General features: G+C 63.3%; 210 protein-coding genes, 2 other RNA genes and 1 pseudogene. 85 read left to right on the forward strand and 128 right to left on the reverse strand.

The window, feature by feature from the left end:
• Positions 1 to 485: 485 nt before the first annotated feature.
• A complete protein-coding gene (locus tag JQK88_RS14470; RefSeq protein ID WP_112560450.1) occupies positions 486 to 1,277 on the reverse strand; it encodes a GGDEF domain-containing protein in 792 nt (263 codons plus the stop codon).
• A 131-nt stretch (positions 1,278 to 1,408) separates the two neighbouring features.
• Positions 1,409 to 2,374, reverse strand: a complete 966-nt coding sequence (gene miaA, locus JQK88_RS14475) for a tRNA (adenosine(37)-N6)-dimethylallyltransferase MiaA (RefSeq protein ID WP_203278771.1) — start codon at positions 2,372 to 2,374, stop codon at positions 1,409 to 1,411.
• Between miaA and serB the strand changes: the two genes are divergently transcribed.
• Together serB and JQK88_RS14485 are read left to right on the forward strand one after the other, a co-directional pair.
• Positions 2,364 to 3,251 (forward strand): phosphoserine phosphatase SerB, encoded by an 888-nt coding sequence (gene serB, locus JQK88_RS14480; RefSeq protein ID WP_192258390.1) that lies wholly within the window; start codon positions 2,364 to 2,366, stop codon positions 3,249 to 3,251. The genes miaA and serB overlap by 11 nt on opposite strands.
• Positions 3,248 to 3,820: a GNAT family N-acetyltransferase gene (locus JQK88_RS14485; RefSeq protein ID WP_192258391.1), complete on the forward strand. Its 573-nt coding sequence runs from the start codon at positions 3,248 to 3,250 to the stop codon at positions 3,818 to 3,820. Before serB ends, JQK88_RS14485 begins: the two co-directional genes overlap by 4 nt.
• 46 nt (positions 3,821 to 3,866) lie before the next feature.
• Here JQK88_RS14485 and JQK88_RS14490 read toward each other — a convergent pair whose 3' ends face one another.
• The 7 genes from JQK88_RS14490 to JQK88_RS14520 all read right to left on the reverse strand — a co-directional run bounded on the left by JQK88_RS14490 (position 3,867) and on the right by JQK88_RS14520 (position 10,091).
• Positions 3,867 to 5,384, reverse strand: coding sequence for a DegQ family serine endoprotease (locus JQK88_RS14490; protein WP_192258392.1), 1,518 nt, complete (start codon positions 5,382 to 5,384; stop codon positions 3,867 to 3,869).
• 142 nt (positions 5,385 to 5,526) lie between these two features.
• Positions 5,527 to 5,712: a DUF2065 domain-containing protein gene (locus JQK88_RS14495; RefSeq protein ID WP_112560446.1), complete on the reverse strand. Its 186-nt coding sequence runs from the start codon at positions 5,710 to 5,712 to the stop codon at positions 5,527 to 5,529.
• A gap of 4 nt (positions 5,713 to 5,716) precedes the next feature.
• Complete coding sequence (gene hflC, locus JQK88_RS14500; RefSeq protein ID WP_112560445.1) at positions 5,717 to 6,661, reverse strand: protease modulator HflC; 945 nt, start codon at positions 6,659 to 6,661, stop codon at positions 5,717 to 5,719.
• A complete protein-coding gene (gene hflK, locus JQK88_RS14505) occupies positions 6,661 to 7,776 on the reverse strand; it encodes an FtsH protease activity modulator HflK (protein ID WP_203278657.1) in 1,116 nt (371 codons plus the stop codon). The genes hflC and hflK overlap by 1 nt, the downstream gene beginning before the upstream one ends.
• Before the next feature lie 154 nt (positions 7,777 to 7,930).
• Positions 7,931 to 8,545, reverse strand: a complete 615-nt coding sequence (locus tag JQK88_RS14510; RefSeq protein ID WP_203278658.1) for a dimethylsulfonioproprionate lyase family protein — start codon at positions 8,543 to 8,545, stop codon at positions 7,931 to 7,933.
• Positions 8,542 to 9,072 carry a dihydrofolate reductase gene (locus tag JQK88_RS14515; RefSeq protein WP_203278659.1) on the reverse strand — a complete coding sequence of 177 codons (531 nt, stop codon included), beginning with the start codon at positions 9,070 to 9,072 and terminating at the stop codon, positions 8,542 to 8,544. The genes JQK88_RS14510 and JQK88_RS14515 overlap by 4 nt, the downstream gene beginning before the upstream one ends.
• Complete coding sequence (locus JQK88_RS14520) at positions 9,072 to 10,091, reverse strand: DUF4424 domain-containing protein (protein ID WP_203278660.1); 1,020 nt, start codon at positions 10,089 to 10,091, stop codon at positions 9,072 to 9,074. The genes JQK88_RS14515 and JQK88_RS14520 overlap by 1 nt, the downstream gene beginning before the upstream one ends.
• A 136-nt stretch (positions 10,092 to 10,227) precedes the next feature.
• Here JQK88_RS14520 and cobF point away from each other — a divergent pair, with 136 nt between their 5' ends.
• Positions 10,228 to 10,998, forward strand: a complete 771-nt coding sequence (cobF, locus tag JQK88_RS14525; RefSeq protein ID WP_203278661.1) for a precorrin-6A synthase (deacetylating) — start codon at positions 10,228 to 10,230, stop codon at positions 10,996 to 10,998.
• Positions 10,999 to 11,125: 127 nt separating this feature from the next.
• Here the strand turns inward: cobF and JQK88_RS14530 are convergent, their stop codons facing one another.
• The 4 genes from JQK88_RS14530 to modA form a co-directional block, all read right to left on the reverse strand.
• Positions 11,126 to 11,467, reverse strand: a complete 342-nt coding sequence (locus JQK88_RS14530; RefSeq protein WP_203278662.1) for a winged helix-turn-helix domain-containing protein — start codon at positions 11,465 to 11,467, stop codon at positions 11,126 to 11,128.
• Between the two features lie 69 nt (positions 11,468 to 11,536).
• Complete coding sequence (gene modC / locus JQK88_RS14535; protein ID WP_203278663.1) at positions 11,537 to 12,649, reverse strand: molybdenum ABC transporter ATP-binding protein; 1,113 nt, start codon at positions 12,647 to 12,649, stop codon at positions 11,537 to 11,539.
• A complete protein-coding gene (modB, locus tag JQK88_RS14540) occupies positions 12,646 to 13,350 on the reverse strand; it encodes a molybdate ABC transporter permease subunit (protein WP_112560437.1) in 705 nt (234 codons plus the stop codon). The genes modC and modB overlap by 4 nt, the downstream gene beginning before the upstream one ends.
• 15 nt (positions 13,351 to 13,365) lie before the next feature.
• Positions 13,366 to 14,163, reverse strand: coding sequence for a molybdate ABC transporter substrate-binding protein (modA, locus tag JQK88_RS14545; RefSeq protein WP_192258399.1), 798 nt, complete (start codon positions 14,161 to 14,163; stop codon positions 13,366 to 13,368).
• Positions 14,164 to 14,366: 203 nt separating this feature from the next.
• On the opposite strand from modA, the gene JQK88_RS14550 reads away from it, so the two are divergent.
• Positions 14,367 to 14,528, forward strand: coding sequence for a TOBE domain-containing protein (locus JQK88_RS14550; RefSeq protein ID WP_312037274.1), 162 nt, complete (start codon positions 14,367 to 14,369; stop codon positions 14,526 to 14,528).
• 12 nt (positions 14,529 to 14,540) lie between these two features.
• On the opposite strand, the gene JQK88_RS14555 is transcribed toward JQK88_RS14550, so the two are convergent.
• Together JQK88_RS14555 and JQK88_RS14560 are read right to left on the reverse strand one after the other, a co-directional pair.
• Positions 14,541 to 15,335, reverse strand: a complete 795-nt coding sequence (locus JQK88_RS14555; RefSeq protein ID WP_203278664.1) for a thymidylate synthase — start codon at positions 15,333 to 15,335, stop codon at positions 14,541 to 14,543.
• A gap of 394 nt (positions 15,336 to 15,729) precedes the next feature.
• The gene (locus JQK88_RS14560; RefSeq protein WP_203278665.1) at positions 15,730 to 16,041 is read right to left on the reverse strand and encodes a DUF2853 family protein; all 312 of its coding nucleotides are present in this window, start codon (positions 16,039 to 16,041) and stop codon (positions 15,730 to 15,732) included.
• A gap of 167 nt (positions 16,042 to 16,208) precedes the next feature.
• On the opposite strand from JQK88_RS14560, the gene ssrA reads away from it, so the two are divergent.
• Positions 16,209 to 16,568, forward strand: a transfer-messenger RNA (tmRNA) gene (gene ssrA / locus JQK88_RS14565).
• A 279-nt stretch (positions 16,569 to 16,847) separates the two neighbouring features.
• On the opposite strand, the gene JQK88_RS14575 is transcribed toward ssrA, so the two are convergent.
• Positions 16,848 to 18,053, reverse strand: a complete 1,206-nt coding sequence (locus JQK88_RS14575) for a multidrug effflux MFS transporter (protein WP_192258402.1) — start codon at positions 18,051 to 18,053, stop codon at positions 16,848 to 16,850.
• Positions 18,054 to 18,241: 188 nt separating this feature from the next.
• On the opposite strand from JQK88_RS14575, the gene JQK88_RS14580 reads away from it, so the two are divergent.
• The 4 genes from JQK88_RS14580 to JQK88_RS14595 all read left to right on the forward strand — a co-directional run bounded on the left by JQK88_RS14580 (position 18,242) and on the right by JQK88_RS14595 (position 20,051).
• Positions 18,242 to 18,925: a TetR/AcrR family transcriptional regulator gene (locus JQK88_RS14580; protein ID WP_203278666.1), complete on the forward strand. Its 684-nt coding sequence runs from the start codon at positions 18,242 to 18,244 to the stop codon at positions 18,923 to 18,925.
• A 132-nt stretch (positions 18,926 to 19,057) separates the two neighbouring features.
• Positions 19,058 to 19,603, forward strand: coding sequence for an SspB family protein (locus JQK88_RS14585; RefSeq protein ID WP_112560431.1), 546 nt, complete (start codon positions 19,058 to 19,060; stop codon positions 19,601 to 19,603).
• Between the two features lie 18 nt (positions 19,604 to 19,621).
• Positions 19,622 to 19,816: a DUF4169 family protein gene (locus tag JQK88_RS14590; protein WP_192258405.1), complete on the forward strand. Its 195-nt coding sequence runs from the start codon at positions 19,622 to 19,624 to the stop codon at positions 19,814 to 19,816.
• 13 nt (positions 19,817 to 19,829) lie between these two features.
• The gene (locus JQK88_RS14595; RefSeq protein WP_112560429.1) at positions 19,830 to 20,051 is read left to right on the forward strand and encodes a ribbon-helix-helix domain-containing protein; all 222 of its coding nucleotides are present in this window, start codon (positions 19,830 to 19,832) and stop codon (positions 20,049 to 20,051) included.
• Between the two features lie 6 nt (positions 20,052 to 20,057).
• On the opposite strand, the gene JQK88_RS14600 is transcribed toward JQK88_RS14595, so the two are convergent.
• From JQK88_RS14600 to JQK88_RS14615, 4 genes are all read right to left on the reverse strand, one after another.
• A complete protein-coding gene (locus tag JQK88_RS14600) occupies positions 20,058 to 24,023 on the reverse strand; it encodes an AsmA family protein (RefSeq protein WP_203278667.1) in 3,966 nt (1,321 codons plus the stop codon).
• A gap of 114 nt (positions 24,024 to 24,137) precedes the next feature.
• A complete protein-coding gene (locus JQK88_RS14605; RefSeq protein ID WP_192258408.1) occupies positions 24,138 to 24,638 on the reverse strand; it encodes a hypothetical protein in 501 nt (166 codons plus the stop codon).
• Between the two features lie 45 nt (positions 24,639 to 24,683).
• A complete protein-coding gene (locus JQK88_RS14610) occupies positions 24,684 to 25,181 on the reverse strand; it encodes an STM3941 family protein (protein WP_281401948.1) in 498 nt (165 codons plus the stop codon).
• 26 nt (positions 25,182 to 25,207) lie between these two features.
• Positions 25,208 to 26,617: an FAD-binding oxidoreductase gene (locus JQK88_RS14615; RefSeq protein ID WP_192258410.1), complete on the reverse strand. Its 1,410-nt coding sequence runs from the start codon at positions 26,615 to 26,617 to the stop codon at positions 25,208 to 25,210.
• Positions 26,618 to 26,737: 120 nt separating this feature from the next.
• Between JQK88_RS14615 and JQK88_RS14620 the strand changes: the two genes are divergently transcribed.
• Positions 26,738 to 27,223, forward strand: coding sequence for a thioesterase family protein (locus JQK88_RS14620; protein ID WP_112560425.1), 486 nt, complete (start codon positions 26,738 to 26,740; stop codon positions 27,221 to 27,223).
• 146 nt (positions 27,224 to 27,369) lie between these two features.
• Positions 27,370 to 27,567, forward strand: a complete 198-nt coding sequence (locus JQK88_RS14625) for a hypothetical protein (RefSeq protein WP_056582983.1) — start codon at positions 27,370 to 27,372, stop codon at positions 27,565 to 27,567.
• A gap of 48 nt (positions 27,568 to 27,615) precedes the next feature.
• Here JQK88_RS14625 and JQK88_RS14630 read toward each other — a convergent pair whose 3' ends face one another.
• A complete protein-coding gene (locus tag JQK88_RS14630; RefSeq protein WP_192258412.1) occupies positions 27,616 to 28,527 on the reverse strand; it encodes a dienelactone hydrolase family protein in 912 nt (303 codons plus the stop codon).
• A gap of 308 nt (positions 28,528 to 28,835) precedes the next feature.
• Between JQK88_RS14630 and JQK88_RS14635 the strand changes: the two genes are divergently transcribed.
• Positions 28,836 to 28,976, forward strand: coding sequence for a hypothetical protein (locus JQK88_RS14635; RefSeq protein ID WP_203278668.1), 141 nt, complete (start codon positions 28,836 to 28,838; stop codon positions 28,974 to 28,976).
• Positions 28,977 to 29,046: 70 nt separating this feature from the next.
• On the opposite strand, the gene JQK88_RS14640 is transcribed toward JQK88_RS14635, so the two are convergent.
• A complete protein-coding gene (locus tag JQK88_RS14640; protein WP_192258415.1) occupies positions 29,047 to 31,359 on the reverse strand; it encodes a glucose/quinate/shikimate family membrane-bound PQQ-dependent dehydrogenase in 2,313 nt (770 codons plus the stop codon).
• A 155-nt stretch (positions 31,360 to 31,514) separates the two neighbouring features.
• Positions 31,515 to 31,637: a hypothetical protein gene (locus tag JQK88_RS36920; RefSeq protein ID WP_281401949.1), complete on the reverse strand. Its 123-nt coding sequence runs from the start codon at positions 31,635 to 31,637 to the stop codon at positions 31,515 to 31,517.
• A 240-nt stretch (positions 31,638 to 31,877) separates the two neighbouring features.
• Between JQK88_RS36920 and JQK88_RS14645 the strand changes: the two genes are divergently transcribed.
• A complete protein-coding gene (locus JQK88_RS14645) occupies positions 31,878 to 34,553 on the forward strand; it encodes an ATP-dependent helicase (RefSeq protein ID WP_203278669.1) in 2,676 nt (891 codons plus the stop codon).
• 21 nt (positions 34,554 to 34,574) lie between these two features.
• Here JQK88_RS14645 and JQK88_RS14650 read toward each other — a convergent pair whose 3' ends face one another.
• The 5 genes from JQK88_RS14650 to JQK88_RS14670 form a co-directional block, all read right to left on the reverse strand.
• The gene (locus tag JQK88_RS14650) at positions 34,575 to 35,615 is read right to left on the reverse strand and encodes an ABC transporter permease (RefSeq protein WP_192258419.1); all 1,041 of its coding nucleotides are present in this window, start codon (positions 35,613 to 35,615) and stop codon (positions 34,575 to 34,577) included.
• On the reverse strand, positions 35,612 to 36,409 hold the full coding sequence (locus JQK88_RS14655; RefSeq protein ID WP_192258536.1) for an ATP-binding cassette domain-containing protein: 798 nt from the start codon (positions 36,407 to 36,409) through the stop codon (positions 35,612 to 35,614). Before JQK88_RS14655 ends, JQK88_RS14650 begins: the two co-directional genes overlap by 4 nt.
• Before the next feature lie 87 nt (positions 36,410 to 36,496).
• Positions 36,497 to 37,510, reverse strand: coding sequence for a substrate-binding domain-containing protein (locus tag JQK88_RS14660; protein ID WP_203278670.1), 1,014 nt, complete (start codon positions 37,508 to 37,510; stop codon positions 36,497 to 36,499).
• 104 nt (positions 37,511 to 37,614) lie between these two features.
• Positions 37,615 to 38,523 carry a sugar phosphate isomerase/epimerase family protein gene (locus JQK88_RS14665; protein ID WP_203278671.1) on the reverse strand — a complete coding sequence of 303 codons (909 nt, stop codon included), beginning with the start codon at positions 38,521 to 38,523 and terminating at the stop codon, positions 37,615 to 37,617.
• Positions 38,520 to 39,551: a Gfo/Idh/MocA family protein gene (locus JQK88_RS14670; protein WP_203278672.1), complete on the reverse strand. Its 1,032-nt coding sequence runs from the start codon at positions 39,549 to 39,551 to the stop codon at positions 38,520 to 38,522. Before JQK88_RS14670 ends, JQK88_RS14665 begins: the two co-directional genes overlap by 4 nt.
• 195 nt (positions 39,552 to 39,746) lie before the next feature.
• Here JQK88_RS14670 and JQK88_RS14675 point away from each other — a divergent pair, with 195 nt between their 5' ends.
• Positions 39,747 to 40,772 carry a LacI family DNA-binding transcriptional regulator gene (locus tag JQK88_RS14675; protein WP_203278673.1) on the forward strand — a complete coding sequence of 342 codons (1,026 nt, stop codon included), beginning with the start codon at positions 39,747 to 39,749 and terminating at the stop codon, positions 40,770 to 40,772.
• Between the two features lie 28 nt (positions 40,773 to 40,800).
• Here JQK88_RS14675 and JQK88_RS37160 read toward each other — a convergent pair.
• Positions 40,801 to 41,115, reverse strand: a pseudogene (locus JQK88_RS37160) (ferritin family protein).
• Positions 41,116 to 41,343: 228 nt separating this feature from the next.
• Here JQK88_RS37160 and JQK88_RS14685 point away from each other — a divergent pair.
• The gene (locus JQK88_RS14685) at positions 41,344 to 42,825 is read left to right on the forward strand and encodes an esterase-like activity of phytase family protein (RefSeq protein WP_203278674.1); all 1,482 of its coding nucleotides are present in this window, start codon (positions 41,344 to 41,346) and stop codon (positions 42,823 to 42,825) included.
• A 76-nt stretch (positions 42,826 to 42,901) separates the two neighbouring features.
• Here JQK88_RS14685 and JQK88_RS14690 read toward each other — a convergent pair whose 3' ends face one another.
• Complete coding sequence (locus tag JQK88_RS14690; protein ID WP_203278675.1) at positions 42,902 to 43,696, reverse strand: L,D-transpeptidase; 795 nt, start codon at positions 43,694 to 43,696, stop codon at positions 42,902 to 42,904.
• Between the two features lie 176 nt (positions 43,697 to 43,872).
• On the opposite strand from JQK88_RS14690, the gene JQK88_RS14695 reads away from it, so the two are divergent.
• Positions 43,873 to 44,097 carry a hypothetical protein gene (locus JQK88_RS14695; RefSeq protein WP_246749833.1) on the forward strand — a complete coding sequence of 75 codons (225 nt, stop codon included), beginning with the start codon at positions 43,873 to 43,875 and terminating at the stop codon, positions 44,095 to 44,097.
• A 98-nt stretch (positions 44,098 to 44,195) separates the two neighbouring features.
• On the opposite strand, the gene JQK88_RS14700 is transcribed toward JQK88_RS14695, so the two are convergent.
• Positions 44,196 to 45,404 carry an MFS transporter gene (locus JQK88_RS14700; protein WP_203278676.1) on the reverse strand — a complete coding sequence of 403 codons (1,209 nt, stop codon included), beginning with the start codon at positions 45,402 to 45,404 and terminating at the stop codon, positions 44,196 to 44,198.
• Between the two features lie 155 nt (positions 45,405 to 45,559).
• On the opposite strand from JQK88_RS14700, the gene JQK88_RS14705 reads away from it, so the two are divergent.
• Positions 45,560 to 46,135 carry a TMEM175 family protein gene (locus JQK88_RS14705; protein ID WP_192258428.1) on the forward strand — a complete coding sequence of 192 codons (576 nt, stop codon included), beginning with the start codon at positions 45,560 to 45,562 and terminating at the stop codon, positions 46,133 to 46,135.
• 6 nt (positions 46,136 to 46,141) lie between these two features.
• Here the strand turns inward: JQK88_RS14705 and JQK88_RS14710 are convergent, their stop codons facing one another.
• Positions 46,142 to 46,423 carry a hypothetical protein gene (locus JQK88_RS14710; protein ID WP_095773965.1) on the reverse strand — a complete coding sequence of 94 codons (282 nt, stop codon included), beginning with the start codon at positions 46,421 to 46,423 and terminating at the stop codon, positions 46,142 to 46,144.
• Positions 46,424 to 46,553: 130 nt separating this feature from the next.
• Between JQK88_RS14710 and JQK88_RS14715 the strand changes: the two genes are divergently transcribed.
• Complete coding sequence (locus tag JQK88_RS14715; RefSeq protein ID WP_203278677.1) at positions 46,554 to 47,420, forward strand: SDR family NAD(P)-dependent oxidoreductase; 867 nt, start codon at positions 46,554 to 46,556, stop codon at positions 47,418 to 47,420.
• 8 nt (positions 47,421 to 47,428) lie between these two features.
• Here JQK88_RS14715 and JQK88_RS14720 read toward each other — a convergent pair whose 3' ends face one another.
• The 4 genes from JQK88_RS14720 to JQK88_RS14735 form a co-directional block, all read right to left on the reverse strand.
• Entirely contained in the window at positions 47,429 to 47,869 is a 441-nt protein-coding gene (locus JQK88_RS14720) for a low affinity iron permease family protein (RefSeq protein WP_203278678.1), read from the reverse strand.
• A gap of 385 nt (positions 47,870 to 48,254) precedes the next feature.
• Positions 48,255 to 48,896, reverse strand: coding sequence for a DapH/DapD/GlmU-related protein (locus JQK88_RS14725; RefSeq protein WP_203278679.1), 642 nt, complete (start codon positions 48,894 to 48,896; stop codon positions 48,255 to 48,257).
• Positions 48,897 to 48,999: 103 nt separating this feature from the next.
• Complete coding sequence (locus tag JQK88_RS14730; protein ID WP_192258432.1) at positions 49,000 to 49,503, reverse strand: CreA family protein; 504 nt, start codon at positions 49,501 to 49,503, stop codon at positions 49,000 to 49,002.
• Positions 49,504 to 49,565: 62 nt separating this feature from the next.
• Positions 49,566 to 50,072 carry a cytochrome b gene (locus JQK88_RS14735; RefSeq protein WP_192258433.1) on the reverse strand — a complete coding sequence of 169 codons (507 nt, stop codon included), beginning with the start codon at positions 50,070 to 50,072 and terminating at the stop codon, positions 49,566 to 49,568.
• A gap of 212 nt (positions 50,073 to 50,284) precedes the next feature.
• Here JQK88_RS14735 and JQK88_RS14740 point away from each other — a divergent pair, with 212 nt between their 5' ends.
• The 3 genes from JQK88_RS14740 (at position 50,285) to JQK88_RS14750 (ending at position 53,783) form a co-directional block, all read left to right on the forward strand.
• Entirely contained in the window at positions 50,285 to 50,869 is a 585-nt protein-coding gene (locus JQK88_RS14740) for an SCO family protein (protein ID WP_192258434.1), read from the forward strand.
• Positions 50,869 to 51,741 (forward strand): 50S ribosomal protein L11 methyltransferase, encoded by an 873-nt coding sequence (locus JQK88_RS14745; RefSeq protein ID WP_203278680.1) that lies wholly within the window; start codon positions 50,869 to 50,871, stop codon positions 51,739 to 51,741. The genes JQK88_RS14740 and JQK88_RS14745 overlap by 1 nt, the downstream gene beginning before the upstream one ends.
• Positions 51,742 to 51,938: 197 nt before the next feature.
• Positions 51,939 to 53,783, forward strand: a complete 1,845-nt coding sequence (locus JQK88_RS14750) for an aminopeptidase P family protein (RefSeq protein WP_203278681.1) — start codon at positions 51,939 to 51,941, stop codon at positions 53,781 to 53,783.
• A gap of 229 nt (positions 53,784 to 54,012) precedes the next feature.
• On the opposite strand, the gene JQK88_RS14755 is transcribed toward JQK88_RS14750, so the two are convergent.
• Together JQK88_RS14755 and JQK88_RS14760 are read right to left on the reverse strand one after the other, a co-directional pair.
• Entirely contained in the window at positions 54,013 to 54,309 is a 297-nt protein-coding gene (locus JQK88_RS14755; RefSeq protein WP_192258437.1) for a branched-chain amino acid transport AzlD family protein, read from the reverse strand.
• The gene (locus JQK88_RS14760) at positions 54,306 to 55,034 is read right to left on the reverse strand and encodes an AzlC family ABC transporter permease (protein ID WP_192258438.1); all 729 of its coding nucleotides are present in this window, start codon (positions 55,032 to 55,034) and stop codon (positions 54,306 to 54,308) included. The genes JQK88_RS14755 and JQK88_RS14760 overlap by 4 nt, the downstream gene beginning before the upstream one ends.
• Before the next feature lie 121 nt (positions 55,035 to 55,155).
• On the opposite strand from JQK88_RS14760, the gene JQK88_RS14765 reads away from it, so the two are divergent.
• A complete protein-coding gene (locus JQK88_RS14765) occupies positions 55,156 to 55,914 on the forward strand; it encodes an SDR family NAD(P)-dependent oxidoreductase (RefSeq protein WP_192258439.1) in 759 nt (252 codons plus the stop codon).
• Positions 55,915 to 55,933: 19 nt separating this feature from the next.
• Here the strand turns inward: JQK88_RS14765 and JQK88_RS14770 are convergent, their stop codons facing one another.
• The 21 genes from JQK88_RS14770 to mraZ all read right to left on the reverse strand — a co-directional run bounded on the left by JQK88_RS14770 (position 55,934) and on the right by mraZ (position 82,095).
• The gene (locus tag JQK88_RS14770) at positions 55,934 to 56,653 is read right to left on the reverse strand and encodes a DUF2461 domain-containing protein (protein ID WP_376740411.1); all 720 of its coding nucleotides are present in this window, start codon (positions 56,651 to 56,653) and stop codon (positions 55,934 to 55,936) included.
• Positions 56,626 to 58,830, reverse strand: coding sequence for an NAD-dependent DNA ligase LigA (gene ligA / locus JQK88_RS14775; RefSeq protein WP_203278682.1), 2,205 nt, complete (start codon positions 58,828 to 58,830; stop codon positions 56,626 to 56,628). The genes JQK88_RS14770 and ligA overlap by 28 nt, the downstream gene beginning before the upstream one ends.
• Positions 58,831 to 58,977: 147 nt before the next feature.
• Positions 58,978 to 60,651 (reverse strand): DNA repair protein RecN, encoded by a 1,674-nt coding sequence (gene recN / locus JQK88_RS14780; protein ID WP_203278683.1) that lies wholly within the window; start codon positions 60,649 to 60,651, stop codon positions 58,978 to 58,980.
• A 195-nt stretch (positions 60,652 to 60,846) separates the two neighbouring features.
• Positions 60,847 to 61,716, reverse strand: a complete 870-nt coding sequence (locus tag JQK88_RS14785; protein ID WP_112560393.1) for an outer membrane protein assembly factor BamD — start codon at positions 61,714 to 61,716, stop codon at positions 60,847 to 60,849.
• A 263-nt stretch (positions 61,717 to 61,979) separates the two neighbouring features.
• The gene (lpxC, locus tag JQK88_RS14790) at positions 61,980 to 62,927 is read right to left on the reverse strand and encodes a UDP-3-O-acyl-N-acetylglucosamine deacetylase (protein WP_203278684.1); all 948 of its coding nucleotides are present in this window, start codon (positions 62,925 to 62,927) and stop codon (positions 61,980 to 61,982) included.
• Positions 62,928 to 63,203: 276 nt separating this feature from the next.
• The gene (ftsZ, locus tag JQK88_RS14795; protein ID WP_203278685.1) at positions 63,204 to 64,856 is read right to left on the reverse strand and encodes a cell division protein FtsZ; all 1,653 of its coding nucleotides are present in this window, start codon (positions 64,854 to 64,856) and stop codon (positions 63,204 to 63,206) included.
• Positions 64,857 to 64,922: 66 nt separating this feature from the next.
• On the reverse strand, positions 64,923 to 66,230 hold the full coding sequence (gene ftsA, locus JQK88_RS14800; RefSeq protein WP_203278686.1) for a cell division protein FtsA: 1,308 nt from the start codon (positions 66,228 to 66,230) through the stop codon (positions 64,923 to 64,925).
• The gene (locus JQK88_RS14805) at positions 66,227 to 67,168 is read right to left on the reverse strand and encodes a cell division protein FtsQ/DivIB (RefSeq protein WP_192258443.1); all 942 of its coding nucleotides are present in this window, start codon (positions 67,166 to 67,168) and stop codon (positions 66,227 to 66,229) included. Before JQK88_RS14805 ends, ftsA begins: the two co-directional genes overlap by 4 nt.
• A complete protein-coding gene (locus JQK88_RS14810) occupies positions 67,156 to 68,082 on the reverse strand; it encodes a D-alanine--D-alanine ligase (protein WP_203278687.1) in 927 nt (308 codons plus the stop codon). The genes JQK88_RS14805 and JQK88_RS14810 overlap by 13 nt, the downstream gene beginning before the upstream one ends.
• A 311-nt stretch (positions 68,083 to 68,393) precedes the next feature.
• On the reverse strand, positions 68,394 to 69,359 hold the full coding sequence (gene murB, locus JQK88_RS14815; protein WP_203278688.1) for a UDP-N-acetylmuramate dehydrogenase: 966 nt from the start codon (positions 69,357 to 69,359) through the stop codon (positions 68,394 to 68,396).
• Entirely contained in the window at positions 69,356 to 70,762 is a 1,407-nt protein-coding gene (gene murC / locus JQK88_RS14820) for a UDP-N-acetylmuramate--L-alanine ligase (RefSeq protein ID WP_203278689.1), read from the reverse strand. The genes murB and murC overlap by 4 nt, the downstream gene beginning before the upstream one ends.
• Positions 70,762 to 71,886, reverse strand: coding sequence for an undecaprenyldiphospho-muramoylpentapeptide beta-N-acetylglucosaminyltransferase (murG, locus tag JQK88_RS14825; protein WP_203278690.1), 1,125 nt, complete (start codon positions 71,884 to 71,886; stop codon positions 70,762 to 70,764). Before murG ends, murC begins: the two co-directional genes overlap by 1 nt.
• A 1-nt stretch (position 71,887) precedes the next feature.
• Positions 71,888 to 73,039 (reverse strand): putative lipid II flippase FtsW, encoded by a 1,152-nt coding sequence (ftsW, locus tag JQK88_RS14830; RefSeq protein ID WP_112560384.1) that lies wholly within the window; start codon positions 73,037 to 73,039, stop codon positions 71,888 to 71,890.
• Entirely contained in the window at positions 73,039 to 74,439 is a 1,401-nt protein-coding gene (gene murD / locus JQK88_RS14835) for a UDP-N-acetylmuramoyl-L-alanine--D-glutamate ligase (RefSeq protein WP_192258448.1), read from the reverse strand. Before murD ends, ftsW begins: the two co-directional genes overlap by 1 nt.
• Before the next feature lie 8 nt (positions 74,440 to 74,447).
• Positions 74,448 to 75,530, reverse strand: coding sequence for a phospho-N-acetylmuramoyl-pentapeptide-transferase (gene mraY / locus JQK88_RS14840; RefSeq protein ID WP_112560382.1), 1,083 nt, complete (start codon positions 75,528 to 75,530; stop codon positions 74,448 to 74,450).
• Positions 75,531 to 75,548: 18 nt separating this feature from the next.
• Positions 75,549 to 76,982 (reverse strand): UDP-N-acetylmuramoylalanyl-D-glutamyl-2,6-diaminopimelate--D-alanyl-D-alanine ligase, encoded by a 1,434-nt coding sequence (locus JQK88_RS14845; protein ID WP_203278691.1) that lies wholly within the window; start codon positions 76,980 to 76,982, stop codon positions 75,549 to 75,551.
• On the reverse strand, positions 76,979 to 78,433 hold the full coding sequence (locus JQK88_RS14850; protein WP_203278692.1) for a UDP-N-acetylmuramoyl-L-alanyl-D-glutamate--2,6-diaminopimelate ligase: 1,455 nt from the start codon (positions 78,431 to 78,433) through the stop codon (positions 76,979 to 76,981). The genes JQK88_RS14845 and JQK88_RS14850 overlap by 4 nt, the downstream gene beginning before the upstream one ends.
• Before the next feature lie 54 nt (positions 78,434 to 78,487).
• On the reverse strand, positions 78,488 to 80,212 hold the full coding sequence (locus tag JQK88_RS14855; RefSeq protein ID WP_112560379.1) for a peptidoglycan D,D-transpeptidase FtsI family protein: 1,725 nt from the start codon (positions 80,210 to 80,212) through the stop codon (positions 78,488 to 78,490).
• A 14-nt stretch (positions 80,213 to 80,226) separates the two neighbouring features.
• Positions 80,227 to 80,619 (reverse strand): cell division protein FtsL, encoded by a 393-nt coding sequence (gene ftsL, locus JQK88_RS14860; RefSeq protein WP_192258451.1) that lies wholly within the window; start codon positions 80,617 to 80,619, stop codon positions 80,227 to 80,229.
• Between the two features lie 4 nt (positions 80,620 to 80,623).
• Complete coding sequence (rsmH, locus tag JQK88_RS14865) at positions 80,624 to 81,640, reverse strand: 16S rRNA (cytosine(1402)-N(4))-methyltransferase RsmH (RefSeq protein WP_192258452.1); 1,017 nt, start codon at positions 81,638 to 81,640, stop codon at positions 80,624 to 80,626.
• Positions 81,637 to 82,095 (reverse strand): division/cell wall cluster transcriptional repressor MraZ, encoded by a 459-nt coding sequence (gene mraZ / locus JQK88_RS14870; RefSeq protein ID WP_203278693.1) that lies wholly within the window; start codon positions 82,093 to 82,095, stop codon positions 81,637 to 81,639. The genes rsmH and mraZ overlap by 4 nt, the downstream gene beginning before the upstream one ends.
• Here mraZ and JQK88_RS14875 point away from each other — a divergent pair.
• Both JQK88_RS14875 and JQK88_RS14880 read left to right on the forward strand, forming a co-directional pair.
• Positions 82,094 to 82,390: a hypothetical protein gene (locus JQK88_RS14875; RefSeq protein WP_203278694.1), complete on the forward strand. Its 297-nt coding sequence runs from the start codon at positions 82,094 to 82,096 to the stop codon at positions 82,388 to 82,390. The two genes, mraZ and JQK88_RS14875, sit on opposite strands and share 2 nt — an antisense overlap.
• Positions 82,391 to 82,501: 111 nt before the next feature.
• On the forward strand, positions 82,502 to 83,617 hold the full coding sequence (locus JQK88_RS14880) for a cystathionine gamma-lyase (RefSeq protein ID WP_192258455.1): 1,116 nt from the start codon (positions 82,502 to 82,504) through the stop codon (positions 83,615 to 83,617).
• 9 nt (positions 83,618 to 83,626) lie between these two features.
• Here JQK88_RS14880 and JQK88_RS14885 read toward each other — a convergent pair whose 3' ends face one another.
• The 7 genes from JQK88_RS14885 to JQK88_RS14915 all read right to left on the reverse strand — a co-directional run bounded on the left by JQK88_RS14885 (position 83,627) and on the right by JQK88_RS14915 (position 87,604).
• Positions 83,627 to 83,899, reverse strand: a complete 273-nt coding sequence (locus JQK88_RS14885) for a type II toxin-antitoxin system RelE/ParE family toxin (RefSeq protein WP_246749834.1) — start codon at positions 83,897 to 83,899, stop codon at positions 83,627 to 83,629.
• A 21-nt stretch (positions 83,900 to 83,920) separates the two neighbouring features.
• Positions 83,921 to 84,196, reverse strand: a complete 276-nt coding sequence (locus tag JQK88_RS14890) for a type II toxin-antitoxin system ParD family antitoxin (protein ID WP_192258457.1) — start codon at positions 84,194 to 84,196, stop codon at positions 83,921 to 83,923.
• A 172-nt stretch (positions 84,197 to 84,368) separates the two neighbouring features.
• Positions 84,369 to 84,766, reverse strand: an RNA gene (gene rnpB / locus JQK88_RS14895) — RNase P RNA component class A.
• A gap of 50 nt (positions 84,767 to 84,816) precedes the next feature.
• Positions 84,817 to 85,521: a lytic transglycosylase domain-containing protein gene (locus tag JQK88_RS14900; RefSeq protein ID WP_192258458.1), complete on the reverse strand. Its 705-nt coding sequence runs from the start codon at positions 85,519 to 85,521 to the stop codon at positions 84,817 to 84,819.
• A gap of 185 nt (positions 85,522 to 85,706) precedes the next feature.
• Positions 85,707 to 86,474 (reverse strand): N-acetylmuramoyl-L-alanine amidase, encoded by a 768-nt coding sequence (locus JQK88_RS14905; protein ID WP_203278695.1) that lies wholly within the window; start codon positions 86,472 to 86,474, stop codon positions 85,707 to 85,709.
• Positions 86,471 to 87,190, reverse strand: a complete 720-nt coding sequence (locus JQK88_RS14910; RefSeq protein WP_203278696.1) for a J domain-containing protein — start codon at positions 87,188 to 87,190, stop codon at positions 86,471 to 86,473. Before JQK88_RS14910 ends, JQK88_RS14905 begins: the two co-directional genes overlap by 4 nt.
• A gap of 210 nt (positions 87,191 to 87,400) precedes the next feature.
• Positions 87,401 to 87,604 (reverse strand): hypothetical protein, encoded by a 204-nt coding sequence (locus JQK88_RS14915; RefSeq protein ID WP_181055739.1) that lies wholly within the window; start codon positions 87,602 to 87,604, stop codon positions 87,401 to 87,403.
• A gap of 287 nt (positions 87,605 to 87,891) precedes the next feature.
• Here JQK88_RS14915 and JQK88_RS14920 point away from each other — a divergent pair, with 287 nt between their 5' ends.
• The 3 genes from JQK88_RS14920 to JQK88_RS14930 all read left to right on the forward strand — a co-directional run bounded on the left by JQK88_RS14920 (position 87,892) and on the right by JQK88_RS14930 (position 93,773).
• Entirely contained in the window at positions 87,892 to 91,761 is a 3,870-nt protein-coding gene (locus JQK88_RS14920) for a hydantoinase B/oxoprolinase family protein (RefSeq protein WP_203278697.1), read from the forward strand.
• Positions 91,762 to 91,860: 99 nt separating this feature from the next.
• Positions 91,861 to 93,108, forward strand: a complete 1,248-nt coding sequence (locus JQK88_RS14925) for a BtaA family protein (RefSeq protein ID WP_192258463.1) — start codon at positions 91,861 to 91,863, stop codon at positions 93,106 to 93,108.
• Positions 93,105 to 93,773 carry a class I SAM-dependent methyltransferase gene (locus tag JQK88_RS14930; RefSeq protein WP_192258464.1) on the forward strand — a complete coding sequence of 223 codons (669 nt, stop codon included), beginning with the start codon at positions 93,105 to 93,107 and terminating at the stop codon, positions 93,771 to 93,773. Before JQK88_RS14925 ends, JQK88_RS14930 begins: the two co-directional genes overlap by 4 nt.
• Here JQK88_RS14930 and JQK88_RS14935 read toward each other — a convergent pair.
• Positions 93,770 to 95,149 (reverse strand): serine hydrolase domain-containing protein, encoded by a 1,380-nt coding sequence (locus JQK88_RS14935; RefSeq protein ID WP_203278698.1) that lies wholly within the window; start codon positions 95,147 to 95,149, stop codon positions 93,770 to 93,772. The genes JQK88_RS14930 and JQK88_RS14935 overlap by 4 nt on opposite strands.
• Positions 95,150 to 95,435: 286 nt before the next feature.
• Here JQK88_RS14935 and JQK88_RS14940 point away from each other — a divergent pair, with 286 nt between their 5' ends.
• Positions 95,436 to 96,233: a glycoside hydrolase family 25 protein gene (locus JQK88_RS14940; RefSeq protein WP_192258466.1), complete on the forward strand. Its 798-nt coding sequence runs from the start codon at positions 95,436 to 95,438 to the stop codon at positions 96,231 to 96,233.
• A 92-nt stretch (positions 96,234 to 96,325) separates the two neighbouring features.
• Entirely contained in the window at positions 96,326 to 97,555 is a 1,230-nt protein-coding gene (locus JQK88_RS14945) for a lytic murein transglycosylase (RefSeq protein ID WP_192258467.1), read from the forward strand.
• 50 nt (positions 97,556 to 97,605) lie between these two features.
• Here JQK88_RS14945 and JQK88_RS14950 read toward each other — a convergent pair whose 3' ends face one another.
• On the reverse strand, positions 97,606 to 98,505 hold the full coding sequence (locus tag JQK88_RS14950; RefSeq protein ID WP_192258468.1) for a LysR family transcriptional regulator: 900 nt from the start codon (positions 98,503 to 98,505) through the stop codon (positions 97,606 to 97,608).
• Between the two features lie 120 nt (positions 98,506 to 98,625).
• Here JQK88_RS14950 and JQK88_RS36925 point away from each other — a divergent pair, with 120 nt between their 5' ends.
• Together JQK88_RS36925 and JQK88_RS14960 are read left to right on the forward strand one after the other, a co-directional pair.
• Positions 98,626 to 98,883, forward strand: a complete 258-nt coding sequence (locus tag JQK88_RS36925) for an SDR family NAD(P)-dependent oxidoreductase (RefSeq protein ID WP_203278699.1) — start codon at positions 98,626 to 98,628, stop codon at positions 98,881 to 98,883.
• Positions 98,871 to 99,356, forward strand: coding sequence for an SDR family oxidoreductase (locus JQK88_RS14960; protein WP_203278700.1), 486 nt, complete (start codon positions 98,871 to 98,873; stop codon positions 99,354 to 99,356). The genes JQK88_RS36925 and JQK88_RS14960 overlap by 13 nt, the downstream gene beginning before the upstream one ends.
• Here JQK88_RS14960 and JQK88_RS14965 read toward each other — a convergent pair.
• A complete protein-coding gene (locus tag JQK88_RS14965) occupies positions 99,353 to 100,573 on the reverse strand; it encodes an alanine racemase (protein WP_192258469.1) in 1,221 nt (406 codons plus the stop codon). The two genes, JQK88_RS14960 and JQK88_RS14965, sit on opposite strands and share 4 nt — an antisense overlap.
• A 214-nt stretch (positions 100,574 to 100,787) precedes the next feature.
• On the opposite strand from JQK88_RS14965, the gene JQK88_RS14970 reads away from it, so the two are divergent.
• Positions 100,788 to 101,705, forward strand: a complete 918-nt coding sequence (locus tag JQK88_RS14970) for a DMT family transporter (RefSeq protein ID WP_192258470.1) — start codon at positions 100,788 to 100,790, stop codon at positions 101,703 to 101,705.
• Positions 101,706 to 102,120: 415 nt separating this feature from the next.
• Here the strand turns inward: JQK88_RS14970 and metF are convergent, their stop codons facing one another.
• Both metF and JQK88_RS14980 read right to left on the reverse strand, forming a co-directional pair.
• On the reverse strand, positions 102,121 to 103,038 hold the full coding sequence (metF, locus tag JQK88_RS14975) for a methylenetetrahydrofolate reductase [NAD(P)H] (protein WP_192258471.1): 918 nt from the start codon (positions 103,036 to 103,038) through the stop codon (positions 102,121 to 102,123).
• On the reverse strand, positions 103,038 to 104,060 hold the full coding sequence (locus JQK88_RS14980; RefSeq protein ID WP_203278701.1) for an ArsR/SmtB family transcription factor: 1,023 nt from the start codon (positions 104,058 to 104,060) through the stop codon (positions 103,038 to 103,040). Before JQK88_RS14980 ends, metF begins: the two co-directional genes overlap by 1 nt.
• A 167-nt stretch (positions 104,061 to 104,227) precedes the next feature.
• Here JQK88_RS14980 and tsaA point away from each other — a divergent pair, with 167 nt between their 5' ends.
• The gene (gene tsaA, locus JQK88_RS14985; RefSeq protein WP_203278702.1) at positions 104,228 to 104,734 is read left to right on the forward strand and encodes a tRNA (N6-threonylcarbamoyladenosine(37)-N6)-methyltransferase TrmO; all 507 of its coding nucleotides are present in this window, start codon (positions 104,228 to 104,230) and stop codon (positions 104,732 to 104,734) included.
• Positions 104,731 to 105,045, forward strand: a complete 315-nt coding sequence (locus JQK88_RS14990) for a DUF2293 domain-containing protein (protein WP_203278703.1) — start codon at positions 104,731 to 104,733, stop codon at positions 105,043 to 105,045. The genes tsaA and JQK88_RS14990 overlap by 4 nt, the downstream gene beginning before the upstream one ends.
• A gap of 60 nt (positions 105,046 to 105,105) precedes the next feature.
• Here the strand turns inward: JQK88_RS14990 and JQK88_RS14995 are convergent, their stop codons facing one another.
• Entirely contained in the window at positions 105,106 to 105,612 is a 507-nt protein-coding gene (locus JQK88_RS14995; protein WP_203278704.1) for a hypothetical protein, read from the reverse strand.
• A 154-nt stretch (positions 105,613 to 105,766) separates the two neighbouring features.
• Between JQK88_RS14995 and JQK88_RS15000 the strand changes: the two genes are divergently transcribed.
• Positions 105,767 to 106,729 carry an aminotransferase class IV gene (locus tag JQK88_RS15000; RefSeq protein ID WP_203278705.1) on the forward strand — a complete coding sequence of 321 codons (963 nt, stop codon included), beginning with the start codon at positions 105,767 to 105,769 and terminating at the stop codon, positions 106,727 to 106,729.
• 151 nt (positions 106,730 to 106,880) lie between these two features.
• Positions 106,881 to 107,723, forward strand: a complete 843-nt coding sequence (locus tag JQK88_RS15005) for an SDR family oxidoreductase (RefSeq protein ID WP_203278706.1) — start codon at positions 106,881 to 106,883, stop codon at positions 107,721 to 107,723.
• Between the two features lie 61 nt (positions 107,724 to 107,784).
• Here JQK88_RS15005 and JQK88_RS15010 read toward each other — a convergent pair whose 3' ends face one another.
• Together JQK88_RS15010 and JQK88_RS15015 are read right to left on the reverse strand one after the other, a co-directional pair.
• Positions 107,785 to 108,423 carry an MOSC domain-containing protein gene (locus JQK88_RS15010; protein ID WP_203278707.1) on the reverse strand — a complete coding sequence of 213 codons (639 nt, stop codon included), beginning with the start codon at positions 108,421 to 108,423 and terminating at the stop codon, positions 107,785 to 107,787.
• Positions 108,420 to 109,049 (reverse strand): TetR/AcrR family transcriptional regulator, encoded by a 630-nt coding sequence (locus JQK88_RS15015; protein WP_203278708.1) that lies wholly within the window; start codon positions 109,047 to 109,049, stop codon positions 108,420 to 108,422. The genes JQK88_RS15010 and JQK88_RS15015 overlap by 4 nt, the downstream gene beginning before the upstream one ends.
• 111 nt (positions 109,050 to 109,160) lie before the next feature.
• Between JQK88_RS15015 and JQK88_RS15020 the strand changes: the two genes are divergently transcribed.
• The 3 genes from JQK88_RS15020 to JQK88_RS15030 all read left to right on the forward strand — a co-directional run bounded on the left by JQK88_RS15020 (position 109,161) and on the right by JQK88_RS15030 (position 110,682).
• Positions 109,161 to 109,583, forward strand: a complete 423-nt coding sequence (locus JQK88_RS15020) for a hypothetical protein (protein WP_203278709.1) — start codon at positions 109,161 to 109,163, stop codon at positions 109,581 to 109,583.
• A gap of 32 nt (positions 109,584 to 109,615) precedes the next feature.
• Positions 109,616 to 110,008, forward strand: coding sequence for a VOC family protein (locus JQK88_RS15025; RefSeq protein ID WP_192258481.1), 393 nt, complete (start codon positions 109,616 to 109,618; stop codon positions 110,006 to 110,008).
• A 107-nt stretch (positions 110,009 to 110,115) separates the two neighbouring features.
• A complete protein-coding gene (locus JQK88_RS15030; protein WP_192258482.1) occupies positions 110,116 to 110,682 on the forward strand; it encodes a methyltransferase family protein in 567 nt (188 codons plus the stop codon).
• Positions 110,683 to 110,693: 11 nt separating this feature from the next.
• Here the strand turns inward: JQK88_RS15030 and JQK88_RS15035 are convergent, their stop codons facing one another.
• Both JQK88_RS15035 and JQK88_RS15040 read right to left on the reverse strand, forming a co-directional pair.
• On the reverse strand, positions 110,694 to 111,251 hold the full coding sequence (locus JQK88_RS15035) for a hypothetical protein (RefSeq protein WP_192258541.1): 558 nt from the start codon (positions 111,249 to 111,251) through the stop codon (positions 110,694 to 110,696).
• Positions 111,208 to 112,092 (reverse strand): NAD(P)-dependent oxidoreductase, encoded by an 885-nt coding sequence (locus tag JQK88_RS15040; protein ID WP_192258483.1) that lies wholly within the window; start codon positions 112,090 to 112,092, stop codon positions 111,208 to 111,210. The genes JQK88_RS15035 and JQK88_RS15040 overlap by 44 nt, the downstream gene beginning before the upstream one ends.
• Before the next feature lie 125 nt (positions 112,093 to 112,217).
• Between JQK88_RS15040 and JQK88_RS15045 the strand changes: the two genes are divergently transcribed.
• Positions 112,218 to 112,574 (forward strand): winged helix-turn-helix transcriptional regulator, encoded by a 357-nt coding sequence (locus JQK88_RS15045; protein ID WP_203278710.1) that lies wholly within the window; start codon positions 112,218 to 112,220, stop codon positions 112,572 to 112,574.
• A 142-nt stretch (positions 112,575 to 112,716) separates the two neighbouring features.
• Here the strand turns inward: JQK88_RS15045 and JQK88_RS15050 are convergent, their stop codons facing one another.
• The 5 genes from JQK88_RS15050 to ettA form a co-directional block, all read right to left on the reverse strand.
• Positions 112,717 to 113,838 carry a beta-ketoacyl-ACP synthase III gene (locus tag JQK88_RS15050; RefSeq protein ID WP_203278772.1) on the reverse strand — a complete coding sequence of 374 codons (1,122 nt, stop codon included), beginning with the start codon at positions 113,836 to 113,838 and terminating at the stop codon, positions 112,717 to 112,719.
• Positions 113,839 to 113,968: 130 nt separating this feature from the next.
• Positions 113,969 to 114,757 carry a trans-aconitate 2-methyltransferase gene (gene tam, locus JQK88_RS15055; protein ID WP_203278711.1) on the reverse strand — a complete coding sequence of 263 codons (789 nt, stop codon included), beginning with the start codon at positions 114,755 to 114,757 and terminating at the stop codon, positions 113,969 to 113,971.
• Complete coding sequence (locus JQK88_RS15060; protein WP_181055714.1) at positions 114,754 to 115,020, reverse strand: type II toxin-antitoxin system RelE family toxin; 267 nt, start codon at positions 115,018 to 115,020, stop codon at positions 114,754 to 114,756. The genes tam and JQK88_RS15060 overlap by 4 nt, the downstream gene beginning before the upstream one ends.
• A complete protein-coding gene (locus JQK88_RS15065; RefSeq protein WP_203278712.1) occupies positions 115,017 to 115,265 on the reverse strand; it encodes a DUF6290 family protein in 249 nt (82 codons plus the stop codon). The genes JQK88_RS15060 and JQK88_RS15065 overlap by 4 nt, the downstream gene beginning before the upstream one ends.
• A gap of 63 nt (positions 115,266 to 115,328) precedes the next feature.
• Positions 115,329 to 116,978 (reverse strand): energy-dependent translational throttle protein EttA, encoded by a 1,650-nt coding sequence (gene ettA / locus JQK88_RS15070; protein WP_192258486.1) that lies wholly within the window; start codon positions 116,976 to 116,978, stop codon positions 115,329 to 115,331.
• 238 nt (positions 116,979 to 117,216) lie between these two features.
• Between ettA and JQK88_RS15075 the strand changes: the two genes are divergently transcribed.
• Positions 117,217 to 118,503, forward strand: a complete 1,287-nt coding sequence (locus tag JQK88_RS15075) for a GGDEF domain-containing protein (RefSeq protein ID WP_203278713.1) — start codon at positions 117,217 to 117,219, stop codon at positions 118,501 to 118,503.
• 3 nt (positions 118,504 to 118,506) lie between these two features.
• Here JQK88_RS15075 and JQK88_RS15080 read toward each other — a convergent pair whose 3' ends face one another.
• Positions 118,507 to 119,124 carry a hypothetical protein gene (locus JQK88_RS15080; RefSeq protein ID WP_203278714.1) on the reverse strand — a complete coding sequence of 206 codons (618 nt, stop codon included), beginning with the start codon at positions 119,122 to 119,124 and terminating at the stop codon, positions 118,507 to 118,509.
• Between the two features lie 70 nt (positions 119,125 to 119,194).
• Positions 119,195 to 120,202: a ribonuclease T2 family protein gene (locus JQK88_RS15085; protein ID WP_203278715.1), complete on the reverse strand. Its 1,008-nt coding sequence runs from the start codon at positions 120,200 to 120,202 to the stop codon at positions 119,195 to 119,197.
• Positions 120,203 to 120,372: 170 nt separating this feature from the next.
• On the opposite strand from JQK88_RS15085, the gene JQK88_RS15090 reads away from it, so the two are divergent.
• The 3 genes from JQK88_RS15090 to JQK88_RS15100 all read left to right on the forward strand — a co-directional run bounded on the left by JQK88_RS15090 (position 120,373) and on the right by JQK88_RS15100 (position 124,208).
• Positions 120,373 to 121,305, forward strand: coding sequence for an alpha/beta fold hydrolase (locus tag JQK88_RS15090; RefSeq protein ID WP_203278716.1), 933 nt, complete (start codon positions 120,373 to 120,375; stop codon positions 121,303 to 121,305).
• 81 nt (positions 121,306 to 121,386) lie between these two features.
• A complete protein-coding gene (locus JQK88_RS15095; protein ID WP_203278717.1) occupies positions 121,387 to 122,562 on the forward strand; it encodes a CaiB/BaiF CoA transferase family protein in 1,176 nt (391 codons plus the stop codon).
• Positions 122,559 to 124,208: a thiamine pyrophosphate-binding protein gene (locus JQK88_RS15100; protein WP_203278718.1), complete on the forward strand. Its 1,650-nt coding sequence runs from the start codon at positions 122,559 to 122,561 to the stop codon at positions 124,206 to 124,208. Before JQK88_RS15095 ends, JQK88_RS15100 begins: the two co-directional genes overlap by 4 nt.
• Before the next feature lie 46 nt (positions 124,209 to 124,254).
• On the opposite strand, the gene JQK88_RS15105 is transcribed toward JQK88_RS15100, so the two are convergent.
• Both JQK88_RS15105 and JQK88_RS15110 read right to left on the reverse strand, forming a co-directional pair.
• Positions 124,255 to 124,695 carry a CHRD domain-containing protein gene (locus JQK88_RS15105; protein WP_192258493.1) on the reverse strand — a complete coding sequence of 147 codons (441 nt, stop codon included), beginning with the start codon at positions 124,693 to 124,695 and terminating at the stop codon, positions 124,255 to 124,257.
• Between the two features lie 165 nt (positions 124,696 to 124,860).
• A complete protein-coding gene (locus JQK88_RS15110; protein ID WP_203278719.1) occupies positions 124,861 to 126,144 on the reverse strand; it encodes a cystathionine gamma-synthase family protein in 1,284 nt (427 codons plus the stop codon).
• Positions 126,145 to 126,267: 123 nt separating this feature from the next.
• Here JQK88_RS15110 and JQK88_RS15115 point away from each other — a divergent pair, with 123 nt between their 5' ends.
• Positions 126,268 to 126,726 (forward strand): Lrp/AsnC family transcriptional regulator, encoded by a 459-nt coding sequence (locus JQK88_RS15115; RefSeq protein ID WP_203278720.1) that lies wholly within the window; start codon positions 126,268 to 126,270, stop codon positions 126,724 to 126,726.
• A gap of 123 nt (positions 126,727 to 126,849) precedes the next feature.
• On the opposite strand, the gene JQK88_RS15120 is transcribed toward JQK88_RS15115, so the two are convergent.
• The 4 genes from JQK88_RS15120 to JQK88_RS15135 form a co-directional block, all read right to left on the reverse strand.
• Entirely contained in the window at positions 126,850 to 127,821 is a 972-nt protein-coding gene (locus JQK88_RS15120; protein ID WP_203278721.1) for an ABC transporter substrate-binding protein, read from the reverse strand.
• 39 nt (positions 127,822 to 127,860) lie between these two features.
• Positions 127,861 to 129,015, reverse strand: a complete 1,155-nt coding sequence (locus JQK88_RS15125; protein ID WP_203278722.1) for an ABC transporter permease — start codon at positions 129,013 to 129,015, stop codon at positions 127,861 to 127,863.
• Positions 129,012 to 129,890: an ABC transporter permease gene (locus JQK88_RS15130; protein WP_203278723.1), complete on the reverse strand. Its 879-nt coding sequence runs from the start codon at positions 129,888 to 129,890 to the stop codon at positions 129,012 to 129,014. Before JQK88_RS15130 ends, JQK88_RS15125 begins: the two co-directional genes overlap by 4 nt.
• 317 nt (positions 129,891 to 130,207) lie before the next feature.
• On the reverse strand, positions 130,208 to 130,999 hold the full coding sequence (locus tag JQK88_RS15135; protein ID WP_203278724.1) for an ABC transporter ATP-binding protein: 792 nt from the start codon (positions 130,997 to 130,999) through the stop codon (positions 130,208 to 130,210).
• A gap of 115 nt (positions 131,000 to 131,114) precedes the next feature.
• Between JQK88_RS15135 and JQK88_RS15140 the strand changes: the two genes are divergently transcribed.
• On the forward strand, positions 131,115 to 131,519 hold the full coding sequence (locus JQK88_RS15140; protein ID WP_376740412.1) for a cupin domain-containing protein: 405 nt from the start codon (positions 131,115 to 131,117) through the stop codon (positions 131,517 to 131,519).
• 17 nt (positions 131,520 to 131,536) lie between these two features.
• On the opposite strand, the gene JQK88_RS15145 is transcribed toward JQK88_RS15140, so the two are convergent.
• The 6 genes from JQK88_RS15145 to aptA form a co-directional block, all read right to left on the reverse strand.
• Positions 131,537 to 131,920, reverse strand: a complete 384-nt coding sequence (locus JQK88_RS15145) for a hypothetical protein (protein WP_203278725.1) — start codon at positions 131,918 to 131,920, stop codon at positions 131,537 to 131,539.
• Positions 131,921 to 131,936: 16 nt separating this feature from the next.
• Entirely contained in the window at positions 131,937 to 132,308 is a 372-nt protein-coding gene (locus tag JQK88_RS15150) for a hypothetical protein (protein WP_203278726.1), read from the reverse strand.
• Positions 132,309 to 132,310: 2 nt separating this feature from the next.
• Entirely contained in the window at positions 132,311 to 133,762 is a 1,452-nt protein-coding gene (gene hydA / locus JQK88_RS15155) for a dihydropyrimidinase (RefSeq protein ID WP_203278727.1), read from the reverse strand.
• 64 nt (positions 133,763 to 133,826) lie between these two features.
• Complete coding sequence (locus JQK88_RS15160) at positions 133,827 to 134,219, reverse strand: hypothetical protein (protein WP_203278728.1); 393 nt, start codon at positions 134,217 to 134,219, stop codon at positions 133,827 to 133,829.
• Positions 134,220 to 134,222: 3 nt separating this feature from the next.
• The gene (locus tag JQK88_RS15165; protein WP_203278729.1) at positions 134,223 to 135,473 is read right to left on the reverse strand and encodes a Zn-dependent hydrolase; all 1,251 of its coding nucleotides are present in this window, start codon (positions 135,471 to 135,473) and stop codon (positions 134,223 to 134,225) included.
• 69 nt (positions 135,474 to 135,542) lie between these two features.
• A complete protein-coding gene (gene aptA / locus JQK88_RS15170; protein ID WP_203278730.1) occupies positions 135,543 to 136,871 on the reverse strand; it encodes an omega-aminotransferase AptA in 1,329 nt (442 codons plus the stop codon).
• 254 nt (positions 136,872 to 137,125) lie between these two features.
• Here aptA and JQK88_RS15175 point away from each other — a divergent pair, with 254 nt between their 5' ends.
• Positions 137,126 to 137,755, forward strand: coding sequence for a TetR family transcriptional regulator C-terminal domain-containing protein (locus JQK88_RS15175; RefSeq protein ID WP_142868293.1), 630 nt, complete (start codon positions 137,126 to 137,128; stop codon positions 137,753 to 137,755).
• A 9-nt stretch (positions 137,756 to 137,764) separates the two neighbouring features.
• On the opposite strand, the gene JQK88_RS15180 is transcribed toward JQK88_RS15175, so the two are convergent.
• The gene (locus JQK88_RS15180) at positions 137,765 to 138,637 is read right to left on the reverse strand and encodes a helix-turn-helix transcriptional regulator (RefSeq protein ID WP_203278773.1); all 873 of its coding nucleotides are present in this window, start codon (positions 138,635 to 138,637) and stop codon (positions 137,765 to 137,767) included.
• A 104-nt stretch (positions 138,638 to 138,741) separates the two neighbouring features.
• Here JQK88_RS15180 and JQK88_RS15185 point away from each other — a divergent pair, with 104 nt between their 5' ends.
• Both JQK88_RS15185 and JQK88_RS15190 read left to right on the forward strand, forming a co-directional pair.
• Positions 138,742 to 139,581, forward strand: coding sequence for an SDR family oxidoreductase (locus JQK88_RS15185; RefSeq protein WP_203278731.1), 840 nt, complete (start codon positions 138,742 to 138,744; stop codon positions 139,579 to 139,581).
• On the forward strand, positions 139,578 to 140,300 hold the full coding sequence (locus JQK88_RS15190) for an SDR family oxidoreductase (RefSeq protein ID WP_203278732.1): 723 nt from the start codon (positions 139,578 to 139,580) through the stop codon (positions 140,298 to 140,300). The genes JQK88_RS15185 and JQK88_RS15190 overlap by 4 nt, the downstream gene beginning before the upstream one ends.
• A gap of 2 nt (positions 140,301 to 140,302) precedes the next feature.
• Here JQK88_RS15190 and JQK88_RS15195 read toward each other — a convergent pair whose 3' ends face one another.
• The 7 genes from JQK88_RS15195 to JQK88_RS15225 form a co-directional block, all read right to left on the reverse strand.
• On the reverse strand, positions 140,303 to 140,680 hold the full coding sequence (locus JQK88_RS15195; protein WP_203278733.1) for a DoxX family protein: 378 nt from the start codon (positions 140,678 to 140,680) through the stop codon (positions 140,303 to 140,305).
• Between the two features lie 67 nt (positions 140,681 to 140,747).
• A complete protein-coding gene (locus JQK88_RS15200; RefSeq protein ID WP_112560322.1) occupies positions 140,748 to 141,206 on the reverse strand; it encodes a carboxymuconolactone decarboxylase family protein in 459 nt (152 codons plus the stop codon).
• 31 nt (positions 141,207 to 141,237) lie between these two features.
• Positions 141,238 to 141,756, reverse strand: coding sequence for an RrF2 family transcriptional regulator (locus JQK88_RS15205; RefSeq protein WP_203278734.1), 519 nt, complete (start codon positions 141,754 to 141,756; stop codon positions 141,238 to 141,240).
• Between the two features lie 415 nt (positions 141,757 to 142,171).
• Complete coding sequence (preA, locus tag JQK88_RS15210) at positions 142,172 to 143,485, reverse strand: NAD-dependent dihydropyrimidine dehydrogenase subunit PreA (RefSeq protein ID WP_203278735.1); 1,314 nt, start codon at positions 143,483 to 143,485, stop codon at positions 142,172 to 142,174.
• Positions 143,486 to 143,497: 12 nt separating this feature from the next.
• Positions 143,498 to 144,340, reverse strand: a complete 843-nt coding sequence (locus tag JQK88_RS15215; RefSeq protein WP_203278736.1) for a class I SAM-dependent methyltransferase — start codon at positions 144,338 to 144,340, stop codon at positions 143,498 to 143,500.
• 5 nt (positions 144,341 to 144,345) lie between these two features.
• On the reverse strand, positions 144,346 to 145,701 hold the full coding sequence (locus JQK88_RS15220; protein ID WP_203278737.1) for an NAD(P)-dependent oxidoreductase: 1,356 nt from the start codon (positions 145,699 to 145,701) through the stop codon (positions 144,346 to 144,348).
• A gap of 129 nt (positions 145,702 to 145,830) precedes the next feature.
• Positions 145,831 to 146,547: a gamma-glutamylcyclotransferase gene (locus tag JQK88_RS15225; protein ID WP_192258515.1), complete on the reverse strand. Its 717-nt coding sequence runs from the start codon at positions 146,545 to 146,547 to the stop codon at positions 145,831 to 145,833.
• Between the two features lie 194 nt (positions 146,548 to 146,741).
• On the opposite strand from JQK88_RS15225, the gene JQK88_RS15230 reads away from it, so the two are divergent.
• Positions 146,742 to 147,518: a VOC family protein gene (locus tag JQK88_RS15230; protein ID WP_203278738.1), complete on the forward strand. Its 777-nt coding sequence runs from the start codon at positions 146,742 to 146,744 to the stop codon at positions 147,516 to 147,518.
• A 64-nt stretch (positions 147,519 to 147,582) separates the two neighbouring features.
• Here the strand turns inward: JQK88_RS15230 and JQK88_RS15235 are convergent, their stop codons facing one another.
• The gene (locus JQK88_RS15235) at positions 147,583 to 148,071 is read right to left on the reverse strand and encodes a hypothetical protein (RefSeq protein WP_203278739.1); all 489 of its coding nucleotides are present in this window, start codon (positions 148,069 to 148,071) and stop codon (positions 147,583 to 147,585) included.
• A gap of 207 nt (positions 148,072 to 148,278) precedes the next feature.
• Here JQK88_RS15235 and JQK88_RS15240 point away from each other — a divergent pair, with 207 nt between their 5' ends.
• The gene (locus JQK88_RS15240; RefSeq protein ID WP_203278740.1) at positions 148,279 to 148,674 is read left to right on the forward strand and encodes a DoxX family protein; all 396 of its coding nucleotides are present in this window, start codon (positions 148,279 to 148,281) and stop codon (positions 148,672 to 148,674) included.
• A gap of 33 nt (positions 148,675 to 148,707) precedes the next feature.
• Here JQK88_RS15240 and JQK88_RS15245 read toward each other — a convergent pair whose 3' ends face one another.
• Both JQK88_RS15245 and JQK88_RS15250 read right to left on the reverse strand, forming a co-directional pair.
• Positions 148,708 to 151,134: a GcvT family protein gene (locus tag JQK88_RS15245; protein ID WP_203278741.1), complete on the reverse strand. Its 2,427-nt coding sequence runs from the start codon at positions 151,132 to 151,134 to the stop codon at positions 148,708 to 148,710.
• A 58-nt stretch (positions 151,135 to 151,192) separates the two neighbouring features.
• Positions 151,193 to 152,731: a trimethylamine methyltransferase family protein gene (locus tag JQK88_RS15250; RefSeq protein WP_203278742.1), complete on the reverse strand. Its 1,539-nt coding sequence runs from the start codon at positions 152,729 to 152,731 to the stop codon at positions 151,193 to 151,195.
• Positions 152,732 to 152,949: 218 nt separating this feature from the next.
• Between JQK88_RS15250 and JQK88_RS15255 the strand changes: the two genes are divergently transcribed.
• On the forward strand, positions 152,950 to 153,540 hold the full coding sequence (locus JQK88_RS15255) for a transglycosylase SLT domain-containing protein (protein ID WP_192258520.1): 591 nt from the start codon (positions 152,950 to 152,952) through the stop codon (positions 153,538 to 153,540).
• A 32-nt stretch (positions 153,541 to 153,572) separates the two neighbouring features.
• Here the strand turns inward: JQK88_RS15255 and JQK88_RS15260 are convergent, their stop codons facing one another.
• From JQK88_RS15260 to JQK88_RS15290, 7 genes are all read right to left on the reverse strand, one after another.
• Positions 153,573 to 154,250 (reverse strand): glutathione S-transferase family protein, encoded by a 678-nt coding sequence (locus JQK88_RS15260; protein WP_203278743.1) that lies wholly within the window; start codon positions 154,248 to 154,250, stop codon positions 153,573 to 153,575.
• Positions 154,251 to 154,413: 163 nt separating this feature from the next.
• On the reverse strand, positions 154,414 to 156,732 hold the full coding sequence (locus JQK88_RS15265; RefSeq protein ID WP_192258521.1) for a dipeptide ABC transporter ATP-binding protein: 2,319 nt from the start codon (positions 156,730 to 156,732) through the stop codon (positions 154,414 to 154,416).
• Positions 156,733 to 156,777: 45 nt separating this feature from the next.
• Positions 156,778 to 157,935, reverse strand: a complete 1,158-nt coding sequence (locus JQK88_RS15270) for an ABC transporter permease (protein WP_192258522.1) — start codon at positions 157,933 to 157,935, stop codon at positions 156,778 to 156,780.
• A 12-nt stretch (positions 157,936 to 157,947) separates the two neighbouring features.
• The gene (locus JQK88_RS15275; RefSeq protein WP_203278744.1) at positions 157,948 to 158,982 is read right to left on the reverse strand and encodes an ABC transporter permease; all 1,035 of its coding nucleotides are present in this window, start codon (positions 158,980 to 158,982) and stop codon (positions 157,948 to 157,950) included.
• Positions 158,983 to 159,209: 227 nt separating this feature from the next.
• Entirely contained in the window at positions 159,210 to 160,862 is a 1,653-nt protein-coding gene (locus JQK88_RS15280; RefSeq protein WP_203278745.1) for an ABC transporter substrate-binding protein, read from the reverse strand.
• Positions 160,863 to 161,127: 265 nt separating this feature from the next.
• Positions 161,128 to 167,175 (reverse strand): translocation/assembly module TamB domain-containing protein, encoded by a 6,048-nt coding sequence (locus JQK88_RS15285; protein ID WP_203278746.1) that lies wholly within the window; start codon positions 167,173 to 167,175, stop codon positions 161,128 to 161,130.
• Between the two features lie 2 nt (positions 167,176 to 167,177).
• Positions 167,178 to 169,106, reverse strand: coding sequence for an autotransporter assembly complex protein TamA (locus tag JQK88_RS15290; protein ID WP_203278747.1), 1,929 nt, complete (start codon positions 169,104 to 169,106; stop codon positions 167,178 to 167,180).
• A gap of 279 nt (positions 169,107 to 169,385) precedes the next feature.
• On the opposite strand from JQK88_RS15290, the gene JQK88_RS15295 reads away from it, so the two are divergent.
• The 7 genes from JQK88_RS15295 (at position 169,386) to JQK88_RS15325 (ending at position 181,957) form a co-directional block, all read left to right on the forward strand.
• Positions 169,386 to 174,869: an alpha-2-macroglobulin family protein gene (locus tag JQK88_RS15295; protein ID WP_203278748.1), complete on the forward strand. Its 5,484-nt coding sequence runs from the start codon at positions 169,386 to 169,388 to the stop codon at positions 174,867 to 174,869.
• A 206-nt stretch (positions 174,870 to 175,075) separates the two neighbouring features.
• Positions 175,076 to 177,166 (forward strand): penicillin-binding protein 1C, encoded by a 2,091-nt coding sequence (gene pbpC / locus JQK88_RS15300; protein WP_246749835.1) that lies wholly within the window; start codon positions 175,076 to 175,078, stop codon positions 177,164 to 177,166.
• 40 nt (positions 177,167 to 177,206) lie between these two features.
• Entirely contained in the window at positions 177,207 to 177,890 is a 684-nt protein-coding gene (locus tag JQK88_RS15305) for a M15 family metallopeptidase (RefSeq protein ID WP_203278749.1), read from the forward strand.
• Positions 177,891 to 178,122: 232 nt separating this feature from the next.
• On the forward strand, positions 178,123 to 179,151 hold the full coding sequence (locus tag JQK88_RS15310; protein WP_192258529.1) for a sulfate ABC transporter substrate-binding protein: 1,029 nt from the start codon (positions 178,123 to 178,125) through the stop codon (positions 179,149 to 179,151).
• A 23-nt stretch (positions 179,152 to 179,174) separates the two neighbouring features.
• Positions 179,175 to 180,026, forward strand: coding sequence for a sulfate ABC transporter permease subunit CysT (cysT, locus tag JQK88_RS15315; protein ID WP_192258530.1), 852 nt, complete (start codon positions 179,175 to 179,177; stop codon positions 180,024 to 180,026).
• Positions 180,019 to 180,903: a sulfate ABC transporter permease subunit CysW gene (gene cysW, locus JQK88_RS15320; protein ID WP_112560300.1), complete on the forward strand. Its 885-nt coding sequence runs from the start codon at positions 180,019 to 180,021 to the stop codon at positions 180,901 to 180,903. Before cysT ends, cysW begins: the two co-directional genes overlap by 8 nt.
• A 13-nt stretch (positions 180,904 to 180,916) precedes the next feature.
• The gene (locus tag JQK88_RS15325; RefSeq protein WP_192258531.1) at positions 180,917 to 181,957 is read left to right on the forward strand and encodes a sulfate/molybdate ABC transporter ATP-binding protein; all 1,041 of its coding nucleotides are present in this window, start codon (positions 180,917 to 180,919) and stop codon (positions 181,955 to 181,957) included.
• Between the two features lie 28 nt (positions 181,958 to 181,985).
• On the opposite strand, the gene JQK88_RS15330 is transcribed toward JQK88_RS15325, so the two are convergent.
• Both JQK88_RS15330 and JQK88_RS15335 read right to left on the reverse strand, forming a co-directional pair.
• Positions 181,986 to 182,384: a type II toxin-antitoxin system VapC family toxin gene (locus JQK88_RS15330; protein ID WP_192258532.1), complete on the reverse strand. Its 399-nt coding sequence runs from the start codon at positions 182,382 to 182,384 to the stop codon at positions 181,986 to 181,988.
• Complete coding sequence (locus JQK88_RS15335) at positions 182,384 to 182,653, reverse strand: antitoxin (protein WP_192258533.1); 270 nt, start codon at positions 182,651 to 182,653, stop codon at positions 182,384 to 182,386. The genes JQK88_RS15330 and JQK88_RS15335 overlap by 1 nt, the downstream gene beginning before the upstream one ends.
• Positions 182,654 to 182,879: 226 nt before the next feature.
• On the opposite strand from JQK88_RS15335, the gene JQK88_RS15340 reads away from it, so the two are divergent.
• The 3 genes from JQK88_RS15340 to JQK88_RS15350 all read left to right on the forward strand — a co-directional run bounded on the left by JQK88_RS15340 (position 182,880) and on the right by JQK88_RS15350 (position 185,841).
• Positions 182,880 to 183,866 (forward strand): sulfate ABC transporter substrate-binding protein, encoded by a 987-nt coding sequence (locus JQK88_RS15340; protein ID WP_203278750.1) that lies wholly within the window; start codon positions 182,880 to 182,882, stop codon positions 183,864 to 183,866.
• A gap of 262 nt (positions 183,867 to 184,128) precedes the next feature.
• Positions 184,129 to 184,578: an RrF2 family transcriptional regulator gene (locus tag JQK88_RS15345; protein WP_112394487.1), complete on the forward strand. Its 450-nt coding sequence runs from the start codon at positions 184,129 to 184,131 to the stop codon at positions 184,576 to 184,578.
• A 114-nt stretch (positions 184,579 to 184,692) separates the two neighbouring features.
• Positions 184,693 to 185,841 (forward strand): hypothetical protein, encoded by a 1,149-nt coding sequence (locus tag JQK88_RS15350; protein WP_192259385.1) that lies wholly within the window; start codon positions 184,693 to 184,695, stop codon positions 185,839 to 185,841.
• Here the strand turns inward: JQK88_RS15350 and JQK88_RS15355 are convergent.
• The 6 genes from JQK88_RS15355 to gntR all read right to left on the reverse strand — a co-directional run bounded on the left by JQK88_RS15355 (position 185,836) and on the right by gntR (position 192,451).
• Positions 185,836 to 186,390, reverse strand: coding sequence for a gluconokinase (locus JQK88_RS15355; RefSeq protein WP_192259386.1), 555 nt, complete (start codon positions 186,388 to 186,390; stop codon positions 185,836 to 185,838). The genes JQK88_RS15350 and JQK88_RS15355 overlap by 6 nt on opposite strands.
• Before the next feature lie 2 nt (positions 186,391 to 186,392).
• Positions 186,393 to 187,379 carry an ABC transporter permease gene (locus tag JQK88_RS15360; RefSeq protein WP_192259387.1) on the reverse strand — a complete coding sequence of 329 codons (987 nt, stop codon included), beginning with the start codon at positions 187,377 to 187,379 and terminating at the stop codon, positions 186,393 to 186,395.
• A complete protein-coding gene (locus JQK88_RS15365; RefSeq protein ID WP_203278751.1) occupies positions 187,376 to 188,356 on the reverse strand; it encodes an ABC transporter permease in 981 nt (326 codons plus the stop codon). The genes JQK88_RS15360 and JQK88_RS15365 overlap by 4 nt, the downstream gene beginning before the upstream one ends.
• Entirely contained in the window at positions 188,353 to 189,900 is a 1,548-nt protein-coding gene (locus JQK88_RS15370; protein ID WP_203278752.1) for a sugar ABC transporter ATP-binding protein, read from the reverse strand. Before JQK88_RS15370 ends, JQK88_RS15365 begins: the two co-directional genes overlap by 4 nt.
• An 81-nt stretch (positions 189,901 to 189,981) precedes the next feature.
• On the reverse strand, positions 189,982 to 191,106 hold the full coding sequence (locus tag JQK88_RS15375) for a sugar ABC transporter substrate-binding protein (protein ID WP_192259390.1): 1,125 nt from the start codon (positions 191,104 to 191,106) through the stop codon (positions 189,982 to 189,984).
• Between the two features lie 316 nt (positions 191,107 to 191,422).
• The gene (gntR, locus tag JQK88_RS15380) at positions 191,423 to 192,451 is read right to left on the reverse strand and encodes an HTH-type transcriptional regulator GntR (RefSeq protein ID WP_203278753.1); all 1,029 of its coding nucleotides are present in this window, start codon (positions 192,449 to 192,451) and stop codon (positions 191,423 to 191,425) included.
• A 440-nt stretch (positions 192,452 to 192,891) separates the two neighbouring features.
• Between gntR and JQK88_RS15385 the strand changes: the two genes are divergently transcribed.
• Positions 192,892 to 193,200, forward strand: coding sequence for a thermonuclease family protein (locus JQK88_RS15385; protein WP_203278754.1), 309 nt, complete (start codon positions 192,892 to 192,894; stop codon positions 193,198 to 193,200).
• A 76-nt stretch (positions 193,201 to 193,276) separates the two neighbouring features.
• Here the strand turns inward: JQK88_RS15385 and JQK88_RS15390 are convergent, their stop codons facing one another.
• Entirely contained in the window at positions 193,277 to 193,759 is a 483-nt protein-coding gene (locus JQK88_RS15390) for a hypothetical protein (protein ID WP_203278755.1), read from the reverse strand.
• 133 nt (positions 193,760 to 193,892) lie between these two features.
• On the reverse strand, positions 193,893 to 195,065 hold the full coding sequence (locus tag JQK88_RS15395; RefSeq protein WP_203278775.1) for an MFS transporter: 1,173 nt from the start codon (positions 195,063 to 195,065) through the stop codon (positions 193,893 to 193,895).
• A gap of 225 nt (positions 195,066 to 195,290) precedes the next feature.
• Between JQK88_RS15395 and JQK88_RS15400 the strand changes: the two genes are divergently transcribed.
• The 4 genes from JQK88_RS15400 to mocR all read left to right on the forward strand — a co-directional run bounded on the left by JQK88_RS15400 (position 195,291) and on the right by mocR (position 198,504).
• Positions 195,291 to 195,578: a DUF3175 domain-containing protein gene (locus JQK88_RS15400; protein ID WP_203278756.1), complete on the forward strand. Its 288-nt coding sequence runs from the start codon at positions 195,291 to 195,293 to the stop codon at positions 195,576 to 195,578.
• 112 nt (positions 195,579 to 195,690) lie between these two features.
• Positions 195,691 to 196,602: a myo-inosose-2 dehydratase gene (gene iolE / locus JQK88_RS15405; protein WP_203278757.1), complete on the forward strand. Its 912-nt coding sequence runs from the start codon at positions 195,691 to 195,693 to the stop codon at positions 196,600 to 196,602.
• 225 nt (positions 196,603 to 196,827) lie between these two features.
• The gene (locus JQK88_RS15410) at positions 196,828 to 197,034 is read left to right on the forward strand and encodes a LacI family DNA-binding transcriptional regulator (protein WP_203278758.1); all 207 of its coding nucleotides are present in this window, start codon (positions 196,828 to 196,830) and stop codon (positions 197,032 to 197,034) included.
• A 3-nt stretch (positions 197,035 to 197,037) separates the two neighbouring features.
• Positions 197,038 to 198,504, forward strand: a complete 1,467-nt coding sequence (mocR, locus tag JQK88_RS15415; RefSeq protein WP_246749836.1) for a rhizopine catabolism transcriptional regulator MocR — start codon at positions 197,038 to 197,040, stop codon at positions 198,502 to 198,504.
• A 21-nt stretch (positions 198,505 to 198,525) separates the two neighbouring features.
• Here mocR and JQK88_RS15420 read toward each other — a convergent pair whose 3' ends face one another.
• Complete coding sequence (locus JQK88_RS15420; RefSeq protein WP_203278759.1) at positions 198,526 to 199,770, reverse strand: DegT/DnrJ/EryC1/StrS family aminotransferase; 1,245 nt, start codon at positions 199,768 to 199,770, stop codon at positions 198,526 to 198,528.
• 330 nt (positions 199,771 to 200,100) lie between these two features.
• Between JQK88_RS15420 and JQK88_RS15425 the strand changes: the two genes are divergently transcribed.
• The 5 genes from JQK88_RS15425 to JQK88_RS15445 all read left to right on the forward strand — a co-directional run bounded on the left by JQK88_RS15425 (position 200,101) and on the right by JQK88_RS15445 (position 205,341).
• Positions 200,101 to 201,033 carry a ChbG/HpnK family deacetylase gene (locus JQK88_RS15425; protein WP_203278760.1) on the forward strand — a complete coding sequence of 311 codons (933 nt, stop codon included), beginning with the start codon at positions 200,101 to 200,103 and terminating at the stop codon, positions 201,031 to 201,033.
• A gap of 63 nt (positions 201,034 to 201,096) precedes the next feature.
• Positions 201,097 to 202,065, forward strand: a complete 969-nt coding sequence (locus JQK88_RS15430) for a rhizopine catabolism ABC transporter substrate-binding protein (protein WP_192259397.1) — start codon at positions 201,097 to 201,099, stop codon at positions 202,063 to 202,065.
• 219 nt (positions 202,066 to 202,284) lie between these two features.
• On the forward strand, positions 202,285 to 203,400 hold the full coding sequence (locus JQK88_RS15435) for an ABC transporter permease (RefSeq protein WP_192260097.1): 1,116 nt from the start codon (positions 202,285 to 202,287) through the stop codon (positions 203,398 to 203,400).
• Entirely contained in the window at positions 203,397 to 204,218 is an 822-nt protein-coding gene (locus JQK88_RS15440; RefSeq protein WP_203278761.1) for an ATP-binding cassette domain-containing protein, read from the forward strand. The genes JQK88_RS15435 and JQK88_RS15440 overlap by 4 nt, the downstream gene beginning before the upstream one ends.
• A gap of 28 nt (positions 204,219 to 204,246) precedes the next feature.
• Complete coding sequence (locus JQK88_RS15445) at positions 204,247 to 205,341, forward strand: Gfo/Idh/MocA family protein (RefSeq protein WP_203278762.1); 1,095 nt, start codon at positions 204,247 to 204,249, stop codon at positions 205,339 to 205,341.
• A gap of 18 nt (positions 205,342 to 205,359) precedes the next feature.
• Here JQK88_RS15445 and JQK88_RS15450 read toward each other — a convergent pair whose 3' ends face one another.
• Complete coding sequence (locus JQK88_RS15450; RefSeq protein WP_203278763.1) at positions 205,360 to 206,136, reverse strand: FadR/GntR family transcriptional regulator; 777 nt, start codon at positions 206,134 to 206,136, stop codon at positions 205,360 to 205,362.
• Positions 206,137 to 206,255: 119 nt separating this feature from the next.
• Positions 206,256 to 207,146, reverse strand: a complete 891-nt coding sequence (locus JQK88_RS15455; RefSeq protein ID WP_112560284.1) for an NAD-dependent epimerase/dehydratase family protein — start codon at positions 207,144 to 207,146, stop codon at positions 206,256 to 206,258.
• A gap of 117 nt (positions 207,147 to 207,263) precedes the next feature.
• Between JQK88_RS15455 and JQK88_RS15460 the strand changes: the two genes are divergently transcribed.
• Positions 207,264 to 208,202 (forward strand): NAD(P)-dependent oxidoreductase, encoded by a 939-nt coding sequence (locus tag JQK88_RS15460; RefSeq protein WP_203278764.1) that lies wholly within the window; start codon positions 207,264 to 207,266, stop codon positions 208,200 to 208,202.
• Between the two features lie 276 nt (positions 208,203 to 208,478).
• On the opposite strand, the gene JQK88_RS15465 is transcribed toward JQK88_RS15460, so the two are convergent.
• Positions 208,479 to 209,261: a FadR/GntR family transcriptional regulator gene (locus JQK88_RS15465; protein WP_203278776.1), complete on the reverse strand. Its 783-nt coding sequence runs from the start codon at positions 209,259 to 209,261 to the stop codon at positions 208,479 to 208,481.
• A 176-nt stretch (positions 209,262 to 209,437) separates the two neighbouring features.
• Complete coding sequence (locus JQK88_RS15470) at positions 209,438 to 210,427, reverse strand: sugar-binding protein (protein ID WP_203278765.1); 990 nt, start codon at positions 210,425 to 210,427, stop codon at positions 209,438 to 209,440.
• A gap of 521 nt (positions 210,428 to 210,948) precedes the next feature.
• Here JQK88_RS15470 and JQK88_RS15475 point away from each other — a divergent pair.
• From JQK88_RS15475 to JQK88_RS15530, 12 genes are all read left to right on the forward strand, one after another.
• A complete protein-coding gene (locus tag JQK88_RS15475) occupies positions 210,949 to 211,689 on the forward strand; it encodes an ATP-binding cassette domain-containing protein (protein WP_112560281.1) in 741 nt (246 codons plus the stop codon).
• A gap of 21 nt (positions 211,690 to 211,710) precedes the next feature.
• Positions 211,711 to 212,709, forward strand: coding sequence for an ABC transporter permease (locus JQK88_RS15480; protein WP_112560280.1), 999 nt, complete (start codon positions 211,711 to 211,713; stop codon positions 212,707 to 212,709).
• A gap of 23 nt (positions 212,710 to 212,732) precedes the next feature.
• Positions 212,733 to 213,503 (forward strand): SDR family oxidoreductase, encoded by a 771-nt coding sequence (locus JQK88_RS15485; protein ID WP_210328443.1) that lies wholly within the window; start codon positions 212,733 to 212,735, stop codon positions 213,501 to 213,503.
• 394 nt (positions 213,504 to 213,897) lie between these two features.
• Positions 213,898 to 214,725, forward strand: coding sequence for an AraC family transcriptional regulator (locus JQK88_RS15490; protein WP_112560278.1), 828 nt, complete (start codon positions 213,898 to 213,900; stop codon positions 214,723 to 214,725).
• Between the two features lie 112 nt (positions 214,726 to 214,837).
• Entirely contained in the window at positions 214,838 to 215,281 is a 444-nt protein-coding gene (locus tag JQK88_RS15495) for an SRPBCC family protein (RefSeq protein WP_192259410.1), read from the forward strand.
• A 15-nt stretch (positions 215,282 to 215,296) separates the two neighbouring features.
• On the forward strand, positions 215,297 to 216,091 hold the full coding sequence (locus JQK88_RS15500; RefSeq protein WP_203278766.1) for an FAD binding domain-containing protein: 795 nt from the start codon (positions 215,297 to 215,299) through the stop codon (positions 216,089 to 216,091).
• 60 nt (positions 216,092 to 216,151) lie between these two features.
• On the forward strand, positions 216,152 to 216,634 hold the full coding sequence (locus JQK88_RS15505) for a (2Fe-2S)-binding protein (RefSeq protein ID WP_192259414.1): 483 nt from the start codon (positions 216,152 to 216,154) through the stop codon (positions 216,632 to 216,634).
• 127 nt (positions 216,635 to 216,761) lie between these two features.
• Positions 216,762 to 218,129 (forward strand): xanthine dehydrogenase family protein molybdopterin-binding subunit, encoded by a 1,368-nt coding sequence (locus JQK88_RS36930; protein ID WP_203278767.1) that lies wholly within the window; start codon positions 216,762 to 216,764, stop codon positions 218,127 to 218,129.
• A 1-nt stretch (position 218,130) separates the two neighbouring features.
• The gene (locus JQK88_RS36935; protein ID WP_203278768.1) at positions 218,131 to 219,135 is read left to right on the forward strand and encodes a xanthine dehydrogenase family protein molybdopterin-binding subunit; all 1,005 of its coding nucleotides are present in this window, start codon (positions 218,131 to 218,133) and stop codon (positions 219,133 to 219,135) included.
• Between the two features lie 9 nt (positions 219,136 to 219,144).
• Positions 219,145 to 220,026 (forward strand): AAA family ATPase, encoded by an 882-nt coding sequence (locus tag JQK88_RS15520; protein ID WP_203278769.1) that lies wholly within the window; start codon positions 219,145 to 219,147, stop codon positions 220,024 to 220,026.
• Positions 220,027 to 220,166: 140 nt separating this feature from the next.
• On the forward strand, positions 220,167 to 221,285 hold the full coding sequence (locus tag JQK88_RS15525) for a vWA domain-containing protein (RefSeq protein ID WP_512699810.1): 1,119 nt from the start codon (positions 220,167 to 220,169) through the stop codon (positions 221,283 to 221,285).
• Positions 221,285 to 222,172, forward strand: coding sequence for an amidohydrolase family protein (locus JQK88_RS15530; RefSeq protein ID WP_203278770.1), 888 nt, complete (start codon positions 221,285 to 221,287; stop codon positions 222,170 to 222,172). The genes JQK88_RS15525 and JQK88_RS15530 overlap by 1 nt, the downstream gene beginning before the upstream one ends.
• Positions 222,173 to 222,309 lie beyond the last annotated feature (137 nt).

Genomic DNA, 222,309 nt, shown 5'->3' on the forward strand with positions numbered 1-222,309 from the left:
TGGCGGCCCTGGTCGCGCGCAAAGCCCCCAAGCTTGCAGCGGTGGCGCTGGCCAACAAACTGGCCCGCATCGCCTGGAAGCTGATGGTCAGCGGCGAGCAATACCGTCCCATCGGCGCCACCTGTCCCGCGCCTATGCAGTCGTAACAGCATTAAGGAATTCGACACCGAGCTCGCTCTCGACGTCGATGTTGGAACTTGCAAGCAAAGGAGAAGATGGTGTGACCGGTCGAACCGGGACGAGCGAGGCTTTCCGAGGTGCTCACTGGCAGTCATTGCCGTGTACGTGTTTGGAACTCGCCATCCGTGTAGCCCATCTAGGCCCGCGCTCAGATATCCGCGCGCAAAAGGCCGGACATATGAGCGCAAGCGATCCGATCAAACTATCTCACCAAGCCTTGCAAGCAGGGGGCCGTCCACATATGAGCACCGGAAGTCGAGAAAGCCGCGTCAGGCAACCGGCCTCATGAATTCTTCTTCGGGATTTTAGGCGCAGACGCGGTTGCGGCCCTGCCTCTTCGCCTCATAGAGCTGGCGGTCGGCGCGGCGGTAAAATTCCTCGGCCGTTTCCTTGCGGTCCCACACAGCAAGTCCGACGCTGGTGGTGATCTTGAGGCGGACATTGCCCGACAGCACCGACATGTTGGCAATCGCCTTGCGGATGCGTTCGGCGAATTTCCCCAGCAACTCCGCATCCATGTTGGGCGTGACCACGGCAAACTCCTCGCCGCCGAGCCGCGCCACCACGTCGTGATAGCGAGTCATGCCTTTGAGGCAATTGGCGACTGCCCTCAGCACCTCGTCGCCGACATCGTGGCCATGTGTGTCGTTGACCTGCTTGAAATGGTCGAGGTCGAGGATCATCAACCCGACGGGCTTCTCGATGCGGCGGAATTCTTCGAGATATTCCTTCAGCGCATCGTCGAAATAGCGCCGGTTCTGCATGCCGGTGAGACCATCGGTCAGCGCCGCATGCTGCAACGTTTCCGAACGGGCGCTGAGCGACACCGTCATCGCCCGCAGCTTGCCCTCTTCCGTCGCCTGTCTGCGGATCAGCGGGTAGATGAAGAACACGCCGAAGAACAGCGCAGTAGCCAGAAGCACCCCGGTGATGAACAGCAGCCTGTTGAGGTAGACGATCCTCTCGATGCGGGACGCCGTATCCATGTCGGCGGCGATGCCCTGCAAAAGACCATAGGCATGAAGTGTCACCAGGCCTGCGGCGAGGATCACGAAAATAAAGACGAAAAATGCGGATTCCGCCTTGTGGAAACGCATCTGCTCCCCGTTGGAAAAGTACCCGCCAGATTTATGGCATGACGGCGCCTTACGGACTGTTAATCCAGACAACCGGAACGGGAATGTTCATTTCAGCTCCTGTTTCTGTAATTGCATTAGCAGCAGGAAAATCAAATCGCTGTGTTCGGGTCGTCACCGGGCTGCAATCTTAGCCATTCCGGCCCCAGCTGATGGCGAAACCACGTCGTTTGCCGTTTGGCATATTGCCGCGTTGCGGCCTTGCAGCGTTCGATGGCCTCAGAGAAGCTGATGTTATCAGCCATCGCGGCCGAGAGTTCGCGAACGCCGATTGCCTTCATCGCCGGCAAATCATAATCGAGGCCAAGCGCCACAAGGCGTTTGACTTCATCGAGAGCGCCAAGATCGAGCATACGGTCGAACCGGCTCTCAATCCGCTCGACAAGGGCCGCGCGGTCCGGTTCGATGACGAAGAAACGCGCGCTGTCGCGGTCGATCAGCGGCCGGCCACGCGCCGCTTGCCATTCGAGAATGGAGCGGCCGGAGGCGTCAAGCACCTCCAGCGCCCGCACGATGCGCTGGCCGTCGGTCGGCTTCAGCTGCATGGCAACCGCCGAATCCTCGTGCATCAGGAGGCGATGCAGCTTGGCCGCGCCTTGCTCCTTCAACTCGTAGCGCCAGCGGTCGCGCACCTGCTGCGGAATGTCCGGCATCTCCGAAATGCCCTCGGCAAGGGCGCGAAAATAAAGCCCGGTGCCGCCGACGAAAATCACCGGTCGCTCAAAGGGAGGGCCATCGGGCCGCCGGGCAAGCGTACCGTCATCGATCAGCTTCATCACGTCGCGCAGCCAGGCACCGGTGGAATAGGCGGTGGAGGGATGCACGTGGCCGTAGAGAAAGTGCGGCGCGCGGCCGAGTTCGGCCGCGTTCGGCCGCGCCGTCAGCACATCGAGCACCGAATAGCCCTGCATGGAATCGGTGTTGACGATGACGCCGCCCTTGCGCTCGGCGAGATCGAGCGCCAGCGCCGACTTGCCGCTGGCGGTCGGCCCGGCTATCAGGATCGCGTTCTTCACGCGGCCCTCGCCCGCCTGCCTGGAATTTTCTATGCCGCTGATTGCCACGCTTGTATCCCACCCCGTCCGCCGCACCGTGTCGGCCTCGCTTGCGAATATGGCCTCACGCTCGGTCGGCGCAAGCGCTGTTCGCTGGCTGGGTGAAGGCGTTGCGTGCGATCTGGTGTTGGCCGAAGGGGCTGAAACCACTGAGACGATTGCCGCCTTGCGCGCTGCGCTTGCCTCCGAGCCTGTCGACGTGATCGTCCAGCAGGCCGACACGCGCCGCAAGACAATACTGCTCGCCGACATGGATTCGACCATGATCGACCAGGAATGCATCGACGAACTGGCCGACGAGATCGGCGTCAAAGATCACGTTGCCGCCATCACGGCGCGCTCGATGAATGGCGAGATCGCCTTCGAGCCCGCCTTACGGGAACGCGTGGCGCTGCTGAAAGGCCTCGATACCGCCGTTGTCGACCGCATCATCGCCAACCGCCTGACACTGGCGTCGGGCGGTCGCTCTCTGGTGCAGACGATGAGAGCAAATGGCGCCTGGACGGCACTCGTCTCCGGCGGCTTCGACGTGTTCACCAGCCGCATCGCGGACATGCTCGGCTTCCAGGAAAACCGCGCCAACCGCCTGATCGAGGAAAACGGGCGCTTTGCCGGCCTGGTCGCCGAGCCGATCCTCGGCCGCGCCGCCAAGGCCGATGCGCTGAACGAGATTTCGGCTCGCCTAGGCTTGACGCCGGCCGACGCCATTGCCGTCGGCGACGGCGCCAACGATCTCGACATGATCCGGCTTGCGGGCACCGGCGTTGCTCTGCACGCCAAATCCACCGTCGCCGCCGAAGCCAAGGTCCGCATCGACCATGGCGATCTCACCGCGTTGCTTTATGTGCAGGGCTACCGGCAGGAGGAATTCGTCGTATGAAACCGATGCGCACCGAACGCCTGATCCTGCGCAACTGGGAAGAACGCGACCGCGAGCTCTTCCATCGCATCAATTCGGACGAGCGGGTGATGGAATTCTTTCCGTTCCGCCGCGACCGTGTCGAGACGGATGCCAAGATGGACGAATTTCGGGGCTGGATCGCCAAGGACGGCTTTGGTTTTGCCGCCGCCGAGATTGCCGCGACGGGCGAATGCATTGGCTTTGTCGGCCTCTTGGAGACCGATCACGTGCCGTCCATGCCTTCCGATACGATCGAGATCGGCTGGCGGCTGGCGCCGGAATTCTGGGGCAAGGGCTATGTCACCGAGGCCTCCGAAGCCTGGCTCGCCTTTGGCTTCGAAACGCTTGACCGCGACGAAATCGTCTCCTTCGCCGTCGCAGCCAACCGCCGCTCGACGGCCGTCATGGAGCGTCTTGGCATGAGCCCTGACCCGGCTCGCGATTTCGACCACCCATCCATCCCTGACAGCCACCCGCATCTCAAGCGGCATGTCCTCTACGCCCTATCGCGCAAGGACTGGCAGGCACGAAAAAGGGCGGCTCGCTAGCCGCCCTTTTCATTTCGAAATCAGATCGTTGCAGGCCTGACCGGACTCAATCCATCCGGATCGTGACAAACCGCAACTCGCCGGTCTTGGACGCCAGCATCAAGAGCGCATTCTTGCGCCCCTGCTCCTTCAGCGCGCCGATCCGGTCCATGACGTCCTTCGGGGTCGCGACCGATTCCTGGGCAATCTCGGTGATCACCTCGCCGGCCTGGATACCGCGCTCGGCGGCGGCCGAATCCTTGGTGACGTCGGTGATGACGACGCCCGAGACATCAGCCGCGATGCCGAACTTGGTCCGCGTCTCGTCATTGAGTTCGCCGACGGTCATGCCGAGCACCGAAGCCGTCGACACCGCCGGCGCCTTGTCGCCGCCCTTGTCCTCGTCGGTCGTGCCGTCTTCGCCGCTGGTGAGCTTCTCGCCGTCCTCGAGCCGGCCGAGCGTCACCTTCACCGTCTGCTCGACGCCCTTGCGCACGATGATCACGTCGACCGCCTTGCCGACCGGGCTTTCCGCCACGACGCGCGGCAGGTCGCGCATTTCATGGATGTCCTTGCCATCGAACTTGATGATGACGTCGCCGGCGAGAATTGTACCGTTGTCGACCGGTCCGCCCTTGATGACGCCGGCCACCAGCGCGCCCTTGGCGGTCGCCATGCCGAGGCTCTCGGCGATGTCGTCGGTCACCGGCTGGATGCGCACGCCGAGCCAGCCGCGGCGTGTTTCGCCGAACTGGCGCAACTGGTCGACGACGCCCGAGGCAAGCTGCGAGGGGATAGAGAAGCCGATGCCGATCGAGCCGCCCGACGGCGAGATGATCGCCGTGTTGATGCCGATGACCTCGCCCACGCTGTTGAACAGCGGCCCACCGGAATTGCCGCGGTTGATGGCGGCGTCGGTCTGGATGAAGTCGTCATAGGGGCCGGAATTGATGTCGCGGTTGCGGGCCGAGACGATGCCGACCGTCACCGTGCCGCCGAGGCCGAACGGATTGCCGATCGCCATCACCCAGTCGCCCACGCGCATCTTGTTGGAATCGCCGAATTTTACCGCCGTCAGCTTATGGCCCTTCGGGTCGACCTTGAGCACCGCGACGTCGGTCTTGGTGTCGGTGCCGACCAGAGTCGCCTTCAGCGTCACGCCGTCGGAGAAATTCACCTCGATGTCGTCGGCATCGGCAATCACGTGATTATTGGTCACGACAATGCCCTGCTCGGCATCGACGACGAAGCCGGAGCCCAGCGACTGCACCTTTTGCGAGCCGCCATCCTTGTCGCCGCCACGGTTCTTGAAGAAATCGTCGAAGAAATCCTGGAACGGCGAGCCCTCCGGCAGTTGCGGCATCGGCACCGCGCCCGGACCTTCCGTGCCCTTCACGGTCTGCGAGGTCGAGATGTTGACCACCGCGCCGATCAGGCCTTCGGCGAGATCGGCGACCGAAGCCGGTCCGTCCGCAGCCACCGTCGGCGTCACGAAAGCCGGAACGGCAAGCGCGCCGACCATAAGTGCCGCAGCACCTGCGATGAACGTCCGCCGCGCCGCGCGCAGAAGGGTGTTGGATGTCATCGAGAGCCTCCCGGAATTGCTGAAAGAAAAAGCGCTTCGGCAAAACGCCGCGTCGCGTCATGTTGGCAAGAAATACGGCACATCTGCGGCTATGGCCACATCAGGAGGATAAATCCTCCGTTACACCTGATAACAGCGTTCCTCAGCCACGCACCAGCCAGACAATGCCGACACCGATGGCGATGGCCGCCAGCCCGACGATGCGCAGCGCATTTTCAGGCATCGACAGCACTTCCCCAGCAAGGCGTTTGGCAAGGCCGGGGAAACCGCCATAGACCAGGCCCTCGACGACGAGGACCAGGCCTATGGCCGCAAGAAAATCCTGCACCGCCCTACTGGGCGGGTGCAGGTTGCGCTGCCGGCGCGGCAGGTGCCGCCGGGGCCGCAGGCTTCGCGTCCGTGCCATCCGGATTGCGGAAGAAGCGGAAGAACTCCGAGTTCGGCGACAGCACCATCGTCGTCCCGGAGTTGTCCAGCGCCGTGCCGTAGGCATTCATCGACCGGTAGAAGTCGAAGAAGGCCGGATCGCGTTTGTAGGCATCGGCGAAAGTCGCGCTGCGCTGGGCCTCGCCCTCACCGCGCAGGATTTCCGATTCCTTGCGCGCTTCGGCGACGATTTCCACCACCTCGCGGTCGGCGCGTGCCGTGATGCGCTGCGCGGCCTCTTTGCCGCGCGCTCTCAGCCGTTCGGCCTCCGCAAGACGTTCGGCCTTCATGCGGTCGAAGGTCTGCTGCGAAACCTCCGCCGTCAGGTCGGTCCGGCGGATGCGCACATCCTCGATCTGCAGGCCGAGCGACGTCGCGTCCGGCCGAAGCTGATCGCGTACTTCGCGCATCATCACGGCACGCTCTTCCGAGAGCGCCGCTTCGAAGTCGCGCAGACCGTAGACACGGCGCAACGCTGCGTCGAGACGCGTCCTCAGTCGGGCTTCGGCCAATGTGATCTGACCGGACACGGCGGAGCGGAACACGCGCGGATCCGAGATGCGGTAAGCGATGAAAGCGTCAACCTCGTAGAACTTGCCGCCCGAAACCTGGACGCGGATATTGTCGAGATCGAAGCGCAGCACCCTGTTTTCGATCAATTGCACGCTGTCGGCATCGAAGAAGGCGAAAGGCGCCTTGAAATAGATGCCGGGTTCATTCTTGACATCGACGATCTCGCCGAACCGCAGCACGAGCGCCTGCTGGCGCGCGTTGACCACGAAGACCGAGGAGTAGATCAGGAACAGAAGCACGGCCGCGATGACGGCGAGGATGGGAAGACGATTGGCCATCACTGGGTTCCTCCGGTCGTGGCGCCAAGGGGCGCCGGCGCCTTCGGCTGCAGCGCCGGCAGCGGCAAATAGGGGACGACCCCTTGCCCATTGCCCTGTTCGACGATGACCTTGTTGGAGTCTTTCAGGACCTTCTCCATCGTTTCCAGATAAAGGCGCTTGCGCGTCACATCGGGGGCCTTGGCATATTCGTCATAGACCGAGATGAAGCGCTGCGCCTCGCCTTCGGCCTCCTGCACGACACGGTTCTTGTAGGCCGCCGCGTCTTCACGGACCTGTGCCGCCTCGCCGCGCGCCTGGCCGAGCTTCTGGTTGGAATACTGGTTGGCTTGCTCGACGAACTTGTCCTCGTCCTGTTCGGCGCGCTGCACTTCGTCGAACGCGTCCGCCACTTCACGCGGCGGCGCCGCGTCCTCGATCGAAACCGCGTTGACGTTCAGGCCGGCCTTGTAGCCGTCCAGCGTCGTCTGGATGATTTCGCGCACCGATGCGGCGATGCCTTGGCGATCGTCGCGGAAAATGTCCTGGGCGGGTCGCCGGCCGACTGCTTCGCGCATGGCGCTTTCAGCGACTTGCTGCAGCATGCCTTCCGGGTCGGAGACGTCGAACAGATAGGCCTTTGGATCGGAGACCTGGTAGGCCACCGAGAATTGGACGTTGACGATATTCTGGTCGCCGGTCAGCATCAGCCCGGAAGTGTTGCCGCTCGTCGCGCCGCCGCCGCCGATATCGACGAGCTGCTCGGCGATGTTGGCCGTCTCGACGGTTTCAACGGGCCACCAATGGAAATGCAGACCCGGCTGCGACAGCTCCGGCTTCGGCTTGCCGAAGCGCAGTTCGACCGCAACCTCGTCCGGCTGCACGGTATAGACCGCCTTGAACGCCCACAGCACGACCAGTGCCGCTGCGATCAGCGCAAAGACGGCCGGGCTGGCGCCGCCGCCACCGGGCAGCGCGCGCCGCAGCCGGTCCTGGCCGCGGCGGATGATGTCCTCGAGATCGGGAGGTGACCCTTGCGGGCCGCCAGGCCCCTTTGGTCCCTGCCCCCAGGGTCCCTGATTGCCGCCGCCGCCCCATGGGCCGCCGCCGCCACCGCTCTTGTCGTTCCAGGGCATGAATGTCCTTTCGCTTGGAATTCCCTCAGCGCCGGCCTTGCGACGCAAAATCCAGTTGTTCTTCTATAGGGACGCCGCGATGCGCTTTCAACGCGATCCGACACTGCACCGTCCGATTTGGACCGCTGCAAGCAGCAAATTTCAATAAGTCGCCTTATGAATGCGGCGTATTGTCGAGGGGAAGGCACCAAATGGCAAAAAGCGGCTTGGCATCCGCGCGCATGGCATGAACGATGTCAGGTGGATTGTAGACGACCCCACCGACCCCGGGTTCATGCCACGCCTCGGCATTCTGCCGCCACTCACCCTGCGACAGGACCAGGTAAAGCTCTTCCGGCGGATGCCGATGATCTGGATATGTCGTGTGCGGCGCCATGACCGACACTCCGATCTCGATTTGACCGCTCGGGACGAAACCGCCCGGGCCGACAATGAAGGAATCGGCGTAATTCTCGGCCAGCACCGCCGACTTGCGACGCTCGCTTTGATTGTTCCAGCTGAGATGCGGCTCGATCTCGCGCAGCGCGGCGGCGAGCTTGCCGAGATTGCCGCCGATCGTTTCAAGCTCGGCAAAGCATGCCGGAAGGTGGCGACAAGCCGGCTGGCGCTGGGGTCGCTCACCGCTTGCCTGCGGCGCCTCAAGCGCGGTGTTGCCGAAGATCCGCTGGTGCGCAGCTTCACGCGCGGGTTCATTTCCCATACGCGAGCGTATCTCCGCGCTCAGTAAATCCATGAACGCACCGAGCGGCTGACGCTTGTTATCCGTCATGAGGCCACCTGTGTCATTGAGCGGCTGCGCTCGTAAACCGTGTAGCGCGTCGCGTGGCTGTCCTTTTCACCGGCCGGAAAACCCTCCGAACGCACAATTTGCCAGCTGCCCGGATCGATGTCAGGGAAATGCGCATCACCGTCGACCTTGGCCAGCACATGGGTGACATGCAGGCGGTCGGCAAGCGGCAGCGCCTGCGCATAGATCTCGCCGCCGCCGATGACACAGATTTCGTCGACGCCGCTCATGCAACGCCCACGCACCGTGGCCAGCTGGATCGCGGCTTCCAGCGAATTTGCTGTTTCAACGCCCTCGGCGCGCCAGGCCTTGTCGCGGGTCACCACGATGTTCAATCTGCCCGGCAGCGGCCGGCCGATGCCCTCATAGGTCTTGCGGCCCATGATGACGGGCTTGCCCATAGTGTCGGCCTTGAACCGCTTGAGATCGGTGGACAGCCGCCACGGAAGGCCGCCGTCGCGCCCGATCACGCCGTTCTCGGCGATGGCGACATAGATCGCGAGCTCCATCAGTTGGCGTCCCCGCCATTGCTGTCCGACGGTTCGAGAAGCAGAATGTCGATGTCGTGCTCGGGATAGAAATCCCGCGCCGTCAGCTCGAACGTCGTCGGCCCGACCTTTTTGACATTTTCGCCGCAAAACGAGATCAGGGCTTTTGGATTGCCTTTGTCGACGGTCAGCTTGAATTTGCCGATGATGCCGGATGCCCAGTTTCCACCGGTGGTCAGGATATAGGCAATGCGTTTCTCATAGTATTTGGGATAACCGTCCGGATCGTCCTTGGCCGCCTTGCGCACCGCATTCTCGAAGCCGCCGTCCATGCAGTAGCGGGCCTTGTAGGCAGCATACTGGCTGCCCTGGAACTTACCGTCATAGAAGAAGCTGACCGATGACGTCCCGCCGACGCTCGGCTTGTAGCGGTGCGAGACATGGACATCCTTGTTGGCCGGAAATGTCGAGCGCCACCAATAGGTCGAGCGCAACTGCCACCACGGTGTATAGACCTTGTTCGCCTCAGTACCGTCGCTGCCCGTATCCTCGATGATGATGCCGCGGTTCTCCCAATCCTCGGCGACCGCCTTCGGCAGCTTCGCCAGCGCCGCCTTGGCCACATCGCCGAATGGATTGAACGGAACGTTCTGCGCCTTCAGATCGGCGCCGATATCGATGCCGACAGCGAACACTTTCTGCTCGAGCTGCGGCTTCGCCGGCACACCATCGATCGTCACCTCAAAGCCAAGGAAATTGTCGCTCTGATTTTCCGGGATGGCCGGCATTTCCTCCGGATCACCTTCGATCTCGGGCAACGGGAAGGCGACGATTGCGTCGACATCCTTGTCGGTGTTGTTGTGGAAGACATAGTCGACCGTCACCTTTTCGGGCGAGATGAAGAGATCCTCGCTTTGCATCGCCACCGCATCGCTGCGGGACAGGATAAGGCCGCCGGTGCTGAGTTCGGCCACCGAATCATTGGCCAGTGCGGGCGTGGCTGAAAGCGCCAGCGCCGCGGTCAGAACGTATCGGAACATGGAAGCCCTCTCGGCCGGAATGCCGGGATGATCCTAGCCGTTTCAAGGCCGTGTTTCAAAGCCCTTCCGCGGTCGCCATTGCTTGCGCACATGCTTGTCTGGACACTGAGACCGCTATCGGGCAGGAGTTCGCGTCATGCGCAAGCTTTTCGTCATCGGCATCGGCGCCGGCAATCCCGACCATTTGACCGTGCAGGCGATAGACGGCCTGAACCGGGCGGACGTCCTGTTTATTCCCGACAAGGGCGCAAGCAAGAACGACCTTGCCGAATTGCGCCGGCATATCTGCGACCGTTTCGTCACCAACCCGAAATCGCGCCGCGTCGAATTCGACGTGCCGGTGCGCGCCGAGCCGGCGCCATCCTATCGCTCGACCGTCGACGACTGGCACGAGGCGATCGCCGAAATCTACGAAGGCCTGATCCGCGACGAGCTTGCCGAGAACGGCTGCGGCGCCTTCCTGATCTGGGGCGACCCTTCTCTCTACGACAGCGCGCTGCGTATCCTCCAGCGGGTGCGGCTCAGAGGCAATGTCGGGTTCGAGTTGGAGGTCATTCCCGGCATCACTGCCGTCCAGGCGCTCGCCGCCAGCCACAAGATGGCGCTGAACCGTATCGGCGACCCCGTGCTGATCACCACCGGCCGCCGCCTGACCGAGCAAGGCATGCCGCAAAATGCCGGCAGCGCGGTGGTCATGCTCGACGGTAAATGCGCTTTCAACGCGCTGGCCGACAAGGATCTGATCATCCACTGGGGCGCCTATCTCGGCACACCCGACGAAATCACTCTCTCCGGCCGCCTAGGTGATGTCGGCGAGGAGATCGAGAAAATCCGTGAACAAGCCCGCCGGAAGAAGGGCTGGATCATGGACACCTATCTGCTGCGCAAAGCGGAGGGCAGGGAGTAGGGGAATTGAAGAAATGAGGAACTGAAGAATTGGTAAGGAGGGCAGGAGACGCCTAGCGTCCAACATCCACTCCCATATTCTTCAGTTCTTCAGTTCTTCATTTCTCCAGTTCTTCAACTCCCCCTTCTCACCCCGCATCAATCTCCGCCTGCAATGCCGCCATATGCGTGGCCGCTGCCGCGGCCGCCGCCCGTTCGATGGCACGGAAGCGGCTGACCACCGCCAAGCCGACCGAGGTCAGCTGCGCGCCGCCGCCCTTGCGGCCGCCGGTCTGCGCTGCGACCAGCGGCTTGCCGAACACGCGGTTCATGTCCTCGACCAGGTCCCAGGCGTGTTTGTAGGACATCTCCATGCCGCGCGCGGCGGCCGAGATCGAGCCGAAGGTGGCGATCTGCTCCAAAAGCTCGATCTTGCCCGGACCGATGCGCCCGTCCGGATCGAGATTTATCCGCAAGCTCAGCGACGGCATGTCGTGTCCTCCACGGTCACATTAGCCTCTCTCGATCCGTAGCGCTATTCCAAAACGATATAGCGGCTATCAGCCATGGGCTTCGGCCGGCAGACCTGCAGCGGTATTGGCCCTGTCGAAGCTCACCGTCTTGACCACCGCGAACACCTTGCTCCCCAACTGGAGGCTCAGCGCGTGTCGCGACTGCTCGGTGATGCGGGCAAGCACGGTCGCGCCGTTGCAGTCGATGCCGACCTCGACCGTTGGCCCCTCACCTGGACTTACCGCGACGATGATGCCCGGCAGGATGTTGAGCGCGCTGAGGCCCGTCGGCTGTTCTGTGGCGACCATCACGTCGCGGGCGCGGATGCGAATGCGCACCGGCGCACCGACCGATATAGCCAGCCGTGGCACCCGGATTTCGCCCGCCGCCGAACCGAGCACGCTCATGCCGAACGCCTCGTCGTGGCGCAGCACTTTGGTGTCCAGCACCGCGCCGCCCTCGCCGCGCTCTTCTGCCGGCAACAAATCGAGCCGTTGCATGATCGCGCCGGTCGGGCCCGAGGCAGCGACCTTGCCTTGCGCCATCACCACCACGTCGCTCGCCAGCCGCGCCACCTCGGCGACGGAGTGGCTGACATAGACGATCGGCAGCTTGGTCTCGTCGCGCAGCCGCTCGATATAGGGCAGGATTTCAGCCTTGCGCGCATCGTCGAGCGAGGCCAGCGGCTCGTCCATCAACAGCAGCTTCGGGCTGGCCAGCAGCGCCCGGCCGATCGCTACCCGCTGCTTCTCGCCGCCGGAAAGTTTTGCCGGCCGCCGATCAAGCAGGTGGCCGATGCCAAGCAGGTCGACCACAGCGTCCATATTGGCATAGCGCTCCGCCGCCGGCGCAAACCAGCGGCCATAGCGCAGATTGCCGGCCACGCTCATATGCGGGAACAGCCGCGCATCCTGGAACACCATGCCGATGCGGCGCTTGTGCTTCGGCACGAAAATGCCGGCGCTGGTGTCGACCAGCACACGACCGTCGACCGCGATGCGTCCCTTGTCGGGTCGGATCAGGCCGGCGATCATGTTGATCAACGTCGTCTTGCCGGAGCCTGAGGGCCCGAACAGCGCCGTCAGCCGCCCGGCACTTTCGAAGCGCGCGTCGATGGCGAACTCACCGAGACGATGGCTGATGTCGACAAGGACGCTCATTCGATGTCCATCCGCCGACCAACGCGCCGCGCCAGCACTTCCGAGGCAACCAAGGCCGCCATCGAAATGACGATGGAGATCAGCGTCAGCCGCAGCGCCCCGTCATCGCCGCCCGGCACTTGCGTAAAAGTATAGATCGCCGAAGGCAGCGTCTGCGTCTCGTTGGGAATGTTGGAGACAAAGGTGATGGTGGCGCCGAACTCGCCCATCGCCTTGGCGAAGGACAGGATCGAGCCGGCGATCAGCCCGGGCAGGATCAGCGGCAGCGTGATCGTAGCGAACACAAACAGCGGATTGGCGCCGAGCGTGCCTGCGGCGGCTTCCATCTTGCGGTCGACGGCCTCGATCGACAGCCGGATCGCCCGCACCATCAGGGGGAAGCCCATGATGCCGCAGGCGAGAGCCGCGCCCGTCCAGCGAAACGAAAAGACGATGCCGAAATGCTCGGCCAGGAATGCACCGGCCGGCCCGCGACGACCGAAGGTGAGCAGCAAGAGATAGCCGGTCACCACTGGCGGCAGGATCAGCGGCAGATGCACCACGCCGTTGAGCAGCGTCTTGCCCCAGAATTTTCCGCGCGCAAGCAGGAGCGCAATCGCGATGCCCGGTGGCAGGCTGAACAGCATCGCCACCGTCGCCACCTTGATCGACAGCCGGACCGCATTCCATTCGTCGGGAGTGAGGTCCAGCAGCCAGTTCATGCGTCAGGCGCTACCTTAATTGCTCGGCGTGAGCACGGTGAAACCTTGATCCCTAAACAGCTCCGCCGCCTTGGCGGACTGCAGACACTTCAGGAAGGCCGGCGTATCCTTGTCCTTTGAATCAGCGATCTGGGCAACCGGATAGATGATCGGCGGATGCGAATCCTCCGGGAAGGTGCCGACCACCTTGACGCCCTTGTCGGCATGCGCATCGGTCGCATAGACGATGCCGAGCGGTGCTTCACCCATCGAAACCAGCTTCAATGCGGCGCGCACATTCTCGGCCTGCGCCACCTTGCCCTCCACCGACGACCAGACGCCAAGCGATTCAAGTGCCGTCTTGCCGTATTTGCCTGCCGGCACCGCCTTGAAGTCGCCCATGGCGAGCTTGCCGTCGCCGACCAGGTTGGCGAGGTCAAAGCCCTTCTCGATCTTGGTTTCAACCGTCGAATCCTTCGGCGCCACCAGCACGATCTGGTTGCCGAGCAGCTTCACCTCGGTGTCCGGCTTGGTCAGCTTCTTGTCGGAGAGGTATTTCATCCAGTCGAGATCGGCCGAGATGAAGACATCGGCCGGCGCCCCGCCCTCGATCTGCTTGGCCAGTGCCGAGCTTGCGGCGTAGGAGATAGTCGCGGCCTCGCCGACATCGGCTTCGCAGGCCTTGTTCACCGCATCGAGCCCGTCCTTGAGGCTGGCCGCCGCGAACACGATCACCTTGCCTTCCGCATGCGCGGCCGGCACCGCGGCCATCAGCGCCGCGGCAAAACCGCCGACCGCGATCGCTCTCAATCCAAAACCTTTGTGCCTCGACATGAAAACTCTCCCTGGGTTTTGAAATCCGACCGGCTCGAAGCCTAGGATCGATATATCCGGATGAATATAACAAGGGAAGGCCGCAGCCGTCGAAAGCGTCTGTTCGGCATCGATTGTTCTGGTTTTTGACAGGAACAGAACCTTGCAAAGGAAGCCCCATGAAAATCAGCGCACGCAACATCCTCCAGTGAACGGTCACCGAGATCGTCAAGGGCGCCACCACCTCGCATGTCCGCATCGACGTCGGCGGCTCGGTCGTCACCGCTTCGATCACCAACGAGGCCGTCGCCGATCTCAAGCTCGAAAAAGGCAAGCAGACCTATGCCGTGATCAAGGCATCGGACGTCATGGTCGGTATTGATTGAGGAAACGAAGAGCTATACGGCGATCGGCGCCTTGATCGTGGCGTCGGCGAAATAGTTCTCCAGCCGGAAATCCTCGAAGCGGAAGGCGAACAGGTCCTTCACGTCAGGATTGATCCACAGCGTCGGCAGCGCCTTGGGCGTGCGCCGCAACTGCTCGCGCGCCTGCTCGAAATGGTTGGAATAGAGATGCGCGTCGCCCAGCGTGTGGACGAAATCGCCAGGTTTCAGCCCGGTCACTTGCGCCACCATCAAGGTCAGCAGCGCGTAGGAGGCGATGTTGAAGGGCACGCCGAGGAAGATGTCGGCCGAGCGCTGGTAGAGCTGGCAGGACAGCTTGCCTTCCGAGACGTAGAACTGGAACAGGCAGTGGCAGGGCGGCAACGCCATGGCCTCGACCTCGGCCGGGTTCCACGCCGAAACGATCAGTCGGCGCGAATTCGGATTCTTGCGTATCTCCTTGAGAAGATTGGCAATCTGGTCGATCGATCCGCCATGGCCATCCGGCCAGGAGCGCCATTGCTTGCCATAGACCGGGCCGAGATCGCCATTCTCGTCAGCCCACTCGTCCCAGATCGAAACGCCATGGTCGTTAAGGTATTTTATGTTGGTGTCGCCGGCCAGGAACCACAGGAGTTCATGGATGATCGACTTCAAATGCAGCTTCTTGGTCGTGGTGACCGGAAAGCCGCGGCTGAGATCGAAGCGCATCTGGTAGCCGAACACCCCACGCGTGCCAGTGCCGGTGCGGTCGCCGCGATCGGCGCCATTGTCCAGGACATGTTGCAAGAGGTCGAGATATTGGCGCATCGGCTTCGCCTCGATTCGGGGTTTCGTGATAATAGCCGACTGGCGGGCCGCCGAACACATCAAAAGGCACCAGACGCGGCTTGCCCCCATCACTCTTTCAAGGGTTGGCGCTGCCCCTCACCTGCCTGCCGGGCGTTCGTCATTCGAAAAGCCAAGCAATTGGCTTTTCGTCCGCTTCGCGGACCGATCCTCAACTCCCCGTATAGTGACGGGGAGAGGGGCGCTGTCGCCGATGGTTTCGCCAATCACAAGCGTTCACGAAGAGCGCCAAGGCTGCGGTCAGCCCTTTCTCCCCGTCACTACACGGGGAGAAAGGCCCGGCAGGGCAATGAGGGGCGGCGCTGACGTCCAGTGAGGAGCAAATCAAACGCGCTCTGCCTGTCAGAGATAATCTCTACAAAGAACCCAGCTTGCCCAGATCCTTGGCGACGAGATAGTAAAAGGTCACGCGGCTCTTGGTGTTGTCGGTAGCCATCGCCTTGCAGGTCTTTTCGATGGATGCATCCGCCTTGGCGCCGTCGGCGACGCCGAGCTTCTTGGCGACCCAGTTGGTCTTCACGCGCTCGAGTTCCTTGGGGTCGGTGCAGGATACCAGCGAGGAATCGCGGTTCCTGAGCGCAATGCCCAGATGCTTGACGATCTTTTCGACCGCATCGGCGTTGGCGCCGGCGTCGTATTTCTTCACATCCGCAAGATAGTCGGCCATCAGACTTCCCCTCGTCGGCGCCACGGATCCAGTCGATGAGGGGCTGTGGCGCGCTACGCAACCTGTGCGCTAGGTCGATACTCCTCACCGGCGCAAAGCTTCGGTTGAGACCGTGTCCAAGTCAACCCTCGGCGTCACAGTTTGGCTCTGGGAAGAAGCGCGATTGCGGCCTTTCATTTCGTGCGACGACCCCCTATATTCGTTTTGTCGGCTTGACCGACTATGGCGATAAATGGGCGATGAAATAAGCCGTTCGGACCCGGGGGCGGTACCCGGCGCCTCCACCAAAAGCCGCTTTGACGACGACGCGGTTTTTGCTGGGGGCGAAATAGGATCGACGAAGGTGTAAAGATCGTACTTTTGCCCGGCATTGTACCACCGTCATCGGGCTAAACTTATAGTTGCCAACGACAACTATGCGGAAGCTCGTCTCGCTGCTTAATGCAGTGCGAACGCTTCAAATCAAGCCCTAGAGGTTCGCACTTCTAGGCGGGGTTCGGAGGTACCTGGCAACAGAAACCTCCACTTCTCCCTCTCAATATGTTGCACGCAACGCAGGCTGCCGCGCTGGTCGAACTTTGCCTGGCTATGGGCCGCGAAGCTGTCGAGCCGCGTGCGCCCTTCTCCATGGAAGAGATGCAAAACTGTTCCGATCGATTCTTCGTGCTGACCGGCGGTCCCGGTTCCGGCAAGACCACGCTGATCGAAGCGCTGAAAGCCGCCGGCTTCGCCACCTCGCCGAAGCCGGGCGCGGCATATGAGAAAGGCCGGGTCAGACCCGGCCTTTCCCATCGATTGCGATTGGCTTACTCCGCCGGGGCCTCAACGGCTTCGCGCGTGCGGCCGAGCGTCAGCTTGGCCAGCGTGAAGGAGATCACGGCGCACAGCGTAATGCCGGCCACCATCGGCAGCGGCGTGCCGTCGAAGAAGATGCCGGCGACGCCCATGGCCAGCGCACCGATGGCGAAATGCAGCGTGCCCATCAGCGCCGAGGCCGTGCCGGCGATCTCGCCATGCTCTTCCATGGCCAGCACCGACGTCGTCGGGATGACGAGGCCGAGGAAGCCGTAGCCGACGAACAGCAGCGCCGCCATCACATCGAGCCGGTCAACGCCGGTCGCCATGATTGCAAACAGCACCACCATGGTCGTGGCATAGCCGGTCACCGCAACCCAGACGACGCGCTTCAGGCCGAAACGTTCCGACAGCATCCCGGTCAGCTGCGACATGCCGATGAAAGCCACCGCATTGATCGAGAAGAACACGCTGTAGACCGAAGGCGACAGCCCGTAATGGTCGATCAGGATGAAGGACGAGCTCGAGAGGTAAACGAAGAAGCTGGCAATGCCGAAGCCGGCGATCGCCACCAGGCCGAGAAAATTGCGGTCACCCATCAGGAAGCGGTAACCGGCGAGTGCGGTGCCGAAGGAGGATCCGACGCGTTCTTCCGCCGGCCGCGTCTCCTTGAGCGAGGTCGCCAAAAGAATGGTCGCCAGCAGGGCCGCGCCCGTCACCGTCCAGAACACGGCGCGCCAGCCGAAATTCTCGATGATCTGGCTGCCGGTCAGCGGCGCCAGGATCGGTGACACCGAAAACACCAGCATCAACAGCGACATCAGCTTGGCAGCTTCAGTGCCGGTGTGCAGGTCGCGCACGATGGCGCGCGGCACCGCCATGCCGGCGCTGGCGCCGAGGCCTTGCAGGAAGCGAAAGGCGATCAGCCATTCGATGGTCGGCGCCATTGCCGAACCGATGCCGCCGACCATGAACAGCGCCAAGCCGCCATAGAGCGGCAGCTTGCGGCCAACCATGTCGGAGATCGGCCCGACGACGATCTGGCCGAAGCCCATCGACAGGAAGAAAATCAGCAGGCTCATCTGCACGGCGGCGGTGCCGGCATGCAAATCCTCGCCGATCGAAGGCAATGCGGGCAGATACATGTCGATGGCGAAAGGGCCGATGGCGGACAACAAGCCGAGCACGACCGCGATGCGGAGGAATTTGGGACTCATGATAAAGGCTTCTTTCGAATCTGGTTGCCGCCGGCAAGCGACGTCTAACCCCAGGACGTTCCATCCCGTGGAAATCCGACATCCCGGGGGCGAATTCATTCGTCCCCTTGGAGTAAATTTCCGTTTTCTTATGTCCACAAATTTAGACAGTCTTGTCTAATTCGTCAATCACCTCTATATATATTTTTATGAAGCCTGCCGTTTCTCCTGACATTTTCCCGCCACGCGGCCACGAGGCCAAGCGTATGTCGATCATCGATGCGGCGGCCTCGGTCTTCTGCCGCGAAGGCTTTGCCGGCGCCAATATCGATCTGATCGCGGTGGAGGCCGGCGTCTCGCGCCAGACCATCTACAATCACCACCGCGACAAGGAAAAGCTTTTCATGGCCGTGGTGCGCGACCTGACCGAGCGCTGCAATGCCGGCATCTTCGCCACCTTCGCCAGCTTCCCCGACCAGCCCAAGGATCTCGAAGCCGATTTGATCGGCTTCGCCGTGCGCATGAACCAGAACTGCATCTGCAATCGCGACGGACGCTTCCTGCGCAAGCTGATCCAGACCGAAGGCGAGCGCTATCCCGAACTGTTCGCCGAGTGGCGCGACCAGGGTCCAGGCCGGACCTGGCCCGCACTTGCCGCCCGTTTCGCCCGCCTCGCCCATGCCGGCCACCTCGCGGTCGACGACCCCGACGTCGCCGCGCGCCAGTTCCTGGCGCTGGCCAACGCCGAACTGCAGACCACCTTCATGCTCGGCGGCATGCCGTCGGAAGATGAAGTGCTGCAATCCGCCACCCACGGCGTGCGCACCTTCCTTCGCGCCTTCGGCAAGCGCCGATCAGCGGCAGCGGTGGAAAAGCAGTTGGCCAGCGCCTGAACGAATCAAATCCAGCGATCAAATCGTCATTGATGGGCCTCGCTTCGGCGCACCAGCGATCTATATCCGGTTTACGCCGCCCTCAAGCTTGATTACAGCTATGCGGACGATTCAACGGAACCCGACCAGCACATGGCCGACGACCACATCCGCTACGACATTCTGGCCCAGGAGGCATTGCGCGGCGTCATGCGTAAGGTGCTGGCCGAAGTCGCGCGCACCGGCCTTCCCGGCAATCATCATTTCTTCATCACTTTTTTGACCGGCGCGCCGGGCGTGCGCGTGTCGTCCAGGCTGCGCGAGCGCTATCCGGAACAGATGACCATCGTCATCCAGTTCCAGTATTGGGACCTCAAGGTAACCGATACCGGCTTCGAGGTCGGCCTGTCCTTCTCCGACGTGCCGGAAAAGCTGGAAATCCCGTTCTCGGCCGTGCGCGGCTTCTACGACCCCTCGGTCAATTTCGAACTTGAATTCGACGTCAAGACCGACATTCCCTCGGAAGACGAAGCGCCAGCCCAGCCGGCCCCAGAGCCCTTGGCCATCGTCTCCGAGAAAAAACCAAAGGCCGAGAAGAAGGCCACCGCAGCCGAAGCCGAGAAAAAGCCCGCCGTGGCTGACGCCGCCGCCGGCAAGGGCGCCGACGTCGTGTCGCTCGACGCCTTCCGCAAGAAATAGCAGCGCGGACAGCGCGACATGGGCGAAATCGTCAACCTTCGCCAGGTCCGCAAGCAGAAGGCGCGCGCCGAAATGGAAAAACTCGCCGGCGAGAACCGCGCTCTGCACGGCCGTTCCAAAGCCGAAAAAACCCGCGACCGGCTGACATCAGATAAGGCCGAGAAGTTCGTCGCTGGCCATCGCCGCGAACGCCCGGAAGACCAGGGCGATTGATGGGCAACCCGCGGTGAGCCCGGTCGAAAAACGCTCGGTAACGATCCGCGGCCACCGCACCAGCTATTCGCTCGAAAAACCCTTTTACGACGACCTCGTCGCCATCGCCGCAGCGCGAAAGCTGACGCTTGCAGCCCTTGTCGCCGAAATCGACGAGACAAGGCCGCGCGACGCCAACCTGTCCTCGGCGCTCCGGCTGCATGTGCTGGACTGGGCCAAGCGCGGGATGCGCTGAACTGGGCTAGTTACCCAGCGACTTCAACAGATTGTCGACCGAAAACGGATTTGTCTTGGGCTTTGGCGGCGCCGGGGCCGTACCGTCATTGACGCCGGGCAGTGAGCGGTCGACCTTCGGTGCCTGCTCCTGAGCCTTGCGTTCGGCCTCCAGCCTGGCCTTTTCCTGCGAAGCAATCCGCATTGCTTGCTCAGCCTTCTTCCGTTCGGCTTCGGCCTTGGAGGCGTCTTCGGCTGCCTGCTGCTCGGCCTGCGCCTTCTTTTCGGCGTCTACCTTGGCCTTGGCGTCGGCTTCCGCCTGCGCTTTCGCATCGGCATCGGCCTTTGCTTCCGCATCCGCCTTGGCCTTGGCATCCGCTTCGGCCTGCGCTTTTGCGTCGGCTTCAGCTTTCGCCCTGGCGTCGGCCTCGGCTTTCAGCCGCGCCGCTTCTTCCTGCTTGCGCAATTCTTCAGCCGCGTTGTCACGTTCGGTCTGTAGCGCAGCGTAGTAGCGCACTTCGCGCCGCAGCCGCTGCTTCTCGAGCAGTGCAGCCTGCATCGCCTCGACCCGCTGCTGCTCTTTTTCCAGCGCGCGCTGCGTCAAAAACTGCGCCAGCGGCTCGCTGTCGAACAGCTTCTTCATCGCGCCGAACGGCCCGTCGACGCTGAAATTGACCGAGGGATCCGACCCGACCAGCGCCTGGTCGCCGGGCTTGTAGGTGATCGTACCCCTGGCGGCGACGGTACTGGTGTTCAGGTCCGCCATTATGTCGGCGGACAATGCCGCGCCAGCGTTTTCCAGCTTGACCGGCGGCGCCCTGAGCGTACCGCCGGCAACCGTAAAGGCGATGTCGGTATCACCGGCGGCAAAATTGCCGTCGCCGGCAATGTCAGGCGCAAAGCCCGCGGTCTTGGCCACGTCGATGTTGCGCCCGATCGTATCGGCCTTGGCGATCAAGGCGCCGAAGGCATCGGGATTGACGCCGGCAATGGTCAGCCCTTTCAGCGCCGCCGTGCCGGAGCCGGACAGAGCGGCGATCATTGCATCAACAGATTTGCCGCTGGTCGACAGGCCCGTCGAGAAATCGCCACTGCCGCTCAGGCCAGCATTGGGCAGCACGGTCGTGAGATCGGCGCCGGCAAGCTTCATCTGACCGGAGAACAGCCCGTTGCCGTCGGTGTTCTTCAATTCGAACAGACCGGTGAGTGCGCCGCCGAGCAGCTTTGCCTTCAGGTCCGAAACGCGGATGCCTTCCTGGTCGAGTTTCAACGACAGCGATGCGTCATAGGCCGTGGCCAGCGGCCCGGCGGCAAGCGTGGCTGTCGTCAGATCCAGGTCGGCGGTGAACGGCAGGCTGGACTTCTGGCTGAACGGCGCCGTCGGCCAGTTGCTGTTGCTGGCGATGAAGGACTGGTCGCCGAACAGCGCCACCGCCATCGGGTCGAGGTCGAGTTCGTCGAGCGCCAGCGCACCGGCAAGATGCGGCAGTCCCTGCTTCACGTCGAGATTGATGTCACCGGACACCGCCGCTTCGTTGATGGACCCGCTGAGGCCGCTCAACACCAGAAGGCCACTGCCGAAATCGGCATCCGCGCTGAGCGAGGTCGATGTGCCGGTGCCCATGCCCGGCAGGCCGACGCCGGTGGTCATCAGCCAGGGCTCGATATCGGAGGCGTCGAGGCCGATCTTGCCCTTGACGGTGGCGCCTTGCGGGCTTTCGGCGACGGTGCCGTCGAACGTCGCCTTGAAATCATCGGCGGCGAGGTTGAAGCTCGTCGCCAGGCCGCCGCCAAGCGTGCCTTTCGCCGAGATGTCGGTACTTGCCTGGCCGAGCATACCGAGCGGCAGCGCCGGCATTCCGTAGAGCGCCAGCAGCGCCGTGGCGTCGGGGTTTTTGGCGTTGAAGGTCAAAGTCACCGGCGCGTCGAGCAACTGGCCGGCAGCACCCTTGCCCGACAGCGACGCCGAGAAGGCCGAACCGCCGGCCTTGCCTTGCCCGCTTACCGCCAGCCCTGTCGTGCCGTCGCCATTGTCGGCGGCACTTGCCACCAGATCGACGCGCGCGTCCTGGAACAGCTCGGGATAGGCGGAAGTGCGGCTTGCCAGTCCCTTCAGCACATCATTGTCGGGATAGTGTTGCGCGGCAATGTCGATCAGCGGCTTTAGATCGACGGCGACCACCGAGGCGTCGAGCTTGCCGGTCGGGCTGGCCGGGAAATCCTTGATCCGGCCGGTGGCGCTGATCGACGCGCCGGCCAGGCCGCCAATCGACAGCCGGTCGATTTCGAGCAGCCCATCGCGCAGCCGGAGCGCGGTATCGACCGTGTCGGCAGTCAGCCCGCCGGCGCTGACCGGCCCGGCCTTGATCTGGAAATCGAGGTCGCGGTCGGAAAAGCGGTTGGCGCCCTTGTCGCTGACGAAGATCGAGGCGAACGCCGTCAGCCCGTCGACATCGAGTTCGCCGCCCGTGAGCCGCATCAGCACCGACGGCTTGGCGTCGTCGGGCTGGCTGGAATCGATGCGGCCGGAAAACTTTGCCTTGCCGAGGATCAGTTCGAGATCGCTGAACGCCTGGCGCTTCTCCGACAGATCGACCTTGGCCTTGAAGCCGGCGGCAGGCAGGCGGCGGATCGCCTCGTCGACATCCTTCGACAGCCAGGCGGCAAAGCCGGAAGGCTGCGCCACCGCCAGAAGCATGGAACCGGTGAAGCCGAAATGGTCTTGGACGCTAAGCATGCCGCTGGCTTCCAGCGTGGTGCGCCCGGGCAAGGTCGCAGCCATCGACTTCACCGACCAGCCACCCTCGACCGGCCCGGCCGAGAGATGCACGTCGCGCACCGTGGTGTCGCCGGCCACCACCGCAGGCAGCTTGACCTCGACGGTGCCGGGAATGGTCGGCTTCGGAAGGTCGAGCAGCGCCCGCTCGATCCCGGCAATGCGCTGGTCCAGTGTCAGGCCGGCGCCCTTTTCAGCGCCCACCGCCTCATCCAGTTGCACCTGCGCGCCATTGGCCTCGATGGCGAAGCTCGGCTTCAGGCCGAGATCGACCGAAGCCTTGCCGTCGGCGGTATAGGGATTGTCGAGCGGCCCGGTGTCGAAACGGAATTCGTCGACGCCGAGTTTCTGGTGGTCGAGCGAGAACTTGCCGTTCAGCCGAAACCCCGGATCGGGCTTGCCGGCGCTGACTTTGCCCGTATTGATCTCAACAACCTCGCCATCGCTGCCGCGCAGCTCGACCGGATTTTTATCGTTCTTGTCAGCACCGGAAATCTTGAACTGGCCGGAATAGACGGCAGCCCCGTTGACGATGCCGGCATTGCCGTCGGTCTCTACGACCAGCGGATAGGCGTCCGGATCGACCTTGAGCCTCAGCCGCATCTGACCATTGCCCTCGGCCTTCCCGGTCGAGGCGACGACCGTCGAGCGCAGGCCGTCGAGCAGCACCGTGCCGTCCATGCGCCACGGCCCTGCCAGCGACTTGGCAGAGATGGTCGAATTGATCTGAGAAATCAGATGGCTGCGGCCGCCGGCGGCATGGCGGAGCGCAATCTCTCCCTCCGTCACCGTCAGCTTCTCGATCGAGATCTGGTTGAGGTCGAAGGGCGAGGACGGCCGCATCGCCCAGTCGACCGTGCCGTTGTCCGCAATGTCGATTGTCGCCTTCGGATGCACCAGCCGCATGTCGAAGATCAGCACCTCGCCGCGCAGGAACGGCGCCAGTTCCGCATCCATCGAAAACGTCTCGACGGTCATAGCCGGTTGGCCGCCAGGTCCGCCGGCGACGGTGACGTTGGAGAAGGTCACCGAGGGGAACGGCAACAGCCGCGCCGTGGCGTCGCCCTGCACCGTCACCTTGCGGCCGAGAATGGCGCTCGCCTCGCGCTCGAACTCGGCGCGGTAGCCGGTCCAGTCGATAAAATACGGCACCACCAGTGCTGCACAGAGCACCAGCACAAACAAGCCACCGAAGATCACGAACAGGCGTGCGAGCATCAGCTCCGAACGGGTTGATTGAAAGCCAACTGCACTCTACCCGCATCAGCGTGTCGATAAAGAGGCAATTCATCTGGCAGACACATCGCGGTTGGCCCATCTCGGTGCGCCCGATCACCGAGATCCGGCCGCCTCCATCAACGTCGGCAGGACCGCCCCCTGATGAAGGCTGCCCGAAAAGCTCCTTGCAATGAATTCCAGCGTCGAATCCTGGAACGTCAGGATGAAATGCCGGTAAGCGGAAAACAGTTCCGGCGTGTGGGACGAGTGAACCCGATTTGCCTTTTCCAGGGACGCGATCCAGGACGAATTGAGGACTTCGAACGCCGAATAAGGCTGCAACCCCAGCCTATAGAGACGGTGCCCGCTGATGGCTTCGTCGTTCGGCGGGCCGAATTGAAATGCCAGATAAGGGTTTGCCGTCAGGATTGCGATCGACTGGCTTTCTGTCGCGGGCGAAACCGAGCGCGGATTGGTGCCGTCGAATGACGGATCCGGTCTGTGGGCAATGTAGGCAACGAACAGCCTGCCCTCATCGGCAAAAACATGCGGCAAGGGCGCGCCGGCGGACGATAGCGGCACGTCGATCGGTATTAGGGCCTCCGATGTCGGCATCTACTCGCCCTCCCCGGGCAACGACGCAGCTCGCGCTCAGCGGTCTTATCCCGCCATGGCCCTTCGGCGATATTCGTTCAGCAGCACGGCCATCTCCTCGGGCGAAAATGGCCAGCCCTTGGGCAACGCGGCTTCGGCCCCCAGGCTTTTGGTGATGCTGCGCATGACGGAGCTTTTCTTGACGCCCGGTGCGAAATTATAGCCGATCATCTCACCGGCTTTGGGCAGATCATAGACGTGGAAACCTTCAATGTCCTGCCAGCGGACCAGCTTCGGCGATCGAACAAGACCGCCGCCGAGAATGAAACCTTGTCCGTTCAGCACCAGCATCTGGGGACGCACAAGCAACCAGGCAAACACCAGCGCGCACGGGCCGAAAAAGGCCATGCACAACCAAAGCACGGTGGTGTCGTCGTCCTTTGAGACATAGATCATGAAAGCGCTGCCCAGGACAAAGACAAGGCTGGCCAGCAACATCAGCAATGTCTTGCCGCGCGATGCCCTTATAACCAGGGGCTCCACAGTCTTGGTTCCGTACCGCATTGCCGCCCTCGCCCCTCATATTTCGGCTATGCAGGTAATATCTTGCCCGGGTTCATAATGTCTTGCGGATCGAGTGCTTTTTTGATCGAACGCATGATATCGACGCCATGGCCGAGCTCATGGCGCAGGAAGCCGATCTTGCCCTGGCCGATGCCGTGTTCGCCGGTGCAGGTGCCGTCCATGGCGATCGCCCGCATGTTGAGCCGCGAGACGAATTTCTCCGCCAGCGCGATCTCATTGGGATCGTTGACATCCATCAGCACCAGCACGTGGAAATTGCCGTCGCCGGCATGCCCGACGATCGGCGCCACCAGGCCCATTTCGGCAATATCGGCCTCGGTTTCGGCAACGCATTCGGCCAGCCGCGAGATCGGCACGCAGACATCGGTCGACAGGCCCTTGGTGCCGGGCCGCAAGGTCAGCGATGCCCAGTAGGCGTCGTGCCTGGCCTTCCACAATTTCGTCCGCTCCTCGGCGACGCTGGTCCACAGGAAAGGCCCGCCGCCATTCTCCTCGGCGATCATGCCAAAAGTTTCCGCCTGCTCGGCAACGCCGGCATCGCTGCCGTGGAATTCGACGAACAGGCACGGGCTCTCGGGATAGTCGAGCTTGGAATAGTTCTTCATCGCCCGCATCTGCAGCGCGTTGACCAATTCGATGCGCGCCACCGGAATGCCCATCTGGATGGTCGCGATGACCGCGTTGCAGGCCGCCTCCAGACTTGGAAACGGACAGACGCCGCCGGAGATCGCCTGCGGAATGCCTTGCAGCTTCAAGGTCAGCGACGTGATGATGCCGAGCGTGCCTTCCGAGCCGACCAAAAGCCGCGTCAGGTCGTAGCCGGCAGAGCTCTTCTTCGCCCGCTTGCCGGTGGTCACCGTCTCGCCATCGGCCATCACGGCTGTCAGCGACAAGACATTCTCGCGCATCGTGCCGTAGCGCACCGCATTGGTGCCCGAGGCCCGTGTCGCCGCCATGCCACCCAGCGAAGCATTGGCGCCGGGATCGATCGGAAAGAACAGCCCGGTGTCGCGCAGATGACGGTTCAGGTCCTCCCGCGTAACACCCGGCTCGACCGTGCAGTCGAGATCTTGCGGGTTGACCGCCAGGATGCGGTTCATGCGCGATGTGTCGACCGAGATGCCGCCGCCCGGCGCGTTGGTGTGGCCCTCAAGCGAGGAACCGACACCGAAGGCGATGACAGGAACGCGGTGCGCGGCGCAGGCGCGCACGATCTCCTGCACCTCTTCTGTCGTCTCCGGGAACGCAACGCCGTCGGGCGCCTGTGTCGGAATATACGTAGTGGTATGCGCGTGCTGCGAGCGAATCGCCTCGCCGGTCTGGAAACGTTCGCCGAACTGCTGCTTGAGGATGCCGAGCACGGCGGCGATGCCTTCCTCGTTGCGTTCGACCGGGTTGAGGTCGCTCAGAGCCATGAATTCCTCCGCGAATGGACCAGCGTCCACGCTTGTTATGCGATTATGGATGCGTAGTCTCACCTACCGCGGCCTGTCCAGCACCAGAACTCGGTCCAGCACCAGAACACGGAAGTTCTCATGTCCATCCCTGCCCCCTACGTCTCCAAGCCCATGGACATCGAGAAGGACTGGATCGACTATAACGGCCACCTCAACATGGCCTACTACAACGTGCTGTTCGACCGCTGCTCGGACGAAGCCTTTGCGGCAATGGGCATGGGGCTGGACTATGTCAAGGAGCGGCGCCTCACCATCTACACGGCCGAGGTGCATGTCTGCTACGTGCAGGAGCTGCATCTCGAGCACAAGGTCGTCGTCTCGTTCCAGCTGATCGACCATGACGACAAGCGGCTGAGGGCCTATCAGGAAATCCGCCATGTCGACGGCTGGCTCGCCGCCACCTCCGAAACCCTGTCGCTGCATGTCGACATGTCCGGGCCGAAGGTCGCGCCCTTCCCCGCCGACGTGCAGGCCAAGGTGGAAGCCATGCGCGCCGCCCATTCTGCACTGCCCATGCCCGAGCGCGCTGGCCGTTCGATCGGTATTCGCCGCAAGACCGCTTGATGCGCTTCCGTGCCCGCGTTAACCTTACCGAGCTTTTAACGTTAACAAACCATTTGAGCCATTGAACGACTCAGCGGACCGTTTGAGAACGGGTCGATCCGAGTTGCGATGCGGGCGGCGGGGCACAGGCGGTTCGAGGAACGTGCATGAAAACCGACATCAAGGTCGAAGTGGACAGGCTGGCTGCCGATCCGCGCATCACCGACTATGATTTCTGGCGCTCGTTGAAGAACGTCAACAACGAGATCTTCCACATCGCCAACAGCAACGAACCGATCCCGTTCGACATGATTCGCTGGCGCGCCATCCTGAAGCAGGCGCGCATGAAACGCGGCCACGCCTGACGCCGGCCTGCACTGCCCTCATTGCCCCGCCGGGCGTCGACCGGTCTACTAAGCCAGCTTCTCCTTCAGGAAAGCGATCGTCCTGCCCCAGGCCAGATCAGCTGCCTTCTTGTCGTAGCGCGCGGCCGATGTGTCGTTGTTGAAGGCATGGTTGACGCCGTCATACACATAGACGGTGTATTCGACATGCGCGGCGTCGAGCGCCTTCTTGTAGGCATCGATGCCGGCATCGATGCGCTCGTCGAGTCCCGCATAGTGCAGCAAAAGCGCGGCCTTGATCTTCGCCGCGTCCTCGGCCTTCGGTTGCATGCCGTAGTAGGCGACGCCGGCCGCGAGATCCGGCGCGTTGACGGCCAAATCGTTGACCGCGCCGCCGCCCCAGCAGAAGCCGACGGCGCCGACCTTGCCGTTGCCGTCCTTCTCGGCCTTAAGATAGGCGATGGTCGCCAGACCATCGGCGGTGACCTGGCTGGCGTCGAGCTTGGTGAACATGTCGCGCGCCTTGTCTTCGTCAGTGGGCGTGCCGCCGAGCGGCGACAGGAAATCCGGCGCCAGCGCCACGAAACCCTCAAGCGCCACCCGCCGTGCCACATCCCTGATATGCGGGTTGAGGCCCCTGTTCTCATGCACCACAATGACGGTGCCGAGCTTGCCCGACTGGTCCGCCGGCTTGACCAGATAGCCCTTCATCTCGCCGCTGCTGCCGGGATAGGTGATATCCTGCGCCTTCACCCGCGGATCATTGTCGGCGACGATTGCCGCCTGCGCCGAATTCGCGGCCAGCAGCGGCGCGATCGCGGCGGCTGCGGCGCCCGATCCGGCGAGCCTGGTCAGCTGTTCCATGAACCGGCGGCGGTCGAGCGTCAGATGCGTGTATTCGTCATAGGCATCGATCATCGCCTGGCTAATGGCAGGAGTCGTGATGGCAGGCTTGGTGGCTTCGGCGGCGGCTTTCGTCATGGCATGCTCCTCGCTAGGAGATGACCTCATGGTCACTCCGGGATGACCTGCGGGTCACTCCGGGATGATCTTGCGGTCACTCCGGTATGACCTTGCGGGTCAAGATAGGGTGCAAGCTCGCACGGTCCAGTCACGGATCAGTGACGCTTTCGTCGTCGGGCCGTGCAGTTGGCACAAGTCAGCTGCACCAACCGCGCGGCCATCACATTTTGGTCATTTCAGAGAATGTTGATGGTGCCGCCACAATATCAGGGGAAGTTGATTGTGGCTTCGCCCGTTGCGGCAGCCAGACGAGAAGGAACAACGCCATGACCTTGTCCACTCCGATCTTTTTAAGCGCGCTCGTGATTGCCGCAGCCGCCTTGCTGGCCCTGCGCTCCGCTGCGTCGGAAGCAGCCAAGCGGATGGTGAAGGTCCGGGTCGACCAGCGCCGTTCCAAAACCCGCTAACTGATAGCCGAGGGGAAATACCATGGACGCCCAGAGCATCCTGAAGGGCCATCTCGGGCTCTGATCAGGCCTACTTCGGCAGCGTATACGCCATCACATAGTCGCCCGGCTTGGTGCCGACCGAGCCGTGGCCGCCGGCGACGATGACCACGAACTGGCGGCCATCGGCGACGGTGTAGGTCATCGGCGTCGACTGCCCGCCGGCCGGCAGCCTGGCCTGCCAGAGCTGCTTGCCCGATGTCACATCATAGGCGCGCAAATAGTCGTCGACGGCCGCACCCAGGAAGGCAACGCCGCCGGCGGTGATCATCGGTCCGCCAATGCCGGGAACGCCGACCTTCAGCGGCAGCGGCAACGGCGTCATGTCGTAGACGGTGCCGTTGCGGTGCTTGTAGGCGATCTTGCCGGTTCTGAGATCGGCGCCTGCGACATAGCCCCATGGCGGCGCCTGGCATGGCACGCCGAGTGGCGACAGGAACGGCCCCATCACCACTGCGTATGGCGCACCCTCATTGCGGTTGAGCCCCTGTTCGCTGCCGCGACCTTCATCCGGCGGTGGCACCTGGTCGCGCGGAATGAGCTGCGATTTGAAGGCGAGATAGGTCGGCATGCCGAACATCACCTGCCGCACCGGGTCGACGGCGACGCCGCCCCAATTGAAGGTGCCGAAATTGCCGGGATAGATCAGCGACCCCTGCACGGAAGGCGGGGTATAGCGGCCCTCATAGCGCAAGCCCTGGAATTCGATCCGGCAGGCCAGCTGGTCGAACATGGTGATGCCCCACATGTCGGCGCCGGTCAGCGGCTTCGGATTGAACGAGAGGTCCGAAACCGGCTGCGTCGGCGAGGTGTGATCACCCTCGACGGCGCCGCCTGGCGCCGGCACTTCCTTGACCGGGATGATCGGTTCGCCGCTGCGCCTGTCGAGCACATAGAGGTCGCCCTGTTTGGTTGGCCCGACCAGCGCCGGCACCAGGCCGGCAGCCGTGGTGATGTCGATCAGCGTCGGCTGCGCCGGCACGTCCATGTCCCAGAGGTCGTGATGCACGGTCTGGCGCACCCAGCGCAATTGTCCGGTGGCAAGATCGAGCGCGGTGATCGAGGAGGAAAACTTTTCGACATTGGCGCTGCGCCCGGCGCCGAGCTGGTCCGGCGTCTGGTTGCCGAGCGGCACGTAGAGAAGGCCGAGCTTCTCGTCGGCGCTCGGTGTCGACCACATGTTGGGTGAGTTGTGGGTGTAGGTCTGGCCCGCCGCCAGCGGTGTCGTCTGGTCCGGATTACCGGAATCCCAGTTCCATACAAGCGCGCCGGTGTCGACATCGAAGGCGCGGATGACGCCGGACGGTTCCTCGGTCGAATAATTGTCGTTGACCGCGCCGCCGACAATGATCTTGCCGCCTGATATCAGCGGCGCCGATGTCGAATAGTAGTAGCCCGACTTCGGGTACGGCATGTTGGTCAACAGGTTCAGCGTGCCGGCTTCGGCAAAGGACGGGCAGACCTGGCCATTGGCGGCATCAAGCGCGATCAGCCGCGCGTCCGAGGTCGGCAGGTAGACGCGTGTCGCGCAGGGCTGGCCAGCGGCGATCTTGGCATCGGCGTAGTAGGACACGCCACGGCAGGTCTGGTGCTGGCGGTCCTTGTCGAGCTTGATCTTGGGGTCGAAGCGCCATTTCTCCTTGCCGGCCGCGGCATCGATGGCGATGGCGAAATTGTGCGGCGTGCAGATGTAGAGCGTGTCGCCCACCTTGAGCGGCGTTACCTGATAGGTGGTTTCGCCGACGTCATCCGGACCCTTGACGTCACCGGTTTGGTAGGTCCAGGCCGGCTGCAATTTGGCGACATTGTCCGGGGTGATCTGGTCGAGCGGCGAATAGCGCTGACCATAGGGCGTGCGGCCGTAGAAGTGCCACTCGCCCGGAGGCACATTGCCGCCGAGATCCGCAGTCGGCGTTACCTTGTCGGCGCTGAGCTCACCGGCGATGTCCTTGGGATCGGCGGTCATCGAATAGCCGGCCACTGCGAGCGATGCGAGCACGGCCAGGATGAGCGGCGCACGCGCGTCGGGGCCGGTGAGGCCCTGCCTTGCCCACGGCGTCAGCAGCCACAGCGCCAGAAGCACGATGACGCCGCCGCGCGGGCCTAGTTCCCACCAGTCGAAGCCGATTTCCCACACCGCCCAGGCAAGCGTGCAGAGCACGATCGCAGCGTAGAGCCACAGCGCCGTCGATTTGCGCCGGAACAGCAGCCAGGCGGTTATCAGGAAGGCGAGACCGGTGATGACATAATACCAGCTGCCGCCCAGCATCACGAGCCGGACGCCGCCGCCGCCAAGTGCCAGGCCGATGAGGAACAGGATGAGGGAGGTGATGACCACAGCCAAGACGATACTCCTTCGACTGTTGCGCTTTGCGGCGCCTCTCAGGCAGCCGTCCCTGCCCTGTCGCCAGCTTTCTCCCGCAGGCCGCGTGTGTCAAGCTTGGCTTGCCAGCATAGGGTGAAAACAAGGCGGTCCCTTTTACCGCCTTTCGCGACGGCTTAGCGGTGCAGCACATCCATGAGATTTTGACCGGTCGCGCGCTGGACATGCGCAACGACCATCTCGGTCGGCACCTGGGCGATCGGGTCGCCCTTGGCGGCCTCTATATCTGCGACCTTCATTCCAGCACTCGACCTCTTCCACCATGATCCATGGCGCGGCGCGGGATGCCGTCTATGTCGCCGACAAGGTCGGCGAGCGTATGCGGGCAGCAGCCAGGTAGGCCGGGCGAAAGGTTTTGCACAGGCTGTCGGATGCGGCAGCGATAATATTCCCACCACCATCGAGAATCTGGCTTCCAAACCAGAACAAAACGTAGACACTTCTGGTCTTTCGCTGCCGAATCACTACATTCGGGGACGATGTCCGGCTTTTCGGAAGACATGCCTTTCTTTGACGAACCGAATGCGAGGCCCGCGGCCCCGTCAGGGATCGCCGCGCGCGCCATGGCGGCCCGCAGCGGCCGCAATGATACGCCCGATTATCTCAGCGGCCTCAACCCCGAGCAGCGGCTGGCGGTGGAAACCACCGAAGGCCCGGTCCTGGTGCTGGCCGGCGCCGGCACAGGCAAGACGCGGGTGCTGACCACCCGCATCGCCCACATCCTAGCCACCGGCCGGGCTTTCCCGTCGCAGATCCTGGCCGTGACCTTCACCAACAAGGCCGCGCGCGAGATGAAGCAGCGCATCGGCATCCTGATCGGCGAAGGCAATGTCGAGGGCATGCCGTGGCTCGGCACCTTCCACTCGATCGGCGTGAAGCTGCTTCGCCGGCACGCCGAGCTTGCCGGGCTGAAATCCGATTTCACCATCCTCGACACCGACGATGTCGTGCGGCTGATCAAGCAGCTGATCCAGGCCGAAGGCCTCGACGACAAGCGCTGGCCGGCCAAGCAGTTCGCGCAGATGATCGACGGCTGGAAGAACAAGGGGCAAGGTCCCGCCGACATCGCCGAAGGCGATGCGCGCAGCTTCGCCAACGGCAAGGGCCGCGAGCTCTACAAGGCCTATCAGGAACGGCTGCAGACGCTCAACGCCTGCGACTTCGGCGACCTGCTCTGCCACCCGATCCGCATCTTCCGCGCCAATCCGGACGTGCTCAAGGAATACCACAAGCGCTTCAAATACATCCTCGTCGACGAATACCAGGACACCAACACGGCGCAGTACATGTGGCTGCGGCTCCTGGCGCAGCGGCCGCAATCCTCCCCCCTCGACGGGGAGGTGCCCGCGAAGCGGGCGGAGGGGGTCGCCGCAGAAGGCACCACCAGGGCGTCGAGCGCTGCCGCACGGACCCCACCCGACCGGGCTTCGCCCGGCCACCCTCCCCTCAAGGGGGAGGGATCCCAGCGCTCCACCGTAAACATCTGCTGCGTCGGCGACGATGACCAGTCGATCTATGGCTGGCGCGGCGCCGAGGTCGACAACATCCTGCGCTTCGACAAGGATTTTCCGGGCGCCACCATCATCCGGCTGGAGCGCAATTACCGTTCGACCGCGCATATACTCGGCACCGCCTCGCACCTCATCGCCCACAATGAGGGCCGCTTCGGCAAGACGCTGTTCACCGAAAAGGTCGCCGAGGACGACGAGAAGGTGCATGTCCACGCCGCCTGGGATTCCGAGGAGGAGGCCCGCGCCGTCGGCGAGACCATCGAGGCTTATCAGCGCGCCAAGCACAATCTCAACGACATGGCGATCCTGGTCCGCGCCTCGTTCCAGATGCGCGCCTTCGAAGACCGCTTCATCACGCTCGGCCTCAACTACCGCGTCATTGGCGGCCCGCGCTTCTACGAGCGTATGGAAATCCGCGATGCGCTGGCCTTCTTCCGCGTTGTCGCCAATGGCGGCGACGACCTCGCTTTCGAGCGCATCGTCAATGTGCCCAAACGTGGCCTCGGCGAAGCCACCATCCGCCAGATTCACGACACGGCGCGTGCACTGCGCATCCCGATGCTGGAAGCGTCCGGCAACCTGGCCGAAAGCGACGAGCTGAAGCCGAAGCCGCGCGCCGCCTTGCGCGAAGTCGCGGCCAATTTCGAGCGCTGGCAGAAGGCGCTGGAAACCACGCCGCACACCGAACTCGCCGAGACCATTCTGGAGGAGAGCGGCTACACCGACATGTGGAAGAATGACCGCTCGGCCGAAGCGCCGGGCCGGCTGGAAAATTTGAAGGAACTGGTCCGTTCCATGGAGGAATACGAGTCGCTGCGCTCCTTCCTTGAGCACGTCGCGCTGGTCATGGATGCCGAGCAGAATGCCGGGCTCGATGCCGTCAGCATCATGACGCTGCATTCGGCCAAAGGCCTCGAATTTGAGACCGTCTTCCTGCCCGGCTGGGAGGAAGGCCTGTTCCCGCATCAGCGCGCGCTCGACGAAGGCGGCCGTTCCGGATTGGAGGAAGAGCGCCGGCTCGCTTATGTCGGCCTGACGCGGGCCAAGAAGAACCTGCATATCTGGTTCGTCTCCAACCGCCAGATCCACGGTCTATGGCAGTCGACCATCCCGTCGCGTTTCCTCGAAGAGTTGCCGAACGCCCATGTCGAGGTCGCCGAAAGCGGCAACTCCTATGGCGGCTACGGCAATTCCTATGGCGGCGGCTCGTTTGCTTCAGGACGCGGTGGCCGCCAGAACCCCTATGGCGCTTCGCGCTTCGACAATGTCGGCGCGGAAAAATCCGGCGCCTTCTCCAACACCTATGCGACGCCGGGCTGGCAGCGCGCGCAGGCCAACCGCACCGAGGCGACCGACCGCAACTGGGGCTCGCGCTCCGGCCATCAGGTCGAGCGCATCGGCTATGGCGAGACCGACTCCGGCTATGGCGCCGGCCGCACCTCGGTCAAAGGCCGCACCATCGACGGCGAACTGGTCGCCAAATCCGTCGCCGACACGCCGTCCCCCTTCAGCGTCGGCGACCGCGTCTTCCACCAGAAATTCGGCAACGGCAACATCTCGGCCATCGAAGGCAACAAGCTGACCATTGACTTCGACAAGGCCGGCCAGAAACGCGTGCTGGACGGGTTTGTCGCGGCGGTGTGAGCTGCCTTAACGGCTACCCCCTCACCGATACCTCGCCTGGTTCCACTTATGCCCCAGCAGCGACAGGATGATGATCAGGCCGTTGAAGAACTGGACGTAGAAGCCGCTCAGCCCCGCCGCCACGACACCGGTCTGGATGAAGGCGACGGTGACCGCGCCGATGGCTCCACCGGCAACCGTGCCGATGCCGCCCCAGGTCGGCGTGCCGCCGACGAACACCGAGGCCAGCACCGGCAGGAGATAGCCGTCTCCGGCCGTCGGCCACCAGGTGAAGTTGATCATCACCGAAAACGTGCCGGCGATCGCAGCGCCGATGCCGACGAAGACGAACACCTTCACCCGCACACGCTTGACGTCGATGCCCATCTGCTGGGCGCTGTCGGGATTGTCGCCGACCACCCTGACCTGCGCGCCGAAGCGGTGGCGGTTGTAGAGCATCGCTGACAAAACGACGAAGGCGAGCGCCCAGAAGATCTGCACCGGGATACCCCACACCTGGCTGGAGAAGATCTTGTAGGCCCAGCTGTCGGCAAGGCCGGTCAGCGCCGTCGACTTGCCCTCGTTGATGATCTGGATCAGGCCGCGCAGCAAAAAGTTCATGCCGAGCGTGGCGATCAGCGACGACAGCCCGCCATAGACGACCAGCGATCCGACGAGGAAGCCGAGCAGCGTCCCGGTGACGATTGCTGCCGCTATGCCGAGGAACGGATCATAGCCGGCCTGCACCACCAGGGCGAACACCCAGGAGGCAAAGCCCATGGTGGCCGGAAACGACAGGTCGATCTCGCCGCAGGTGACGACGAAGACCAGCGGCACCACCACGAACAGCGCGACCGGCAGCGTCGTCAGCACCGAGCTGTAGAGATACCAGGTGGTGAACACGGTCGGGTTGGCGACCAGGAACACCGCCATCATGACTATGAACACGGCGAGCGTGCCGAGAGCGGCGCGATTATCGATGACGAAGCCGCGCAGCCAGTGATCGGACGGGTGCTTCCACTCAGGTCGCGCTGCCTCGCCGCCGAGCGAGCTCTGCAGATCGGGTTCCATGGTCTTGCTCATCGCACTGCCCTCTCCGCGTCGCCGGCATCGTGCAAGCCCGGCAATCCGCCGGGGTGTGCTACGTCTTCCATGAAATTGATGAGATCCTCGGCCGACTTGACCTCGGTGCGGTCGGCGGTCAGCGCCACCTTGCCGCGGTCCAACACCACGAAGCGGTCGGCAATGTCGAAGACATGGTGGATGTTGTGGCCGATGAACAGGATCGAGCGGCCGCTCGCCCGCACCTGACGCACGAAGTGGAACACCTTGGCGGTCTCAGTCAGCGACAGCGCCGTCGTCGGCTCGTCGAGGATGATAAGCTCCGCCTGCTTGTAGATGGCGCGCGCGATCGCCACGCCCTGGCGTTCGCCGCCCGACAGCTGGCCGACGATCGAATGCGGCGTGAACACTTTCGAGGTGAAGCCGATCTCGCGCATCAGCCGACTCGCCTCCTCGATCTCCTTGTTGACCTTCAGAAAGCCCATGAAGCCGGTGAGTTCGCGGCCCATGAAGATGTTGCGCACGATGGTCTGCTGCACCGCCAGCGCCCGGTCCTGGAACACCGTTTCGATGCCGGCGTCGCGCGAGCGCGCAGCACTCCAGCCGGTCACCGGCTTGCCGCGCACCAGGATCTCGCCGCTGGTCGGCTTGACGACGCCGGACAGAATCTTGATCAGCGTCGACTTGCCGGCGCCATTGTCGCCGATCAGGCCGACCACCTCGCCGCGATCGACGCTGAGATTGACCCCGCCCAGCGCATAGACCTGGCCGTAGGATTTGCTGATGTCGCGCAGTTCGATGATGCGTTCGGCCATGGCGATCCTCGCGTTCATTGTCGCTTGCCGGCATTCTCGCCAGCGGTCCTGCCGGCTGGGCTTGAGCCCAGCCGGCAGCTTGGGAGGTCAGCGTAGCGCCTGCTTGGCGAGCTCGGCGACAATCTCGTAATTCTGCGGCGTGACGAAGCCGGCGCCGGTGTCGACATTCATCGGCGCCAAGCCCAGCACCACCTGCTGGCAGAGGCTGAGGATCGGCAGGTAGCCCTGCAGGAACGGCTGCTGATCGGCCGTCAGCTGCACCCAGCCGCCCTTGAACGCTTCGACGATCTGCGGGCTGGTGTCGAAACCGAAATTGAAGATGTCGCCGGGCTTGCGGCCTGCCGCCTGCATGTAGGTGGCGACATTGCCGAGCATCTGGCCGCCGGGATAGCCGACCGCCTTGACGTCAGGATTGTTGAGGAGCGCTGCCGTGATCACCGGTATCGCCAGATTGGGGTCGGACGCCCACTCACCGCTCGGCGGCGATGACAGCTGGATGACCTCGACGCCGGCCTCCTTCAACGCGGCCACCGTGCCGCGCTCGCGCGCGCCGCGGGCCTCGTTCTCGAACGGGCCGATCATGATCGCCTTGTCGCCGGACTTGAGCTTGCCGAGCTTGAACGCCTCGGCGCCGAGCGCGCGGCCCTGCTGTTCCTGCTGGGCGCCGACATAGCCGCCGCCGAACGCTTCCACTACCTTCGGCACCGGCACGTTCTGGTACATCATCTTGATGCCGTCCTTATGCGCCTGCTCGGCCAGCGGCATGATCGCGGCGTCGCCGGGATGGCCCATCATGGCGATGCCGTTTGGCTTGACGGCGACGGCTTCGCGCAATTGCTGCACCATCTTCTCAACGTCCCACTGCGAGAAGATGTAGTCGACCTTCGGCCCGAGATCGGCCGCCGCCTGCTTGGCGCCATTATAGACGATGGTGCCGAAAGCGTCGCCCTCGGCGCCGCCGACGAAGAAGCGGATGTGGACATCCTTGCACCACTGGGCGTCAAGCGCCCGCGCCGGCAAGGTAGAGATGGCGGCGCACAGCGCGGTGGCGGCGGCCACGACGGTCGAGCGCAGAAGTGTCGTTCTCATTGCGATGCTCATGCACGTTCCTCCCTTTTGTCCTCGGTGAGCCGAGGGGTTTCGACATTCGCTTACGGCAGTGCTCAACACTCTTCTCCGGCCGGCTCCTCCCGCCGGCCGCTCCTTCACGCCGGGTTCGGCAGATAGGTTGCTCCTCCCCGGCATTGCTTCAGGTATTCAAGCGCCCGCACCTGGCCGGTGATTTCGAGATCGCCGCGATAGACCGGGTCGTGCCAACCCTCGATGTCGATGGCGCCCTTATAGCCGGCCAGCCGCAATTCGCTGATCACCCGCGTCCAGTCGCTGTCGCCGAAACCGGGCGTGCGCATCTGCACGAAGGGCAGCCGGCCGAACACGCCATGCTCGCGGATGACATCCCAGCGCACCGTCGCGTCCTTGCCGTGCACATGGAAGATGCGCGGCGCCCATTTGCGGATCTGCGGCATCGGATCGATCAGGTAGACGAGCTGATGACAGGGCTCCCATTCCAGCCCGAGATTGTCGTCGGGCAATTCGTTGAACATCAGTTCCCAGGCATCCGGATTGTGGGCGATGTTCCAGTCGCCGGCGGCCCAGTTGCCGTCCATGGCACAGTTTTCGAAGGCGATGCGCACGCCCTTGTCGGCGGCGCGTTTTGCCAGCGGGCTCCAGACCTCGCGGAAGCGCGCCAGGCTGTCGGTCAGCTTCTTGCCGCGCAGGCGGCCGGTGAAGCCGCTGACCGTGGAAGTGCCGAACAGATGTGCATTGTCAATGACGGTTTCCCAGGCCGCGAGCACGCCACGATCGACCTCGCCATCCTCCAATGGATTGCCGAACACGCCGAGCGAGGACACGCTGACATCGGCATCGCCGATCGCCTCGCGAATCTCACCGGCAAGCCGCGGCAGATCCTTGCCGCCCAGCGTCTGCCAGAAGAAGGGCTGGATGCTCTCGAAGCCGAGCGGCAGGATCTGCTTGATGTAGGCTGCCGGGTCGTCGAGATTGGCCCGCACCATGGTGCCGATCCGGATGTCGAGAAGCGGGTTTGGCATCATGGTCCTTCCTGTGTAATCGCCACGCGCCGGCCGGTCTCGGCGCTTTCGATGGCGCCAAAAACCATGGCCAGGCTTTTGATGTTGTCGGAGCCGCGCGTTTCCGGTTCGGTGCCGGTCTCGATGGCGCGCATGAAATCCCTGATGATGCCGAGATGGCCGCCAATGCGGTCGGCGGGATCGAGCGCCGGCACTTCGATCGCCTGCGTTTTGTCGATAATCCCGTCGCGGCCCGGCACCACCACTTCCGCCTTCAGGCCGTCATTGCCGTCCCAAATGAGGCTGCCGCGCTCGGCGACGATGCGCCAGCTGCCTTCCCAGCTGGTGCGAAAGCCGTCGGCGCACCATGAGCCGGCATAGGTGAATACCTTGCCGCCGCCGAGGTCGAAGACGGCGCTGGCCGACGAGCCCTGCCGATACCAGGAATTGGCCGGCTCCCATTCCTGGCAATAGACGCCGGCGGGATTGCCGCCCACCATGTAGCGGGCGGCGTCGAATGTGTGGATCGCCATGTCGAGCAGCAGCACATGCGCCATCTCTTCGCGAAAGCCGCCGAAATGCGGCGCGACGAAGAAGTCGGCGTGAATGCTGGTCGGCTTGCCGATGGCGCCGGAGTCGAGAAACCGCCTTATGCGCCGGACATTGGCGACATAGCGCCGGTTCTGCACCACGGCATGGATGCGCCCAGCCCGGCGCGCCGCCTCGACGATGGCGCGGGCGTTTTCCGGAGTATCGGCCAAGGGCTTTTCGGTGAGCAGATGGCAATTGTGGGCGAAGGCGGCAAAGGCGACGTCGCGGCGGGCGGCGGGAATCACGACATCGAACACGGCGTCAGGCTTGGTTTGGTCGAGCACCGCATCGAGGCTGGTGCCGATGACGGCGCCGTCCAGCCCGTATTCGCGCGCCCTCACCTGCGCCCGTCCGGCGTCGAGATCGACAAGGCCGACAATGGCGAGCCCGTCGATTTGCCTTGCGGCATCAAGCCAGGCCTTGCTCATCGCACCACAGCCGACGAGGACGGCGTTCATCATCCGGCATTCCTCCCGTCCGGTCCCTCCAGACCGAATGTCACGGCATTCGCGGCATCACCGTAAACGTTTTTCCGTAAACGTTTACGACAACACACCCGATGGCGTAGAATGTCAATCGGCTGCTTGCAAAAATCATCCTGAAGCCTTGGCCTGAGCGGCAGCCGGTGCTAGCCAAGGGTCGGCGGAGAGAAGTCCTTGGCGTCCAGCATCCACGACCTTGCGCGTCACCTGAACATTTCGATCGGCACCGTGTCGCGGGCGCTGAACGGCCGCGCCGACGTCAATGCCGACACCCGCCAGCGCGTGCTCGCCGCCGCCAAGCAGCTGAACTATTCCCCGAACCAGTCGGGCCGAAGCCTCAGACAGGGCGCCACCCATTCGATCGCCTTCATGCTGCAACCGCATCCCGACGACCAGCAATATGGCGAACCGTTCTTCATCCCGTTCCTGACCGGTCTGCAGGCGCGGCTCGCCGAGTATGACCTGGATCTGATGGTCGTCATGGGTGAGCCCGGCCAATATCAGCAGGAGAGGCTGCGCCGCGTGGTTGAGACGCGCCGGGCCGACGCGGTCGTGTTGGCCAATACACGGCGGGAAGACGATCGGATCGACTATCTCAGCAAGGCCGGCTTTCCCTTCGCCACGCTTGGCCGAAGTCAATCCGGCGACGACACCTATCCTTCGCTCGATATCGATTTCGAGAGGGCGGGTGATGAAGCCGTCGACCGGTTGGTCGCGCGCGGCCACCGCCGCATTGCCGCCATCCGCCCTTCGCTTGATCTCAACTTCGGCTACCTGTTCCTCGACGGCTACCGCAAGGCGCTGAAGCGGCACGGCATCGAAGTCGACCCCGGCCTGATCGCGGACGGCTTCATCAACGAGGCCGGAGGCTACCAGGTGACGCCGCGCGTGATGCTCTCCAAGGACCGGCCGACGGCCATCATCTTCAACAATGACGCCATGGCGCTCGGCGGCTGCAAGGCACTGGCCGAGATGGGCATCAGGCCCGGCCACGACATCGCGGTGATCGTCATCGTCGACACGCCGCTTTGCCGCTACTTTTCGCCGGCGCTGACCGCCTTCCGTCCGTCGCTGGAGCCCATGGGCCGGCGGCTGGCCGAAATGCTGCTGGCCTCGCTCCCCGCCTTCGCCGGCCCCGAAGGCACACGCATCATCCGCGAAGTCTGGCCGCTGGAACTGATTGCGCGCGACAGCGATTGATTCGCCGCGGGATGTAGGCCGGTCCGCCTCAATCCACCTTCTTCTCGCCCTTCTCGCCGGCCTTGACGATGTCGCCCGTGGTGAACAGGATTTCCTTCAGCTCTGCCCGCCAGTCTTTCTTCTGGCGCAGCAGGAATTCGAGATCCATGCCGAAATGCTTGAACTCCTCGCCTTACGCGTTCTTCATGATCGCCTTGGCCTGCGGGTCCTTTTCCACCGACATGCGCTGTTCGTACCAGCCGATCGCTTCCGCCTCCTCGATCAGCGAGGTGATCATGCGGGCAAAGGTCCGCACCTTTTGCGTCAGCTCTTCAGGCGGCTCGTGATACTGGTCGAAACCCATTTTCGTCCTCTCCTGATCCCCTGCCTCGCCGACCGATTGCAAGCAGCGCCAAGGCTTCGCTGCAACGGACCAAGATCAGGAATGGTTCCCGCCGTAGGGCGACGCCCGCTCTGTCACGCAAGTATCATGTTCGCGTCCTAGACCGCTTTGCGGGAGGGCGCTTGCGACATCGTCGATGCGATGCGGGGCCCTTTGCGCCGCTCAAGGCTTGTCACAAAGAGGATCTCCATGAAAATCTCGCACCGAACCCTGTCGCTCGGCGCCGCATTGGCGCTGTTTACCGCCCTGACCCCTGCCCTTGCCGACAGCACCGCCACCGTTGGCGGTGTCAGCTTTGTCAACAAGGGCCTGGTCGGCGTCGGCCGCATCCCGGCCGACCTGAAGGACAAGTTCGGCGAGACCTTCGGCTCCGGCTCCGGGATGTCGATCGACGCCGCGAGCTGGACGCATGACGCCAATGGCTACAAGGGTTCGCTCTGGCTGCTGCCCGACCGCGGCTACAATGTCGTCGGCACCACCGACTACCGGCCGCGCCTCAACACTATTCGTATCGAGCTCACGCCGACCGCGCTGGGCGCCACGCCCGCCGCCGGCCAGGAACAGACCGGCGTCAAGGCGACGCTTGCCGATTCCATCCTGCTCACCGACGACAAGGGCGCCGATGCCACCGGCCTCGATCCGCTCAACGGCGTGCGCGCGGCCAACGGCGACATGCCGATCCTGCCCGAGGCCAACGGCAAGCTGGCGCTCGACAATGAGGCCATCGCGCGGCTGCCCGATGGCACCATGTTCATCTCCGACGAATACGGCCCCAACATCTACCGCTTCTCGGCCGAGGGCCATTTGATGTCGGCGATGCAGCCGCCGGCGGCCCTGGTGCCGATGCGCAAGGGCAAGCCGAACTTCGCCTCGGACAATCCGGGCCCGGGTGCCGCCGAACCCGATCCGAAGGATCCCGAAACCGGCCGTCAAAACAACCAGGGCCTCGAAGGCATGGCGCTGACGCCGGACGGCAAGTCGCTGATCGCGGTGCTGCAGTCGGCGCCCCGACAGGATGGCGGCGATTCCGGCGCCACGCGCCAGAACACCCGCGCACTGGTCTATGACGCCACCGACCCGGCACACCTCAAGCTGGTGCACGAATATGTCGTTCCGCTGCCGGTGTTCAAGGACGACAAGGGCAAGACCAAGATCGCCGCGCAGAGCGAGATCGTGGCGCTGTCCGACAAGACCTTCCTGATGCTGGCGCGCGACAGCGGCAACGGCCAGGGGGTGAAGGGCGACACCTCGCTCGTGCGCCAGATCTTCGTCGTCGACGTCTCGGCCGCGACCGACATTGCCGGCGGCGCCTTCGATGCCGCCGACAAGCCGGTTGCACCCAAGGGCGTGCTCGATCCGTCGGTTACGCCGGCCAAGCTGACACCATTCATCGACATCAACGACAACAAGGAACTCGGCCGCTTCGGCCTGCATGACGGCAAGCCGAACGACAAGAACAACCTCTCGGAAAAGTGGGAAGCGATGTCGGTGGTCAGCGTGCTCGATCCGGTGCTGCCCGACGACTATTTCCTGTTCGTCGGCAACGACAACGACTTCCTCGCCCAGGACGGCTTCCAGGTTGGCGCGCCCTACAAGGCCGAGGACGGCGCCGATGTCGACACCATGTTCCTGGTCTATCAGGTCACGCTGCCGGGCCTCGCCAAGAAGTAGTCGTATACAACAGACAAAAAGCGGAGGCGCCCGGGCGCCTCCGTTTTTTGTCGGCGATCAGCGGACCGCTGATGTCCTATTTCAGGATTTCGGCATCCCTCGGCACGCCGGCATCGATCGGCTCGGCGGTCCTGTTCGACACGGCGGAGCTCTCCCCGGCGACCGAGAAGTTCGCGCGCACATGGACCTGGGTTACGCCATTGACCCTGCTGTAGAGGTCGATGATGTCCTGGTTCATGAAGCGCACGCAGCCCGACGACGCGTTCTTGCCGATGGAATCCCATTCCGGCGTGCCATGCAGCCGGTACATCGTGTCCTTGCCGTCACGGAAGAGATAGAGAGCGCGGGCGCCGAGCGGGCTCTGCGGTCCCGGCGGCATGCCGTCCTTGTATTTCGCCAGCTCGGGGCGGCGCTGGATCATTTCCGGCGGCGGCGTCCACACCGGCCACTTCTTGCGCGCATGGACCACGGCGCTGCCGGTCCAGCCGAACCCGGCCTTGCCTAGGCTGACGCCGTAGCGGATCGCCTTGCCGCCATCGCGCACCAGATAGAGGAAATGCTCCGACGTATCGACGACGATGGTGCCCGGTTTTTCCCCGGTCGGGTCGGTCACGATCTGGCGCACGAACTTCGGATCGAGCTTGGATATCGGGATCGCCGGCAGTTGATAGCCCTCGTCGACGCGTGCCGCGTACATGCTTTCGGCAGCGCCGAAAGCCGAATCGCTTGGCGGCGGCGGCGCTGCCACCGGCGGCGGCACCACGTCCGTGGTTGTGCAGGCCGAAAGCGCCACGGAAGCGGCGCCCAAGGCGGATGCCCCAAGAAACGCGCGCCGGTTCAGGCGCTCGGAAAAAAGCGGATTGTCGGACATGGTCCCCCCGGTTTGCGGCCCCACGCGGCGTCGATCCATAGCCCATTCCGGATGCTTTGAGAACCTGATTGGCGCGAGGCAGCCGGGCGGAATGTTCCGATGGCGCATCGACCTTGCCCGTTAAATCGGCAATCATTGCCGGGCGGACTTTGAGAGGAACCTTCGCCGAGCAGCCCATGGACGAAAAAATGCCCGCGCGCCGGCGCCCCGTCAACCTGACCAGCGGCCCGATCCCGCGCACGCTGCTTTTGTTCGAGCTGCCGGTGCTCGGCTCCAACGTGCTGCAATCGCTCAACGGTTCGATCAACGCCGTCTGGGTCGGCCGCTTTCTCGGCGAATCGGCGCTGACCGCGACGTCCAACGCCAACAGGGCTTCGGCCGCTGGCGCACCATGCACATGATCGAGGACCGTCCGGCGGCCGGCGAGCCGCCCGACACCGGCCTCGGCATACCGCGCCAGCGAGCCAACATGGCGCCCGAGACGCCTAACGGGTGATTCTCAGCGCGCGTATTTTGCGCCGACTCCCAACGCGATTACGGAGAAGAGAGTGATCATGCCGGCAAAGGCCAGGCTTGCCGTCGTCGGGCTGCTCCAATTCGACAACAGGCCGATGCCGATGACCGGCAGCGCATTGCCGCAGAAGCAGCAGATGAAGAACGCCGACACCACTTCGGCGCGACGGTCGGCCGGCGCGATCTGGCTCACCACCTGCAGACCGCCGCGATAGCCGAGTGCCGCCGCCACGCCGCAGAGAGCAGTGGCGGCAATCATCAGCGACATCGAGGCAAAAAACTGAGCTGCGACGACCAGCGCCACTGCGGGGATCATCAGTGCCAGCGCCGCCAGCATGCCGGCACGGCTGGGCAGTCTGGTCGTGGCCAGAATTGTGGCTGCGGCCACGATCGACAGTTCGAAGAACAGCCCGCCTGCTTCGGCATGGTTGGCTACATGCAGCTGCTGCGCCAGAATGCTCGGCGCCAGCGCTGCATAGAAGCCGACCAGCGCCATGGCGCCGAAGCCGGTCACCGCCGGCGCCACAAAGGCGGCGCGGATATCGGCCGGCACCGACAGCCGTGGCCGCAGCGAAACATCGGCCAGTCGCCCAGGCTGCAAGACGGTTTCACGCGTGCGCCAGATCAGCAGCGTTACCATGACAAGCACCGCCAGATAGACCGTAAACGTCAGCCTGAGCGGCCAGGGCGCATATTCGGCGAGCAGCCCAGAGGCCAGCGCGCCAAGGCCAAGGCCTACGAAGTTGGTGCTGGTGGCGATGACAGCCGCGCGCGACTTGTCTTTGCCTTCGATCAGCTCGGCGAGCCAGGCCGTGCCTGTTCCCGCGCCGATGCCTATGCCAAGGCCGCTCAGGATGCGGGCCGCATCGAGCCAGGCGACATTCTCGGCCAGCAGGAACACCAGCGCGCTGACCACCGCCACCGCCATCGATGCCAGCGCCGCAGGACGGCGGCCAATGCCGTCGGACAAGCGTCCGAACATCAGCAATGCGCCGAGATTGCCGACGACATAGACGGCGTAGACCAGCGTCAGCGTGATCTGCGAGAAACCGAAAGCCTGCTTGTAGATGATGTAAAGCGGCGTCAGCGCGGTGCTGCCGGCGAACAGCGCCGCGATCATGGCGGCAACCGCAGTCATCGCGGCACGGCCGCCGAGTTCATGGCCGCGTGTCGTCGTCTCGGCATAGCTGGTCATAGCAAACTCCGGCCAGTTGCCCCAACGCCCCGATCGAAGCCCAACGTCTATGTAAGGATTGCCGTTCCGCCTGCCGAACCCGCTCCTGACAATCTTGTCAGGATGGTCTTGCACGAAATCCTCCCGTAACGTCCGTCCAACGAGAGGGAGAAACCATGGGTAAAGGCAGGGTCGAGGCATTCACCGATGGCGTCGTCGCCATCATCATCACCATCATGGTGCTGGAGCTGAAAGTGCCGCATGGCGAGGATCTTTCCGCGCTGGCCCCGCTGTGGCCGATCTTCTTCAGCTATGTCTTGTCGTTCATCAATGTCGGCATCTACTGGAACAATCTGCACAACATGTTCCACACCGTGCAACGCGTCGACGGCCGCGTGCTGTGGGCAAATCTCAACCTTCTGTTCTGGCTGTCGCTGATCCCGGCAACGACGGCCTTCATGGGCGAGAATCATTTCGCGCCGGTCCCTGTCGCCGTCTATGGCGTCGACCTCGTGCTGTGTGGGGTCGCCTACAGGATTCTTGTGACCAAGCTGCACCATTTGCATGGCAACGACACCGCCTTCGCCAAGGCGCTGGGCAGTGATCGCAAGGGCAAGATTTCGGTGGCGCTTTACATAACAGCCGTGCTGCTGACTTTCGTCAACCAGTGGATCGGCGTCGCGATCTACTTTCTGGTGGCTGCCGTCTGGTTCGTGCCGGATACGCGGTTTTCGAGGGTGATCGAAAAGTAGCTGGCGCTACTTGCGCATAGCCTTCAACTTTTCGGCGACCGAAGCGGCAAGATCGGCATAGCGCTCCTCCAGCCGCTCGGCCGCCTTGATGATCGAAAAATCATGGCCGAACTTTTCCAGCGCCATGCGCAATTTCTCGACGAACTCGGCCTGTTTTTCCAACGCCGAAAACAAGGTCTTCACCTGCGCTTCGCTGATATCGGGATTGGCGAGCATCTGCGGCACCTCGCGGCCCATCTGGTCGCCGGTAGCGGTCTGCTCCTTCAGGATTGCGATCCAGTCGGTCAATCGGCAGTCTCCCTTTTCAGCCGCACCATGCGCAGCCAGCGCCTGTACGGTCAACCCGAACACGCTGGACAGGCTTGCACGAAGCGCTTCCCGCGCTAAGTTCGGCGCGACCCCAAACAAGGACATGACCATGACCAGCGATGCCGAAATCCAGTCCGCTCTGCCCTCCCTCAGCCCAGGCAATGTCGCCGTTATCACCGGCGGCGCCAGCGGCATCGGCCTTGCCGCGGCCAAGAGGCTTGCGGCGATGGGCATGAAGCTGGTGCTGGCCGACATTGGCGGCGCGCGCCTCGATGCGGCCCGCCAGGCGGTCGCCGCGATCGCCGGCGAGGATGCCGTGCTCGCCGTCGCCACCGACGTCTCGAAGGCCGACGAACTCGGCCAGCTGGCGGAAAAGACGCACAGTGCCTTCGGCACTGTTTCGCTGCTGATGAACAATGCCGGCGTCGGCAACAATCCGGGAAAGCCCTGGGAAAACGGCGACGCCTGGAAGCGGCTGATCGACATCAATTTCTGGGGCGTCGTGCATGGCGTTGAGGCCTTCGCGCCAGCCATGCTGGCGTCGGGCAAGCCAGGCCTGATCGTCAACACCGGCTCCAAGCAAGGCATCACCACGCCACCCGGCAACCTGGCCTACAACGTCTCCAAATCGGCGCTGAAGACCTTCACCGAAGGCTTGGCGCATGCGTTGCGCAACGAACCAGGCGCGAAGGTTGCGGCGCATCTTCTCATCCCCGGCTTCACCTTCACCGGCATCACCGAAGGCGCGACCGAAAAACCGGCCGGCGCCTGGACCGGCGAGCAGGTGATCGACTTCATGCTGGCCTCGCTCACGCGTGGCGATTTCTACATCCTGTGCCCCGACAATGAGGTGAAGCGGTCGACGGACGAAAAACGCATGGCCTGGGCGATCGGCGACATCATCGAGAACCGCCCTGCTCTCTCGCGCTGGCACCCCGACCACAAGGACGCCTTCGCCGCCTTCATGGAGCGCTGAGCAACGGTTCACGCGGCGCGTTTTTTTGGAGCGCGTTTCTGGGCCACGGCTTTCTTGGCGGCCTGCTCGGCGATCTCGCGGTCATGACGCTTGGCCGCGCGTTCGCATTTGTCTCTGATTTCCTCGACCTCGGTTTCGGTCAGATGCTCGATGCCGATGAAATGGTTGTGGCCCTTGCCGACCCGGATCAATTCGTCGAGCTTGGCCTGGACCGCGGCGCCGTCACGGTTCTGGGTGTTCTGGATCAGGAACACCATCAGGAAGGTGATGATCGTCGTTCCGGTGTTGATGACCAGTTGCCAGGTATCGGAGAAACCGAAGAACGGCCCGCTGACCGCCCAGACGATGACGATCGCGCAGCAGCCGACAAAGGTCAGCGGCAGGCCGGCCAGATGAGCAACCGTGTTGGCGATCTTGGTGAACAGCTTTTCCAATTCAAAATCCCTCATGAGTTCGACCCGATGGGAGCCGCATTCATCGCTCCAGCAAAACAACCGGCAGCCGCTCCCGGTTCCCTGTCGCGCGTGATATCGCTGATGCAATTGAACACACGCCAAAGGCGCAGCGCCGGGAAAAGCCGCCTTATGGGTTTCTTGCCATAGTCCCTGTGCAGGCCGGAGAGCCTGTTCCTTCCGCTTCACAGCGGTTTACCTCCAAAGCCCCTTCCGCTGCGCCACCCCCGCATAGCGGAAGGGGTTGTTGCCGTAGACCGGCGGCTCTCTCCCCCAACAGGCGCGCTGTCTCGGAATTTCGGTGCGAGGATTTCGACCAGCCAGTCGATAAAGACGCGCACGCGCGGCGAGAGCTGGCGGCATGCTAATCCGACCGCTGCGCTCAGGAGCGCTCCTGTTCCCAGCGATCGAGGAAGTCCTCGATCGCCAGGGCTTGCATGTCGGGAACCGCTTTCGCCAGTTTTTCCGGCGGCCAGTCCCACCAGGCGAGGCTTTCGATCCGCGCCGCGATCTCAGGCGTAAAACGCCGGCGCGATGGCTTGGCCGGCACGCCGGCGACGATCGCATAGGCCGGCACATCCCGCGTCACCACCGCATTGGCGCCTACAATGGCGCCATTGCCGATGCTGATGCCCGGCATGATGACCGCGCCATGGCCGATCCAGACATCGTTACCGATGCTGACGGCCTTGGCCTGCCGCCGTTCGCGGAACGCCGCGTCGACACCCAGCCAGCGGAAATACTCGTTCGGGCGGTAGCTGAGCTTGTGCTGCGTGACCCGCTCGATCGGATGCTCCAGCGCGTTGATGCGGCTGTTGGCGGCGATCGAGCAGAATTTGCCGATCGTCGTGTAGATCGCCTCGGCGTGGCGCTCGAAATAGGAGAAATCGCCGACATTGACCTCGCGCAGCACCACCCGCTCGCCGATCGAGGCATAGCGGCCGAGCTTGCACGCCTTCAGCTCGGCCGTCGGATGAATGCGCGGTTCAGGGTCTTTGAGGACAAGGTTTTCAGTACGGTCCATGGCGCGGATTTACCTCCGCGCAATTGCGGAAGCAATTGTCCCGCGCAATTGCTGCCGCAACGCGGAAGCAATTGTCGCGCGGCCAGACAGCCCAGAGTCCGCCCTATTTCGGCTGGCCGTTGGTCCACACCACGCTCTGACCGAACAGCGGCACGGTGGTTACCGACATTTTCGCCGAGCCGTCCTGCACCTGGCGTGAATGCGAGAGATAAATCAGCGTCTGGTTTTTCTTGTCATAGATGCGGTTCACCACCTGCTTCTTCCAGATCAGGCTGATGCCTTGCTTGAACACCTCTTCGCCGCCTTCGCTCATGTCGATGTCGCCGATGGTGATCGGCCCGGTCTGGCGACACGAGATCGACGAATCCGACGGGTCCTCGAACCAGTTGCCTTTCTGCAGCCGGTCGATGACGCCGCGGTCGAAATAGGAGACGTGGCAGGTGATGCCGTCGACCTTCGGGTCCTTGATCGCCTCGACGATGATGTCGTTGCCGAGCCAGTCGACGCCGACCTTGCCGACCTCCTCGGCCGCGGCAGCGCCGGCGCCGAGGACAATGCATGCGGCCAATGCGCCACCGATCAGTTTCTGCCCAATCCGTCTCTGCAACGGAGCCTCCTCAGGTTCTGGTTGCCGGGTCTCAGGTGGGGCGAGCAGCCTGGCTTTGCAAGCTAGGCCTGCCGGAATGCCAGCATCCGCCGCAGCACGTCGGTCTTGAAGACGAAATGCTGAACCAGCGCGCCTGCCGTATGCAAGAGCACCACATAGAGCAGGATGTTCTTGCCCAGCACATGCACCAGACTTGCCCCTGGCACACCAACAAACCATGCGGCGGCGCCCGAGAGCGGGACGATGAAGATGAGGGCGTAGATGACGAAATGCGTCGCCTTGGCGAGCGGTTTCAACACCGGATGCTCCATACCCGATACCGGCGGAACGCCGCGCGTCGCCCTGAGCCGAAGCCGCCACGCAGCCAGAACCAGCACGGCCAGACCGATCACGACATGCAGATAGGCCAGCGGCACATCACCGGGCGATGCCTCCTGCCCCCTGCGAAAGGCACGCCACACGTGCTCCATGCCGTCATGGGCGAGGAACTGGATCAGGATCAGCGCCGCAATGCTCCAGTGCAGCCATATCTGGGTTTTCGAGTAGGAAGCCACAGACATATCCGACATTGGCTGGTTCCACAGCAAGAGAACAGACTGTCAAGATAGGTAGAGGCCCAAACCGGTCAAATTACCGTTTGGTAACTCCGGCCGCGTGCGAGGCAGCATCGAGAGCCGGTTGCGGCAACGCGGCATCTTTGCCTTGACCGCCGCTACCGGCTAAGACTTCCGCCGCAGGCGCCAATCCGGCGCCTAAAAGAAATCACGACGGACACTTCCTGATGATGCGTTCAATCCTGGTCGGCATTCTCGTCCTGATGGCGGCCGGCATCGGCTGGCTCACCTTCGACTGGTACAAGGGCCATTATGGCGGCGAGCCGTTCGGAGCGCCGTTCACGCTGGTCGACCAGAAAGGCGCGCCGATCACCGAAGCTGCCTTCAGAGGCCATCCCAGCGTCGTCTTCTTCGGCTTCACCCATTGCCCGGAAGTCTGTCCGACCACGCTGTTCGAACTTGCCGGCTGGCTGAAGACGCTGGGCGACGACGGCAAGACCCTCAACGCCTATTTCGTGACCGTCGACCCCGAGCGCGACACGCCGCAGGTGATGAACACCTATGTCAGCAATTTTTCCGACCGCATCGTCGGCATATCGGGCGATCCCGACAAGGTGCACGCGATGGCGAAGTCGTTCAGCATCTACTGGAAAAAGGTCGACACCGGCGACGGCGACTACACGATGGACCACACCGCCTCTGTGCTGTTGTTGAATGCCAAGGGCGAGTTCGCCGGTACGATCGCTTACGGCGAGAGCGCCGACACGGCGATCGCCAAGCTGAAGCGGCTGGCGGCAGGCGCCCAAAGCTGATGACGCAGACCAGGCTCCATTTCACGGCCGGGAAGGTCGAGGCCGACAGCATCTTTGCCGCGCTCGAAATGGCTTTCGAGGATGAAGGCCTGCCGCTCGCCGTGCTCGAAGTCGACGAGGACCGCGACATCCATGAAGTCTCGCTCTATGCCGACGGCGATGTCGACGCGGTCGAGGCACGGCTCAGAGATATCCTTTCTGGCCTTTCCCTGTCGAAGCCGATCGAACGCGAGGTCTTGCCCGATATCGACTGGGTGGCACGCTCGCTGGAAGGGCTGAAGCCGGTGCGCGCCGGGCGTTTCTTCGTCCACGGCGCGCATGACCGCAGGAAGCGCCACAGCGGCGAACTCGCCATCGAGATCGAGGCCGGCCTTGCCTTCGGCACCGGCCATCACGGCACTACGGCCGGCTGCCTGGAAATGCTGGAACGGGTTGTGCGCCGCGAGCATCCCAGGAATGCTCTCGACCTCGGCACCGGCAGCGCGGTGCTGGCGATCGCAGTTGCCAAGCTGGCGCATATTCCGGTGCTGGCGACCGACATCGATCCGATCGCTGTCAGCGTTGCCGCCGCCAATGCCCGCCTCAACCACGTCAAGGCGCTGGTCGAAACCGTGACGTCGCCCGGTTTTCATCACCCGGTCTTCGGCAAACGCGCGCCTTTCGACCTCATCGTCGCCAACATATTGGCGCGGCCGCTGATGCGGCTGGCGCCGGAAATGGCCAGGCATATCCGGCTCGGCGGCTCGATCGTGCTGTCCGGCATCCTCGATCGCCAATGCAACGCGGTGATCTCGGCCTATGTCGGCCAGAATTTTCGCCATGTCAGGACCTTGCACCGCGAAGGCTGGGTGACGATCCACCTCAAACACTAATGCATGTCGCTCAAAAGTGGTCCCGGTTTTGAGAGGACGACATGCATAAAATAAATCCTTAAAGGGCGTCGCCTGAATCCGTTCAGACGCGACGCGCTTTAAGTCGAGCGCTTTGGACCAATCCGCTCTTTCGAAAATCGATTCCGGTTTTCGGGGGCATGCGCTACGCTCAAGCCAAGCACCTGAGGAGGCCTATCATGTTCCAGACCTTTGACTCCGCCGGCGATCCCAGCGTCGGCAAGCCGCGCGTGAAGCTGCTGCGGCAATGGCTGGCGGATAATGGGCTCGATGGTTTTCTGGTGCCCCGCGCCGACGAGCACCAGGGCGAATATGTCGCCGACCGCTCGGCGCGACTGAAATGGCTGACCGGCTTCAGCGGTTCGGCCGGCGTCGCCCTTGTGCTGCGCGACCGCGCCTTCATGTTCGTCGACGGCCGCTACACGCTGCAGGTCCGCCACGAAGTCGATCTCGACATTTTCGCCATCGAGAGCCTCGTCGACAACCCGCCAGCGTCCTGGATCAAGGACAATCTCGGCAAGGGTGCGCGACTTGGCTTCGACCCCTGGCTGCACACGATCAACGAGGTCAAGGCGCTGAATGTTTCGGCCGAGCAATCCGGCGCCACGCTGGTTCCGCTCGACAAGAACCCGATCGATATCATCTGGAAGGATCAGCCGGCACCACCGGTGGCGTCGGTCGAGATCCACCCGATCGGCTTTGCGGGCGAACTGGCCAAGGACAAGCTGGTGCGGCTGGCAGCGGCGATCGCCAAGGACGGCGCCACGCACGCCGTCCTGACCGACCCCTCCTCGATCGCCTGGGCCTTCAACATCCGCGGCGGTGACGTGCCGCACACGCCACTGGCGCTCGGTTTCGCGATCCTCGCAGCCGACGGCAAGCACCAGCTGTTCATGGACCAGCGCAAGTTTTCGCGCACCGTCGCCGCCTATCTCAGCCAGCTTGGAGACCTGCATGAGCCCGACGAATTCGAGGCGGCTGTCGTCGCCCTTGCCAAGGGCGGCGCGAAGATCGCGCTCGACCCGGTGCTGGCGGCAGAAAAGCTCAGAATGCTGGTCGAGGACAATGGCGGAACCTTTGTTGCCGCGCCCGATCCCGCCCGCATTCCGCGCGCGACCAAGAACCAGGCCGAGATCGCCGGCAGCCGCGCCGCGCACCGTCGCGACGGGGCAGCGGTGGCGAAACTCTTGTGCTGGCTGGAGCGGCAGAAGCCGGGCTCGCTCGACGAAATAACCGTCGTCACCAAACTGGAAGAGACGCGCCGGCAGACCGGCGAGGAAACGCAGATGCCGCTGCGCGACGTCTCTTTCGACACCATTTCCGGCGCCGGCCCGAATGGCGCCATCATGCACTATCGTGTATCGCGCGCCACCAACCGCAAGCTCGCGGCTGGCGAGCTGTTCCTGCTCGATTCCGGCGCCCAGTATCAGGACGGCACGACAGACATCACCCGCACCGTGCCGATCGGCCAGCCGACCGAAGAGATGCGCGAGCGCTTCACGCTGGTGCTGAAGGGCATGATCGGCATTTCGACGCTGCGCTTCCCGGCGGGCACGCGCGGCTCCGAAATCGACGCGGTGGCGCGCATGGCGTTGTGGAAGCATGGCTGCGACTTCGCGCACGGCACCGGCCATGGCGTCGGCTCCTATCTCGCCGTGCATGAAGGGCCGCAGCGCATTGCCCGCACCGGCACCGAAAAGCTGCTCGCCGGCATGATGCTCTCCAACGAGCCCGGCTACTACAAGGAAGGCTCCTACGGCATCCGCATCGAGAACCTGATCCTGGTGACGCCGGCCGAAGCGGTCGAAGGCGGCGACATCGCCATGCACAGTTTCGAGACGCTGACGCTGGCGCCAATCGACGTCAGGCTCATCCGGACCGAGCTCTTGCAGCGGGAAGAGCTGCAATGGCTGGACGCATATCATGCGCGCGTACTGGCTGAGATCGGCCCGATGCTCGACGGCGAGACGCTGGCCTGGCTGGAGAAAGCAACCGCCCCGCTGCCGCACGACGCGAAGATTTGAACGCTGTTACTTTAGAAGCCAGCGCCGCCCCTCATCCGCCTGCCGGCGCTTTCTCCCCGTATAGTGACGGGAGAAGGCATCTGGCCGCGAAGACCGCATCAGTTCTGCAACGATGGTGGTCGGCGAGATCATAGGCGAAAGCAGCCTTTCTCCCCGTCACTATACGGGGAGAAATGTCTGGCAGGACAATGAGGGGCAGCGCCGACAATTCGTAATTGTCGGCCGATTTCTACCCCACAAACTGCCGCGCCAGGATCAGCACCACCGCACCGGCCAGAAACATGGCCATCAGCCCGCCGCGCAGCGACACAACAGCGGCGACAACCAGTGCCGCCCATTCCGCCGGCCCGGCGCCAAGGGCCGCCGGCGCCACCAACGTCGTCAGCACCGCCGCCGGCACGGCATTCAAACCCGCCTCGACGCGCGGATGGATATGGTCGAAGCGCGAAATCACCAGATGGCCGCCGACACGCGTGAGATAGGTGGCGATCGCGCCGGCAATGATGATCCAGAAGGTGGTGCTCATCGGTTTGCCTCCACGCCGCTATGGTGCGGCGGCAAGATGACGGCCAGAAGCACGCCGGCAACGGCGCCGATGGAAACGTGCCAGGGCGAACCGACCGTCTTGTAGGCGATGATCGACGCGGCAGCGCTGGCGATCACCACCGGCAGCCATAGCGGCCGCTTGCGAAAGCCCATGACCAGGCCAAGGAAATAGATCGGCAGCAGGAAGTCGATGCCGAGCGCGTGCGTGTCCGGGATCAGCTTGCCGAACACTGCGCCCAGCGCGCTTTCGATCACCCACAACACATAGACCGGCAGGCCAAGCCCCATATACCAGGCGAAGCCAACGGTCTCGCCGGCTTCGGCCTTGCGCTCGGCCACCGCGAACTGCGGATCGGTGAGCACGAAATAGCCCAACGCCTGCTGGATCACCGGCCAGTGCGCGATGCGCCGGCCGATGCCGGCGGAATAGAGCACGTGACGAAAGTTCACCGCGAAGATCGAGAGCACGATCAGCCATGGCGCGACATGCTGGCCAAACAATTCAATGCCGACCATCTGGCTGGCGCCGCCGAAGATCAGCGCGCTCATCAAGGAAGCTTCGAAAACGGAAAAGCCATTATCGACGGCAATGGCGCCGAACAGCAGCCCAAACGGCGCCGCGGCGACCACCACCGGCATCGACAGCCGCACGCCGTCCCATAAATCGCTGGCCACAGATTTTTCGGTTAAGGTCTCTGCCGACATGTCACATTTCCCGGTCGCGCTGCTATGTAGGAGCCAACGTTTGAAAAGTCAGACGAATTCGCTTGAGCCAACAAATCAGCGAAACTGATGTAACAGGTTGCGAGGCGCGGAGGGGGTTCAGATGATCGCTTATGATTTCACCGGCAGGCATGCGATTGTCACCGGGGCGGGTGGCGGCATGGGCGAGGCGATCGCGCTGGCGTTGCTCGATGCTGGCGCTTCGGTCACCGCCATCGACGTCAAGCCGCGTCCGGCATCGCTTGCCGCCTATGACGACCGGCTCACCTTCGCCCAGGGCGACCTTACCGACGCAGCCTTTGTCGAACAGACCATCAACGCTGCCGGCCGCTCGCGTGGCCGCATCGATTATCTCGCCAATGTCGCAGGCGTGCTCTGGTTCGGCCGCGACAAGTCGGCCCTCGAAATGGATCTCGATGTCTGGGACCAGGTCTTCAACATCAATCTGAAGTCCTTCGTACACACGGCGCGCGCGGTTGTTCCGCACATGCGCGCGGGCGGGCGTGGCGGCGCCATGGTGCATTTCTCGACCATCCAGTGGTATCGCGGCGATCCCAAACCGCAGGATGCCTACCAGGCCTCCAAGGCCGGCGTCTGTGCGCTTTCGAAGTCGCTGGCCATGCAGCTGGCGAGCGATGGCATCCGCTCCAATTCGATCTGCCCCGGCATGGCGCTGACGCCGCTGCAGGCGCGCTGGGACACCGAGGAGAAGCGCGCTGCCGTTGCCAATTATGCGCCGCTCGGCCGCATCGGCACGCCGCAGGACATGGCCAATGCCGCGCTCTTCCTGCTTTCCGACGCGGCAAGCTACATCACCGGCATCGAACTCGCCGTCGACGGCGGTCTTTTGATGCGGATGTAGCCGTGCAGTGTGCCCTGGATTAGCTCCGCAGCGCGGTGCCCTGGATCGCCCTGCCCCAGTCGAGCAACGGCTTGGCGCGCAAGGTGAAATCGACAAGCTCGTCGACCAGCGCTGGCGCGTGGATGCCGGCCGGATCGATCATGTGCTGAACATAGAAGTGCCGGTTGCGGATGGCGTCGACAAGATCGGGTTCGTTGACCTGCTCGAAGCCGCGCGGCGTGCGCTTCAACCGACCCTCGGTTTCGAGTTCGAAGCCGTTTTTCTTCAGCGTTGAAAGCAGTTTTCGGAACTCGGCTGGCCGGGCGATAATCGCCTTGCGCATCGCCAGCAGCAGGGGCGGCTCCGGGTTCCACCAGGCAACGTCGGCAAAGCAGCGGTCGATCCCGACATAGACGAAGAACACGCCCTGCTCCATCTTGGTGCCGTCCGGCGACAGGATGGCCGACAGATGTTGGTTGTAGGGCCGTTTGTCCTTGGCGAAGCGCACGTCGCGATTGATGCGAAACAGCGACTTCTTGCGGTCGCCGCGCAGGCCGAGCCCCGCCGCCGCAAAACGCTCCGTCAGCGTCTCGACCAGATCGCAGAGCGGCTCGTGCAGCTCGCTGTCGTAAAGCGGCCGGTTTTCCTGGAACCATTCGCGGCTCTGGTGGAAGTCCAGCGCCTTCAGGAACGGGATGGCTTTCTGGCCAAACCCTTTGAACGAACCGCCGGTCATGCCTTGCCGACCCGTTGCAACCATGTGTCCTCGTCGATGACTTCGACGCCGAGTTCGCTGGCAAGCTTTAGTTTGGAGCCCGCGCCCGGCCCGGCCACCAGGAGGTCGGTCTTCGCCGACACCGAACCTGCTACCTTGGCGCCGAGCCGTTCCGCCATCGCCTTGGCTTCGGACCGGGTCATCTTTTCCAGCGTGCCGGTGAAGACGATGGTCTTGCCGGCAACCTCGCTGTCGGCCGAGACGGTGACGATGTACGGCTTCGGCTTGACCTGCTCGAGCAGTCTGTCGAGCACGTCGTCATTGCGCTCGTTGCCGAAGAAATCGCGCAGCGCATCGATCACCGTGTCGCCGATGCCGTTGATCGAGGGGAAAACACTGTGCGGATCTTCCGCCGCTGCCGTCTCCTTGCCGATGCGGATCAGATCCTCGATGGTCGAGAAGGTGCGGGCAAGCACGGCCGCTGTCGTTTCGCCGATATGGCGGATGCCGAGCGCGAAGATGAAGCGGTCGAGTTCCGGCTCGCGGCGCGAATCGATTGCCGCGAACAGCTTGTCGAGGCCTTCATAGTTGCGGTCCTCGACACCGCGCACATTCTTGCGCGCCATGCCCGATGCCGCCTCGCGCCGCCTCGCCTGCTCCTCGCGCCGCTCGGCCAGCGCCCTGGTGACCGCCGGCCGGCGATCCCTCAGGGTAAAGATATCGGCGGCGGTCTTGACCAGCCCCGAATTGAACAACAGGTCGATGTTTTCGGCGCCGAGACCCTCGATGTCGAGCGCCCCGCGCGACACGAAATGGCGCAGCCGTTCCACGGCCTGCGCGGCGCAGATCAGCTCGCCGGTGCAGCGCCGGCGCGAATCCTCCTTGCCGGTCTTCTCGTTGACCTCGCGCGTCGCCGGCGAGCCGCAGACCGGACAGGTATGGGGGAATTCGTAAGGCACCGCATCGCCCGGCCGCTTGTCGATGACGACGCTGACGATCTGCGGAATGACGTCGCCTGCCCGTTGTATGACAACCGTGTCACCGATGCGCACATCGATGCCGTCACGGATCGGCAAGCCGTTGCTGTCGAAGCCTTTGATGTAGTCCTCATTATGCAGCGTGACGTTTTCGACCACCACGCCGCCAACCGTGACCGGCGCCAGCCGCGCCACCGGCGCCAACGTGCCGGTGCGACCGACCTGGATATCGATCTTCTGCACCGTCGTCATCGCCTGTTCGGCAGGGAATTTGTGCGCAACTGCCCAGCGCGGCTCGCCGGTAACGAACCCCCAGCGACGCTGCAATTCCAGCTGGTCGACCTTGTAGACGACGCCATCGATGTCGTAGCCCAGCGACGAGCGCAGTTCCTCGATCTTGTGATATTGCGCGATGAGATCCTCGACCGACTTCGCCCGCACCATCAGCGGGCTGACCTTGAAGCCCCACTCGGCGAATTTCTGCACGGATTCGTACTGCGTCGGCGCGGGATCTGCCGTCGTGTAGCCCCAGGCATAGGCGAAGAATTTGAGATTGCGGCTGGCGGTGACGGAGGCATCCTTCTGGCGCAGCGATCCGGCAGCCGTGTTGCGCGGATTGACATAGTCCTGGCCGCCGACCGCCGCCGAGCGCGCCTTCAGCGCCTCGAACTCCGCATAGGTCATGTAGACCTCGCCGCGTATCTCAATGGTCTCGGGCCAGCCCGATCCTTTCAGCTTCGCGGGGATGTCGGCGATGGTCCTGAGGTTGGCGGTGATGTCTTCACCCACCGCACCGTCGCCGCGCGTGGCGCCCTGAACGAACATGCCGCGTTCATAGCGCAACGACGCCGACAGCCCGTCGATCTTCGGCTCGGCCGTAAACGCGATGTCGAGATCCTTGTCACGGTCGAAGAAGCGGCGGCCACGTTCGATGAAATCGGTGACGTCCTCGTCGGTATAGGCCTTGGCGAGGCTGAGCATCGGCACCGCATGGCGCACCTTGGCAAAGCCTTCGGCCGGCGCGGCACCGACCCGCAGCGAGGGAGAATCCTCGCGCACCAGACCGGGAAAGCGCTCTTCGATGGCAAGGTTGCGCCGCCGCAGCGCATCGTATTCGGCGTCGGTGATCGTCGGCGCGTCCTCGGCATGGTAGCGCCGGTCGTGGCCGGCGATCTCCTCGGCCAGCCGCGCAAGCTCATCCGCGGCTTCGCTTTCGCTCAACGATTCGACTGGTTTTTCAGACATGCGGCGCGGTCCTCGAATTCTGGTGGGCCACTATAAATCAGGATTTGCTGTCAGCGAGATAGGCTGTGGAAAAATCAAACCCGAACAGCAGGATGTCGCCATATCCTGACTCTTTCCGGAAAAGCCAATTCGGACATCTGCCGGTTGTTAGGCCGCCGCCGTATTCTCGCGCAGCAACCGCTCCGCCGCTGCGCGCGCCTCGTCAGTGATGGTGGCGCCGGCCAGCATGCGCGCGATCTCTTCCTGGCGCGCCGCCCGGTCCATCTCGGCGATGCCGGTGGCGACCTTGTCCGAGCCGCCGGATTTGGAGATCAGGAAATGCGTCGCCGCACGTGCGGCCACCTGCGGCGCATGGGTGACGGACAGCACTTGCACACGAGTCGACAGCCTGGCCAGTCTTTGGCCGATGGCATCGGCCACGGCGCCGCCCACCCCGGTGTCGATTTCGTCGAAGACCAATGTCGGCGCCGAGCCACGGTCGGCCAGCGCCACCTTGAGCGCCAGAAGGAAGCGCGACAGCTCGCCGCCGGACGCAACCTTCATCATCGGGCCTGGCCTTGTGCCGGGATTGGTGCGCACCCAGAACTCGACCTGATCGATGCCTTCTTCCATACGGTTTTCGCCATCGCTGGTCAGCCCGACGATGAACTCGGCCCGCTCGAGCTTCAGCGCCGGCAGTTCGGCCATGACAGTCTTGGTCAGGCCGATCGCAGCCGCATGGCGAAGCGAGGACAGCTGGGCCGCCGAAATGTCATAGGCCTCGCGCGCCGCGGCGGCCTGTTTCTCCAACCCATGCAGACGTTCCTCGCCGGCATCGAGATCGGCAAGGTCGGCCGACATCGTGTCGCGCAGCTGCGCCAGATCGTCGACCGCCACGCTGTGCTTGCGTGACGCCGCGCGCAGCGAAAACAGCCGCTCTTCCGCTTTCTCCAGCCGCTGCGGATCGTATTCGGTGGCGCGCAGCGCCGCCTCGACACCGGACTGTGCCGCATCCAGCGACAGCATCGCCTCATCGAGCGACTTCACCACATCCTCAAGCAGGCCGGGTGCTTCGTTGGCCTTGCGCTGCAGGCGCCTGAGCAGGCTGGCCAGCTGCGGCAGCGGCGAGGATGGACCTGACAGCACATCCTGCGCGTCGTGTATTTCCGAGGCGATCTTTTCCGCCCGCATCATCGTGGCGCGCAGTTCCGCCAGTTGCGTTTCCTCGCCGGGCTGCGGATCGAGCTTGGCCAGCTCAGCCACCGATGCCCTGAGATAATCGGCCTCGCGCGCCGCCGCCTCGACCTTGGCGCGATGCCGGGCAAAGTCCTGCTCGCAGCCGCGCCAATAGCGCCACGCCTCGCCTGTCGCGCGGGCAGCGCCAAGATGGCCGCCAAAGCTGTCCAGCAATTCGCGATGCGCGCCAGGATCGACCAGGGCCCGCTCGTCGTGTTGGCCGTGGATCTCGACCAGCGCGTGGCCGATGTCGCGCATCAGGGTGACACTGGACGGCTGGTCGTTGACGAAGACGCGGGTGCGGCCATCCGCCGTCTGCAGCCGGCGCAGGATGATGTCGCCGTCATCCTCGATGGCGTTTTCGGCAAGCAGCGCACGCACCGGATGGTTGCGCGGCACGTCGAACACAGCAATGACCTGGCCCTGCGCCGCGCCATGGCGCACCAGCGAGGCGTCGCCGCGCGCGCCGAGCGCCAGCGACAGCGCGTCAAGCAGGATGGATTTGCCGGCGCCGGTTTCACCGGTCAGCACGGAAAGGCCGGGCTGGAAGTCGATATCCAGCTTCTCGATCAGGACGATATCGCGGATCGACAGTCTGGAAAGCATCAGAACCCGAACCTATCGCATGTCGCCCCAAGCGGACCGGTTTGGGACAACGGCATGCACAAAACAAAAGACTTCAGGCGCGACGCGCCTCAATGCGGCATGCGACCGGTGGAGTCGCAGCGCCGCACTATCTTTTTGTTTGAGCGTCGGATCAATCCGAAAAGCGCTGTGATCGCTTCAGTCGATGCTCAGGCGTCAGGCGCCGGTGATCAGCTTTCCGGCTTTGGATATCCACGACCCGGCATTCTCGCGCGGCTCAAGCCCATTGCTCTGCAAGAGCTTGTAGGAATCCTTGTACCACTGGCTGTCGGGATAGTTGGTGCCGAGCACGGCCGCGGCCGTCTGCGCTTCCGAGGTCAAGCCCATCGCGTAGTAGCTCTCGGTCAGGCGCGCCAGCGCCTCTTCGACATGACGGGTGTTGGAATAGTTCTCGACCACGTTGCGGAAGCGCTTGACGGCGGCGATGTATTCGCGCCGTTCGAGATAGTAGCGGCCGATCTGCATCTCCTTGCCGGCGAGCTGGTCGTTGGCAAAACGGATCTTTTCCTTGGCGTCGTCGACATATTCCGAAGTTGGCCAGCGCGTTACCAGATCCTGCATCGTCTGCACGGTCTGGCGTGCTTCCTTCTGGTCCTGGGTGACGTCCTTGATCTGGCGGTAGTAGCTCAGGCCAATGATATACTGCGCATAAGCGGCGTCGTCGGTCGACGGATAGAGCGTAAGATAGCGCTTGGCCGAGCCGATCGCCTCGTCATAGTGGCCGGCGCGATAGTCGGCGAAGGCGCCCATCACCATCGATTTACGGGCCCATTCGGAATAGGGGTGCTGGCGGTCGACAGCGTCGAACTTCTTGCTCGCCTCATCCAGGCGGCCGGCGTTGAGATTGGCAAGGCCTTGATTGTAAAGGACGTCGGCCGGTTCGGTCTGGTCGACATAGGTCGACAAATCGACGTCTTTCTCGGACGACATGCAGGCCGACAGGAACAGCGATGGCACAACTATCGAAAGCGCCAGGAAAACAGCCCGATACGGCGCTTTCGATTGACCAACTCGCGTGAAGAACATGATTGGATTGCGCCCTTTCGGCGTTATTTCAATGCCTTTCGCATGGCGTTCCCTCAAAACTGGTCCCCACTTTTGAGCGACATGCGTCTAATCGACGGCAGCAGCCATAAACCATAACTGTCTTGCCCAGCAACGCTATGTCTAGCCAATCGCACATTTTTGTGGCGGCTTGGTGTTGCCTCGAAAGCTATGCGCTTTCACCAGTCGGTGATGCATCCGTGCAACACCAGCCGACGCTCAGAAAGCCAGAAAATCGTTAAGAATCAGATCACCCAGGGCGCGAAAACAGGCCCGGTAACGGCGCTCATCTCGGCAGTGCGGCCGCGCTCGCGGCGTGTGGTTTCGACGACCTCGAAGGCTGAACGGTCGGACAAAAGCCGCCTGAGGGCCGCCGCGTTCATCCGGTGGCCGCCGCGATAGGAACGGAAGCAGCCGATGAAGCGGGCGCCGGCCAGCGCCAGATCGCCCATCGCGTCCATCGTCTTGTGGCGGGCAAATTCATTGGGATAGCGCAGGCCGCCCATATTGATCACCCGGTTGTCGTCGCCGATCACCAGCGAGTTCTCCAGCGAGGAGCCCAGCGCATAGCCCGCCGCCCACAGCCGCTCCACGTCCTTCATGAAACCGAAGGTGCGGGCACGCGCAATGTCCTGGCGGAAGACGTCGGGATTGATGTCGGAGGCGAACAGCTGACGGCCGATCGCCGGGCTCTCGAAATCGATTTCGACCTCGAAACGCGTGCCGCTATAGGGCCTGAATTCAGCCCAGGAGGCGCCGTTCTCGATGCGAACCGGCTTGACCACCCTGATGTAGCGGCGCTTGACCGCCAGCGTCTCGATGCCGGCCTGGTCGATGGCCTCCACGAACGCCACCGCGCTGCCGTCTAGGATCGGAACCTCGTGGCCGTCGATCTCGATGACGATGTTGTCGATGCCGAGTCCGAACAGCGTCGCCATCAGATGTTCGACGGTGGCGATATGCTCGCCTGCCGGATCGCCGAGCATGGTGCAGAGATCGGTCGCGCCGACTTCGGCAACCAGCGCACGGAACTCGCGGCTCTCGCTTCCGGTCGAAAGGTGGAAGATCACGCCCGTGTCGGCGTCCGCGGGAAGGAAATTGACGGTGACCGGTTTGCCGCTGTGAACGCCGGTACCGGTCAGCGTCGCACGCGATCTAAGTGTCGTCTGGTAGTCTTGCAAGACAAACCCCATAGCCCATAACGCCCATGTCCGCTTTATAGCCCCGAAGGGCGCGGCTCTTGATTATCGGCAGGCAGGGCCAACTCCCCGAATCCCAGCACACCGAAAGTGCTGCGGCAAAGATAGTGGCCCGTCAGGGAGACTCCAAATCACGGTTTCTTACTCTATGTAACCGCGACCTCCTGTGAGCGTCACACCGTAACGCCTTGTTTTCAAACCACTTTAAGCGTTAACAGGCAAACGATTCTCTCGTCTGCCTGTTAACAAGTGTTACATACCGTTAACGCCTCAGTTGGCCTGGCGGCGCAGGAAAGCCGGGATCTCCAGCTGGTCGTCTTCCTGGGCAGACCTGGTCTGCGGCGTCAACCGGCCCTGGTCGTCGAGCTGGCCACGGCGCGGCGCATAAAGCTGCGGATCCTGGCTGGCAAGGCGGCGCATTTCCGGTGCCGCCTGGCGCAGTTTCGGTTCGCGCGGCTGTGCCGGCTGCAGTCGGGCCGGCTCTTCCTCGCGGCGCGTCAGTCCGTTGGTCAGCCGCTTGAGCAGCCCCATCGGCCCGCTGTTTTCATGGTCGGCCGGACGGCCCTTGGCTTCCACTTCGGCCTTCACCACCGGCGGAAAATCTTCCACCCGCGGCATGCGCTGGGGTGCGGCAGCCACCGGCTGCGGCATTTCCCTGAGCGGCGCCGGCTGCATCACCTGCTGCACGACAGGCTGCGGCTGGGCAGGTGGGGCCTGGAAGATCTTGCTCTGCGGGCGGAAATCTTCCGCCTGGGCTATCGGCGCCGGACGAGCCATTGCCGCCGCATTGGCTTCGGCAAGCTGAATCGCCTCGGCGACCGGATCGGCCGCGCGCGTCTCATAGGTCTGCTGGACCGGCGCCGGCCGGCCTTCCGCGGCCGGAGCCGGACGGCTGACCGGCTTCTGCTGCGGCGGCACGGCGCGGATCGAGATCGGCACCGCGGCGATTTCGGCCGCCGACTTGTCGATGCCGGTCGCGACCACCGAGACGCGGATGACGCCTTCGAGTTCCTCGTCGAAAGTGGCGCCGAGGATGATGTTGGCGTCCTGGTCGACTTCCTCGCGGATGCGGGTCGCGGCTTCGTCGACTTCGAACAAGGTCAGGTCGCGGCCGCCGGTGATCGAGATCAGCAGGCCCTTGGCGCCCCTCATCGAGGTCTCGTCGAGCAGCGGGTTGGCGATCGCTGCCTCGGCGGCGGCCATCGCGCGGCCCTCGCCCGAAGCCTCGCCGGTGCCCATCATCGCCTTGCCCATCTCGCGCATCACCGAACGAACGTCGGCGAAGTCGAGATTGATCAGGCCTTCCTTGACCATCAGGTCGGTGATGCAGGCAACACCGGAATAGAGCACCTGGTCGGCCATGGCGAAGGCGTCGGCGAAGGTGGTCTTGTCATTGGCCAGCCGGAACAGGTTCTGGTTGGGGATGACGATCAGGGTGTCGACGCATTTCTGCAGTTCCTCGATGCCCATATCCGCCGTCTTCATGCGGCGCTGGCCTTCGAAATGGAAAGGCTTGGTGACGACGCCGACGGTGAGGATGCCCTTTTCGCGCGCCGCGCGGGCAACGACTGGGGCAGCTCCCGTGCCGGTGCCGCCGCCCATGCCGGCGGTGACGAAGCACATATGGGTGTTGGAGAGGTGATCGATGATCTCATCGATGCACTCCTCAGCCGCCGCACGGCCGACTTCCGGCTGCGATCCGGCACCGAGGCCCTCGGTGACATGTGCGCCTAGCTGGATCAGCCGCTCGGCCTTCGACATGGTCAGCGCCTGCGCGTCGGTGTTGGCCACGACGAACTCGACGCCGCGCAAGCCCGCGGTGATCATGTTGTTGACGGCATTGCCGCCACCGCCGCCGACACCGAACACGGTGATCCGCGGCTTGAGCTCGGTGATGTCCGGCTTTTGCAGATTGATGGTCATTGTCTCCGTCCTTTGCCTTTCCCGCCGCTTCGCCGCAGCGGCCGCCTATGGGGCTGTCCCCGTCAATTAGAAACTGTCTCTCAACCACTGACTCATGCGATGCAGTTTTCCGCCCGTTCCGGTCATCCTGAGACCGGAAATTCCTTTCGCCGGATGGCTCTCGAAACTCGCCATCTGCGGATAGATCAGCAGTCCGACCGCCGTCGAGAAAGCCGGCCCCTTGGCGGCTTCGGGCAGCCCCGCCACACCGAGCGGTCGGCCGATGCGCACATTGCGTCCCAGAATCCGGCGCGCCGCCTCGGGCAGGCCGGCAAGCTGGCTGGCGCCGCCGGTCAGCACGACGCGTTTTCCAACGGCATTGCCGTAGCCCGACTTGTTCAGCCGGTCGCGCAAAAGCTCCAGCGTCTCGTCGATGCGGGCGCGGATGATGCGCGTCATCACCGAGCGCGGGATCTGCAGCGGCATCTCGCCTTCCTCGCCGATCGGCTGGATCGACACCAGGTCGCGGTCATCGGCGCTGCCGGGCAGCGCCGAGCCATGCATCACCTTCAGGCGTTCGGCGGCGTCGAGCGACGTTGACAGGCCCTTGGCCATGTCCAGCGTCACGTGGTTGCCGCCGATGGCGATGGCGTCGCCATGGACGAACTTACCTTCCGAAAACACCGAGATCGTCGTCGTGCCGCCGCCCATGTCGATGCAGGCCGCGCCCATTTCGAGCTCGTCATCGACAAGCGCCGCAAGTCCGCTGGCATAGGGCGTCGCCACCATGCGCTCGACCGACAGATGCGAGCGGTTGATGCAGAGCTCCAGATTTCGCAGCGGTGCGGAGTCACCGGTCAGCACATGCATGTCGACGCCGAGCTGGTCGCCGACCATGCCGCGCGGATCGCGCACGCCGCGTTCGGCGTCCAGCGAAAAGCCCACCGGCAGCGAATGGATCACGTCGCGCTCGGCCTTCAGCGCCTGCTTGGCGCCGGCGGCAAGCACGCGCTTGATGTCGGCCTCATCGGCCTGATGGCCGCCAAGGTTGATGGTGGCCGAATAGGTTTCGCTCTTCAGCCGGCCGGCCGTCATGTTGACGATCAGCGAATCCACCGTCAGTCCCGCCATGCGCTCGGCGGCGTCGACGGACAGGCGAATGGCGTGCTCGGCGCGGTCGAGATCGACGACCACGCCCGACTTCACGCCTTGCGACTTCTGATGGCCGATGCCGATCACCTGGATGCGGTGCGAGCGGCCGCGCAACAGCTTGCCGTCCTCGCGCGGCTTCAGTTTCGCCACCACGCAGCAAACCTTGCTTGAGCCGACATCCAGCACCGTCAGCGTGCCGGAGCGGCGCGAAGAGGCATCGCTGTTGCCGCCAAGCCAGCTCATATCTTCGTCTCCGACTTGCGCTTGAGGCTTTGCGGTTTTTCGTTGAGCGCCGCCTGGCGCTGCGTCGCCGCTTCCGGCGTCAGCTGCACGACCAGGCGATCGGAGATGCGCATATCGACGGCGGCGATATCGCGCGTCAGAAGACCGTTGTCATGATCCATCCGAACCAGCTCGGCGATCGCCTGGTCCTCGCCATCCTCGGGCAGTTTGACGGTGATTCCGTTTTCCAGCTTCAGGTCCCAGCGCCGCTCGCCGATGCGGATATAGCCTTTGACCCGCGCCGCGAGCTCTGGATACTTCTTGATCTTGGCCAGGAAGTCGGGCGCCTTGGCCGGCGCGCCGGTGCCGATGATCAGCGGCAGCAAGGCCTGCTTGCCGCCCGAGAACGGCGCGATCACCGCGCCGGAGCGCTCGATGACGGAAAGCTCCGAGCCCTGTTGCCAGAGCGCGAAGGGTTCGCGCTCCTCGACACGCACTTCCAGCGTATGCGGATAGACCTTGCGCACCGCCGCCACTTCGACCCAGGGCAGCGTATCGATGCGCTCGCGCGCTGCCTCGGCATCGAAGCCGATCAGCGACGTCCAGCCATCGAGTTCAAGCCGGTCCAGTATGTCGATCTCCGAGGTCTGGCGGTTGCCGACCACCTTGATCTGGTCGACGGCAAAGCCGGTGCGGGCGGTGATACTCTGGACGATGTCGTCGGCATGGCCGCCGAGAATGGCGCCATAGAGGCTGCTCGATGCGATGAGCGAAGCGGACAAGATGGCCGCGGAAAAGCGCGGCGCGACGAACTCGCCGCCACCCAGGCGCGCCAGCACGCGCACCGGCCGGCGCAGCACGCGCGGCAGCACGAAATGGTCGAACGACAACGGCATGCCGAACAGCGCCGGCCCGGCGCCGCCCCTGCCCTTGTCCTGTCCCCATTTCAACGCAGACACGAAGCGTCCTCCACCATCCAACTCAACAGATCGCCGAACGAATGCCCCGCTTGGGCGGCGATTTCAGGCACCAAAGACGTCGGAGTCATGCCCGGCTGAGTGTTGATCTCGAGCCAGACAATTTCGCCGTTTTCGGAGTGACGATCGTCATAGCGGAAGTCCGACCGGGAAACGCCCCGACAGCCGATAGCCAGATGTGCCTTGAGCGCCAGTGTCTGTATTTTTTGGTAAATATTCGGTGAAATTTTAGCAGGGATTTCGTGTTTTGATCCGCCGGCGACGTATTTTGAATCATAGTCGTAGAAGGAATGGCCGGTCGGAATGATCTCGCAGACGCCAAGCGCCACATCGCCCATGACGGCGCAGGTCAACTCGCGGCCATGGATGTAGCGCTCGACCATGACGGTCTCACCATATTTCCATTCGGACGAGCCGATGACCTGCGGCGGATGCGACTGCCCTTCATGCACGATGACAACGCCGAAGCTTGAGCCTTCATTGACAGGCTTCACCACATAGGGCGGCTTCATCGGGTGCTTGTTCTGAATGGCGAAGCGGCTGGCAACCTTCGATTCCGCCACCGCGATGCCGGCAGCCTTGGCAACCTTCTTGGCCTGCTCCTTGTTCATGGCGAGCGCCGAGGCGAGCACACCCGAATGGGTGTAGGGAATGGCCAGATATTCGAGGATGCCCTGGATGGTGCCGTCTTCACCGAACGGACCGTGCAACGCGTTGAAGACAACATCAGGCTTGAGCTCGCCAAGCACGGCGCCGACGTCGCGCGCAACGTCGACGCGGGTAACCTGGTAGCCTTCCTTCTCAAGCGCATCCGCACACGCCTTTCCCGAAGACAGAGACACGGACCGCTCGGACGAGAATCCGCCCAGGAGGACAGCCACATGCTTGTTCTTCATATCCCGTCATCCTCTCACGGCGGGCCCGCAACCACGCATTCAGCGACCAGATGGAGTCCGAGTCTCCCGGCAGGTTGCCCCCCAGACGGAAAACGCGGTCGACGCGTCGAACGACTCAAATCAGGAAACGCTTTAGGGCAGAGAATCAGAGAGTTGATTCGCTGGCAAGTGCTTATGATTCCGACAGATTCACTTTCCGCGAAAACGGCGGCAAAAAGCGTGCGGTTGAGTCTTTCGGGCAACGGTCGCGCTGTTGTTTCAGACCGTTTGAAGTTCAAGCATCACATGAACTTCAGCTTGGGCTAAGGTGCCTACAGGAGTTGTCCGAGGAATTCCTGAACGGCGTGGCCGGGGCGGAAACTGCCGAGGCGCTTGATTTCCCACTGCAGCCTTATGCCGGAATTTACAAGCACCCGGGCGCGCACCGTCTCGCCGAGATATTCGAGGTCGTAGCCGGTCGCGGTTCCGGTGTTGATCATGAAGTTGCAGTGCATCGGCGACATCTGCGCGCCGCCGATCATCAGCCCGCGGCAGCCGGCCTTGTCGATCTCCTTCCAGGCCGAGGTGCCCTCCGGATTCTTGAAGGTCGAGCCGCCGGTCTTCTCGCGGATCGGCTGCACCGTCTCGCGATGCGTCTGGACGGCGTCCATGGCCGCCTTGATCGCCGCCTTGTCTTCCGGCACGCCTTCGAAAATGGCGGAGGTGAAGATCAGCCCGGCAGGTGCTGCCGAGTGACGATAGGCATAGCCCATGTCTTCATTGCTCAGCGTGTGCAGATTGCCCTTGCGGTCGAGCGCCCGCACCTCCACGACCACCTCTCGTGTCTCAACGCCATTGGCGCCGGCATTCATTCTCAGCGCGCCACCGACGGCGCCAGGAATGCCGTGATAGAAATGAAAGCCGCCAATGCCGGCCTCATAGGCGACGGTCGCAACGCGTTTGTCGGGCGTCGCAGCACCCGCCTTGATGCCGGTCGGCGATATGACCTCGGCTTCGCCAAAACCCTTGGCCGAAAGCCTGATGACGAAACCCGGAATACCGCCGTCGCGCACCAGGAGGTTAGAGCCGACGCCGACGACGGTGAGCGGGATCTCCTCCGGCACAGCGCGCAGGAAGGCGGCAAGGTCTTCCTCGTCGGCCGGCTGGAACAGCACCTCGGCCAGCCCTCCGGCGCGGAACCAGGTGATCTTGTCCATCTCGGCATTGGGCGTGATGCGACCACGCAGGCCGGCAAGCCGGTCGCCAAGTCTGTCGATCAGATCCTGGCCGCGCATCATGAGACCGCACCGCCAAGTTCCCTGGGCAGCGCATAGGCCCATTGGGTGATGTTACCGGCGCCGAGGAAGACAACGAAGTCGCCGGACTTGGCCAGTTCGCGGATGGTGGGGGCGATGGCAGCGGCACTGTCGATATATCGCGCATCGCGGTGACCGCCGGAGCGGATGCGCGACACCAGCGCCTCCGAACTCACGCCGTCGATCGGCTCTTCGCCCGCTGCATAGACCGGGGCCACCATCACCGTGTCGGCGTCGTTGAAGCAGACTGAGAATTCGTCGAACAGATCGTGCAGGCGGGTGAAGCGGTGCGGCTGCGCAATGGCAATGACGCGGCCCTTGGTGGCGCTGCGCGCCGCTTTCAGCACCGCTGTGATCTCGACCGGGTGATGGCCGTAATCATCGAAGATCTCGACGCCGTTCCACGAGCCGGTATGGGTGAAGCGCCGCTTGACGCCGGCGAAGGACGACAGCCCCTTCTTGATCTCATCGGCCGACAGGCCGAGCTCATGCGCAACCGCGATCGCCGCAGTCGCGTTGGAGACATTGTGGCGGCCGGGCATCGGCAGGCGCAGGTCCGATATCGTCGTCTGGCTGCCGGTTTTGCGGTCGCGGATCACCACGTCGAACTCGGAGGCAGCGCCCGCGATGCGATGGTTGGTGAAGCGCACATCGGCCTGCGCGTTCTCGCCATAGGTGATGACGCGGCGGTCCTCGATGCGGCTTACCAGCGCCTGCACCTCCGGGTGGTCGGTGCACATCACGCCAAAGCCGTAGAACGGCACGTTCTCGACGAACTGGCGAAAGGCTTCGCGCACCTTGTCGAAGCTGCCATAGTGGTCGAGATGCTCGGGATCGATGTTCGTGACGACGGCAATTTCGGCCGGCAGCTTGAGGAAGGTGCCGTCGCTCTCGTCGGCTTCGACCACCATCCATTCGCCATCGCCCATGCGGGCATTGGTGCCATAGGCATTGATGATGCCGCCATTGATAACCGTCGGGTCGAGCCCGCCGGCGTCGAGCAGCGTCGCCACCATCGAGGTGGTCGTCGTCTTGCCATGCGTGCCGCCGATGGCGACGGCCTGGCGGAAGCGCATCAGTTCGGCCAGCATCTCGGCGCGGCGCACGATCGGCAAAAGCTTCTCGCGCGCGGCCTTCAACTCCGGATTGGATTTCTTGATCGCGGTCGACACCACCACCACTTCGGCAGCACCGATATTCTCGGCCTTGTGGCCGACGAAGCATTCGATGCCCTTGTCGCGCAGCCGCTGCACATTGGCGCTGTCGGCCTGATCGGAGCCCTGCACCTTGTAGCCAAGATTGTGCAGCACTTCGGCGATGCCGCTCATGCCGATGCCGCCAATGCCGATGAAATGCACAAGGCCGATGGTTTGCGGCATCTTCATTAATGCGTCCCCTTCCTGAAATCCGATACGGGTTTTCTGGACGCAATAGCCTCTGTGAGATCGGCGAGCAACCGTGCCGCGTCCGGCCGGCCGGCTGACTTTGCGCCGGCAGCCATAGTCGCCAGCCGCTTGGGATTGTCCATCAGCCCGCCAACAAGCGCCGCGATGCGCTCGGGCGACAGCGACGATTGCGGATGCACCTCGCCGCCGCCGGCTGCGGCAAGAGCGGCTGCATTCGCCGCCTGGTCATGGTCCAACGCATGGGGATAAGGCACCAGCAGCGCCGGCCGGCCGATGACAGCAATCTCGGAGACCGTCGAGGCGCCGGAGCGCGAGATCACCAGATGCGCGGTGGCCATGCGCTGCGCCATATCGGTGAAGAAGGGCGAGACCTCGACATGGACGCCAAGTGCCGAATAGCCAGCCTTCACCCGCGCCACGTCGTCGGCGCGGGCCTGCTGGGTGATCACCAGCCGCTTGCGCTGCGCCTCCGGCAGGAGTGCGATGGCCGCCGGCATAACGTCGGAAAAGAACTGCGCGCCCTGGCTGCCGCCGAACACCAGAAGGCGGAACGGCTCCTCGCCAGTGGAGGTCGTGTACGGCGTCTTTGCCGCCTCCAGGATCCGCGGCCGGACCGGATTGCCTGTGATGACCGTCTTGGCGCCGGCAGCACTTTCATCCTCCGACAGGAAGCCGCCGGCAATGGCATCGACGCGACCGGACAGCGCCCGGTTGGCGCGGCCCATCAACGCATTCTGTTCGTGGATCAGCGTCGGCACCTTGCGCCGTGTCGCCGCATAAAGCGGCGGCAGGGTCGGATAACCGCCGAAGCCGACGACCGCGTCAGGTTTGATCCTGCCGATGACGGCGGACGCCTGGCGCACGCCGCGCCAGATTTTCCAGAAAGCGCCGAGCAAGGCGACGGGGTTTTTCGAGCCCATGGTCGCCGACTGGATCGGATGGATGGCGGCGGCCGGGAAATGGCCGGCAAACCGCTCGGCGCGATCGTCGGTCGCCAGATGCACGCTCCAGCCGCGTTCGATCAACTCATGCGCCAGCGCCTCGGCCGGAAACAGATGTCCACCGGTTCCGCCCGCCGCGAGAAGAATGACACCGCGCGCCATATCACTCCGCCGGCAGAGCGCGTTGCGACAGGGCAAAGCCCATCTGCTTGCGCTTTTCCGGACGCTTGCGCGTCAGCGCCAGCACCATGCCCATCGAGATGGCAATGGCGATCTGCGAGGAGCCGCCATAGGAGATGAACGGCAGCGTCATGCCCTTGGCCGGCATCAGCTGCAGATTGACGCACATGTTGATGACCGACTGCAGGCCGAACACCGTCACCAGCCCGCCGACGGCATAGCGGGTGAAATCGTCATGCTCTTTGAGCGCCGTGTTGAGGCCGCGCAGCACGATGAAGGCGAAGATCGACATGATGAAGAAGCACATGATCAGCCCGAACTCTTCGCCGGCGACTGAAAACACGAAGTCAGCATGCGCGTCGGGGATAACGCGCTTGACCGTGCCCTCGCCCGGTCCGACGCCGAACCAGTGGCCGTTGATCAGCGCCTCGCGGCCCATATCGACCTGGAACGTGTCACCTTCGCCGGTCAGGAACTTGTCGATGCGGGCGGCGACATGCGGGAACACCGTATAGGCGGCAAACAGGCCGCTGGCGCCGGTGGCGCCAAGCGCGATGATCCACAGCCATGGCAGGCCGGCCATGAAGAACATGACGCCCCAGGTGCCGGTCACCAGCATGGTCTGGCCAAGATCGGGCTGCGCCACCAAAAGCGAGATGACCAGGATCAAAAGCAGCATCGCGAACAAATTGCCTGGAATGTCAGGCTGGCGCTTGTGTTCGGCAAACAGCCACGCGCAGACGATGACAAAGGCAGGTTTCAAAAATTCCGACGGCTGGATCGACATGCCGACAAACGACACCCAGCGCCGCGCGCCCTTCACTTCGACGCCGATGTAGAGCACCGCCACCATCAGCACCAGCATGATGCACAGGATGACCAACGCCATGCGCCGAATCTGCCGCGATTCCAGGAATGAGACCGCCAGCATCACGCCGAGCGCCGGCACGGTGAAGATGATCTGCCTGGTGGCAAAGTGGAAACTGTCGAGGCCGATGCGTTCGGCCACCGCTGGGCTTGCCGCGAAGGAGAGCACGATGCCTAAGCCCATCAGCGACAGGAATGCCGCCAGGAACCAGCGATCGATCGTCCACCACCAGGTTGCAACCGGGCTTTTGTCGAGACGGCTTTGCATTATCGTGCCCCTCCGATGGGTTTCACACCCTCGATAGCATTCGCAGCTTGCCTGAAGGCTTCGCCGCGAACTTCGAAATTCTTGAACTGGTCGAAACTGGCACAGGCCGGCGACAGCAACACCACCACCTCGCCGCTGTCATCCTTGGCCGCGTCGTTCGCGGCATGGTCGACCGCGGCGGCCAGCGTGCCCGAGATTTCATAAGGCACGGCTTCGCCCAGCGTCGCCGAAAAAGCAGGCGCCGCCTCGCCGATCAGATAGGCCTTGGCGATACGCGGGAAGAACCCGCGCAGCGGCTCGATACCGCCTTCCTTGGGCAGCCCGCCGGCGATCCAGTAGATGCGCGGAAAACTCGACAGCGCCGGCGCCGCCGCATCGGCATTGGTCGCCTTGGAATCGTTGACGAACAGCACGCGGTCCTTGCGGCCGACCTGCTCCATGCGATGCGCAAGGCCCGGGAAGCTCTCGAGCCCCGCCTGTATCTCGCCGAGGCTTAAGCCCACCTTGAGGCAGGAGGCCACCGCGGCAAGCGCATTCTGCGCATTGTGCTGGCCGCGCAGAGAACCGATGCCTTCGAGGAAGGCGACACGGCTGTAGCGGCCATGCACGGCTTCCATCAGATTGGAGCCGTCGGCGAAATAGCCATCGGTCAGCGGCAGCCGCTTGGAGATGCGGATCACCTGCCTGCCCGCCCGCTCCAGCCGGTCGGCGATCTGCGCGCACCAGGAATCGTCGACGCCGACGATGGCGGTCTCGCTGCCGGCGACCAGCCGCTCCTTGATCGAAGCGTAGTGCTGCATGGTGCCATGGCGGTCGAGATGATCGGGCGTCAGATTGAGCAGGATGCCGGCCGTCGGATTGATCGAGGGCGCCAGGTCGATCTGGTAGGACGAGCATTCGACGACATAGTGCCGGTCCGCCTGCGGCGGATCGAGGGTCATGATGGCGCGGCCGATATTGCCGCCCATCTGCGTGTCGCGGCCTGCCGATTTCAGGATATGCGCGGTCAGCGCCGTCGTCGTCGACTTGCCATTGGTGCCGGTGATGGCGATGAAGGGGGCCGTGGGCGCCCGCGCGATCCGCTCGCGGCAGAACAGCTCGATGTCGCCGATTACCTCGACGCCGGCGCCGCGCGCCAGTTCCACCGTCCAGTGCGGCTTGGGATGGGTCAGCGGTACGCCGGGCGACAGCACGAAGGCCGAGAATTTCGCCCAATCGGCGCCGCGCAGATCGGCGGTAGCAATGCCCTGGCCGGCGGCCTTGGCGACGCTGTCGGGATTGTCGTCCCAGCCCAGAACGTCGGCCCCGCCCTCGATCAGCGCGCGCGCCGTGGCGATCCCCGAGCCACCGAGCCCGAAGAGCGAAACGCGTTTGCCCGAAAAGGATGCGGCGGGGATCAAGCGGGCTCCTATCTCAGCTTGAGGGTCGACAGGCCGACCAGCGCCAGGATGACGGCGATGATCCAGAAGCGGATCACCACCTGGCTTTCGGTCCAGCCGAGTTTTTCGAAATGATGGTGGATCGGCGCCATCAGGAAGACGCGCTTGCCGGTCATCTTGAAGTAACCGACCTGAATGATGACCGACAGGATTTCCACGACAAACAATCCGCCGACAATGACCAGCACGATCTCATGCTTGGTGGCGACCGCAACCGTGCCGATCAGGCCGCCCATGGCCAGCGAACCGGTGTCGCCCATGAAGATCGCCGCCGGCGGCGCGTTGAACCAGAGGAAGCCGAGGCCGGCGCCGATGACGGCGCCGAGCACAACGGCCAGCTCGCCGGTGCCGGGCACGAAATGGATCTGCAGATATTCGGCAAACACCGCATTGCCGGAGAGGTAGGCGATGACGCCGAAGGAGGCCGCCGCGATCATGATCGGCACGATCGCCAGCCCGTCGAGGCCGTCGGTCAAATTCACCGCATTGCCGGCGCCGACAATGACGAAGCAGGAGAACGGCACGAAGAACCAGCCGAGATTGACGATGAATTCCTTGGCGAAGGGGAAGGTCAGCGACGACGAGAACGGCGCCTGGCCATTATGCATGATCACCCAGGCAGCGATGCCGGCGATGACGAATTCCAGCGCCAGCCGCGCCTTGCCGGAAAAGCCGAGATGCGACTGCTTCGTCACCTTGAGATAGTCGTCGTAGAAGCCGATCGAGCCAAAGCCCAGCGTCACCAGAAGCACCACCCAGACATAGATGCTGGAGAGGTTCGCCCACAGAAGCGACGAGCCAATGATGCCGCACAGGATCATCAGCCCGCCCATGGTCGGCGTGCCGGCCTTCTTGAAATGCGTCTGCGGCCCGTCGGCGCGGATCGGCTGCCCCTTGCCTTGCCTGAGCCTGAGCGAATTGATGATGGTCGGTCCGAAGATGAAAACGATCAGCGCCGAGGTGATCAGCGCGCCGCCGGTGCGGAAGGTTATGTAGCGGAAGACATTGAAGACCGAGATCTTGTCCGCAAAATCGACGAGCAATGTAAACATGCGATTCCGTTCCCCGGACTAGTTCTGTTTCGTGCCTGCGGCTTCAGCCGGAAATTTGCCGAGCAAGGCATCGACCAGTTTTGAAAACCCGATGCCTTTCGACGATTTGATCATCACCACGTCGCCCGGCTTCAGCGCCGACAGCAATACCGGCCTCAGATCCTCGGCGCCGGCGCGGTAGTCCGCTTCGATCTCGTCGGGCAGGATATCGGCCAGCGCCCGCATCTCCGGGCCACCGAGAAAGACTTTGCGTGTTTCGGTGCCGACGATCAGATCGGCAAGGGCTGCATGCAGCTTTGCCGAATGTTCGCCGAGCTCGAGCATGTCGCCGAGTACGGCGATCCGGCGGCCCTCGCCCGACACTGGTGTCGCGTTGAGCAGCGCCATGGCGGCACTCATCGACGCCGGATTGGCGTTATAGCTCTCGTCGATCAGCGTGATCGGTCCCCCGGGATGGCGCAGCACGTGGCGCTTGCCGCGGCCGCGCTCGGCAGAGAGATCGGCCAGCGCCTCCGCCACCTTGCCGATGTCGGCTTCAACCAGATGCGCCGCGCCGAGAACCGCGAGCACATTCTGCACCATGTGGCGGCCGGGCGCGCCGATGCGGGCGACGATGTCCTGACCGCCGATCCTTGCGGTGATGTCGGAATGATCGGCATGCAGCTCGCATTTGGTGAGCTTGTAGGTCGAACGGGCATTTTCGCCGAAGCCGAAGACATGTTCGACGCCGGCGGCACGCGCCATTTTGTCGAGCAGCTTCCAGCGCCCATCGTCGCGGTTGAGCAAGGCAGCACCACCGGGCTCGATGCCTTCAAAAATCTCGGCCTTGGCCTTGGCGATCTCGTCGAGATTTTTGAAGAAGCCGAGATGTGCGGCGGCGATCAGCGTGACGATGGCGACATGCGGCCGGACCATCTTGACCAGCGGCCGGATCTCGCCGGGATGGTTCATGCCGATCTCGAACACCGCATAGTCGCAATCGTCCGGCATGCGCGCCAGCGTCAGCGGCACGCCCCAATGATTGTTGAAGGATTGCGCCGAGGCATGCACCTTGCCGACGGCCGACAGCACATGGCGCAGCGCTTCCTTGGTCGTGGTCTTGCCGGCAGAGCCGGTCACCGCGATGATCTTCGCCTTGGAACGCTCGCGCGCGGCGACGCCAAGTTTTTCGAGTGCCGCCAGCACATCCTGCACGACGATCATCGGCGCCGTCAGCCGCCCGAGCGATGGCAGTTTGCCTTCGGCGACAACCAGAACGCCGGCGCCGGCCTTGATCGCCGCGGTCGCGAAATCATGGCCGTCCATCGTCTCGCCTTTGATGGCGAAGAAGGCGTCGCCCGGCTGCAGGCTGCGGCTGTCGATCGAGATCCCCGATATGCCCTCCGGCATTGGCCCGAGCGGCCGTCCGCCCATGGCGTCAACCAGCGCATCGGCAGTCCAGAGCACGCTCATGCGGCCCGCTCCCGCAGCGCCGAGCGAACTTCCTCATGGTCTGAGAAAGGAAATGTCTCGGCGCCGATGGTCTGGCCTTCTTCGTGACCCTTGCCGGCAACGATCAGCGTGTCGCCGGCCTTGAGCATGGCGACGGCATCGTGGATCGCCTTGCGGCGGTCGCCGATCTCGATAGCGCCGGGCGCCGCCGCCAGGATTGCGGCGCGGATCGTTTCCGGCACTTCCGAACGCGGATTGTCATCGGTGACGATGACGACATCGGCAAGCCGTGTGGCGATCTCGCCCATGATCGGCCTTTTTCCCCGGTCGCGGTCGCCGCCGCAGCCGAACACGACAATGACGCGGCCGGTGGTGAACGGGCGCACAGCGGCCAGCACATTTTCCAGCGCATCCGGCTTGTGGGCATAGTCGACATAGACCGGCGCACCATTGGTAGTCGCGCCGACAAGGTCGAGCCGGCCTGGCGCCCCCTGGAGTTTCTCCAATGCCATCAAGGTCTTGGCGACTGGTGTTCCAGTGGAAATCGCCAAACCGGCCGAAACCAGGGCGTTGGCGATCTGGAAGTCGCCGGCGAGCGGCAGGTCGATCTCGTAGAGCACACCATCGGCTTCGACCTCGGCACGCTGGCGGTGGCGCTCATGCTCGACCCGCTTCAGCTTGAGGAAATCGCCGTGGCGACCGACCGTCAGCACTTTGAGCCCGGCCGTCTGCGCTGCCTTGACTGTCGGCGCAGACCACGGATCGTCGGCGAAGATGATGGCCGGCGCGCCTTTCGGCAGCAACGCATCGAACAGGCGCAATTTTGCGCGGTGATAGTCCTCGACCGTCGGATGGTAGTCCATATGGTCGCGGCCGAGATTGGTGAAACCACCGGCGGCGAGCTTGACGCCATCGAGGCGGCGCTGGTCGAGACCATGGCTGGAGGCCTCCATCGAGGCATGGGTGACGCCGGCCTCCGCCAATTCCCTGAGCAATTGGTGCAAAGCCACTGGATCGGGCGTGGTCAGCGATCCATACTCGTTGCGGCCCGGCGCCACCACGCCGGTGGTGCCGATCGAAGCGGCGGCAAAACCGGCCTGCTCCCAGATCTGCCTGGTGAAGGCGGCGACCGATGTCTTGCCCGCGGTGCCGGTCACCGCGACCATGGTTTCAGGCTGCCTGCCGAAGAAGCGCGCGGCGCTCAGCGCCAGCGCCAGACGCGGATCATCGACGCTCAGCACCGGAACCGACAGGCCGGCAATCGCGCTGGCCTTACCCACGACAACCGCCGCCGCGCCGCGTTTTGCCGCATCGGCGGCATAGGCGGCGCCGTCCGCCTTGCTGCCGGCGAGCGCGAAAAAGACGACGCCGGGTTTGACCTGGCGGGAATCCGACGAAATCCCGGTTACCTCCAGATCGCGGGAAGACGTTCCCTCGACAGGCAGGATACCGGCTAAATCTTTCAGGTGCATCGAACCCCGTTCATCGCAACAAAATAGCGCGCAGTTGCCGGCGCGCCCTAAGAATCACTGATAGGAAACCAGCGTTGCACCATTTTCATGGCTGAAATCTGGCTTCACGCCAAGCATGGCCGCTGCCCGCCGGATGATATTGCCGGCCATAACCCCCGCATTGTTGGCGGCAACGTCGGTCATTCCGGGCTTTTCCGGGTGCGGAGCGTCGGCAATCGTAAACACCAGATATTGCGGATCGTCCATCGGGAAAGCGGCGACGAAGGTGTTGAAATTCAGTTCCTTCGAGTAGCGGCCATTGATGACTTTCTCGGCCGTTCCAGTCTTGCCGCCAACGCGGTAGCCAGGGGCCCTGGCGTTTCTGGCCGAGCCCTTCTCGGCATTGAGCGTGTAGAGGTAGCGCATACCCTCCACGGTCTTTTCGCTGACCACTCTCTTGGCCACCGCCATGGCTTCCTGCTGGCTGCGGACCAGGAATGTCGGCTGGATCAGGTAGCCCTGCATCAGTGCCGCGCAGCCGACCGCGGCCTGCAGCGGTGTCGTAGACACGCCATGGCCGAAGGCGATGGTGAACGAGTTGACCTGTTTCCAGACCTTGGGCTCGGTCGGGCGTGCGACCTCAGGCAGTTCGGTCTGCATCCTGTCCAAAAGGCCGAGGCGATGCAGGAATTCGCGGTGCCCCTCGATGCCGACCAGCTCGGCCTCGCGGGCCGATCCGATGTTGGAGGAATAAAGGAATACTTCCGGCAGCGACAGCACGCGGTTCTTGCCATGAAAATCGTGGATGGCCTGATGGCCGACACGGATCGGATGCGACGCGTCGAAACGGCTGTTCATGTTAGCCTTGCCGGAATCGAGCGCCATCGCCGAGGTAAAGCTCTTGAAGGTCGAGCCCATCTCGTAGAGGCCGGCGGACATGCGGTTCAGCCGGTCCTTGTCTTGCGCATTAAAGGGATTGTTCGGATCGAAATCCGGCACCGAGGCCATGGCCACCACTTCACCGGTCTTGATGTTGAGCACAACGGCGCCGGCGCCCATGGCGCGATAGCGTTCGAGGCCGGCGGCGATCTCGTCACGCACCACATGCTGGACGCGCAGATCGATCGAAAGCTGCACCGGCTTCAGGTCCTTCGCCACCGCAAGGCCAGAGGCCTGCAAGTCGCTTAAGCCCTGCTCATCGATGTATTTCTCCATGCCGGAGATGCCCTGATTGTCGATGTTGGTGAGGCCGACAATGTAGGATGAGGTCACGCCGGCCGGATAGAAGCGGCGCTTTTCGGTGCGAAAGCCGATGCCTGGAATACCGAGCTGCATGATGTCGGCTTGCTGCTTGGGCGTCAGCTGCCGCTGCAGCCAGACGAAGCCGGCGCCGCTCTTCAGCTTGTGGTAGGTCTGCTCGGGGTCGATATCGGGCAGAATGGTCGACAGCTTTTCGATCGCCTCATCGGCATCGACGATGCGGCGCGGCTCGGCAAACAGCGATGCCGTCTTGATGTCGGTCGCCAGCACCTCGCCGTTGCGGTCGACAATGTCAGGCCGCGATGCCGTCACCCGGCTCTGCGGCCCGTTCGACATGTCGGGGTTCTGGAAACCGAGATAGACCAGCCGTCCGGCGATGGTGGAATAGATGCCGAAGAACACCGCCATCGTCATGATGATGCGGGTCTTGGCCTTGCCGCCGGTCGCCTTGCGCGCGCCTTCGACGACGATCGAGCCGTCCTCGCCGGTCCTTGCGCGCCGCTTCAGCAACCCACCGATCTTCGGAAGCTTGACGCTCATTGGAAACCCGACGGTCATTGCACGATGGCTCCGGTCACCACGGGATCCTTGCCAGCTGGTCCTTTGCCGGAATTATCGGCCATGCCGCCGAGCCGCTGCGACGACAGGTCCTCGATGTTGAGCGGTTTTGCCGGAAGGTCGTCGATCCCGACGATCTGCCGCGCATTGACCGGCTCGAGTGCGAGCTGCGATTTGTAGGTTTCAGCCAGCTTCTGCAGGCGCGACGGCTGAGTCAGCAGGCTCCAGTCGGCCTTGAGCAGGTCGATCGTATCCTCCTCATAGCGGATCTGCGCCTCGATCTTCTGCACCGAAGCCAGTTGTTCCTCGGCTTCGCGCTTGGCCTTGTAGGTCAGGGCCGCGGCCGAGACCATGACGGCGATCAGGACTATGTCGCTGGTTCGAAACAATTGTTCACCTCTCTCGCGGCGCCTGGATGCCTGGAAGCTTTGGAAGGCCGAAAATCGAAAGATCGCCGGCGCGCGCCGGCGCCTCGGTGCGGATCGCAGCGCGAAGCCTGGCGGAGCGCGCCCGCGGATTGGCTGCTATTTCAGCGTCGCCGGGCGTCACGCCGCCACCGGCCTTGCGGAAGGTGGCGCTGCGTGCATGCGCCTCGGGCATATGGCGCGAGCCAGTCACCGCGTCGGCGCGGTCGGCGATGAAGCGCTTGACGATGCGGTCTTCCAGCGAATGGAACGTCACCACGGCAAGCCGCCCGCCGGGCTTCAGCACGCGCTCTGACGCCACCAGCGCCTTGGCCAGTTCGCCAAGCTCGTCATTGACGAAAATGCGCAGCGCTTGGAAGACGCGGGTGGCCGGATGGATCTTGTCCTTCGGCGCGCGACCGATATGCGTCTCGATGGCGTCGGCAAGGTCGAGCGTGCGCTCGAACGGGCGTTTTTCGCGCCGGCTCTCGATCATGCGGGCGATACGGCCGGCGTTGCGCTCCTCGCCAAGGAAGCCGAAGATGCGGGCAAGATCGCCCGTCTTGAACGAATTAACGACATCGGCAGCGCTCAAGCCGGCCTGTGCCATGCGCATGTCGAGCGGCCCGTCGGCGCGGAACGAAAAGCCGCGTTCGGCCTGGTCGACCTGCATGGAGGAAATGCCGATGTCGAGCACAACGCCGTCGGCGCTTTCGACCTGCTCGTCGAGCGTCGAGAACGGCGCCTGCACCAGCCTCAGCCTGCCTCCGGATTGCTGCTCCAGGCTCCGCCCCGCGGCGATGGCGTCCGGATCGCGATCGATCGCCACCACCGAGGCGCCGCTTGCCAGGATCGCCTTGGTGTAGCCGCCAGCGCCGAAGGTACCGTCGACGATCACATCGCCAGCTTTGGGCGAGAGCGCTTCCAGCACTTCGGCAAGGAGGACCGGAATGTGACGGGCCGATCCGCCAACGGCGCTGATATCATCGCCGTGATCCGCCATCATTCCAGTCGCTCCCCAGGCTTCGTCCCCTGCCGAAGCTGCAAAAGCCGGGCGCGCGCCTGCGCCCCGTAGGCGGCAAGCCGCCTGGGTTCCCAAACTTGAAAGAAATTGCCGCGGCCGACGAAAGCCACTTCGCTCGAGATGCCCGTGTGCTCGCGGATGAAATCGCTCATCGTGATGCGGCCGTCCTGATCGAGTTTCAGGAACGTCCCGTCGCCATGGCAGAAGAACGACATGTCGTTCGCCGTCTGCAGGAAAGGATCCTCCAGCGCGATGCGCTGCTCGTAGCGGTCGAGCAGGTCGAGCCCGCCGACATCCATCGCCGGGACATCCAGGCCGCGCAGCGCGTAGAGCTCCGAATAGCCGCGTCTCTGCACGACCGCGCGGAAATGCGCCGGAACGGAGACCCGCCCCTTCGCATCGATCCTGTTCACCGCGCTTGACAGAAACCGGTCCATGACACTCTACAGCCGCTTCCGCCGCCGCACCCCTCTCCATGTTTTCGTCCGCGCCAGTGAGGCGCGTCCCCTGCCGAAAATCTGCTTCGGTCCCAACGGCAAAACCCTGCAAACGCACAGCCGCCGCGGCTGCCCGATTGGCGTACGCTTTACCCTGACGCGGAACGAAGGCTTTGGTGTCGAAATGGGATATCATGGGGCACTATGGGCGTCAACGGGATCAGGCTTCACAAACGCGCGCGCCACAACCGGTGAGAGCAGCTTTGACGACGCTCCCGTCTTTATCGTCCATTAAGCCTAACGAAGGGTTTAGAGCGGCTTGGCCCAACCGGAAGCGGCTTGCCGCGCATCGCTACCGCGCATAGCGTCAGCCGTCTTTCCGCCAAGCAACAAGGTTAGAAAATCCATGTCCGAAACAGCCAGGTCACGCGCGGCCTCCCTTGCCCATCTGCGTCGCGACGGGCTTGCCAAGGGCGACCCCATCCCTTTGCCGCTGACCATGGCTGCCATTTTCCATAATCCAGGCGATAGCGCCGGCTACAGTCAGTACGGTCGCTACAGCAACTCCACCTGGGATGCGGTCGAGCATATGCTGGCGCATCTGGAAGACGCTCCATGCGTCGGCTTCCCCTCGGGAATGGCGGCGATCTCGGCGGTGTTTTTTGGACTGCTGAAAACCGGCGACCGCGTCCTGCTGCCCTCGGACGGCTATCATGCCACGCGCGCGCTGGCCGAGCGTTTCCTGAAGCCATTCGGCATCACCTATGATCTCAGGCCGACATCGACCTTTCTCGACGACGGCTTCGACGGCTACCGCCTTGTCTATGCGGAGACCCCGTCAAATCCGCGATTGGACATCTGCGACATCACAGCCGTCGCCGAGGCTGCCCACCGCGCGGGGGCAACGGTCGTCGTCGACAACACGACGATGACGCCGTTCGGCCAGCGCCCGCTCGATCTCGGCGCCGACGTCGTCGTTGCCGCCGACACCAAGGCGGCCAACGGTCATTCCGACGTGTTGTTCGGCCATGTCGCGAGCCGTAACCCAGACATCATTGCCGCCGTCACCGGCTGGCGCGAGACAGCGGGCGGCATTCCCGGCCCGTTCGAGGCATGGCTGCTCCATCGCGGCCTGGAGACGCTGGATGTGCGCTTCGACCGCATGTGTTCTTCGGCGGAGGAGATCGCAAAGCGCCTGAAAAACCATCGCGCGGTGACCGGCCTGCGCTATCCCGGACTGGAAGGCGACCCCTCGCACAATCTTGCCCGCGCCCAGATGGAACGTTTCGGTTTTCTCGTCTCCTTCGAACTCGCCTCAGAGGGCAAGGCCGAGGATTTCATCAACAACTGCACGCTGATGCAGGCGGCAACGTCCTTCGGCGGCGTCCACACCTCGGCCGAGAGGCGGGCCAAACGCGGCGATGCCGTTCCGCCCGGATTCGTGCGCCTGTCGGTCGGTTGCGAGCCAGTGGAAGAACTCTGGCAGGCGATCGAGGCTTCGCTGGACAAGATCAGCGGTTGAGCTGACCGCTTAGGTGACGACGTCGTCGGCGCCGATATTGCGCCTGCCGTGCAAGACACGAACAATCTCGATTGCGTCCTCTCGGACGCGATACAGAATGAGATATTCGCTAACGATCAGATGGCGGATACCAGGGGCGATATCATCACGCGGTGCGCCTGAGCATGGATACGTCGCCAGTTGCTGCCAGCGTGCCTCAATCCGATCGAGGAGCCGATCGGCCGCAGGCTCGCTGTCTGGTGCAACGTGCAGCCAGATAGCGATCAGGTCCTGCGCGCGCATTGCGGACGATGGGCAGCAACCTCATGCTGCGTCATCGCCTCTCAATCGTCTGCGTGCTTCGGCCTTGATCTCATCCATCGACGCAAACCGTCCCGGCCCGCTGTCGATCCCCTCCTGCACCAGCTTGCGCAACTCCTCGACCGTGTAGCCGAGCAGGTCGCGGCGGTCTTTCCATTGCCGGAGCGCGTCGCGGATCACTTCGCTGGCCGAGGCATATTCGCCGGCGGCCACGACATCGTCTACCGCCGCCGCCAGCTCCGGCGAAAGCGTGATGCTACGTTTGTCGACCTGACCCATGGCACGCTCCTGATCCATCTATCCGATGGTACGATTTAATCGCACCATCTTCAAGAATGCCGTTGCCCCCAAACGATCCCAGCAGCGGAATCAGTTGACGAGCCGATTGAATCAATAGGCGCGCCCAAGGGCGCAACCTGCTAATCTCCAAAGATCTTCGACATCGCGGAGAATTGCCAGCTGGCCTGTAAGCCGGGTTTTGTATGGCCCTCGCCCCTTGCGGAGCGAGGACGTGGCGGCCATTCATCTTGGGCGCATGTTGCCATGCGCCTCACGCAACCTACCCGGACGGTGGGCCGGAAACAGCCCTCGAAGGTTTCCCCTCGCACCGTCCCTATTCGGTCTTGCTCCCGGTGGGGTTTACCGTGCCGCTCCTGTTGCCAGTCGCGCGGTGGGCTCTTACCCCACCCTTTCACCCTTACCCCGATAAATCGTGGCGGTTTGCTTTCTGTGGCACTTTCCCTGGGGTCGCCCCCGCCGGCCATTAACCGGCACCGTGTCTCCATGGAGCCCGGACTTTCCTCACCCGCAGCCTTTCGGCTTTGCGGGTGCGGCCGCCCGGCCAGCTGGCAGAGCGTATAAAGGGGTTCACGTGCGAAAACGCAAATGAAAAAGCAGACTTATGCGGGAGATCCAAGGGCCGCCATCTGCACCTTGACCTTGCCGCAATAGGCGGCCGACACGGGATTCATCCGCGTCGCGGCATGACCGGCATTGTATTTCAGGATGGTGCCGCAGGTGGTGCCGCCACCGAGGTTGCGCGCCATGGCGAGATATTTCATGCCGTATTTGATGTTGGTGTCGGGATCAAACAGGCCCTTGGCCGAACCGCTGTAACCCATCATCCGCGCCGTTGCCGGCTTGATCTGCATCAGACCGATCTCGCCAGCGCTGCCGACGATGTTGGGCCGGTAATTGCTCTCGATCTTGATCACCGCCTTGGCCAGCGATACCGGCACGCCTTCGGCCGCCGCGTAGCGGGCGATGATCGCCGAATACTGGCCGCCGAGCGCGGCCGCCGCCGTCGATTCCGCAGCGGTGCTTGGGCCGATCGACGCGGTCGTCGACAGGTCGATGCTCTTCCTGCCGCGCTTCAAATGCCTCTTGGCCGTCGCTTTTCTGACCTTCACCACGGCTGCCTTCTGCACTTTGGCAGTGGCTGTCCTCTTGGCTTTTGGGCTCGCTTTCGTCATGGCGGTTTTGGCGGGGGTGGCGATGAAGCCCTGGTCTGCCCTCTGGCTCAGTGGTGCGGCATCGGCCGCGCTGAAGGCAAAAGTCATCACGCCGGCAGCAATAGCTGCCGTTACAACGGTCAATTTCTGCATGTGGTCCTGTTCTGTTTGAGCCGCGCGAAGATCTTCGCGCAGCAACGCCTAATCAATATCGGGACTTCCGGGGGGATGAAGGTCCGATAACTTGCACGAACTGCCTTTGAGGGCCGAATTGGTGTCGAACAAGGCGAGGCAATTCACTTTCAGTGACAGGCTGTAACTATAATATCAGGACAAGATTATTTAGACGCAGCTGACCTAAGGGAAGTCAGCAGGCTTTGCAGCGTGCGGATCGTCGAACCGTCGGCGACGCCATCCACCAAGCGTGGCCGGAAATGCCGCTGAAACGCTTCGACGACGATTTCGGTTTGGCGGTCGAAGACACCGGATATCTCCACGCCATAGCCGTAGAGCGCCAGCATCGACTGCAGCGCTTCGACCTCGGCGCCGGTATCGCCGACTTTCAGCATCGCGCCGTGCCGGATCGGGGCCGCAGGCACGAAATGGCCGACCCCCGCCGCAAACAGCACCCTCCAGGGGAATTTCTCGCCCGGATCGATCTTGCGCCCCGGCGCGATGTCGGAATGGGCGAGCACGCGTTGAGCCGCGACAGAATACCGCCCGATTATCCCTTTGCAGAGGCCAATCACCGCTTCGATCTGCCGCTTGGGGAAGGCCGAATAACCGAGCGTATGGCCGGGATTGACGATTTCGATGCCGACCGAGCAGGAGTTGATGTCGGTGCGCCCGAACCAGGAACTTGCGCCGGCATGCCAGGCCCGGTCGCTCTCGCGCACCATCTGGACGATGCGGCCGTCCTCGTGGACGAGATAGTGTGAGGAAACTTCGCTGGCGGGGTCGCACAGCCACGCTTCGGCTGCGGCACCCGTCGCCATGCCGGTATAGTGCAGCACGATCATGTCGGGTCTGAGCGTCTCGCGCCGCGGGCCGAAATTCGGCGATACCCTGACCTCGGCGCCTGGCTCGTCGGGCAGGAAGCCGCTCATGCGTGCCTAAGGCCCCGCTCGATCATTTCATAGGCCGCGTTGATCGCCGCGACCCTGGTCGTCGCGATCTTGATGAACTCCTGCGGCAGGCCGCGCGCGATCAGCCGGTCCGGATGATTGTCGGAGACCAGCTTGCGATACCGCTTCCTGACCTCCTCGAACGACTTGCCGCGCTCGATGCCCAGCACGACATAGGGGTCGCCGGCGCCAAGATTGACGTGCCTGGCCATGATCGCCTCGTAGTGCACCTCGTCGATGCGGAAAATCTCGGCGATGCGGTGCAGGAAAATGCCTTCGCGTTCATGCACCAGCCCATCGGCCTTGGCGATATGGAACAGGCCGTCGAGTATGTCTTCCAGCATGACGCAGTTCGAATGGCCCGAGCCGCACATCTGCGCCATGCGCTCGGCATAGGTCTCGAACCCGGCAACGTCGCGCTTAGCCAGATCGTAGAGCCGCGCCACGTTGCGGGTCTGCTCTCTCGGCACCTCGAATATTTCCTGGAAGGCCCGCACCTCGTCCTGGGTGACGATACCGTCGGCCTTGGCCATCTTGGCCGACAGCGCAATCATCGCCACAGAGAAGGCAACGCGCCGGCGCAGATCCGCATCGCCGGAAAAAACAGTTCGCACGGCCTCGACCACTTCGGCGATGCCCGAATTGGCTGAAGAGGAAACGCGGTTGATGAACTCGCCAAGGCGATCCCAAATCGACATGAGCGCTTATTAGGGCCGCCAGCCACCGCTATCAAGCCAAGACAGCGCCGCAGGGTGGATCGATTTACGCAAACGCTGACGCGCCAGATCGCAAATCATAGGAATGAGCCGATCGTAGCCCACGAAACGGCCGGCCCCGGCCCTAAATGCAGGAAGGCCGGCACGAAGCCGGCCTCCTCTCTCGTCACATCAAAGTGACCGAGACTGCTGCTACTGCGCGGGGGCGGCAGGAGCAGGCGTTGCCGGAGCCGGTTCAGCAGGCTTCGGGGTATCGGGGTTTGCTGGCTGCATCGGCTGTTCGGCCGCCGGCGGATTGGTGCTCTGGGTGGTGGTGTTGTCCGTACCGCTGTCGCTGCAGGCGGCAACGCCGAGCAGGGCCAGGGCAGAAACGGACGCAAGAATGAGCTTTTTCATAACATCTCTCCTTCACTACACGCTCACATTGCTGTGAACGCTCGACGAGGAAATGCATCAGACGGCCATGAGTTTCGTAACGTTGCATTTCCTGATGTAACATCCCAGGCGGTAATTGCAGCTCGGGCGATGGCGCCCAGAGGCGGATGATTTCAGGCCGAATCGACCTGAATCTGAATTCGCCTCTAAATCAGAAAAGTAGAGCATGATGTCGTCCGAAAACCGCTTCACACTTTTCAGCATCATGCCCTAACAGTCTGAAACCAAATGAAATGCCGGAGCTCTGAGTGGACAAGAAATGGGATTTTTGGATCGACCGCGGCGGCACCTTCACCGACGTGATCGGGCGCGACCCGGACGGCGGGTTGCATCCCAGGAAACTCCTGTCGGAAAATCCCGAAGCCTACCCTGATGCGGCCATAGCCGGCATCCGTGAGTTGCTCGGTCTGAAATCGGGCGCCGCCATTCCGCCCGGCCTGATCGGCGACATCAAGATGGGCACCACCGTCGCCACCAACGCGCTTTTGGAGCGCAAGGGCGACCGCGTGCTCTTGCTGATCACCAAGGGCTTTCGCGATGCGCTGAAGATCGCCTATCAGGCGCGGCCAGATATCTTCGCCAAGGAGATCATCCTTCCCGAACAGCTCTACGAGCGTGTCATCGAGATCAACGAACGCGTGCGGGCCAATGGCGATGTCGAGCGCCTGCTCGACATCGCCGCCTGCCGTCCTGCGATCGAAAAGGCCCGCGCCGACGGCATCGATGCGGTGGCGATCGTCTTCATGCATGCCTGGAAATACCCCGACCACGAGAAGGCGGTGGCGAAAGTCTGCCGGAAGATCGGCTTTTCGCAGATTTCGGTCAGCCATGAGGTCTCGCCGCTGATCAAGCTGGTCGGTCGCGGCGACACGACAGTGGTCGATGCCTATCTCTCGCCGATCCTGTCGAGGTATGTGCAAAGGGTGGCGGGAGAGCTGGGTGCAGCGCCAATCTCCCCCCTTGTGGGGGAGATGTCGGCGAAGCCGACAGAGGGGAGCGCTGTCCCGCCAGCGCCTCATTCTGTCACGCCCCCCTCTGCCCTGCCGGGCATCTCCCCCACAAGGGGGGAGATCAGCCAGTCCCCCCACCTCATGTTCATGATGTCGTCGGGCGGGCTCACCGCCGCCGATATGTTCCAGGGCAAGGATGCGCTGTTGTCCGGTCCGGCGGGCGGCGTCGTCGGCATGGTCGAAACGGCGAAGCTCGCCGGCTTCGAGAAAGTCATCGGCTTCGACATGGGCGGCACCTCGACCGACGTCGCCCATTATGACGGCGAGTATGAGCGCGCCTTCGACACCGAGGTCGCTGGCGTGCGCATCCGCGCGCCAATGATGCGCATCCACACCGTGGCTGCCGGCGGCGGCTCGATCCTGCACTACGAAGCTGGCCGCTTTCGCGCCGGGCCGGATTCCGCCGGCGCCAATCCCGGCCCGGCCGCCTACCGGCGCGGCGGCCCGCTCGCCGTCACAGACGCCAATGTGATGCTGGGCAAGCTGCAGCCCGATTTTTTCCCCGCAATTTTCGGCCCCGGCCAGGACCAGCCGCTGGACGCGACCGCGGTACGCGAAAAATTCGCCGCACTCGCCGCCGAAATCGGCGACGGCCGCACCCCAGAAGCCGTCGCCGAAGGCTTTGTCACCATCGCCGTCGAAAACATGGCCAACGCCATCAAGAAGATATCCGTCCAGCGCGGCTACGACGTCACCGAATACCTGCTGAACTGTTTTGGCGGCGCCGGCGGCCAGCATGCCTGCCTGGTTGCCGACGCGCTCGGCATGGAAGCGGTGCTGATCCACCCCTTCTCCGGCCTGCTGTCGGCGTACGGCATCGGCCTGTCGTCAATCTTCGCGTCGCGCCAGCAGGCGCTGCTCAAGCCGCTGGCGGAAGAGTCCAGGTCAGAGATCGACAGCCTCATTGCCACGTTGAAAAAGGCCGTCATCGCCGAACTCGCGGCGCAAGGCATCGCCGAGGATAAAGTTGCCGCAAAGCCGGTTCTGCACATCCGCTACGACGGCACCGACACGACGCTGCCGGTGAATTTCGAGCAGGACTCGATCTTCCAGGCCAGGCGCGATTTCGAGATCGTCCACAAGGCGCAGTTTGGTTTCGTCTATGACGACAAGCCGATGATCGTCGAGACGGTTGGCGTCGAAGGCAGCGAAATCGCAGAGGCCAGGGCCGAAGCCTATGCGCCCGCAGGACCTGCACGGGTTGAAGCCGGCGCTTCCGGAAAGCGGCGCATCTACACCGAAGGCCGGTGGCATGAGGCCGGCATCCATCGCCGCGAAAACCTGCGCCCCTCCAATTTGGTCGCGGGACCCGCTCTCATTATCGAGCCGAACCAGACCATCGTCGTCGAGCCGGGCTGGCGGGCCGAAATCACCAATCTCAATCACGTTGTCATTCGCCGCACGGAACGGAAAGTGCGCGCTGCGGCTCTCGGCACCCAAGCCGATCCGGTGATGCTGGAGGTCTTCAACAACCTCTTCATGTCGATCGCCGAGCAGATGGGCGTCACGCTGCAGAACACCGCCTATTCCGTCAACATCAAGGAAAGGCTGGATTTTTCCTGCGCCGTCTTCGACCGTCACGGCGCGCTGGTCGCCAACGCGCCGCACATCCCGGTGCATCTCGGCTCGATGGACCGCTCGGTCGAAACCATCATCCGGCTGAACTCCGGCGACATCCACCCCGGCGACGTCTTTGCGCTGAACGCCCCCTACAATGGCGGTACGCATCTGCCCGACATCACCGTGGTGACGCCGGTCTTTTCCCTCCCCCTTGAGGGGAGGGTGGCCGCGCAGCGGCCGGGTGGGGTCCTCTCAGAAGGCACCGCAAGAGCGCCGAGCACTGCCGAGGCGACCCCCTCCGGCGGCTCCGCCGCCACCTCCCCCTCAAGGGGGGAGGAAATCCTCTTCTACGTCGCCTCACGCGGTCATCATGCCGACATTGGTGGCACGGCCCCCGGCTCGATGACGCCGCTCGCCACTACCGTCGACGAGGAAGGTGTTTTGTTCGACAATTTCCGTGTTGTCGATCGCGGAAAATTCCGCGAGGCGGAACTGCAGACGCTGCTCACCGACCACCCCTACCCCGCTCGCAACCCGCACCAGAACCTCGCCGACCTCAAGGCGCAGATCGCAGCCAATGAAAAGGGCGTGGCGGAACTGCGCAAGATGGTCGCCCATTTTGGCCTCGATGTCGTCGAAGCCTATATGGGCCATGTCCAGGACAATGCCGCCGAAAGCGTGCGCTGCGTGCTGGAGCGGCTGCCCGACGCATCAGAATATGAATACCCGACCGACACCGGCCAGGTGATCAAGGTGAAGATCACGGTCGACCGGCAAAAGCGCGAGGCGACCGTTGACTTCACCGGCACGTCGCCTGTGATGAAGAACAATTTCAACGCGCCGGAGCCCGTCGCCCGTGCAGCGGTGCTCTACGCCTTCCGCGTCATGGTCGAGGACATGATACCGATGAATGCCGGGTGTCTGCGGCCAATCAACATCATCATCCCCGACGGCTGCATGCTGAAACCCAGCTATCCCGCCGCCGTTGTCGCCGGCAATGTCGAGACCTCGCAGCATGTCACCAACGCGCTGTTCGGCGCCATGGGCGCCATGGCCAACGCGCAAGGCACGATGAACAACCTGACCTTCGGCAACAAGCAGTACCAGTATTACGAGACGATCTGTTCCGGCTCGCCGGCCGGGCAGATGAACTCCGGCCGCGGCTTTGCCGGCACCTCCGGCGTCCACACCCACATGACCAATTCGCGCCTCACCGATCCGGAAGTGCTGGAACTGCGCTTTCCCGTCCTGCTCGAGGATTTCCACATCCGCCAGGGATCCGGCGGCAAGGGCAAATGGGATGCCGGCGACGGCACCAGGCGGACGATCCGTTTCCTCGAAAAGATGGAATGCGCGATCCTGTCCTCGCACCGTAACCGGCCGCCGCAAGGCCTGGACGGCGGCGGCGATGGCGAGGTTGGCTCGACCGAGGTGCGGCGCAGGGACGGCAGCATCGAGACGTTGATGGCCTGCGATCAGACCCTGCTCGACGCCGGTGACGCCGTCATCCTGACGACGCCGACGCCGGGAGGGTTTGGCAAAGCCTGATATCCGGGAGCTGATATCCGGCCAGTCAACAGCCTGTCACCGGCCTGTCATGACGCTGCGCTACCCGCTTGCGCCAAAGCAAACGGGGAATCATTAGCCATGACGGACGTTTCGGCAGATCTGGTCTTTCGCCGTGGCAAGGAAGTTGGAAAAGCCGTCTACCAGAACCGCCCGCTGTCGAAGGCCGGCCTTTCCGAGCGGCTGTTTGCGCTTCTGTTTTCCGGCCTCGTCTACCCGCAGATCTGGGAAGACCCCGAAGTCGACATGGAGGCCATGCAGCTTGGTCACGGCCACCGCGTCGTCACCATCGCCTCCGGCGGCTGCAACATCCTCGCTTATCTCACCCGGTCGCCCGAGCGCGTCGATGCGGTCGATCTCAACGCCGCCCACATCGCCTTGAACCGGATGAAGCTGGAGGCGGTGCGGCATCTGCCTTCACAGGGCGACCTGTTCCGCTTCTTTGGCGCCGCCGACACCAGCCACAATTCGGAAGCCTATGACCGCTTCATCGCGCCGCATCTCGACCCGGTCAGCCGCCACTACTGGGAGCGCCGCAACTGGCGCGGCCGCCGGCGCATCACCGTCTTCGACCGCAATTTCTACCAGACCGGCCTGCTCGGCCTGTTCATCGCCATGGGCCATCGCACCGCCAAATTCTTCGGTGTCGATCCCGCCGGCATCATGGCGTCGAAGAGCATTGCCGACCAGCGTCGCTTCTTCAACGAAGAGTTGGCGCCGGTCTTCGACAAGAAGCTGTTGCGATGGGCGACATCGCGCAAGGCCTCGCTGTTCGGTCTCGGCATTCCGCCGGCGCAGTACGATTCGCTGATCACCTCGGGCGACGGTTCGATGGCCAGCGTGCTGAAGGCCCGGCTGGAAAAGCTCGCTTGCGATTTTCCATTGAAGAACAACTACTTCGCCTGGCAGGCTTTCGCCCGCCGCTATCCCAATCCGGGCGAGGCCGCCCTGCCCGCCTATCTCGAAGAGGCCAACTACAAGGCGATCCGCAACAATGTCGATCGCGTCGGCATCCACCACGCCAATCTGATCGAATTCCTGGCCGGCAAGGACGCCGGGACCGTCGACCGCTTCATCCTGCTCGACGCGCAGGACTGGATGACCGATGACCAGCTAAACGCGCTGTGGTCGGAGATCACCCGCACCGCTTCGGTCGGTGCCCGCGTCATCTTCCGCACCGCGGCCGAACCCAGCCTGCTGCCCGGCCGCGTCTCGACTTCGCTGCTCGACCAGTGGAACTATGAGGACGAGGCCTCGCGTGACTACTCGGCCCGCGACCGCTCGGCCATCTATGGCGGCTTCCACCTCTATGTGAAGCGCCCGGCATGAGCACGAGCGAGCTGCCGGCCGACCACGCCGAACTGATGGACGGCGTCTATCGCTGGCAGCGCCATATCTACGATCTGACCCGCAAATATTACCTGCTCGGCCGCGACCAGATGATATCGGGGCTGGACGTGCCGGCGAACGGCACAGTGCTCGAACTCGGCTGCGGCACCGGCCGCAACATTGCGCTTGCCGCCCGCCGCTATCCGGAGGCGCGCTTCTTCGGTCTCGATATTTCGGCGGAAATGCTGGAGACGGCCAGCAAGGCCATTGGCCGTGAAGGCCTGTCCGGTCGCGTCGTGCTGGCGCGCGGCGATGCCACCGATTTCGACGCCAAGACACTGTTCGGCGTCGAGCGTTTCGACCGCATCTTCGTGTCCTACTCGTTGTCGATGATCCCTGGCTGGGAAAAGACGGTTTCAGCAGCGCTTGCAGCACTTGCGCCCGGCGGCTCGCTGCACGTGATCGATTTCGGCCAGCAGGAAGGCCTGCCCCGCTGGTTTCGGGCTCTGCTGCGCGGCTGGCTCAAAAAATTCCATGTCACCCCGCGTGAATCTCTGCGCGAAGTCCTGGAATCGGAATCTCGGCGAACCGGCGCAACCTTCCGTTTCCGCACGCTTTATCGCGGTTATGCCTGGTTGGCGGTGATCGCGCAGCCAAGAGTCTAATGCAGCGCCTTCACCAACGCACCAAGCATCACCTGCGGCCGGTAGCCGAGCTTGGTCGGCGTCAGCCCGAGCCGCACCACGACCAATTGCTCTGAAGGGATGATGGCGACCGTCTGGCCGTCATGGCCCTCCATCCAGTAGGTATCCTTGGGCAGGCCGGCGGCGACGCCGGCGCCAGGATTTTCCTCGTCGCCCGGCGCTTCGATCCACAACTGCCCCTTGCCATAGACTTTCGAGGCAGGTGCAGGCTCTCTCATCCAGTCTACGAAACCGGCGGGCAGGATCTGGTTGCCGTTCCACACCCCGCCTTGCAGCAGGAACTGGCCGAAGCGCGCCCAGTCATGGCCGGTGGCGTAGAGATAGGATGAGCCGACGAAGGTGCCCTCTTCGTCTGTTTCGAGCACCGCGCTTTGCATGCCAAGCGGCGCGAACAGCGCTGTCCGCGGCCAAGCCAGCGCCTTCGCCTTGTCGCCGATCGCGTCCTGCCACAGCCGCGACAGCATCACTGCCGTGCCGCTCGAATAGGAGAAGACCTTACCCACTTCGCCGGTCAGCGGCTTGGATTCGGCGAAGCCCGCCTTGTCGGGCTCGAGATAGAGCATGCGCGTTACATCGGCGACGTCGCCATAATCCTCGTTGAACTCCAGCCCGCTCGACATCGCCATCATGTCGGCGAGACTGATGGCGGCGCGGCCGTCCGCCTTCCAGGGGACGAACAGGCCCTGATTGGTCACCGCCATCTTGCCGTCCTTGACCAGCGTGCCGACAAGCGCGGCATTGACCGTCTTGGTCATCGACCAGCCGAGCAGCGGCGTCTTCGCCGAAAACCCGTCGCCATAGCGCTCGGCAACGATGCGGCCGTTCTTCACCACCACCACAGCCCGCATGCCGGTTCCGGTCATCCCTGCATCGTCGAGGATCTTGCCGATCTCGGGATTCTGCGAGGCATCGACCCGATCTCCCTCCGGCCACAGATCGCCCCTGGTGGTTGCCGACGCTTCGGCGGGGATTGTCGTGCGCCGTACCTTGCCGACATCGCCATCGGGGACCGAGGCGCAACCCAAGCCGTCGCGCGCGACGGCAACGCTCTTGCCGAGGAAGCCGAGCAGCCCGGCCGAGACGGTCCCCCTGTTCTTGTCGACCGACACTTTCATAAGCCTGAGCAGTGGATGGCCAGGTGCCTGCACGTCGACGGCAAGCACCTCGTTGGGGTTACGTCCGGCGATAAAAACATTCGAGCAGACGATCTTGGCCGAATAGCCCGAACCGACGCGGATCAGCTCCGGCGGCGCGATGTAGAGCCAGGCAAACAATGCGGCGACCGCCAGCACGACCAGGCCAAGCAGCCATTTGATGATCTTCACGACGACCCGCATCTTTTAAGTCCCTGCTTTTCCGCGGTCCGGTGGCTTGCGGCTCGGTTTATGTCATCGATTTGCCGCCATTGCTTCCGCAAAATCGGTGTTCTTGTCGAGCGCCGTCAACCTGTTATCAACCATGATCGGCGATCACTGGTGCATGTCGCCCAAAAGTGCTGAGCGGTTTTGGGATAACGACATGCACGAGAAATAGAGAATCGGGCGATGCTGTGGGGCGATCGCCTGAGGGGCACCTGCAACAACAACCCAACAGCGACCGGCTGATTCCGGCTCGGGAAATGCGATGCGCCGTTTCGCGGCCCTCATCACGTTGACGCTGCTGGCCGCCTGCTCGACCGCCGGCGATCTCGTGCCGTCGATGTCGCCTTCGAGCAGCCCGACGGTTGCGGTGCACGCACCGCGTTTCGAAGACTCCAAGCCGCATGAATGGGACAGCGGCGCGCCCTGGAATTACGCCGTTCACGGCACCGATGTCTCCAAGTACCAGACGTCGGTCGACTGGCCGACAGCCAAGGCCAGCGGCATCTCCTTCGCCTTCATCAAGGCGACCGAGGGCGGCGATCGTTTCGACGAGTATTTCAACGAGCACTGGGCCCGCACCAAAGCCAATGGCATTCCGCGCGCGGCCTATCATTTCTTCTATTTCTGCACGCCGGCCGCCACCCAGGCGCGCTGGTTCATCGAAAACGTGCCTGTCGACCGCTCGGCCATGCCGCCGGTGCTCGACATGGAATGGAACCCGAAATCGCCGACCTGCCGGCTGCGTCCGGATTCGGCGACGGTGCGCGCGGAGATGACCACCTTTCTCGAAATCGTCGAACGGCGATATGGCAAAAAGCCGATCATCTACACCTCGGTCGACTTCTTCGACGACAACGACCTTTCGACTTTCCGCGGCTATCCCTACTGGCTGCGCTCGGTTGCCGGCCATCCCCGCCAGAAATATGGCAGCCACCCGTTCACCTTCTGGCAGTACACCGGAACCGGCATCGTTCCCGGCATGACCGGCAAATCCGATATCAACGTCTTCAACGGCAGCGAAGCTGCCTGGAAAAAGTGGCTGCGGCAGAACACGCATTGACACCGGTGCAACGGCAGCGAAGCCGTCCGAAACCGCAGGCCGCGGCAGAACACCCGTTGACACCGGCGCTGCCGCCTGCTTTTCGACGGTTCATGCGAACCGATTTGCAACCACAGGGATATCAGGGCCGGAAACAGTCGAAGAACCGACTGCGCTCCGGGCTGCTCGCGGCCCTGCTGCTCAGCGCCGCGGCCATGCCGGCGGCAGCGCAGGAATGCGGCGGCGACTTCGAAGCCTGGAAACAAGGCGTCGCGGCGGAAGCCAAGGCAGCCGGTGTCGGCGCTATCGGCCTCGACGCGCTGGAAGCCGCCAACATCGACGACAAGGTGCTGGCGCGCGATCGCGCCCAGGGCGTCTTCGGCCAGACCTTCATCCAGTTCTCCAACCGCATGATCTCGGCCTACCGGCTGAAGCAGGGTGCGGCCAACCTGAAGAAATACGCCGACGTCTTTGCCCGCGCCGACCAGCAGTTCGGCGTCCAGGCGCCGATCATCACCGCCTTTTGGGGGCTGGAGACCGATTTCGGCGCCGTGCAGGGCGATTTCCACACGCTGAGCGCCTTGGTGACGCTGTCGCATGACTGCCGCCGCCCGCAGCTGTTTAGGCCGCAGCTGGTGCCGCTCTTGATGCTGATCGATCGCGGTGTCGTGCCGGCCGACGTCACCGGCGCCTGGGCCGGCGAGGTTGGCCAGACGCAGATCCTGCCCTCCGACTATCTGGCGCGCGGCGTCGACGGCGACGGCGATGGCATCGTCGACCTCAGGCGCAGCGTGCCCGACGTGATCATGACCACGGCCAACAAGGTGCTGTCGCGCGGCTGGAAACGCGACCAGCCCTGGATCGAGGAAGTGCGCGTGCCCGAGGACATGCCGTGGGAGCAGACCGGCCGCACCAACAAACTGCCGCTGTCGCAATGGGCCGCCTGGGGCGTTACCAATCCCGACGGCACGCCGCTGATCGACAACGGCCTGAAGGCCGGCCTGGCGCTGCCGATGGGCCGCAAGGGCCCGGCCTTCCTCGCCTATGACAATTTCGACGTCTATCTCGAATGGAACCAGTCCTTCACCTACGCCCTGACGGCGGCAAACCTCGCGGCACGGCTGGCAGGGGCAAAGCAGTTCGATCCGCGCAATCCCGAAACCGGGCTCAATGGTGATCAAATGAAGGAATTGCAGACCAAGCTCGAAGCCAGGGGCTATGACGTCGGCACGGTCGACGGCATTCTGGGCACCAACACTCGCGAAGCCATCCGCAAGGAACAGATGCGGCTTGGCATGCCGGTCGATGGCTGGCCGACGCCGGAACTGTTGGGGAAGTTGTGAAGAAGTAGGCAGCAGGGCGCAGGCAGTAGAACCTCCCCAAGCTGTATTCCCTATTCTCTAGTTCTTGCCCGAACGAAATCGATAAATGCTCGCAAAGCCGGCGGGACGTGTCTCGAACTTGGGTGATACAGGAAGAAGCCTGGGAAGCTGGGCGACCAGGGCTCAAGAAATCTCACCAGCCTGCCAGCCCCGATCGACGGCTGGACCTGATAGTCGATCATGTAGGCGACACCTGCTCCACCAAGCGCCGCATTCAGCATCAGCTCGGTGTCGTTGACGGTCAGGCTGCCCTGGACTGCGATTTCAAGAACCCGTTTGCCGCGCGAAAACTCCCACCGGTAGATGTTGCCGCCGCCCGGCCATTGAAAATTGATGCATTGGTGCTGGTGCAGATCCTGGGGATGACGGGGAATTGCGCGGCCTTCAAGGTAGGCCGGGGCAGCCACCGCCGCCATTTGCAGATCCTCGCTGAGCTTGACTGCCACCATGTCCTTGTGCAGCCACTCGCCGAGACGGATCCCGGCGTCGAACCGGCCCTGGACAATATCGGTCAGCATGTCGTCGACGATCACCGTCAGCGCGATTTCGGGATAGGCGCGCTGGAAGTCTCCCAGGATAGGCGCGATGAAACGCATCGCCGCGACGCGCGACACGTTGATGCGCAGCGATCCCGCCGGCCGGTCTCGTCCGGACTGAACGTCGGCAACAGCACCGTCCAGTTCGCCGAATGCAGCGGCCAGCCGGGAAAACAGCGTATCGCCGGCAGCGGTCGGTGAAACACTGCGGGTCGTGCGGTTGAGCAGCCTGACCCCGATACGAGCCTCCAACTGCCGGATCGACTGGCTGAGCGACGGCGGCGACACACGCAGCCGCGCCGCGGCGCGAACGAAACTGCCCTCCTCCACGATCGCGGCAAATGCCTTGAGCTGGGAGAATTCGGAACCGCGCATTGTGTATTCCTGGATTAACAAGCCAGTTAGATAATAGGCCATTATCTGATCAGTTGTATTGCCCTATTTCTCGACCATCGGCCTGCCGACCGCGGGCCTGAACGGTTGAAGGAATTGATCATGTCCCAGTCCTTGCAAGGCAAAACCGCACTGGTCACCGGCAGTTCGCGCGGTATCGGGCGAGCCATCGCCGAGGGGCTCGCGGCCAAGGGCGCTGCCGTCGTCGTCAATTATGTCAGCAACCGGAAAGCAGCTGACGAGGTCGTGGTCGCTATCGCCAGCAAGGGCGGAAAGGCAATCGCCATTGAGGCCGACATTCCGTTCTTGCCGATGTCCGTCGCCTGTTCGACGAGACCGAGAACCAATTGGGCGCGATAGATATCGTCGTTGCCAATGTCGGCGTCGCCATCATCAAGCCGTCCATCGAGGTGAGTGAAGCCGATTTCGACCTTGTCTTCGGAACCAACGCCAAGGGCACGTTCTTCACGCTTCAGGAAGCAGCGCGCCGTGTGCGCGACGGCGGTCGGATCATCGCGGTCTCCACTGGCGGCACCAAGATGTTCTTCACGCAGACGGCGCTTTATCTCGGCAGCAAGGGTGCCGTCGAACAATTCGTCCGCGTGCTCTCGCGGGAACTCGGGGCGCGCGGCATCACCGTGAATGCACTGTCGCCGGGCTTCACCGACACGGACCTGCTTCCCGAGCGCGATCGTGCCGTGGCCGCCGGCATGTCGCCCTTCGGCAGGATTGGCGCCACGCGCGACGTTGCCGATGTCGCGGTCTTCCTGGCCAGCGACGAGGCCCGCTGGCTGACCGGCGAGAATATCCAGGCCGGTGGCGGGGTGGCCTAATCCGCCATCGTCTCCAGGCTGGCAAAGCCCTGCGGCGCATCGCCTTCGTCGAAGGGCGTCGTCACCTCGACGAAAGTGTCGGGATAAAAGCCGTTGAAGCGGGTTCTCAGCGACAGCGAATAGGCGCCGATATGGCCGATCTCGATCCAGTCGCCGGTGTCGACGGTTTCCGGTAGCCAGAACGGCCTCGACAGGATGTCGACGGAATCGCAGGTCGCGCCGCAGACCTTGAACGGCACGATGTTCTTCTCCTCACCATTGCGCGAGCGGATCGCCGGATCGGGAATGAAGCGGGCGGGCAGCGTGATCTTGCCGGTCCATGAATCCGACAGCGACGCCCAGATGCCGTCATTGATGTAGAGCCGCTTGCCCTTGCGCAGCAGCACGCGCACGATCAGTGAAAGGCAGCGCGCGACGATCACCCGACCGGGCTCGGCCACCAGTGGCACCTGGTCGAACTGATATTCCGTGAGGTCGCCCGACAGCCGCGACATGATCTGGCCGAGCGACGGCATCTCGACCTGCTTGCGGTTGGGATCATGGCCATATTCGGCGGGAAAACCGCCGCCGACGTCGAGACCGGCCACGTCGAAGGTCAACCGGTTGCGCACCCAGTCGGCCGAGGCCAGCGCCCGCTCATAAGTGTCGGGATCCTCGATCTGGCTGCCGACATGGAAGCAAAGCCCAACCTTGTAGCCGGTGCGGTTGAGCCGCTCGGCAAGCTCCACCGCATAGGCCGGCCCGGCGCCGAACTTCTTCGACAGTTCGTAAGCAGCCGAGCCCTTGGTCTGGATGCGCACGAACACGCTGATGGCGCCCGGATCGATGTCGAGCGCCCGCACCACACGCGTCAGCTTGGTGATTTCGTCCTCATGGTCGAGCGAAATGACGCGGATGGCGTATTTCTCCAGCGCCAACTTGATGTCCGACTGCGCCTTGACCGGATGCATGTAGAGCATCTCGGCATCGGGTGAGACCGCACGCACGGCGGCGAACTCGCCGGGCGAAGCCACATCGAAGGCAGTAACGCCGGCTTCGACCAGCGCCTTCAGCACGATCTGCTCGCCATTGGTCTTGACCGCATAGGCGGTCTTGCCTGGAAACATGCCCATGAATTGTTTGGCGTCCGCCTTCAGCACCTGCGGGCGAAAGCAGTAGACCGGGTCGTCAGGACGAAGCGCCAGCGCCGCCTCGCGGGCGTTCTCGAATCGCTGCATGGACGAATCCCCTGACTTCTCGGCTGCGCACAATTAATCCAAGCTAGCGGCTAAAGAAAACAATTCTGTGTCTCGCGGCGCTGATGCTACGGCATTAGGTCCAAATGGGTAGGTCTTCCATCCGATCAGGTTTCGGGTGGCCCTTGTCGCTGGACCCTATATGCCTTTTGCCTGACCGACTGGCGCTCGCGCCGTCTGGGGAGGACGATTCGAAATGGCAATTGCCACGACATCCGTGCAGCGCGGACCGATGACGCTCAGGGACTGGGGCCAGCTTCTGCTGCTCGGCGCGATCTGGGGTGGCTCGTTCTTCTTTGCCCGCATCGCCGTTGCCGAGATGCACCCGCTGGTGCTGGTGCTGTTTCGCGTCGCCATCGCGGCGATCGCGCTGCAGCTCCATCTCGCCATTTGCGGCCCGTCCTTCCGCCTCGCCTTTCCGCATGCCGGCCTGTTTTTCCTGCTGGCGCTCGCCAACAATGTCGTGCCGTTCTCGCTGATCTTCGCCGGCCAGACCGCGCTTGGCGCCGGCGTCGCCTCGGTGCTCAATGCGACGACGCCGTTCTGGACGCTGATCCTCGCCAATGCGTTGACATCGGACGAAAAGCTGTCGTGGAACAAGCTTGCCGGCATCGGGCTCGGCATCGCCGGCACCGCGGTCATGATCGGCCCCGGCCTGCTGGCCGGGCTCGGCGGCCCGGTCTGGGCGAAGTTCGCGCTGATCGGCGCCTCGCTGTCCTACGCTGTCGCGCTGATGATCGCCCGCCGCTTCAAGGGCGTGCCCTCACCCGTCATCGCCACCGGACAATTGACGGCGTCGACCATCATCATGATCCCGGTGGTGCTGTTCACCTACGGCCCGGCCGGCCTGTTCTCGGCCTCGCCGCCGGTCTGGGCGGCGGTGTTGGCGTTGGCACTGCTCTCCACGGCCTTCGCCTACATCCTCTATTTCAATCTCGTCGCCTCTGCCGGCGCCACCAACGCTTCGCTGGTCACGCTCATCGTCCCGGCCAGCGCCATCCTGCTGGGCCTGCTGTTCCTCGGCGAGCGGCTCGCTCTGTTCGAGTTCTGCGGCATGGCGCTGATCGCCTTCGGCCTGGTGACGATCGACGGACGGTTGTTTGGTCGGCGCTAGAATTGGGATGGTAGCGCTGCCACGCCACGCTTCTGCCACAGACCCGTCACAATTTATTCACAGCCCGCCAGCGGGCATTTGCCGAAGAGTTTCAATGCCTAACGCCAAACGGCAGGTCGCAAATTCCACAATCGCGTCGCATTGCAGCATATTTTCCGCTTGCCTGTGGCACAAATGACCCTAGACTCCACCCATAGCTCTTTCATAGAGGAGGCTATGACATGGGACTTACGAGGCCAATCAACGCATTGATGATCTGTGCTGCATTTGCCTTCATTGGCGCCCTTATCATAGGCGTTCTTCCGTAACCGCCAGAGCGGAAGAAGATAGCAGCAAATAGCCCACAAATTCGAAAGGCCGGGTTTTTCGCCCGGCCTTTTGCATTACAGATCACCGTTTCACACCACGATGAAGCTCAGGCCGCGGCCGACCCTGCCACTTCCGTTTCGTGCGAGCGGATGCCGATCATGTGGCAGATCGCGAACACCAGGTCGGCCCGGTTCATGGTGTAGAAGTGGAAATCGCTGACGCCGCGCTCGACAAGGTCGAGCACCTGCTCTGCGGCCACGGCCGATGCCACCAAAGCATGCGTCTGCGGGTCGTTTTGCAGCCCCTCGAAGCGCTCGGCCAGCCATGCCGGCACCAGCGCACCGCAGCGTGCCGAGAAATTGGCGACCTGGGTGAAATTGTGCACCGGCAGGATGCCGGGCACGATCGGGATGTAGATGCCGGCGCGGCGCGCCTTCTCGACGTAACGCTCGTAGAGATCGTTGTCGAAGAAGAACTGGGTGATCGCCCGCGTCGCGCCATTGTCGGCCTTGCGCTTCAGCATGTCGAAGTCGGTGGCGAAGTCAGGGCTTTCCGGATGCTTTTCCGGATAGGCCGAGACCGAAATGTCGAAATCGCCGGCGCCCTTCAGCGCGCCGACCAGTTCGGCGCCATTGGCATAGCCATCGGGATGCGGCCGGTAGGCGGTGCCGACGCCCGCCGCCGGATCGCCGCGCAAGGCGACGAAGCGTTTCACGCCCATCTCGGCGAATTCGCGAACCACGGCGTCGACCTCATGGCGGGCGGCGTCGACGCAGGTCATGTGCGCCGCCGGCGTCAGCGTCGTCTCGTTGAGGATGCGCTTGACCGTGCGGGCCGTGCGCTCGCGCGTCGAGCCGCCGGCGCCATAGGTCACCGAAACGAATTTCGGCTTTAGCGGCTCCAGCCTGGTGACGGTGTCCCAGAGCCTCGCCTCCATCTCGTCGGTCTTCGGCGGAAAAAACTCGAAGGAGACGCGGACCTTGTCGCCAATGTCGGGACGGCGGGAAAAGCGGAACTGGTTCATCAGGCGGTTTCCCCAATTTGGTATGCTTTGGCCGGCAAAGAGTCGTTGGAAGGTTCGGCGATCAGCATGCGGCGGTCGCGGCCGAGCCACAGCTTGACGGTGAGCCTGGCTTCGTTGCTGCCGCGCGGCTCGAACTCCTGGGCATCTTCGAGGTCGAGTTCAGCCTCGGCAAACCATTCCGATATCTGCCGATCGGAAAAGCCCAGTCTGACATGCGCATGCTGATCACGCAGGAACTCCAGCGCATGCGGCGCGAAGTCGACGATCACCAGCCGGCCCGCCGGGCGCAGCAGCCTCGCCGCCTCGCGGATGGCGCGGGCCGGGTCATCGAGATAGTGCAGCACCTGATGGATGGTGACGAGGTCGAAGGCATCGCGCTCGACCGGCGGCGCAAAGATGTCGCCCTGGCGGACCTGCGCATTGGCAATGCCGGCCTTGTCGAGATTGGCGCGCGCCACCGTCAGCATCTCGCGCGACATATCGATGCCGACGCCACGTCGGTAGAGCGGCGAGAAGATCTCAAGGAGGCGCCCGGTGCCGGTGCCAAGATCGAGCATCGACTGGAACGGCCGCTTGCCGACCAGTTTGAGGAGTGCTGCTTCCACCGCGCGGTCCGGCACATGCAGCGAGCGGATATGGTCCCAGCTCGCAGCGTTTTCGGAGAAATATTCGGCGGCGCGATCCTGCCGCTTGCGCTTGACCGACGCCAGCCGCTCGAGGTCGCGCTCGACCTGCGGGTCGGCGCCGCGAATGCCGGAGACCAGCCCCATGACGAAGTCGCGCGCGGAATCGGTATCTGACAGCCGGAAGAACGCCCAGGAGCCTTCCTGATAACGGCCGATCAGCCCTGCTTCCAGCAACAGCTTCAGATGGCGCGACACGCGCGGCTGCGACTGGCTGAGGATCTCGGTGAGGTCGGACACGGTAAGGTCGCCGCGCGACAACAGCGCCAAGATGCGCAGGCGGCTCGATTCGGCCGCCGCCTTCAATGTATCCACCATGGTATCGAGCGAGACATGCATTGGCGTATTCTCGTTGAAAAGATATAAACATATGTTTATGTCAGCTTTAACGACATGGCAAGACCTATGTCGCTTCCTGACAAGAAAATGCCGCACGTGTGATCCCCATGGCCGGAAAGGGCTTTTCCGTCACGATCGACTGGAAACCTATGCTAGAGGCGAAAGCCATGTTCGAGACGCGCGACGGCGAAAAGCTCCTGCAGTCAGACCCGGCTGACATGCCGCCGGATGGCCACATCGTGTTCATCGGCCGCATCGCCTCGCCATGGACATCGCGGGAAAGCTGCCCGAAGAACATGCGCGCGGCCCGCGAGACGGGACAGGCGGCGACGGTTGTCATCGACCCACCCTATCGCGAGGGCCTGCTTGCGCTGGAGCGCGCCAGCCACATCATCATCCTATCCTGGCTGCATCACGCACCGCGGGGACTGATTGTCCAGAAACCCCGCCATGCGGCTGAACCGAAAGGCGTTTTCTCGTTGCGCTCCCCGGCCCGGCCGAACCCGATCGGACTGCACGTAGCCAAGCTGACCGTCGTCGACATCGATACAGGCCGCATCGATATCGACGCTATCGATGTGCTCGACGGCACGCCGGTGATCGACATCAAACCCTATTTCGCCTCGACCGATGCCTTTGCCGGGGCGACCATTGCCGGGCACGACGAGACATGAGCGCGCCGACCGGCCGCCGCCGCGCCATCGCCAAGGCGCTGACCGCGCTGCTGCCGCTGGCGCCCTATGCCGACATGGAGAAAATCCGCGCCGAGGCTGGTGCGGTGCATATGAAGACGCTGCCGCCGAGCATTGCCGTATGGCTGGCGACAATCGCCCATATCAGGCACGGCCATACCGACTATGAGAAACTGCTGGCCGAGGGCTATGATCGCGACTCGGCGCGGTTCTTCGTCATCGAGCAGACCAACATGGTGCTGACCCGCTGGCGCGCCACCCGCCTGCTCGACGCCGACGATGAAGAGGAATGACTGTTTTTGTGCATGTCGTTCTCTCAAAACCGGGACCACTTTTGAGCGACATGCATTAGGCTATTGCCGGCTCAGCACGGCAACGGCGTTGTAGGGCTGGCCGTCGGCCTGCCCGACCCAGGTCCAGGACAGGTTTCCCTTGAAAAACCTGACGGTGATGCCGCCACCGTCGATGCACTTGTCCTGACCGTAGGCGATATTTTCCCGGTATTCCGCCGAACTCTCGTCCCGGGAAATCTGGGTCAAGGATCCTCCACAGCCGAGCGAAGGATAATCGATCGACGCAGCGCCATCGCCAATGGTCATGGCGATTGCCCAGTCGGCGCCGGCAGCCCCGGCCGGACTCTGATGGCCGCTGCCGGTCCAGATGCCGTTGAGCCCCGTCGCGTTGACCACGCAAGGCACGTTCTGGAAGATCGGCGTCAACTCGCTGCCCGTCTTCTCGCAGCGATAGGTCTGGCCGTTCTGGCACAGCTCCTCTCCCTCGCGAGCGCACTGCGCAAAGGCCTCGCCGGTGACGAAGACGAGGAAAACTGCAAAGATGATGGTCTGAAAAAATCTGCCCATGTTGCCCCCTCGCGGCCGGATATTTTCAAGGCTGACCATAGGGCAAATCGAATGTGCTACCTAGGACAAACAGCGCTGCCTGAGTGGCCCTATGCCGTCGACTGAAGGCCGCTAGCCTGATCATCCCCGCATTGAGCCGAAGGGACCAATCGCCATGAACCGAAGCGCAGCAGCAGGTAGCATTGCGCCATTGCCGACCCTGTCCGAGCGCCATATCGACCCGCATTCCTATCCCGACGGTATCGCCTTCCTCGACGGCCACTATCTGCCGATGTCGCAAGCAAAAATCTCGGTGCTGGATTGGGGTTTTCTGCATTCCGACGCCACCTACGACACGGTGCATGTCTGGGACGGCAGCTTCTTCCGCCTCGACCTGCATCTCGACCGCTTCTTCGCCAGCTTGCAGAAACTGCGCATGACGGTCCCATTCGACCGCGACGGGGTGAGCGAAATCCTGCACAATTGCGTGGCGCTCTCGGGCCACCGCGCCGCCTATGTCGAGATGCTGTGCACGCGCGGCGCTTCGCCGACCTTCAGCCGCGATCCGCGCCAGGCGGTCAACCGCTTCATGGCATTTGCCGTGCCGTTCGGTTCGGTCGCCAATGCCGAGCAGTTGCGGCGCGGACTGCATGTCGCCATCAGCGACAAGGTGCGCATTCCGCCGGCCTCGATCGACCCGGCGATCAAGAACTACCACTGGCTCGACCTGGTGCGCGGACTCTACGACGCCTATGACTGCGGCGCCGAGACGGCGCTCATTCTTGACTTCAACGGCAATGTCGCCGAAGGCCCCGGCTTCAACGTGTTCTGCGTCAAGGATGGCAGCCTGTCGACGCCGGCCATTGGCGTGCTGCCCGGCATCACCAGGCGCACTGTCTTCGATCTCTGCGCCGAAGCCGGCCTTGCCGCCACCCCGGCCGATGTCAGCGTCGCCGCGCTGAGGGGAGCCGACGAAGTCTTCATCACCTCCACCGCCGGCGGCATCATGCCGGTGACGGTGATCGACGGCACGCCTGTCGCTGACGGCAAGATAGGCGCAATCACCAGCCGGCTGATGGCGCTCTACTGGCAAAAGCATGACGACCCGGCCTGGTCGAGCCCGGTGCGCTATCCCTGACCAGCCGAGCGCCTTGCTCAGCCGGACGGTCGGGGCAAAAAGATTCCTCCTCGCCTCTGGAAAATCGCGCGATGCGCCGTATATGGCAGAAACGGAGAAGCCTCCGTTTCCATCCCCAATTCACGGCCCGCATGGGCAAGGATTCCACATCATGACAAGCAAGGTTTGGTTCATCACCGGATCGTCGAAAGGTTTTGGCCGCGTTTGGGCCGAGGCAGCACTCGCCCGTGGCGACCGCGTCGCCGCGACCGCCCGCGATGCCGGCACGCTCGCCGATCTGGTCGCAAAATACGGCGACAGCATCGCCGCGATAAAGCTCGACGTCACCGACAAGAAAGCCGTCGATGCGGCAATAGCCGAGGCGCACAAGCGCTTTGGCCGGCTCGACGTCGTCATCAACAATGCCGGCTATGGCCATTTTGGCGCCATCGAGGAAGTCAGCGAACAGGAAGCCCGCGACCAGATCGAGACCAACGTCTTCGGCGCGCTCTGGGTCACCCAGGCGGCGCTGCCGATCATGCGGGCGCAGCGTTCCGGCCACATCATCCAGATCTCGTCGATCGGCGGCGTCAACGCCTTTGCCTCGCTCGGCCTCTACCACGCCTCGAAATGGGCGCTCGAAGCGTTCAGCCAGTCGCTCAGCCTGGAAGTCGCTGAGTTCGGCATCCATGTGACGCTGGTCGAGCCGGGCGGCTTCTCGACCGACTGGTCCGGCGCCTCGGCCAAGACCTCGAAAGCCATCGAGGCCTATGCGCCCGCGCGCGCCGCCATGGCCGAGCGCCGCAGCCGCGCCGTGGCCGGCGATCCCGATGCCACTGGACCGGCAATGCTCGAAATCGTCGACGCGGCCGAGCCGCCGCTGCGCGTGTTCTTCGGCGACGGCGGCCTGCCGATGATCAAACAGGAATACGCCAACCGCATCGCGCTTTGGGAAAAGTGGGACCACGTTTCCATCGAGGCGCAGGGCGCGAAGAAGAACCGCAAGGCGGCCTGAACACGTCTGTTAAATCCGGCTGCGCCGTCCCAGCGGCGCAGCCGGCTCTCGTATCGCCGAGCTACGGTCGATAAATCCACTGTTCGGGCACGCGCACCGAAATCTCTTCACCTGTGGTAATACAACCCGGTTTCTCGACCCAGGCGACCAGGCCGCGCAGCCGGTTGGCCGCCTTCGGGAAAGCCAGCGCGCCGGCCTCGACATCGGCCATGCCGGCATTCTCGGCGATCGAGCGCCCAGCGAGGCGGCAAGGCCCGTTCTGCGCATCGACCTTGATCGTCACGCCACCCGTAAAGAACAGCAGCGTGCCTGAGGGCAACATCGAGAGATGCGGCACGCCTTCGATCAACAGATTGGCGCCGATCCATTCCGGCTTGATTTCGGCCAGCCCCATCCGCCCGGCAACGATCACCAATTCGTCTGCCGCCACGATCGACAACTGCCTTTCATTGCGCATTTCGGTGCCGCGCGGATACCAGGGCTCGCGCCCGCCGGAGCGTCGTGTGACGCCGGCGTGGTAGTCGCCGTCGATGCCGTCGAAGCCGAGCTGCAATGCTTCCACCGGACGCGTCTGGAAATGATCTGATGCGGCGAGGTAGAGTGTCGCCGAGCGCGCGGAAAGCTTCTTGGCCGGGATGATTTCGACCGGCTTCTCAGCTTCGAAGAAAAGGTCCGGTGTGGCGTTCTGTTTTTGAATCATGCCCTTGGTTTTTGCCCCTCGACCGGCAGAGCCGCAAGAGCCGTTTCAGCAAAAGCGCGCAGCTCTTCCACCGAAGCGCCGTCCCGCGCCTGGATCGACATGCCGTTCATGACTCCCGCTATGTACTTGGCGAGACCTTCGGCGGAGAGCTCCTCAGGCAAATCACCTGCCGCCTTGCCGTCCGCCAGCCGCTCCGCAATCGCCGCTTCGCTCGCCTTGCGATAGGTCTTGAGCTCGTCGGCAATGGTTTGCGCCTGCGGCGAGGTTGCCAGCGCGCCGCTGACAAACAGGCAGCCGCCGGGCTTGTCGGGCCTGGAATAGGCTTCCGCCGCCCCGAGCAGCAACCGCCGGATCGCCTCTCCGGTCGGCACTGGCGCGCTCAGCGCCTCAAGCGCAAAGCCGATCTCTGTCTGGTGGTAGCGCTCAAGCGCCTTGCGGAACAACGTCTCCTTGTCGGTGAAGGCGTTGTAGATTTGCGGCGGCGTCAGCCCCATCGCTTCGCGCAGCATGGTGAGCGACGTCGCTTCATAGCCATGCTCCCAGAACAGATGCATCGCCGCATCCAGTGCCCGGTCGGGATCGAAGGCACGCGGCCGGCCGCCGCGCGGCTTTTCCAAATTATCCATAGCGATCGATACGAAACCTATTGACTCATCTTCTCCACGTAACGTAACAATCGATACGAAACATGGCAAGCAGCAACTGCAGTCCATGCGATCGCCAGGAGAGGATATAAAATGCCCATCACCGTAACCGCACCGCAAGGCATACTGACTCACGCTGGAGAGCGCGAGATCCTGCCGCGTCTCAGCGCCGCCCTCATCGAGGCCTCCGGCGCCACCGGCAATCCGTTCTTCACCGCGATCGTCGGCGGCACTGTCCACATCCTGCCGCCGCAGCACATCTATGCCGGTGGCGCCAATCGGCCTGTCGTCATGGTCGAGCTGAAATTGCCCAACATCGGCCTCGGCCCGCTTGAAGCCCGCAGCGCCTTCATCGCCGCTGCCGCCAGCATTGTCGCCGAACTCTGCGTGCCCGGCCACAGGCCAGAAAACACCTGGATCAACATCGTCAATGCGCCTGATGGCGGCTGGGGTATCGGCGACAGGCAATTTACTGGTGAGGCCCTCATCGCTGCCGCTACTGCGGCGGGGCAGTGATACGGCAAACGCCACCGAGCAGGAACAAACCGGTGCGGCTCTCCCCTTCGCTGTTCTTCACCACCAATTGCAAGCCAGCGCTGGCCTTCTACGAAGCGTGCGGCCTCGGCCGGGCAACCATCCTGCTGCGCTGGGGCGACAATGGCATGCCGGTGCGGACCGAAACCATGCGGAGAAAAATCCTGCATGCGCGGTTCGAAGGCCCGGGCGTGTTGTTTCACGCGTCAGACAATGACGATGCGGAGCCGATGAAGGGCTCCGCGATGATGCTGGAGTTCGACGATCCGGCCAAAATGCGGGAGCTTTTCGACCGCATGGCCTCAGGCGGCCGGATCACTGTACCGCTGGCACGGCAAATTTGGGGAACCAGCTTCGGCATGCTGATCGACGCCTTTGGCGTGCAGTGGATGTTCTCCGGGCAATGAGCGCGGATCACGATCTTCTTACCTGAAAGCGGCACCGGTCCCGTATTGCGCCGCATTGCCGCCGTGCTGCGCCGGCTTCATGGTGAGACAGTCGGTGGAGATCTCCCATGCGTCCCGGTACGGCAATCGCATTGCTCTGGCTGATCTGGGTCGTGTCCTGGTTCGTAGCCGCCTTTTGGTCCGACCCCGCGCAAAAGCGCGCCGGCATCCAGGCGGAGTTTCGCTATCGCGCTTTGTGGATGATCGGCGCGGTGCTGCTGTTCATTCCCGCGCATGGCTATGCCGGCCGGCTGCGGTTCTGGTTTCCGACCCTTGCCGAAGCGTGGATCTGCGTCGGGCTCATTGCCGTTGGCCTGTTATTCGCATGGTGGGCGCGGCTGCATCTCGGCCGCCTCTGGTCGGCTTCGGTCACGGCCAAGGCCCAACACCGTGTCATCGACACCGGCCCCTACGGGCTGGTCCGCCATCCGATCTACACTGGACTGCTCTTGGCAATCCTGGCCACCATGGCGGCCAAGGGCACGGTCTGGGGCATCGCCGGCGCGGTCTTTCTCACCATAGGCATCGTCGTCAAGGCGAAGCTTGAGGAGCGTTTTTTGCGCGGCGAACTGGGTAGCGCCTATGACGACTATGCCCGCCGGGTGCCGATGCTGGTGCCGTTCGCACCGAGCTAGACTAGCTGGCTCTACCTGCCGTGCAAAATAGCTCCGCCTGGAGACCTTACTAATGGCCCAAAGAAGCCGATGATACGTGTTATGCGCTTCTGGCCTGGGTCGAGAAAGGCAATGTCCAAACCCTCGGGAAAAGATGATCCATCCGGCATCACAAACTTCCACGCGAAGCGTGCGACCCCATGATGCACATCCACGTCACTTGTCCGCAAAATGCGGGCACCGGGCTGCTTGGCCAGAATTCTTGTGATGTGCGCGAGCAGTTCTTCCGCGCCAATGGCATGGACTGTCGGATCTGTGTATGTTGCGCCATCGCTCCAGATCGGTAACAACAACGCCCGCCGCTGCTGGCCGTTCTCCTCCGACCAAGCAGCACAATACGAATCGATGAGTTGCGTCAAAGGCATTCTATTGGCCCCATAGATCAGGTCTGACTCGGGATCGTGCTTGGGCAACAATGCCAGAGCGCACCCTCGTTCTTTTGCCGCAATCGGCTCACCGTTTTGCGGCCGACGGTACGACGATCTCTTATCCGGCCTTACCCAGAAATTGCGATAACGCTGCGAAATCATCGTGCAAATGGCCCGCCGCAATCGCCCGCCGGAATATCCCGTCGTAGCCATCGACCACCGAGCGGTCGATCTCGCGCGCCTGCATCAGTTCCAAGAGATGCTGGAATGAGCTGTAGTGCGGCGAGATTGACGAGAGCGTCTCGTCGTCGCTGGCAAAACGGCCAGCATTCGTCCGCTTGATGAGGTCGGCGACAAGTCCGTCGACAACGGATGCGCTCGCGGTCCACTGCCGCGCCAGTTCGTCAAGGTCGATTTTCTCGGCCCGACATACCGCTACCGAATGAAGTGCGCCGAACAGCGCTCCCCACATGAGAGCGAGCAATGCGCTGTCAAGCGCGTTCGCGAGACCCAGATCCTCGCCGATATGTTGGACATTTCCCCCGAGCGCACCAAGCATTTCCTTGCCCGCATCGAAGGCCTGCCGTGTGCCTGAGACCAATATCGTGCCGTGGTCAGTACCGATGAAGTCCGGGGTGGCCATGATTGCGCCATCGAGATATGTCGCGCCGTGCTCGACTGCCCATCGACCTGCTTCGCGCGCCCCATGGGGCGTTCCCGAAGTCAGTTCCAGGACCAGTTTGCCCCGAATCGCCGAGGCGACGTCATCGCTGTGCAGCAGCGCGGCCGTTGCCGAATAGTCGGTCACGTTCACGACGACTATCTCAGCCGCGTCAACGGCTTCCCGCACGGATGCCGCGACGGTGGCGCCTGCGGTAGCCAACGGCCCGGTCTTTTCCGCGGACCTGTTCCAGACCGTCGTGCGGTATCCCGCCTGAAGCAGCGCGCGGGCAAGCGCCGATCCCATACGTCCGGTCCCCAAAACACTGATTGCAGGCTTCATTCCGACACTCCATATCGATTGGCTCAACATTCGGCACGCTTGCCGTTGAGGGAGCTATGACGTGGACGGCGTGGCGCCAATACGCACGGAGGCGTAAGTGGTTACCCGCAGGTAAGGAGAATGAGATGAGCACGCCTACGGACAATGGTTTTTCGACAGCGATGAAAATGGTCGCGGGCAAGTGGAAGATAAATATCCTTTGCGAGCTCGGCGCAGCGCCCCGCAGGTTCGGCCGATTGAGGCAGTCGAATCCGGCGATCAGTGAAAAGATGCTGACGCAGCAATTGCGTGACCTGGAGGCTGGCGGCCTTGTGAACCGAAAAGTCTATCCAGGATCTCCGACTAAGGTCGTCTATTCCTTGACTGAGAGCGGAGCGGCGCTCAATGCCGGAGCAGAGGGATTATGCCTTTGGGCTGAGAAATTCCCTTCTCGTGCCGATATTCAAGAGGGCACCCGTACTAATTCCTGTACTAGAGCATGATCCCGAAAAGTGGAATCCGGTTTTCGGAGACAATGGTCAAACAATAAGTTAGAGCCCCATCCCGATTCTATCGGGATGGAACAGGCACTAAGGAGTCGCCGTCCAACTTCCTTTGAAGCATCGGGATGGATCAGGCTCTGGATCAAAGCATCCGCAACAGCGCACCGCCGATCGAATACCCCGCCCCGAAGGCGCAGAGCACGCCGAAATCGCCGGGCTTCATGTCGGCGTGGTTTTCCGAGAGCGCAATGATGGCGCCGGCGCCGGCGGTGTTGCCGAGCCGCTCCAGCACCATCGGCGCGCGGTCATGGTCGACCTCGTGGCCGAAGGCCAGCTTCAGGATCATCGCGTTCATTCGCGCATTGGCCTGATGCAGCCAGAAGCGCCGGACGGCTTGCGGCGTCAGCCCGTGCTCGGCCAGGAATTCGACGATGAATTTGTGGCCGGCGACGGTGACTTCCTTGAACACCTTGTTGCCGACCTGTTTGATCAGATTGCCCTCTAGGCTTATCATGTAAGGATCGTCCTGGGCAGTGCGGGTGTGGTAGCCCAGATTGGTGCGGATGTTATTCGACATCTGCGTCCAGGTGCGCGTGTCCAGCACTTCGAAGCGTCCCGGGCGCTTTTCGCCCTTGGCCAGCCCCTCGACCACCATCGCCACGGACGCGTCGCCGAAGATGAAATGCGTCTGCCGGTCGCGGAAGTTGAGATGGCCGGTGATAATCTCCGGGGTAACCACCAGCACGCGTTTGTGCGCGCCCGTCCGCACCAGATTGACCGCGATGTGCAAGGCGGCCGCGGCCGACGAACAGCCGAGGCCCATGTCGAAACCGGCGCCGCTGGTGCCCAGCGCCTCCTGCATTTCGATGGCGATCGCCGGATAGGGCCGCTGCTGGTGCGAAGCCGAGCAGATCACCAGGTCGATATCGAACGGTTTCAACCCTGCATGGTCGAGTGCTTTTTTTGCCGCGGCGACGCCGAACTCGGCCTGCAGCGACAGCGCATCGTCGGGCCGTGCCGGGATGCGCGGCGCCATCCGGGTCGGATCGAGAATGCCTTCGCGCTCGATCACATGGCGGGTCTGGACGCCCGAGGCGTGGACGATGAAGGCGCTGTCGGATTTCTGCAGCAGCGTCTCGCCGGAGACCTCGCGGCGCGCATTCTCCATGTCGACCCAGGCATTGAAGCTGGCGACCAGTTCTTCATTGGTGATCTTGGCTTCAGGGATTTCAACGCCGATGCCGCTGATGATGACGCGATGCATTTCCAGTCCGTTCATGCGCAGGCGTTGTCGTCCTCATGTGGGCGACGAAGAGGCGCGACGCAACACTTTTCTCACCCGGCCGGTTTACGCCGGCTTAAGCCGAGGACATTGGTCGGCATTCTCCAGAGTGCTAGCCGGCCCGCTTGGCGACGATGAAGATGCGCGGGAAGCGCAGCAGGACCTTGCCGTTTGCGGTCTTCGGATAGGCCTTGGCAATCTTGGCCGTGTAGCTGTCGAGGAACATCTCGCGCTCGCCGGCGTCCAGCGGATCGAGGAAAGGCTTCAGCCCCGTCGACTTCACCCATTCGACGATCGCTTCGGCGTCGGCCAGCGGATGATTGTAGGCCGTATGCCAGATATCCACCCGGTCGGAGAGTGGCGACAGCAGGTCATAGTAGAACGACACCGGCGGCAACGGCCCGCGCGCGGCCCCCGCCATCTTCACGGCGAACGGCATTTCGGCCGCGGTCTCGCGCATCAGCTGATGCGAGGGCTCAAGCAGATTGTCGGGCATCTGGACGGCGAGCGCGCCGCCGGGCGCGAGAAAGCCCATCAGCCGCTGGAAGACAGCCGGATGGGTCGGCAGCCACTGGAACACCGCATTGGCGAAGATCACGTTGACCGGCTCTGCCGGCTGCCATGTCGAGGCGTCCGCAAGGTCGAAATTGACGCTGGGCAGGCGCGCCCTCGCCTTTTCGATCATGTCAGGAGAGGTGTCGAAACCGCTGATCTGCGCATCCGGCCAACGCTCGACCAGCAGCTCGGTCGAATTGCCCGGCCCACAGCCAATGTCGACCACCCGGCGCGGGAAATCGACGGGCACTTGCGCGACAAGATCGCGCGCGGGCCGCGTGCGCTCATCCTCGAATTTCAAATATTGGGCGGCGGACCAGTCGGGTTTTTTTGTTGTGCTGTTCATCGATAGACCTCACGACGGTTGCCGACTTCCACGACCAGCACGACAAGCCGGCTGTCCTGGAACTGAGTAATGATCCTGTAGTCCCCGACGCGAAACCGCCAAGCCTCTTCCTTGGTGCCCGTCAGGCGTTTGGCAAGGGCCCTCGGATTGGGGTGCGCCGAAACTCTTTGAGTGAGGAACTCCAGGATGCGCCGTTGATCTTTCGTGGAAAGCCGTTCGATGTCTTTCTCGGCGCGCGGCGTGAACTCGACACGCCAGGTCATTCAGCGGCGGGCTTCTTGCGACGCTCCTCGATTTCACGACGTTCGAGCTTCCGCAGCACGTCATCCAGCGGAATGCGCACACCGTCATCGTCTCTCAGGCGTTCATCCGCAATCGCAGCGTCGTGCCAATCCTCGATGGCCTCGAGGATCGCGTCGGTCGCGACCTTATCGACAGTGCGGCCGCTGGCCTTGGCCATGTCGGCCAGCAGCTTCTCGATTTTTGGCGGCAGTTTGACAGTGATCATGGACGACTCCACCCGATCAATTTAGGTCAAACGAACACCGCCTGCAATGAATCGCTGCCAGCCTTACCGCGTCAGCCTCTTGTAGGTCATGCGGTGCGGGTTGACGGCTTCGGGCCCGAGCCGGCGGATCTTGTCCTGCTCGTAATCCTCGAAATTGCCCTCGAACCATTCGACATGGCTGTCGCCCTCGAAGGCGAGGATGTGCGTGGCCAGACGGTCGAGGAACATGCGATCGTGCGAGATGATGACGGCGCAGCCACCGAAGTTTTCCAGCGCGTCCTCGAGCGCCGCCAGCGTTTCAGTATCGAGATCGTTGGTCGGTTCGTCGAGCAGCAGCACATTGCCGCCGGTCTTCAGCATTTTTGCCAGATGCACGCGGTTGCGCTGGCCGCCGGAGAGGTTGCCGACCTTCTGCTGCTGGTCGCCGCCACGGAAGTTGAACGACGCGCAATAGGCGCGCGTGTTGGCTTCGAACTTGCCGAGCTTGACCACTTCGGCGCCGCCCGAGATTTCTTCCCAGACGGTCTTTGACGGATCGAGCGCGTCGCGGCTCTGGTCGACATAGCCGAGCTTGACCGTCTCGCCGACGCGGACCGTGCCAGCGTCCGGCTTTTCCTGGCCGGTGATCATGCGGAACAAAGTCGTCTTGCCGGCGCCGTTGGGGCCGATGACGCCGACAATGCCGCCCGGCGGCAGCTTGAACTCCAGCCCTTCGATCAAGAGCGTGTCGCCGAACCCCTTCGACAGGCCGTCGACCTCGATCACCACATTGCCGAGCCGTTCGCCATGCGGGATGACGATCTGCGTATCTGTCGGACGCCGCTTGTCGGCTGCATCCAAGAGATCCTGGAACGCCTGGATACGCGCCTTGGACTTGGTCTGGCGGGCCTTGGGGCTCGACTGGATCCACTCGCGCTCGCGGCCGATGGCGCGCTGGCGGGCGTCGTCCTCGCGACCTTCCTGCTTGAGGCGCTTGGCCTTGGCTTCGAGGTATTTGGTGTAGTTGCCTTCATAGGGAATGCCGCGGCCGCGATCGAGCTCGAGGATCCAGCCGGTGACATTGTCGAGGAAGTAGCGATCGTGGGTGATGATCATCACAGCACCCGGATAGGCGCGCAGATGCTTTTCCAGCCAGGCCGTGGTTTCGGCGTCGAGATGGTTGGTCGGTTCGTCGAGCAGCAGAAGGTCGGGCTGGCGCAAAAGCAGCTGGCAGAGCGCGACGCGGCGGCGCTCGCCGCCCGAAAGCTTGGTGACGTCGGCCTCCTTGGGCGGGCAGCCAAGCGCTTCCATCGCCATCTCGACCTGCTGTTCGAGATCCCACAGGTTCAGCCGGTCCATCTCGTCCTGGAGCTTGGCGGACTCGTCCGCCGTCTCGTCGGAGTAGTTCATCATCAGTTCGTTGTAACGTTCGATGATGGCGGTCTTGGCTGCGACGCCTTCCATGATGTTCTCGAACACCGTCTTGTTCGGGTCGAGCGCCGGCTCCTGCGCCAGGTAGCCGACGGTAGCGCCTTCGGCGAGCCACGCTTCGCCGCTCCACTCCTTGTCGATGCCGGCCATGATCTTGAGGATCGTCGACTTGCCGGCGCCGTTGGGGCCGAGAATGCCGATCTTGGCGTCCGGGTAGAAGGACAGATGAATGTTTTCGAGCACCTTCTTGGTGCCATAGGCCTTGTTGAGGCCGGCCATGTGATAGATGAACTGGCGTGCCACGCGCGCTTTCCCTGACAGTTGACCGAAAATGTCGGATTGAATGGAGGTTGGGCGCTATGTAGGCGATGCCGGGCCGAACGGCAATCGCTTTTGCCATTTCAAGCAAGGTGTACACCGCACGTTAAGTTTCCCGCCGGTCGCAGGGCGCGCTGAAATCTCCGGTTAACCCTTCAGCGTCAAAACAGGATCGATCGCTGGCTTTCCGCGATTTCGAGAAAGAGAGATCGGACCGACGGCAGTGCTGAACAGTTTCCTGCTCCTTGCCGAAGCTGTGGTCTACTTCAGCGTCATGATCACGCTGTTCCGCTTCAGGGATCGCATCGGCCTCGGCGTCTTCGTCTGCGCGCTGGGCGCCATGCATTTCCTGGAAACCTACCTCGCTAGCGTCTTCTACGTCGCTTTGCCCTTCGGCATGGTCTCGCCGGGTTCGGCGGTGCTGTTTTCCGGCAAGCTGGTGATGCTGCTTCTGCTCTACATGAAGGAAGACGCGGCCACGGTGCGGCAGCCCATTTATGGCCTGCTGCTCGGCAATGCGCTGATGATCGGGCTAGTCCTGATCCTGCGCCTGCATGACATTTCGGCGCTTTCCGACGGCAAGCTTCCCGATATCGGTTTCATCGACCAGATGGGCTGGCTGATGGTGTGGGGCACGACGCTGCTCTTCATCGACGCCATCCTGATCATCCTGCTTTACGAAAAGCTCGGGCGTTATTTGCGCAAGGCGCCGTTCACCCGCATCCTGATTTGCGTCGCCTGCGTGCTGACCTTCGACCAGGTGGGATTTTTCACCGCCCTGCATTTTGTCGCCGGCGCGCCGATCGCAGTCTTTTTCGGCGGCTGGTTCGCCAAAATGGGCGCGGCCTTTACCTATAGCGCCATGCTGGTCGCCTATCTCAGATGGTTCGAGACGCGGCACGTTGTGACGCCGCGTGGATTGTCCGACGTTTTCGATACGTTGACCTACCGCGAGCGCTACGAAGCCCTGGTCGAATATGTCGGCCGTGACGGCCTCACCGGTCTGTTGCACAGGGGACGTTTTGACAGCGATGGCGAAAATTCGGTCGCCGTCAGCCTGCGCACGGCCCAGCCGCTCAGCCTGCTGATCGTCGACGTCGACCATTTCAAATCGATCAACGATCGCTTCGGCCACGCCGAGGGCGACAGGGTGCTGAGATCGATCGCCCAGGTGCTGACCCAGGCAGCCGGCGCGCAGGACCAGGTTTTCAGGATCGGCGGCGAGGAATTCGCCATCCTTTGCTCGCAACCGCATCCGGTCGCCAGATTGCTCGGCGAAAACATCCGTCATGCGGTCAAGGGGTGCGCAAACCGCTTCGACATCAGTGTCAGCGCCGGCATCGCCACTGTCAACGAGACGGTCGGCTCGCTTGCCGATCTCTTCGCCCTTGCCGATGAACGCCTCTACAGGGCGAAGTCCACCGGCCGCGACCGCGTCGTCGGCGAAACGAGGGACGATGCCGAAGATTTTCGGCGCGTGGACACCCGGCACAAGCGCGTGAAGCACTGACGCCTATTGGCTCCGCTTGCGCTGCTGCAACGCGCCGACCGCAACTGAGACGGCCATCAGCACGATCGCCAGCCATTTCAGCGTGGTGATGATCGGACCGGCATCGACGTCGTGAGCGATGAACAGCAGGATGCCGGGCACGAGCAGGCCGCACATGATGAGCGTGATGCGGTTGATCTGCCAGGATACTTTTGCCGCCAGCGCCTCGTCGCCGGCCTCAGCGACAAGGCCGGCGCGCATCTCCCTGGAGGCCAGAAGCATGCTCGACAGGCGCATCGAGATCGGCAGGCCAATACCGATGATAAGGAACGCATAGGCCGCCAGCAGAGCCGAGAATTTGAGCGCACTCGTCTCGGCCGGCACCGGAAACAAGAGGGTTGCCAGCGGCAGGAAGACACACACGACACCGAGCGCGGCGATGGCGATGAAGATCACCGCATTGACCATCGTGAACAGCTGGTAACGGCCGGCCCCGATCGGCGCGGCGAGCACACGCATGCGCGCCCATTCGGCCTCGGTATAGGAGAAGCCCGGCCACTCCATGCGGCCGTCCTGGATTGCGATCATTCCCTTGGCCCAGAAAGCCAGCCGCGCCAGCGCGCCTGAACTCATGCCACCCATCGCAACCCCCGTCGCATGAAATGCATCCAGACCATATCACCGCGTCACTGCCAAGCGACAGGCGGATATCCTACTGGAACCCGGCCGCATCGACCGAGCCCTTCGGGCAGCCGGCCTTGGTCGTCGGCGCCGAGGCGAGCATCAGACTGCCCAGCGAACTGTCCGGGCCGATCGGGCCGGTCAGGCCAAGCGTCAGCTCGCCGATCAGCCGCCTGCCGCTCGACGGATCGACCAGGCAGGAGACGCGCACCCGCGCCCCTGCTCCGGCGCCGAAGGCGCTGTCGAAGGCGCTGCGGATCTGGTCCGAGGTCAGCTGCTTGCCGACATTCTTGGTGAAGAGCTCACGCACCGGCGAGGCATTGACTGCCCGCATAAGGTTCAGCGCCTCGGCAAAATACTCCTGCTGGCTCTTGCCATAGCAGGTGCCGTGCTTGATCCACTCGTGCCGCTCGAGCTTGGAGGCGGTGCCCGGCATCACCTGGTCGAGCTCGGCGCGCGTGTTGGCATCGAGGTTGACCGGCGGCAGGTCGGCCCAGTGGGCCGGATTGTCATTGGCCTTGTCGCTCGCCGGCACCTGGCAATAGAAGTTGCCGTTCGGCTGCGGCCACAGCCCGTGCAGCGTGAAATGCGACGCGTCGAAACCGCCGGCTGTCTGCGCCTGGCATTCGGGCTTGCTCGACTTGGTTTCGCAGAAGGCCGGCTGCCAGCTCAGCGCAAAGACATATTCGGGCTTTCCCGAAGCCGCAGGCTTGCCCTGATCGGCGGGCACGGCCGGCTGGGTCGACGCACTACCGCCGGAAACATGGCCACAGCTGATCTTGACCCAGCGGCGTTCCGGATCGGCGCCCGGCACACGGATGAGATAATGCGACGGCGCATCCTTGTTGCCGGCCAGCAGATCGTAGCTTTGCCCGGCAGTCGTCGAGACATTGCCCGGGTTCTTGCCGCTCTTGATCGCCTGCGTTGCCGGACAGGCAGCGTCTGCGACGAAAGAGCCGCTCATCTTGACGTCGGCTCGCGCCATGCCTGCGCTGGCCAGCGCCACCAACACCGCAGCCCATATCGCCGATATCCGCATTCCAGAACTCCTAGCGTTTCATGCCGCAAGCTAGAAACGTACGACATGTCAGAATTACGATTTCTTTCGTCCGCCGCAAAAAACAATCTCCACCAGGTGCGGCTGACGCTTCCCGACCTCCCCTTGACGTCGGTCGCGCCGTCGCCCAACAGTCGCGGAGGGAGCGAGACATGGCAGTTGACAGGCAGACGACGCTGGCCTCACCGACCGGGGCCGCGCTTAACCTTTATGTGAAGCACACCAGCGGCCCTCCGCGCGCCGTCGTCCAGATCAACCACGGCCTGGCCGAGCACGCCGCGCGCTATGCCCGCTTTGCCGATTACCTCGCGCCGCGCGGCTTTCATGTCTACGTCCATGACCACCGCGGCCACGGCGCGACCAAGGCGCCCGATGCGCCGCTCGGCAGGTTCGCCGGCGCCGACGGCGCCGCCAAGGTGATCGCCGATGTCGACGCCGTCCACGATTTGATCGCGAAGGAGCAGCCTGGCCTGCCGGTCATCCTGTTCGGCCATTCTTTTGGCGCGTCGGTGGCATTGAACTACCTGTTGGCGCACTCGCCGCGCGTTCACGCCGCCGCGATCTGGAACGGTAATTTCTCGCAAGGCCTGCTTGGACAGCTTGCGCTCGCCATCCTGGCTTATGAGCGCTTCAGGCTCGGCTCCGATGTCCCCTCGCGTATCTTGCCCCGATTGACCTTCCAGGCCTGGGGCAAGGCGGTGCCCAACCACAAGACGCTGTTCGACTGGCTGTCGCGCGACGAAACGGAAGTGGCCAAATACGTCGCCGACCCGCTCTGCGGCTGGGATGCCTCGATCTCGATGTGGCGCGACGTCGTCCAGATGGCGCAGAATGGCGGCAAGGATTCCGGCTTTGCCGGCATAAGGCGCGACCTCCCCGTCAGCATCATTGGCGGCGAAAAAGATCCGGCTTCCGACTATGGCAAAGCCATCGATCATCTCGCCAAACGCATGCGCGCGATGGGCTTTTCGAATCTGCTTTCAAAGGTTTACGCCGACACCCGCCACGAAAGCCTGAACGAAGTGAACCGGGACATCGTCATGGACGATTTTGCCGCCTGGGCCAACAGCGTGCTGAACCGGTGACATCGCTGGCCCAGCGCAAGGCTCGTGACAGCGGCATCCCGGATTGATAGAGGCTGCGGTTCCGACCCGCTCTGGTGATTTATGGCTGAACCTCCACTGAAAGGCGTCCGCGTCGTTGAACTGGCCCGCATCCTGGCCGGGCCATGGGCCGGGCAGTTGCTGGCCGATCTCGGCGCCGATGTCATCAAGGTCGAGAGCCCCGATGGCGGCGACGACACCCGCAAATGGGGGCCGCCCTTCGTCATGAGCCATGACGGCGAGAACCTGTCGGCCGCCTATTATCATTCGTGCAATCGCGGCAAGCGCTCCATCGCCACCGACTTCTCGACGCCTGAGGGTGCTGAAACGATACGCCGGCTGGTCGCTACCTCGGATGTGCTGATCGAGAACTTCAAGCTCGGCGGGCTGAAAAAGTATGGCCTTGATTACGAGAGCCTGAAGGCAATCAATCCCCGCCTCGTCTATTGCTCGATCACCGGCTTCGGCCAGGATGGGCCTTACGCACCCCGCGCGGGCTACGATTTCATCATCCAGGCCATGGCCGGCATGATGTCGATCACCGGCGAGGCCGGGCGCGAGCCGCAAAAGGCCGGCGTCGCCATTTCCGATATCTTCACCGGCCTCTATTCGGTGATCGCCATCCAGGGAGCGCTGCGCCATGCCGAAAAGACCGGCGAGGGCCAGCACATCGACATGGCGCTGTTCGACACCCAGATCTCCGCACTCGGCAACCAGAACCTCAACTACCTCGTCTCCGGCAAGTCGCCGGTGCAGATGGGCAATGCGCATATGAACATCGCGCCCTACGAAGTGGTGCCCGTGAGAGATGGCCACATCATCCTCGCGGTCGGCAATGACGGCCAGTTCGCCAAATTCTGCGCCGCTGTCGGTCTCGACCATCTCTCGGCGGATCCCGATTTCGCCACCAACCCGGCCCGTGTCGCCAACCGGGTGAAATTGCGCGAGCACATGATCGAGACCCTGAAGGACTGGGATCGCGACCCGCTGCTGGCGAAACTCGAAGCGGCAAGCGTGCCGGCGAGCCCGATCAACAATATCGGCCAGATGTTCGCCGATCCGCAGACCATTGCGCGCGGCATGCGCCTCGACCTCGACGACGGCCACGGCAACCGTCTGCCCTCGGTGCGCGCGCCGATGGTGATGTCCGGCACGCCGCTGGTCTATGAGCGCCCTTCGCCGCGTCTTGGCGAACACACCGAAGAAATCCTTGCCGAACTGGAGAAATCTGGAAAATGAAGACCGGCGGACAATTGATTGTCGACGCACTCGAGGCCAACGGCACCGATCGCATCTTTTGCGTGCCGGGCGAATCCTATCTCGCCGTGCTAGACGCGCTCCACGATTCCAAGATCCGCACCATTGTCTGCCGCCAGGAAGGCGGCGCTGCCATGATGGCCGACTGCCAGGGGCGGCTGACCGGCAAGCCCGGCATCTGCTTCGTCACCCGCGGCCCCGGCGCCACCAACGCCTCGGCCGGCATTCACATCGCCATGCAGGATTCGATCCCCGTGATCCTGTTCATCGGGCAGGTCGCCAGCCACGCCAAGGAGCGCGAAGCTTTTCAGGAAGTTGATTACAAGCGGTTCTTCGGCGACATCGCCAAATGGGTGGTCGAGATCGACGATGCCGCGCGCATCCCGGAATTCGTCACCCGCGCCTTCGCCGTGGCAACCTCAGGCCGCCCCGGTCCTGTCGTGATCTCGCTGCCCGAGGACATGCTGACCAGTCTGGTCGAAGCGCCCGCAGCCTTGCCACACACACCGGTCGAAACGCGGCCGGGCGAGACCGAGCTCGCTGCACTGGAGAAGCAGCTTGGCAAGGCCAAGCGTCCTTTCGTCATCCTCGGCGGCACGCGCTGGAACGAGGAAGCGGTGGCACGCATGCGCACTATTGCCGAGGCCTGGTCGCTGCCGGTCGGTTGTTCCTTCCGCCGCCAGATGCTGTTCGATCATCTCCACCCGAACTATGCCGGCGATGTCGGCATTGGCATCAATCCGAAGCTGGCAACGGCGATCAAGCAGGCCGATCTGGTGCTGCTGATCGGCGGCCGCATGGGCGAGATGCCGTCCTCGGACTATACGCTGCTGAAGAGCCCCTACCCCGACCAGACGCTGGTCCATGTCCACGCCGATGCCGGCGAGCTCGGCCGCGTCTACCGGCCGACGCTGGCGATCAACGCTTCGCCCTTGGCTTTCGTCGAAGCTTTTGCCAAGCGCAAGCCGGCTGGTACGCCGTCCTGGGCGGATGAGACAGCGAAGGCGCATGCCGCCTATCTCGATTGGTCGACGCCGCCTGAAAGCGGCCCTGGCCCGGTCCAGATGGGACCGATCATGAACTACCTGGAAAAGGTGCTGCCCGACGACGCCATTCTGACCAACGGCGCCGGCAATTACGCCACCTGGGTGCATCGCTTCCACCGCTTCCGCCGCTTCGCCACGCAAGGCGCTCCCACCTCCGGCTCGATGGGCTACGGCACGCCGGCTGCGGTCGCCGCCAAGGCGCTGCACCCGGACCGCACCGTGATCGCCTTTGCCGGCGACGGCTGCTTCCTGATGAACGGGCAGGAATTCGCCACCGCTGTCCAGTATGACCTGCCGATCATCGTCATCGTCGTCAACAACGGCATTTACGGCACCATCCGCATGCACCAGGAACGTGACTATCCCGGCCGCGTCGTCGCCACCGACCTGAAGAACCCGGACTTTGCCGCCCTTGCCCGCGCCTATGGCGGCCATGGCGAGACGGTCGAGAAGACGGCCGATTTCGCGCCCGCCTTCGAACGCGCGCGCGCCAGCGGCAAACCGGCTATCGTCGAGATCAGGCTCGATCCCGAGGCGATCACGCCGACCCGGACGATGACGCAGATCCGCGACAAGGCCTGACGAAAAAAGGGGCGGTCGGCCGCCCCTTTTTGTCGGTTTGATTGGGTTATTTCACGGCTTCGATCTGCCCGCGAATCTCGCCATCCTTGTTGGCGGCAGTATGGACGTTAACGTAATAGTTGCCGGCTGCCAGGTCGGCGGCCTGCGCATCGGTCAGTTCCGCCGAACCCTTGATCGGGCTCTTGAGCTTGCCTTTGAACGGGATCACTGGAGCTGCGTTCGCACCCATCGCCGCCGGACCATGAATGTGCGCCGCCGTCGCCGGGCCGCTGAGGCCGGAATATTTGACGTTCCAGCTGAGCTTCTTCTTGGTGGTGTCGAATGTGAGAGTGGCGGTTCCCTTGCCCTTGGTAGTGACGGGCGGGCTCTGCTGAGCGCCATCGAGCGTCGCCTTGTACTTTACGATTTCGGCCATGGCCGGAGATGCGAACAGCAGGGCTGTCGAAACAGCGAGCGCCGAAAGCACCGGCAAGGATTGGATACGCATGAAGACCTCCGTTGATTGCAGCATCCCTTGCGGCTCCCCGGCGCGCGGATGCATCACCCCAACGGATGAACGACACGATGTATCCCGGCACACGCAGATGTTACCGGCGGCATGAACAAAGGGGCGGTCAATTGCCGCTTGTCTGGATTTCCGTCATGCCAACACTCAGACGCTCGCCAGCGCCTGCGTCAGGTCGGCGATCAAATCGTCCGGGTGTTCGACGCCGATCGACAGCCTGACCGTGGTCTCCAGCACGCCGATGCGCTGGCGCACATCGAAGGGGATACCGGAATGGGTCATCGCCGCCGGGTGGCTGGCCAGCGATTCCGTGCCGCCGAGGCTCACCGCCAGCTTGAAGATCTGCAGCCCGTTGAGGAGAGCGAAGGCCGCCTTCTCTCCGCCTTTGATATCGAAAGAGAATGTCGAGCCGGCGCCGCTGCACTGCGCCTTGTAGGCGCGGCCCGCGGCCGTATCCTCGTCGAGGAACGGCAGATAATGCACCTTCTCGACCTTGGCATGGTCGCGCAGGAATTCAGCCACCAGGCGCGCATTGTCGTTGGCCCGCTCCATGCGGATCGATAGCGTCTCCAGCGAGCGGCCGAGCATCCAGCAGGAATGCGGGTCGAGCTGCGTGCCGATGGCGCCGCGCAGCGCCTTGATCGGCTTGGTCACGGCTTTACTGCCCATAGCCGCACCCGCGATCAGGTCGGAATGGCCGCCGACATATTTGGTCAGCGAATAGACGGACACATCGGCGCCGTGTTCGATCGGCCGCTGGAACACCGGACCGAGCAGCGTGTTGTCGCAGACGATGATCGGCGTCGACCCTTGCTTGCCACCGATCTCGTCGGCGATCTTCCGGATCAGCGCGATATCGACCAGGCTGTTGGTCGGGTTCGACGGCGTTTCGATCAGGATGACGGAGACGCGGCCCTTGGCCACGGCAGCATCGGCGGCAGTGCGCACCGCCGTCTCGTCGACGCCATCGGCGAAACCGACAGCGCCGATGCCGAAGCCGGACAGCGTGCGCGTCAGCAGCGTCTCGGTGCCGCCGTAAAGCGGCTGCGAGTGCAGGATGACATCGCCCGGACGGGCATAGGCAAGCAGCGTCGTCGCGATCGCCGACATGCCCGACGAAAACAGGATGCAGGCATCCGTTCCCTCATAGACCGCCAGCCGGTCCTCGACGATCTCTGAGTTGGGATGGTTGAAGCGCGAATAGACCAGTCCAGACGCCGTGCCGCTCGGCGGCTCCTTGCGGCCGGAGGTATAGTCGAAGAAGTCGCGCCCCTCTTCCGCCGATTTGAACACGAAGGTCGAGGTCAAAAACACCGGCGGCTTGACGGCGCCCTCCGACAGCTGCGGATCGAAGCCATAGCTCAGCATCAGCGTCTCGGGGTGGAGCTTGTGGTTGCCGATATGGGTTTTCGACGGGCGTGGCGCGGTCATGGCTTTTCCTGCGTTCTGGAGGAGTCTCGCGCGGCAATTTATGCGATCCCGATCCACCAGTCCTTGCTATTTTCGGCCTCGCATGGCTGCAGCCCCGCAACAAACTGCCAGGAGCGAGCAAAATTGCAGCAGAAGATAGCCGACGATTTCGACCTTAAAATCCTGCGCGAATTGCAGGCCGACGCCCGCATCACCAACAATGAGCTGGCCGAACGCATAGGCCTGTCGCCTTCGCCCTGCCTGCGGCGCGTGCGGCGGCTGGAGGAAGCCGGCATCATCCGGGGCTATACCACGCTTGTCGATCCCGCCGCCTTCGGCTGGAGCATGGTCGCCATCGCTACCGTCAGGCTCAGCCGCCAGAACGAGGACGAGATCGTCATGTTCGAGGAGGCGATCCGGGGCTGGGAAGAGGTGCTGGAATGCCACCTCGTCACCGGTTCGCGCGACTATGTGCTGAAGGTGGTGGCCGGCAGCCTCGACCAATACGAGCGCTTCATCAAGGAAAAGATCGCGCGGCTGAAATGCGTCGCCTCGATCGAGACCAGCTTCGTCATGAACACCATAAAGGAACGGCGCCTCTGACAATGCATGTCGCCCAAAAGTGTGCAGCGGTTTTGGGGCAACGACATGCATCAAACAAAGAAAAAGAGCGGTTCTTTCGAACCGCTCTTCGCCGCTCTCAAGATCGAAACGACCTAACCAGGCTTATTTGATCGCCTTGTCGGTGATCGCCGTGGTGTAAGCGCCGGTCGGCGCCTTGGTGATGATCTTCTGGTCGAGCAGCGCCTTGGCGGTGCGCTCGTAGGTCGCCGGATCGAGCTTGCCGTCGGCATTGTCGATCAGCTTGGCGATTTCGCTCATCATCCGCTTCTGGTGGTTCTCGTCCTGGCCGCCATTGTCCATGACGATGCCTGCGGCTTCGTCATTGTTGTCGACAGCGTATTTCCAGCCCTTCATCGAAGCGCGCACGAAACGCACCATCTTGTCCTCGAAGGCCGGATCCTTAAGCTTGTCTTCCGAGGCATAGAGGCCGTCTTCGAGCAGGTCGTTGCCCATCGCCGAGTAGTTGAACACGGTCAGCTGTTCCGGCTTGTAGCCGGCATCGATCAGCTGCCAGTACTCGTTGTAGGTCATGACCGAGATGCAATCCGCCTGCTTCTGGATCAGCGGCTGCACGTCAAAGCTCTGCTTGAGAACGGTGACACCGTCCGGGCCGCCTTCGGTCTTGAGGCCGAGCTTGTTCATCCAGGCGTAGAACGGATACTCGTTGCCGAAGAACCAGACGCCCAGCGTGTGGCCCTTGAAATCGGCTTCGGTCTTGATCGGGCCGTCCTTCGGGCAGACCAGTTCCATGCCGGCCTTCTTGAACGGCTGGGCGATGTTGACCAGCGGCACGCCCTTTTCGCGCGCGGCCAATGCACCACCCATCCAGTCGACGATGACGTCGGCGCCGCCGCCGGCGATCACCTGCTCAGGCGCGATATCGGGACCGCCCGGCTTGATGTCGACGTCGAGGCCTTCGGCCTCATAGAAACCCTTGGCCTTGGCGACATAATAGCCGGCGAACTGGGCCTGCGTGACCCATTTCAGCTGCAAGGTCACCTTGTCGGCGGCCATGGCCTGGAACGCGGCCAGCGACATCGCGCCGGCCAGCAACGGAATGATCAGTCTTTTCATGTTTTTACCCTCTGAAGTTAACACCCAAAACCCACCGCCCTATCCACCACGGACAGAGGGATGCCAAAACGTGACGGCTCTCTCGATAAGAGCGACCACGCCATAAAAGACCGAACCCGCAAGGGCTGCAACTGCGATTTCGGCCCAGACCATGTCGATGTTCATCCGCCCGACCTCGGTCGAGATGCGAAAGCCCATGCCGACGACCGGAGTGCCGAAGAACTCGGCTACGATGGCGCCGATCAGCGCCAGCGTCGAGTTGATCTTCAGCGCGTTGAAAATGAAGGGCGCCGCGGCTGGCAACCGGAGTTTCAGCAGCGTCGGCCAGTAGCTCGAGGCATAGGTGCGCATCAGGTCGCGCTCCATATGGCCGGAGGCCGCAAGCCCGGCGACCGTGTTCACCAGCATCGGGAAGAAGGTCATGATGATGACGACAGCTGCCTTGGACGGCCAGTCGAAGCCGAACCACATCACCATGATCGGTGCTACGCCGATGATCGGCAGCGCCGAGACCATGTTGCCGATCGGCAGCAGGCCACGGCGCAGGAACGGCACGCGGTCGGCCGCGATGGCCACCAGGAAGCCGGCGCTGCTGCCGACGACATAACCGAAGATCACCGCCTTGAAGATGGTCTGCCGCACGTCGGCGCCAAGCACCGGCAGGGACCTCGCGATGCGCGCGCCGATGGCGCTTGGCGGTGGCAAAAGGATGAAGGGAATGCCGGCGCCGCGCGTCACCGCTTCCCAGATGATCAGAATCCAGGCACCGAAGATCGCCGGGATGATCAGCCGCAACGCCATCCGCTCTCCTTTTGCCGTCGGTCGAAGCCCTGACAGCACCGCGACGCAGCGCCAGGCCAGCAGCCAGGCAGCGGCGAGCAACAGGAAATACGGCGCCAATGCCGTGCCTTCGAAACCGGTGATGCCCGAGATCAGCATCCAGGCGACGAGGTGGGCGCCGATGAACAGCACCACAGCCTCAGCCAGAGACGAAATCCTGAGCATTGAGATCAGCCCCGCCAGCACGGCCAGGCCGATCATCGGGGTCTTTAGCCCGAAATAGGAGTAGTCGAAGCTGGCAGCCGGGTCCGCGAGTGCAGCCGCTTCCGGCTTAGACATCGCGCCGAGCGCCAGAGCGACAAGGCAGAGGAGAATGGCCAGCACCGCTTGCCAGGATGGCTTCAGCCAGTTCATGCCGGCCTCCCGCCCATGGCGCGGTCGACGAGGCGCCCGGCGATGCCGACCACCATGACCAGAAGTGCTGCCACCACCGAGCCTGCGACCAGTGCCGACCAGATGTCGACGGACTGGCTGTAATAGGCGCCGGCGAGCAGTTTCGCGCCGATACCGGCGACCGCACCGGTCGGCAGTTCGCCGACGATGGCGCCGACCAGGCTCGCCGCCACCGCCACCTTCATCGAGGTGAACAGGAACGGCACCGATGCCGGCACGCGCAGCTTCCAGAAGGTCTGCGAGGCGCTGGCATTGTAGGTATGCATCAGGTCGAGATGCATGAGTTCGGGCGAGCGAAGGCCCTTCACCATGCCCACCGTCACCGGGAAGAATGACAGATAGGTCGAGATCATCGCCTTCGGGATCAGGCCGGTCACGCCAATCGCCGCCAGAACGACGATGATCATCGGCGCCACCGCCAGGATGGGAATCGTCTGCGAGGCGATGATCCACGGCATCAGGCTGCGGTCGAGCGTCGCCACATGCACGATGCCGACGGCGATGATGATGCCGAGCGCGGTGCCGAAGGCAAAGCCGAGCAGCGTCGACGACAGCGTCACCCAGGCATTGTAGACGAGGCTGCGGGTCGAGGTGATCGGCCGCAGAAAGGTGTTCTCGAAGAAATTCACCGCCACCTGATGCGGCGCCGGTAGCGTCGGCTTGGGCTGCGACAGCGTCTTGCCGATGAATTCGACGGTGCCGGAGGTCTCGTTGGCACGCCGGTCGAGGTCGCGCTGGAACGGCGCGTTGAGGACGACGGCGAAGATGTACCAGAGGACGACCACACCCAGGAGGATCGAGGTGACGGGGATGAGTTTGTCGCGGAAGCTATCCATGGAATAGCGCTCGCATAACGGAAGCCGCGCACCGAGCCGAGGTGAAGTGATCGCGACGCTCACACTTCGTCATCCTAGGGCGAAGCAAGCGCGAAGCGGCTTGCGTAGACCCTAGGATCCATTCCGTGACGTTGGCCAAGGGATATAAGCGGTCGAGAATGTTCGCCTTCGAAGGCGCGGCGGAGGGTGCACCGTTCTGTACCGCCGCGGAGCATAGAAGTAACGGCATGGATCCTAGGGTCTGCGCCGCGTCGCTTCGCTCCTTGCTTCGCCCTAGGATGACGAAGGCATGGTTGGTCGCTCGCTCATGACGGCCCTCAATCATCATAGCTGTGCCCTGCCCTCAAGCCGTCGCGCACCCGGGCCGCAATCGCCAGAAACTCCGGCGTCTCGCGGATATCCAGCGGCCGCTCCTTCGGCAGCGTCGATTCGATGATGTCGGTGACACGGCCGGGGCGCGGCGACATGACGACAATGCGCGTTGACAGATACACCGCCTCGGGAATGGAATGGGTGACGAAGCAGATCGTCTTGTTGGTCCGCGCCCACAGTTCCAAAAGCTGTTCGTTGAGGTGGTCGCGCACGATCTCGTCCAGCGCGCCGAACGGCTCGTCCATCAGCAGCAGATCGGCGTCGAAGGCGAGCGCGCGGGCGATGGAAGCGCGCTGCTGCATGCCGCCGGAAAGCTGCCAAGGGTATTTCTTCTCGAATCCGGAGAGATTGACGAGTTCCATTGTGCGCTTGATGCGCTCCGCCTGCTCGGCCCTGGAGAGGCCGATGATCTCCAGCGGCAGCGCCACATTGCGCTCGATCGTGCGCCACGGGAAAAGCGCGGCCGCCTGGAAGACATAGCCATAGGCGCGCTTTTCGCGCGCCTGCTCCGGCGTCATGCCGTTGACCGAGATGGTGCCCGAGGTCGGCTTCTCCAGATCGGCGATGACACGCAGCAAGGTGGTCTTGCCGCAGCCGGACGGGCCGATGAAGGAAACGAACTCGCCCTTGCCGATGGTGAGGTCGACATTGGACAGCGCCTGCACCGGACCGTCATTGGTCTGAAAGGTGAGGCCAAGTTTGCTTGCCGAAACGACGGCTGGCGAAGTTCCCGTCATTGGCCGCAGCCTGCCTTTCGCAGCCGCTGCCGCGCAGGACGAAATGCCGTTGCATTTGCGTTGATGTTGTTTTCCACTCGTCCAATCCCCATCATCGACGCCCGGAGCCTTGCCGATGTCGCCCAAACCCACCTGTCACCTTATCCGTCCTGAAAGCACTTATGAAGGCAAGCAGGGATTGACCTATTTTGCCGGCATCGCGGCGGAGTCCGTCGGTTCCTCCGGCATCTGCATGCACGTGCTCACCATGCCGCCCGGCGCCCGCGCCAAGGCGCACCTGCATGAAAGCCATGAAACGGCGATCTACGTGCTCTCCGGCGAGGTTCACACCTGGTATGGCGACCGGCTGGAGCACCACATCATCGTCAAGGCCGGCGACCTCTTCTACATCCCGGCCGGTGTGCCACATCTGCCGGCCAATCTGAGCAATGCCCCCTCTTCGGCGGTCATCGCCCGCACCGATCCCAACGAACAGGAAAGCGTCGTCCTGCTGCCGGAACTGGATGCGTTGGTCGCCTGACACTGACGGGATCGCCGTCATTTGCACCGCGCAACTTCCCCCATGACGTTGCCGTCTTCGTCGACAATCGTCAGCTTTTTGGCGTTCTTGGCGCTATGCTTGATGGTGAACTTGGTAGGCTCCTGTCCCTCTTCGCCTTCCGCCTCACAGGTTGCCGTCACCACCAGCGAACCGTCGGCCTGCGCCTGTTTCTCGGTGAATGTGCAGGCGCTGGCGGCGGTGACCAATGCCTCGTCGGTCAAAAGCAGCATCTGATCGGCGGCGACTTCCTGGCCGTTGCGGTTGATGCAGCCATATTTGTCGCCATAGGGTTTCGACAGATCGATGCCTGCCGCGAAAGCCTGGCCCGCAGCCAGAACGGCAAGCACCGCTAAAGAGAGACCAAAACCACGCACGCTCATTCCCCCAAATCCAACGTCACGAACACGGTTGCAGCGGCCCCATTTCGTCAAGGCCGGGAATGGTCACGAAGAAACCATCCTCTCCCTTGTTGGTGACCACAACGGTTTCAGCCGTCGTCCCCGCTTCGCCCTCGGCTGAGCAGCTCGCATCAAGCGATTGGGTACCCGGCGCCGAGGTCAATTGCTGCGCGAACCGGCAGCCACTGCCATAGGTCTCGATGCCTTCGGCAGTCAGCACGATATAGTCGTCGCCGTCCTGATAACCGGCCTTTGCGACGACGCAGCCGGCATCGTTGCCCCAGGAGCCAACCAGCACGCTGGCCGCTTCTGCCGGACCAGCGATGACGGTCGCCACGACCAGTGAGATGAACGCTGCGGAATTCGGCAACCTCAGACCCCCGTCGCCGGAATGCCGGTGCGTTCCACTTTGCGTGGCGCGGTAATGTCCTTCCAGGTCGACAGCGCCCGGTTGACCGCCGCGTTCGGTTCACGGGCGACGAACTCGCCATGGCCGGGCTTGGCCTTGACCTCGGCTTCCTCGATCGACAGCTCACCGCGCGAAAACACGAAGCGCGGCAGGCCGGTCACCTCGAACCCTTCGAAGACGTTGTAGTCGATCACCGATTGCTGCTTTTTCGAAGTGATCTTCTTCTTGCGCTTCGGGTCCCACACCACGATGTCGGCATCCGCGCCTTCGACGATGGCGCCCTTCTTCGGATACATGTTGAGTATCTTGGCGATGTTGGTCGAGGTTACCGCGACGAACTCGTTCATCGTCAGCCGTCCGGTGTTGACGCCTGTGGTCCACAGCATCGGCAAGCGGTCCTCGAGCCCGCCGGTGCCATTCGGGATCTTGGTGAAATCGCCGACGCCGTTGCGCTTCTGCTTGGTGGTGAAGGCGCAATGGTCGGTTGCCACCACTTGCAGCGAACCGGCCTGTAGGCCGGCCCACAGCGAATCCTGGTGCAATTTGTTGCGGAAGGGCGGGCTCATCACGCGGCGCGCCGCATGGTCCCAGTCCTTGTTGAAATATTCGCTCTCGTCGAGTGTCAGATGCTGGATCAGCGGCTCGCCGAAGACGCGCATGCCTTTCTGCCGCGCCCGGCGGATGGCCTCATGCGCCTGCTCGCAGGAGACATGCACGACATAGAGCGGCACGCCGGCCATGTCGGCGATCATGATGGCGCGGTTGGTCGCCTCGCCTTCCACTTCCGGCGGGCGCGAATAGGCATGCCCCTCCGGGCCGTTGTTGCCGGCGGCGAGCAGCTTCTGCGATAGTGCGGCGACCACGTCGCCGTTCTCGGCATGAACCAGCGGCAGCGCGCCGAGGTCGGCGCAGCGCTGGAACGACGCATACATCTCGTCGTCGTCGACCATCAGCGCACCCTTGTAGGCCATAAAATGCTTGAACGAGGTGATGCCCTTGTCGACGACGGCGGCCATCTCGTCGAACACCTGCTTGCCCCACCAGGTGATCGCCATGTGAAAGGAATAATCGCAGGACGCCTTCGACGTCTTGTTGTCCCACATCTGCAAGGCTTCGAGCAGCGACTGCTTCGGCGACGGCAGGCAGAAATCGACGACCATCGTCGTGCCGCCTGACAGCGCTGCGCGCGTGCCGGATTCGAAATCGTCGGCCGAATAGGTGCCCATGAACGGCATTTCGAGATGGGTGTGCGGATCGACGCCGCCCGGCATGACGTAGCAGCCGGTGGCGTCGAACTCATGGTCGCCGTGCAGGTTGGAGCCGATGGCGACGATCTTGCCGTGCTGCATCAGCACATCGGCCTTCCAGGTGCGGTCGGCGGTGACGATGGTTCCGTTCTTGATGACTTTGGTCATTTTCTTGTTCCCCTGTTCCGACAGTCGAGGCGCCAGCTCTTTTCGACGGCTGCCCTGCCAACCACTACATTGCCAAATAACAACCGACCGGATCACCTCGTACGCCGATCGTCACGTATTGATCGCCCATTCGGTCAACCAGAACAAACTCGCGCCTTTGGTGCACATAAGCCAACAGGTAGCCGTCTCTATCGTCTGTCACCACCGCGCATCTCTCGGCAAAGGGCGTCTCGTTCTCCAAATCCTCAATCGTGTCACGACGAACAACGTCGATCCAGTAAGGCTTCACCAATGCCGAACGAAACCGAGCAAGGTCAGCATCAATACGATCTTGCGTTACCGGCACTCCCACTAGATCCGTGCGATCTTCTGTAAGCGCCTGATAATTGTATTCGTCGATCTCCTTGCGAATAAGCGCGAGCAAGGCATCAAAATCCAGATCGTCCTGCTCACCCATAACTCACGCCACGATCCCCGCAGTCTCCACCACCGCGTGGAACAGCACATCGGCGCCGGCGCCGGCCCATTCCTTGGTGATTTCCTCGGCCTCGTTGTGTGACAACCCGTCAACGCAGGGACACATCACCATGGCGGTCGGTGCAACGCGGTTGATCCAGCAGGCGTCGTGGCCGGCGCCGGAGACGATGTTGCGGTGCGAATAGCCGAGCCGATCGGCGGCGTCGCGGATTGCCTTGACGCAACCGGCGTCGAAGGTCACCGGATCGAACGCGCCGACCTGTTCGACCTTGTACTGGATGTCGAGCGCCTCGCAGATCGTTTCGATTCCTTCGCGGATGCGGCCGTCCATCGCGTCCAGCACTTCCTTTTCCGGCGAGCGGATGTCGATGGTAAAGACGGTGCGCCCTGCAATGATGTTGCGCGAGTTCGGAAACACTTCCATGTGGCCGACCGCGCCGACGGCATCCGGCTGGTAGTCCATGGCGATCTCGTGCACCAGTTCGATCACCCGGGCCATGCCGAGCCCGGCATTGCGGCGCTTGGGCATCGGCGTCGAACCGGTATGCGCCTCCTTGCCGGTCAGCGTCACCTGCAGCCATTTCAGGCCCTGGCCATGGGTGACGACGCCGATATCGATGCCTTCATCCTCGAGGATCGGCCCCTGCTCGATATGCAATTCGAAGAAGGCGTGGATCTTTCGGTCCCCCACCTTCTCGGTGCCTTTCCAGCCGATGCGCTCCAGCTCCTCGCCGAATTTTTTGCCCTGCTTGTCGGTGTGCTGATACACGTCCGCCTGCTCCAGCACGCCGGCGAACACGCCGGAGGCCATCATCGCCGGGGCAAAGCGCGAGCCTTCCTCGTTGGTCCAGTTGGTGACGACGATCGGATGCCTGGTGGTGATGCCGAGATCGTTGAGCGAACGGATGATCTCCAGCCCGCCGAGCACGCCAAGCACGCCGTCATATTTGCCGCCGGTCGGCTGCGTATCGAGATGGCTGCCGACATAGACCGGCGGCAGGCTGGGATCGGCGCCTTCCCGGCGGGCAAACATGGTGCCCATTTCGTCGAGACCCATTTCGAGCCCGGCCGCCTCGCACCAGCGCTTGAACAGATGCCGGCCTTCGCCGTCCTCGTCGGTCACGGTCTGGCGATTGTTGCCGCCGGCAACGCCGGGGCCGATCTTCGCCATCTCCATGATGGAATCCCACAAACGGTCTGAATTGATTCGCAGATTCTCGCCTGGGGCGGCCATTCAAAGTCCTCTCATTTCATACCATCAACCGGGCGGCGGTTCCCGCCACCGCCCGATTGATTGAATAGACTAGTCTATTGATCGCAGCACTTCACGCACATGGTCGATCAATTCGTTGATCTGGCCCTTGGTGATGATCAGCGGCGGCGACAGCGCGATGATGTCGCCGGTGGTGCGGATCAATGCGCCGCGCTCGAACGCCTTGACGAAGGCCGAGAAGGCCCTCTTGGTCGGGCTGCCGGCGATCGGCGCCAGTTCGATCGCGCCGATCAGGCCGATGTTCCTGATGTCGATGACGTGCGGCTCGCCCTTCAGCGAATGCAACGCGTCTTCCCAATACGGCGCCAGCTCCTCGCCACGGGTGAGCAGGCCCTCTTCCTTATAGGTGTCGAGCGTGCCGAGTGCCGCCGCACATGCGATCGGATTGCCCGAATAGGTGTAGCCGTGGAAGAACTCGATCATGTGCTCGGGGCCGGTCATGAAGGCGTCGTGGATCTCCTTCTTCACGAACACCGCGCCCATCGGGATGACGCCGTTGGAAACGCCTTTGGCGGTGGTCATGATGTCAGGCATGACGCCAAAGTAGTCGGCGGCGAACGGCGCGCCGAGGCGGCCGAAACCGGTGATGACCTCGTCGAAGATCAACAGGATACCGTGCTTGGTGCAGATCTCGCGCAGCTTCTGCAAATAGCCCTTCGGCGGCAGGATGACGCCGGTGGAGCCGGCGACCGGCTCGACAATGACGGCGGCGATGGTCGAGGCGTCATGCAGCGCAACGATGCGCTCCAACTCATTGGCAAGCTCCGCGCCATACTCCGGCACGCCCTTGGAGAAGGCATTCTTCTCCGGCAGATGCGTGTGCGGCATATGGTCGACGCCGCCGAGCAGCGTGCCGAACATCTTGCGGTTGCTGACGATGCCGCCGACCGAGATGCCGCCGAAATTGACGCCGTGATAGCCGCGCTCGCGGCCGATCAGGCGGGTGCGCGCGCCCTCGCCCTTCACGCGGTGATAGGCGATCGCCATCTTCAGCGCCGTATCGACCGATTCCGAGCCGGAATTGGTGAAGAAGACATGGTCCATGCCCTTGGGCGCAATGTCGACCAGGCGGTTGGCCAGCTCGAACACGATGGGGTGGCCCATCTGGAAGGCCGGCGCATAGTCGAGTTCGGCGGCCTGATGCTGGATCGCCTCTGTGATCTTGGGCCGGCAATGGCCGGCATTGACGCACCACAGACCCGCGGTGCCGTCGAGCACCTTGCGGCCATCGCTGGTGGTGTAGTGCATGTCCTTGGCGGACACGAACATGCGTGGCGCCTGTTTGAACTGCCGGTTTGCCGTGAACGGCATCCAGAATGCGCTGAGATCGTTCGGCGTGACTTTCAGCCGGTTGGACATGACCAAGACTTCCCCTTGTAACCTGTTTCGGTGCGGCTAACGCTTGGTCTTTCCAACGCTTGGTCTTTGCTGCGTTTTCATGCTACGCAAATTTTGACCGATTGGACAAACGTTAGCACCGCCCTGTCGGCGGTCAAGGGATTACTAGCGGAAATGCGGCCTCCGAAGTGCGCTCCACGGCTCAGGGAAAAACTGGTCCAGAGAATTGGTCCAGATGACCCGCGCGACCAAGGCTTGGCCGTATGACCGACGCCATGGAAGGCTCCGCTCCTCGCCGCACTCGCATCCAGCAGGAAAAGCGCGAACTGATCCTGGAAGCGGCGCTCGAAGTCTTCTCCACCAACGGCTTTCGCGGCTCGACCATCGACCAGATCGCCGAAGCCGCCGGGATGTCGAAGCCGAACCTGCTCTACTATTTCCGCCGCAAGGAAGACATTCACGAGACGCTGATGGAGCGGCTGCTGGCGACCTGGCTGGCGCCATTGCGCGAACTCGACGATATCGGCGATCCCCTGACCGAGCTCCGGAGCTACATCAGGCGCAAGCTCGAAATGGCGCGCGATTTTCCCAGGGAAAGCCGGCTGTTCGCCAACGAGATTTTGCAGGGCGCGCCGCGCATCATGCCGCTTTTGGAAGGCGAACTGAAAACGCTGGTCGACGAGAAGGCCAATGTCATCAAGGGCTGGATGCGTGCAGGCAAGATTGCCCGCACCGATCCCTGGCACCTGATCTTCTCGATCTGGGCGACGACGCAGCATTATGCGGATTTCGACGTCCAGGTCCGCGCCGTGCTCGGCGCCGACCGCGGCGGCGACGGCCGCTTCGAGGATGCGGCGCGGTTCCTGGAGCAGCTGTTCATCGACGGGCTGAAGCCGAAGGGCTGACTTTGGGCGTCAGGCGCTGCGCAGCTCCTTCGGCTGCGCCTTCAACAGGTCTTCCAGCTTCGCAACCGAATTCTGCTCGGCAAGTGGCGTGTAGACAATCAGCTTCATGTCCGAACCGTCGTCGATCGACAGGCTCATATGCTCGAAAGCCATCGCGCCGGCGATCGGGTGGCGCAGATACTTCTTGCCGGACAGACGATGCACCACATCGCGCTGCGGCCACCATTCGCGGAATTCCGGGCTTGAGCGCATCATCAGCGCGATCAGCCGCTCGAAATCCGGATCGCCGGTGTATTTCGCGCTCTCGGCGCGAAACGCGGCAAGGGTGGCGCGCGCCAGCTGTTCCCAATCGACCAGCAGGTGGCGCCGGTGCGGATCGGTGAACACGCCATGGAGGATGTTGCGGGCATCGCCCTCCAACAGACCGTAGTCGCCGAAAATGGCAACGGCCCCGGCATTCCAGGCCAGCACATCCCAGCGCGGCCCGACAATATACGCCGGCTGCAGGACCAGGCTCTGCAGCATGTGCAGCAGGGGACCTTCGACCTTGACCGGGGTGATGCGCCGCCGCTCGGGCTGCTGGCGGCCGGCCAGCGTGAACAAATGCCGCTTCTCGGCGGCGTCGAGGCGCAAGGCCTCGCAAAGCGCCGTCAGCACCTCGACGGAAGGCCGCACGTCCCTGCCCTGCTCCAGCCAAGTGTACCAGGTCGTGCCGACACCGGCGATCATCGCCACCTCTTCGCGGCGCAGACCGGGCGTGCGCCGCCTGGCACCGGCCGCGATGCCGGTGGCCGACGGCGAAAGCCTTTCGCGGCGTGAGCGCAGGAAGGCGCCTAGCTCGCGCCGGCGGCTGTCTTCGGGTGATGGTGCGGAAACGTCCATGGGGCGCAGTATAGCAGTACCGATACCAGGATAAAGTTTGAACTGTTTGCGGCGCGCCGATCGCCCCATCTTGTTATCCAGAGCGAATATGGAGGCTCTCCGACATGGATCTGAAAGACAAGACAATCCTCATCACCGGCTCGACCGACGGCGTCGGCCGCGTCGTCGCCCAACGGCTGGGCGGATCCGGCGCCCGCGTGCTGGTGCATGGCCGCGATGCCGCGCGCGGCAAGGCAACCGTCGCCGAAATCGAAACCGCCGGCGGCAAGGCCGAATTCCTCGCCGCCGACCTCGCTTCGCTGGCCGAAGTTCGCCGCCTCGCTGAGGCCGTGCTTGCCAGAACCAACCGGCTCGACATCCTCATCAACAATGCCGGCATCGGCACCGCCGGCGCCAAGCGACAGCTCAGCGCCGACGGCTTCGAACTGCGCTTTGCCATCAACTATCTCGCCGGCTTCCTGCTGACGTCGGAACTGCTGCCGCTGCTCAAGGCGAGTTCGCCATCGCGCATCGTCAACGTCGCCTCGGCCGGCCAGCAGGCGATCGATTTCGGCGATGTCATGCTGACCCGTTCCTATGACGGCGTGCGCGCCTACTGCCAGAGCAAGCTGGCGCAGATCCTGTTCACCATCGACCTGGCCGAGGAGCTGAAAGGCAGCGGCGTCACCGTCAACGCCCTGCATCCGGCGAGCTACATGAACACGACCATGGTTCGCCAGGCCGGTGTGACACCGTGGAGTTCAGTCGAGACCGGCGCCGACGCCATCCTCAACCTCGCGACATCGCCCGCCCTTGAAGGCCGCAGCGGCCTCTATTTCGATGGCCAGAAGGAATCCCGCGCCGACCCGCAGGCCTATGACGCGAAGGCGCGAGAACAATTGCGAGCTCTAAGCCTCGACCTCGTCGGCCAAGCCTCCGCAAAATCGAAGGAACAGCATTCATGACCAGCAACATCCAACACACAATCATCATCGGCGGCTCGTCCGGTATCGGACTGGCGACCGCGCGCAAACTGCTTGGCCCGGGCATGAAGGTCACCATAACCGGCCGCAATCCGGAAAAACTCACCAGCGCCTGGAAGAGCCTCGGCGGGGCCGCCGAAAAAGCTGCCTTCGATGCTTCGAAGCCGGACGAAGTACGCCAATTCTTTGGAGAAGTCGGAACCTTCGATCACCTCGTTCTGGCCGCCAGCGGCGGCAAGGGGCTTGGCCCGTTCGCAAGCCTCGACCTTGCCGACGTCGCCGGTGGCGTCGACGAGAAAGTCCGGCCGCAACTGTCTTGCCTGCAGGCGGCTTTGCCGACGCTCAACAAATCGGGATCGGTGACCTTCATATCGGCGGTATCGGCACAACTGACCGCGCCCGGCGTTGCCGGCATCGCCGCCGTCAACGGCATGCTGCTGACGGTGGTGCCGATCCTGGCGGTCGAGTTGAAGCCGCTGCGTGTGAACGTCGTCGCGCCCGGCGTCATCGATACGCCGTGGTGGGACTTTTTGCCTGATGACCAGCGGCAGGCGGTGTTTGCCGACTATGCTGGCAAGACGCCTGTCGGCAGGATCGGCCACGCCGAAGACGTCGCCGGCGCGATCGCCTTCCTGGTCTCCAACGGTTTTGTGACCGGCCAGGTGCTGACCTGCGACGGCGGCCTGCGCTTTGCGGCATAACCTTACAGCGACTGCGCAATCAGCGTCAGAAAACCACCTGCCAGCGCGACATTGCCGACAAAGCCATTGATGCGCGATGCCCGGTCCGGACCCTGATGGTCCCAGAAATTATGGAACATCGGCGTGACCGAGATGAGAAACAGCACCAGCACAGCACTTGCGATCGCGGTCCACACACCTGCCATCACCAGCGCGCCGGCAATGGTCTGCAGGACGATGCCGGCCCATAGCGCCAGCTTGGCCTGCGGCACGCCGCGCGCGGCCATCAACCCGGTCAGGAAGGTCTCGTTCTGAACATTGCGCAGGCCGGCGACGACGAAGGCGCCGCCGAGCAACAGGCGGCCGATAAACAACAAGGTCAAAGGCAAATCGACAGGCATAAAACCCTCCCCTAAAAACAGTCGGAGCGCCGCCCTCTCGACGGCGCTCCATTGTTAAACCGGACGGTCAGGCTGCTTTGGCGGCCGGCATCGGGTGAATGGCGTGGAACGGGATGCAGAGCCGGTTCCAGGTGTTGATCATGCCGATCGCAACCGACAGCTTGACCAGTTCCTCTTCAGAGAAATGCGCGAGCGTGCGGGCATAGAGCTCATCCGACACGCCATTGTTGGCGATCAGGGTCGTCGCCTCGGTCCAGGCAAGCGCCGCACGTTCCCGTTCGGAAAACAGTGGCGATTCCTTCCAGGCTGCGACCAGGTAGAGCCGCGTCTCGGTCTCGCCGTCGCGCCGCGCCTCGCGGCTGTGCATCTCGACGCAGTAGGAACAGCCATTGATCTGCGACGCCCTGAGCTTGATCAAATGCAGCAGGCCCACTTCCAGCCCGCATTCGTCGACCGCCTTGTTGAGCGCCGACACCGCCTTCATGATTTCCGGCGCCTTGGCGAAGAATTGCAGTCTCTGTTTCATTGTCTTTCCTTTCACGTCTCTCTGGCGAGGATTAAACTTGCTTGGTCGAAGCGGATTTCTGCGGCCGCTGATGGCGCGCCACAAAGGCGCAGCTGGCGGCGATCGATCTCGGATCGCCTTCTGCCTGGTAGTCAGCCACGATGTCGGACAACCGGGTTTCCGCGAGAGCAGCGCGATAGGCGCGCTCGGCCTTCAGCATCGCGGCGTTGATGCCGCACAGTTTTACATAGGCGGACGCGTCGAGCTTGACCGGCCCGTTGCGGCGGATCTCGCCGCAGCGAAACGCCGGCTCCCGCCCTTCGATCGCCAGCACGATATCGAGCAGCGTGATGCGTTCGGCCGGCCGCGCCAGCCGGTAACCGCCCGCCGGCCCGGGTACCGATTCCAGGATGCGCTCCGCCGTCAGCATGTTGAGATGCTTCAAGAGATAGCTCGGCGACAGGCCGAAAGACTCTGCCAAGGCAGCGCCCGGCAGGGTGCTGTTGCCCTCCACGCTGGCCAGCGTGGCCGCACAATGGATGGCCGCCTCAACGCCCTCGCCCAGCTTCATGGTGTCGATCTCCTATTCATGGATACATTTTATCGTGGATAAATTTTATGAGCAATAGGAAAATGGAGAATTTCACGTGTTCGTGACGATGTTATTCGTTGTGCCAACGGTGGTGTGGAGAGCTAAAGGAATTCTCCGCGCGTAGACTCGAAGTTGGCGCTGCCCCTCATTGCCCTGCCGGGCATTTCTCCCCGTAAACGGGGCGAAAGATGCCGTCATCGATGATTTCGCCAATTACTGACGGCGCAGGAAAAGGCGACAGCGGCCGTGCAATTGCCTTCTCCCCGTTCACGGGGAGAAGGTGCCCGAAGGGCGGATGAGGGGCGGCGCTGACCTCTGAAATCCAAGCGTTGCGCACATGCAAAATCGCCCGATGCGGATGCACAGGGCGATTAAGCTACCGCGAAGAAGAACCCTACTCCGCGGCCACCTTGGCCATCGGGTTGTTCGGATGCGTCGTCCAGTTGGCGTAGACCGGCGACACCGGCTTGCCGGTGCGCTGGTCCATCACGCCGGCGGCCAGCGGCTCCATGGTGATGCAGTTTTCCACCGGGCAGACATTGACGCACAGATTGCAGCCGACGCATTCAGCCTCGATCACCTCGAAGTGCCTGACGCCGTCGACCATGTTGGTGATCGCCTGGTGCGAGGTGTCCTCGCAGGCGATGTGGCAGCGGCCGCATTTGATGCAGGCGTCCTGGTCGATATGTGCCTTGGCGACATAATTGAGGTTGAGATACTGCCAGTCGGTGACGTTGGGCGTGGCGCGGCCGATAATGTCGTCGAGCGAGGCATGGCCCTTCTCGTCCATCCAGTTTTCCAGACCGGCGATCATCTCCTGCACAATCTTGAAGCCGTAGGTCATCGCCGCCGTGCACACCTGCACATTGCCGGCGCCGAGCGCCATGAATTCGGCGGCGTCGCGCCAGGTGGTGATGCCGCCAATGCCGGAGATCGGCAGGCCGTGGGTTTCGGGATCGCGCGCGATCTCGGCCACCATGTTCATGGCGATCGGCTTCACCGCCGGGCCGCAATAGCCGCCATGCGAGCCCTTGCCGTCAATGGTCGGCTGAGGCGCGAAACTGTCGAGGTCGACGCCGGTGATCGAGTTGATGGTGTTGATCAGCGATACCGCGTCGGTGCCGCCGGCAAGTGCCGCACGCGCGGGCTTGCGCACATCGGTGATGTTGGGCGTCAGCTTGGTGATGACGGGCATGCGGGTGTTGGCCTTGCACCAGCGCACCACCATTTCGATGTATTCTGGCACCTGGCCGACCGCCGCACCCATGCCGCGCTCCGACATGCCGTGCGGGCAACCGAAATTGAGCTCGATGCCGTCGGCTTCGGTCTCCTCGACCACCGGCAGGATCGCCTTCCAGCTCTCCTCGACGCAGGGCACCATCAGCGAGACGACGATGGCGCGGTCGGGCCAGTCCTTCTTGACCTGCTTGATCTCGCGCAGATTGACCTGCAGATCGCGGTCGGTGATCAGTTCGATATTGTTGAGGCCGAGCAGGCGGCGGTCGGCGCCCCAGATCGCGCCGTAGCGCGGGCCGTTGACGTTGACCACCGGCGGGCCTTCTTCGCCGAGCGTCTTCCAGACCACACCGCCCCATCCCGCCTTGAACGCACGGATGACGTTATACGCCTTGTCGGTCGGCGGCGCCGAAGCCAGCCAGAACGGATTGGGCGATTTGATGCCGACGAAATTGTTGCGGATGTCAGCCATGACAGGTCCCTTTCAACCGAGACGAAGGAGCATTTCCACAGGTGCAAGAATGCCGCCTTCAAGCGCGGCGGTGAGATTGGCGATCTTGGTGCGGGCGTTCTCGCCCATAATAAGATTAACGCCGGGCGGCGGTTTTTTGCCTTCCGCCTGCGCCGCAGCCATGCGCGCCCGTATCGTGGCGAAGAATTCGATGGCGAAGGCGCCGCGTGGGCGCTCGGCGGTTACAGAGAACCCTGCAGCCGCGGCAGCCGAGCGATAGTCGTCGGGCGTGGCGACGAAGGACATGCTCTCGTCGGATGCCCATGGCAGCGGATAGGTCAGCGAACCGGCCTTGAGCCGCATCACATCGTAGACGGCAAAGACGCCGCCGGGCTTGAGCACGCGCGCCGCCTCGCTCATCAGCTTTTTCTTGTCGGGAAGATTCATGCCGACATGCAGGATCATGGCCGTATCAAAGCTTTTGTCGCCGAACGGCATGTCCAGCGCGCTGCCCTGCACGAACCGGACTTTGTCGGCCATTCCCACCCGCTTCGACAGGCTGGTCGCGATATCGACATAGCTTTGCGTCAGATCGATGCCGGTGACATCGGCGCCGGTATTGTTGGCGGCAAAGCGGGCTGGACCACCCACGCCGGAACCAATGTCGAGCAGCTTGGCCCCCGGCTTCAACCCCATCTGACCGATGAGTTCCCTGGTGGCGGCGACGCCGCCAATGTGGAACTCGTCGACCGCTTCGAGATCGCCGGCGCGCAGATGGGCAATGTCCACACCGGTATCGGCGAGCACGGCAAGGATGTGCTGCTCAAGACCCGATACGTCGTAGTGACGGGCGATGCCCGATTCCACCGAGGCCATGATCTCTATCCCTGTGTCAGACTCCTGTTGATGCTCTCAGCCGCATCGCGCCCTTGGGCCACGGCCGAGACGGTCAGGTCGTCGCCGCCAAAAATGCAGTCGCCACCGGCCCAGACATTGGCGAGCGAGGTGCGCCCTTCCGCATCGACCTTGATGCGGCCGGCTTCGAGTTCGATCGATGCACCACTGCCGTTGAGCGCTGCCAGCACAAAACTCTGGCCGATGGCCTTGAACACCTGGTCGGCGGTGAGCGTCAGCCGCTCGCCGGTACCGACGAGCTTGTCGCCGTTCATGGCGGTGTATTCGAGCTCGATGCCCGACACCTTGCCGTTCTCGACAATCACCCGCTTCGGCTGCAGCCAGTGGCGGATGGTGACGCCGTTGGCGGCGGCCAGATCCTGCTCGAACTCGGAGGCGTTCATATGCTCCTGGCCGCGCCGGTAGCAGATCGTCACCTCCTCGGCTCCGAGCAGCTTCGACTGCACCGCCGCGTCGATCGCCGTCATGCCGCCGCCGATGACGACGACGCGCCGGCCGACCGGCAGGCTTGCGAGATCGCTGGCCTGGCGCAGTTCGGCGATGAACTCGACCGCATTGGTGACGCCGTCGGCATCCTCGCCCTCGGCGCGCAGCGCATTGACGCCGCCAAGCCCCATGCCGAGGAAAACGGCATCGTAATTCCGGATCAGGTCCGACAGCTGGTAGTCGCGGCCGAGCGCCTTGCCGTTCTGGATGTCGATGCCGCCGATCCCCGTGACATAGTCGACCTCGGCCTGGGCGAAATTGTCGATGCTCTTATAGGCCGCGATGCCGTACTCGTTGAGGCCGCCAGCCTTGGGGCGGGCTTCCAGAATGGTCACCTCGTGGCCATGGCGGGCGAGCCGGTGGGCGGCGGCAAGGCCGGCCGGCCCGGCGCCGACCACGGCGATCGACTTGCCGGTCGATTCCGCGCGCGGATAAAACTGCTTGTGCTCGGCCATCGCGACATCGGTGGCATAGCGCTGCAAACGGCCGATCTGCACCGGCTTGCCCTCCGCCACTTCGCGCACGCAGACCTCTTCGCACAGCGTCTCGGTCGGGCAGACGCGGGCGCACATGCCACCCAGAATGTTCTGGTCGAAGATCGTCTTGGCGGAGCCGATCGGGTTACCGGTCGAGATCTGGCGGATGAACAGCGGAATGTCGATCGAGGTCGGGCATGCATTCATGCACGGCGCGTCGTAGCAGAAATAGCAGCGGTCGGATTCGACCAGGGCCTCGTGGTGATCGAGCGGCGGATGCAGGTCGGAAAAATTCTCGGCATACTGGTCGGCCGGCAGCCGGCCACCGGCAATACCGTCCTTGAACTGGCCTTCTGGCATCGTCAGTTCCCCATGTTTTCGTTTTGGGGAAGGCTAGCACGTTTTATTTTTTTATCAATTGGTCAATTTTCGGCGCAAAGCACTGAAAAGCCTCGATAATAACATGATTTTTTCACTCATGTTATGCCCCTATGGCGCGGGCGAAAAGCTAGAGCCTGGAGCGCCGCCATGGATCGACCTTATCTCATCGGCGACCAGTTGCTGCAGCCGCCACAGATTGCGGTCGCGGATGCCGAATTCCTCGAGGTGGCTGACGGTGTTGTAGAGATATTCGGCACCCGAGCCGACATGGCCGCAAGCCCGCGCCAACACCCGCGCCACCCGGTCCAGCGGCTGCCCGAGCGATGTGCCTCTGCCCGTCACCCCGACCCAGAAGCCGAGCGCCCGCACCACCCCTTGCGCCGTGCGCACCGGAACCCAACGGACCGAGCTGACACTCTCATGGTCGTCGATCTCGCGCCGCAAAAGTCTTTCGATCTGCTGTGGCTTGTCGCCGTCGGGCAGGCGGTAGATGACGCCATCGCATCGCCCGCCGCGTTCGAGCGCCATCATCAACCCCGGTTGTGCTGCGGTACCGCGCCAGCGCACCATGTCGAGGCAAAACGATCGATGCCAGCCGAATGCGGTGGCGCGCTGGCGTTCAACAGATTCGAAAGCCGGCTTCCAGATCAGCGAGCCATAGGCGAACACCCATAACGGCCCCGCATCGGCTTCATCGGAAAGCTGTAAGGCAAGCGTGCGGAAGTCCTCGTCGGTGAGCTGCGTCCAGCTGCCGTCGGGTCCGGGATCGACCTCCTGCCGATGACACAGTGACACAAGCTCAGGCGTGAGCGACATCCGGCGCATGAAACGACTACCCCTCATTCCCTAAAGGAAAGGCGAAAACCGCCGCACGTGCAAGCCGCCGGGCGCGACGAAATGCGGAACGATATGTCAACGCAGCCGTTGAATTTTCTCATGCGCGCTGTCGGATTTGCGCCGCTGAAATCGTCCTTTGATGGATCGGACAACGATCGATGCATGAAGGTGAGGAGACCGAAATGCCGAAAACCCCAATGCCCTTCTTCTGGTACGAACTGATGACCACCGACCTCGATGCCGCGCAAGCGTTCTACACCACAGTCGTCGGCTGGCGGGCCGAGCCCTTCGACAAGACGCCCGGGATGCCGCGCTACATCGTGATGAACTCCGCCGAGCGTGGCGTCGGCGGGCTGATGACCATTCCCGAGGACGCCGCCAAAATGGGCATGAAGCCGGCCTGGCTCGGCTATATCCATACCAAGGATACGGATGCATCGACAAAGGCGCTGAAGGCCGCCGGCGGAGCTGTTCACCGCGAACCCGACGACATTCCCGGTGTAGGCCGTTTCTCCGTCGTCGCCGACCCGCAAGGCGCTGCCTTCATGTTCCTGCAGCCCAATGGTCCCGACCAGCCCGTCCTTCCAGCCACGACACCCGGCCATGTCGGCTGGCACGAACTCTATGCGGCGGACCGGCAGGCTGCCTTCGATTTCTATTCCAGCCAGTTCGGCTGGACCGATGCCGGTAGCATGGACATCGGCGAGATGGGCATCTATCAGACCTTCTCGGCCGGTCCTGAATCCGGCGGCGGCATCATGAACAAGCCGCAGCAGCTGCCGGTGCCGGTGTGGCTGTTCTACTTCAATGTCGATGCCATCGACGCCGCCGCAAAACGCGTCACCGACAATGGCGGCAAGATCGTCATGGGTCCGATGCCGGTGCCGACCGGCCAATGGATCGCCCAGTTCACCGATCCGCAAGGCGCCTATTTCGCGCTGATCGCGCCGGGACGCTGATCCGGCCAGAGGCGCATCAACACGAAACTGCTCTCATCGCACGCCAGTGCGATGAGGAAGCGCATCATTCCGGCGCCAGCACCGCGACCTTGATGCTCTCGTCCTTGGCGCCACTGAGCTGGATGGTGGCTGCGCCCGGCGTCAGCTTGAATCGCACGCTCTTGCGAATGCCGGGACAGGTCTTCACACCGCTGAACGCTGCCGACTTCGTGGCATGGCCGTCTTGAATCACATCGATCCAGGCCTCGCCTGACAGGCTGATCTGCAGCTCGCCTTCCGGCGGGACGGTCACGCTCGCCGTCGCGCCAAACGTTCCGGCTGCCGGCGCACGTTCCGGCGGCACGGCATAGCTGACCGCATCGACCGGCTCGAGCGCCAGGTCCGCGGCCTCGCCAGCCGCGAGGGCAGCGCCGGACTGCGTAGCAGGCGCTGCCGCAAACAGTGCCTGCTCGCGCTCCACCGGCCATTTGAAAGCATCACAGCCGCCGTCAGCGGCCATGGCGAAGCTGGTGCCTGCAAGGATTGCGAACAGGCTGAGGACGACTTTTTTCATGACCAGGGGAACCCATTTGGTTGGAGAGTCTACAGACAGATATACAACCATAGCGATATAAATGCAACCATACCGCGAACAAATATCGAAGTCCGATTGGAAGCAATTTCCAATCACCGATTGTTGATTGCGGGCCCCGGGAAGTGAATGGTCCAACGCAAAGTGATCATCTATGGCCGGGCCGAAGGGTTGGAAAAATGGAGTTAGATGAAGCTTTTTGACGGTCTCGCCAGGTTTCAGCCGCAGGCCCTCGGCGTCCTGCGCATCATGACGGCCCTGCAGTTCATCGAGCATGGCTCGCAGAAACTGTTCAACTTCCCGGTGAGCAGCGGTGAGCCGCATGCCCTCACCGGCCTGACGCTGACGGCGGCGATTCTCGAATTCGCCGGCGGCATCTTGCTGGCGCTCGGTCTCCTCACTCGCCCCGTCGCCTTCCTGCTGGCCGGCGAAATGGCCATTGCCTATTTCATGGCGCACTACCCGCGCGACTTCTTCCCGATCAACAACAACGGCGACGCCGCCATCTCGTTCTGCTTCATCTTCCTCTATCTGGTGTTTGCCGGCGCCGGCGCCTTCGCGCTCGACAACCGCCGCAACGGCTGACCCGCTCAGGGGCGAGACGAAGGGGGTGAAACTTCATCCCCGCATCCGTTCGAAATTCGCATCGAACAGCGGCGCCGCCTGCATGCGCGCGGCGTGACGCTTGCCCAAAAGTTCGATCTCGAAGCCGTCGCTCTCGTCGGCGATCTCCTTCGGCACATAGCCGAGGGCGACGGATTTTTTCGGATGATGCGCATAGCCGCCTGACGTCACCCAGCCGCGCACCGCGCCGCCGAACCAGATCGGCTCGTCACCGATGACATCGGCGTCGTCGGCATCGACAATGAAGGTGCGCAGCCTGAGCTTGCCGCCTTGCTTGCGCTCGGCCAGAGCCGCCGCCTTGCCGATGAAATCAGCCTCCTTGCCATAGGCAACGAAGCGATCGAGCCCGGCCTCCAGCGGCCCGTAGATCGGCCGATACTCGCGCGCCCATGAACCATAGTTTTTCTCCAGCCGCAGCGCATTGAGCGCGCGCGAGCCGAACAGGCCGATGTCGAACTCTTCTCCCGCCGCCATCAGCGCCTGGAAGGCGGCGCGCTGATATTCCGGCGCCACCCAGATCTCGTAGCCGAGATCGCCGGTATAGCTGACGCGGCCGACCAGGCACGGCGCCATGCCGATATCCATTTTTGCCACCGCCATGAATGGAAACGCCGCATTGGACACATCGGCACGACTGACTTTCGCCAGCACCTCCCTTGCCTTCGGCCCGGCGATCGCCAGGCCGGTCAGCTTCTGCCCCAGCGCTTCGATGCACACCGTACCGTCTTGCGGCAAATGCGACTCGAACCAGCGCATATGGTACTGCTCGGCGATACCGGAACCGGCGATGAACCACTCGCCGTCGCCGATGTTGGCGAGCGTAAAATCGCCGATCAGTCTGCCGTCGTCCTTCAGCATCGGCGCCAGCGTCATACGGCCAGGTCTGGGCAGCTTGCAGGCAAAAATCCGGTCGAGCCAGGCGGCTGTCCCCTCGCCCGTCACCTTGTATTTGGCGAAGTTCGAAATCTCCGCCAGGCCGACGCCATCGCGCACCGTGGCGACCTCCTCTGCGACGTGTGTGAAGTCGCTCGAGCGCCGCCACGAGAACTCGTCCTTGACGCCCTCGGGCGCATACCAGAGCGGCACTTCCAGCCCATAGGAGACGCCCCATTGCGCGCCCTTGGCCGACAACAAATCGTAGATCGGCGTGGTCTTCAGCCCTCGTCCGGCGGGCAGTTCCTCATTCGGGAAGCGGATCGAGAAGCGGCGCGAATAATTCTCGCGCACCTTGGCGTTGGTGTAGGCCATCGTTGCCCAGTCGCCATAGCGCGCAACATCCATGGCCCAGATATCGGCGCCGGGATCGGCCTCGATCATCCAGTTGGACAGCGCGAGACCGACGCCGCCGCCCTGGCTGAAGCCGGCCATGACGCCGCAGGCGACCCAGAAACCCGGCAGCCCGCGCACCGGCCCGACCAATGGGTTGCCGTCCGGCGCGAAGGTGAAAGGCCCGTTGATGATCTGCTTGATGCCGGTCCTCTCGAAGGCCGGGAAATGGCGGAAGCCGACTTCGAGCGACGGCGCGATGCGATCGATGTCGGGCTCCAGCAATTCATGACCGAAGTTCCACGGTGTGGAGAACTCGGACCACACTTTGTTGGCCTTCTCATAAGTACCCATCAGCATGCCGCCGCGCTCCTGGCGCAGATAAAGCTCGCCGTCGAAATCGACAGCATGGATGATCTCCGTTCCGGTCTTGGCGTTCCACGCGGCGACCTCCGGCATGTCCTCGGTGATCAGGTACATGTGCTCCATGGCCAGCACCGGCAGTTCCAGCCCGACCATGCGGCCGACCTCGCGCGCCCACAGGCCGCCGGCATTGACGACATGCTCGGCCACCACCTCGCCCTTGTTGGTGATGACCCGCCATAGCCCGTCGGGCCGACGCACGATGTCCTCAACCTTGGTGAAGCGCTCGATCTCGGCGCCGAGCTTGCGCGCCGCCTTGGCATAGGCGTGGGTCACGCCGGACGGATCGAGATGGCCGTCCTCCTTGTTGCGGACGGCGCCAACAAATTGCTTGGGATCAAGCAGCGGCATCAGTTCCGCCGCCTCACTGGCCGAGATTTCTTCGAGATCAATGCCAAGATAGCGCCCCTTGGCGACGACGCCGCGCAGCCAGTCGAGCCGCGCCTCGGTCGCCGCCAGAAGCACGCCGCCGGTCAGATGCACGCCGGTCGCCTGGCCCGACAGCTCCTCGATCTCCTTGTAGAGCGAGATCGTGTATTTTTGCAGCTTGGCGACGTTGGGATCGCCATTGATGGTGTGCATGCCGCCGGCCGCATGCCAGGTCGAGCCCGAAGTCAGCTCATCGCGCTCCAGAAGCACGACATCGGTCCAGCCATGGCGCGCCAGATGGAACAGAACCGAGCAGCCGACGACGCCACCGCCAACGACCACCACCTTTGCATGCGATTTCATGGATTTTTCTCTGATATCAGCGAGTTGGGACGATGGGATGAATCAGGATGGGAAGGCATCAAGGCTCGCCCTGCCCGATCGCTTCCTTGCGTCTGGCCACATACGCCTCCAGCGCCTCGCGTACGGCGGGATCCATCGTCGGCTCGACATAGTCTTCCAGCGCCTTCTTCCACAACCGCGTCGCGCGCGCCGTCGTGTCGAGGCCGCCGGCTTCCTGCCACGCCTCGTAATTCTGCCAGTTGGAGAGCATGGGCTGGTAGAACGCCGTCGCATAACGTTCCAGCGTGTGCGGCTCACCAAAAAAGTGGCCACCGGTCGGCACTGCGCCCAGCGCCTCGACCGCCAGCTCCGCCTCGTCGACCACGATCGGCCGCAGAAACTCCATCATGTGCTGGATCATCTCGACATCGATGATGAGCTTCTCGAACGATGCCGTCAGCCCGCCCTCCTGCCAGCCGGCGGCATGATAGACGAGGTTGCCGTGGCCGAGCACCGCACCCCACAGCGCCATCAGCGTCTCATAGGCGCCTTGCGCGTCGGCGGCGTTGGAGGCCGATCCCGGCGTCGTGCGGTAAGGCAGATTGTAGCGCCGCGCCAACTGCCCCGAGGCAATGTTGGCCTTGGTGTTTTCAGGCGTGCCGAAAGCCGGCGCGCCCGACTTCATGTCGACATTGGAGGTGAAGGCGCCATACATGACCGGCGCGCCAGGGCGCACCAGCTGAGTCAGCACCACGCCGAACAGCGCTTCGGCGTTCTGCTGCGCCAGCGCGCCGGCGAGCGTCACCGGGCTCATCGCCCCCATCAGCGTGAACGGCGTCACCGCTACCGACTGGCCGAACTCGGCCATGGTCATCAGCCCTTCGGCCATCATCTCGTCGAAGCGGCGCGGCGAGTTTACCGAGATGATGGTGGCGATGCCTGGATCGTCGCGCATCTCATCCAGCGTCAGCCCGCGCGCGATCGCCATCATCTCGATGCCGTCCAGCGCCCTGCCGCGTCCGATCGCCGAGACATGGAAGGATTTGTCGGTCAGCGTCAGATTGGTGAAATAGGTGTCCATGTGCCTGGTATTGGCCGGCAGCTCCACTGGCGCACAGACCTGGTTGCCAAGCATGTGGATGCAATTGAAATGCTGCGCCAGCCGGGTGAGATCGGCATAGTCGCGCAAATTGCCGGCGCGCCGGCCGCGCTCCATGTCATGCACGTTGGGCGGCCCGGCGACGAGGGTGAAATTGATCGTGTTGCCACCGAGATGGATGGCGTTGGCCGGATTGCGCGGTGTCAGCCGGTAGCTGGACTTGGTGGTCTTCAGCGCCTCGGCAACCAGGCCCCTGTCGATGCGGACATTCGCCGTCGCATGATCGACCGTGGCGCCGGCCTTCTCGAACAGCGACAGCGCCCGCGGGCTCATCACCTCAATGCCGAAATTCTCCAAAATGTGCATCGAGGCCTGATGGATCGCCTCTATCTGGTCGGCCGACAGCATTGCCATCGGCGGATAGGGATTGGTTACGCGCCGCAGCGGCAGTTGCGGGATGGCCGACGGCCCCCGGTTGCTGGTCCGCTCGGCGCCGCGCTTGCGTCTTGGTTCATTCATGCGCCGCATCAAAGCGCCGGCGCCATGGCGGGGCTGTCAGGAATACGCCCTTCGCGGGCGCGATTTTAGCCAAGGCGGCATTTCCGGATTCCGATGAAGACAAAGGCGACGCAAAGGGTCGGAATAATGACACAGCCTCGAGTCGGCGCAGCCGAGCCGGCAACCCGTTAAGAAACGCCGCAAGATTCCCTTTATGATTTCGGCCTATTCGTCTTCCCATGCGTAGGTCGAGTTTTAGTAAAATTGTAGCGGTTGGTGTGCTGCTGGCGTTGTCGGCCTGCGCGACGCCGCCAAACCATATCAACAATGTGTGTGCCGTCTTCGACCAGAATGACGGCTGGTTCGACAACTGGCAGTCGGCAGCCGAACGCGCCTCGCAGAAATATAGCATCCCCGTCCCCGTGCTGATGGCGACGGTGCGCAAGGAGTCCGGCTTCAAGAGCAATGCCAGGCCGCCGCGCACCAAGCTGCTCGGCTTCATTCCGTGGAAGCACGTCTCCTCGGCGACCGGTTTCTCGCAGGCGCTCGACGGCACCTGGTCGCAATACCAGAGCGAAACCGGCAGCTGGGCGGCGCGGCGGACAAAGTTTGCCGATGCCGTCGATTTCGTCGGCTGGTATCACTCAAAAACCGCCGACACGTTCGGCGTCGCCCGCAACGACACCTACAATCTCTATCTCGCCTACTATCTCGGCTGGACCGCCTATGGCCGCGGCAATCGCGGCGATGCCGGCGTGCAGGGCTATGCGCGGGCGACAGACAAGATGGCCCGCGACTATGCCGTCCAATTGCAGCAGTGCGGCAGCTGAACGCGTCGCCCATTCAAAGGCCGTCGGATCGATCAGGCTATGACGCCACCCGGATGCTTTTTCATCATCAACGCATACGCATCCGCCGCCTTTTCAGTGTCCTCGATATAGGGCGTTGCACCGGGACGGGATCGGACCAGATCGTACAGCCTGGCAATCGATGAAAACTGCTCGCACGCCGCTTGGCGATCGAGATAGGCGATCCAGAAACTCAGATAGAAATCGGCAAGCGAAAAGCGGGAGCCAAGGACATAGGGGCCTCTTGCCGCCAGCCTCGTGTTCATGACACTCAGGCGGCTGAGAACCATCGATTTGGCGAGCTCCTGTATCGCGGCATCGTCGTGTCTTCGCAGCGAGAAACGGTGCGGGAAATGAAAGCGCTTCATCTCTGACTGAATGTCTCCCGCGATATGGAAAAACGTCGAGAGAAAGAGACCACGGTCCGGGTCGGTCACCGCAGGCGCAAGCTCCGTGAGCTGATGCCGTTCGGCCAGGTACAGCATCAGCGCGGCCACCTCGTAGAGCGCCTCGCCCTCAGGCGTGATCAGCACCGGCACGAGCCCGGCCGGATTTATCGCCAGGAATTCCGCGCTGCGGTGCTCACCGTTCAGAATGTCAATTTTTCTGAGCTCATAGTCGATCTTGCCTTCCTCGAGCACCCACTGGACGAGAGGAGCGCGGGTGAAGTCACCGCCATAGAGAATGTACATCGGCCCCTCCGCGACTGCACCTCGCCTACTATCTCGGCTGGACGCCTATGGCCGCGGCAACCGCGGCGATGCCGGCGTGCAGGGCTATGCGCGGGCGACAGACAAGATGGCCCGCGACTATGCCGTTCAGCTCCAGCAATGCGGCAACTAGCACCTTTCTGGTCTAGTGCCGCCTTGTCGTATCTTTCGGCTTCTTAACACCGGTTTCGGAAGCCTCGTCGACTACTTTGTGGCGACGGGCTCGCATCCCAGCCTGGCCCTGCTCCACGGCATCCCCGATCTGGTCGGCCTCCGCGCTGCCCGTTTTGCCTCGCGGCCGGTTAGGTGCTTTTCCAGTGGAAACCGGCCCGGTACTCGGCGCATCCTCCGGCACGCCTTCATGCGCCGCGTGCTCCTTGTCGAACTTGATCACCGGCTCCATCGTCGCCAGCACATCGTCCGACAGCCAGCACAGGCTCATATGGCCGTCGCCGAGATGCTTGACCGGCGGCACCTTGGTCTCGCACAGATTATCCGGCACCAGTTTCTTGTAGCCGCAGCGCGTCTGGAACGGGCAGCCCGATGGCGGGTTCATCGCCGACGGGATGTCGCCTTCCAGCACGATGTGCTTCTTGACCACACTGGTATCGGCGATCGGGATCGCCGACAGCAGCGCCTCGGTATAGGGGTGGTAGGGCGGCGCGAAGATCTGGTCGGTCGTGCCTTGCTCGACGATATAGCCGAGATACATGACGACCACGCGGTCGGCGATGTAGCGCACGACGGACAGATCGTGGCTGATGAACAGCATCGTCGTCTTGTTCTTGCGCTGGATGTCCATCAGCAATTCGGTCACCGCCGCCTGCACCGAGACGTCGAGGGCCGAGACCGGCTCATCGGCCACCACCACCTTGGCGTCGCCGGCAAAGGCGCGCGCCACGCCGATGCGCTGTTTCTGGCCGCCTGAGAGCTGACGCGGCTTGCGGGTCTCGAAGGCGCGCGGCAGCTTCACCAGGTCGAGCAGTTCCAGCATGCGCTTGCGCCGCTCGGCGACGTTGTTGCCGACATTGAATTTTTCCAGCGTGCGGATGATCTGCGAGCCGACGGAGTGGCTGGGATTGAGCGTATCGAACGGGTTCTGGAACACCATCTGGATCGACGACACCGTATCGACGCTGCGCTTCTCGATGCTGGTCGACTGGATCTCCTTGTTGCCGAGCGTCACCGTTCCGGAACTTGCCGTCTCCAGGCCGAGCAGCACCTTGGCCAGCGTCGACTTTCCGCAGCCGGACTCGCCGACAATGGCGACAGTCTCGGATTCGCGCGCCACGAACGAGATCGTCTCATTGGCCTTGACGACGCGGCCTTCGCTGGAGCCGAACACTTCGCTGCCGCCGACCTTGTAGTATTTCCTGAGGTCCTCGATCTTGAGCACCGGGGCACCGGGCACGACCTTCTCATTGACCTTCTTGGCGCCGGGCGGCAGTGCTTCCCAGTCGATCTCGTTGAAGCGCACGCAGCGCGAGAAATGCCCTTCATGGCCGGCGACTTCGATCATAGGGATTTCGGCGGCGTTGCAGACGCCCTCGACGAAATGGTGGCAGCGCGGACCGAAATTGCAGCCCTTCGGGCGCTCATGCGGCAGCGGCAATTGCCCGGGAATGGAGATCAGCGGCCGCGAATTCTTGTCGGCGCCCGGCAGCGGGATCGAGCGGAACAGCCCTTGCGTATAGGGATGACGCATCCGGTCGAACACGTCCTTGATCTTGCCGGTCTCCACCGCTTCGCCCGAATACATCACAGTGATGCGGTCGCAGGTTTCCAGGATCAGGCCGAGATTGTGTGACACGAAGATCATCGACGTGCCGAACTTTTCGCCCAGTCCCTTGACCAGGTCCACAATGCCGGCCTCCACCGTCACATCGAGCGCCGTCGTCGGCTCGTCGAGCAGAAGCAGCGCCGGCTTTGACAGCAGCGCCATGGCGATGACGATGCGCTGCTGCTGGCCGCCGGAGAGCTGGTGCGGATAGGAGCGCATCATGCGCTCGGGATCGGGCAGCTTCACCGCCCGCACCATGTCCAGCGCGCGGGTATAGGCCTCTTCCTTCGACACCTTGTCGTGGATCAGCGGCACTTCCATCAATTGCTGGCCGACCTTCATCGCCGGATTGAGGCTGGCCATCGGCTCCTGGTAGATCATGGCGATCTTGTTGCCGCGAATGGCGCGCAGCTCCTCGTCGGAGAGCTCGCCCATGTCCTTGCCCTGGAACTTGATCTTGCCGCCGACGATCTTTCCGATGTTGGAGAGGTCGCGCATGATGCCGAGCGACACGGTCGACTTGCCGCAGCCGGATTCGCCGACGATGCCCATCGCTTCGCCGGGCATCACCGTGCAGGAAAAATCCATGACGGCAGGGATCTCGCCCTTGCGGGTGAAGAAGGAGATCGACAGGTTCTCGATCTCGATGATCGGTTCTCCGGGATTTCGAACTGCCTCATTCATGGGTCGCTCCAATCCTGTTTTCATGCGTCGGGCCGAACCCGCAGATCAGTCTTTCATCGATTGTTCGCGCAGCGAGTCGGCGAGCAGGTTCAAGCCCAGTACGAACGACATCAGCGCGATCGTCGGCGGCAACGCCGGGTGGATGAAGGAGCGCAGCAGGCGGCTGGCGTCCTTGATCGCGGTGCCCCAGTCCGGGCTCTCCGGCGCCAGGCCAAGGCCGAAGTACCCCAGCGTGCCGAGCAGGATCGTGGTGTAGCCGATGCGCAGGCAGGCATCGACGATCAGGGGTCCGCGCGCATTGGGCAGGATTTCCCACAGCATGATGTACCAGGGCGATTCACCGCGCGTCTGCGCTGCTGCCACATAGTCGCGCGTCTTGATGTCCATCACCAGGCCGCGCACGATGCGGAACACGCCGGGGCTGGAGGCGAACACCACCGCCACGAATATGTTGAGCTGGTTGGGATCGATGTGGATGATCTTGAACGGATCGGCATCGAACACCAGACCGGCATAGACCCAGCCCCCGATGACCAGGGTCAGTCCCATGAGAATGTAAAGTCGATCCGGCCGGTTCTTGTAGCGGGTCCAGAACAGCACGGAAAAGAAGATGATCGGAAATAGGAAGAACAGCCCGGCCATGGCGTAGGGGATGGGCGTGTCCATGATGCCCGGCGTCACCAGCAGGTAGAACAGCAGGATCACCGGGAAAGCCAGCACCAGATTGGCCAGGAACGACAGCACGGTGTCGATCCTGCCGCCGTAATAGCCGGCAGGCAGGCCGAGCGTGATGCCGACCATCAGTGCGAACCCCGTCGCCGCCGGTGCGATGATCAGCACGATCTGGCTGCCGTAGACCATGCGCGAGAAGACATCGCGGGCGAGCTTGTCGCCGCCGAAATAGTAGATGAGCTTGGATACCGGCTCGATCCCGCCCGGCAGCGCGTCCTTCATGATCGGCACCTGGGAAAGCGGATCGAAGGGCGCGACGGTCGTCGCGAAGATCGCGGTGAACAGCCAGAACAGGCAGATGCCGACGCCGACAATGCCGACGCCGCTGTCGAACAGCTGGCCGTAAAGGCCGAGCCTTTTCTTGTAGGTGAAGCTCGCCCCCATCACCAGGGCCAGCCCCAGCCAGACCGGCCAGAAGCGCGCAATCACGCCGAGCACGATGTTGAAGGCGCCGATATATTCGACCTGCATCTGCCCAGACCCCTATTGAACTCTGATACGCGGATTGAGGAACGCGTAGCCGACATCCGAGATGAGCTGCGTGATCAGCACGATGAATACCGAGACCAGCGAGCAGCCGAGCAAAAGGTCGATGTCGTTGTTGCCCGCAGCCTCGACCAGCGTGTAGCCAAAGCCCTGATAGCGGAACATCACCTCGACGATGACGACGCCGGTGAGCAGCCAGGGGAATTGCAGCATGATGACGGTGAAGGGCGCAATCAGCGCATTGCGCAGCGCGTGCTTGACCACGACGCTGCCGAAGGAGAGGCCTTTCAGCCGGGCGGTGCGGATATATTGCTGCGTCATCACGTCGACCATCGAGGCGCGCGTCATGCGGGCGATATAGCCGATGCCGTAGATCGCCAGCGTCATCACCGGCAGGGTGAAATTGTAGAAGGTGATGCCTTGGCTGGCCGACGCGGCCGAACCGTTCAGCCAGCCGAGCCAGGAGGCGAAGATGACGGTGAAGATGACGCCCGACACATATTCGGGCGTCGCCGTCGAGGCGATCGAGGCGACGGACAGCGTCCGGTCCGTTCGCGAGCCCTCGCGCATGCCGGCCAAAATGCCGATCAGCAGCGAAATCGGTACCATCACCGCCAGCACGCAGAGCATCAGTATGCCGGTGGCGCCGAGTGCGGGGAAGAGCTTTGACGCAACGGTGGTCTTGAACTTGGTCGAACAGCCGAAATCCCCTTCCAGGATGCCGGAGAATTTCGGCTCCAGCGGGTCATTGCAGAAGGAAAAACGCTGCGTCGGCTTGCCCGTCGCCGGATCGGTCACCGGCTGCTTGGGCAGGACGCCCAGCCACTGGCCGTAGCGCACGAAGAAGTTCTGCCGATAGCCATGGTTGACCAGCCAGCTTTCGAGCTGCTCGGCCGAGGTGTGCATTTCGGTCTGGCTGATCGCCAGCTTCTTCAAATTCGGCTCGAGATTGATCAGGAAGAAGACGATCATCGTCAGGCACAGCATCGTCAATGCCATGGTGCCCAGGCGCCTGATTACGAAAGAAAGCATGGCGGTCCCCCTGCCGGTCTGGTTGGGGTTGGAGCCAGCTTGGAAAACCAGCTTTGCCGTTGCCGGCAGAGTTGGCCCTCAAACCGGCCCTCGGATGCGATCAACCCTGTTTTATTGCATGGTCCTTGCTGAAGAGTCCGCAACTTTTTGCTGCGCCGGCTTCAGGTCCTGGACCCATGCGAGGAGTGATGGGGAGGAGGCGAACCGCCCCCTCCCGATCGGTCCGATCAGGCCTCGTCGAGCCAGATCTTGCCGTAGTCGCGTTCGTAGGTCGGGTGCATCTTGTAGTTCTGCACCGCCTTCACCGAGTGGCTGTAGAGCTTGCGCCAGTAGGGCTGGATGATGATGCCGGAATCCTGCAGGATCTGCTCGATATCCTTCATCATCTCCTTGCGCTTTGCAGCGTCGGAAACGGCGAGCGCGGCATTGAGCTTGGCGTCCCATTCGGCGTTCGCGTAGGCGCTTTCGTTCCAGGCCTCGCCGGTGCGGTAACCGATCGCCAGAACCTGCACGCCGAGCGGGCGCATGTTCCAGTTGGTCATCGACAGCGGATACTTCGTCCAGTCGTTCCAGAACGTCGAGCCCGGCAACACCGTGCGCTTTACCTTGATGCCGGCGTCGCGCAGCTGGGCGGCGATCGCATCACCCGTGTTCTTGTGCCAGTCCTCGTCGACCGTGATCAGCTCATGCTCGAAATCGGCCTGGCCGGATTCGGCCATCAGGGCCTTGGCCTTGGCCGGATCGCGGGCGATCTTTGGCAGTTCGTAATATTCCGGATGGATCGCGCAGACATGGTGGTTCTCGGCGACGGTGCCGGCATTGCCGTAACCAAGCTGGAGGACCACGGCGTTGTCGACGCCGAGCTGCAAGGCCTGGCGCACCTTCTGGTTGTCGTAAGGCTTGTTGTTGATGTTGGTGCGGCACACGATGGTGGCCGCGGTCACAACTTCCGACTTCACCAGGTCCATGCCGTCGAGGATCGACACATAGTCGGCCGAGGTCTCGAAATTGGTGTGGACTTCGCCGGCCTCGAAAGCGCTGACCATGGCCGCCGGGTCGGTGCCGTAGTCGATGAATTCGATGCCATCGAGGAAGACTTCCCCGTCCCACCACTTGTTGTCTTCGCGGCGCTTATAGACCACTTTCTGGCCGACGTCGTAGGACACCAGTTCGAACGGGCCGGTGCCGATCGGGCAGGCTTTGAAATCGCCGCCCTTCTCGTCGAAGCTCTTGTGAACGATGAGGCCAGGATAGTCGCACATATTCGGGATCAGCGCGATATCCGGCTTGCCGAGTTTGAGCTTGACCGTCATGTCGTCGACCTTGGTCACCGCGCTCTCGTCAAGCTTGTCGTCCTTGACCAGCGTGCCGAGGCGGCCTGGCATCGAATTGCCTTCGGCCTTCTTGTCGGCCCAACGCTTGAGGTTGAAGATGACGTCGTCGGCGTTGAAGGCATCGCCGTTCGACCAGGTCACGCCCTTGCGCACATGCAGCGTGTACTCGGTGGCGTCGTCATTGACGTCCCAGCTTTCGAGCAGATAGGGGCGGAACGTGTATTCGGTCGTGTACTTGACCAGCGGCTCCAGCGCCTGGCGCTCGGCATTGGCGATTTCCGACCAGTCGGCCTTGCGCGGATCCTTGGGATCCTTGATCCACTGGGCGACCTTGAGGATGCCGCCCTTCTTGCCCTGAACTTCTTCGGCCTTGGCGGGCGTCGGGTCTACCAGGCCGAGCATACCGTAGGCCATCGCTGTGGACGCGCCAAAGACGCTGGCCAGAGCGAGGAATTCGCGGCGATCGACCTTGCCTGCCTTGGCTTCTTCGGCCATGGCCAGGATGTGATCCGGAACGCGATCGCCATTACTCTTGTAAATTGTCATGACTTAACTCCCATTGTTGGCTTTCCGCCTTTTAACATTCCGCATCCAGGCCACGATGTCAAAGCGGCATGGAGTGGGAACATGTTAGCGAATGTGCAACTTTGATAAGGGAGCGGTTCGCGTGATAACGACAGTCTTGGCGCAAATTTGCTACTGCCTGACGGATTCCTCAGGAATCTCGTTTCGTCGATTAAATTGAAACATTTACTGAGGCCCCGCCAGTGCCAGGCTCAAGCCGCCTGTGAGGCCAAATCCGGCCGAACGATCAATATTCCTTCTCGTAGAAAATGCCGCCCTTGGCCTCGCCGCCATCGTTGGCCTCGCCGCGCAGCTTGACGCCGCGCCCGACATTGAGATCGATCGTCGCCTTGCCCGATCCCGGCTTGTCGCCCTTCTGGATCGTCACATAGGTACGGTCGTTGAGGTATTTGCCCGCCGACACGGCTGTGCCGCCCTTATCGTCCGTAGTCACATCCAGATCGTCGACCCCGATTGCGCTGCGCAAATTTTCAAGCAGCGAGGTCGAGCCGCCAACACCGGCCAATTGCCCCGCGGCCTCGGCCAACTGGGCGATCTGCAGCGGCGATAGGTTCGACATCGAACGGCCGAAGATCAATTGCGCCAGCACCTCGTCCTCCGGCAGCGCCGGCACCGAGGAGAAGGTGAATTTCGGGTTGGTCGCTTCGCCCGACACCACGATGGTCACGGTGGTGCTGGTCGTGGTCGATGTCGCGGTCAAATTGAGGTAGGGCACCAGCGAGCCGGAAAAGCCGACCGTGCCTTCGGTGAAGGTCAGGCGCTTGCCGAGGATCGACAGCCGCCCGCGCTGCAAGGTGAAAGTGCCGACCGCTTGCGGCGACGATGCCGGCCCGGTCAGCCTCAGCGAACCGCCAAGCTCGGCATCGACACCCCTGCCCTGGATGAAGATCTGGTTCGGTGCGTTCACGGTGACATCGAGGACAAGCCCGCTGCCGCCCCCGCCGCTGGCAGTGGCCGGGCGCAAGGCCTTGTCCTGCGCCCGCACGCTGGCGGGCGCGTTCTTGTGCTTGACACCGAGTGCCGTCAGCGAGCCCGGCAGTTTCTCCGGAACGGTGATGACGGTCTTGGCGAGGTTGACGGTGCCCGAAATCACCGGCGCCGAGGTGAGCGGCCCCTTGATGGTGAGGTCGCCGCCGAGATTGGCGGTCACCACCCGCCCGTCGGTGTAGCGGCCGTCGACCAGCTTGATCGACAGGTCGGCCGGAAAACCTTGCGCCGGATTGATGCCGACCGTGCCACTGGCCGACAGGCTGCCGCGTGTCGACAGCGTGCCGGTCAGGCGATTGATCCGGGCGACGCCGTTGCCGATTGAGACGTCGGCGGCGATATCATTGACGGCAAGGCCCGAGCGCGCGTCGACCAGACGGGCGCCGGACGTGCTGACCGTGCCGCCGATTACGGGCGACGTCGCCGGGCCGCGCACCTGGACATTGACGTTGGCCGTGCCGCTGAGCGACAGGCCTTGTGCGGCAAGCTTGGCGGCGAGGAAGGAAAACGGCACCTTGCCGTTGAAGTCGAGCACCAGCGCCGGCGTTCCCGCTGTGGTGACGCTGCCACCGCCCTTGAGGCCGAGACCCGCGCCATCGCTGATGTCGGCATTGAAGGTGAGCTTCTTGCCGGCGAACGTTCCCGACGATGAAATGTTCATGCCGCCGAGGCCGGCGCTGCGGGTCTGTGATGTCTGCACGCCGCCGGCGTCGATGTTGAAGGCAACGGCCGGATTGGCCGGCGCGCCTGACACCTTCACGGTGCCGGAAATCGACCCGGCGGCATCGAGGCCCGGCGAGAAACTGTTGGCCAGCGAGGCCGGCACCTTGGCCAGCGCGGCATTGATGTCGAGCGCCTGCCCGATCTTGCCGGTCACCGTCGCCGTGCCGCCGCCGAGATTGAGCACCAGCCTGTCCAATGTCGTCGTGCCATTGGCGATGCTGACGGTCGAGGCCTGCGCGATGGCGGCCTTGATGCCCTGCACCGTGGCCTGGCCCGAAGCGAGTTCGATGGTTGTGATGCCGCCAGCGACCTTCACCCTGCCCGCGGCTTTCGCCGGGATACCCTTGACGGTAGCGCCGCCGGAAAAGCCGGTCCAGTCGCCGTCGCGCTTGAGGTCGACATCGATACCGCTGATAGCGGTGCCGCCGGAGATGACGCTATCGGCGCGGATTTTGCCGGAAATGACCGGCGCGGCAAGATAGTTGGCGACCAGCGCATCGATCGACACCGTTTTTGCTTGCAAGTCCCCGCGGGTGATCGACGCGGTCGAAGCCTTGACGGCAACGTTGGCGCCGTCGTTGCTCTTGGTGAAGGCTATGGTGCCGCGCACGTCGCCTTCGGCCTTTTCCAGCGCCAGCGCTGCCAGCGGCCCGATGTCGGGCAGGTCGAGCGCGATGGTGCCGACCGGCACGAAAGCCTCGTCGAGCGCGAGATCGCCGGAAATCCTGTTCTTGCCGAGCGACAGCAGCAGGCCGTTGATGGCGCTCTTGCCGTCGGCCGTCGCCAGCACCGCGCTGCCTTGCAGCGCTTGTCCGGCGACATTGCCGGTCAGTTGCACATTGGCCGCCGGGCTGGCGGCATCGGCCTTGCCGGTGGCGGTCAGCTTCAGCCCGGTGATTTCGCGTTCCGCAACCAGCAGCCGGTCGCTGTTGACCGTCAGCGACAGGTCCGGCGCCATGACAGGCCCTTGCGCGTTGAGCGCAAAGCCAACCGCGCCCTTGGCATCCTTCGACAGCAGCGAGATGTCCGATAGAGCGCCCTTGATGTCGGCGTTGAGCTTGTTGTCGGCGAGGCTGGCCTGGCCGTCGGCGGTCAGCGCGCCCGATAGCAGCTTGACCGGACTAGCGCTGACATTGCCTTGCGTATCGCGCTTGAGTGTAGCGCTGAGCTGCGTCCGCTCGGCCAGCACGCCGCGCGCCGCTGCCGGCAATGCCGCCGACAGGGCGTCAGCCTTGAGGTTGAGGTCGATGGCGCCGTCGGCGAACGAAACGCGGCCATTGAAGGCTGCGCGCAGTGCATCGCCCTGCACCGAGCCGCTGTCGATGGTGATGGCATCCGCCGCCAGGCTGCCTGCGACCTTGGCGGTGATCTTGCCGGCAATCAGCGGTGCGATGGTCGGATTGTCCAGACCGATCTTTTCCGCAGTCACCGTGCCCGAGATCGGACCGGTTCGGCTTTTTACATCGAACGCATCGGAATGCAGTGCCAGCGCGATGCCTTCAACCTTGGTGAAATTCGTCGCCACCGAGGGCAACACCGCCGAGATGTCGAGCTTGGCTTGCGCAGCCTGCCCCGCCGCCTTCACCGACAGCGCCTGCAATTCGAGCTTGATCGGGCTTTCCGCGCTGCCGAGCGTCAGCGGCAGGCTCGGACCGGATGATTTCAGGTCGAGCGCAAAATCGCTGGCGCCGTTCGGGTTGATGGTCCCGGCCGCCTTGCCCGAGATTTTTTCGCCTGACAGCGTCGCCCGGTCCAACACCACGCCACCTGCCGTGGAATAACTGCCGGCCGCATCGAGATCGAGCGGCCCGAGCCCGGCCTGGCGGGTCTGGTTGGTCTCGGCACCAGCCAGCCTTGCATTAAAACGGATGTCCGGATTGGCCGACGCCCCGGTGATTTGCGCCGTGCCGTCCAGCGTGCCCGCGGCGTCGAGGCCAGGCGAAAAATCATTGGCGAGGGCTGCCGGCAAGGCGGAGAAAGTTGCCGCCAGATCGAGCGTCTGGCCTGCCGTGCCCGACAGCGTCACCGAGCCGCCGCCGAGATCGACCACCAGCCTTTGAATGTTGGTGATGCCATCGGCGATCGTCAGGCTCGACGGCTCGGTAATCGCCGCCTTGATGCCGCGCACCGTCGCTTCGCCGGATGTGATCTCGACGCTGGTCGTGCCGCCGGCGATCTTCGCCCGCCCGGCAGCCGTCGCCGGGATGCCTGAGATGGTCGCGCCGCCGGTAAAATTGGTCCAGTCGCCGTCGCGCTTCAAGTCAACGCCGATGCCGCTGACGACGGTCGTTCCCGAGGTCACGCTGTCGGCCTTGATCGTACCGGAGATCGCCGGGCTGTCGAGATAGTTGGCGATCAGCGCACTGACGGTGATCGCCTTGGCCGCCACATCGCCGCGCGCAACCGACACACTGGCCGCATTGATGGTGACGGTGGGCGCCTCGCCGTCCTTGGCGAAAACCACGGTGCCGCCGATGTCGCCGGCCACCGTCTGCCCGGCCAGCGACGCCAGCGGCGCGATGTCGGGAGCGGATATCGTCAGCGTGCCCAGCGGAAGGAAATGATCGTCCAGCGCAAGATCGCCAGACACCTTGTTGTCGCCCAGCGCCACGCTGAGCCCGTTGATGGAGCGCTTCCCTTCGCTGGTCACCAGCGCCGCCTTGACGGCGAGCGGCTGCTCATCGACCGAGCCGGTCAGGGAGACTTGCGCCGCCGGGCTTGCGATGTCCGCCTTGCCCGAGGCGGTCAGCTTGATGTCTTTGACCGTCCGGCCCGACGCCGTCAGGCTGGCGCTGTCGGCCGAAACGCTGAAGTCCGGTGCATTGCGCGCGCCGCTAGCCGTCAGCGCGAAATCGACGCCGCCGGCGACCGGCACGCCAACCAGCGGCGACAACACCGAGACGTCGCCGAGCTTGCCCTTGATGTCGGCCTGGATGTCGCTGCCTTGCGCGCTGGCGGTACCGCTGGCGCTGAGCGAACCGGAGCTCAGCTCGATCGAATTGGCGGCGAAAGAGCCTTGCGGATCGCGGGTGGCGGTGGCCGAGAATTTGACCCGTTCGCCAAGCAGCGAACTGATCTGCGGCGGCAATGCCGTCGACACCGCATCGGCATTCATCTTCAGCGTCATGGCGAGGTCGGCCAGCGTCACCTTGGCCGTCAGCCCGGCATTGAGCGCATCGCTGCGCAGCGTGCCTTCATCGAGCGAGATTTCATCCTTGCTGACCGTACCGGCCAGAGAGGCCGTCAGCTTGCCGGTGATCAGCGGCGCCAGCGTCGCCACGTCGGTCTTCAGCCCGGCCGCCGTCAGCGACACGCTGACCGGGCCGCTGCGGTTCTCAATGTCGAAGCCATCGGAATGGATCCGCGCATCCAGATTGTTCACCTGGGAGCCGCCCGCCACCACCGAGACGAGCGAAGCGCCGGCGTCGATCATCGGCGCCTTGCCGTCGCCGAACGCGCGCGCCGTGATATTGTTAATGGCCACCATGATCGGTTGTGCCGGGGTGCCGACATTGACCGTGACAGGCTCGCCCTTGGAAGCGAGTTCGACCGAAAGGTCGCTGGCGCCCTTCGGGTCGACCATGCCTGAGGCGGTGCCGTGGACAGCGCCGCTCTCGATCGTGGCGCGCTCGATGTCGACGCCGCCGGCCGCGGTCGCGGTGCCGGCGAGGTCGAAACTGGTCTTGCCGGCAAACAGCGACTTGAACTGTTCCGGCAGAAACCCTTCGAACGAACCGTCGCCCTTGGCCTCGATCCGGTTGCCCTTGTCGGTCAGTTGATGACGGCCGGTAAGCTGGGTGACGATCTGGCCGTCGACCATGAAAGTGCCGACGCCGCTCCAGTTGGCCAGCGGCCCGGTGCCGGAGACAACGATGTTGACTGGCGGCGCGCCCGGCAGCTTGAGCAGATTGGCAATGATGCCGCCGGCCGGTTCGGATGCCTTGAGATCGAGGTCGAGCTTGTTGTCGGCGGGCGCGAAATGGATGTTGGCGTCGACATTGCCCTGCTTGCCGTCATGGCGGGTGACATTGAGCACAGTCTCAACCGCAAGCGGCGATGCATCGACCTTGGCCGATCCCTTGGCCGCGAGTTCGGCAATACCGCTGCCGGCAAGTTGCTGGCCGAGCGCAATCTGCGGCAGATCGATCGCTCTGATGTCGAGCGAAACCGGCAGGCCAGTCGACCCGCTCTTGGCAGGCTCCGTGCTCGCAACCGGCAGCCGTGCCAGCTCGATGCGCTCGGCAGCGATACGGTCGGCGCTGAAATTCTTCGACAGCAGCGCCAGCGGCGACCAGTCGACGGCCACTTTGCGCGCCACCAGCCATGCGCCCTCTCGGTCTTCCAGCACGACGTGGTCCACCGTCAGCGCGCCCGACCAGATGCCGTCAATGCCGCTGACGGTGACCTTGCTGTCCCCTGATGAGGCTATGTTCGAGATGATGCCGGCGAGGTTTTCGCGGCCACGCTCGGTCTTGGTCAGCACGACAAGCGCGCCGACGGCCGCCGCCAGCACGATCAGCAGCGTGTAGAAAAAGAGGCGAAGGATGCGTCTCAAAATCTTCATCGTCAGAAAGCCTGTCCGATGCCGGCATAGATGCCGAAACGCGGATCGCCACGGTCGCGGTTGAGCGGCAGGGCGGCGTCGATGCGCAGCGGCCCGAACGGCGTAATGTAGCGCAGGCCGACGCCGGCGCCGACCTTCATGTCGGAAAAGTCCGGCGTCGATTTGGTCGAGACGGTGCCGGCGTCGACGAACGGCACGATGCCGATCGTGTCGGTGAGCGCGATACGCATCTCGACCGATGTCTCGAAGAAGGAAAGCCCGCCGATCGGCTGATTGTCGATGTCCTTGGGACCGATGCCCTGATAGGCATAGCCGCGCACCGAACCGCCGCCGCCGGAATAGAAGCGCCGGTCGGCCGGAACATGTTCGAGGCTGGTGCCGACGATCGAACCCAGCGCGACGCGTTCGGCAAGCACGAACTTCGAAGCCGTGTCGAGCGACTGATAGGCCGACCCCTCGCCCTTCAGCTTGAGGAAGGCGGCGCCGCTCATAATGTCGTAGCTCGGCTCGGCATAGGCCAGCACCCTGAAGCCGCTGGTCGGGTTGAGGCGGTTGTCGCGGTTATCATAGACATATTGCAGCGGAATGCTGGCGATCAGGTATTTGTGCTTGCCGAAAGTGTCGGTGACCCTGGAATAGTCGAGCGCGATTTCGGCCGAAACCGTCTGCTTCTTGTCGATGTCGTAGGACAGGCCAGTGCTGCCCTTGACCGAAAAATGGTCGTAGGCGTCGGGATGTTCGAGCACGGTCTTGACGCTGGCGATGAATTTTGAAGCTGGCCCGACCACCCCCGGCTTTTCGAACATGATGCCGGCATTGTAGTTGAGTTCGCTGAGATCGTTGCTGCCAATGCCGCTGATCTTGCCGTCGATGCGCAGCTTTTCGGCCCGGCCGAACAGATTGCGATGGCCCCAATAGCCTTCGAGGCCGAGCCCCTCGGTGTTGGAGAACGTGCCGCCAACGCCAAAATAGCGCGGCTTGCGCTCGCTGACCTGGACGCCGATCGGGATGTTGCCATCGGCGTCTAGCTGGTCTGCTTCCTTCAGCGTGACGCTGTTGAACACTTCCAGCCCGAGCAGCCGGTCGCGGGCATCGTCGATCTCGTCAGGAGAATATTTCCGGCCGCGTTTCAGCCCGGTCATGTATTCGGTAAACTCGCGATCGACCTTCTCGGTTCCCTCGACGGTGGTGTCGCCATAGCCGGCTACTGGTCCGGCGGCCACCGTCAGCGTCACGTCGAGCGTCGAGGTGTTGTGCTCGGCGACGATCTGCCGATCGGTGATCCGGGCCAGCGGCCGGCCCTCCTGCTTCAGCGCCCGCACAATCAGCGCTTCGGACTTGAGCACGGCGCCCGAACCGGCATCGCCGCCGGCGATCAGGCCGAAATCGGCGCTCGCAAGCCCGGCGGCATCGCCTTCCAGCCGGATATTGCCGAGCGTGAATTTGGGCCCGCTGGCGATGCTGATCACCACCGGGATCGGCTGCGGACCGGTAAATTCGGCATCCGGAGGCAAATCGTCGAGCGCCTTGCCCTGGATGGTGATGGTCACGACGCCTTCATAGCGGGCATCTGAATAGAGGGCGGCGACCAGCTGCTCGCGGTCGCTGCGCGCCTTGGCTAGGAGGCCGAGCGAACCGGAAACCGGACGCTCTTCGTCGGCTTTCAGCGTCGAGGCGTTTTCGAGCTTCTTGACCAGGTCCTTGTCGGCATCGGGCGCCTCGATGCTGACGGAATAGCGCAGCGGGTCGACGATATCGGCGTCCTCGTCATTAGACGAACCCCACAATTTGATGCCGAAAATCTCGAAGGCCGCCGCCGACCCCGATTCGGAGGCGAGCACGGTCGAGCACACCAACGCCAAAATCAGCGCGCGCGAAAGCGCACGCCGTGGCGCGGTTCCTTTCGACATCTGCGCTTCACACGCCGGCATTAAGACAACCTAGGTTACAAAACTAAAATTGGAATGAAGTTTTGAAGCGCTCGTAAAGGGGCCACAATCCAATTGTCTGAAATAGGCAGGGCTTGGAATTCACACCTTCTGCGTTGCCGCAAGAAAGCGTGATCCCTTTCCCTGTGGATGAACTGTCGGCATACCGGCCATTTGCCGGTTTGGGAACCGTTGGCAGGCGGAAACCTGCCCGTCCTCGTGTTGACAAGCTTGACTGAAGCTTGAACAAGCCTTGGACGTCAGCAGTGTCTGGAGGGTGTTATGGCAATGCGCGCGGCCCGTGGTCTGTCTATCCTGATCCTTCTCTTTTTCGCCTGGGGAGCTGTCGCGCAAGCGGCCGAAGCCCGCCGGGTGGTGACCTCAAACAATTCCGACTATTTCGGTTTCGATCTCAGATCGGACCAGAATGTCAGCCTCGATCAGTGCAAGACCACATGCCTCGGCGACCCCGCCTGCCGCGCCTTCACCTACAACAACAAGGCCAAGTGGTGCTTCCTCAAATCCGATTACAACCAGTTGAAACCCTTCAGCGGCGCTATCGCGGGCAAGGTCGTCAATGTCGATGGTGACCCCGATATCGGCGCCCCGCCGGAACTTGCCTTCTTTCCCAACTGGATGGCCGATCAGGCCCAGCAGTACCGCAACAAGCTGACCGATCCGGCCTATGACAAGCCGACCGAGGGTCTGGAAGCGCTCCGCGCCGCGGCCGAACAGGCCGCACTGACCGGCGACCATGCCCAGGCCATGAACAAATACGAGGCTGCCGTTTCGGTCCTGCCCGATGACGCCCAGCTGTGGCTCGGCCTGGCCCGCGAAACGCTTGCCCAGCAGCCGGCTAATGGCAGCTCGGGAGCTTATAATTTGCCGGTCAAGGGTACGTCGGCAGCCTTCAACGCCTACAAATTGCTGCGCACCACCAAGACCCGCGCCGAGGTGCTGGCACTGATGGGTAACGGCCTCGACCGCCGCGATCTCTACCGTCCGGCCCTGCAGGCCTATGAGGCGAGCCTCGCGCTGGTCAGTTCGCCGGCGGTCAAGGCAGAATATGAGGATCTCAAGGCCCGCAAGGGCTTCCGCGTCATCGATCACTCCATCGATGCCGACACCAGCGCGCCGCGCATCTGCGCGCAGTTCTCCGAGGAGCTGGTCAAGACCGGCGTCGATTATGCCCAGTTCGTCACCGTCGACAACCAGCCGCCCAAGGGCGTCGAGGCCAAGGACAAGCAGATCTGCGTCGAAGGCCTGGAACACGGCCAGCATTACGAAGTGACCTTCCGCGCCGGCCTGCCTGCGGCGATCGGCGAAGTCACCGCCGCCCCTGTCGTGCTGTCGATCTATGTCCAGGACCGCGCACCGTCCGCCCGCTTCACCGGCGACAGCTTCGTACTGCCGGCCGGCGCCCGTCGCGGCATCCCGGTCGTCACCGTCAACATGACCGCCGCGCAGATGAAGCTTTATCGCATCGGCGATCGTTCGCTGGCGCAGCTTTTGTCCGGCTACCAGTTCCTGAAGCAGCTCGACGGCTACGACATCTCGAGCATTTCCGACCAGATGGGCGAACCGGTCTGGCAGGGACAGCTCGACATCGCCAACGACCTCAACAAGGACGTCACGACCTCGTTCCCGGTCGACGAGGCCTTGCCGCAGCGCAAGCCCGGCGTCTACGTGCTGACCGCGCAGCCGGTCAACGACAATGGTGAGGACAGCTACAATTCGCTTGCCACACAGTGGTTCGTCGTCTCCGACATCGGCCTGTCGACCTATACCGGCCAGGATGGGCTCAACGTCTTTACCCGCTCGCTCGGCACCGCCAAGCCGATTGCCGGCGCGGAACTGACGCTGCTGGCCAGGAACAATGAAATCCTCGGCACCGCAACCAGCGACGCCGAAGGCCATGCCGTCTTCAACCCCGGCCTGACGCGCGGCGACGGCGGCATGGTGCCGGCCGTGCTGATGGCCAAGCAGGGCGACAACGACTTCGTCTTCCTCGACATGGGCCGCGCCGGCTTCGATCTTTCCGATCGCGGCGTCTCCGGACGTGCCGCACCTGGCGCGCTCGATGTCTATGCCTGGACCGAACGCGGCATCTACCGCGCCGGCGAGGACGTGCATGTCGCAGCCCTTGCCCGCGACGGCGCCTCCAAGGCGGTCGAGAACCTGCCGCTGACCTTCATCTTCACCCGTCCCGACGGCGTCGAAAACCGCCGCATTGTCGCCGACGGCGTCTCGGCCGGCGGTTATGCCGTCGACCTGCCGCTTGAAGCCAACGCCATGCGCGGCACCTGGACGGTGTCGATCTACACCGATCCCAAGCAGGCCGCCGTCTCCAGCCAGATGTTCCTAGTCGAAGACTTCGTGCCGGATCGCATCGAGTTCGACATGAAGTCCGACAAGCAGGAGATCGCACAGGGCGAAACCGCCAACATCGACATTGACGGCCGCTTCCTCTATGGCGCGCCGGCCGCCGGCCTCGCGCTCGAAGGCGAGCTGACGCTGTCGACGGCGCGCGATTGGGACCGTTTCGCCGGCTATTCGTTCGGCCTCGCCGACGAACAGTCGGCCGAGCCTTCGGTCACCCCTTTCACCGGTCTTCCCGTGGTGGGCGATGACGGCAAGGCGACCTTCCCGGTCACGGTCGACCAGTTGCCCGCCACGACCAAGCTGGTCGACGCCAAGGTCACGGTGCGCATGCGCGAAACCGGCGGCCGCGCCATTGAGCGCTCGCTCCACATCGGCATTCGCCCGCAAGGCCACATGATCGGCATCCGTCCGGATTTCGAGGACAATGAAGTGCCGCAGGGCGGCACCGCCAAATTCAGCCTGATCGCGGTCGATCCCGACGGCAAACGCGAAACGTTGAAAGGCGCGCAGTGGTCGCTGGTCAAGGTCGAACGCAATTACCAGTGGTACCGCAACAACAACTCCTGGAACTACGAGCCGGTCACCTTCACCAAGTCGATCGCCAATGGCCAGGTCGATCTCAGCGCCGATGCCGAGGCGACCGTGACGATGCCGGTCGACTGGGGCCAGTACCGGCTTGAGATCGAGACCGCCGACCCCGAGGGCCCGGCGACCAGCTATGAGTTCGACGCCGGCTGGTATGTCTCCTCGACCTCCACCGAAACCCCCGACGGGCTCGAAATCGCCCTCGACAAGGACAGCTACGCCGCCGGCGAAGTGGCCAAGCTAAAAGTATCGCCGCATTTTGCCGGCGAACTGCTGGTCACCATCGGCGCCGACAAGCTGCTCAAGACCGTCACGGCAACCGTTCCGGCCGGTGGCAGCACCGTCGACATCCCGGTCGGCGACGACTGGGGCGCCGGCGCTTACATCACCGCGACCCTGTTCAGGCCGGGCGATGCGCAGGAAACACGCATGCCGGCGCGCGCCATCGGCGTGAAATGGCTGACGGTCGATCCGGGCTCGAAGAAGCTCGCCGTCACCTTGACGCCGCCCGACAAGACCATGCCGCGCCAGCAGCTGTCGATCCCCGTTTCGGTGGCTGGCGTTGCACCGGGCAGCAATGCCTACGTCACGGTCGCGGCCGTCGATGTTGGCATTTTGAACCTCACCAACTACAAGGCGCCGGATCCGGAGGACTGGTATTTCGGCCAGCGCATGCTGGGGCTTGAAGTCCGCGACATCTATGGCCGTCTCATCGACGGCTCGCTCGGCACCACCGGCAAGCTCAGGACCGGCGGTGACGGCGCCGCCATGCAGACGCAAGGCAGCCCGCCGACTGAAAAGCTGGTCGCCTTCTTCTCCGGCCCGGTCCAGCTCGATGCCGACGGCAAGGCAAGGATCGACTTCGACATCCCTCAGTTCAACGGCACCGTGCGCGTCATGGCTGTCGCCTGGACCAAGGATGCGGTCGGCCATGCTTCGACCGACGTCATTGTCCGCGATCCGGTGGTGATCACGGCCGGCTTGCCGCGCTTCCTGGCGCCGGGTGATGCCGCTGTCATGCGGCTCGACGTCGCCGACACGGACGGCCCGGAGGGCGACTATGCGTTGTCGATCGCAACGACAGGCGACCTCTCGACCGGCGACAAGCCGTTGCCTGAAAAGCTGACGCTGGCCAAAGGCAAGCGCCAGACGCTGACCGTGCCGCTGATTGCACAGACGGCGGGCAATGCCTCGATCACCATCAAACTCGCCCATGGCGACGGAACCGCCGTGGAACAGACGCTCTACGTCCCGGTGCGCCCGGCGCAATTGCCTGTCACCACCCGTCTGGTCGTCGACCTCAAGGGCAATGGCGGCTCGCTGCGCGTCGACAAGGAGCTGCTCGCGGCAAGCCTTCTCGACGGCGCCTCGGTCAGCGTCGGCGTTTCGCAGGCCGCCGCCTTCGACGTGCCGTCGCTGCTGATGACGCTCGACCGCTACCCCTATGGTTGCGCCGAGCAGACCACCAGCCGCGCCATGCCGCTGCTCTACGTCAACGATCTGGCGTCCTCCATCGGCATGGCAAGCGACCCCGATCTGCACGACCGTGTCCAGGCCGCCATCTACAAGGTGCTGAGCTACCAGGCTTCGGCCGGCAGCTTCGGCCTGTGGGGTCCGGGCTCCGGCGATCTGTGGCTCGATTCCTATGTCACCGACTTCCTGACCCGGGCGCGCGAGCAGAACTACGACGTGCCGGCTCTGGCGATGAGCCAGGCGTTGAGCAATCTGCAGAACTCGGTCGGCTACGACCAGGACGTCCAGGATCGCGGCAGCGAAATCGCCTACGCGCTCTATGTTCTGGCCCGCAACAAGAAGGCCTCGGTCGGCGATCTGCGCTACTACGCCGACACCAAGCTCGAAGCCTTCTCAAGCCCGATGGCCGTCGCCCAGCTGGCAGCGAGCCTGGCGCTCTACGGCGACGCGCAACGTTCGGAAGCGACCTTCCAGACGGCGCTGCAGCTGGCCAAGTCGACCACCGAATACGACTACTACCGGTCCGACTATGGCTCGCGGCTGCGTGACGGCGCCGCGATTCTGGCGCTCGCCGCCGAATCGAAGCCGGTGCCGACCATCGTGCCGGAGCTGATCCGGTTGGTGGCCAGGGAACGCGCCGATGCGCGCTGGACCAGCACGCAGGACGAGTCCTGGATGCTTCTGGCGGCCCGCGCGCTGAAGTCGGGCAACGACTCGATCAAGCTGTCGGTCAACGGCGCGCAGCATGCCGGGGGGTATTCCACCCAGCTAAGCGGCAGCGATATCGCCGACAGCCCGCTGACCATCGCCAACACCGGCTCGACGCCGCTGCAGGCGGTCGTCACCACGGTCGCCTCGCCGGCCCAGCCCTTACCGGCCGGCGGCGACGGTTTCACGATCGACCGCACCTACTACAAGCTCGATGGCACCGAGGCCAACGTCACCGAGGCGACGCAGAACGAACGCTATGTGGTCGTGCTCAAGATCTACGAGCAGAACCGCTGGCCGTCGCGCCTGCTGATCACCGATTTGTTGCCGGCCGGCTTCGAAATCGACAATCCGGGCCTGGTCTCCAGCGCCCAATTGTCGAACTTCACCTGGCTGGCGCAGACCGACGCCGCCCATCTCGAATTCCGCGACGACCGTTTCGTCGCGGCATTCAACCCCAATGACGGCGACGGCGACCGCAACATCATGCTGGCCTATGTCGTGCGTGCGGTGACGCCGGGCACCTATGCCCATCCAGCAGCCACGGTGGAGGACATGTACCGGCCGCAGTACTCGGCCCGCACCGCCGCCGGCATGATGGAGATCAAGACGCCTTAAGGCGCCTTGATAGACGTAGCGATGGCGCTGCCCTTCATCCGCCTTCCGGCCCCTTCTCCCCGTATAGTAACGGGGAGAAGGGGACTATCGCGAATTTCGCTGCTTGTTCTGCCACGTTGGCAATTGGCGAAACCATCGGCGACAGCGTCTTTCTCCCCGTCTCTATACGGGGAGAAATGTCCGGCAGGACAATGAGGGGCGGCGCCATGTTCTCCAGGAAATTCGTTCGCCGCATAGCCATCACAGCAACTACTGTCGCCGGCCTTGCAGTCCTCTCCACCGCCACCCTTTGGCAGCTCGACCGCGCCTTCCCGCCGCCGCTGCCCGAAAAGCTCACCGTCTCGACCGAAGTCCAGGATCGCGACGGCCAGCTGTTGCGCGCCTTCGCCACGCCGGACGGCTACTGGCGGCTCGACACACACCTCGACCAGGTCGACAAGCAGTTCGTTGACATGCTTGTCACCTATGAAGACAAACGTTTCTGGGACCATGACGGCGTCGACGTGCTGGCGTTGGCGCGCGCTGCCGGTCAGCTCGTCACCAACGGCCATATCGTCTCGGGCGGCTCGACGCTGTCGATGCAACTCGCCCGGCTGATCGAGCCGCGCGAAAGCCGCAGCCTCGGCTCCAAGCTCAAGCAGATGCTGCGCGCCATCCAGATCGAGCGGCGGCTGTCCAAGCAAGAGATCCTCGAACGCTACCTGACCTTGGCGCCCTATGGCGGCAATCTCGAAGGCGTGCGCGCCGCGTCCCTCGCCTATTTCGGCAAGGAGCCGAAGCGGCTGACGGTCTCGGAAGCCGCCTTGCTCGTAGCGCTGCCGCAATTGCCGGAAAAGCGCCGGCCCGACCGCAATCTCGACATCGCGCACGCCGCCCGCGACCGCGTGCTGACCCGCATGGTTTCATCAGGCCTGCTTGGCGAGCGTGAGGCAGCGCGTGCAGCACTTGACGATGTCTCGGGCCTGCGCCGCAAACTGCCGGCGCTGGCGCCGCACGCCGCCTATGCCATGCTGCCCAAGGCCGTGCCCGGCAAGCCGCTGCAGCTGACGATCCGCAAAAGCGTCCAGCAAGGGCTGGAACAGGTGGCGCGCGATGCTGCGATCAAGCTCGGCCCTCGCCTCTCCGTCGCCATGGTCATGGCCGATGCCCGCACCGGCGACATTCTCGGCGAAGTCGGATCGGCCGACTTCTTCGACGCCAGCCGCTCCGGCTGGATCGACATGACCAAGATCGTGCGCTCGCCCGGCTCGACGCTGAAGCCGTTCATCTATGGCCTCGCCTTCGAGCAGGGGCTGGTGGCGCAGGAAATGCTGATCGAGGACAGCCCGGTCGATTTCGGCGGCTACCGGCCGAAGAATTTCGACATGGGCTACCAGGGCGATGTCTCGATCCGCCAGGCGCTGCAGCTGTCGCTCAACGTGCCGGCGATCCGTGTGCTTGATTCGGTCGGCCCGGCACGGCTGATGGCGCGCTTCCGCCAGGCCGGCGTCAGCCCGGTGCTGCCGGTCAACGAGGCGCCGGGCCTCGCCATCGGCCTCGGCGGCGTCGGCGTGACGCTGCGCGATCTCGTCCAGCTCTATACCGGGCTCGCCAATGGCGGCAAGGCGAACACGCTGCATGACGGCACCGAGCCCGCCAATGCCGAGCGCACCACCGCCACCATTCTCGACGCCCAGGCGAACTGGCAGATCACCGACATATTGTCCGGCGTGAAGCCGCCCGAGGGCGCCTTGCAGCGCGGCATTGCCTACAAGACCGGGACCTCCTACGGCTATCGCGACGCCTGGTCGGTCGGTTTTGACGGCCGCTACGTGCTGGGCGTCTGGGTCGGTCGCGCCGATGCCGGCGCGGTGCCCGGCCTGTCCGGCTATATCTCGGCCGCCCCCATCCTGTTCGAAGGCTTTGTCCGCTCGGGCCTCGCCGCCGTGCCGCTGCCCAGCCAGCCGGCCGGCGTCGTCAAGGCCAGGCGCGAAGATCTGCCGGTGACACTGGCGCGCTTCGGCGCCGGCGCCGACGGGCTGGTACAGGCAGGCCCGACCGAGCCGGCGCCGACGATCATTTTTCCGCCCAACGGCGCCCGCGTCGATCTCGCCACCAATTCCGCCGATGCTTCGCCGCTGGTGCTGAAGCTGCAAGGCGGCCGCGCGCCATTCCGCTGGCTCGCCAACGGCAAGCCGCTCGTCGGCATCGACCGCCGCCGTACCGCGACCTGGCTGCCCGACGGCGCCGGCTATTCGACGCTCACCGTCATTGACGCTGTGGGCCGCGCGGCCAGCGTGAAGGTGTTCGTTGAATAGACTCCGTCAGGCGATTCAAAGCATTGGACTTTGCGTCCTCATGCCTTTCGTCTTCGCTCTGCCCGCCTCCGCCGATCCCCTGCCCGCCGGCTTTGTCCGCCTTGCCGATGTCGATCCCACAATCCGCCAGGACATCCGCTATGCCGGCCTGGAAAACTTCCTGCATCGCAAGACCGACGGCTATGACGCGCCGGTCTGCATCCTCACAAGGCAGGCGGCGCAAGCGCTGTCCCGCGTGCAAAAGACGCTCACTTTCGACGGCCTGACGCTGGTCGTCTTCGACTGCTACCGGCCGGCTCGCGCCGTCGCCGACATGGGCAAATGGACCAGGGAGGGCGGCCCGTCCGACCCACAATGGTATCCCAAGATCAAGCGCGGCGACCTCATCGCCAAGGGCTATATCGGCGAACTGTCCACCCATTCACGCGGTTCGACCGTCGATGTCGCCATTGCCCGCAGCGATGGCAAAAGCACATCATCCGCTGCCTGCGGTGCTACGGGTGCCGGCACGCTCGATTTCGGCACCAGCTTCGACTGTTTGGATCCGGCGAGCGAAACTGCCCACCGCCCGCTCGCGGCCGATGCGGCGGCCAACCGCAAAAGACTGCTCGATGCCATGCGCGCCGGCGGCTTCAAGAATTATGCGCGCGAATGGTGGCACTACACGCTGGCAAACGAGCCGTTTCCGAGGCAGCGCTTCGACTTCCCCGTCACTGCGAATTGAAACCACCCAGCTGCTTCGACGAATCTCCGCCGCAACAGTCTTGCCTCCGCGCTGGCTGCTTCTACATAGCGCCGGACCGGCCTGAGTCGGCCTAGGCTAATATGAGGAAAATGTTTCCTCTCAGCGCGCAATATCGGCGAAAAATTGCTTCAAGGGGGCAAAAAAGGCAACGTTGAATGCATCTAATTTCTATCAATTCGATAGAGTTCAGCCGTCATCAACGGAGGCGGAAATGACCAACCCTCATTTCAGGAAACTGCTCGGCGCACTGGTCGCCACATCGATCCAGTTCGGCACGCTCGGTTTCGCGTTTGCCGATACCACCATTCTCAACGTGTCCTACGATCCGACACGCGAACTCTACAAGGCGTATGACGAGGCCTTTGTCGCCCACTGGAAGGCCGAGACCGGCGAAACGGTCACCATCCAGCAATCGCACGGCGGATCGGGCGCCCAGGCCCGCGCCGTAATTGACGGCCTCGACGCCGATGTGGTGACGCTGGCCCTTGAAGGCGACATCAACGCCATCGTCACCAAGTCTAAGAAGATCAATCCGGACTGGCGCAAAAAGTTCGAGAACAATTCGGCGCCCTACACCTCAACCATCGTCTTCCTGGTCCGCAAGGGCAACCCGAAGGGCATCCACGACTGGAGCGATCTGGTCAAGGACGGTGTCCAGGTGATCACGCCGAACCCGAAAACATCGGGCGGCGCGCGTTGGAACTATCTCGCCGCCTGGGCCTACGCCAACGCCAATGACGGCGGCGACGAAGCCAAGAACAAGGAATTCGTCGGCAAGCTCTACGCCAATGCTCCGGTGCTCGACACCGGTGCCCGCGGCTCGACCGTCACCTTCGCGCAAAAGGGCATTGGCGACGTGCTGATCGGCTGGGAAAACGACGCCTATCTGGCACTCAATGAATTCGGCGCCGACAATTTCGAGATCGTGTATCCGCCGACCTCGATCCTGGCCGAGCCGCCGGTGGCGATCGTCGACGCCAATGTCGACGCCAAGGGCACCCGCAAGGTCGCCGAAGCCTATCTCGGCTGGCTCTACTCCAAGGAAGCCCAGACGATCATTGCCAAGAACCACTACCGTCCGGCGAAGCCCGAACTGGTGGATCCGGCGGATATTCCGAAGACGCCTGAAATCAAGCTGATCTCCATCGACGATCCGCTTTTCGGCGGCTGGAAGAAAGCACAGCCTTATCATTTCGGCGACGGTGGTATATTCGACCAGATCTACAAGCCGGCCCAGTGAGCTAAAATCTAGATCAGGACCACATGACCATAGCACCCGCCAAGGCGGGGTGGCGGTTCAGACAGCCGAGCGTCATTCCGGGTTTCGGACTGACGCTCGGCTTCTCGCTTGCCTACCTCACGCTTATCATCCTCATTCCCCTGTCGGGCCTCATCTGGCGTTCGGCAGCCCTCGGCTGGACCGATTTCTGGGCGATCGCCACGGACCGCCGCACCCTCAACGCGCTCGAAATCAGCTTCGGCGCCGCCTTCATCGCGGCGGCTGTCAACGTCGTCTTCGGCACGCTCGTCGCCTGGGTGCTGGTGCGCTACCGCTTCCCCGGCCGCCGCATCGTCGACGCCATGGTCGACCTGCCCTTCGCGCTGCCGACGGCAGTGGCCGGCATCGCGCTGACCACGCTCTATGCGCCCAATGGCTGGATCGGCCATCTGCTGGCGCCGCTTGGCATCAAGGTCGCCTATACCCCGCTCGGCATCGTGGTGGCATTGGTCTTCATCGGCCTGCCCTTCGTCGTGCGCACGGTGCAGCCGATCATGGAGGAGATCGACAAGGAAGTGGAAGAGGCGGCCGCCACGCTTGGCGCCAACCGCTTCCAGATCATCACCCGCATCCTGTTTCCGGGACTGGCGCCGGCCATCGTCACCGGTTTCTCGCTGGCCTTCGCACGCGGCGTCGGCGAATACGGCTCGGTCATCTTCATCGCCGGCAACCTGCCCTACAAGTCGGAGATCGCGCCGCTTCTGATCGTCATCCGGCTGGAGGAGTACAACTATCCGGCAGCGACCGCGATCGCCGCGATCATGCTTTTGCTGTCGTTCCTGATGCTGCTGGTCATCAACCTGGCGCAGTCATGGAGTCGCAAGCGCTATGGCTGACCCCGAAATCAAATCCTACGAGCCGCATCACGAGAGCCAGTCGGCGGCGGTGACCGAAAGCCTGCCGGTGCGGCTGCTGCTGATGGCGGTGGCCTTCGCCTTCCTCGTCATCTTCGTCCTCCTGCCGCTGATCATCGTCTTTCACGAGGCGCTGGCCAAAGGCCTCGGCGCCTACACGGAATCGCTGTCCAATCCCGATACGCGTTCGGCGATCCGGCTGACCCTGCTGGTGGCGGCCATCGCCGTGCCGCTCAACGTTGTCTTCGGCATCTCCGCCGCCTGGGCGATCGCCAAGTTCGAATTCAAGGGCAAGGCGTTCCTGACCACGCTGATCGACCTGCCATTCTCCGTCTCGCCCGTCATCTCAGGCCTGGTCTATGTGCTTTTGTTCGGCGCTCAGGGGCTGCTCGGCGAATGGCTGAAGGCGCACGGCATCCAGATCCTGTTCGCCGTGCCGGGCATCGTGCTTGCCACCGTCTTCGTCACCTTCCCCTTCGTCGCCCGCGAACTGATCCCGCTGATGCAGGAACAGGGCAATGGCGATGAGGAGGCGGCGCTCTCGCTCGGCGCCAATGGCTGGCAGACTTTCTGGTATGTGACGCTGCCCAACGTCAAATGGGGATTGCTCTACGGCGTGCTTCTGTGCAACGCCCGCTCGATGGGCGAATTCGGCGCGGTCTCGGTCGTGTCCGGCCACATACGCGGGCTGACCAACACCATGCCGTTGCATGTCGAAATCCTCTACAACGAGTACAACGCCGTCGGCGCCTTTGCCGTCGCTTCGCTGCTTGCCGGCCTGGCGCTGGTCACGCTGGTCTTGAAAACACTTCTCGAGATGCGCTACGGCGCCGAGATCGCCGCGACGCGCGGACACTGATAGAGGGATTTTCATGGAAGTTCGCGTTGCCAACGTGCGCAAGGAGTTTGACCGGTTCCCGGCCCTCCATGACGTATCGCTTGACATCAAGTCGGGTGAGCTGATCGCGCTGCTGGGGCCGTCGGGTTCCGGCAAGACGACACTGCTCAGATTGATTGCAGGGCTCGAGCGGCCGACGCGCGGAAAGATCTTCTTCGGCGACGACGATGCCTCGCAGAAGTCGATCCAGGAGCGCAATGTCGGCTTCGTCTTCCAGCACTATGCGCTGTTCCGGCACATGACGGTCGCCGACAATATCGGCTTTGGCCTGAAGGTCCGGCATGGGCCGTCGCGCCCGCCGGCGGCGGAGATCCGCCGCCGCGCGTCAGAGCTCCTCGACCTTGTCCAGCTTTCCGGCCTGGAAAAGCGCTACCCAGCACAGCTTTCCGGCGGCCAGCGCCAGCGCGTGGCGCTTGCCCGCGCCATGGCGATCGAGCCCAAAGTGCTTTTGCTCGACGAGCCGTTCGGCGCGCTCGATGCGCAGGTGCGTAGGGAATTGCGCCGCTGGCTGCGCGAGATCCACGACCGCACTGGCCACACCACCGTCTTCGTCACCCACGACCAGGAAGAGGCGTTGGAGCTTGCCGACCGTGTCGTGGTGATGAGCCAGGGCCGGATCGAGCAGGTCGGCTCGGCCGACGAGATCTACGACACGCCGAACTCACCCTTCGTCTACTCCTTCATCGGTGAATCGAGCACGCTTCCCGTAAAGGTCGAGGACGGCCAGGTCTGGATCGCCGACCGGCCGATCGGGCTGTCCGCGCCGCATGCGCCGAGTGGCGAGGCAGTCCTCTACTTCCGCCCGCACGATGTCGAACTGCTCGACGGGTGCAGCGGCTGCATCGCCGGCACGGTCGCCGCCAGCCGCCGCGTCGCCGGCACCAGGCGCGTCGAACTCGAAATTGGCGGCGAACGCCAGCGCGTCGAGATCGAACTCCCCGTCGACCATCCAGCGGCGCAGAAGAGCCGGGTGGCGTTCAGGCCGCGGCGGTGGAAGCTTTTCCCGGCGGCATAGTCCTCGACGTCTAATCCTCGATCAGTTGCTACTCCAGCCAGTTCTCGACCTTAAGGCCCTTAATCCGGCTGAACTCGCCGGTATTGGCTGTTACCAGCGTGATCCCCAGCGCACAGGCGTGGGAAGCAATGAAAAGGTCATTGTGGCCGATCGGCTGGCCCCGGGCCTCCAGCTCGGCACGAAGTGCGCCGTATTCGCTATCCACCGGCACATCGAGTGGCAGCACAGGTAACTCCGCCAGCAATTCCTCGACCTTGGCGAGCAGCTTGGCCGATCCCTTGCGGGCGCAACCATAACGCAGCTCCGAGGCAATGACGATGCTGGTGCACAGGGCGCCGTCTCCCTCGCGAGCCGCCGCACCGGCGGCTTTGCCAGCCGGATTTCGGATCATGTCGCTGATGATGTTGATGTCGAGCATGAAACGCATCAGAAGATGTCCTCGGGCCTGACGGGCACATCACGGATCTCGGGAAAGTCGTCTTCAGGACCAAGCGGCGGCTCTTTCGCCCATTGGGCAAGCAGTGCCGTGAGGCCGGGTTTGCGGACCGGCTCGATGATCAGACGGTCGCCGTCGCGGCTGATCAGGACTTTTTCGCCGGGAAGCTCGAACTCGACGGGAATGCGCACCGCCTGGCTGCGGTTGTTGCGAAAGAGCTTCGCTTCCCTCGGCGGCGTTGAATGGCGGTGTTGCGGCATGGCTGCTCATCCTTGTATATGCCATATGTATATGCCAAAACGGCAAGATGCAATCATTCTGCGACGCATTGGAAGGAAATCCTACCAACCGGCTGTTTCGGCAATACTTTTTCTCACCACCAGATGGCAGGCCCCGTCCCCGTGTCTGGCGGCGCTGGACATGGTCCTATTATGTTGGCGCATTATATCGGTGCATTCGAACCGGCATTCCCAAGGAGCCTTTTTCATGAAGCGATTTTTCCTCAGCGTCGCCACCGCCGCCAGCCTGTTCCTCGCCTCCTCGCAAGCCTGGTCGGCCGACAAATTGCTCAACGCTTCCTATGATGTCGGGCGCGAATTGTTTGTCCAGATGAACAAGGCTTTCATCGCCGGCCATCCCGGCGTCACCGTCGACCAGTCGCATGCCGGCACCTCGGCACAGGCGCGCGCCATCGCCGAAGGCCTTGGCGCTGACGTGGTAACCTTCAACCAGGTCACCGACATCGACTTCCTGGTCAAGAAGGGCCTGGTCTCCGCCGACTGGCAGAAGGATTTCCCCGACAACGCCTCGCCCTTCTATTCGCTGCCGTCCTTCCTGGTGCGCGCCGGCAATCCCAAGCACATCAAGGACTGGAACGACCTCGTGCGCGACGACGTGCAGGTGATCTTCCCCAACCCGAAAACCTCGGGCAATGCGCGCTACACCTATCTGGCGGCGACCGCCTACGCCAAGGAGGCCTTCAAGGGCGACGACGCCAAGGTGAAAGAGTTCGTCACCAAGCTGTTCAACAACGTGCCGATCTTCGATACGGGCGGCCGCGCCGCCACCACGACCTTCGTCCAGCGCGAGATCGGCGACGTGCTGATCACCTTCGAGTCGGAAACGCGCGGCATCCGCAAGGAGTATGGTGACGACAAGTTCGAACAGGTTACCCCAACTGTCAGCCTGCTCGCCGAATTTCCTGTGGCGATCGTCGATAAGGTCGCCGACGAGCACGGCACGCGCGATCTGGCTAAATCCTATCTCGACTTCCTCTACACGCCGGAGGGCCAGAATATTGCGGCTGAAAATGGCCTGAGAATCCGCAATGCTGAAGTCGCGGCCAAATACAAGGCTGACTTCCCCGATGTCCGCCTGCTGACGGTGGAAGAGGTCTTCGGCGGCTGGGACAAGGTGCAGAAGGAACACTTCGCCGCCGGCGGCCTGCTTGACCAGACCTACGGCAGCCGCTGATATCAGCAGCACCCGACCTGAAACGGAACAAGAAAGCCGGCTCTTTGCCGGCTTTTTCGTTTTTGCGCGCCGAACAAACAGCTTCCCCCGAATCCGGCGGCATATGTGAAAAACGTTACAAAGAATCAACGCGTTTATGCCTAACCTCTCAACCGGGCGGCTTGTTCTACGCGAAACCGGGTCGTTCAGGCGAAACGTCATGATTTGCACACAAACAACCGCCAGATGCGGGTGGTTGGGGTTTTCATGAACTGAATCGGGCATGCTTACCAAAAAAGGCAAATACGGCCTCAAGGCCCTCGTGCATCTTTCCGGCCTGCCGGTCGGCCAGCTTGCATTCGTCAACGACATTGCGGTCGCCAACAACATCCCGAAGAAATTCCTGGATGCAATTCTGGGCGAGCTGCGCAATGCCGGTTTTGTGCTGAGCCGCAAGGGCAAGGAAGGCGGCTATCGCCTCGCCCGGCCCGCTTCCGAGATCAAGATCGGCCACGTCGTGCGCGTGCTTGACGGACCGCTCGCGCCGATCCCTTGCGCCAGCCGCACCCAGTACCAGCGCTGCGAGGATTGCGACGAGGCGACCTGCCAGGTCCGGCACATGATGCTGGAGGTGCGCCAGGCCATCGCCGAGGTGCTGGACAACAGAAGCCTCGCCGCCATGCGCGACGCCGACAATGACGATTTTCCGGTCGAACTGACGTCGCAGATCTAGATAAGTTCGAACCTTGAATGGCGTTCACCATGGCCTGCGGGCGCCGATTGCGCGCTCGTGGCACACGCAGTAAAGCGATTTTCGGAAGCGCAAGAACAGGTGGACACCGATCGGATGAGGCTGCCGTGGTTGGGAAAATCCCGGAAAGCCGATCGGACACCGTCGTCCGCCGTCATTTACCATACTGAAATCATCGCCGATCTCCTGGTGCCCGAGCGGGCCGAGCATGTGCGCTTCTTCAGCCGCAAGCTGGTTCGCCCCGGCAAGTTGCGTACCTTCAACAACAGGGATTTTCGCGAGCTGGTGCTGGCCGCCTTCTATTTCGGCGTCGCGGCATTGCTGCCGGTCAGTTGGTGGGCAGCGATCTGCAGCCGCGTATCGGGGCTGCGCCTCAAGCGCCATATCCGCAAGGACTTCGTGCGCTACGCCGCCGCGACGCGCGCGGTGCTCGGCAACGGCATCGATGCGCAAAGGCAGTTCAGGGCCCTGCTCTACGCCAACCACCGCAGGCGATTGCTGCTTGCCGCGCATCTCGTCGGCCGCCGCTGGTCACCCGATATCCGGCTTGAGGGCCTGGAGGGCCTGCAAGCGGCGCTGGCGCGCGGCCACGGCGCCATCATCTGGTGCGATCAATTCACGGCCCAGACCATCATCGGCAAGCGCGCGCTTTATGAAGCCGGCATCGCGGCGCACCAGCTCAGTGTCAGCGCTCACGGCATCTCCGACTCGACCTTCGGCCTGCGCTTCCTGAACCCGCCAATGGTCCGGGTCGAGAACCGTTTCCTGAAAAGCCGGATCGTCTTCGATCGCGGCGATGCCTACCAGGTCACCGGCCGGATCCAGAAGATCCTTGGCAACAACGGCGTCGTGCTGGTAACCAACACCGTGCATGCCGGTTCGACATTCACCGAAGTCGGGATTGGCGAGAGCGGCTGGACCCACCTCGCCTCGGCGCCGACGAATTTCGCCGCCAGAGGCAAGGCGGCGCTGTTTTCCATGTCGACCTTCGAGACCGATCCGTTCCGCCAGTACCACGCCGTCCTGAGTCCCGAACTGGTGCCGGCCCAGGCGGGAACCGCTGAGCCCACGACAAGGACCGGCGGCGCCAAGAACATGGCATTGCAGGCCGAGTACATCCTGCTCAAGCGCGACCGCTTACTGGAGGCGCTGAAACTCTACCCCGAGCAAATGATGATCTGGTCCGGTGCCGACCGGTTCACCGAACGGCCGGAAAACGCCTTGCCCGATGAGGGTGGTTCATGATTTTGCGCCGGCCAGCAGGCTGGCAACGGCGCTAACGATGTCAGCCACTGGACGTGTGGCGTCGACCGTCAGCGCCTGCTCGTCGGCGCCAGGCGGCTCAAGGATGGCGAACTGGCTGTCGACCAGGCTGGCCGGCATGAAATGCCCCTTGCGGGCGTCGACGCGCCGCTTGGCGGTGACGGGATCGATCTCCAGATAGACGAAAACGATATCTCGGCGGAAACCGCGCAGACGTTCACGATAGCTGCGCTTCAGCGCCGAGCAGGCGGCGACCACGCCCTGGCCGCTGCCGGCCAGGTCCGCGATCCGCTCGCCAATGGCATCGAGCCAGCTTTCGCGAAGCTGATCGGTGAGCGGCTCGCCGCTCGCCATGCGCGCGACGTTTTCGGGTGGGTGCAGCCTGTCGCCTTCGACAAAGACGACCCCTTCCGCTGCTGCCAGCGCCTTGCCGACGGCCGACTTGCCGCAGCCGGCGACGCCCATCACCACGATGGCCCGAGGCACTGAGCCGGCAGCGCCTGTTGGCGCCTGTGCCGTCTTTTCGTCCACGGTCAGCGGCTTGCCGGCGCGCGGCCGTAGAGCAGGAGCATGGCGACGATCACGACGCCATAGATGATCTGTCGGCCGGCTTCAGGCATCTGCATGACCGAAAGGATGGATTGCAGGAGCGTGATCAGGATGACGCCGGCGACAGTGCCGAGATAGGAGCCGCGCCCACCGAGGATCGAGGTGCCGCCCAGCACCACGGCGGCGATCGACGGCAGCAGATAGGCGTCACCCATCGACTGCGCCGCCTTGGAAGCATAGCCGGCGAGAAGCACCCCGCCAAAGGCGGACAGCCCGCCCGATATGGCGAAGGCGATCATCACCACGCGCCGTGTGTCGATGCCGGAGAGATAGGCGGCACGCTCGCGGTTGCCGATGCCGTAGACGCTGCGGCCGAAGCTGGTGCGGGTCAGCATGAGCACCATCGCAGCACCGATCAGCGCCCAGATGATGACGGCGTTGGGCACGCCCGGAATGGTAAAACCTGTCGCGAGATAACGCATGGCGCCGGTGGCCGAATCCTGTGGCGAGAAGCCACCTGTATAGACGACCATGAGCCCTTGCGCGACGGCGTTGGTGGCGAGTGTGATGATCATCGAGGGAATGCGCAGATAGGCGACACCGATGCCGTTGACGACGCCGATCAGCACGCCGCAAAAGATGCCAAACGGAATGGCCAGCGCCACACCGATCGGGCCATAGGCCGCGGCCGCCGCCGCCATCATGGCGCCGACCGCCACCGACCACGGCACCGACAGATCGATCTGGCCGAGCAGGATGACCAGCATCATGCCAGTGGCGATGACACCAAGGAACGACGCCACCTTGAGCTGCTGCAACAGATATTCCGGTGACAGGAAGCTTCTGGAATAGAGGCTGCCGAGAAACAGCAACAGCACGATGCAGGCAAAGGCGGTGAGCACCGCCGGATCGGCGCGGCGGATGAATTTCGGCATGCGCCCGGCGATGCCGCCGATGGTCGTCTCGCTCACAGGAACCACTCCAGCCGGTTGCGGACCCGAAACAGGGCGAAGGCGCCGAGGCTGACCGCGATCAGCAGGATAACGCCCTGGAACAGCGGCTGCCAGAGCGGGTCGAAATCGAAGACGAACAGCAGGTCGCCGATGGTGCGGAAGGCGAGCGCGCCGAAGATGGCCCCGATGGCGCTGCCTTTGCCGCCGAACAACGAAACGCCGCCCAGCACGACGGCGGCGATCGAGAACAGCGTGTAGGCGTTGCCGCTGGCATAGGCCGCGTCGCCCGTATAGGTGAAGAAGGTCAGGAACAGCCCGCCGATCGCCGCCAGCAGCCCGGCAAGCGCGTAGGCGGCGAACTTGCCGCGCCGGATCGGCACACCTGACATGTAGGCCGCCGTCTCGGATGAGCCTGCGGCGTAAGCGGCACGGCCAAGCACCGAACGGCTGAACGGCACCCAGACGATCAGCACCACCGCAAACAGCGCGGCCAGGCTCGCCGGCACCACGCCGAACAGGCGCCCGGTGAGCGCATCGGCCAGATCCTCATTGACCGAGCCGCCCGGGAACGGCCTGAGCAGCAGTGCGATGCCGAAATAGACGGCACCCGTGGCGATGGTGGCCACGATCGGCTGCAGTCGGCCGTAGATGACGATGGCGCCATTGATCGCGCCGCACAACAGCCCGGTGCCGAGCACGGCGACCACGCCCAAGGCGGTCTCGAGGCCGGTGCCGATGACCAGCCAGGAGGCGAGGCAATTGGTCAGCGTGAAGATCATGCCGACGGAAAGGTCGATGCCGGCGGTGATCACCACCAGCGTCTGCGCCATGGCGACGAAGGCGAGCAGCACGCCCTTGTTGGAGGCCGTCTGCACGACATTGGCGGTAAATCCCGCCGGATGGTTCGCGGTGTAGATCGCGAACATGACGATGAAGATGGCGAACGCCAGCAGCGTTCCGCGTTGTTCGGCAAGCCAGTAGCGCCAATCCTTCACGCGTCCGCTCCGTGCCTGGGGGTGGCGTCGCCACCATGGATGTTGAGCGCGCTGGCGATCAGCGCCCGTTCGGTGATCTCGGCGCCGACCAGCTCTCGCTTGACCGCGCCGTCATAGAGCACCAGCACCCGGTCGCAGCAGCCGATCAGCTCGTCATAGTCGGTCGAGTAGAACAGGATAGCGGCACCCGCGTCCGCGAGCTTGCGCATCAGTTGATACAGCTCCTGCTTGGTGCCGACGTCGATGCCGCGCGTCGGATCGTTGAGCAGGATGATGCGCGGCTGGCGCATCAGCCATTTGGCGATGACGACCTTCTGCTGGTTGCCGCCCGACAGCGCGCCGACCGGAATGTCGAGGCCCGCCGTCTTGATTGCCAGCAGCCCCACCATGTCGTCGATCAGCCGCTGCTCGGCGGCGCGGTCGATGATGCCGCCTTTGGACAGCCGGTCGAGAGCCGCGAAGGACAGGTTTTCGCGCACCGTCATTGGCAGCATCAACCCTTCCGTCTTGCGATCCTCGGGGATCAGCGCCATGCCGATCCGGTCGTCGCGCGCCGCCGCCGGGCTGGCGATCGCCACCGGCTTGCCATCGATCAGGATCTCTCCGGAGAGACCGCGCAGCACGCCGAAGAAGGCAAGCAGCAACTCGCGCTGGCCCTGGCCGTCGAGGCCGCCGAGGCCCACCACCTCGCCGGCCGCGACGGTCAGCGAGACATTGTCCAGCCGGTCTGTCCACGACAGGTTGCGCGCTTCGAGCACCGGGGCGGCAGTAGCCGGCAGGCGCACTGGCTTGGGCGGAAAAATATGGCTGTATTCTCGCCCGATCATCAACTCGACGACCTCATTGTCGCTCTTGGAGCCGGCGACATAGCTGGCGACATTGCGGCCGTTGCGAAACACCGTGCACTGGTCAGCGAGCTCTGCGATCTCGTTCATCCGGTGTGAGATGTAGAGCAGTGCCAGCCCTTCCCCACGCAACCGCTTCAGCACCGCGAAGATCTTGGCGACATCGGCGGCAGCCAGCGCCGACGTTGCCTCGTCGAGGATCAGGATGCGCGGCTTCCTTGCCAATGCCTTGGCGATTTCGACCATCTGCCGTCTCGAAAGCGGAAGATCCTTGACCAGCGCCAGCGGATGGATGTCGGCCGCGCCCGCGCGTGCCAGCGCCTCTTCGGCGATGCGGCGCTGCGCCTTGCGGTCGATCATGCCGAACCGGGTCGGCGGGTCGGAAATGACGATGTTGTCGGCGACGCTGAGTTCGGGGACCAGCGACAATTCCTGGAAGATGCAGACGATGCCGGCCTGGTTCGCGGCGGCCGGCGAGGCAAAGCTGACCTCCCGCCCGTCCAGCGTCATGGCCCCCTCGTCGGGCGCCACCACACCGGCCATGACCTTGATCAGCGTCGATTTGCCGGCGCCGTTTTCGCCGAGGATGGCGTGGATGCTGCCTGACGTGACCGAAAGTTCGGCCTTCTCCAGCGCACGCACGCCGCCATAGCGCTTGGAAATGCCTTCCATGCGAAAGAGTGGAACCGCACCGTCCATCAGCCCTCCGGGGCAGTTTTATGGATTGAGATGGCAAATGGTTCGGCGCTGCGGAGCATCCCGCGGCGCCGAATGTGCAGCCTATTGGTCCGCCTTGGTCTGGCCCATGATTTCCTGCGCGGTGAAATTGATGCCGCAGGTCGGGAAGGAATTGCCGACGAAGAAATTGTCGGACTGGTCAGGGAAGTAGTCCTGGCCTTCCTTGAAGTTCGGATCCTCGACGATGGCGAGCGGCAGCTTGACCGATTGCGGTACGACCTGACCCTCAAGTGCGGCGATCGCCGTCTTGATGGCGACCGCGACCTGGGCAGGGCCGGTGCCGGCCGAGGAGCATTTCAGGCCGTCCGCCGCGTGCGCCGCGCAGAACTTGCGGAAGCCGTTCTCGGTTTCGCCGCCGAACGGCACGAAAGGATGCTTGGCGTCGATCATCGCCTGGACGATGCCTGTGTCGCCGCCCTGGCCGGTGATGCCGACGAACGGACCATTGGTGGCGATCGCGTCAGCCGTGACCTTCTGCGCTGTCGGATCATCCCACTTGCCGGCGACTTCGGTGACGTCCCATTTCTTGCCCGAGGCGTCGAAGACCTCGTGGATGCCGTTGTGGCGGTCGGTATCGACCGAAGTGCCGGCAACGCCGCGCACTTCAAGTATCTTGCCGCCATCCGGTATATGGTCGACCAGCCATTTGCCCCACAGCGCGCCAAGACCCTTCTGGTCCACGTTGACGTTGATGGCGTCCTTGGTGTCGAGGATGTTGTCGAAGGCGACCAGCACGACGCCGGCTTCCTTGGCGCGCTTGATGACCGGCCCGAAGGCGGTCGGATTCTGCGCGTTGACGACGATGGCGTCAAAACCGGAATCGATGAAGTTGTTGATCGCCGAGATTTGCGCCGGCACATCCTCGCCGGTCGATACGACCTTGAATTCCTTCAACTTTGCCGCGACGTCCTTCTGCGCAGCATAGGCCTTGGCCGTCTGGATCATCTGGATGCGCCAGGTGTTGGCGATATAGCCGTTGGCGAGCGCGATGCGGTATGGGCCTTCCTTCTTGGGGAATTTGAAGAACTGAGTATCGGCCGCCCACGGCGCGAAGCAGTCGGGCTCGGCCGCTGGTCCCTTGACGACTTCAGGTTCGGCCATGGCTGACGAACTCAGCATGACGAATGCAGTGGCGGCAACGATGCCGCCAACAAGTGACTTGATCATCGATATTCCTCCCGTTTGCAGTTCTGCTTGATGCTGCTTGATGCTGTTTGTCGTGGCTATTTTCCACGCCCGGCGAAGGCTCTCCAGCCTTGCCGGCGGCACGTCTCAAGGGCCCGAAGCCGGCCCGATCCCTCCCCCTCGCCGCTTCACGGGCGAGAAACGAAACCTAGCATATTATACATAATAAACAAGCATGAGCTGTTGCTTATGTATAATAAACAGGCGTGGCTCCTCAACCACAACGCCTGTCTGATAAAATGGTAGCGCTACCATGACGATGTGTAAAGCACCATTTGCTGAAGTCGCCAAAGCGTGTTCAGCGTTCCGTGCTCTCGCGGGGCTTGAGCTCGAAACCAAGATCGACAACCCGCTGCTCAGGCCTTCGCCCGGCGATCGCCGCCAGCGCCATGGCAACAGACCGGCGACCGATTTCATAGCGAGGGGTGCGGATGCTGGTGAGCGGCGGGAACGCCGCCTGCATCATCTCGAGGTCGTTGAAGCCGACAATGCCGATTGTCTTCGGCACGTCGAGTGCGGCGCTATGGCATTCGAACAGAACGCCGAGCGCGATATCGTCATTGTTGCAGAAGACGCCGTCGAGCGCCGGCATCTTGGCCAGCGCATCGCGAAGCAGCTCGCGGCCGAGCGTCACGCTGGACAACAGCGGCGTGGTGGTGATCAGCCGCGGATCGAACAGGCCGGCCCTCTCCATTGCCGCGCGATAGCCGGCAAGGCGTCGCTGCGAGCGCGGATCCATGCGCGCGCCGATGAAGCCGATCCGCCGGTAGCCCGCCTTGATCAGGTGCTCGGTCGCCGTGCGGCCGCCGTCGAAATGCGAGAAGCCGACCAGCATGTCGACCGGATCGGGCCCGGTCTCCATCACCTGCACCACCGGGCAACCGGCGCTCTCCAGCAGTTTTCGCGAGGTCGGTGTCTGGTCGATGCCGGCCACGATCAGCGCCGCCGGACGCTGTGGTGCGAACACCTGCAGCAGGCGCTCCTCCTCGAGGCCGGAATAATGGGTGTTGCCGAGCTGGACGCGGAACGGGCCGTCCGACAGGCTGTCATAGATGCCGCGCACCACTTCGGCGAAGACATTGTTGGTGAGCGACGGCACCAGCACGCCGAACACATCCGCACGCGCCGAGGCCAGCGCCCGCGCATTTGGGTCCGGCACATAACCGAGCTCGTCGACGGCGGCCTGGATCTGGCGGCGCAGATCCTGGCTGACGCGGTCGGGCTCGCGAAGCGCTCGCGACACGGTGATGGCGCCGACGCCGGCCTTGCGCGCGACATCGGCGATCGTCGGGCGGCCGCCGCCGCGGCGCGAGCGCGGCTTGGTCACGGTCCTGCCCTCTGCACCGCGCGCGATTGCGACTTCGTCGTCTCTGTCGCCATGTTTGTCCGGCTTCCCCACTACGCCATGCCAGCTTGGCGTCGCGCAGCAACTGACGATTGTCAAGCTGATGGCGGTTTCCAACTCCTTGACAAAGTTGGGCAGCGGGCCGTTTTGCCAAAAAGCTAGGTCGGCCTTTTCTCTGGCCGGCTTAACGGTTCCCCGCTATTGGCCGGCCAGCTTCATAGGAGTATGGTGTGATCGCGGAAAGGGAAATTTCAAAACGGTCCATCGGCCATGTGCAGGTTGACCCTCGCTCTCGCCTTCGTGCTGACCTGTGGCCCGGTGTCTGCAGTGGAGCATTGGTTTGCTCATGACGGCGACACGCTGTGGCATGACAAGAAACGTGTTCAGTTACTCGGTATCGATGCCCCCGAACTTTCCCAGCCATGTTTGATGCCGCTGACAAGATCTGGCCCTGCGGCAGGTATGCGCGTGACCACATTCGCCATCTCATTGCCTCTGGGGATGTATCCTGCACCATCGAAGGCAAGGACCGCTATGACGATGATGTCGGCGTCTGCTTCGTTGGGAGCATCGATCTCGCGCGCGACCTGGTGAAACACGGATTGGCGGTCGCCGACAAACAAGCGCCTCGATACCTTGCCGAAGAGCGCGAAGCCCGCAGTGCCAAACGCAACTTGTGGGCAGGGGCATTTATCGACCCCGGCGAATATAGACGGGGTGGTCGCCCATAGCTGCTACGATGGCCCAGGACGGCGTTAAGGCGCAGATCGAGGAGGATAACGCCGAAGCCGAATGGGCGATAGGTCGTTACTTCCTCTTCGGTGTCTGAGGTGGCACTAGTGTGACATAAGGTGTCCTCGGCTCCTTGCGGGGCTCCCGGTAAAACGGGGCCAACTCGCCGGGTGGTCCGAGTGATTTGATGTAAAGATACACCGAACGCAAGTCGCTGTCGCTCATGGCTTGGACTTGGTACCAGGGCATTGGCGGCAAATTGACCTTGTTCTTGAGGTGGTCGACCCATTTGTCCTCGTTAAAGCCCATCGCCAAGTCCCTGAGGTTTGCTGCATAGGTCGTGCCCCATGGACCCTGCCAGCCAACGGAAGAGCCTTTCAATGCTTTCTCCGGGTCGATTTTCCCATCGGCTTCACGGTATCCTTCCGTGTGGCAGAAATGGCAGCCACCTATGATCGAAATATACAAACCGCGTTCGACGGAAACTCCATCGGCCGCCAGCAGGCTGGAAGGCACGATGCACAGAGCGCCGGCCGCAAAAATATCGATTGTTCGCATATTCGCTGCCTCCCCATGACTGATTGCCGCCCATCATACGTGAATGATCAGCAACATTCGACGGGCATCGTCAAGGCGGGCAAATTTCAAACTGAGACACTACCGAGGGTTGCGGCCTCGCCGGCTGAAGTCTTCAGGCCGTAACCATGGCCGGGCGCCGCGCCCGCCAAATCAGCAGCAGGATAGCTCCAACGTTGACCAGGTTCCACGCGATCCCGTTGAGGAAGGCCGCGGCGTAGGAGCCGGTCAGGTCATAGATCCAGCCCGACATCCAGCCACCGATCGCCATGCCGAATATGGTCGCCATCATGACGATGCCGATACGCTGGCCGGCCTCCTTGGCGGGCAGGTATTCGCGCACGATGATGGCATAGCAAGGCACGATGCCGCCTTGCGACAGGCCGAACACCAGCGACACGACGTAGAGCGAGGCGAGCCCGTCGAACGGGATGTAAAACAGCAGCGACAGGCATTGCAGCACGGAACCGATAAGCAGCGTTTTAACGCCGCCGATGCGGTCGGCGACAAAGCCGGAGGCGAGCCGGCTGACGACGCCCGCGGCCATCATGATCGACAGCATGTCGGCGCCATGCGCGATGCCGTAGCCAAGGTCCATGCAATAGGCGACGATGTGCACCTGCGGCATCGACATTGCCACGCAGCAGCCGAGGCCGGCGATGACCAGCAGCATTTGCAGTGCCGCCGGCGAGATTGAAATTGGCTGTACAGGCCGGCTTCCCGGCGAGCCGGCCGCTGCCGCGTCCGGAGCGCCGCGCCGCAGCAACAGCACCAGCGGTATCATGGTGACCAGACAAAAGACGCCGATGGCGGCATAGGTAAAGCGCCAGCCTTCCGCCTTGATCAGCGTCGGCATGATGGTTGGCCAGAGCGTTCCGGCGAGGTAGTTGCCCGCGGCCGCCGCCGTGACGGCGACGCCGCGTCGACGGTTGAACCAGTGCGAAATGTCGGCGATCAACGGTCCGAAGATCACCGATGAGCCAATGCCGATCAGCACCCCCTGGGCAAGAGTGAATTGCAGGATCGACGTCGACGCCGCCGCGAGCAGGAGTCCGGCGGCGAGTGCCACCGAGGAGATCAGCGCCGGGATCCAATAGCCCATGCGATCGATGGCGCGGCCGACCAGCACATTGCCGGCGGCAAAGCCCACCATGGTTGCGGTGTAAGGCATCGATGCCGCCGCGCGGTCAACGCCGAATTCGGCCTGCACGGCCGGTAACACCACCACGACGGCCCACATGCCGACGGCGCCAATCGTCGCCAGCAGGATCGAGATGGCGAGACGCATCCAGGCATAGGAGCTGTCGATGCCAGGGTTGCTCGCCGGGTTGGCGACGATGGGGGTCAAGGCGTTTCCTGTCCGCGGTTCCGGGAAGTCGACCACCGCCACTATCGGCGCATTCGCGGCGACGGGCAGCGCCACAGCGGCCCGATCCGTGGCTCCAGCGGCCAGGCGATTTTTTCGGGAACCGGCAACGCTCTGTCTGAGTTTTGCGACAGGAAGGAGTTTGCCATGACCGCGAAGAAAAAATGGTCAGCCGAGGTGACCGAGCATAGCGACGCGATGGACCTCGAGGAACACATCTTCGAAGCCGACGATGCCAAAAAGATCGCGGCTTCGCTCAAACGTTCGGCTGAGCACAGCGACCGGCGCAAGGCCGAGCCATTCCAGTCGGCCATGTCGATGCTGAATTTCTATATCAACCGAGTCGGCAAGAACCTGCCGCAGGCGCGCCGGAAAGTGCTTGAGGACGCCAAGGACGAACTGCGCGTGGCCTTCGGTCGGCAAGAGCAGGCCTAAGCCTCACGAATGGTTCTGCCAAACTCGCCTGAACTGGACCTAGTGACAGGTCCTCTTTCCCTCCAGTTTGCCAGCCTCGGCATTGCGTTCCCCAAGCCTGCAAAGTGGCGGCATGACGGTCAAGATCGGCATCAATCCCATCACCTGGAGCAATGACGATGTTCCCGAACTCGGCGGCGACACGCCGCTGGAGACATGCTTGTCGGAAACCATGCAGGCCGGCTATCGCGGCACCGAGCTCGGCGGCAAATTTCCCAGGCGAAGCGACGAGCTTGGAGCGATCCTGTCGTCCTATCGGCTGGAACTCGTCTCCGGCTGGTATGACGGTCGCATTCTCGACCGCACGGTCGACGAGGAATTCTCCGCCATCACGCCGCATCTGACCTTGCTGCGCGACCTCGGCGCCAAGGTTGTCGTCTATGCCGACACATCACGCGGTCGGCATGACGGCATCTTTGCCCCGATCTCGCAGCGCCCGCGTCTGGCCGATGACGAATGGGCGGCCTATGGCGAGAAGCTGACTGAGCTCGCCGACCGTATGGCCGCCTTCGGCGTCGGCATGGCTTTCCATCATCATATGGGCACCATCGTCGAGACCGACGACGAGGTCGACAGGCTGATGGCTGCGACCGGCAAAAGCGTCGGCCTGCTGTTCGACACCGGCCATTGCCTGTTTTCGGGCGGCGACCCGGCCTCTCTCTTGAACCGACATCTCGACCGCATCGTGCATTTCCATTGCAAGGACGTCCGCGCTGCCGTGCTGGAAAAAGCGCGGCGCCAGGACATGAGTTTCATGGCTGCGGTGATGGAGGGGATTTTCACCGTGCCCGGCGACGGTTCCGTCGATTTCCTGTCGCTGCTGCAGCCACTCGCCAAACGCGGTTACGACGGCTGGATCGTCGTCGAGGCCGAACAGGATCCGGCCAAGGCGCATCCCTTGACCTACGCCACGAAGGGTTACGCTTCGCTTCTCGCCACGGCCCGCAAGGCCGGGTTTGAGGTAGCGACACGGGACTTGGCCTGACCATCGCCGGGGGGCTGGTGGTTGGCCGGTTGGGCGCGCGCCTCGGTAGGGGTAGCGACGCGAAAGCGCCCGGCGATCCGCGCCGCCGTCCTCCCCTGGCGGCGCGGATCGCAATTCTCGGCACCGGCTTGGGAGGTCGGATTTTAGACCCCGGAGTTTCCGGCCGCAGAGTTTCCAGCTTGAGGCTGGCGGCAAGCCATGCCTTGATGCAGGTGGAGGAGCGATATGGCATTCGAGGCGGCACTCGGCATGGAACGGCTTTGCACCATCCGTGAGATTGCGCAAAAGGCGGAACTCGGCGCCGCCACCGTGCATCGCGCGCTGAAGAACAGCCGCGAGGTCCATCCCGAAACCAGGCGGCTGGTGCTCGACACCGTCTGCCTTCTCAACGAAGAGAAGATCGCCCGCGCAGCCAGGTTCGGCGGAGACTAGACTTTGGCCGACCATATGCGCCTTTCCCTCGACATCATGTCGGTCGACCGCGCCTCGGACGAGCCGATGCACCGGCAGATCTACGGCGCCTTGCGGCGCTTCATCCTCGACGGCCAGATCCAGCAGAACACGCTTTTGCCCTCGACCCGCTCTCTGGCCGAGGATCTGAAAGTCGGCCGCAACACGGTGATCGCCGCCTACGACCAGTTGCTTGCCGAAGGCTTCATCGAGGCGCGCGCCGGATCCGGCACCTGGGTGGCGCCGATCCAGCAGAAGCGCCCGCCGGCCTCGCTGCGCGCCGGTCTCGCCGCTCCGCAAAAATTGTCGCGGCGCGGCCAGACCATCGTCAACGGCCCGCAGCCGCCGCGCAATGCCGGCGTCATCAACTTCCATCCCGGGGTGCCGGAAACGGCATCCTTCCCCTTCACCATCTGGTCGAGCCTTCTGGTGCGCAATGCGCGCAGCCGTGACGAGAACCTGCTTGGCTATCTCTCCTTTGCCGGCCATCCGGGCCTGCGCCAGGCCATCGCCTCAACCATCAGCCTGTCGCGCGGCATCAACTGCACCGCCGACCAGGTCATTATCGTCACCGGCGCGCAGGCGGCGCTCGACCTCGCCTCGCGCGTGCTGATGGACGAAGGCGACCATGTCTGGATGGAGGAGCCCGGCTATCTCGGCGCCAAGAGCGCCTTCCTCGCCAGCGGCGCCAGGCTCGCGCCATTGAAGGTCGACCGGCACGGCTGGCACCTCGCCGACCCCGAGCTGCCGCCACCACGGCTGATCTATGTGACGCCGTCCTGCCAATGGCCCTTCGGTACCATTATGCGCATCGAGGAGAGACTGCAGCTGCTCGACATCGCCGAGCGCCACGGCGCCTGGATCGTCGAGGACGATTATGACGGCGAGTACCGTTTTCGTGGCCGGCCCGTGCCGGCTTTGCGCGGCCTCGATCATGCCGACCGCGTCGTCTATATCGGCTCCTTCGGCAAGACGCTGATCCCGGCGCTGCGCATCGGCTATCTCATCGTGCCGCGCGAACTGTCGGTGCCCTTCGACCGCGCAGTCTCCATCACCGGCCAGTTCGCGCCGCTGATCCTGCAGGCCACGGTCAACGACTTCATCACGCAAGGCTACTTCGCCACGCATCTGAAGCGCATGCGCCGGCTCTATTCGCGCCGGCAGGCCAATTTCGTCAAGCTTTGCCAGGAACATTTGTCTGAATGGCTGACGGTAACCGAGAACGATTCCGGCATGCAGCTGCTGGCGAGTTTTACAAGACCCTACAAGGACAGCGACGTCGTCGCCGCCGCCGTGAAGGAAGGGTTGGACGTGCAGGGCATTTCGATCAACTACCATTCAAGCGAGCCGGAACACGGCCTGCTGCTCGGCTATGCCGCGATGGACGAACGCCAGATCCTGCGCGCCGTGCTGGCGTTGCGTGCCGCCTTCATGCGGCTGGACCGGCAGTAGGCCGGCCCAGAGCGGCGCGCTTCAATTCACGCTGTCGAACTTCTGCAGATCTACTGGCGCTGCCTTGCGCACCTCGACATCGTCCAGCGAGGCGTTTTCCAGCGCCACGCGGGCTGCCGCGTCGATGTTGTGGATCATATCGGCAATATCGGCATCGCCATGCGCCGGGTTCATTGCCACCATCACCGTGCGGTTGAGGATGTCGAGCGACCCCTTGCCGAGATCGTCGGCATAGGTCAGCCGCAGACCCTTGTTTTCCGGCAGCGTGTAGGGATTGAGCGCCGGGTGATGCGCACCCTCATGCATCAGCACCTGGTCCCACTGGGTAAAATTGTGGCGGCCGGTCTTGCCGGCAATGACGCTCGGAATGGTCTTGGAAAAGGTTTGCGCCGACTGTTCGCTCGGCAAAAGATACATCACCTGCGCCGCGCAGTCGTCATCGGGGCTGTTCATCGGCGATGGCGTCAGGCCGAGGTTGCCGAGATGGCGCGTGCCGGCCAGCACCTTCTTCTTCTCCGCCCGCATCGCCTCGATGATGCCATCGAGACGGTCGAGCTGGACATTGAGCATTGCGCCCATCAGTTCCGAGGCGCGCGCGCCGATGCCGGCGAACGGCTTGATGCTGTCGCTGCGGCCTTGCCAGTAGAAATGGCAGGGATCGATGGCGCAGCGCGCCCGCTCCGCCACCTTCGGATCGCTGGCGGCGATGCCGCCGCCTTCGCCCGACGTCATGTTCTTGAAGTAGTTGAAGGAATAGGCTCCGGCATGGCCGATCGAGCCGAGTTTTTTGCCTTCATAGCCACCGCCAATGCCCTGGCATACATCTTCCAGCACCAGGAGCCCGCGCTTTTTAGCGATGTCCATGATGGCATTCATGTTGCAGGCCGCGCCCCACATATGCACCGGGATGACCGCCTTGGTGCGCGGACCGATGGCATCGCGCAGGGCTGCCGGATCGATGGTCAGGCTCTCGTCGATATCGACAATGACCGGTATGGCGCCAACCGACAGCACGGCGGTTGCCGTCGCCATATAGGTGTGCGCCGGCACCAGCACTTCGTCGCCAGGCCCGATGCCGAGGCCGATCAGGCCGGCGGCAAGCCCATAGGTGCCGCTGGCGGCAAGCGCGAAATGCTCGACGCCGAGATGCCGGGCATAGCGCGCCTCGAAGCGGTCGCATTCGCTGTTGTCGCCATAGCGAAACAGCGCGCCCGAGCGGATCACCCTGGCAATGGCTTCGATCTCTTCTTCGCCGGCGGTGTACATGGCAGCTCTCCACATCGCTTGATGGTGTGAAAGCTCTACGCTTGCCGGCGCTGTTTGAAAGAACCACTCCGCCGCGATCGGACCAAGCCATCCCGGGTGCGCGAGGACGCGTTTGACGCCGAATGTGGGCATAACGAATGAAATCGGCATTCCACAATGCAAGCCCCGCGGAAAAATCGTACCCATCCGAATTCGCTGAAGTGGCCCTGTTGGAAAGCCGGCTTTGGGCGTTCCATCGCGTCCAGTTGGGCAAACGGTCGGTTCCATGCAGCACGGGACACACTTTGGAAGACCCTCGCAACCGGCGTGCCGGCAAAACGGTGGCCGTTCATGAATGCCCCCATAAATGCCCAAAGGCGACAGCTTGTGCTGCATGAAGACGATGTCGGCATGTGCCATGGCGCCAACAGCGCCTTCCTCGAACTGACCGGGCTGGGCGCCTGCAGCTCCGGCGCGGTGATGGTGCCTTGCCCGTGGTTCCCCGAGATGGCCGAAGCGGCAGCTGCGGACCCTGCCCTCGATCTCGGCGTCCACCTGACGCTGAACAGCGAAAAGCAGCAGTACAAATGGCGCCCGTTGACCTCGCCGTCGCGCGCGGCCGGCCTGACCGACGAGTTCGGCTATTTCTGGCCCGATGTCGCGACCACCCGCCGCAAGGCGGCACCACAAGCAGTCGAGACCGAACTGCGCGCCCAGATCGACACCGCCTATCACGCCGGCATCGACGTCACCCATCTCGACGCCCATATGGGCGCGGCCCTGTCGCCCGAGTTCTGCGACGTCTACATCAGGCTCGGCCTGGAATACCGACTGCCGGTGCTGCTGACCAAAACCCTGTCGGCCTATTCGCCCAACGACAATCTGGTCGGCGTCACCGAAGCGGCATTCCAGCGCGGCGTCGCGGAGGCCCGCGCTAAAGGCTTTGTCATCTTCGACGCCGCCATCCAGACGACATGGGGCCGCCCGCGTTCGAAGCCGATAGAGCCTGCCTACAAGGCGCTGGTAGAAGGCGTGCGTGAAGGCCTGACCTTCTTCTGCCTGCATTTCAACGCGCCGGGCGAGCTCGAGTTGATCGAGCCGCGCTCCGCCTACATCCGCACCGAGGAATATGAGCTGTTCCGTGACCAGAGTTTTCGCGACTGGCTCGACGCACAGGACATCGACATCATCGGCATGAAGCCGTTGCGCGAAGAGCTTCGTGCAAGGCTTGGAAGATCGACACCGGCAAAGGCCCGCAAAGCGGCCACCCGGTCAGCGCTGTAAGCCGATCCTTCGGCCTGCGGCGCAAAGAGGGAATTGGAACTGCAACGACAATGGGAGAATGACATGAAGACCGTTCTGAAACTGGCGCTCGGCGCGCTTGTCTCGATGAGTATGCTGGCGGGTGTCGCGCAGGCGGTCGGCCTGAAGGACCCGAAAGATGTCCGCATCACCTTCGTGGTGCATGGTTCGGCCTCCGATCCCTACTGGTCGGTGGTCAAGCGCGGTGTCGATGATGCGGCCGCACTCACCGGCGCCAAGGTCGAATATTACGCGCCGCAGGTGTTCGACGTGGTCGAGCAGTCCCGCCTGCTCGATGCGGCGATCGCCACCAATCCCGACGGCATCGCCGTCTCCATTGCCGACGCCAATGCGCTCGGCAAATCGGTCAAGGCGGGTCTCGCCGCAAACATCCCGATGGTGGTTCTGGATTCCGGCGAGAAGGAAGGCGCAGAGCTCGGGACGACAATGTATGTCGGCACGGTCTCCGAATATGATTCCGGTAAGAAGGCCGGTGAGCGGCTGGCCAAGGAAGGCACGCTCAAGGTCGTCTGCATCAACCACGAGGTCGGCAATGTCAGCCTCGACCAGCGCTGCCAGGGCTTGAATGACGGGCTGAAGCCTTCCGGCGGCGGCACCGAAGTCCTGACCGTGTCTCCCGATCCGGCCGACATCCAGCGCCGCACCGAAGCCTATCTGTCGGCGCATCCCGACACCCAGGCCGTGTTCGCCCTCGGCGCCACTGCCGCCAATCCGCTGATCCCGTTCTTCCGGCAGAAGGAACTGTTCGGCAAGATCAAGCTCTACACGTTCGACATCAGCCCCGAAGTTCTGGATTCCGTCGTCGCCGGCGAAATGGGCTTCGGCATGGACGCCCAGCAATATCTGATGGGTTATTTGCCGGTGATCTATCTCGTCGAGCACGCCACGCACGGCTTCTGGCCGCAGAACAACGCCTATACCGGCCCGCTGTTCATCGACTCACCCGACAAGGCCAAGGCGATCCTGGCGCTTGCCAAGGACGGCATCCGCTAAAGCAATTCCAGGAAAAGTGTGAAGCGGTTTTCCGTCCGGAATTGCGCGAAACAAGAGAAACGGTGAAACGCTCCAGGCAAGAAACCAAACGGATCGGGGAGCCGCCATGCGCTCCCCGATCTCTGGTCGACATTGCGAAGTGAGCGATTGGGGAGCCTAATGGCAGCCGTGGAAGACAAGGCGATACCTTCAGAAGGGCCGGTCAAGGACCGTTTCGGCATGACGTCGAAGCGCGCCGTTGGCGCCGATGAAAGGCTGGCCAGCACCGGCCGGCTGACGCAATGGCTGCGCCGGCCCGAAGCTGGTGCGGCCGGCGGCCTGATCGCCACCATCATCATCTTCGCGCTGCTGCCGGGAGCATCGAACCTCTATTCGCTGCAGGGGTCGATGACCTTCCTGACGCTGGCGGCCGAACTCGGCATCATCGCCACCGCCGCGGCCCTCCTCATCATTGCCGGCGAGTTCGATCTCTCAGTCGGCTCGATGGTCGGCTTCGCCGGCGTCGTCATCGGGCTGACAGTCAAATACTGGGGCCTGCCGTTATGGGGTGGCATCGCCTGCGCCTTCGCGGTCGCCATCCTCACCGGCTACGTCAACGGCCTGATCGTGGTGAAGACCCGCCTGCCCTCCTTCATCGTCACGCTGGCCTCGCTCTACATCCTGCGCGGCCTGTCGATCGGCATCACCCGCGCCGTCACCGGCCGCACGCAGATCCCATACATCCTCGACGGCGCGCCGGACCCGGCCACCGCCGGCCTGTTCAACGGCCATCTCCTGACCGGCTTCTTCCACTGGATGGGTACGCAAGGCTGGATCGCCACCCGCACCGACGGCATTCCCTTTGTCGTCGGCATTCCGATGTCGATCGTCTGGTGGCTCGGCCTGACCGTGCTCGCCGGTTATGTCCTGACCCAGACCAAATACGGCAACTGGATCTTCGCCACCGGCGGCGACCTCAATGCCGCCCGCAATGTCGGCGTGCCGGTCGACCGGGTGAAGATCGCGCTGTTCATCTACACCGCCTGTGCCGCGACCTTGCTGGCCACCATCCAGGTCATGGAGGCCGGCTCAGCCGACACCACGCGCGGCCTGCTCAAGGAATTCGAGGCCATCATCGCCGCGGTCATCGGCGGCGTGCTGCTCACCGGCGGCTACGGCACCGTCTATGGCGTGCTGTTCGGCGCACTGATCTTCGGCCTGGTGCAGATGGGCATCTTCTACACCGGCATCGACACCGACTGGTTCAAGGTTTTCCTCGGCATCGTCATCCTGATGGCGGTGCTGGTCAACAACTACATCCGCCTCAAGGCGCTCGGACGCGGAGGCGGCAAATGACTCAAGCCATTCAGCCAGCCATGGAACTGCGCGGTGTGTCCGTCAATTTCGGTTCGGTGCGCGCGCTGCAGGACATCGACATCAAGGTCTACCCCGGAGAGGTGCACTGCCTGCTCGGCGACAACGGCGCCGGCAAGTCGACACTGATCAAGGTGCTCTCGGGCGTGCATCGGCCGAGCAAGGGCGAGATTTTTGTCGACGGCAAGCAGGTCGCCTTCCGCAGCCCGCGCGATGCGCAGGACCTCGGCGTCGCCACGGTCTTCCAGGACCTCGGCATGATCTCGCTGATGTCGATCACCCGCAATTTCTTCCTCGGCCGTGAGCCGACGAAGAGCAGTCTGCCCTTCTCGCGTATCGACAAGGAGCGCGCCAACACAATAGCCCGCCAGGCCATGGCCGACATCGGCATTGACGTGCGCGACCCGACACAGGCCGTCGGCACGCTGTCGGGCGGCGAGCGCCAGTCGGTGGCGATCGCGCGCGCCGTGCATTTCGGCGCCAAGGTGCTGATCCTCGACGAGCCGACATCGGCGCTCGGCGTGCATCAGGCGGCAATGGTGCTGAAATTCATCATCGAGGCGCGCATGCGCGGGCTGGCGGTGATCTTCATCAGCCACAACATCCACCACGCCTACCCCGTCGGCGACACTTTCACGCTGCTCAACCGCGGCCGCAACCGTGGCACCTACGCCAAATCCGAGATCTCGCGCGACGAGGTGATTTCGATCATGTCGGGCGGCGAAGATTTGAAGGCGGTGGAAGCGGAGATCGCCGGCCTGCTGGCGCAGATCGGCAATCGACCATCGGCGGCGCCGTGACGTTTCAGACCATCAAGAGAGACATTGCATGAGCAGGATACGGGTCGGTGTCATCGGCGCCGGCATGATTTCGCAGGTCGAGCACATTCCAAACCTGTTGCGGCTCAGCGATCTGTTCGAATTGGTCGGCGTCGCCGATCCGTCGAAGGTCTCGCGGCAGTTTGTTACCGACACTCACGGCATCGCCAATTTCGAAACGCCCGACCAGCTCTTCGACCAGAAGCTCGACGCCGTCGTCATCGGCTCGCCCGACCCGCTGCATCACGAGCAGGTGCTGGCCGGACTCCAGCGCGGCCTGCATGTCTTCTGCGAAAAGCCGCTCTGCTATTCACCGGAGGAGATCGCCGAGATCGTTGCCGCACGCGACAAGGCCGGCAAGGTCATGCAGGTAGGCTACATGAAGCGCTTCGATCCGAGCTACCGGCTGGCGCTTACCTCGCTGCCCGGCACCGCGAAGACGCTGCGTTCCGTCTCGGTCGAGGTCAACGATCCCGATGCCTGGCCCTTCATCGCCCACCAGCGCTATATCAGAGGCAACGACATTCCGAAGGACCTGATTGCTGCCGCGCAAGGCAAGCAGAAACAACAGGTCGAGCGCGCCATCGGCCAGCCTCTGACCGATCTCGCTTTCCGTGGGTTTACCGGCGCTTACAGCTCCGCCTTGATTCACGATGTGAATGCCGTGCATGGCCTGCTCGACGCGCTCGGCGTGCCCGATGGCGAGGTCGTCGGCGCGCAGATCTTCGCCAATGGCGATGGCGGCCAGGGTACGGTGAAGCTGCTCGACGACCAGGCGCTATGGACCATGACGCATCTCACCGTGCCGAAACTTGCCGACTACAAGGAGCGCATCACGCTGTTCTTCGACGATGCCAGCCTAGAGCTCGAATTCCCATCGCCCTGGCTCAACCATCATCCGACCCGGCTGACGGTCAAGACGTCGGACGGCCATACGCTATCGACCAGAGACCTGCGCGCCGGCTACGGCGAAGCCTTTGTCGAGGAGATGCGCGGCTTCTGGGGCGCGATCGTCAACGGTGACGAAGTCGTCAACCCGCCCGAGCACGCCGCCCGCGACCAGGCCTTGCTGATCGCGCTGACCAAGCGGCATTTGGCAGGATAGCCTGCGGGCCCCCCGCTTCTATCTGGTGTTGATGACGCCGTCGGTATTGGCGAGCAGCTTGCGCACCGCGTTGCGGGCTGCCTCCGGTCGCTGCAGCCGGATGGCTTTCTCAATAGCCTCGTGCAGCTGCTGTGCGTGCTGCAGATCGTCGAGTTCACGCGTCGTAAAGGTGAACAGATGATCGAAGGCAGATTCGATCAGCACGCCGAGCGGCACCAGCAGATCGTTGCCGGAGGCGCGCAATATGGCGAGATGAAAGCGGGTATCGGCGCGCGTGCGTTCCTGCAGGCTGGTCGCCTCGCCCATCTCGCGGCAGGCCTGGCTGATCTCGGCCATCTGCTCCTCGGTGCGCCGCATGGCGGCGAACGCTGTCGCTTCCGGCTCGATGATGTGGCGGAACTCTTGCACCGTTTTCAGGAACACTTCGCGGTCGGGCGAGGTCGCATACCAGGCCAGCACATCGCGGTCGAGCAGGTTCCAGCGCTCTCTGGGTTCAACCCAACTGCCGATCTTGGGGCGTGATGCCAAAAGGCTTTTGGCCATCAGCATCTTGATCGCTTCGCGCACCGCCGAGCGGCTGACGTTGAAGGTTTCCGACCATTTGGCTTCATTGGGCAGGATGGTGCCCGGCGGATAATCGCCGCGCACGATCCGAAGTCCGATTTCGCTGGCCAGCGATGCATGCACGCTGGAGCCGGGCACCCGGGTTGCGTCGGCCCGACGAAGCGCCGCCGGGCGCTCGGCGGCCGCCGCCTTGTCGGGCTTCTTTCCCTTATTCGGCTTTCCGTCCCTCATGCGTCCACAAAGTCCGGATTTCGAAAGCTGTCAAGCAGAGGAAAGGGCGTTGGCGGCAAAGCCTGAGGCTGTGCACAGATCAGGTTACAACCTTGCCTCCAAAGCCCTATTCGCCAGCCCTATTTGACGTATTTGCGCCAGCTATGCTCGGGACGGAAGCCGAGCATGTCCCTGGCCTTGCGGTTGGAGAGCAGCGTCTCATATTCGCCGAGTTCCGCCTTGACCGGCACATTGGGGTAAAACCGCTTCAACAGCTCGGCCGTCGGCAGGTCGGACGAGGTGTCGTCATTGGCGGCGTTGAAGACCTGAAAGCCGAGACCGTCCTTTTCCACCGCGCGCAGCGTGATCTGGCCGAGGTCGCGGGCATCGACATAGCTCCAGGCGATACGCTTGCGGAAGCCCGGATCGGCGAACCACTTCGGAAACAGCGAATATTCATGCGGTTCGATGACGTTGCCGATGCGCAGCGCATAGATGTCGGTGCCGTTGCGCTGCGCAAAGGCGCGCGCCGTGTGTTCGTTGACGACCTTGGACAGCGCATAGCTGTCCATCGGATCGACGTCGTATTCTTCGTCGAGCGGGAAATATTTGGGGTCGCGCGGTTCGTTGGCGAATACCACGCCATAGGTCGTCTCGCTGGATGCGATCACCACCTTCTTGATGCCGAGCTTCACTGCCGCTTCGATGACATTGTAGGTGCCCATCGCATTGATGCGAAACACCTCATTGTCGGGCGTGATCATGATGCGCGGGATGGCGGCGAAATGCACGACGGCATCGACCGGCTGCGAGCGCAGCGACGGGTCGAATTCATGCAGGCCCATGTAGCTCGTCAGCGCGTTGAACACCTGGCCGCTGTCGGTGATGTCGGTGATCAGCGTGCGCACCTTGGGATTGTCGAGCGGTTTGGTGTCGATGTTGAGCACCTGGCAGCCCTGCTCGACCAGATATTGCACGACATGGCGCCCGGCCTTGCCACTGCCGCCGGTGAACATGATCCGCTTCGTCATTTTCGTCTCCAATGCCTAGGATTCCTGTGTATTGTCAGACAATATGGCATTCCGCAACCACCCTCGCCGGCAAAACGGCGGCGCCAGACATCAATCATTGCAACAGGACTTCAAGACATGACCACGACTGCCGCGAGCGAAAAGATCGGCTTCATCGGCCTTGGCCTGATGGGGCACGGCATCGCCAAGAACATCGTCGACAAGGGCTATAAGCTGACCTTCCTTGGCCGCAAGAACCGCAAGCCGGCGGAAGACCTGCTAGGCCGCGGCGCCAAGGAAGCAGCAACCTCGCGCGACGTGGCGGCGGCGTCCGATATCGTCTTCATCTGCGTCACCGGCTCGCGCGAGGTCGAAGCCATCATCCGCGGCCCCGGCGGCCTCAAGGAGGGCCTGAAGAAGGGCTCGGTCGTCGTCGACTGCTCGACCTCCGATCCGGTCTCGACCGTGGCGCTGGCGGCGGAACTCAAGGAGATCGGCGTCGACTTTGTCGACGCGCCGCTGAGCCGCACTCCGAAGGAAGCCTGGGAAGGCACGCTTGACGCCATGGTCGGCGCGCCCGACGCGCTGTTTGCTCGTTTGAAGCCTGTCATCGAAACCTGGGCCGGGCGCATCGTCCACATCGGCAACACCGGCGACGGTCACCGTATGAAGCTGCTCAACAACTTCATCTCGCTGGGCTACGCCGCGATCTATTCCGAGGCGCTGGCGCTGGCCGAGAAGGTCGGCATATCGCCGCCGCGCTTCGACAGCGTCATCCGCAACGGCCGCATGGATTGCGGCTTCTACCAGACCTTCATGCGCTGGACGCTGGAAGGCGACCGCGACGCGCATAAATTCACCATTGCCAACGCCTTCAAGGACCTGACCTATCTGGAATCAATGGCGGGTGCGGCCGGCATCGCCAATCCGCTCGGCAACGCCACCAAGAATTCCTTCGCCGGCGCCCACGCTACCGGGCCGGCCGAGCAGTTCGTGCCGATGCTGGCCACGCATATCGCCAAGGTGAACGGCGTCGATCTCATGCCAAGCAAGGACGGCAAGAAGCAGACGATCTGATCAGCCGATCTCCCCCGGTGTGGGGGGTGAGGAGTGGTCCGCGAAGCGGACGGGAAGCCAATTGCTTGGCTTTCCGAACGACGAACGCCCGAAGCGACAGCGAAGGGCCGGGGCCGGCAGGACAGAAGGGGGGGCGCGAAGGAACGTAAGCTTTCAGCTTGACCCCCATTCGCAAAGGACGTGCGCAGGTATCATCCTGTTGAAAGGTCGGCGGGACAGCGCCCCCCTCTGCCCTGCCGGGCATCTCCCCCACAAGGGGGGAGATTAGCCTGCCCCTCACCGCCGCGCCTTGCCGATCCCCTCATCCGTATTGGCCAGCAACTTTCGCACCGCGTTGCGGGCCGCGTCGGGCCGCTGCAGGCGGATGGCCTTCTCGATCGCTTCGTGCAGCTTCTGGGCGTGCTGCTGGTCGCTGACCTGTATGGTCGTGAAGACGAAGAGATGGTCGAGCGCCGATTCGATCAGCACGCCGAGCGGCACCAAAAGATCGTTGCCGGAGGCGCGTAGGATCGTGAGATGAAAGCGCGTATCGGCGCGGATACGCTGCTGCAGGCTCAGCGCCTCGCCCATTTCCCGGCAGGCCTGGCTGATCTCGGCCATCTGCTCGTCGCTGCGTCGCATCGCGGCAAAGGCGCTGGCTTCCGGTTCAATGATGTGACGGAACTCCTGCACCGTGCGCAGGAACGCCTCCCGGTCCGGCCCGGTCGCATACCAGGCCAGCACATCGCGGTCGAGCAGGTTCCAGCGTTCCCTTGGCTCGACCCAGCTGCCGATCTTGGGCCGTGAAGCCAGCAGGCTTTTGGCCATCAGCATCTTGATGGCTTCGCGCACCGCCGAGCGGCTGACGTTGAACATCTCCGCCCATTTGGCTTCGTTTGGCAGGATGGCGCCTGGCGGATAGTCGCCGCGCACGATCCGAAGCCCGATCTCGTTGGCCAGCGAGGCGTGTACACTGGAGCCAGGGGGCCAGACCGTATCCGGTCGTCGAACAGCGGTGGCAACCGGGCCGGCCGGCACATCAATCGTGGCGGATCGCCTTCTTGGTCTGTCGTCCGGCATCTTCGGCATCGGCAATTTGTCGCAGGGAAACCGTCCGGAATTGTCCGTGCCCTTCGCCGAAAGCAAGACGCATGAGCCCGTCAAAGCCGGAGCTTGCCGCCCCGACAATGTTGCCTGTCCTTGTCCCTGAGGAAAATGACGGGGCGCCCCTGAAAGGGCGCCCCCGGTATCGCTGGCTATTTCTGGATGCAGGTGTCGACCGTATCCTTCGTGCATTCGTCGAGGCCGGTGAACACCGGATCGGCGACGGCCTTGCCTTCGATGAGATCGATCATCACCGACGGCGCCTTGTAGCCCATTTCGAACGGCCGCTGACCGACCAGCGCCGTGACCAGACCGTCACGGGCGATCGCCACTTCGTCGCCGATCGTGTCGGCGGCTCCGATGACGAAATCATTGCTGGCGATGCGGTCCTTGAGCGGCCCAAACAGGTCGCGATAGGGCTGCGGGGCGCCGAACAGCGGCCAGCCGCCCATGATGCCGAAGGCGTCGAGCTTCGGGTTGGCGGCGAGGATGTCGGTCATCGCCTGCACGCCCTTGGCGCCATCGTCATTGGTGAACACCGGGCAGCCGGCGGCTTCGGTCCAGCCGCCTTCGCCGGCGAGTGCCGCCAGGCCTTCCTTGCCCGACAGCGCATCACGCATGCCTTGCGCGCGGCGCAGGATGTTGTCGGCCGCCGGATTGCCTTCGATGGTGCAGATCGTGCCGCCGTTCGGCTTGCCCTTCTTGATGTACTCACCGATCTTCTTGCCCATCAGGTAGTTATCGGTGCCGAGATAGGTCTTGCGAAGTGCTGCATCTTCCTTGGCCAGGTCGGCGTCCACGGTCATGATCGGGATCGTCGGATTGGCGGTCTTGATCGTCTGCGCGATCAGCGGTGCGTTGGACGGCGAAATCGCCATCGCCACCGTGTCGGCCTTGCTCAGCATATCCTGCACGATCTGCGCCTCGCCGGCCTCGTCGGATGTCGACGCCGGCCCGGTGTAGAAGCACTCATACTCCGAGCTGGCGTTTTCCTTGTTCCACTTCTCGCAGCCCTGGTGGATGGCCTCGAAGAACGGATTGTCGAGACCTTTCACCACGATGACGAGCTGCTTCTTGGCCAAAGCCGGCCCGGCGCCCAGCGCCATGGCGGCGACGGCGGCAAGCAAAACTGTTTTCCTCATATCAGTCCTCCCTTGGAAACAGACGGACACGACGTGCCCGCCACACGAACCAACCCGGAATACGGTGACCGAGGGTCGCTATGCGAGCGCTCAGTCGGCAAGCCAGGTCGATAAGCATTTCATTTCGGTCAGCCGGTTCGAAAAGAGGCCGGCTGGCACCGATGCATTCCTGCTGATCCCACACGCAAACCGGCACGGGGTCGGCAGGTTACTCCTCCGCCCTCCAGCTAATATCGGCTTGTGGCCAACGTCAATGGTATTTGTCCTACAAAACGGATTTTTAGATTCCGTCTGCCGATTGACGCCCGTGCAGTCATTTGCGTAAATGGAATTCAACATCGCTGTCCCGGGAGGAGCTGGGCGAGCGAGGCCGCGGGCAGAACCGGCGGTCTGAGCATGATCCCGAAAAGTGGGAACCGGTTTTCGGAAGAGATCATGCTCCAACAACAAAGCGTTGGATCTGGATGACGTTTCAACCAAACGTCATCCCAGATCCAAGTCACGGGGAGGCAAGAAGGCTGGTGGCGGTTCTCGAACTCACCAACATCTCGAAACATTTCGGCGCCATCCAGGCGGTCAACGACGTTTCGTTGTCCATAGAGCCGGGACAGGTCGTCGGCTTGATGGGCGACAACGGCGCCGGCAAGTCGACGCTGGTCAAGATGATCGCCGGCAACTTCCGCCCGAGCCACGGCTCGATGCAGATGGACGGCAAGGAGCTGATCTTGCACAAGCCGGTGGAGGCGCGCCAGCACGGCATCGAGATCGTCCACCAAGATCTGGCGCTGTGCAACAATCTGACCGCCGCGGCAAACGTCTATCTCGGTCGCGAATTGCGCCGGGGCGTCGGCCCGTTCCGCATCCTCGATTATGCCGCCATGTACAAGCGCGCCGGGCAGATTTTTGCCGAACTGAAATCGGAGACGCGGCCGCGCGACCTGGTCAAGCAGATGTCCGGCGGCCAGCGCCAGGCAGTGGCCATCGCCCGCACCATGCTGTCGCAGGCCAAGATCGTGCTGATGGACGAGCCGACGGCGGCAATTTCGGTCCGCCAGGTCGCCGAAGTGCTGAACCTGATCCGCCATCTGCGCGACCAGGGCATCGCTGTGGTGCTGATCAGCCACCGCATGCCCGACGTTTTCGACGTCGCCGATCGCGTCATCGTCATGCGGCGCGGCAGGAAAGTCGCCGACAAGAGGATCGCATCCAGTTCGCCCGAGGAAGTCACCGGGCTGATCACCGGCGCGATCGAACAGGTCTGATTAGGGGGATAAATGTCGACAATGGCAGTCACGCTTGACCAGACGATCGCGCAGAAACAGCACAGCTTTTTCTCGCGCATGTTCGCCAGCCAGACCTTCTGGGTGGTGATTGCCGTCATCCTCGCCTGCATTTTCCTGTCGTTTGCCACCGACGCTTTTGCGACGCAGAAAAACCTCTACAACATCACCCGCAACATCACCTTCGTCGCCATCATCGCGCTCGGCATGACCTTCGTCATCATCACCGGCGGCATCGACCTGTCGGTCGGCTCGGTGCTGTGCCTGTCGTCAATGGTGCTGGCCGTCACCATGCATGCCGGCTATTCGATCGAAATCGGCATCCTCGCCTCGATCGCCACCGCGCTCGCCATCGGCGCCTTCAACGGCATTTTGATCGCCTATCTCGGCTTTCCGCCTTTCGTGGTGACGCTCGGCATGCTGTCGATCGCGCGGAGCCTTGCCATGGTCGCCTCCAACAACACGGTCGTCTTCCAGTTCGGCCCAGACCACGACAAGCTTCTGGCGCTGGGCGGCGGCGCCTGGGTGTTCGGCATCGCCAATCCGGTGCTCTACATGATCCTTCTGGCGCTGATCACCGGCTTCACGCTGCGCTGGACCAAATTCGGCCGGCACATCTTTGCCATTGGCGGCAATGAGCACGCGGCGACGCTGACCGGCGTTCCCGTCAAGCAGATCAAGGTTGCCGTCTATATGATCTCGGCGCTGGCGGCCGGCATTGCCGGCATCGTCCAGACTGGGTGGCTGGGCGCCGTCACCACCAATCTCGGCACCGGCATGGAACTGCAGGTGATCGCCGCCACCGTCATCGGCGGCGCCAATCTGGCCGGCGGCGTCGGCACGGCCTTCGGCGCGATTGTCGGTGCAGCACTCATCGAAGTCATCCGCAACAGCCTTGGCCTGCTCGGCATCAATGCCTTCTGGCAAGGTGTGTTCATCGGCGGCGCCATCCTGCTTGCGGTGCTGTTCGATCGCATCCGCAACTTCAGGCGCAATGACTGAACCTTCCGCTGGAAACCATTGCTTTGACATCGAAATCCCTGTTCGACCTTAGCGGCCGGCTGGCGCTGGTCACCGGCTCCGGCCAAGGCATCGGCCTCGCGCTGGCGCGCGGCCTTGCCGAGCATGGCGCCAGTGTCGTGCTGAATGGCCGCGATGCCGGCAAGGTTGCCAATGCAGTGACAGATTTGCGCGATGCCGGCTTCACGGCGCACGCCTCGACCTTCGACGTGACGGACTTTCGCGCCGTCGATGCCGATGTCGCCCGCATCGAGGCCGAGATCGGTCCGATCGACATCCTGATCAACAATGCCGGCATCCAGTTTCGCGCCCCGCTCGAGGACTTTCCCGAGGAGCAGTGGGAGCGGCTGTTCAAGACCAATGTCTCCGGCGCCTTCCATGCCGGCAAGGCGGTCGCCCGCAACATGATCGTGCGCGGAAAAGGCAAGATCATCAACATCGGCTCGGTGCAGAGCGAACTCGCCCGGCCTAACATCGCGCCCTATACGGCAACCAAGGGCGCGATCCGCAACCTGACCCGGGGCATGTGCACCGACTGGGCGAAATACGGCTTGCAGATCAACGCCATCGCACCCGGTTATTTTCGCACCGAAATGAACCAGGCGCTGGTCGACAACCAGGAATTCTCCGCCTGGCTGGAAAGGCGCACGCCTGCCGGTCGCTGGGGTTATGTCGACGAGCTGATCGGCGCCGCCGTGTTCCTCGCCTCCGACGCGTCGTCCTTCGTCAACGGCCACACGCTCTATGTCGACGGCGGCATGACGGCTTCGGTTTGATGGACGGATTTCTCGGCCAAGGCTGGCGCCGCCCCTCATCCGCCTGCCGGCACCTTCTCCCCGTATAGTGACGGGGAGAAGGGGGCTGACCGTTCCCTCAGCGCCTTTCTTGCAACGTTGGCGATTGCCGAAATCAGAAATGAGAGCATCTTTCTCCCCGTCACTATACGGGGAGAAATGTCCGGCAGGACAATGAGGGGCGGAGCCGGCCTTTCAGAACTAGGAGGCGGCGACCGCTGTTGGTTTCGGTACCTATCGCTCAGTCTGAAAATCCGCCACCACTGCCGGTAGCACACGGCTGCTTTGGCCCCGCGCCTTGACGGGAGCCCGAACTCAGCCGCACAATCCCGGGTGCAGGCGAAGGGAGGCCAGTCGTCTGCGGGAGGATATACCCATGACGGACGCGATCAGGCTCTATTGGGGCCGGTTCGGACATGTTTCTGTCCTGAATGTCGCCAGCGACTTCGTCACCCATGCTCATGTCGAGGCACATATCATCATCTGGCTGGAAGGCACGGCCGGCGAGATGACCATCGGCCGCGAGACGGTGGCGTTGGGACCCGGCACCGCTGCGGGGATCAACTCCTACCAGCCGCACAGCCATGTCCTGTCGCAGAATGGCAGGCCCGGCCTGTTCCTCGCCTTCTATATCGATCCAGACTGGGCGCGCCGGCGCCGCGACTTGCCGTCGTCGGCGCCGCTGTTTGCCCAGGCTGCGATCACGCTCGAACCCTGGCTGCACCAGGCCGCCGCCAATCTGCTCGATCATCTAAGCGACAATGAAAGCGTCGACGACATCGCCAATTACGAGATCGAGCGCTTTATCGATAGCGTGCTTGATGCCGCCGATGCCTCGGCGCCGCAGGAGGCACGCATCCGCATCAACACCATGCAGGATTTCCGCGTCCGCAAGGCAATCCAGCTGATGAAAGCCAATGTCTGCGAGCGTATTTCGTTCGACGATGTCGCCCGCAGCGTTGGCCTGTCGCGGCCGCATTTCTTCGCTTTGTTCAAGGAACAGACCAATCTGACGCCCAATGTCTATTGGAACACGCTGCGCATGGAGGAAGCCGTGCGGCAGTTGCAGTGGTCGCAGGAGCCGCTGATCTCGGTCGCCTGCAATCTCGGCTTCACCACCCAGGGCAATTTCTCGCGCTTCTTCCGCGACCATGTCGGAGTGCCGCCGACGCTTTACCGCGAGGCGGCGCGGGCGATGGCCTGAGCGAGCCGCTCGTTTTTCAGACTCCTTGATAGGGCCGCAAGACCCATTGATAAGCGCGGCACCGGCCGCCGCCCTACCTTGAATGTAGATTCGATTGCTAGGGAACGAGCTCATGGTTGATGTCACCATATCCAGCGTCATCGACGCGCCTGTCGAGAAGGTCTGGGCGCGTATTCGCGACTTCAACGGCCTGCCGGGCTGGCATCCGCGCATGGTCGAAAGCCATATCGAGAACGGCAAGGACGCCGGCACCATCGGCTGCGTGCGCAATTTCGAGCTCGCCAGCGGCGCCCGTATTCGCGAAAAGCTCCTCGACTTTTCCGATGAGAATTTCCGCGTCAGCTACTCCATCCTGGAGACGCCGCAGCCACTGACCAATCACAAGGCGACGCTACAGTTGCGTCGCGTGACCGACGGCGACCGCACCTACGCCGAATGGACCGCCAGCTTCGACGCCGCGCCCGAAGAGGCCGACAAGATCGCCGCCGGCATGGGCGCCAATGTCTTCCAGGGCGGCTTCAACGCGCTGAAGAGCCATTTTTCCGGCCAAAGTTGAGCTTGGGAGACTGCCATGGCGCTTGCCCTCCAGACCTTTCCGACCGTCAGGGATGCCAACGCAGCGCTGAAGGCGTCCGGCACGCGCTATCTCGGCGGCGGCACGCTGGTCGTGCGCGCCACCAATGAAGGCGATGTCTCCGTCACCAGCCTTGTCCGGTCCACCGACCCCTCGCTCTCGGCCATCGAGATCGCCGGCGGCAAAGCCCGCATCGGCGCCTCCGTGACCATGGCGGCCATCGCCCGCCATCCGCAGCTCGGCGCCATCGCCAAAGCGGCGCGCGCGGTCGGCGGCCCCGCGATCCGCAACATGGCGACGGTCGGCGGCAATCTGTTTGCGCCGGCGCCCTACGGCGATTTCGCCGTCACGCTGCTGGCGCTGGATGCGACGGTCAGCACCGATGATGGGGAATTGCCGATTGGGGATTTTTTGGCCAAGCGGGACGACAACCACGCCATCGTCAACTCAGTCAGCTTCGCGCTGCCGAAGGCCGAGAGCTTCCGCTTCCTGAAAGTGTCGCGCGTGAAGCCCAAGGGCGTCTCGGTGCTGAGCATCGCCGCCGCGCTCGAACAGGCCGGCGACGGCGCAATATCCTCGGCGCGGATCGCGCTCGGCTGCATGGCCGACCGGCCGATGCGTGCACGCGCGGCGGAAAAGGCGCTGATCGGCAAGCGGCTTGACCGGGACGGCATCGCAGCAGCGCTGGCTTCGGCAGGTGAAGGCACTTCGCCGATCACCGATCCGATCGCCAGCGCCTGGTATCGCGCCGAGGTCCTGCCGGTCCATCTCGGTCGTCTGCTGCTTACTTAACCACGGCTAGGGGGGCGCGCGTCTGTCCGATCAATCGGGCAGGCGCGCTGGGAGGAAAACATGGCAAAGGTTCCGGTTCAGTTCACGCTCAACGGCCGCGAGAAGGCCGAATTCGTCGAGGGCGGCACGACGCTGCTGCATGCGCTGCGCGACAAAATCGGCGACACCTCGCCGAAGGGCGGCTGCCATCAGGGCACGTGCGGCGCCTGTTCGGTCATCATCGACGGCGAGTTAAAACTCTCCTGTCTAACGCTGGCCGAAACCTGCAACGGCGCGACGATCACCACGACATCGGGCCTCGCTGAAGCCGGCGTTCTGCATCCGCTGCAGCGCGCCTTCCTCGACGCCTTCGCCACGCAATGCGGCTTCTGCACACCGGGCATGATCATGGCGGCCAAGGTGCTGCTCGACCACACGCCCAATCCCAGCCGCGACGACGTTGTCGAGGCGCTGTCCGGCAACATCTGCCGTTGCACCGGTTACGAACCGATCATCCAGGCGGTGCTGACCGCGGCGCGCGCCAATTCGCAGAACGCCGCCTAGAGCCGGATGATTTCAGGTCGAATCGACCTGAAATCTGAATCCGGCTCTAAATCAAAGAGATAGAGCATGATGTCGTCCGAAAACCGCTTCACACTTTTCGGCATCATGCTCTGAGGGGACCAAGAGAATGGAACTGCGCAAGAGCTATTTCGCCGATCAGCGCAAGGACGGCCTGCACGAGATCGGCCAGGGGCGTCCGCGGCTGGATTCGCCGGGCCATGTCATGGGCAAGACCGCCTATTTCGCCGACCGCAATTTCCCTGGCATGCTGCACCTGAAAATGGTGCGCAGCCCGCACCATCACGCCCGCATCCGCTCGATCGACACCTCCGAAGCCGAGAAGCATCCGGGCGTGGTGAAAATCCTCACCGCCAAGGACGTGCCGCACAATGTCTATACCATCCTGATCCTGATCCAGATCGGCCCGGAGGACGAGACGGTGCTGGCCGACGGCAAGGTGCGCTGGAAGGGCGAGGCCGTGGTGGCCGTACTGGCCGAGACCGAACGCGCGGCGCAGGAAGCCGCCGCCAAGGTCAAGGTTAACTACGAGGTGCTGCCGGCCGTCTTCGATATGGAGGAAGCGCTGAAACCCGGCGCACCGTTGGTCAACGAATACCACGGTCAGAACTATTATCTCTACGACAGTGGCGAATGCCGCAAGGTGCGTTTCGGCGATGTCGAGGCAGGCTTTGCCGAAGCCGACCATATCCTCGAGCAGAGCTACCAGTCCTCGCCGATCGAGCACGCGCCGACCGAGACCACCGGTTGCGTCGTGGTGCCCGAAGGCAATGACCGCTTCACCTGCTACACCAACACGCAGGCGATGTTCTTCACCCTCGATAACGCCTCGATCATCCTGCAGATGCCGGGCTCGAAGCTGCATTTCGTCGGCGGCACGGTCGGCGGCGGCTTTGGCGGCAAGGTCGATGTCATCGTCGAGCCGATTGCCATCCTCGGCGCCAAACTAACCGGACGACCGGTCTGTTTCATCTACAGCCGTGAGGAGGAAATGCAGATCTCGTCACCGCGCGCGGCCGAAAAGGTCGTCATCAAGGACGGCGTGATGAAGGATGGCCGCATCGTCGCGCGCAAAGTCACCGGCTACACCGACGCCGGCGCCTATTCGCGCCACTCGCCCTATGGCGCGCAGAAGGGTGCTGCGCACTATCCCGGGCCCTATACGATCCCCAATGTCTGGATTGACACCTACTGCGTCTACACCAACCGCACGCCCTCGTCGGCCATGCGCGGCTTCGGCGTCACCATCGGCGACTTTGCGCTGGAGGTGCAGATGGACAAGCTGGCGCGGCTGATCGGCATGGACCCGCTCGAATTCCGCTTCATCAACGCCTATCGCGACGGCGACATGAAGGCGCATCACCAGCCGACCGAAGGCGCAGCGCTGATCGAGTGCATGCAGGAGGCCTCGCGCGCCGCCAACTGGCCGGTGGCCGAAAAATACATGGCGATGTCCTCCTATAAGAAGGGAGCCTGAGATGGCGATCCGGCGCGGAAGCGGCGTCGCCGCGATCAACTACCCCACAGGTATGAATCTCGGCGGCGATCCGACCCAGGCGCTGGTGCATTCGACGCCGACCGGTAATTTCATGGTCACGCTGTCGTCCGTCGATCTCGGCCAGGGCCTGAAGCAGATCATGGCGCAGATCTGCGCCGAGACGATAGGTGTGCCCACCGACCGCGTCATCATCGACACCGCCGATACCGACACCGGTCCGCACTGCATGGGCACCTTCGCCTCGCGCGGCACGCATCGCGCTGGCAATGCCGTCATCCAGGCGGCCAAGGAAGCCCGCCAGGTGATGCTGGAAGTGGCGGCGGAAGAGCTGGAAGTGAACGCCTCCGACCTCGAAACCGATGGCGAAGGCAACATCCTGGTCAAGGGCGCGCCGCAAAAGTCGATTTCGATCTTCGACGTCGCGCTGTCGGCGCATTTCAAGCGCGGCCGCTCGATCTCCGGACGCGGCATGTTCCTGATCCCGCGCTCCTATCCCGAGAAGGAGACCGGCGCGATGAAGCCGTCGACTTGCTATGCCCATGCCTGCACGGTGGCCGAGGTCGAGGTCGATGACGAGACCGGCGAGGTGACTGTGCTGACCGTCAAGAATGTCTTCGAGATCGGCCGTGCGCTGAACCCGAAAATGGTCGAGCAGCAACTGGTCGGCGGCTCCTGGATGGGCATCAGCCACGCGCTCTACGAGACGACCGAGCCCTATTATCCGAACCGCGACCATGGCGGCACCGACTTCAACCAATATCTGATGCCGGGGCCGGGCGACCTTGCAGAGACCGAAATCATCGTGCTGGAACGCCCATCGGCGGACGGCCCTTATGGCGCCAAGGGACCGGGCGAGATGTGCGCCAACCCGCAAATACCCGCTGTCGCCAATGCCATCTTCGACGCCGTCGGCGTGCGCATCGACACGCTGCCGATTACGCCCGAGCGCATTCTGCGCGCGCTCAAGGCGCAAGCGGCGAGCTGAGGACTGGAAATGCCGGAGGTGACTGCCGAGACTGTCGCGACCTCCCCGGAGGCGGTGGCGCAGCATCTCGTCGCCTCGCGCTATCTCGCCGACGACAGTCTTGCCACCGCCATCTTCCTCGCCATTCGGCTCGGCAAGCCGCTGCTGCTCGAAGGCGCGCCCGGCGTCGGCAAGACCGAAGCCGCCAAGGCGATCGCAGAAGTGCTCGGGCGCGATCTGGTCCGCTTGCAATGCTACGAAGGCATCGACGCCGCGCATGCGCTCTACGAATGGAATTACCAGCGCCAGTTGCTCGCCATCCGCCATGCCGGCGAGCATGAGATCGACATTTATGACGACCGTTTTTTGATCGCCCGGCCGTTGCTCCAAGTGCTGCGGGCGCCCGAGCAGCGCGTGCTGCTGGTCGACGAGATCGACCGCTCGGACCATGAATTCGAAGCGCTGCTTCTCGAATTCCTCTCCGATTTCCAGATCAGCATCCCGGAGCGCGGCACCATCCGCGCCGAAGCGCAGCCGATCGTCATCCTGACCTCCAACCGCACCCGCGAACTTGCCGAGGCGCTGCGCCGCCGCTGCGTCTATCACTGGATCGGCTATCCCGACACAAAGCGCGAGGCCGAGATCATCATGCTGCGCGCCGGCGGTGTCGCCGAGGCCACCGCGCGTGCGGTCGCCAATGCCGTGCGGGAGATCCGCGGCCGCCCGCTCGCCAAGCCGCCGGGCATCTCCGAGGCCGTAGAGTGGGCCAACGCCGCCACCATATTGGAGAAGGGCGGCAGCCCGTGGCCGGAAGCCTTCCGCCGCGCCATCGGCGTGCTGATCAAGGACGAGGAGGATTTGTCCGGGATAACGCCGGAGCTAGGCCGCATCGTCGAGGAGGCGCTGGCGTGAGCCGGGACCTCAACGACCCCTCCGCCCCGTTTACGGGGAGGAGGTGCCCCGAAGGGGCGGATGAGGGGCGGCGCCATGATGGGCAGAAGGTGGCGCCACCCCTCACCTGCCTGCCGGCATCCTCTCCGGGCGAGGAGAGCTTGCCCCGCGCCGCCGAACCCTTGCTCGGCTTCGCCCGCTTGCTGCGCCACCACGCCTTTCCCATCGCACCCGAGCAAGTCTCCAGCTTCATGCAGGCCGTTACCCTGCTCGGCCCGCGCTCCATGGCCGACATCCGCGAGGCGGCGCTCGCAACGCTCGCGCCCTCACCCGACCGCCGCGGCGAATTCGAGGCGCATTTCCGCAGCCATTTCTATGGCGACGCCAGACCCTCGATCGCAGGCGAAGAAGACGAGGAAACGCGCATCAAGGACGATCACGGCACGCGCGAGGAAAAGAACCAGACCACGCGCCAGGAGAAAGGTGGCGAATTGTCGTCGGCGATCGAACAGCTGAGCAGCCGCGACTTCCAGCGCGACGATGATGGCCTTGGCCGCTTCCGGCACAAGCTCGCTTCCGCGCTGCCCGCGCGCCGCTCCTTCCGCACCATGCGCACCCGTTCGCGCGGCACGCTCGACCTGCGCCGTTCGCTCAGCGAAATCGTCAGCGCCGATGGCGACATCCCCTCGCCGCTGTTGCGCCGCCGCCAGACCGTGCCGCGCAAGCTGCTGCTCTTGATCGATATCTCCGGCTCGATGAAGCTGCATACTGCCGACTATCTCAAACTGGCCCATGCGACCGTGCAAGGCGCCGACCGCGCGGAAATCTTCACCTTCGGCACGCGGCTCACCCGCATCACGTCGGCACTGCGCATCCGTGATCGTGACCAGGCGCTGGCGCGCGCCGCTGCACTGGTCGACGATTGGGACGGCGGCACGCGCATGGGGCCGACGCTGCTCGCCTTTCTCTCGGTGCCGCGCTTCTCGGCCTTCGCGCGCGGTGCTGCAGTCGTCATCCTGTCGGATGCGCTGGAACGCGGCGACCATGCCGATCTCGAAACCGCGATACGCCGCCTGAGCGCCCGCGCCTTCCGGCTTTCGCTGGCAACACCTTTGGCCGGCGATCCGCGCTTCCAGCCTGCTACAGCGGCGCTGCGCGCCATCCTGCCTGACCTCGACGATCTCATCGACGGCTCGTCGCTGAACAGCCTCACCGATTTCATCCTGTCGCTCGCCCGCCCTGCCCCGGCGGCATCGACAATCTGGAAAAGGGTATCGTGATGCAGAAAGCCATCGACGCGCATTTCCACATCTGGCGCCAGCAGGATCAGCCCTGGCTGGTCGGTCCGATGGTGCCGCGCATCTTCGGGCCGTACGAGCCGATCCGCCGCGACTATCCGATCACGGAGTTTCTCGACGACCAGAAAGGCGCCGGCGTCGAAAAGGCGGTCTATGTCCAGACCAACTGGGCCAAGGAAGATTTCGAAAAAGAGGTCGCCTTCCTGCAGAAGACTGCTGATGAAACCGGCTGGCCGCATGCCATTGTTGGCTATGCCGACATGACCGTGGACGACGTCCGGCACCAGATCGACCGGCTGATGAAATACCCCCTGCTGCGCGGCGTGCGCATGCAGCTGCACTGGCATGAGACGCCGGCCTTCCGCTTCGCCACCTCGGCCGACCAGGTCATCGACCCAAAGGTGCGCGCCAACGTGGCGCGGCTGAAGGACTACGGCCTGTCGTTCGACCTGCAGCTCTTTCCCGCCCAGATGAAGGACGGGCTGACGCTGGTCGGCGAAAACCCGCAGACCAATTTCATCCTCACCCATGCCGGCATGCTGACCGGCATGGAGCCGGAGACGACCGAAGCCTGGAAAGCCGGCCTGCGCACGCTGTCAGCCGCGCCGAATTTTTACGCCAAGCTGTCGGGACTCGGCACCTTCGTGCACCGCAACGACCCGGATCTGATCGCCTACATCGTCGACAATGCGATCGACATTCTGGGTAGCGACCACCTGATGTTCGGCTCGAACTTCCCGATTGAGAAACTTTGGACCAGCCACGCCGAGCTGATCAAGGCGCACCGAGATGCAGTGGCTAGGCATGGCGCGGCGGCTGAGGCCGATATTTTCTGGAACACGGCTGAGAAGGTTTATCGGCCGGTGTAGCACGGACCTCCCCTTCTCCCCTTGTGGGAGAAGGTGGATCGGCGCGCAGCGCCGAGACGGATGAGCGACTATCTGAGGTGTCAAGTTGCATTTGCGAACTCGTTTCGCGCGTCGCGTGCTTTTGCATTGAGAATGAC

This window comes from Mesorhizobium caraganae, assembly GCF_016836705.1.
GTDB lineage: Bacteria > Pseudomonadota > Alphaproteobacteria > Rhizobiales > Rhizobiaceae > Mesorhizobium > Mesorhizobium caraganae.

What these genes read in the sequence shown, in the direction of transcription:
- JQK88_RS14470 (WP_112560450.1), bottom strand. Translation starts at nt 1,277, where the DNA reads ATGCGTTTCCACAAGGCGGAATCCGCATTTTTCGTCTTTATTTTCGTG.
- serB (WP_192258390.1), top strand. Translation starts at nt 2,364, where the DNA reads ATGCCGCTGATTGCCACGCTTGTATCCCACCCCGTCCGCCGCACCGTG.
- JQK88_RS14485 (WP_192258391.1), top strand. Translation starts at nt 3,248, where the DNA reads ATGAAACCGATGCGCACCGAACGCCTGATCCTGCGCAACTGGGAAGAA.
- JQK88_RS14490 (WP_192258392.1), bottom strand. Translation starts at nt 5,384, where the DNA reads ATGACATCCAACACCCTTCTGCGCGCGGCGCGGCGGACGTTCATCGCA.
- hflC (WP_112560445.1), bottom strand. Translation starts at nt 6,661, where the DNA reads ATGGCCAATCGTCTTCCCATCCTCGCCGTCATCGCGGCCGTGCTTCTG.
- hflK (WP_203278657.1), bottom strand. Translation starts at nt 7,776, where the DNA reads ATGCCCTGGAACGACAAGAGCGGTGGCGGCGGCGGCCCATGGGGCGGC.
- JQK88_RS14510 (WP_203278658.1), bottom strand. Translation starts at nt 8,545, where the DNA reads ATGACGGATAACAAGCGTCAGCCGCTCGGTGCGTTCATGGATTTACTG.
- JQK88_RS14515 (WP_203278659.1), bottom strand. Translation starts at nt 9,072, where the DNA reads ATGGAGCTCGCGATCTATGTCGCCATCGCCGAGAACGGCGTGATCGGG.
- JQK88_RS14520 (WP_203278660.1), bottom strand. Translation starts at nt 10,091, where the DNA reads ATGTTCCGATACGTTCTGACCGCGGCGCTGGCGCTTTCAGCCACGCCC.
- cobF (WP_203278661.1), top strand. Translation starts at nt 10,228, where the DNA reads ATGCGCAAGCTTTTCGTCATCGGCATCGGCGCCGGCAATCCCGACCAT.
- JQK88_RS14530 (WP_203278662.1), bottom strand. Translation starts at nt 11,467, where the DNA reads ATGCCGTCGCTGAGCTTGCGGATAAATCTCGATCCGGACGGGCGCATC.
- modC (WP_203278663.1), bottom strand. Translation starts at nt 12,649, where the DNA reads ATGAGCGTCCTTGTCGACATCAGCCATCGTCTCGGTGAGTTCGCCATC.
- modB (WP_112560437.1), bottom strand. Translation starts at nt 13,350, where the DNA reads ATGAACTGGCTGCTGGACCTCACTCCCGACGAATGGAATGCGGTCCGG.
- modA (WP_192258399.1), bottom strand. Translation starts at nt 14,163, where the DNA reads ATGTCGAGGCACAAAGGTTTTGGATTGAGAGCGATCGCGGTCGGCGGT.
- JQK88_RS14555 (WP_203278664.1), bottom strand. Translation starts at nt 15,335, where the DNA reads ATGCGCCAATATCTCGACCTCTTGCAACATGTCCTGGACAATGGCGCC.
- JQK88_RS14560 (WP_203278665.1), bottom strand. Translation starts at nt 16,041, where the DNA reads ATGGCCGACTATCTTGCGGATGTGAAGAAATACGACGCCGGCGCCAAC.
- JQK88_RS14575 (WP_192258402.1), bottom strand. Translation starts at nt 18,053, where the DNA reads ATGAGTCCCAAATTCCTCCGCATCGCGGTCGTGCTCGGCTTGTTGTCC.
- JQK88_RS14580 (WP_203278666.1), top strand. Translation starts at nt 18,242, where the DNA reads ATGAAGCCTGCCGTTTCTCCTGACATTTTCCCGCCACGCGGCCACGAG.
- JQK88_RS14585 (WP_112560431.1), top strand. Translation starts at nt 19,058, where the DNA reads ATGGCCGACGACCACATCCGCTACGACATTCTGGCCCAGGAGGCATTG.
- JQK88_RS14590 (WP_192258405.1), top strand. Translation starts at nt 19,622, where the DNA reads ATGGGCGAAATCGTCAACCTTCGCCAGGTCCGCAAGCAGAAGGCGCGC.
- JQK88_RS14600 (WP_203278667.1), bottom strand. Translation starts at nt 24,023, where the DNA reads ATGCTCGCACGCCTGTTCGTGATCTTCGGTGGCTTGTTTGTGCTGGTG.
- JQK88_RS14605 (WP_192258408.1), bottom strand. Translation starts at nt 24,638, where the DNA reads ATGCCGACATCGGAGGCCCTAATACCGATCGACGTGCCGCTATCGTCC.
- JQK88_RS14610 (WP_281401948.1), bottom strand. Translation starts at nt 25,181, where the DNA reads ATGCGGTACGGAACCAAGACTGTGGAGCCCCTGGTTATAAGGGCATCG.
- JQK88_RS14615 (WP_192258410.1), bottom strand. Translation starts at nt 26,617, where the DNA reads ATGGCTCTGAGCGACCTCAACCCGGTCGAACGCAACGAGGAAGGCATC.
- JQK88_RS14620 (WP_112560425.1), top strand. Translation starts at nt 26,738, where the DNA reads ATGTCCATCCCTGCCCCCTACGTCTCCAAGCCCATGGACATCGAGAAG.
- JQK88_RS14625 (WP_056582983.1), top strand. Translation starts at nt 27,370, where the DNA reads ATGAAAACCGACATCAAGGTCGAAGTGGACAGGCTGGCTGCCGATCCG.
- JQK88_RS14630 (WP_192258412.1), bottom strand. Translation starts at nt 28,527, where the DNA reads ATGACGAAAGCCGCCGCCGAAGCCACCAAGCCTGCCATCACGACTCCT.
- JQK88_RS14635 (WP_203278668.1), top strand. Translation starts at nt 28,836, where the DNA reads ATGACCTTGTCCACTCCGATCTTTTTAAGCGCGCTCGTGATTGCCGCA.
- JQK88_RS36920 (WP_281401949.1), bottom strand. Translation starts at nt 31,637, where the DNA reads ATGAAGGTCGCAGATATAGAGGCCGCCAAGGGCGACCCGATCGCCCAG.
- JQK88_RS14645 (WP_203278669.1), top strand. Translation starts at nt 31,878, where the DNA reads ATGTCCGGCTTTTCGGAAGACATGCCTTTCTTTGACGAACCGAATGCG.
- JQK88_RS14650 (WP_192258419.1), bottom strand. Translation starts at nt 35,615, where the DNA reads ATGAGCAAGACCATGGAACCCGATCTGCAGAGCTCGCTCGGCGGCGAG.
- JQK88_RS14655 (WP_192258536.1), bottom strand. Translation starts at nt 36,409, where the DNA reads ATGGCCGAACGCATCATCGAACTGCGCGACATCAGCAAATCCTACGGC.
- JQK88_RS14660 (WP_203278670.1), bottom strand. Translation starts at nt 37,510, where the DNA reads ATGAGCATCGCAATGAGAACGACACTTCTGCGCTCGACCGTCGTGGCC.
- JQK88_RS14665 (WP_203278671.1), bottom strand. Translation starts at nt 38,523, where the DNA reads ATGATGCCAAACCCGCTTCTCGACATCCGGATCGGCACCATGGTGCGG.
- JQK88_RS14670 (WP_203278672.1), bottom strand. Translation starts at nt 39,551, where the DNA reads ATGATGAACGCCGTCCTCGTCGGCTGTGGTGCGATGAGCAAGGCCTGG.
- JQK88_RS14685 (WP_203278674.1), top strand. Translation starts at nt 41,344, where the DNA reads ATGAAAATCTCGCACCGAACCCTGTCGCTCGGCGCCGCATTGGCGCTG.
- JQK88_RS14690 (WP_203278675.1), bottom strand. Translation starts at nt 43,696, where the DNA reads ATGTCCGACAATCCGCTTTTTTCCGAGCGCCTGAACCGGCGCGCGTTT.
- JQK88_RS14695 (WP_246749833.1), top strand. Translation starts at nt 43,873, where the DNA reads ATGGACGAAAAAATGCCCGCGCGCCGGCGCCCCGTCAACCTGACCAGC.
- JQK88_RS14700 (WP_203278676.1), bottom strand. Translation starts at nt 45,404, where the DNA reads ATGACCAGCTATGCCGAGACGACGACACGCGGCCATGAACTCGGCGGC.
- JQK88_RS14705 (WP_192258428.1), top strand. Translation starts at nt 45,560, where the DNA reads ATGGGTAAAGGCAGGGTCGAGGCATTCACCGATGGCGTCGTCGCCATC.
- JQK88_RS14715 (WP_203278677.1), top strand. Translation starts at nt 46,554, where the DNA reads ATGACCAGCGATGCCGAAATCCAGTCCGCTCTGCCCTCCCTCAGCCCA.
- JQK88_RS14720 (WP_203278678.1), bottom strand. Translation starts at nt 47,869, where the DNA reads ATGAGGGATTTTGAATTGGAAAAGCTGTTCACCAAGATCGCCAACACG.
- JQK88_RS14725 (WP_203278679.1), bottom strand. Translation starts at nt 48,896, where the DNA reads ATGGACCGTACTGAAAACCTTGTCCTCAAAGACCCTGAACCGCGCATT.
- JQK88_RS14735 (WP_192258433.1), bottom strand. Translation starts at nt 50,072, where the DNA reads ATGTCGGATATGTCTGTGGCTTCCTACTCGAAAACCCAGATATGGCTG.
- JQK88_RS14740 (WP_192258434.1), top strand. Translation starts at nt 50,285, where the DNA reads ATGATGCGTTCAATCCTGGTCGGCATTCTCGTCCTGATGGCGGCCGGC.
- JQK88_RS14745 (WP_203278680.1), top strand. Translation starts at nt 50,869, where the DNA reads ATGACGCAGACCAGGCTCCATTTCACGGCCGGGAAGGTCGAGGCCGAC.
- JQK88_RS14750 (WP_203278681.1), top strand. Translation starts at nt 51,939, where the DNA reads ATGTTCCAGACCTTTGACTCCGCCGGCGATCCCAGCGTCGGCAAGCCG.
- JQK88_RS14755 (WP_192258437.1), bottom strand. Translation starts at nt 54,309, where the DNA reads ATGAGCACCACCTTCTGGATCATCATTGCCGGCGCGATCGCCACCTAT.
- JQK88_RS14760 (WP_192258438.1), bottom strand. Translation starts at nt 55,034, where the DNA reads ATGTCGGCAGAGACCTTAACCGAAAAATCTGTGGCCAGCGATTTATGG.
- JQK88_RS14765 (WP_192258439.1), top strand. Translation starts at nt 55,156, where the DNA reads ATGATCGCTTATGATTTCACCGGCAGGCATGCGATTGTCACCGGGGCG.
- JQK88_RS14770 (WP_376740411.1), bottom strand. Translation starts at nt 56,653, where the DNA reads ATGGTTGCAACGGGTCGGCAAGGCATGACCGGCGGTTCGTTCAAAGGG.
- ligA (WP_203278682.1), bottom strand. Translation starts at nt 58,830, where the DNA reads ATGTCTGAAAAACCAGTCGAATCGTTGAGCGAAAGCGAAGCCGCGGAT.
- recN (WP_203278683.1), bottom strand. Translation starts at nt 60,651, where the DNA reads ATGCTTTCCAGACTGTCGATCCGCGATATCGTCCTGATCGAGAAGCTG.
- JQK88_RS14785 (WP_112560393.1), bottom strand. Translation starts at nt 61,716, where the DNA reads ATGTTCTTCACGCGAGTTGGTCAATCGAAAGCGCCGTATCGGGCTGTT.
- lpxC (WP_203278684.1), bottom strand. Translation starts at nt 62,927, where the DNA reads ATGGGGTTTGTCTTGCAAGACTACCAGACGACACTTAGATCGCGTGCG.
- ftsZ (WP_203278685.1), bottom strand. Translation starts at nt 64,856, where the DNA reads ATGACCATCAATCTGCAAAAGCCGGACATCACCGAGCTCAAGCCGCGG.
- ftsA (WP_203278686.1), bottom strand. Translation starts at nt 66,230, where the DNA reads ATGAGCTGGCTTGGCGGCAACAGCGATGCCTCTTCGCGCCGCTCCGGC.
- JQK88_RS14810 (WP_203278687.1), bottom strand. Translation starts at nt 68,082, where the DNA reads ATGAAGAACAAGCATGTGGCTGTCCTCCTGGGCGGATTCTCGTCCGAG.
- murB (WP_203278688.1), bottom strand. Translation starts at nt 69,359, where the DNA reads ATGATGCGCGGCCAGGATCTGATCGACAGACTTGGCGACCGGCTTGCC.
- murC (WP_203278689.1), bottom strand. Translation starts at nt 70,762, where the DNA reads ATGAAGATGCCGCAAACCATCGGCCTTGTGCATTTCATCGGCATTGGC.
- murG (WP_203278690.1), bottom strand. Translation starts at nt 71,886, where the DNA reads ATGGCGCGCGGTGTCATTCTTCTCGCGGCGGGCGGAACCGGTGGACAT.
- ftsW (WP_112560384.1), bottom strand. Translation starts at nt 73,039, where the DNA reads ATGCAAAGCCGTCTCGACAAAAGCCCGGTTGCAACCTGGTGGTGGACG.
- mraY (WP_112560382.1), bottom strand. Translation starts at nt 75,530, where the DNA reads ATGTTTACATTGCTCGTCGATTTTGCGGACAAGATCTCGGTCTTCAAT.
- JQK88_RS14845 (WP_203278691.1), bottom strand. Translation starts at nt 76,982, where the DNA reads ATGAGCGTGCTCTGGACTGCCGATGCGCTGGTTGACGCCATGGGCGGA.
- JQK88_RS14850 (WP_203278692.1), bottom strand. Translation starts at nt 78,433, where the DNA reads ATGCACCTGAAAGATTTAGCCGGTATCCTGCCTGTCGAGGGAACGTCT.
- JQK88_RS14855 (WP_112560379.1), bottom strand. Translation starts at nt 80,212, where the DNA reads ATGAGCGTCAAGCTTCCGAAGATCGGTGGGTTGCTGAAGCGGCGCGCA.
- rsmH (WP_192258452.1), bottom strand. Translation starts at nt 81,640, where the DNA reads ATGATGGCGGATCACGGCGATGATATCAGCGCCGTTGGCGGATCGGCC.
- JQK88_RS14875 (WP_203278694.1), top strand. Translation starts at nt 82,094, where the DNA reads ATGACACTCTACAGCCGCTTCCGCCGCCGCACCCCTCTCCATGTTTTC.
- mraZ (WP_203278693.1), bottom strand. Translation starts at nt 82,095, where the DNA reads ATGGACCGGTTTCTGTCAAGCGCGGTGAACAGGATCGATGCGAAGGGG.
- JQK88_RS14880 (WP_192258455.1), top strand. Translation starts at nt 82,502, where the DNA reads ATGTCCGAAACAGCCAGGTCACGCGCGGCCTCCCTTGCCCATCTGCGT.
- JQK88_RS14885 (WP_246749834.1), bottom strand. Translation starts at nt 83,899, where the DNA reads ATGCGCGCGCAGGACCTGATCGCTATCTGGCTGCACGTTGCACCAGAC.
- JQK88_RS14890 (WP_192258457.1), bottom strand. Translation starts at nt 84,196, where the DNA reads ATGGGTCAGGTCGACAAACGTAGCATCACGCTTTCGCCGGAGCTGGCG.
- JQK88_RS14900 (WP_192258458.1), bottom strand. Translation starts at nt 85,521, where the DNA reads ATGCAGAAATTGACCGTTGTAACGGCAGCTATTGCTGCCGGCGTGATG.
- JQK88_RS14905 (WP_203278695.1), bottom strand. Translation starts at nt 86,474, where the DNA reads ATGAGCGGCTTCCTGCCCGACGAGCCAGGCGCCGAGGTCAGGGTATCG.
- JQK88_RS14910 (WP_203278696.1), bottom strand. Translation starts at nt 87,190, where the DNA reads ATGTCGATTTGGGATCGCCTTGGCGAGTTCATCAACCGCGTTTCCTCT.
- JQK88_RS14915 (WP_181055739.1), bottom strand. Translation starts at nt 87,604, where the DNA reads ATGAAAAAGCTCATTCTTGCGTCCGTTTCTGCCCTGGCCCTGCTCGGC.
- JQK88_RS14925 (WP_192258463.1), top strand. Translation starts at nt 91,861, where the DNA reads ATGACGGACGTTTCGGCAGATCTGGTCTTTCGCCGTGGCAAGGAAGTT.
- JQK88_RS14930 (WP_192258464.1), top strand. Translation starts at nt 93,105, where the DNA reads ATGAGCACGAGCGAGCTGCCGGCCGACCACGCCGAACTGATGGACGGC.
- JQK88_RS14935 (WP_203278698.1), bottom strand. Translation starts at nt 95,149, where the DNA reads ATGCGGGTCGTCGTGAAGATCATCAAATGGCTGCTTGGCCTGGTCGTG.
- JQK88_RS14940 (WP_192258466.1), top strand. Translation starts at nt 95,436, where the DNA reads ATGCGCCGTTTCGCGGCCCTCATCACGTTGACGCTGCTGGCCGCCTGC.
- JQK88_RS14945 (WP_192258467.1), top strand. Translation starts at nt 96,326, where the DNA reads ATGCGAACCGATTTGCAACCACAGGGATATCAGGGCCGGAAACAGTCG.
- JQK88_RS14950 (WP_192258468.1), bottom strand. Translation starts at nt 98,505, where the DNA reads ATGCGCGGTTCCGAATTCTCCCAGCTCAAGGCATTTGCCGCGATCGTG.
- JQK88_RS36925 (WP_203278699.1), top strand. Translation starts at nt 98,626, where the DNA reads ATGTCCCAGTCCTTGCAAGGCAAAACCGCACTGGTCACCGGCAGTTCG.
- JQK88_RS14965 (WP_192258469.1), bottom strand. Translation starts at nt 100,573, where the DNA reads ATGCAGCGATTCGAGAACGCCCGCGAGGCGGCGCTGGCGCTTCGTCCT.
- JQK88_RS14970 (WP_192258470.1), top strand. Translation starts at nt 100,788, where the DNA reads ATGGCAATTGCCACGACATCCGTGCAGCGCGGACCGATGACGCTCAGG.
- metF (WP_192258471.1), bottom strand. Translation starts at nt 103,038, where the DNA reads ATGAACCAGTTCCGCTTTTCCCGCCGTCCCGACATTGGCGACAAGGTC.
- JQK88_RS14980 (WP_203278701.1), bottom strand. Translation starts at nt 104,060, where the DNA reads ATGCATGTCTCGCTCGATACCATGGTGGATACATTGAAGGCGGCGGCC.
- tsaA (WP_203278702.1), top strand. Translation starts at nt 104,228, where the DNA reads ATGTTCGAGACGCGCGACGGCGAAAAGCTCCTGCAGTCAGACCCGGCT.
- JQK88_RS14990 (WP_203278703.1), top strand. Translation starts at nt 104,731, where the DNA reads ATGAGCGCGCCGACCGGCCGCCGCCGCGCCATCGCCAAGGCGCTGACC.
- JQK88_RS14995 (WP_203278704.1), bottom strand. Translation starts at nt 105,612, where the DNA reads ATGGGCAGATTTTTTCAGACCATCATCTTTGCAGTTTTCCTCGTCTTC.
- JQK88_RS15000 (WP_203278705.1), top strand. Translation starts at nt 105,767, where the DNA reads ATGAACCGAAGCGCAGCAGCAGGTAGCATTGCGCCATTGCCGACCCTG.
- JQK88_RS15005 (WP_203278706.1), top strand. Translation starts at nt 106,881, where the DNA reads ATGACAAGCAAGGTTTGGTTCATCACCGGATCGTCGAAAGGTTTTGGC.
- JQK88_RS15010 (WP_203278707.1), bottom strand. Translation starts at nt 108,423, where the DNA reads ATGATTCAAAAACAGAACGCCACACCGGACCTTTTCTTCGAAGCTGAG.
- JQK88_RS15015 (WP_203278708.1), bottom strand. Translation starts at nt 109,049, where the DNA reads ATGGATAATTTGGAAAAGCCGCGCGGCGGCCGGCCGCGTGCCTTCGAT.
- JQK88_RS15020 (WP_203278709.1), top strand. Translation starts at nt 109,161, where the DNA reads ATGCCCATCACCGTAACCGCACCGCAAGGCATACTGACTCACGCTGGA.
- JQK88_RS15030 (WP_192258482.1), top strand. Translation starts at nt 110,116, where the DNA reads ATGCGTCCCGGTACGGCAATCGCATTGCTCTGGCTGATCTGGGTCGTG.
- JQK88_RS15035 (WP_192258541.1), bottom strand. Translation starts at nt 111,251, where the DNA reads ATGATTTCGCAGCGTTATCGCAATTTCTGGGTAAGGCCGGATAAGAGA.
- JQK88_RS15040 (WP_192258483.1), bottom strand. Translation starts at nt 112,092, where the DNA reads ATGAAGCCTGCAATCAGTGTTTTGGGGACCGGACGTATGGGATCGGCG.
- JQK88_RS15045 (WP_203278710.1), top strand. Translation starts at nt 112,218, where the DNA reads ATGAGCACGCCTACGGACAATGGTTTTTCGACAGCGATGAAAATGGTC.
- JQK88_RS15050 (WP_203278772.1), bottom strand. Translation starts at nt 113,838, where the DNA reads ATGCATCGCGTCATCATCAGCGGCATCGGCGTTGAAATCCCTGAAGCC.
- tam (WP_203278711.1), bottom strand. Translation starts at nt 114,757, where the DNA reads ATGAACAGCACAACAAAAAAACCCGACTGGTCCGCCGCCCAATATTTG.
- JQK88_RS15060 (WP_181055714.1), bottom strand. Translation starts at nt 115,020, where the DNA reads ATGACCTGGCGTGTCGAGTTCACGCCGCGCGCCGAGAAAGACATCGAA.
- JQK88_RS15065 (WP_203278712.1), bottom strand. Translation starts at nt 115,265, where the DNA reads ATGATCACTGTCAAACTGCCGCCAAAAATCGAGAAGCTGCTGGCCGAC.
- JQK88_RS15080 (WP_203278714.1), bottom strand. Translation starts at nt 119,124, where the DNA reads ATGGGTGGCATGAGTTCAGGCGCGCTGGCGCGGCTGGCTTTCTGGGCC.
- JQK88_RS15085 (WP_203278715.1), bottom strand. Translation starts at nt 120,202, where the DNA reads ATGCGGATATCGGCGATATGGGCTGCGGTGTTGGTGGCGCTGGCCAGC.
- JQK88_RS15090 (WP_203278716.1), top strand. Translation starts at nt 120,373, where the DNA reads ATGGCAGTTGACAGGCAGACGACGCTGGCCTCACCGACCGGGGCCGCG.
- JQK88_RS15095 (WP_203278717.1), top strand. Translation starts at nt 121,387, where the DNA reads ATGGCTGAACCTCCACTGAAAGGCGTCCGCGTCGTTGAACTGGCCCGC.
- JQK88_RS15100 (WP_203278718.1), top strand. Translation starts at nt 122,559, where the DNA reads ATGAAGACCGGCGGACAATTGATTGTCGACGCACTCGAGGCCAACGGC.
- JQK88_RS15105 (WP_192258493.1), bottom strand. Translation starts at nt 124,695, where the DNA reads ATGCGTATCCAATCCTTGCCGGTGCTTTCGGCGCTCGCTGTTTCGACA.
- JQK88_RS15110 (WP_203278719.1), bottom strand. Translation starts at nt 126,144, where the DNA reads ATGACCGCGCCACGCCCGTCGAAAACCCATATCGGCAACCACAAGCTC.
- JQK88_RS15120 (WP_203278721.1), bottom strand. Translation starts at nt 127,821, where the DNA reads ATGAAAAGACTGATCATTCCGTTGCTGGCCGGCGCGATGTCGCTGGCC.
- JQK88_RS15125 (WP_203278722.1), bottom strand. Translation starts at nt 129,015, where the DNA reads ATGAACTGGCTGAAGCCATCCTGGCAAGCGGTGCTGGCCATTCTCCTC.
- JQK88_RS15130 (WP_203278723.1), bottom strand. Translation starts at nt 129,890, where the DNA reads ATGGATAGCTTCCGCGACAAACTCATCCCCGTCACCTCGATCCTCCTG.
- JQK88_RS15135 (WP_203278724.1), bottom strand. Translation starts at nt 130,999, where the DNA reads ATGACGGGAACTTCGCCAGCCGTCGTTTCGGCAAGCAAACTTGGCCTC.
- JQK88_RS15140 (WP_376740412.1), top strand. Translation starts at nt 131,115, where the DNA reads ATGTCGCCCAAACCCACCTGTCACCTTATCCGTCCTGAAAGCACTTAT.
- JQK88_RS15145 (WP_203278725.1), bottom strand. Translation starts at nt 131,920, where the DNA reads ATGAGCGTGCGTGGTTTTGGTCTCTCTTTAGCGGTGCTTGCCGTTCTG.
- hydA (WP_203278727.1), bottom strand. Translation starts at nt 133,762, where the DNA reads ATGACCAAAGTCATCAAGAACGGAACCATCGTCACCGCCGACCGCACC.
- JQK88_RS15160 (WP_203278728.1), bottom strand. Translation starts at nt 134,219, where the DNA reads ATGGGTGAGCAGGACGATCTGGATTTTGATGCCTTGCTCGCGCTTATT.
- JQK88_RS15165 (WP_203278729.1), bottom strand. Translation starts at nt 135,473, where the DNA reads ATGGCCGCCCCAGGCGAGAATCTGCGAATCAATTCAGACCGTTTGTGG.
- aptA (WP_203278730.1), bottom strand. Translation starts at nt 136,871, where the DNA reads ATGTCCAACCGGCTGAAAGTCACGCCGAACGATCTCAGCGCATTCTGG.
- JQK88_RS15175 (WP_142868293.1), top strand. Translation starts at nt 137,126, where the DNA reads ATGGAAGGCTCCGCTCCTCGCCGCACTCGCATCCAGCAGGAAAAGCGC.
- JQK88_RS15180 (WP_203278773.1), bottom strand. Translation starts at nt 138,637, where the DNA reads ATGGACGTTTCCGCACCATCACCCGAAGACAGCCGCCGGCGCGAGCTA.
- JQK88_RS15185 (WP_203278731.1), top strand. Translation starts at nt 138,742, where the DNA reads ATGGATCTGAAAGACAAGACAATCCTCATCACCGGCTCGACCGACGGC.
- JQK88_RS15190 (WP_203278732.1), top strand. Translation starts at nt 139,578, where the DNA reads ATGACCAGCAACATCCAACACACAATCATCATCGGCGGCTCGTCCGGT.
- JQK88_RS15195 (WP_203278733.1), bottom strand. Translation starts at nt 140,680, where the DNA reads ATGCCTGTCGATTTGCCTTTGACCTTGTTGTTTATCGGCCGCCTGTTG.
- JQK88_RS15200 (WP_112560322.1), bottom strand. Translation starts at nt 141,206, where the DNA reads ATGAAACAGAGACTGCAATTCTTCGCCAAGGCGCCGGAAATCATGAAG.
- JQK88_RS15205 (WP_203278734.1), bottom strand. Translation starts at nt 141,756, where the DNA reads ATGAAGCTGGGCGAGGGCGTTGAGGCGGCCATCCATTGTGCGGCCACG.
- preA (WP_203278735.1), bottom strand. Translation starts at nt 143,485, where the DNA reads ATGGCTGACATCCGCAACAATTTCGTCGGCATCAAATCGCCCAATCCG.
- JQK88_RS15215 (WP_203278736.1), bottom strand. Translation starts at nt 144,340, where the DNA reads ATGGCCTCGGTGGAATCGGGCATCGCCCGTCACTACGACGTATCGGGT.
- JQK88_RS15220 (WP_203278737.1), bottom strand. Translation starts at nt 145,701, where the DNA reads ATGCCAGAAGGCCAGTTCAAGGACGGTATTGCCGGTGGCCGGCTGCCG.
- JQK88_RS15225 (WP_192258515.1), bottom strand. Translation starts at nt 146,547, where the DNA reads ATGCGCCGGATGTCGCTCACGCCTGAGCTTGTGTCACTGTGTCATCGG.
- JQK88_RS15230 (WP_203278738.1), top strand. Translation starts at nt 146,742, where the DNA reads ATGCCGAAAACCCCAATGCCCTTCTTCTGGTACGAACTGATGACCACC.
- JQK88_RS15235 (WP_203278739.1), bottom strand. Translation starts at nt 148,071, where the DNA reads ATGAAAAAAGTCGTCCTCAGCCTGTTCGCAATCCTTGCAGGCACCAGC.
- JQK88_RS15240 (WP_203278740.1), top strand. Translation starts at nt 148,279, where the DNA reads ATGAAGCTTTTTGACGGTCTCGCCAGGTTTCAGCCGCAGGCCCTCGGC.
- JQK88_RS15245 (WP_203278741.1), bottom strand. Translation starts at nt 151,134, where the DNA reads ATGAAATCGCATGCAAAGGTGGTGGTCGTTGGCGGTGGCGTCGTCGGC.
- JQK88_RS15250 (WP_203278742.1), bottom strand. Translation starts at nt 152,731, where the DNA reads ATGAATGAACCAAGACGCAAGCGCGGCGCCGAGCGGACCAGCAACCGG.
- JQK88_RS15255 (WP_192258520.1), top strand. Translation starts at nt 152,950, where the DNA reads ATGCGTAGGTCGAGTTTTAGTAAAATTGTAGCGGTTGGTGTGCTGCTG.
- JQK88_RS15260 (WP_203278743.1), bottom strand. Translation starts at nt 154,250, where the DNA reads ATGTACATTCTCTATGGCGGTGACTTCACCCGCGCTCCTCTCGTCCAG.
- JQK88_RS15265 (WP_192258521.1), bottom strand. Translation starts at nt 156,732, where the DNA reads ATGAATGAGGCAGTTCGAAATCCCGGAGAACCGATCATCGAGATCGAG.
- JQK88_RS15270 (WP_192258522.1), bottom strand. Translation starts at nt 157,935, where the DNA reads ATGCAGGTCGAATATATCGGCGCCTTCAACATCGTGCTCGGCGTGATT.
- JQK88_RS15275 (WP_203278744.1), bottom strand. Translation starts at nt 158,982, where the DNA reads ATGCTTTCTTTCGTAATCAGGCGCCTGGGCACCATGGCATTGACGATG.
- JQK88_RS15280 (WP_203278745.1), bottom strand. Translation starts at nt 160,862, where the DNA reads ATGACAATTTACAAGAGTAATGGCGATCGCGTTCCGGATCACATCCTG.
- JQK88_RS15285 (WP_203278746.1), bottom strand. Translation starts at nt 167,175, where the DNA reads ATGAAGATTTTGAGACGCATCCTTCGCCTCTTTTTCTACACGCTGCTG.
- JQK88_RS15290 (WP_203278747.1), bottom strand. Translation starts at nt 169,106, where the DNA reads ATGCCGGCGTGTGAAGCGCAGATGTCGAAAGGAACCGCGCCACGGCGT.
- JQK88_RS15295 (WP_203278748.1), top strand. Translation starts at nt 169,386, where the DNA reads ATGGCAATGCGCGCGGCCCGTGGTCTGTCTATCCTGATCCTTCTCTTT.
- pbpC (WP_246749835.1), top strand. Translation starts at nt 175,076, where the DNA reads ATGTTCTCCAGGAAATTCGTTCGCCGCATAGCCATCACAGCAACTACT.
- JQK88_RS15305 (WP_203278749.1), top strand. Translation starts at nt 177,207, where the DNA reads ATGCCTTTCGTCTTCGCTCTGCCCGCCTCCGCCGATCCCCTGCCCGCC.
- JQK88_RS15310 (WP_192258529.1), top strand. Translation starts at nt 178,123, where the DNA reads ATGACCAACCCTCATTTCAGGAAACTGCTCGGCGCACTGGTCGCCACA.
- cysT (WP_192258530.1), top strand. Translation starts at nt 179,175, where the DNA reads ATGACCATAGCACCCGCCAAGGCGGGGTGGCGGTTCAGACAGCCGAGC.
- cysW (WP_112560300.1), top strand. Translation starts at nt 180,019, where the DNA reads ATGGCTGACCCCGAAATCAAATCCTACGAGCCGCATCACGAGAGCCAG.
- JQK88_RS15325 (WP_192258531.1), top strand. Translation starts at nt 180,917, where the DNA reads ATGGAAGTTCGCGTTGCCAACGTGCGCAAGGAGTTTGACCGGTTCCCG.
- JQK88_RS15330 (WP_192258532.1), bottom strand. Translation starts at nt 182,384, where the DNA reads ATGCGTTTCATGCTCGACATCAACATCATCAGCGACATGATCCGAAAT.
- JQK88_RS15335 (WP_192258533.1), bottom strand. Translation starts at nt 182,653, where the DNA reads ATGCCGCAACACCGCCATTCAACGCCGCCGAGGGAAGCGAAGCTCTTT.
- JQK88_RS15340 (WP_203278750.1), top strand. Translation starts at nt 182,880, where the DNA reads ATGAAGCGATTTTTCCTCAGCGTCGCCACCGCCGCCAGCCTGTTCCTC.
- JQK88_RS15345 (WP_112394487.1), top strand. Translation starts at nt 184,129, where the DNA reads ATGCTTACCAAAAAAGGCAAATACGGCCTCAAGGCCCTCGTGCATCTT.
- JQK88_RS15350 (WP_192259385.1), top strand. Translation starts at nt 184,693, where the DNA reads ATGAGGCTGCCGTGGTTGGGAAAATCCCGGAAAGCCGATCGGACACCG.
- JQK88_RS15370 (WP_203278752.1), bottom strand. Translation starts at nt 189,900, where the DNA reads ATGGACGGTGCGGTTCCACTCTTTCGCATGGAAGGCATTTCCAAGCGC.
- JQK88_RS15375 (WP_192259390.1), bottom strand. Translation starts at nt 191,106, where the DNA reads ATGATCAAGTCACTTGTTGGCGGCATCGTTGCCGCCACTGCATTCGTC.
- JQK88_RS15385 (WP_203278754.1), top strand. Translation starts at nt 192,892, where the DNA reads ATGTTTGATGCCGCTGACAAGATCTGGCCCTGCGGCAGGTATGCGCGT.
- JQK88_RS15390 (WP_203278755.1), bottom strand. Translation starts at nt 193,759, where the DNA reads ATGCGAACAATCGATATTTTTGCGGCCGGCGCTCTGTGCATCGTGCCT.
- JQK88_RS15395 (WP_203278775.1), bottom strand. Translation starts at nt 195,065, where the DNA reads ATGCGTCTCGCCATCTCGATCCTGCTGGCGACGATTGGCGCCGTCGGC.
- JQK88_RS15400 (WP_203278756.1), top strand. Translation starts at nt 195,291, where the DNA reads ATGACCGCGAAGAAAAAATGGTCAGCCGAGGTGACCGAGCATAGCGAC.
- iolE (WP_203278757.1), top strand. Translation starts at nt 195,691, where the DNA reads ATGACGGTCAAGATCGGCATCAATCCCATCACCTGGAGCAATGACGAT.
- JQK88_RS15410 (WP_203278758.1), top strand. Translation starts at nt 196,828, where the DNA reads ATGGCATTCGAGGCGGCACTCGGCATGGAACGGCTTTGCACCATCCGT.
- JQK88_RS15420 (WP_203278759.1), bottom strand. Translation starts at nt 199,770, where the DNA reads ATGTACACCGCCGGCGAAGAAGAGATCGAAGCCATTGCCAGGGTGATC.
- JQK88_RS15425 (WP_203278760.1), top strand. Translation starts at nt 200,101, where the DNA reads ATGAATGCCCCCATAAATGCCCAAAGGCGACAGCTTGTGCTGCATGAA.
- JQK88_RS15430 (WP_192259397.1), top strand. Translation starts at nt 201,097, where the DNA reads ATGAAGACCGTTCTGAAACTGGCGCTCGGCGCGCTTGTCTCGATGAGT.
- JQK88_RS15435 (WP_192260097.1), top strand. Translation starts at nt 202,285, where the DNA reads ATGACGTCGAAGCGCGCCGTTGGCGCCGATGAAAGGCTGGCCAGCACC.
- JQK88_RS15440 (WP_203278761.1), top strand. Translation starts at nt 203,397, where the DNA reads ATGACTCAAGCCATTCAGCCAGCCATGGAACTGCGCGGTGTGTCCGTC.
- JQK88_RS15445 (WP_203278762.1), top strand. Translation starts at nt 204,247, where the DNA reads ATGAGCAGGATACGGGTCGGTGTCATCGGCGCCGGCATGATTTCGCAG.
- JQK88_RS15450 (WP_203278763.1), bottom strand. Translation starts at nt 206,136, where the DNA reads ATGAGGGACGGAAAGCCGAATAAGGGAAAGAAGCCCGACAAGGCGGCG.
- JQK88_RS15455 (WP_112560284.1), bottom strand. Translation starts at nt 207,146, where the DNA reads ATGACGAAGCGGATCATGTTCACCGGCGGCAGTGGCAAGGCCGGGCGC.
- JQK88_RS15460 (WP_203278764.1), top strand. Translation starts at nt 207,264, where the DNA reads ATGACCACGACTGCCGCGAGCGAAAAGATCGGCTTCATCGGCCTTGGC.
- JQK88_RS15465 (WP_203278776.1), bottom strand. Translation starts at nt 209,261, where the DNA reads ATGCCGGACGACAGACCAAGAAGGCGATCCGCCACGATTGATGTGCCG.
- JQK88_RS15470 (WP_203278765.1), bottom strand. Translation starts at nt 210,427, where the DNA reads ATGAGGAAAACAGTTTTGCTTGCCGCCGTCGCCGCCATGGCGCTGGGC.
- JQK88_RS15480 (WP_112560280.1), top strand. Translation starts at nt 211,711, where the DNA reads ATGGCAGTCACGCTTGACCAGACGATCGCGCAGAAACAGCACAGCTTT.
- JQK88_RS15490 (WP_112560278.1), top strand. Translation starts at nt 213,898, where the DNA reads ATGACGGACGCGATCAGGCTCTATTGGGGCCGGTTCGGACATGTTTCT.
- JQK88_RS15495 (WP_192259410.1), top strand. Translation starts at nt 214,838, where the DNA reads ATGGTTGATGTCACCATATCCAGCGTCATCGACGCGCCTGTCGAGAAG.
- JQK88_RS15500 (WP_203278766.1), top strand. Translation starts at nt 215,297, where the DNA reads ATGGCGCTTGCCCTCCAGACCTTTCCGACCGTCAGGGATGCCAACGCA.
- JQK88_RS15505 (WP_192259414.1), top strand. Translation starts at nt 216,152, where the DNA reads ATGGCAAAGGTTCCGGTTCAGTTCACGCTCAACGGCCGCGAGAAGGCC.
- JQK88_RS36930 (WP_203278767.1), top strand. Translation starts at nt 216,762, where the DNA reads ATGGAACTGCGCAAGAGCTATTTCGCCGATCAGCGCAAGGACGGCCTG.
- JQK88_RS36935 (WP_203278768.1), top strand. Translation starts at nt 218,131, where the DNA reads ATGGCGATCCGGCGCGGAAGCGGCGTCGCCGCGATCAACTACCCCACA.
- JQK88_RS15520 (WP_203278769.1), top strand. Translation starts at nt 219,145, where the DNA reads ATGCCGGAGGTGACTGCCGAGACTGTCGCGACCTCCCCGGAGGCGGTG.
- JQK88_RS15530 (WP_203278770.1), top strand. Translation starts at nt 221,285, where the DNA reads ATGCAGAAAGCCATCGACGCGCATTTCCACATCTGGCGCCAGCAGGAT.